168 protein-coding genes, 1 tRNA gene and 8 pseudogenes (2 of these 177 cut by a window edge) are annotated in these 230,686 nt (G+C 38.8%); 84 read left to right on the top strand and 93 right to left on the bottom strand.

Features of this window, described 5'->3' with window-relative positions; all coding sequences use genetic code 11:
- From N8A89_RS06010 to N8A89_RS05960, 12 genes are all read left to right on the top strand, one after another.
- A protein-coding gene (locus N8A89_RS06010) for a TolC family protein (RefSeq protein ID WP_281541445.1) crosses the window boundary here: on the top strand, window positions 1–539 show its 3' end. The gene continues 817 nt to the left of window position 1, outside the view; the window shows 539 of its 1,356 coding nt (coding positions 818–1,356); its start codon lies beyond the left edge, outside the window; it ends in the stop codon at window positions 537–539.
- Window positions 540–547: 8 nt separating this feature from the next.
- The gene (locus tag N8A89_RS06005; protein ID WP_281541444.1) at window positions 548–1,798 is read left to right on the top strand and encodes an efflux RND transporter periplasmic adaptor subunit; all 1,251 of its coding nucleotides are present in this window, start codon (window positions 548–550) and stop codon (window positions 1,796–1,798) included.
- A gap of 90 nt (window positions 1,799–1,888) precedes the next feature.
- On the top strand, window positions 1,889–2,584 hold the full coding sequence (locus N8A89_RS06000) for an ABC transporter ATP-binding protein (RefSeq protein ID WP_281541443.1): 696 nt from the start codon (window positions 1,889–1,891) through the stop codon (window positions 2,582–2,584).
- Between the two features lie 115 nt (window positions 2,585–2,699).
- Entirely contained in the window at window positions 2,700–5,051 is a 2,352-nt protein-coding gene (locus N8A89_RS05995) for an ABC transporter permease (protein ID WP_281541442.1), read from the top strand.
- 56 nt (window positions 5,052–5,107) lie between these two features.
- Window positions 5,108–7,507, top strand: coding sequence for an ABC transporter permease (locus N8A89_RS05990; protein ID WP_289645103.1), 2,400 nt, complete (start codon window positions 5,108–5,110; stop codon window positions 7,505–7,507).
- 74 nt (window positions 7,508–7,581) lie between these two features.
- Window positions 7,582–10,011, top strand: coding sequence for an ABC transporter permease (locus N8A89_RS05985; protein WP_281541439.1), 2,430 nt, complete (start codon window positions 7,582–7,584; stop codon window positions 10,009–10,011).
- Between the two features lie 217 nt (window positions 10,012–10,228).
- Entirely contained in the window at window positions 10,229–10,528 is a 300-nt protein-coding gene (locus N8A89_RS17685) for an ABC transporter permease (protein ID WP_347343957.1), read from the top strand.
- Window positions 10,479–12,662 (top strand): FtsX-like permease family protein, encoded by a 2,184-nt coding sequence (locus N8A89_RS05980; RefSeq protein WP_347343956.1) that lies wholly within the window; start codon window positions 10,479–10,481, stop codon window positions 12,660–12,662. The genes N8A89_RS17685 and N8A89_RS05980 overlap by 50 nt, the downstream gene beginning before the upstream one ends.
- A gap of 48 nt (window positions 12,663–12,710) precedes the next feature.
- On the top strand, window positions 12,711–15,110 hold the full coding sequence (locus N8A89_RS05975; protein WP_281541437.1) for an ABC transporter permease: 2,400 nt from the start codon (window positions 12,711–12,713) through the stop codon (window positions 15,108–15,110).
- Between the two features lie 159 nt (window positions 15,111–15,269).
- Window positions 15,270–17,654 (top strand): ABC transporter permease, encoded by a 2,385-nt coding sequence (locus N8A89_RS05970; RefSeq protein ID WP_281541436.1) that lies wholly within the window; start codon window positions 15,270–15,272, stop codon window positions 17,652–17,654.
- Between the two features lie 9 nt (window positions 17,655–17,663).
- Window positions 17,664–20,075, top strand: coding sequence for an ABC transporter permease (locus N8A89_RS05965; protein WP_289645100.1), 2,412 nt, complete (start codon window positions 17,664–17,666; stop codon window positions 20,073–20,075).
- 26 nt (window positions 20,076–20,101) lie between these two features.
- The gene (locus N8A89_RS05960; protein ID WP_281541433.1) at window positions 20,102–20,767 is read left to right on the top strand and encodes an ABC transporter ATP-binding protein; all 666 of its coding nucleotides are present in this window, start codon (window positions 20,102–20,104) and stop codon (window positions 20,765–20,767) included.
- Window positions 20,768–20,813: 46 nt separating this feature from the next.
- Here the strand turns inward: N8A89_RS05960 and N8A89_RS05955 are convergent, their stop codons facing one another.
- On the bottom strand, window positions 20,814–22,526 hold the full coding sequence (locus N8A89_RS05955; protein WP_281541432.1) for an amidase: 1,713 nt from the start codon (window positions 22,524–22,526) through the stop codon (window positions 20,814–20,816).
- 313 nt (window positions 22,527–22,839) lie between these two features.
- Here N8A89_RS05955 and N8A89_RS05950 point away from each other — a divergent pair, with 313 nt between their 5' ends.
- The 5 genes from N8A89_RS05950 (at window position 22,840) to N8A89_RS05930 (ending at window position 26,138) form a co-directional block, all read left to right on the top strand.
- Entirely contained in the window at window positions 22,840–23,982 is a 1,143-nt protein-coding gene (locus tag N8A89_RS05950; protein WP_281541431.1) for an Mrp/NBP35 family ATP-binding protein, read from the top strand.
- Between the two features lie 11 nt (window positions 23,983–23,993).
- On the top strand, window positions 23,994–24,233 hold the full coding sequence (locus tag N8A89_RS05945) for a NifU family protein (protein ID WP_281543347.1): 240 nt from the start codon (window positions 23,994–23,996) through the stop codon (window positions 24,231–24,233).
- Between the two features lie 75 nt (window positions 24,234–24,308).
- Window positions 24,309–25,370: an NAD(P)/FAD-dependent oxidoreductase gene (locus N8A89_RS05940; protein ID WP_289645070.1), complete on the top strand. Its 1,062-nt coding sequence runs from the start codon at window positions 24,309–24,311 to the stop codon at window positions 25,368–25,370.
- Window positions 25,371–25,421: 51 nt separating this feature from the next.
- Entirely contained in the window at window positions 25,422–25,784 is a 363-nt protein-coding gene (locus N8A89_RS05935) for a four helix bundle protein (RefSeq protein ID WP_281541430.1), read from the top strand.
- 21 nt (window positions 25,785–25,805) lie between these two features.
- Window positions 25,806–26,138 carry a 2Fe-2S iron-sulfur cluster-binding protein gene (locus tag N8A89_RS05930; RefSeq protein WP_281541429.1) on the top strand — a complete coding sequence of 111 codons (333 nt, stop codon included), beginning with the start codon at window positions 25,806–25,808 and terminating at the stop codon, window positions 26,136–26,138.
- A 32-nt stretch (window positions 26,139–26,170) separates the two neighbouring features.
- Here N8A89_RS05930 and N8A89_RS05925 read toward each other — a convergent pair whose 3' ends face one another.
- Window positions 26,171–26,782, bottom strand: coding sequence for a DEAD/DEAH box helicase (locus N8A89_RS05925; RefSeq protein WP_281541428.1), 612 nt, complete (start codon window positions 26,780–26,782; stop codon window positions 26,171–26,173).
- A gap of 262 nt (window positions 26,783–27,044) precedes the next feature.
- Between N8A89_RS05925 and N8A89_RS05920 the strand changes: the two genes are divergently transcribed.
- Entirely contained in the window at window positions 27,045–27,236 is a 192-nt protein-coding gene (locus N8A89_RS05920; protein ID WP_027075965.1) for a cold-shock protein, read from the top strand.
- Between the two features lie 149 nt (window positions 27,237–27,385).
- Here the strand turns inward: N8A89_RS05920 and N8A89_RS05915 are convergent, their stop codons facing one another.
- A complete protein-coding gene (locus N8A89_RS05915) occupies window positions 27,386–28,561 on the bottom strand; it encodes a hypothetical protein (RefSeq protein WP_281541427.1) in 1,176 nt (391 codons plus the stop codon).
- A 47-nt stretch (window positions 28,562–28,608) separates the two neighbouring features.
- Window positions 28,609–30,348, bottom strand: coding sequence for an ABC transporter ATP-binding protein (locus tag N8A89_RS05910; protein WP_289645069.1), 1,740 nt, complete (start codon window positions 30,346–30,348; stop codon window positions 28,609–28,611).
- Window positions 30,349–30,434: 86 nt separating this feature from the next.
- Here N8A89_RS05910 and N8A89_RS05905 point away from each other — a divergent pair, with 86 nt between their 5' ends.
- Together N8A89_RS05905 and N8A89_RS05900 are read left to right on the top strand one after the other, a co-directional pair.
- Entirely contained in the window at window positions 30,435–31,523 is a 1,089-nt protein-coding gene (locus N8A89_RS05905; protein WP_289645068.1) for a TPM domain-containing protein, read from the top strand.
- 46 nt (window positions 31,524–31,569) lie between these two features.
- On the top strand, window positions 31,570–33,750 hold the full coding sequence (locus N8A89_RS05900; protein ID WP_430682090.1) for an acylase: 2,181 nt from the start codon (window positions 31,570–31,572) through the stop codon (window positions 33,748–33,750).
- Between the two features lie 135 nt (window positions 33,751–33,885).
- On the opposite strand, the gene N8A89_RS05895 is transcribed toward N8A89_RS05900, so the two are convergent.
- The 7 genes from N8A89_RS05895 to N8A89_RS05865 all read right to left on the bottom strand — a co-directional run bounded on the left by N8A89_RS05895 (window position 33,886) and on the right by N8A89_RS05865 (window position 40,488).
- On the bottom strand, window positions 33,886–34,485 hold the full coding sequence (locus N8A89_RS05895) for a M23 family metallopeptidase (RefSeq protein ID WP_281541424.1): 600 nt from the start codon (window positions 34,483–34,485) through the stop codon (window positions 33,886–33,888).
- Window positions 34,486–34,496: 11 nt separating this feature from the next.
- Window positions 34,497–35,144, bottom strand: a complete 648-nt coding sequence (locus N8A89_RS05890) for a hypothetical protein (RefSeq protein WP_281541423.1) — start codon at window positions 35,142–35,144, stop codon at window positions 34,497–34,499.
- A gap of 117 nt (window positions 35,145–35,261) precedes the next feature.
- The gene (locus N8A89_RS05885) at window positions 35,262–36,326 is read right to left on the bottom strand and encodes a dipeptidase (RefSeq protein WP_281541422.1); all 1,065 of its coding nucleotides are present in this window, start codon (window positions 36,324–36,326) and stop codon (window positions 35,262–35,264) included.
- Between the two features lies 1 nt (window position 36,327).
- A complete protein-coding gene (locus N8A89_RS05880; RefSeq protein ID WP_281541421.1) occupies window positions 36,328–37,440 on the bottom strand; it encodes a D-TA family PLP-dependent enzyme in 1,113 nt (370 codons plus the stop codon).
- 7 nt (window positions 37,441–37,447) lie between these two features.
- Window positions 37,448–37,909, bottom strand: a complete 462-nt coding sequence (locus N8A89_RS05875; RefSeq protein ID WP_281541420.1) for a RidA family protein — start codon at window positions 37,907–37,909, stop codon at window positions 37,448–37,450.
- A 223-nt stretch (window positions 37,910–38,132) separates the two neighbouring features.
- A complete protein-coding gene (locus tag N8A89_RS05870; RefSeq protein ID WP_281541419.1) occupies window positions 38,133–39,449 on the bottom strand; it encodes a gluconate:H+ symporter in 1,317 nt (438 codons plus the stop codon).
- A gap of 142 nt (window positions 39,450–39,591) precedes the next feature.
- Complete coding sequence (locus N8A89_RS05865) at window positions 39,592–40,488, bottom strand: metallophosphoesterase (protein ID WP_289645067.1); 897 nt, start codon at window positions 40,486–40,488, stop codon at window positions 39,592–39,594.
- A 113-nt stretch (window positions 40,489–40,601) separates the two neighbouring features.
- Here N8A89_RS05865 and N8A89_RS05860 point away from each other — a divergent pair, with 113 nt between their 5' ends.
- Entirely contained in the window at window positions 40,602–42,974 is a 2,373-nt protein-coding gene (locus N8A89_RS05860) for a GAF domain-containing protein (protein WP_281541418.1), read from the top strand.
- A 7-nt stretch (window positions 42,975–42,981) separates the two neighbouring features.
- Here the strand turns inward: N8A89_RS05860 and N8A89_RS05855 are convergent, their stop codons facing one another.
- Window positions 42,982–44,184, bottom strand: coding sequence for a Pycsar system effector family protein (locus N8A89_RS05855; protein ID WP_281541417.1), 1,203 nt, complete (start codon window positions 44,182–44,184; stop codon window positions 42,982–42,984).
- Window positions 44,185–44,242: 58 nt separating this feature from the next.
- Between N8A89_RS05855 and N8A89_RS05850 the strand changes: the two genes are divergently transcribed.
- Entirely contained in the window at window positions 44,243–47,953 is a 3,711-nt protein-coding gene (locus N8A89_RS05850; RefSeq protein ID WP_289645066.1) for a metallophosphoesterase, read from the top strand.
- A gap of 8 nt (window positions 47,954–47,961) precedes the next feature.
- On the opposite strand, the gene N8A89_RS05845 is transcribed toward N8A89_RS05850, so the two are convergent.
- The 8 genes from N8A89_RS05845 to N8A89_RS05810 all read right to left on the bottom strand — a co-directional run bounded on the left by N8A89_RS05845 (window position 47,962) and on the right by N8A89_RS05810 (window position 65,964).
- Window positions 47,962–48,816 (bottom strand): NHL repeat-containing protein, encoded by an 855-nt coding sequence (locus tag N8A89_RS05845; RefSeq protein WP_281541416.1) that lies wholly within the window; start codon window positions 48,814–48,816, stop codon window positions 47,962–47,964.
- A gap of 1 nt (window position 48,817) precedes the next feature.
- A complete protein-coding gene (locus N8A89_RS05840; RefSeq protein ID WP_281541415.1) occupies window positions 48,818–49,711 on the bottom strand; it encodes a GyrI-like domain-containing protein in 894 nt (297 codons plus the stop codon).
- Window positions 49,711–51,063, bottom strand: coding sequence for a vanadium-dependent haloperoxidase (locus tag N8A89_RS05835; RefSeq protein ID WP_281541414.1), 1,353 nt, complete (start codon window positions 51,061–51,063; stop codon window positions 49,711–49,713). Before N8A89_RS05835 ends, N8A89_RS05840 begins: the two co-directional genes overlap by 1 nt.
- Before the next feature lie 4 nt (window positions 51,064–51,067).
- Complete coding sequence (locus tag N8A89_RS05830) at window positions 51,068–54,319, bottom strand: CRTAC1 family protein (RefSeq protein ID WP_281541413.1); 3,252 nt, start codon at window positions 54,317–54,319, stop codon at window positions 51,068–51,070.
- A complete protein-coding gene (locus N8A89_RS05825) occupies window positions 54,309–57,662 on the bottom strand; it encodes a VCBS repeat-containing protein (protein ID WP_289645064.1) in 3,354 nt (1,117 codons plus the stop codon). The genes N8A89_RS05830 and N8A89_RS05825 overlap by 11 nt, the downstream gene beginning before the upstream one ends.
- Before the next feature lie 6 nt (window positions 57,663–57,668).
- Window positions 57,669–60,974: a VCBS repeat-containing protein gene (locus N8A89_RS05820; RefSeq protein ID WP_289645063.1), complete on the bottom strand. Its 3,306-nt coding sequence runs from the start codon at window positions 60,972–60,974 to the stop codon at window positions 57,669–57,671.
- Between the two features lie 214 nt (window positions 60,975–61,188).
- Window positions 61,189–62,808, bottom strand: a complete 1,620-nt coding sequence (locus tag N8A89_RS05815; RefSeq protein ID WP_281541410.1) for a RagB/SusD family nutrient uptake outer membrane protein — start codon at window positions 62,806–62,808, stop codon at window positions 61,189–61,191.
- An 18-nt stretch (window positions 62,809–62,826) separates the two neighbouring features.
- Entirely contained in the window at window positions 62,827–65,964 is a 3,138-nt protein-coding gene (locus N8A89_RS05810; protein ID WP_281541409.1) for a SusC/RagA family TonB-linked outer membrane protein, read from the bottom strand.
- 363 nt (window positions 65,965–66,327) lie between these two features.
- Between N8A89_RS05810 and N8A89_RS05805 the strand changes: the two genes are divergently transcribed.
- The 7 genes and pseudogenes from N8A89_RS05805 (at window position 66,328) to N8A89_RS05775 (ending at window position 74,870) form a co-directional block, all read left to right on the top strand.
- A complete protein-coding gene (locus N8A89_RS05805) occupies window positions 66,328–67,359 on the top strand; it encodes a LacI family DNA-binding transcriptional regulator (RefSeq protein ID WP_281541408.1) in 1,032 nt (343 codons plus the stop codon).
- A gap of 17 nt (window positions 67,360–67,376) precedes the next feature.
- Window positions 67,377–68,030, top strand: coding sequence for a beta-phosphoglucomutase (gene pgmB, locus N8A89_RS05800; protein ID WP_281541407.1), 654 nt, complete (start codon window positions 67,377–67,379; stop codon window positions 68,028–68,030).
- Window positions 68,031–68,109: 79 nt separating this feature from the next.
- Window positions 68,110–70,412 (top strand): annotated as a pseudogene (locus tag N8A89_RS05795) (glycoside hydrolase family 65 protein).
- Between the two features lie 102 nt (window positions 70,413–70,514).
- Window positions 70,515–72,296 carry an alpha-amylase family glycosyl hydrolase gene (locus tag N8A89_RS05790; protein WP_281541405.1) on the top strand — a complete coding sequence of 594 codons (1,782 nt, stop codon included), beginning with the start codon at window positions 70,515–70,517 and terminating at the stop codon, window positions 72,294–72,296.
- 5 nt (window positions 72,297–72,301) lie between these two features.
- Window positions 72,302–73,045: a glycerophosphodiester phosphodiesterase gene (locus N8A89_RS05785; protein WP_281541404.1), complete on the top strand. Its 744-nt coding sequence runs from the start codon at window positions 72,302–72,304 to the stop codon at window positions 73,043–73,045.
- Window positions 73,045–74,325, top strand: a complete 1,281-nt coding sequence (locus N8A89_RS05780; protein ID WP_281541403.1) for a BaiN/RdsA family NAD(P)/FAD-dependent oxidoreductase — start codon at window positions 73,045–73,047, stop codon at window positions 74,323–74,325. Before N8A89_RS05785 ends, N8A89_RS05780 begins: the two co-directional genes overlap by 1 nt.
- A 5-nt stretch (window positions 74,326–74,330) precedes the next feature.
- Window positions 74,331–74,870 carry a DUF1697 domain-containing protein gene (locus N8A89_RS05775; RefSeq protein ID WP_281541402.1) on the top strand — a complete coding sequence of 180 codons (540 nt, stop codon included), beginning with the start codon at window positions 74,331–74,333 and terminating at the stop codon, window positions 74,868–74,870.
- A gap of 220 nt (window positions 74,871–75,090) precedes the next feature.
- On the opposite strand, the gene N8A89_RS05770 is transcribed toward N8A89_RS05775, so the two are convergent.
- Window positions 75,091–75,564, bottom strand: a complete 474-nt coding sequence (locus N8A89_RS05770; RefSeq protein ID WP_281541401.1) for a TspO/MBR family protein — start codon at window positions 75,562–75,564, stop codon at window positions 75,091–75,093.
- 80 nt (window positions 75,565–75,644) lie between these two features.
- Here N8A89_RS05770 and N8A89_RS05765 point away from each other — a divergent pair, with 80 nt between their 5' ends.
- The 4 genes from N8A89_RS05765 (at window position 75,645) to N8A89_RS05750 (ending at window position 79,688) form a co-directional block, all read left to right on the top strand.
- A complete protein-coding gene (locus N8A89_RS05765) occupies window positions 75,645–76,730 on the top strand; it encodes a diphosphomevalonate decarboxylase (protein WP_281541400.1) in 1,086 nt (361 codons plus the stop codon).
- Window positions 76,731–76,874: 144 nt separating this feature from the next.
- Entirely contained in the window at window positions 76,875–77,813 is a 939-nt protein-coding gene (locus N8A89_RS05760; protein ID WP_281541399.1) for a mevalonate kinase family protein, read from the top strand.
- Window positions 77,814–77,823: 10 nt separating this feature from the next.
- A complete protein-coding gene (locus N8A89_RS05755; RefSeq protein WP_281541398.1) occupies window positions 77,824–78,729 on the top strand; it encodes a geranylgeranylglycerol-phosphate geranylgeranyltransferase in 906 nt (301 codons plus the stop codon).
- Window positions 78,730–78,737: 8 nt separating this feature from the next.
- Window positions 78,738–79,688 (top strand): carbon-nitrogen hydrolase family protein, encoded by a 951-nt coding sequence (locus N8A89_RS05750; protein ID WP_281541397.1) that lies wholly within the window; start codon window positions 78,738–78,740, stop codon window positions 79,686–79,688.
- A gap of 89 nt (window positions 79,689–79,777) precedes the next feature.
- Here N8A89_RS05750 and N8A89_RS05745 read toward each other — a convergent pair whose 3' ends face one another.
- Entirely contained in the window at window positions 79,778–80,425 is a 648-nt protein-coding gene (locus tag N8A89_RS05745; protein WP_281541396.1) for an SCO family protein, read from the bottom strand.
- Window positions 80,426–80,431: 6 nt separating this feature from the next.
- Window positions 80,432–82,105, bottom strand: coding sequence for a tetratricopeptide repeat protein (locus tag N8A89_RS05740; RefSeq protein ID WP_281541395.1), 1,674 nt, complete (start codon window positions 82,103–82,105; stop codon window positions 80,432–80,434).
- Between the two features lie 476 nt (window positions 82,106–82,581).
- On the opposite strand from N8A89_RS05740, the gene N8A89_RS05735 reads away from it, so the two are divergent.
- Together N8A89_RS05735 and N8A89_RS05730 are read left to right on the top strand one after the other, a co-directional pair.
- Entirely contained in the window at window positions 82,582–83,424 is an 843-nt protein-coding gene (locus tag N8A89_RS05735; protein ID WP_289645061.1) for a pseudouridine synthase, read from the top strand.
- 39 nt (window positions 83,425–83,463) lie between these two features.
- The gene (locus tag N8A89_RS05730; RefSeq protein WP_289645060.1) at window positions 83,464–84,531 is read left to right on the top strand and encodes a zinc-binding metallopeptidase family protein; all 1,068 of its coding nucleotides are present in this window, start codon (window positions 83,464–83,466) and stop codon (window positions 84,529–84,531) included.
- A 2-nt stretch (window positions 84,532–84,533) separates the two neighbouring features.
- On the opposite strand, the gene N8A89_RS05725 is transcribed toward N8A89_RS05730, so the two are convergent.
- Both N8A89_RS05725 and N8A89_RS05720 read right to left on the bottom strand, forming a co-directional pair.
- Window positions 84,534–86,132: a M1 family metallopeptidase gene (locus tag N8A89_RS05725; protein ID WP_281541392.1), complete on the bottom strand. Its 1,599-nt coding sequence runs from the start codon at window positions 86,130–86,132 to the stop codon at window positions 84,534–84,536.
- A 357-nt stretch (window positions 86,133–86,489) separates the two neighbouring features.
- Window positions 86,490–87,761, bottom strand: coding sequence for a hypothetical protein (locus tag N8A89_RS05720; protein WP_281541391.1), 1,272 nt, complete (start codon window positions 87,759–87,761; stop codon window positions 86,490–86,492).
- A 163-nt stretch (window positions 87,762–87,924) separates the two neighbouring features.
- Between N8A89_RS05720 and N8A89_RS05715 the strand changes: the two genes are divergently transcribed.
- Window positions 87,925–89,001: an endonuclease/exonuclease/phosphatase family protein gene (locus tag N8A89_RS05715; RefSeq protein WP_281541390.1), complete on the top strand. Its 1,077-nt coding sequence runs from the start codon at window positions 87,925–87,927 to the stop codon at window positions 88,999–89,001.
- 88 nt (window positions 89,002–89,089) lie between these two features.
- On the top strand, window positions 89,090–89,914 hold the full coding sequence (locus tag N8A89_RS05710; RefSeq protein WP_281541389.1) for a YihY/virulence factor BrkB family protein: 825 nt from the start codon (window positions 89,090–89,092) through the stop codon (window positions 89,912–89,914).
- 45 nt (window positions 89,915–89,959) lie between these two features.
- Here the strand turns inward: N8A89_RS05710 and N8A89_RS05705 are convergent, their stop codons facing one another.
- The 21 genes and pseudogenes from N8A89_RS05705 to N8A89_RS05605 form a co-directional block, all read right to left on the bottom strand.
- The gene (locus N8A89_RS05705; protein ID WP_281541388.1) at window positions 89,960–90,889 is read right to left on the bottom strand and encodes a PorP/SprF family type IX secretion system membrane protein; all 930 of its coding nucleotides are present in this window, start codon (window positions 90,887–90,889) and stop codon (window positions 89,960–89,962) included.
- Between the two features lie 3 nt (window positions 90,890–90,892).
- Entirely contained in the window at window positions 90,893–97,690 is a 6,798-nt protein-coding gene (locus tag N8A89_RS05700; protein ID WP_281541387.1) for a BspA family leucine-rich repeat surface protein, read from the bottom strand.
- 119 nt (window positions 97,691–97,809) lie between these two features.
- Window positions 97,810–99,429, bottom strand: a complete 1,620-nt coding sequence (locus tag N8A89_RS05695) for an AraC family transcriptional regulator (protein WP_289645059.1) — start codon at window positions 99,427–99,429, stop codon at window positions 97,810–97,812.
- A 49-nt stretch (window positions 99,430–99,478) separates the two neighbouring features.
- Entirely contained in the window at window positions 99,479–100,762 is a 1,284-nt protein-coding gene (gene argH, locus N8A89_RS05690) for an argininosuccinate lyase (RefSeq protein WP_289645058.1), read from the bottom strand.
- Between the two features lie 75 nt (window positions 100,763–100,837).
- The gene (locus N8A89_RS05685) at window positions 100,838–101,911 is read right to left on the bottom strand and encodes a M20 family metallo-hydrolase (protein ID WP_281541384.1); all 1,074 of its coding nucleotides are present in this window, start codon (window positions 101,909–101,911) and stop codon (window positions 100,838–100,840) included.
- The gene (gene argB / locus N8A89_RS05680; protein WP_289645057.1) at window positions 101,908–102,687 is read right to left on the bottom strand and encodes an acetylglutamate kinase; all 780 of its coding nucleotides are present in this window, start codon (window positions 102,685–102,687) and stop codon (window positions 101,908–101,910) included. The genes N8A89_RS05685 and argB overlap by 4 nt, the downstream gene beginning before the upstream one ends.
- Window position 102,688: 1 nt before the next feature.
- On the bottom strand, window positions 102,689–103,438 hold the full coding sequence (locus tag N8A89_RS05675) for an SDR family NAD(P)-dependent oxidoreductase (protein WP_289645056.1): 750 nt from the start codon (window positions 103,436–103,438) through the stop codon (window positions 102,689–102,691).
- Between the two features lies 1 nt (window position 103,439).
- Window positions 103,440–104,375, bottom strand: coding sequence for a Rossmann-fold NAD(P)-binding domain-containing protein (locus tag N8A89_RS05670; protein ID WP_289645055.1), 936 nt, complete (start codon window positions 104,373–104,375; stop codon window positions 103,440–103,442).
- Between the two features lie 48 nt (window positions 104,376–104,423).
- Window positions 104,424–105,572, bottom strand: a complete 1,149-nt coding sequence (locus tag N8A89_RS05665) for an aspartate aminotransferase family protein (RefSeq protein WP_289645054.1) — start codon at window positions 105,570–105,572, stop codon at window positions 104,424–104,426.
- Between the two features lies 1 nt (window position 105,573).
- Window positions 105,574–106,368, bottom strand: coding sequence for a pyrroline-5-carboxylate reductase (gene proC / locus N8A89_RS05660; RefSeq protein ID WP_281541383.1), 795 nt, complete (start codon window positions 106,366–106,368; stop codon window positions 105,574–105,576).
- Between the two features lie 74 nt (window positions 106,369–106,442).
- Window positions 106,443–107,417 (bottom strand): N-acetyl-gamma-glutamyl-phosphate reductase, encoded by a 975-nt coding sequence (gene argC / locus N8A89_RS05655; RefSeq protein ID WP_289645053.1) that lies wholly within the window; start codon window positions 107,415–107,417, stop codon window positions 106,443–106,445.
- Window positions 107,414–108,600, bottom strand: a pseudogene (gene argG / locus N8A89_RS05650) (argininosuccinate synthase). Before argG ends, argC begins: the two are co-directional and overlap by 4 nt.
- Window positions 108,597–109,214: a GNAT family N-acetyltransferase gene (locus N8A89_RS05645; protein WP_281541381.1), complete on the bottom strand. Its 618-nt coding sequence runs from the start codon at window positions 109,212–109,214 to the stop codon at window positions 108,597–108,599. Before N8A89_RS05645 ends, argG begins: the two are co-directional and overlap by 4 nt.
- Before the next feature lie 682 nt (window positions 109,215–109,896).
- Complete coding sequence (locus N8A89_RS05640; protein WP_347343955.1) at window positions 109,897–110,793, bottom strand: MptA/MptB family glycosyltransferase; 897 nt, start codon at window positions 110,791–110,793, stop codon at window positions 109,897–109,899.
- Window positions 110,794–110,848: 55 nt separating this feature from the next.
- Window positions 110,849–111,631: an agmatinase gene (speB, locus tag N8A89_RS05635; protein WP_281541380.1), complete on the bottom strand. Its 783-nt coding sequence runs from the start codon at window positions 111,629–111,631 to the stop codon at window positions 110,849–110,851.
- Window positions 111,632–111,736: 105 nt separating this feature from the next.
- The gene (locus tag N8A89_RS05630) at window positions 111,737–112,105 is read right to left on the bottom strand and encodes a DUF2200 domain-containing protein (protein ID WP_281541379.1); all 369 of its coding nucleotides are present in this window, start codon (window positions 112,103–112,105) and stop codon (window positions 111,737–111,739) included.
- A 225-nt stretch (window positions 112,106–112,330) separates the two neighbouring features.
- Window positions 112,331–113,815 (bottom strand): cellulose synthase family protein, encoded by a 1,485-nt coding sequence (locus N8A89_RS05625; RefSeq protein WP_281541378.1) that lies wholly within the window; start codon window positions 113,813–113,815, stop codon window positions 112,331–112,333.
- A 1-nt stretch (window position 113,816) separates the two neighbouring features.
- A pseudogene (locus N8A89_RS05620) lies at window positions 113,817–114,505 on the bottom strand (glycosyltransferase family 2 protein).
- Window positions 114,505–114,987 carry a toxin-antitoxin system YwqK family antitoxin gene (locus N8A89_RS05615; RefSeq protein ID WP_281541377.1) on the bottom strand — a complete coding sequence of 161 codons (483 nt, stop codon included), beginning with the start codon at window positions 114,985–114,987 and terminating at the stop codon, window positions 114,505–114,507. Before N8A89_RS05615 ends, N8A89_RS05620 begins: the two are co-directional and overlap by 1 nt.
- Window positions 114,988–114,996: 9 nt before the next feature.
- Window positions 114,997–116,580 (bottom strand): 4Fe-4S binding protein, encoded by a 1,584-nt coding sequence (locus N8A89_RS05610; RefSeq protein WP_281541376.1) that lies wholly within the window; start codon window positions 116,578–116,580, stop codon window positions 114,997–114,999.
- 29 nt (window positions 116,581–116,609) lie between these two features.
- The gene (locus N8A89_RS05605) at window positions 116,610–117,956 is read right to left on the bottom strand and encodes an NAD(P)/FAD-dependent oxidoreductase (RefSeq protein WP_281541375.1); all 1,347 of its coding nucleotides are present in this window, start codon (window positions 117,954–117,956) and stop codon (window positions 116,610–116,612) included.
- A 274-nt stretch (window positions 117,957–118,230) separates the two neighbouring features.
- On the opposite strand from N8A89_RS05605, the gene N8A89_RS05600 reads away from it, so the two are divergent.
- The 4 genes from N8A89_RS05600 (at window position 118,231) to N8A89_RS05585 (ending at window position 122,487) form a co-directional block, all read left to right on the top strand.
- Complete coding sequence (locus tag N8A89_RS05600; RefSeq protein ID WP_281541374.1) at window positions 118,231–118,944, top strand: DUF547 domain-containing protein; 714 nt, start codon at window positions 118,231–118,233, stop codon at window positions 118,942–118,944.
- Window positions 118,945–119,203: 259 nt separating this feature from the next.
- Entirely contained in the window at window positions 119,204–120,211 is a 1,008-nt protein-coding gene (locus tag N8A89_RS05595; protein ID WP_289645052.1) for a glycoside hydrolase family 113, read from the top strand.
- Between the two features lie 68 nt (window positions 120,212–120,279).
- Window positions 120,280–121,404 carry a hypothetical protein gene (locus N8A89_RS05590; protein ID WP_281541373.1) on the top strand — a complete coding sequence of 375 codons (1,125 nt, stop codon included), beginning with the start codon at window positions 120,280–120,282 and terminating at the stop codon, window positions 121,402–121,404.
- A gap of 51 nt (window positions 121,405–121,455) precedes the next feature.
- Complete coding sequence (locus N8A89_RS05585; protein ID WP_281541372.1) at window positions 121,456–122,487, top strand: N-acetylmuramoyl-L-alanine amidase family protein; 1,032 nt, start codon at window positions 121,456–121,458, stop codon at window positions 122,485–122,487.
- Window positions 122,488–122,493: 6 nt separating this feature from the next.
- Here N8A89_RS05585 and N8A89_RS05580 read toward each other — a convergent pair whose 3' ends face one another.
- Genes N8A89_RS05580 through N8A89_RS05565 form a run of 4 tightly spaced genes read right to left on the bottom strand, consistent with a single transcriptional unit; the run spans window position 122,494 to window position 125,203 of the window.
- Window positions 122,494–123,198 carry a TIGR04283 family arsenosugar biosynthesis glycosyltransferase gene (locus N8A89_RS05580; RefSeq protein ID WP_281541371.1) on the bottom strand — a complete coding sequence of 235 codons (705 nt, stop codon included), beginning with the start codon at window positions 123,196–123,198 and terminating at the stop codon, window positions 122,494–122,496.
- A 47-nt stretch (window positions 123,199–123,245) separates the two neighbouring features.
- Complete coding sequence (locus N8A89_RS05575) at window positions 123,246–124,061, bottom strand: purine-nucleoside phosphorylase (RefSeq protein ID WP_281541370.1); 816 nt, start codon at window positions 124,059–124,061, stop codon at window positions 123,246–123,248.
- Between the two features lies 1 nt (window position 124,062).
- Window positions 124,063–124,728, bottom strand: coding sequence for a TIGR04282 family arsenosugar biosynthesis glycosyltransferase (locus N8A89_RS05570; protein WP_281543345.1), 666 nt, complete (start codon window positions 124,726–124,728; stop codon window positions 124,063–124,065).
- Between the two features lie 37 nt (window positions 124,729–124,765).
- Window positions 124,766–125,203 carry a rhodanese-like domain-containing protein gene (locus N8A89_RS05565; RefSeq protein ID WP_281541369.1) on the bottom strand — a complete coding sequence of 146 codons (438 nt, stop codon included), beginning with the start codon at window positions 125,201–125,203 and terminating at the stop codon, window positions 124,766–124,768.
- Window positions 125,204–125,351: 148 nt separating this feature from the next.
- On the opposite strand from N8A89_RS05565, the gene N8A89_RS05560 reads away from it, so the two are divergent.
- The gene (locus N8A89_RS05560) at window positions 125,352–126,923 is read left to right on the top strand and encodes a glycoside hydrolase family 32 protein (RefSeq protein ID WP_281541368.1); all 1,572 of its coding nucleotides are present in this window, start codon (window positions 125,352–125,354) and stop codon (window positions 126,921–126,923) included.
- Here the strand turns inward: N8A89_RS05560 and N8A89_RS05555 are convergent.
- From N8A89_RS05555 to N8A89_RS05540, 4 genes are all read right to left on the bottom strand, one after another.
- Window positions 126,904–128,208 (bottom strand): ADP-ribosylglycohydrolase family protein, encoded by a 1,305-nt coding sequence (locus tag N8A89_RS05555; RefSeq protein WP_281541367.1) that lies wholly within the window; start codon window positions 128,206–128,208, stop codon window positions 126,904–126,906. The genes N8A89_RS05560 and N8A89_RS05555 overlap by 20 nt on opposite strands.
- Window positions 128,205–129,176 carry a phosphotransferase gene (locus N8A89_RS05550; RefSeq protein WP_289645051.1) on the bottom strand — a complete coding sequence of 324 codons (972 nt, stop codon included), beginning with the start codon at window positions 129,174–129,176 and terminating at the stop codon, window positions 128,205–128,207. Before N8A89_RS05550 ends, N8A89_RS05555 begins: the two co-directional genes overlap by 4 nt.
- Before the next feature lie 305 nt (window positions 129,177–129,481).
- A complete protein-coding gene (locus N8A89_RS05545) occupies window positions 129,482–130,591 on the bottom strand; it encodes an MBL fold metallo-hydrolase (protein ID WP_281541364.1) in 1,110 nt (369 codons plus the stop codon).
- Entirely contained in the window at window positions 130,569–131,717 is a 1,149-nt protein-coding gene (locus N8A89_RS05540; protein ID WP_289645050.1) for a hypothetical protein, read from the bottom strand. Before N8A89_RS05540 ends, N8A89_RS05545 begins: the two co-directional genes overlap by 23 nt.
- 714 nt (window positions 131,718–132,431) lie before the next feature.
- Here N8A89_RS05540 and N8A89_RS05535 point away from each other — a divergent pair.
- Window positions 132,432–133,769 (top strand): site-specific integrase, encoded by a 1,338-nt coding sequence (locus tag N8A89_RS05535; protein ID WP_281541361.1) that lies wholly within the window; start codon window positions 132,432–132,434, stop codon window positions 133,767–133,769.
- A 25-nt stretch (window positions 133,770–133,794) separates the two neighbouring features.
- Here N8A89_RS05535 and N8A89_RS05530 read toward each other — a convergent pair whose 3' ends face one another.
- From N8A89_RS05530 to N8A89_RS05495, 7 genes and pseudogenes are all read right to left on the bottom strand, one after another.
- Complete coding sequence (locus tag N8A89_RS05530; protein ID WP_289645049.1) at window positions 133,795–134,736, bottom strand: hypothetical protein; 942 nt, start codon at window positions 134,734–134,736, stop codon at window positions 133,795–133,797.
- Entirely contained in the window at window positions 134,669–135,217 is a 549-nt protein-coding gene (locus N8A89_RS05525; protein WP_289645048.1) for a hypothetical protein, read from the bottom strand. Before N8A89_RS05525 ends, N8A89_RS05530 begins: the two co-directional genes overlap by 68 nt.
- The gene (locus N8A89_RS05520) at window positions 135,210–137,171 is read right to left on the bottom strand and encodes a DUF4365 domain-containing protein (RefSeq protein ID WP_289645047.1); all 1,962 of its coding nucleotides are present in this window, start codon (window positions 137,169–137,171) and stop codon (window positions 135,210–135,212) included. Before N8A89_RS05520 ends, N8A89_RS05525 begins: the two co-directional genes overlap by 8 nt.
- Before the next feature lie 3 nt (window positions 137,172–137,174).
- A complete protein-coding gene (locus N8A89_RS05515) occupies window positions 137,175–137,900 on the bottom strand; it encodes a hypothetical protein (RefSeq protein ID WP_289645046.1) in 726 nt (241 codons plus the stop codon).
- Between the two features lie 53 nt (window positions 137,901–137,953).
- Window positions 137,954–139,131, bottom strand: a pseudogene (locus N8A89_RS05505) (UvrD-helicase domain-containing protein).
- Entirely contained in the window at window positions 139,115–140,956 is a 1,842-nt protein-coding gene (locus N8A89_RS05500) for an ATP-dependent nuclease (RefSeq protein WP_289645043.1), read from the bottom strand. Before N8A89_RS05500 ends, N8A89_RS05505 begins: the two are co-directional and overlap by 17 nt.
- Window positions 140,957–141,129: 173 nt before the next feature.
- Window positions 141,130–141,357: a helix-turn-helix domain-containing protein gene (locus tag N8A89_RS05495; RefSeq protein WP_281541352.1), complete on the bottom strand. Its 228-nt coding sequence runs from the start codon at window positions 141,355–141,357 to the stop codon at window positions 141,130–141,132.
- A 118-nt stretch (window positions 141,358–141,475) separates the two neighbouring features.
- On the opposite strand from N8A89_RS05495, the gene N8A89_RS05490 reads away from it, so the two are divergent.
- From N8A89_RS05490 to N8A89_RS05475, 4 genes are all read left to right on the top strand, one after another.
- A complete protein-coding gene (locus N8A89_RS05490; RefSeq protein ID WP_289645042.1) occupies window positions 141,476–141,892 on the top strand; it encodes a hypothetical protein in 417 nt (138 codons plus the stop codon).
- A gap of 328 nt (window positions 141,893–142,220) precedes the next feature.
- Window positions 142,221–143,306 (top strand): hypothetical protein, encoded by a 1,086-nt coding sequence (locus N8A89_RS05485; protein WP_289645041.1) that lies wholly within the window; start codon window positions 142,221–142,223, stop codon window positions 143,304–143,306.
- Window positions 143,307–143,362: 56 nt separating this feature from the next.
- Window positions 143,363–143,647 (top strand): hypothetical protein, encoded by a 285-nt coding sequence (locus tag N8A89_RS17770; protein WP_430682085.1) that lies wholly within the window; start codon window positions 143,363–143,365, stop codon window positions 143,645–143,647.
- Window positions 143,648–143,652: 5 nt separating this feature from the next.
- A complete protein-coding gene (locus tag N8A89_RS05475; RefSeq protein WP_281541348.1) occupies window positions 143,653–145,113 on the top strand; it encodes a hypothetical protein in 1,461 nt (486 codons plus the stop codon).
- Between the two features lie 161 nt (window positions 145,114–145,274).
- Here N8A89_RS05475 and N8A89_RS05470 read toward each other — a convergent pair whose 3' ends face one another.
- The 4 genes from N8A89_RS05470 to N8A89_RS05455 form a co-directional block, all read right to left on the bottom strand.
- Window positions 145,275–146,198, bottom strand: a complete 924-nt coding sequence (locus N8A89_RS05470; RefSeq protein ID WP_281541347.1) for a hypothetical protein — start codon at window positions 146,196–146,198, stop codon at window positions 145,275–145,277.
- Window positions 146,198–146,488, bottom strand: coding sequence for a helix-turn-helix domain-containing protein (locus N8A89_RS05465; protein WP_281541346.1), 291 nt, complete (start codon window positions 146,486–146,488; stop codon window positions 146,198–146,200). The genes N8A89_RS05470 and N8A89_RS05465 overlap by 1 nt, the downstream gene beginning before the upstream one ends.
- 71 nt (window positions 146,489–146,559) lie before the next feature.
- Entirely contained in the window at window positions 146,560–147,498 is a 939-nt protein-coding gene (locus tag N8A89_RS05460; protein ID WP_289645040.1) for a hypothetical protein, read from the bottom strand.
- Window positions 147,499–148,051: 553 nt separating this feature from the next.
- A tRNA-Phe gene (locus N8A89_RS05455) sits at window positions 148,052–148,124 on the bottom strand.
- A gap of 100 nt (window positions 148,125–148,224) precedes the next feature.
- Here N8A89_RS05455 and N8A89_RS05450 point away from each other — a divergent pair.
- The 6 genes from N8A89_RS05450 (at window position 148,225) to N8A89_RS05420 (ending at window position 155,955) form a co-directional block, all read left to right on the top strand.
- On the top strand, window positions 148,225–148,953 hold the full coding sequence (locus tag N8A89_RS05450; RefSeq protein WP_281541343.1) for a type III pantothenate kinase: 729 nt from the start codon (window positions 148,225–148,227) through the stop codon (window positions 148,951–148,953).
- On the top strand, window positions 148,938–150,239 hold the full coding sequence (gene bamG / locus N8A89_RS05445; RefSeq protein ID WP_488251364.1) for a BamG family beta-barrel-assembly machinery protein: 1,302 nt from the start codon (window positions 148,938–148,940) through the stop codon (window positions 150,237–150,239). Before N8A89_RS05450 ends, bamG begins: the two co-directional genes overlap by 16 nt.
- 38 nt (window positions 150,240–150,277) lie before the next feature.
- A complete protein-coding gene (locus N8A89_RS05440) occupies window positions 150,278–151,651 on the top strand; it encodes a tetratricopeptide repeat protein (protein WP_281541342.1) in 1,374 nt (457 codons plus the stop codon).
- 147 nt (window positions 151,652–151,798) lie between these two features.
- Window positions 151,799–152,260, top strand: a complete 462-nt coding sequence (lptC, locus tag N8A89_RS05435; RefSeq protein ID WP_281541341.1) for an LPS export ABC transporter periplasmic protein LptC — start codon at window positions 151,799–151,801, stop codon at window positions 152,258–152,260.
- Window positions 152,261–152,458: 198 nt separating this feature from the next.
- Complete coding sequence (locus N8A89_RS05425; protein ID WP_281541340.1) at window positions 152,459–153,745, top strand: hemolysin family protein; 1,287 nt, start codon at window positions 152,459–152,461, stop codon at window positions 153,743–153,745.
- 92 nt (window positions 153,746–153,837) lie between these two features.
- On the top strand, window positions 153,838–155,955 hold the full coding sequence (locus tag N8A89_RS05420; RefSeq protein ID WP_281541339.1) for a peptidylprolyl isomerase: 2,118 nt from the start codon (window positions 153,838–153,840) through the stop codon (window positions 155,953–155,955).
- A 50-nt stretch (window positions 155,956–156,005) separates the two neighbouring features.
- Here the strand turns inward: N8A89_RS05420 and N8A89_RS05415 are convergent, their stop codons facing one another.
- Together N8A89_RS05415 and N8A89_RS05410 are read right to left on the bottom strand one after the other, a co-directional pair.
- Window positions 156,006–156,911 carry a GYDIA family GHMP kinase gene (locus tag N8A89_RS05415; RefSeq protein ID WP_281541338.1) on the bottom strand — a complete coding sequence of 302 codons (906 nt, stop codon included), beginning with the start codon at window positions 156,909–156,911 and terminating at the stop codon, window positions 156,006–156,008.
- A 2-nt stretch (window positions 156,912–156,913) separates the two neighbouring features.
- A complete protein-coding gene (locus tag N8A89_RS05410; protein WP_281541337.1) occupies window positions 156,914–158,233 on the bottom strand; it encodes a hydroxymethylglutaryl-CoA reductase, degradative in 1,320 nt (439 codons plus the stop codon).
- 217 nt (window positions 158,234–158,450) lie between these two features.
- Between N8A89_RS05410 and N8A89_RS05405 the strand changes: the two genes are divergently transcribed.
- Both N8A89_RS05405 and N8A89_RS05400 read left to right on the top strand, forming a co-directional pair.
- Window positions 158,451–160,616, top strand: a complete 2,166-nt coding sequence (locus N8A89_RS05405; RefSeq protein ID WP_289645037.1) for a S9 family peptidase — start codon at window positions 158,451–158,453, stop codon at window positions 160,614–160,616.
- Window positions 160,617–160,647: 31 nt separating this feature from the next.
- Window positions 160,648–162,177 (top strand): peptide MFS transporter, encoded by a 1,530-nt coding sequence (locus N8A89_RS05400; RefSeq protein ID WP_289645036.1) that lies wholly within the window; start codon window positions 160,648–160,650, stop codon window positions 162,175–162,177.
- On the opposite strand, the gene N8A89_RS05395 is transcribed toward N8A89_RS05400, so the two are convergent.
- From N8A89_RS05395 to surE, 5 genes and pseudogenes are all read right to left on the bottom strand, one after another.
- On the bottom strand, window positions 162,174–164,186 hold the full coding sequence (locus N8A89_RS05395; RefSeq protein ID WP_289645035.1) for a ComEC/Rec2 family competence protein: 2,013 nt from the start codon (window positions 164,184–164,186) through the stop codon (window positions 162,174–162,176). The genes N8A89_RS05400 and N8A89_RS05395 overlap by 4 nt on opposite strands.
- The gene (locus N8A89_RS05390; protein ID WP_281541336.1) at window positions 164,187–164,753 is read right to left on the bottom strand and encodes a C40 family peptidase; all 567 of its coding nucleotides are present in this window, start codon (window positions 164,751–164,753) and stop codon (window positions 164,187–164,189) included.
- Window positions 164,754–164,850: 97 nt separating this feature from the next.
- A complete protein-coding gene (lpxB, locus tag N8A89_RS05385) occupies window positions 164,851–165,975 on the bottom strand; it encodes a lipid-A-disaccharide synthase (RefSeq protein WP_289645034.1) in 1,125 nt (374 codons plus the stop codon).
- A gap of 1 nt (window position 165,976) precedes the next feature.
- Window positions 165,977–166,261, bottom strand: coding sequence for a hypothetical protein (locus N8A89_RS05380; protein WP_281541335.1), 285 nt, complete (start codon window positions 166,259–166,261; stop codon window positions 165,977–165,979).
- A pseudogene (gene surE, locus N8A89_RS05375) lies at window positions 166,251–167,035 on the bottom strand (5'/3'-nucleotidase SurE). Before surE ends, N8A89_RS05380 begins: the two are co-directional and overlap by 11 nt.
- Before the next feature lie 190 nt (window positions 167,036–167,225).
- Here surE and N8A89_RS05370 point away from each other — a divergent pair.
- Window positions 167,226–169,364, top strand: a complete 2,139-nt coding sequence (locus N8A89_RS05370; protein WP_281541333.1) for a carboxy terminal-processing peptidase — start codon at window positions 167,226–167,228, stop codon at window positions 169,362–169,364.
- 51 nt (window positions 169,365–169,415) lie between these two features.
- Here N8A89_RS05370 and msrA read toward each other — a convergent pair whose 3' ends face one another.
- Together msrA and msrB are read right to left on the bottom strand one after the other, a co-directional pair.
- Window positions 169,416–169,958, bottom strand: coding sequence for a peptide-methionine (S)-S-oxide reductase MsrA (gene msrA, locus N8A89_RS05365; protein ID WP_281541332.1), 543 nt, complete (start codon window positions 169,956–169,958; stop codon window positions 169,416–169,418).
- Window positions 169,951–170,412: a peptide-methionine (R)-S-oxide reductase MsrB gene (msrB, locus tag N8A89_RS05360; protein WP_281541331.1), complete on the bottom strand. Its 462-nt coding sequence runs from the start codon at window positions 170,410–170,412 to the stop codon at window positions 169,951–169,953. Before msrB ends, msrA begins: the two co-directional genes overlap by 8 nt.
- A gap of 89 nt (window positions 170,413–170,501) precedes the next feature.
- Between msrB and N8A89_RS05355 the strand changes: the two genes are divergently transcribed.
- Entirely contained in the window at window positions 170,502–171,314 is an 813-nt protein-coding gene (locus N8A89_RS05355) for a DNA/RNA non-specific endonuclease (protein ID WP_289645033.1), read from the top strand.
- Here N8A89_RS05355 and rodA read toward each other — a convergent pair.
- The 7 genes and pseudogenes from rodA to N8A89_RS05320 form a co-directional block, all read right to left on the bottom strand.
- A pseudogene (gene rodA / locus N8A89_RS05350) lies at window positions 171,311–172,595 on the bottom strand (rod shape-determining protein RodA). The gene N8A89_RS05355 and the pseudogene rodA overlap by 4 nt on opposite strands.
- Window positions 172,585–174,452: pseudogene (mrdA, locus tag N8A89_RS05345) on the bottom strand (penicillin-binding protein 2). The pseudogenes rodA and mrdA overlap by 11 nt, the downstream one beginning before the upstream one ends.
- Window positions 174,449–174,916: a rod shape-determining protein MreD gene (gene mreD / locus N8A89_RS05340; RefSeq protein ID WP_281541330.1), complete on the bottom strand. Its 468-nt coding sequence runs from the start codon at window positions 174,914–174,916 to the stop codon at window positions 174,449–174,451. Before mreD ends, mrdA begins: the two are co-directional and overlap by 4 nt.
- A gap of 38 nt (window positions 174,917–174,954) precedes the next feature.
- On the bottom strand, window positions 174,955–175,767 hold the full coding sequence (gene mreC / locus N8A89_RS05335) for a rod shape-determining protein MreC (RefSeq protein WP_281541329.1): 813 nt from the start codon (window positions 175,765–175,767) through the stop codon (window positions 174,955–174,957).
- A gap of 73 nt (window positions 175,768–175,840) precedes the next feature.
- Window positions 175,841–176,869 (bottom strand): rod shape-determining protein, encoded by a 1,029-nt coding sequence (locus tag N8A89_RS05330; protein WP_289645032.1) that lies wholly within the window; start codon window positions 176,867–176,869, stop codon window positions 175,841–175,843.
- A gap of 56 nt (window positions 176,870–176,925) precedes the next feature.
- Window positions 176,926–178,458 carry a bifunctional phosphoribosylaminoimidazolecarboxamide formyltransferase/IMP cyclohydrolase gene (gene purH, locus N8A89_RS05325; protein WP_281541328.1) on the bottom strand — a complete coding sequence of 511 codons (1,533 nt, stop codon included), beginning with the start codon at window positions 178,456–178,458 and terminating at the stop codon, window positions 176,926–176,928.
- A 92-nt stretch (window positions 178,459–178,550) separates the two neighbouring features.
- Entirely contained in the window at window positions 178,551–179,000 is a 450-nt protein-coding gene (locus tag N8A89_RS05320) for a GAF domain-containing protein (RefSeq protein WP_281541327.1), read from the bottom strand.
- 186 nt (window positions 179,001–179,186) lie between these two features.
- Here N8A89_RS05320 and N8A89_RS05315 point away from each other — a divergent pair, with 186 nt between their 5' ends.
- The 12 genes and pseudogenes from N8A89_RS05315 (at window position 179,187) to N8A89_RS05260 (ending at window position 195,422) form a co-directional block, all read left to right on the top strand.
- Window positions 179,187–179,594, top strand: coding sequence for an HYC_CC_PP family protein (locus N8A89_RS05315; RefSeq protein WP_281541326.1), 408 nt, complete (start codon window positions 179,187–179,189; stop codon window positions 179,592–179,594).
- A 105-nt stretch (window positions 179,595–179,699) separates the two neighbouring features.
- Window positions 179,700–183,506, top strand: coding sequence for an efflux RND transporter permease subunit (locus N8A89_RS05310; protein WP_289645031.1), 3,807 nt, complete (start codon window positions 179,700–179,702; stop codon window positions 183,504–183,506).
- A complete protein-coding gene (locus tag N8A89_RS05305) occupies window positions 183,503–184,723 on the top strand; it encodes a TolC family protein (protein WP_281541325.1) in 1,221 nt (406 codons plus the stop codon). Before N8A89_RS05310 ends, N8A89_RS05305 begins: the two co-directional genes overlap by 4 nt.
- 18 nt (window positions 184,724–184,741) lie before the next feature.
- Window positions 184,742–185,257, top strand: a complete 516-nt coding sequence (locus tag N8A89_RS05300; RefSeq protein ID WP_281541324.1) for a DUF3347 domain-containing protein — start codon at window positions 184,742–184,744, stop codon at window positions 185,255–185,257.
- 7 nt (window positions 185,258–185,264) lie between these two features.
- On the top strand, window positions 185,265–186,491 hold the full coding sequence (locus N8A89_RS05295) for a permease (protein ID WP_281541323.1): 1,227 nt from the start codon (window positions 185,265–185,267) through the stop codon (window positions 186,489–186,491).
- A gap of 2 nt (window positions 186,492–186,493) precedes the next feature.
- Window positions 186,494–189,004, top strand: a complete 2,511-nt coding sequence (locus N8A89_RS05290; protein WP_281541322.1) for a heavy metal translocating P-type ATPase — start codon at window positions 186,494–186,496, stop codon at window positions 189,002–189,004.
- Window positions 189,005–189,011: 7 nt separating this feature from the next.
- On the top strand, window positions 189,012–189,710 hold the full coding sequence (locus N8A89_RS05285; protein ID WP_289645030.1) for a PepSY domain-containing protein: 699 nt from the start codon (window positions 189,012–189,014) through the stop codon (window positions 189,708–189,710).
- Window positions 189,711–189,721: 11 nt separating this feature from the next.
- Window positions 189,722–190,225: a DUF305 domain-containing protein gene (locus N8A89_RS05280; RefSeq protein ID WP_430682084.1), complete on the top strand. Its 504-nt coding sequence runs from the start codon at window positions 189,722–189,724 to the stop codon at window positions 190,223–190,225.
- A gap of 10 nt (window positions 190,226–190,235) precedes the next feature.
- Window positions 190,236–191,026: pseudogene (locus tag N8A89_RS05275) on the top strand (cation efflux transmembrane domain-containing protein).
- A gap of 12 nt (window positions 191,027–191,038) precedes the next feature.
- Entirely contained in the window at window positions 191,039–192,766 is a 1,728-nt protein-coding gene (locus N8A89_RS05270) for an efflux RND transporter periplasmic adaptor subunit (RefSeq protein ID WP_289645029.1), read from the top strand.
- 41 nt (window positions 192,767–192,807) lie between these two features.
- Entirely contained in the window at window positions 192,808–195,057 is a 2,250-nt protein-coding gene (locus N8A89_RS05265; RefSeq protein WP_289645028.1) for a TonB-dependent receptor, read from the top strand.
- Window positions 195,058–195,062: 5 nt separating this feature from the next.
- Window positions 195,063–195,422, top strand: a complete 360-nt coding sequence (locus N8A89_RS05260; protein WP_281541320.1) for a heavy-metal-associated domain-containing protein — start codon at window positions 195,063–195,065, stop codon at window positions 195,420–195,422.
- A 105-nt stretch (window positions 195,423–195,527) separates the two neighbouring features.
- On the opposite strand, the gene N8A89_RS05255 is transcribed toward N8A89_RS05260, so the two are convergent.
- The 9 genes from N8A89_RS05255 to miaB all read right to left on the bottom strand — a co-directional run bounded on the left by N8A89_RS05255 (window position 195,528) and on the right by miaB (window position 205,941).
- Window positions 195,528–197,759 carry a glycoside hydrolase family 20 protein gene (locus N8A89_RS05255; protein WP_281541319.1) on the bottom strand — a complete coding sequence of 744 codons (2,232 nt, stop codon included), beginning with the start codon at window positions 197,757–197,759 and terminating at the stop codon, window positions 195,528–195,530.
- A gap of 20 nt (window positions 197,760–197,779) precedes the next feature.
- Window positions 197,780–198,985 (bottom strand): glycoside hydrolase family 18 protein, encoded by a 1,206-nt coding sequence (locus N8A89_RS05250; RefSeq protein ID WP_289645027.1) that lies wholly within the window; start codon window positions 198,983–198,985, stop codon window positions 197,780–197,782.
- A gap of 220 nt (window positions 198,986–199,205) precedes the next feature.
- Window positions 199,206–200,837 (bottom strand): chaperonin GroEL, encoded by a 1,632-nt coding sequence (gene groL / locus N8A89_RS05245; RefSeq protein ID WP_281541317.1) that lies wholly within the window; start codon window positions 200,835–200,837, stop codon window positions 199,206–199,208.
- A 112-nt stretch (window positions 200,838–200,949) separates the two neighbouring features.
- Window positions 200,950–201,228 (bottom strand): co-chaperone GroES, encoded by a 279-nt coding sequence (locus N8A89_RS05240; RefSeq protein ID WP_099572506.1) that lies wholly within the window; start codon window positions 201,226–201,228, stop codon window positions 200,950–200,952.
- 143 nt (window positions 201,229–201,371) lie between these two features.
- Window positions 201,372–201,731: a preprotein translocase subunit SecG gene (gene secG, locus N8A89_RS05235; RefSeq protein ID WP_281541316.1), complete on the bottom strand. Its 360-nt coding sequence runs from the start codon at window positions 201,729–201,731 to the stop codon at window positions 201,372–201,374.
- 5 nt (window positions 201,732–201,736) lie between these two features.
- The gene (locus N8A89_RS05230) at window positions 201,737–202,606 is read right to left on the bottom strand and encodes a hypothetical protein (protein ID WP_289645026.1); all 870 of its coding nucleotides are present in this window, start codon (window positions 202,604–202,606) and stop codon (window positions 201,737–201,739) included.
- 6 nt (window positions 202,607–202,612) lie between these two features.
- Window positions 202,613–203,137, bottom strand: coding sequence for an LptE family protein (locus N8A89_RS05225; RefSeq protein ID WP_281541313.1), 525 nt, complete (start codon window positions 203,135–203,137; stop codon window positions 202,613–202,615).
- Between the two features lie 42 nt (window positions 203,138–203,179).
- Window positions 203,180–204,451: a sigma-54 interaction domain-containing protein gene (locus tag N8A89_RS05220; RefSeq protein WP_281541312.1), complete on the bottom strand. Its 1,272-nt coding sequence runs from the start codon at window positions 204,449–204,451 to the stop codon at window positions 203,180–203,182.
- Between the two features lie 44 nt (window positions 204,452–204,495).
- Window positions 204,496–205,941, bottom strand: coding sequence for a tRNA (N6-isopentenyl adenosine(37)-C2)-methylthiotransferase MiaB (gene miaB / locus N8A89_RS05215; RefSeq protein WP_281541311.1), 1,446 nt, complete (start codon window positions 205,939–205,941; stop codon window positions 204,496–204,498).
- Window positions 205,942–206,113: 172 nt separating this feature from the next.
- Here miaB and N8A89_RS05210 point away from each other — a divergent pair, with 172 nt between their 5' ends.
- Together N8A89_RS05210 and N8A89_RS05205 are read left to right on the top strand one after the other, a co-directional pair.
- Window positions 206,114–206,833, top strand: a complete 720-nt coding sequence (locus N8A89_RS05210; RefSeq protein WP_281541310.1) for a hypothetical protein — start codon at window positions 206,114–206,116, stop codon at window positions 206,831–206,833.
- A gap of 84 nt (window positions 206,834–206,917) precedes the next feature.
- A complete protein-coding gene (locus tag N8A89_RS05205) occupies window positions 206,918–208,186 on the top strand; it encodes an LVIVD repeat-containing protein (protein WP_281541309.1) in 1,269 nt (422 codons plus the stop codon).
- Between the two features lie 82 nt (window positions 208,187–208,268).
- On the opposite strand, the gene N8A89_RS05200 is transcribed toward N8A89_RS05205, so the two are convergent.
- Entirely contained in the window at window positions 208,269–209,144 is an 876-nt protein-coding gene (locus N8A89_RS05200; protein WP_281541308.1) for a hypothetical protein, read from the bottom strand.
- A complete protein-coding gene (locus tag N8A89_RS05195) occupies window positions 209,090–211,414 on the bottom strand; it encodes a WD40/YVTN/BNR-like repeat-containing protein (RefSeq protein WP_281541307.1) in 2,325 nt (774 codons plus the stop codon). The genes N8A89_RS05200 and N8A89_RS05195 overlap by 55 nt, the downstream gene beginning before the upstream one ends.
- Window positions 211,415–211,618: 204 nt before the next feature.
- Here N8A89_RS05195 and topA point away from each other — a divergent pair, with 204 nt between their 5' ends.
- The 7 genes from topA to N8A89_RS05160 all read left to right on the top strand — a co-directional run bounded on the left by topA (window position 211,619) and on the right by N8A89_RS05160 (window position 221,342).
- On the top strand, window positions 211,619–214,108 hold the full coding sequence (gene topA / locus N8A89_RS05190; protein ID WP_281541306.1) for a type I DNA topoisomerase: 2,490 nt from the start codon (window positions 211,619–211,621) through the stop codon (window positions 214,106–214,108).
- A 33-nt stretch (window positions 214,109–214,141) separates the two neighbouring features.
- Window positions 214,142–215,299 carry a formimidoylglutamase gene (locus N8A89_RS05185; protein WP_289645025.1) on the top strand — a complete coding sequence of 386 codons (1,158 nt, stop codon included), beginning with the start codon at window positions 214,142–214,144 and terminating at the stop codon, window positions 215,297–215,299.
- Window positions 215,300–215,425: 126 nt separating this feature from the next.
- The gene (gene porK, locus N8A89_RS05180; protein WP_289645024.1) at window positions 215,426–216,793 is read left to right on the top strand and encodes a T9SS ring complex lipoprotein PorK/GldK; all 1,368 of its coding nucleotides are present in this window, start codon (window positions 215,426–215,428) and stop codon (window positions 216,791–216,793) included.
- A gap of 97 nt (window positions 216,794–216,890) precedes the next feature.
- Complete coding sequence (gene porL, locus N8A89_RS05175; protein ID WP_281541305.1) at window positions 216,891–217,544, top strand: type IX secretion system motor protein PorL/GldL; 654 nt, start codon at window positions 216,891–216,893, stop codon at window positions 217,542–217,544.
- 55 nt (window positions 217,545–217,599) lie between these two features.
- Window positions 217,600–219,159, top strand: coding sequence for a type IX secretion system motor protein PorM/GldM (gene porM, locus N8A89_RS05170; protein WP_281541304.1), 1,560 nt, complete (start codon window positions 217,600–217,602; stop codon window positions 219,157–219,159).
- Window positions 219,160–219,222: 63 nt separating this feature from the next.
- Entirely contained in the window at window positions 219,223–220,110 is an 888-nt protein-coding gene (gene porN / locus N8A89_RS05165) for a type IX secretion system ring subunit PorN/GldN (RefSeq protein ID WP_281541303.1), read from the top strand.
- 167 nt (window positions 220,111–220,277) lie between these two features.
- Window positions 220,278–221,342 carry an NAD(P)/FAD-dependent oxidoreductase gene (locus N8A89_RS05160; RefSeq protein ID WP_281541302.1) on the top strand — a complete coding sequence of 355 codons (1,065 nt, stop codon included), beginning with the start codon at window positions 220,278–220,280 and terminating at the stop codon, window positions 221,340–221,342.
- On the opposite strand, the gene N8A89_RS05155 is transcribed toward N8A89_RS05160, so the two are convergent.
- Window positions 221,329–221,718, bottom strand: a complete 390-nt coding sequence (locus tag N8A89_RS05155) for a DUF983 domain-containing protein (protein WP_281541301.1) — start codon at window positions 221,716–221,718, stop codon at window positions 221,329–221,331. The genes N8A89_RS05160 and N8A89_RS05155 overlap by 14 nt on opposite strands.
- Before the next feature lie 62 nt (window positions 221,719–221,780).
- Here N8A89_RS05155 and N8A89_RS05150 point away from each other — a divergent pair, with 62 nt between their 5' ends.
- From N8A89_RS05150 to N8A89_RS05125, 6 genes are all read left to right on the top strand, one after another.
- Complete coding sequence (locus N8A89_RS05150; protein ID WP_281541300.1) at window positions 221,781–223,688, top strand: ABC-F family ATP-binding cassette domain-containing protein; 1,908 nt, start codon at window positions 221,781–221,783, stop codon at window positions 223,686–223,688.
- 154 nt (window positions 223,689–223,842) lie between these two features.
- Window positions 223,843–224,718 (top strand): leucine-rich repeat domain-containing protein, encoded by an 876-nt coding sequence (locus N8A89_RS05145; RefSeq protein ID WP_289645023.1) that lies wholly within the window; start codon window positions 223,843–223,845, stop codon window positions 224,716–224,718.
- 153 nt (window positions 224,719–224,871) lie between these two features.
- The gene (locus N8A89_RS05140; protein ID WP_281541297.1) at window positions 224,872–225,336 is read left to right on the top strand and encodes a MarR family winged helix-turn-helix transcriptional regulator; all 465 of its coding nucleotides are present in this window, start codon (window positions 224,872–224,874) and stop codon (window positions 225,334–225,336) included.
- A 10-nt stretch (window positions 225,337–225,346) separates the two neighbouring features.
- Complete coding sequence (locus tag N8A89_RS05135) at window positions 225,347–226,477, top strand: efflux RND transporter periplasmic adaptor subunit (protein ID WP_289645022.1); 1,131 nt, start codon at window positions 225,347–225,349, stop codon at window positions 226,475–226,477.
- The gene (locus tag N8A89_RS05130) at window positions 226,477–229,746 is read left to right on the top strand and encodes an efflux RND transporter permease subunit (protein WP_289645021.1); all 3,270 of its coding nucleotides are present in this window, start codon (window positions 226,477–226,479) and stop codon (window positions 229,744–229,746) included. Before N8A89_RS05135 ends, N8A89_RS05130 begins: the two co-directional genes overlap by 1 nt.
- Window positions 229,743–230,686, top strand: the 5' portion of a protein-coding gene (locus N8A89_RS05125; RefSeq protein WP_281541296.1) for a TolC family protein. Its footprint extends 376 nt past the window's final position; the window shows 944 of its 1,320 coding nt (coding positions 1–944); its start codon is at window positions 229,743–229,745; its stop codon lies beyond the right edge, outside the window. The genes N8A89_RS05130 and N8A89_RS05125 overlap by 4 nt, the downstream gene beginning before the upstream one ends.

Raw genomic sequence — 230,686 nt, 5'->3', positions numbered from 1 at the left:
TGGGCGTGGCAAGGGGAGATCTTTATCCTTCACTATCCCTATTTGCAGGTATCGGTACGGGCTATTTTGAAACTTTTCGGGATTCTCTAGGAAATACTTTGCCCTTTCGCGAACAATTTAGGGACAATACCTCCAGATTTTATGGTTTGAGTTTAAATGTCCCTATTAGTAATGGGTGGTCGGCGCGCTCAAGGGTGAAACAGGCTAAAATAGAAAAGCTTAGACAACAGAATAATCTAGAGGTACAAGAACAGGTGCTATTTCAAACGATTCAACAATTAGTACAGGAGCACAACTCATTGTTGGTGCAGTCGGAGCAAAGTGTTCAGAATATGGAAGCGCAAAGAATGGCTTTTACTATTGCGCAGAGGCGCTATGAAAAAGGATTGATTAACGGCATTGAATTGTTTACTGCAAAAAATCTGTTCGCCAGCGCCCAGAATGAAAATTTACAAGTGAGGTTGAGGTCGGAAATAAATAAAAGTACTTTGGACTTTTACAGAGGGCTTCCGGTATTTAATATTAACAAAAACGATTAACTAGAAAGATGGATATAAAATTAGAAAAGAAAAAAGGATTACGCCCCAAACATTATGGGTATATAGCTTTAGGCCTGTTGGTCTTGTTCGTTGGCTATCAGCTTCTTTTTGCAAGTTCGGTCTCCACGTATAGGACCGAGAAGGATAAACTTTCTATTGCGACCGTAACCCAAGGCAAATTTGATGATTACATCACTATAAATGGTACAGTAGCCCCGATAACTACTATCTATATGGATGCCTACGAGGGCGGACGTGTCACCGAAAAATTAATAGAGGAAGGTGCCATGGTAAAGGAAGGGGACATTATCCTAAAATTGGAAAATATGAACCTGTACGAGCAAATTCTAGCTAGCGAGAGTAATCTGGCCTTAAAGCAGAATGACTTACGTTCCACCAAACTAACTTTTGACTCCAGACAGGTGGAAGGTAGGAGGTCATTAGCGACGGCCAGTACGGATTTGCAACGGTTAAAAAGAAATTATGAGCAGAATAAGGCGCTTTATGAGGAGGAGTTGATATCGAAAGAAGAATATCAGTTGTCAAAGGAAAACTATGAGCTTTCAAAAAAACAATATGAAATTGTAAAGGTACAGACAGAGAACGATGATGAATTAAGAAAAACATCTTTGCCAGTTTTGGAGGCCGATTTAAATCGGATGCAAAAAACCCTGGGAATGGTATATCAACGTTTGGACCACCTGAACGTGCGTGCTCCTGCGGATGGTCAATTAGGGTTTCTGGATGCTGAAATCGGACAGAATATTTCACAAGGACAGCGTATTGGCCAATTAAATGTGCTTACGGATTATAAAATTGAGGCAGAGATAGACGAGCACTACATAGATCGCGTTAAACGGGATTTGACGGCGAGCTTTGAAAGAAATGGGAATGATTTCCCTTTAAGGGTGCGAAAGGTATATCCTGAAGTGCGTAATGGTAGGTTTCGTGTTGATTTGGTATTTACCGACAGTAAACCGGAAACCATACGAGCAGGGCAGAGCTATAACATTAAGTTGCAATTAGGTGAATCCAGTAATGCATTGCTTTTACCTAAAGGAAGCTTTTTCCAGAGTACCGGGGGTCAATGGATATTTGTGGTAGCACCCGGATCGGATGAGGCTTTAAAGCGTAATATCCGTGTAGGCAAACAGAATTCTAGGTATTATGAAGTACTGGAAGGTCTGGAAGCGGGAGAGGAAGTGATCACAAGTAACTATGACAGCTTCGGAGAAGCAGAAAGAATAGTATTAAAATAAATTATAAATGCAACGGACAACAAGTCCAAAAGGTCTTTAATAAAGCAACTATAACCCGCCTGCCGGTTGGTAGGTCTAATAAGTGAACAAATGATAACGATTAAAAATTTAAAAAAGAGCTTCAAGACAGAGGAGGTAGAAACCTTGGCCTTGAACAATGTAAACCTAAAAGTAGAAGATGGTGAATTTGTCGCTATCATGGGTCCTTCTGGGTGTGGAAAATCTACGCTGCTGAACATCATTGGAATGTTGGACAACCCAACGGAGGGGAGCTACAACTTCGCGGGCAATGAAGTGGGCGGACTCAAGGAAAGTCAGCGTACTCAATTACGAAAGGGCAACTTGGGATTTGTATTCCAAAGCTTCAATCTTATAGATGAACTTACGGTTTATGAGAATGTTGAGCTTCCGCTTATCTATTTAAAAATGGGTAAGAGCGAGCGAAAAGAAAAGGTGATGAAGGTATTGGAGCGCATGAAGATAGCCCATAGGGAAAAACATTTTCCACAGCAACTATCCGGAGGGCAACAACAGCGTGTGGCTATTTCCAGGGCAGTAGTTACCAATCCAAAATTGATTCTTGCGGATGAGCCTACAGGAAATTTGGATTCCAAAAATGGTATTGAAGTAATGAACCTGTTGACGGAATTGAACCAGGAAGGAACAACTATAGTAATGGTAACACACTCGGACAGGGATTCACATTATGCACATAGGGTCGTAAACCTATTCGACGGTCAAGTAGTTACGGAAAGCCAAAATAGGGCTATTGGGGCAATGGTCTAATCAGCCAATTCATGTTGCCAAATTGCTCAGTAGGAGTTTATTCATCAATTGATGCTGAACTGGTTTCAGCATTAAATAGCCAACCAAATTAATCGACCAAAAAATTAGAACAGTCATGTTTAACAACTATATCAAAATAGCGTGGAGAAGTCTCTGGAAGAACAAAGGTTATAGTGCTCTTAATATTTTTGGACTGGCCATTGGAATTACCTGTGCTAGTTTGATATTTCTTTGGGTTGAAGATGAAGTGAACTTTGACAGTACTTTTCCAAAACAAGATTTGATATACTACGTGCCTACAAATCAAAAATATGAAGGGGAATGGAGTACTTTTTATTCAACACCAATGCTATTGGCCCGAGACCTAAAAGAGGAAATACCTGAAATTGTCAGGGCAGTGGCAACATCCTCGGAAAACTTACTCTTTACGGAAGGCGATAATGGAATTAACAGACAGGGAAGATTTGCCGATGCTGATTTTTTTGAGATTTTTAGTCTACAATTCATAGAAGGAAGTTCTAAAACCGCTTTTGAAAGACCTGATGCCATAGTACTGACCCAAAAAACTGTATCGGATTTATTCGGCGAGAATACTCCTGTTTTGAATAAGGTTCTGAGAGTAAATAATGTCGATAATTATGTTATTACCGGAGTTGTTCAAGACCTACCCGCAAACGTAAGTTTTGGATTTGAATGGTTGGCTCCGTTCGAACGCTACTCGGCCGGTGTAGAATGGATGCAAGATTACGGTAGTAAGTTTACGGACACTTTTGTAGAACTGGCTCCAAGAGCTGATTTTAAGATAGTTGATGCTAAAGTTCAAAAAATACTTCCCTCTATAACTGGAAACCCAGAGACTTACGCTTTTCTGCACCCAATGAAAGACTGGCACCTGAGATCCCATTTTGAAGGTGGGAAAAAGGTGGGCGGTCAAATCGTTTATGTGAGGTTATTTGCGCTTATCGCATTTATAATCTTATTTATTGCCTGTATTAATTTCATGAACCTTTCCACGGCAAGAAGCGAAAAACGAGCCAAAGAAGTTGGAGTACGCAAAGTGCTAGGTTCGGGTAAAAGAAGATTGGTTTCACTGTTTATGGCTGAAGCCCTTATTACGGCAACTCTCGCTTCCATCGTTAGTGTTTTATTATTATTGCTATTGTTACCAGAGTTCAACCTACTTGTAGAAAAGCAGATAGAGCTTGGGCTTTTCTCGCCTTTGCATCTACTTTCCCTTTTGGGTATTACCATCATTTGTGGACTTTTAGCAGGTTGGTATCCTGCTTTCTATCTATCCTCCTTCAAACCTGTGGAAGTTATCAAAGGTATAAAGGCTAAAGAAGGAAGTGCAAGCCTAATACGAAAAGTACTCGTAGTTACGCAATTTGCAGTTTCTATAATCTTTATTATCAGTACAATTATTGTTTACCAACAGGTACAACATGTTAAGGGGCGTGATTTGGGATACCAGAAAGAGAACCTCATTAAGATGAATGTTAACGGGGATATGGTCAAAAATTTCAATCCCATCAGGCAAGATATGATTGCATCGGGAATGGTTGAGAATGTGGGCCTAAACAATTCCCAAGTCCTTTACGGTGGTAATAATGGTTCAGGTTTTCAATGGAAGGGCGGCACCGACACGGAAGATGTACTTATTTCCTTTAGACACATAACTCCGTCTTTTTTGGAAACCGCCGGAATGACATTAGTTGAAGGCAGAAATTTTGGTGATAATGTTGCCGCCGATAGCACAAATGTTCTGGTTTCTGAGTCACTAGCTAAAATGATGGGTGAAGGAACTGCGGTTGACAAGACGATTATTAGGGGCGAAACCTACAACATTATCGGTGTGGTTAAAAATTACTTATTCGGTAATCTGTACGGTAGTGCCGAACCGGTATTGTTTTTTAATAATCCCGATTATGCAAATTACATGTACGTTAAAGGTAAATCCGGCATACCAATGACCGAAATATTGGCTACGATGGAGGTAGTGATGAAAAAATATAACCCTGCATTTCCTTTTGAATACGAATTTGTTGATGACGCTTTTAACGCCATGTTCAGAAGTGAAAAACTTATGGGCAACCTTTCAAAAATATTTGCCGTGCTGGCCGTAATTATTTCATGTCTAGGGCTATTTGGCCTCTCAATATTTACAGCAGAGCAACGTAGAAAGGAAATTGGCGTAAGAAAGGTATTGGGAGCCAGCGTTTCTGGCATTGTGAACCTACTTTCAAAAGATTTCATGAAATTAGTATTTATTTCCATTTTAATTGCTATTCCATTGGCATGGTATGCCATGCAAAATTGGTTGGAAAGTTTTGCTTATCGTATTGAAATTAATTGGTTGGTATTTGTTATTGCCGGAGCTGTTGCTATTACTATAGCACTATTAACGGTTAGTTTTCAAGCTATCAAAGCGGCCAATGCCAACCCCGTAAAAAGCTTACGAACGGAATGAATTAGGAAATACAACTAGGACGCTGAATCAATTTCAGTACAAGAAAAACGAGAATCATGTTAAAAAACTATATCAAGATCGCGTGGCGAAACCTTCTTAAAAACAAAGGGTATTCCGCAATTAATATTGGTGGTCTGGCCATAGGCATGACCTGCTTTTTATTGATTGCAATGTTCATTAAGAATGAACTTTCCTATGATAGCTATCATGAAAAAGGAAATCGAATTTATAGGGTGGTGCACCATGGTAGTCCCGATAATTTGGAAGATAGATGGATATGGGGTAATGCACCGGTCGGGCCAGCCTTAAAAGCGGATTTTCCAGAAGTATTAGAGAAAGTACAATTCTCTGGTCGGTCTGATATTTTGTTGGAATACAATAATCGTTCTTTCCAGGAAAGCAATTGCTTTTATATGGACCCCAGTGCGTTTGATGTATTCACATGGCCTCTGCTATCCGGCAACCCTAAAACTGCCTTGGAAGCTCCTTATTCCATTGTTTTGACAGAAAGTACCGCCAAGAAATATTTCGGAGATGAGGATCCCATGGGTAAAACTATTGATGGTGTAGGCGGAAGAGCAAATGATGGTATTTACACGGTTACCGGGGTAATGAAAGATGTGCCTTCCAATTCACACTTTTCTTTTGATGTGCTTATGTCTATGAGTTCGTTTTACCAGACTAGGCCAAATATTTTTGACTCTTGGGGCTACGTAGATTTTTATACCTACTTTTTGGTCGACGAGAATTTTGATCAAGCCGCTTTTCAGGCAAAAATGCCAGCATTCCTTAAAAGGAACCGCCCAGCGGAAGATGCAGAATATTACTATGACCTTTCTTTTGAGCCCCTAAGTTCAGCGTATCTACAATCGAAAGCGGCAAGGCAACCTGGTATAACTGGAAGTCTCTCCAACATTTATATTTTTTCGATTATTGGCCTGTTTATTTTAATCATAGCAAGTATCAATTTTATGAACTTGGCTACAGCCCGATCTTTGGAAAGGGCCAAGGAAGTGGGTATTCGAAAGGTGATAGGAGCCAATAAGAAGGGATTGATATATCAATTTCTGGGAGAGTCCATGATTATGGTTCTTTTGGCATCGCTATTGGGATTAGGACTTGTCATGCTTTGCCTTCCCGCAATGCGCGAAATCACAGGAAAGCCATTTTTGACAGGGGAACTTTTCAATAGCTTCACAGTCTTTACCTATGTCGGCACGGCATTGGTTTTAGGTTTGTTATCAGGGAGTTACCCTGCCTTTGTGCTATCAAGTTTCAGGCCTTCAAGCGTATTAAAAGGTGTCTTTAGAAGTTCCCAGAACGGGAACAGACTTCGAAAGGGATTGGTCATATTTCAATTCAGTCTTTCCATAGCGTTGATTGCAAGCACGGTAATCGTATACTTTCAATTAGGCTTTATGTTGGATAAAAATTTGGGCTTTGACCGGGAGCAGCAATTGGTTATTGATTTTAACTGGGACGGCGAGGTACTGGACAATATGGAGACCATTAAAAGCGAATTCATGACGCTGCCAGAGGTGGTTTCAGTTGCTGGTTCACGAACGGTACCTGGAAGTCATTTTCCCGCCGCGGGAACCAGCGTAGAAACAAATGAAGGTCAAATGGAAAATTTTGAACCTTTTCTATATGAGATTGATTTCGACTTTATACCGCATTACGAAATAGAGGTGGTTGCGGGTAGACCTTACTCTAGGGAATTTGCAACGGACTCTACCCAGGCAATGGTCGTTAATGAATCAGCTGCAAGGAGTTTTGGATACGCGAATGCATCGGATATTATAGGAAAACGCTTTGAACAATGGGGACGGGAAGGAACCATTGTGGGAGTGGTAAAAGATTTTAATTACTTGTCCCTGCATCAAACAGTAGCCCCGTTAGCGCTACGTTATTCACAGTATGGCAAATACCTTTCCTTAAAGATCAAATCATCCGATTTAAAGCAAGCGATTACCAATGTTGAGCAAAAATGGGTAGAACTTGCGCCTCATCGCCCGTTCCTTTATAGCTTCCTGGATGAATCTTTCAATGAACAGTATGAAGCCGATTTCAAGTTTAAAAACCTCTTTACTATCTTTTCGTTCCTTGCCATTTTAATCGCTTGTTTAGGGTTGCTAGGATTGGCTACCTATAGTGCCGTACAAAGGACCAAGGAGATAGGTGTACGTAAAGTTTTAGGAGCGGAGGTTACGAGCATCGTAATGCTTTTATCCAAGGATTTTATGAAACTTGTACTAATCGCCATTTTCATTGCCACCCCCTTTTCTTGGTATGCCATGAACAAGTGGTTAAGTGATTATGCGTATCAAATTGATATAAGTTGGTGGGTCTTTGCAATGTCTGGAGGTATTGCTTTGGCCATAGCAGTAGCTACTGTAAGTTTTCACGCGGTAAAGGCGGCAAGAACAAATCCGGTAAAAAGCTTACGGTCAGAATAAATAACTTGTATTGAGTGTAGTCACTCAGCGAAGTCGAAATTACAGTTGAAGTATCAATCAAAAAACAATCAATCATGATAAAACAATATATAAAAATCGCTTGGAGAAACCTTCTCAAGAATAAACAGCAGACCATTATAAATTTGCTAGGTCTTACTATAGGCACGGTAAGTTGTCTTGCCATTGTCCTGTACGTCTTTGCTCAATTCGGTTATGATACGCAACATGAAAATGCAGATACTATCTATAGAGTGGAAACAATTATAGAAAGAGATGGTAAAGCAAGTTGGAATACCGCCGCTGCATCACCTCCCACAGCTTTTGCATTAAAAGAAGATTTTCCGGAAGTCCAGGAAGCAACGCGTGTAGTTTTAACGGATGTTTTTACTAGCAATTTAATAGGGGCGGCCAACAGTGAGGATGCTTACTATGAGCCTCGAGTCTATATGGCGGATTCTACTTTTTTCAAGATATTTAATTATAAATTTTTAGAAGGTAGACCGGAGACTGCATTGAACGAACCCAATGCCTTGGTACTTTCTTCATCTTTGGCAAATAAACTATTTGGCCGTCAGAAGGCTTTGGGCAAAAATGTAACATGGGGAAGCGGGGCGGACGCACAAACCTTAACGGTAAAGGGGGTTTTTGATGAGTCTTTTGAAAAATCTCACTTGGACCCAAATTATATTGTAAGCATGAGCACTCCCGGTATGGGAACTTTTGTTCAAAACTTTGCAAGCTTTGCAACGAACAATTTTGTGTATAGTTATATAAAGCTGCAACCCAATAGCAATGCCCAAGGATTACAGCGTAAGTTGCCAACCTTTATACAAGAAAGAGGGGCCAAAGATCTCAAGGATGCGGGAATGGACAATAAGGTTCTGGTGTTGCAGAAAGTTTCGGATATCCATTTATATTCAGAAGGACGGGAAAATCAAATTCATGAAGTTTCCAATATCAAATATCTTTATTTCTTACTTACATTGGCATTTTTTATTCAACTTGTCGCTTGTATAAACTTCATTAATCTTAGTACGGCGAGGGCAAGTAAAAGGGCCAAGGAAATAGGAGTGCGTAAGGTAGTGGGCGCAGGAAAAAACATCCTGATAAGGCAATTTCTAGGGGAGTCTTTACTTTTATCACTTTTTGCGATGCTGATAAGCATTCCCATTACCATTCTTCTACTTCCAGTAGTCAATGAACTCACGAATGCAAGTTTAGTGCTACAGGATTTATTTAATTGGCGTATCATTTTCATATTATTTGGTTTAGGTACCATTACAGGTCTGGTTTCGGGTATTTACCCAGCCATAATCCTTTCCTCGATTAAACCGATTAAAGCCTTAAAAAGCTCTACAATTTTACAGTCGGGTAATGGTACTTTTAGAAAGGTTTTGGTGGTATTTCAATTTGTGGTCTCCATTAGTCTTGTAGCTACGGTAATTATTGTAACACAGCAATTCCGGTTTGCTCAAAACAAGGATTTAGGTTTTCAAAAGGAAAATCTATTGGCACTTCGAATAGGTACAGCTGAGGCTTCCAATAAGTTCGAATCCCTAAAGTCATCCTTTTTGAACGTACCCGGGGTTGTCAATGTGTCCAGCGGTAATTATGCGCCGTCAGAGGTCATCCTAAATGACAATGGTCTGTATTTACCTGGAGGGAGTCGCGAAAATGTTACAATCGTGAAACGTCAGGGAATAAGTGAAGGATATTTTGAAACAATGAACATTCCGTTGCTGAAAGGAAGGGATTTTACTCCGGCGGATACCACAGATCAAATTATTGTAAATGAGGCGACATTACGGGTTTTCGATATTAAGGAAGAAGAAGCTTTAAGTTCAAGACTTGTACAGAGTTTTGGAGATGAGACTTATGAAATGCGTATTATAGGTGTTGCAAAAGACTATCATTTTGCATCCTTAAAAAATGAGATAGCACCTTTATTTCTTTATAAAGAGGATGAGCCTAACTGGTTGTTCATTAAGACGCAGACAGCAGACTACCAACAGCTATTATCAGGTTTGGAACGACAATGGAAGGCCACGGTAAATAATGTTCCCTTTGATTATCGGTTTGTGGATAAAGAGGTTGTAAAACTGTATGACGAAGAAAAACGATTGGGTCAAATCTCAGTGGTTTTCACCATTCTGGCAATTCTAATAAGTTGCTTGGGTCTTTTTGGCTTGGTCTCCTACGTAGCGGAACAGAAGAAAAAGGAAATAGGGATTCGAAAAGTTTTGGGAGCCAGTATCAATTCCGTTGTGCAGCTTTTAACGAAGGATTTTATTAAACTGGTGGGCGTTGCATTTCTCATTGCATCACCTATCGCTTATTACTTTATGCAAAGGTGGTTAGAAGATTATACCTATCGCATTGACATTCAATGGTGGGTTTTTGCCTTGGCAGGAGGTTTTGCTTTACTGATTACGGTCCTTACCGTGAGTTTTCAATCGGTAAAATCGGCACTTGCCAATCCGGTAAAAAGTCTTCGGACAGAGTAGTTCCTATTAAGTTAGAACGCTGAACTATCAGTTATGTAACAATTGAAAATTAAAATAGTCCTTGTAAATATATTGTACATCGTTTGTCTAAAAATTTTACAGCTTAGAACCTTTACATTATGTAACTATTTGAAAATCAATATTATAAATAAATGGCATAAAATTAGTCCTTAGAAATAGGTGTTAAGGGCCATCATCAATCAAAATCATAATAATCATGTTTAAAAATCACCTTAAAATAGCTTGGAGAAGTCTCAAAAAGCAACCCTTTTTTACTTTCCTAAATACCTTTGGACTGGCCATTGGTATGGCCGGGGGAATATTGATTTCACTTTATATTCACGATGAGCTGAATTATGATAAAATGTTCGCCGATGCCGAGCGTATTTATCGGATAGATACGGACATTAAATTTGGTGGAGCCGAAATGAGATTCTGCGGAGGCTTCCGCTCCTATGGCGGCCACCATGCAACAGGACTTTTCACAAGTAGAATCCACTGTGCGGTTTCGGGATAGAGGGAGTTTACTGCTCAGAAAAACGGGAACAGAAACCAATACAAAAGAACTAAGGGTTGCGTTTGCGGATTCTACGTTGTTTGATTTCTTCGGAATCGATTTATTGGTAGGCGATGCAAATAAAGCGTTGGTGCAACCAAATACGATGGTGTTGACCAAAACTGCGGCAGAAAAGCATTTTGGGGTTGAAAACGCTCTTGGGCAGATCATGTTGTTAAATAATAGTGACACTTATACGGTTACAGGAGTAATTGATGATTTACCAAAAAACTCTTTTCTGAGGGATCATACCGTCTTTATGGCCATGTCTGGTTATGCAGATGCCCAATTGGTCAATTGGGGAAGCAATAATTATTTCACATTTGTTAAACTCATCCCATCTGCCGATGTTGCGGATTTTCAAGAACCGTTGACCGGAATGTTGGATACCTATATGTTACCATGGGCTCAACAACACTTTCCGGGAATTACCAAAAAGTCCTTTATAGAAGCCGGTAATTATTTAAGATACCATACAATGCCATTGACGGACATCCATCTGTATTCAGATAGGGATGCTGAAATGAGTGCGAACAGCAGTATTCAAAATATTTACATACTTTCCTTTATAGGCCTTTTTCTCATAGTGCTGGCATGTGTTAATTTCATGAATCTTTCTACGGCCTATTCATTAAAGCGCGCTAAAGAAGTTGGCGTACGTAAGACTTTGGGTTCTAATACAAGGGAATTAATCAGGCAGTTCTTAACGGAGTCGGGTCTGATCTCGTTCATTTCTTTGGCCGTTGCACTTATTATAACCATTCTGGTACTGCCATTTTTTAATGAGCTATCGGCAAAATCAGTGTCCATTCCTTTTTTCAATCCGCTATTTTGGGGTCTATTGATGGTAGCCACTGTTTTATTGGCATTATTTTCTGGTAGTTATCCTGCATTTTTTATGTCAAGATTCAGGCCCGTAAAAACTCTTAAAGGTGGGGCGCAAAGTAATGTAGGAGGTGGAAAAATAAGGAACGCCTTAGTTGTTTTTCAATTTACCATATCTATTTTTTTAATCGTAAGTACCATGGTCGTTTTCCAGCAATTAAACTTTATACAGAGTAAGGACTTGGGTTTTTCAAAAAGTCAAATCGTACTGGTAGATGATGTTTTTGCGGTAGGGGATAATTTATCGTCGTTCAAAGAAGAGGTGTTAAAGATAGCGGATGTTAAAAACGCTACGATAAGCTTTTATCTGCCCACACCATCCTCAAGGTCTAACAGTTCCTATTTTAGGGAAGGGGCTATGACCCAAGAAAATGCTATTCAGATGCAGGCTTGGAGCGTGGACCCGGATTATATTACCACATTGGATATGGAACTGATCGCTGGCCGTAATTTCAATAAACAATTTGCCACAGATTCCATGGCGGTAATCATTAATGAGGCAACTTTAAAAGTTTTGGGAATGAACGCCGAAGAGGCTATAGGAACCCAAATCTCTCAAGATATAGATTTAGAAAGACCACAGTTCCATAAAGTTATCGGGGTTATAAAAGATTTCCACTATGAATCCCTAAGGGAAAACATAAGTGCCTTGGGTCTTTTTTGGAGAGAAACCCCTGGGATTTTGGCGGCAAAAATAAACACAGGTGATTATACAAGGACCCTTGCCGATATCGAGAATGTTTGGGATGTTTTTGCCCCAGGGCAACCGTTTAATTATCGGTTCATGGACGACTCCTTCAATACTACGTATGAAGCCGAACAGCGGCTGAGCATGATATTTGTCATATTTACCGTTCTTTCCATTTTTATTGCTTGTTTGGGATTATTTGGATTAGCTGCCTTTAATGCTCAAAAACGCACAAAAGAAATCGGGGTAAGAAAGGTATTGGGGGCTACCGTAAGTCAGATTTCGTACAGGCTTACGGTAGATTTTCTCAAGTTGGTCGTTGTCTCGATAGTCATCTCGCTCCCCATTGGCTGGTATGCCATGAACAAATGGCTGGAGGATTTTTCATATCGGATAGAAATAGGTTGGTGGGTATTTGTGCTTGCGGCTTCTTTAGGGATTGCCGTTGCCGTAATCACCGTAAGTTATCAGAGTATAAAAGCCGCTATAGTAAACCCTGTAAAGAGCTTAAGAACGGAATAAATCATCAACCTGTGCTGAGCGAAGTCGAAGCATCAAAAATTTTAACCCATGTTTAGAAACTATTTGAAAATCGCCTGGAGGAACCTTTTAAAAAATAAGGGATATTCCTTGATAAATATTGGCGGATTAGCCCTTGGAATGGCCGTCACGCTAATTATCGGGCTTTGGATGCACGATGAGCTTTCCCATAATAGTTACTTCCACAACAAAGATAAAATTGCACAGGTCTTCCAATCACAGACGTTCAATGGTCGTACAGGGACCGGTCCCGCAATTCCGCTGCCCTTGGAGCCAGCGCTGCGCAATGGATATAGGGATAATTTTAAGTACCTTATGATGGCCTCTTGGACTCAGGACAGCTATATAAAATACAAAGAAAACAGCATATCACGGCCTGGCAATTATATGCAGCCCATGGCTCCGGAACTGCTGAATTTAGAAATCGTTAAAGGAGAAAAAGACGGTTTACGGGAAATTAATTCCATAATGCTTTCCGCATCCACGGCCGAAGCACTTTTTGGAGATGAAGACCCAATAGGTAAAGTAGTAAAAATTAGTAACCAATATGATTTAAACGTTTCCGCTGTTTATCAAGACATCCCCTTCAATAATACCTTCAATGACACCGATTACATTATTCCGTGGGACAACTATGTAGCTAACCGCGAATGGATAAAAAATTCGTTGGACAACTGGGGCAACAATTCGTTTCAAATGTTTGTCCAGCTTAAGGAAAATGTAGATGTGGCCGATGTTTCTGAAACCATTAGAAACGTTAAGAAAGACCTTAACGAAGATACGGCCGAGTTTAATCCGCAAATATTTCTATTGCCCATGGAAGATTGGTATTTGCGCAATAATTTTGTGGATGGCAAACAAGTTGGTGGGCGAATAAAATACGTCTGGCTTTTTGGTATCATCGGTGCCTTTGTGCTGCTTTTGGCCTGTATCAATTTCATGAACCTAAGTACGGCACGGTCGGAGAAAAGGGCTAAAGAGGTAGGTATTCGAAAATCCATAGGATCACAAAAGGGGCAATTAATCTATCAATTTTTAAGCGAATCTTTTTTGGTAGTACTGTTTGCCTATGTGGTGGCCATAGGAATTGTATTACTCAGTTTAAAAGGCTTTAACGAATTGGCGCTGAAAGAAATTGCTTTCCCTTGGAGCAATACAAGTTTTTGGATCCTCTCGGTGGTATTTATACTTTTTACAGCGTTATTGGCCGGTAGTTATCCAGCGCTCTATCTTTCCTCCTTTAAACCTGTAGATGTGCTCAAGGGTACGTTCAAATCTGGCAAATACGCTGGTCTGCCTAGAAAGGTATTGGTCGTCCTACAATTTACGGTTTCCGTAGCTTTCATTATAGGTACGGTAATCGTTATGCAGCAAATCAACCATGCAAAAAATCGTCCCATTGGCTATGATAGGGAGGGTTTGATTCAAATACCGACATGGTCCGCCGATTTTGAAGGAAAGACAGATGTAATGCGAGAGCAGTTTATAAGTTCTGGGGCAGCAATTGCTATGGCCACCTCTAGTAGTCCAACAACACAGATATGGTCCAATCGGAGCGGTTATACTTGGGAAGGAAAACCAGAAGGTTTCCAAGAAGACTTTGCCTGGACCGAAGTGTCCCCGGAATATGCCAGCACATTAGACCTAAAAGTTGTTCAGGGTAGGGATTTTTCAAGAGAAATGGCCTCTGACTCCTTGGGCATATTAATCAATAAAACAGCTGTGGCGTATATGGGTCTCGAAAATCCTGTCGGTACAATAATCCGTGATTCGGATGAAGAAGATCCAGGGCCTCCCATGAAGATTATCGGGGTTGTGGAGGACATGATTGCACAATCGCCTTATGAGCCCGTTAAACAGGCTTGGTACGTTTATGATCGCCATAATAATTTTAGTTATTATAATTTAAGGTTGAACCCGAAACAGAGTGCAAACCAGAGTATTGCGATAATAGAAAGGGTGTTCAAAGAAAACTTTCCGGCAATTCCCTTTCAGTATGACTTTGTAGATGATCAATATGCCCGGAAGTTTGCGGCGGAACAAAGAATTGGAACCTTATCCGGAATATTTACGGCCTTAGCCATTCTAATCAGTTGTTTAGGACTCTTTGGGCTTACTTCCTTCGTCGCCGAACAGCGTACCAAGGAAATTGGAGTGCGAAAGGTGCTGGGCGCATCGGTCTTCAACGTGTGGAATATGCTTTCCAAAGACTTTTTAAAATTGGTTACCATCTCATGCTTTATCGCCATACCCATTGCTTACTATGTGATGAACGGCTGGCTTCAAGACTATCCTTATCGCGTAATTCTGGAGTGGTGGATCTTTGCCTTGGCGGTCATTGGAGCTATGGGCGTAACGGTACTTACGGTAAGTTTCCAGGCTATTCGTGCTGCAAAGCAGAATCCGGTTAAAAGTTTACGCACCGAGTAGAAGTTTACTACCAGCGTAATGTAAATGTTTTATACAGGTTTTGTCAAAATATTTTACAGTATTAAAGAAATCAACTGATTTAATACACTGATATTCATTTGTTTATGTTTTGGCACGAAAGTCGAAGCATAATTCTAATTGAATATAAAAAGGAACACTATGCTTAAGAACCACATAAAAATATCATTACGGAACCTCTGGAAAAACAAAACATTGTCCCTTTTGAATCTTGTGGGCTTGAGCATTGGGGTCTCAAGCGTATTGACCTTATTTTTTTCGGTCTATGCTTATTATACGGCAGATGAACATATTCCTGATCAAGAAACTATTTTTTATCTGAAAACCCAGTTAAAAGATGGCAATAGCTACCGAGAAGTACCTTATCCGCTTATTGAAAAGGTTGTTAGTATCTCACCTGAGGTTTTAGCTGGGACCCACCTGCACGGTTGGGGCAATATTTGGTTGGAGAATGGCAACGAAGAATTTCAACACCGTACCGATTATGCCGACCCTGAATTCTTTGAGGTTTTCGGTCTTCCGCTGAAATACGGAAACCAAGAAATGGCCTTGAAAGAAAAATATTCCATTATCCTTACTGATAAAGTAAGCCAGCAAATTTATGGTGATGAGAATCCGGTTGGTAAAACCTTGATTGGTGCCGATACCTTGAGCCTGACCGTAACCGGGGTTTTTGAACCTATAAGTCCGTATTCTTCGTTTCGGTTGGGCGTATTATTACCCAATACCCTGTTAAAGAACAATCCAACGTTCATTGCTCAAACGGACTGGAGCAATAGTTTTTCCCCAGCTTATTTAAAACTAAGACCTGAGACCGATATCACCGCGCTGAAAGATCGTATTGAACAATTGGTACAGGAAAACTATACAGACCCTGCTCTTATTGCTGGCATGGACGTGATGCCTTATTCCGAAATGCGTACCGATATAATTCCTGTAGTAGATACCATAATCAGTGGTTCTATTGCGGCATCTTTATTTGTATTGTTGATTATTTTGGTGAACCTGCTCAATCTTAACACTTCTACCATGTTTAAACGAACAAAAGACATTGCCGTCCGCAAAGTCTTGGGCAGTAGCAAAAAGAATGTGGTCATACAGTTTTGTATCGAAAACGGTATCTTGGTTTTTGTTTCCATCCTCATTTCCGGAATTTTATTTTTAGCGGTCAATCTTCCGAGATTAAACGACACCTTTGGCCCAGAATTTGGCCGCATCTCATTCGATATTTCTAAAGACTATCCCGTGGTTGTGGGCATTATTGCCATAGGGTTTTTGGCTACTTTGATTGTGGGTATTTTTCCAACGTTACGCTTTATCAAAGTACCGGTAACCACAGGAATCAAAGGAAAAATTGAACAAATGAAGAGCAACTTTCTGTTGCGTAATTCCTTTATCATTTTACAGTTTACCATCGCCATTCTTTTTATCAGTATCGCAGTCATTTTGAACCAACAAATTGGGTTTATGAAAAATGCCGATTTAGGGTTTGAGCGAAATAATATTTTGGTTGGTAATATTGATTTGGACTATAAAGATTTGGATGCCGCCAAAGCAAAGTTCAATGCCCTATTGAATGCATTAGAAGCCAACCCCTATGTAAAAGGTGTTGCAACCAGTCAAGCGATACCTTCCGATTATTATTTCAACTATACCAACTTTTACGATGCTGCTAATGATAAAGATGTGCGCATTAGAAGGTCTTATGCAGATGATGGCTATTTTAAGACGCTCCAAGTGCCTGTTATAAAGGGACGGGATTTTAACCGGGATATGGATGCTGGCGAAGAACAGGCAGTAATCATTAACGAAGCGGCCCTAAAGGCATTTGGTTGGTCGAGCATTGAAGGTAAACGTTTAAAATTCAAGACAGACAATGACCTGGGTTACCCCATTGTCGGAGTGGTTAAAGACTTTCACTATCAAGATTTGCAGAATGCCGTAGAACCTTTGGTGCATATCTACAGGGACAAAAAAGCACTTGAAAGGCATCGGTTCTTGACCGTCAAAGTAGTTGAGGGACAAGAAAAGCAAATCGAAAATATGATTGCCTTGGCTTTCAATGATATTTCATCTAGACGAGAGTATGATCAATCCCGGTTGACCGATAAGGTAAGTGCACAATACCAACTCATAGAGGGTATTTTGAAATCGGTCAACATTACAGCCATCCTGACTATCTTTATTTCGTGTTTGGGCATGTTTGGGTTGATTTCCTTTTTGGCAAAACGCAAGGTCAAAGAAATTGGTATTCGAAAAGTGTTGGGCGCAAGTGTTGCCAAAATCGTGGTACTACTCTCTAAAGATTACATCATTCTTGTAAGCATTGCTACCTTGATCGCCTTCCCTATTGCCTGGTATATGATGAATGCTTGGTTGGGCACTTTTGCTTACAGCATTAGCATTGAATGGTGGATGTTTGTTGTTGCAGGGTGCATTGCCTTGCTCATCACCGCGTTTACCCTTGGGATACAAGCAGTAAAATCAGCGGTGGCCAACCCGATAAAAAGTTTAAGAACAGAATAAAAGTAAAATATGTTAAGCACAAGTTTAAAAATAGCCTTTAGGGGATTTATAAGAAATCGATTTTTCACGACTTTCAATCTATTGAGTCTAGTAATTGGATTGTTCGTGGCATTCGTGGCTTTCAGTTATATTAAATGGGAGTATAGTTATGATGAGTTCCATGAAAATTCGGAAAACGTATATCGTTTGGCTCGTACGTACCGCTCACAAGATTATAGTGTCATTGGTTTTAAAACTTGGAACGAAGCAACCGCCGCAGAACAACAAGTCCTAATTTCGGGATTAAAAGATATTCCAGGGGTAGAAACTGCCGCTCAGTTCATCACTTCAGAGAATTTGGAGTTTATGGAATGGAACGGTAAACGGGTCCAAGAAAAAAACTTTCTGACCACCAATACCGCACAAGATTTTGTTTCTGTTTTTACTTGGAAACCCTTGGCCGGTAGCTTATCCGACTTTGGTACAAATTATAACCGTCTGATTTTAACGGAATCCAACGCAAATAAGTTTTATGACCAACATAAGGGTAATTTTGAATCTTTGATCGGGGAAGTAGTGCAAATTGGGGATAATAGCTATCAAGTTTCGGCTGTAATAGAAGATGTTCCACAAAACTCCCATTTTGATTTTTCTGTTGCTATCAGCGATACCCGAATTCCGTATTGGGGTAGTCGTATTTACTTGGGTCTTGCAGAAAACAGTTCCTATAAGGATATTGAAGGGCAGATTAATGCAGCTATGTCCAATATCAATCCCAACGTAACATCTGATCCACTTTACAAAGAACATTTTTTACAACCTATAGAAGATATTCACCTAAAGTCGAACATCCTTTATGAGATGAAGACCCCCGGAAATTATACGTTTCTAATTTTAATAGGTGGGTTTGCCCTATTTATCGGTATAATCACTCTTTTCAATTATGCCAATTTTACCTTGGCCATAAAATCAAAGCAAGGAAAATCCATTGGCATAAAAAAAGCGATGGGTGCTAAAAATAAGTCGGTCGCCTTACAATTTTTTGTGGAAGGTATTCTTTTGGCCCTATTGGCGATTCCTTTCCTTTCTCTGCTAATTTTCCTGGTGATGCCTGCTTTCAATAACTTGATGAATGTAGATCTCAACGTAAGTGTATTGGATGACCCCATTGCCATATTTCTTTTGTTGGGGCTGGCCATTCTGTTTGGTACGCTTTCAAGCATTGCCCCGTCCGTAGTTTTGTCATCCAAAAATGCACTGACGCTTTTTAAGGAGAATTTGAAGGATAATCGGTTTGAGCATTTCTCTGTCCGAAAATATTTAGTGATTAGTCAATTCGCTATTCTTATAATCATTATATCCATTTCCTACTTCGTCAACAGTCAAATGAACTTTATTGAGGGTAAAGACTTAGGATTTAATAAGGAGGGGATATTGTATGCTTATACCTCAGAAGAAAAACTGAACGCTTTTCAAGAAAAATTGCGTCAAATACCTGAGATAAAAAACGTGGGTAACGGATCAACGCTTGGGATAGAAACCTTTAATCAGGGAACGTATAAATTACAGGATGTGGATGCTGTCTTTGACGATGCCAACCAACTTTACCTCGACTATGAAGCACTAAAGGCCTACGGAATTAAATCGACGATAGATTTCGAAAATGAAACAACTAGAACTACTATCATCAATAGAACGGCAGCGGAAAAATTTGCAAAAGTGAAGAACGTTGCTCCCCAAGAACTAATTGGAACCGTAGTCATTACCGAGCCGGAATATGTTTCCGAGGATGGCCAGGTAGGTTTCCCATTTACCATTGGAGGTATCTTTGAGGATATCAATTTATTTTCCCTAAAGGAGGAGGTAACCCCTTACTTTATTATGCTTTCACCAAATGTAAGGATGGGTGGTACAAGTATTATTGCATTTGAGCCAGATAAGGCTGCTGTTGTAATGGATAAGATCAAGACGGTTTATGGGGAAATAAATGAGAGTTTTCCCTTGGAAATGAACTTTTTAAGCGAGAATCTTGCCGGACTTTACGAACAGGAAGAACAAGCTGTAAATCTTGTGTTTTATTTAAATATTTTGGCGGTTATCCTAGCATCCATGGGCATCATTGGAATCACTGTTTTTCTAGTTTTGGCTAGAAGAAAAGAAATTGGTATTCGGAAAGTTCTGGGTGCCTCAGACGTGCATATCATTAAAACCACAATAAAGGAGTACATATTCTTTATTGGGGTAGCATTTTTAGTCGGATGGCCTATCGCCTATTACGGTAGTAGGAGATGGTTATCAGGATTTGCTTATCGAATAGATATAGAGCAATACATCTTTTTAATAGTTGGCCTATTGGTATTTCTTGGCACTGCTTTTCTCGTTGGTCTTGTGGCCCTTAACGCCGCGAGAAAGAGTCCAGTAAAAAGTTTACGAACCGAATAACTCCATATTAACAATAAAACGAAACTATGTTGCTACAACTAAACAATATTTTCAAATGGGTTAATTCTGGAGGGCAGCGCATTTTCCTTTTAAAAGATATTAATCTCGAAGTTTCCGAAGGAGAGTTTATATCCGTCATGGGTCCATCAGGTTCCGGCAAATCTACATTACTAAATGTTATTGGAATGTTGGACGGGTTTGACGAAGGGGAATATCACTTTCTACATGAATCCGTACATACCCTCAAGGAGAAACATCGTGCTAATCTGTACAAGGAGTATATTGGTTTTGTTTTTCAGTCCTATCACCTTTTGGATGAACTTACCGTACAGGAAAACCTGGAAATGCCCTTGCTCTATAAAAAGTATAAAGGTGCGGAGCGCAAGGCCATGGTGGCAGATATGTTGGACCGTTTTAATATTGTTGGTAAAAAGGATTTGTTCCCGGCACAACTGAGTGGCGGACAGCAACAATTAGTGGGTGTGGCGCGTGCGCTTATTGCTAACCCAAAACTTATTCTGGCCGATGAACCTACAGGAAACCTGAACTCGCAACAGAGCGAGGAGATTATGGAGCTTTTCAAAAAATTGAATCAAGAAGATGGCGTTACCATAATTCAAGTAACCCATTCCGAAAAGAATGCGGCCTATGGCTCGCGAGTTATAAATCTATTGGATGGTCGCAAGGTTTAATTGATGGTACAAATCTTTAAAGTCGCTTAGAGCGAAGTCAAAGTGTTCAGTCAAAACCTTTGGGATGCATTTCATCAAATTCCGTTGCGTCTTGGAAACCCTTTGCAAACAACAAAATCTTTTCCTCATCATAAAGATTGCCTACGAACGTAACACTCGTCGGATGGTTTTCCTCATCCAGACCAGTAGGTACGGCAATTACAGGATGCCCTGTTAAATTGGTAATCAGGAGTTGTTTGTTGCCAAAAGAAGGCGATATCAGTATATCGTAATCCTTTAGGATTTGGTGCATTTGCTCTATTAAAACCTGCCGGTGCCTGTTGGCCTGTAAATATTCGACCGCAGGTATAAAGCGTGATTGTCTTAATGAATTAGCCCTTGATTTTTTATCTTGCTCTACCATGCTGTCCACCTTTCCGGAAAGTACCAACTCGTCAAAAAAGGCACCGGATTCCGACCTTAAAATAATATCGAACCCATCATAGGGCATCTCAGTTGGTAAACTTACTGGTGTAGGGTCAATGCCCAATTTTTTTAAAGTTTTAAGGGCTTCTTCTAAATTTTCTTTTCCTTCAGTGGTATCTTTTTCGATGTCATCCTTGAGATATGCCACCTTAAAGGTTTTAAAATCTAAAGCTGGATTATAGTTGAAAGGAACGGTACTTGTTGTCCTATCCAACGAGTCCTTACCTTGGATAATACTGAAAACAATAGCGCAGTCCTCAGCGTTTCGACACATAGGTCCTACTTTATCCATGGACCATGAAAGACTCATAACACCATGTCTACTTACCCTACCATACGTAGGTCTTAATCCTGTGATACCGTTAACGGAACTAGGAGAGGTAATGGAACCTAAAGTTTCTGTCCCTAATGCAAACGGGACTAATCCAGCAGAAGTTGCAGAACCTGAGCCTGCAGAAGAACCGCTAGCTCCCTCCTCAATATCCCATGGGTTTCTCGTCTTACCCCCGAACCAGACGTCACCCCGCGCCAATGCGCCAGAAACCAATTTGGCCACCAAAACTCCACCAGCCACTTGTAAGCGTTCTACCACTGTTGCGGTTTCCTCAATTTGTTGGTTTTTATAGGGTTCGGAACCCCAAGTAGTCGGATATCCATTTACGGACATCAAGTCTTTTACCCCATAAGGTATACCGTGCAAAATGCCTCTATAATGACCATTGGCCAATTCCGCATCTAATTTTTTCGCTTGTGCTAGGGCTAGCTCCTCCGTAATGGTTATCGTGCACTCTAACGCGGGGCCGTATTTTTTTAATCGGTCCAAAAAGAATTCGGTCAGCTTCAACGATGATATTTTCTTGTTTTTAATTAGTGAAGCTAATTCCGGAATAGTGTAAAAAGCCAGTTGGTTCAAACTATCGGGTATGTCAATGCCTTCAGGTATATACCAAGATATTAACGTGTCTTTTGCTTTTGGGAATGCGAAATTTTTTGGGGTGGGGTCAAAAAATAACGCTGGAAAAACCGACTTGTCCAGACTATACTTACGTAAAGAGTCATATCCCTTGCTGTTTTTTTCCAAGTACTCGTAGAGTGTATCTATTTTTTCTTCTGAAAATTCAATACCGATTAATTTTTGGGAGCTTTTAATGTCGTTTTTTGAGAACGAATGCTTTTCATTTTTACAGGAGATTATGAGAAGTAGAACAATAAAACAAGTAACAAAGCGGGAACAATTTCTTCTATAATCAGGCATGTAAAAATCGGTTTTTAGTCGGGTTAGTTTTCTGCTCATAAATTTAGCCTTTTCCCATTAAGTTCTTCAATTCGATATAAAATGAATGGCTGATTAATCAGTCTTCCCGTCTTAACGTAATCCAGAATATCAATATAAATGCAATTACCTTCCCAAATATCTATGCTAAGCTATTATTTCCAATTTTTTAACCATATCATATATCAATCTAACTACTTCCTATTCTCAAGCCTAAAAGCTATCTTTGTTGTTTAGAATGATTTTACATAAAGGTTAAGATTGCTTAGGTCTGTAATGGTGGATAAGCTGAGCGTCAAGAAGAGATAAACCCTTTGAAAGTGATAGTATCAGAATGAAAATAGATAAAAAGGACGTTTTAAAAGCATTGGAGCAAATAACCGTTCCTGGTGAGGGCCAGAATATGGTTGAAAGTGGTGCGGTCAAAAATGTGATGATTTTTGGCGATGAGGTAGAAATAGACATCACCATTAACAATCCCAGTTTACAGGCTCGTAAAAAGACCGAAGTGGAGATTTTAAAAATCGTTCATAGAGAGGTCTACGAAAAGGCGAAAATCAAAATTAATATAAAGGTCGATGCTCCAGTGGCCAAACCGAAAGCAAACGAAATTAAGGGAAAACCCATACCGGGTATCCAGAATATTATTGCGGTAGCATCGGGCAAGGGAGGTGTTGGTAAATCTACGGTAACGGCAAATTTGGCCGTAACCCTTGCAAAGATGGGCTTTAAAGTGGGACTATTGGATGCGGATATTTATGGCCCTTCTATGCCCATTATGTTTGATGTTGCCCAAGAAAAGCCTTTGGCGGTTAACATAAATGGTAAATCCAAAATGAAGCCGGTAGAAAGTTATGGTGTCAAGTTACTGTCCATTGGTTTTTTCACCCAACCCAATCAGGCGGTGATTTGGAGAGGTCCCATGGCGTCCAAAGCTTTGAACCAAATGATTTTTGATGCCCACTGGGGCGAGATAGATTTTATGCTGTTAGACTTACCTCCGGGAACGGGCGACATTCATTTGAGCATCATGCAGGCCATGCCGGTAACAGGGGCTGTGATTGTGAGTACACCACAGGAAGTGGCCTTGGCAGATGCGCGCAAAGGGGTGGCCATGTTTCAGCAAGACTCCATCAACGTACCCGTCTTGGGCATTGTGGAGAATATGGCGTATTTTACACCTAGCGAATTGCCGGATAATAAGTATTATATTTTTGGAAAAGAGGGTGCAAAACACTTGGCGGAAGATTTAAAAGTTCCGTTTTTGGGAGAGATTCCTTTGGTACAAAGTATAAGGGAAGCAGGGGATGTGGGTCGCCCGGCCGCAATGCAAACGGCTACTCCAATAGAGGCTGCATTTGAGGAAATAACAAAAAATGTGGTTCAGGAAACTGTAAATAGAAATAAAAGTATACCTCCAACGGAGGCTATTAAAATAACAACAATGGCAGGTTGTGCTGCCGTTACAAATAAGTAGGTATGACAACAATGACTTCGGACGAACTAAGAATGAACGTAGAAAAGGCCTTGGAGGAAATCCGACCTTTCTTGCAGAGCGATGGCGGTGATATTACCTTGATTTCAATCGATAATGAAAACTCTGTTAAAGTAAGATTGGAAGGTGCTTGCGTTGGTTGTACGGTAAACCAGATGACTTTAAAAAGTGGGGTGGAAATGACGATAAAAAAGTACGCCCCTCAAATTGAAGAAGTCATTAATATCAGTTAGAGGAGTTGATAAATGTCATAATACGAAAGTTATCACAGCAGTAATTTTGCTGTGATTTTTTAATTTGATTTTTGAATGATTAAGACAGATATATTAATTATAGGAGCGGGACCTACGGGTCTTTTTGCCGTTTTTGAAGCAGGACTTTTGCAGTTAAAATGCCATTTAATAGATGCTTTACCACAGGCAGGGGGACAATGTTCCGAAATCTATCCAAAGAAACCCATTTATGATATTCCAGGTTTTCCAGAGGTACTGGCAGGAGAATTGGTAGATAATTTAATGGAACAGATTAAACCTTTTCAGCCTGGATTTACACTGGGGGAAAGGGCCGAGACGATTGAAAAATTGGAAGATGGTTCATTTATAGTTACTACCAATAAAGGAACAAAACATCACGCACCGATTGTTGCTATTGCAGGTGGGCTAGGAAGCTTTGAACCTAGAAAACCGTTACTGGAAAATCTGCGTAAATACGAGGATAAAGGGGTAGCTTATATCATAAAGGACCCAGAAGTGTACCGTAATAAGAAAATTGTCATAGCAGGGGGAGGGGATTCAGCCTTGGATTGGAGTATTTTTTTGGCCGATGTGGCAGCTGAGGTTACCTTGGTACATCGACGAAATGAATTCAGGGGCGCTCTAGATTCCGTGGAAAAAGTACAGCAACTAAAGAACGAAGGAAAAATAAATTTAATTACTCCTGCTGAGATCGTTAAACTAAACGGCGAGGATAAATTATCCTCGGTAACCATCAGAAAAACATCTAACGCTGCTGAGAACATTGAACTCGAGGTAGATAATTTTATTCCACTTTTTGGATTATCACCAAAATTGGGACCTATTGCCGATTGGGGATTGGAAATTGAAAAGAATGCGATAAAGGTGGATAACACGTTGGACTATCAGACCAATATCCTTGGTATTTATGCCATCGGTGATGTAAATACCTATCCCGGCAAATTAAAATTGATTCTATGCGGTTTTCACGAGGCTACGCTTATGTGCCAGAGCGCTTATCAGCGTATCTATCCAGATAAGAAATACGTAATGAAATATACTACCGTAGGTGGGGTTACCGGTTTTGATGGCAGCAAGAAGGAAGCACCTAAAGCAGTTGTAAAAGCAATTGAATAGGACTCAGGAGTTAGTGTATAGGGTATAGAAAAATAAATAAATATTAAGGTTTTGGCTTTTCAGAGATTTGAAGATATATTGGTTTGGCAGAAAGCCCAGAATTTATCAGTTTTTATCTATCAAAACTTTTTAAAGAGCAAAGATTTTGGCTTTCGTGACCAGATTACGAGAGCATCAGTATCGATTTCAAATAATATTGCCGAAGGTTTTGAACGACGAACGAATCCTGATTTCATCCGTTTTTTATATTTTGCTTTGGCCTCCAATAGTGAAGTTAGATCAATGCTTTATTTATCGCAACGACTTAAGTTCTTGGACGATCCGACGACCAAAGAGTTAATCGATAAAACCAATGAAATATTAAAAATGTTATACGGGTTGATTAAATCTATGAAAGATCAACCTAATTCCTAACAGCCTAATTCCTTTAATCTTTTGAAAGATATTAAAATCAAAATAACCGACCGGGACGGTATCCTTCACGAAATTGACGCCCCTACGGATATGAACATGAACCTTATGGAAGTGGTACGTTCCTATGAACTGGCCCCGGAGGGTACTATTGGTATATGTGGTGGGATGGCCATGTGCGCCTCGTGTCAGTGCTATGTTAAATCCGACCATGTACTACCAGAAATGTCGGACGATGAGGAAGCTATGTTATCGGAGGCATTTCATGTACAGGATAATTCCCGATTGGGTTGTCAATTACATATTAATGCCGATATGGACGGGTTGGAAGTTGAACTCGCCCCAGAAGAAATTTAACATAATTCTTCATTTTTAGAATTTTTAAGTTACTAAGCCTTTATTAATTTGGAATGTTCCATAAAATTGGATTCAAAACGTTTCAGTTTCGGATGTAATTTTTCGGCATACAATACATATTGACATTTTATAATACTTTGAGTAATAGAGACCATTGCTTGGTAGTCCGATTTTTGAATGAGGAATTCGGCATCGTCTATACTCAATAGCTTTAGTTCGGACGTGCTTACCCCGTTTAATAAAAATAGCTTGTTCATAGTCTTGGGTGTAGATATGAGGATATCTATACCTTCAAAAATTTCCGATTTCTGAATATCTATATGTAGCTCTTCGTATCCCACATATACGCGTAAGGAGTTATATTTGGTATAGGTTAAAAAGGCATCATATAATTCCAATGCCTTTTCCTTGTTTTCGACCAAAACCACCGCTCTTGGCGCATTGCCTACCGCTTCACATTTTAGTTTTTGCAAGGTCGTAAGTATCAAAGTTGTTGTCTTGCCGGCATCTTTGGGTGCGATACAGAAAGTATTAACACCACTTTTTATAACAGGAATACTTTTGGTCTGAAAATTCGTAGGACTAGTAATTTCTAGACGTTTTAAGGTTTCCTTTATATCATTATGTAATTTTTTAAAAGCCATATAAGAATTTTTGACGGTACTTTGTTTTGGTATACTATCCATTATGTAGGGGACAAAGGTAACAACTGATTTCTTAGAAGCTAACCCCAAGTCTACTCCTCAAAAATGTAGCGAAGGCTTTACGGTAATATGGGATAAAGAATGCGTTTTTAAAGAACAAAATTTATAATAAATTGAAAATAAGTCAATTAAAATATTGAATGTCCGATAAATGGCATCATCTTTGCCAATTAATAAATATTATAAATTTAATTACATTACAATGAGTAAAGGAACAGTAAAATTTTTCAACGACACAAAAGGTTTTGGATTCATCACTGAAGAAGGAGTTGAAAAAGATCACTTTGTACACATTTCTGGATTAGTAGATGAAATTCGTGAAGGCGATGAAGTCGAATTTGATTTACAAGAAGGTAACAAAGGTCTAAACGCAGTAAACGTAAAAGTTATCTAATCATATACTTTCAAGTTTTACATAAGCCCATCGGTAACGATGGGCTTTTTTTATTAAACTTAATTGGATTTAATTCTAAAGGTTAACGCTACTTCCCAAATGCTCTTGGTTATTGTTCAATAGCAAAAATTACAGATTAAAATGTTAAACTACAAGATAATTCCAAGAATGATAATAAAATTTAGGTTATAGTCACCACTCTCGCCTCTAAAGTCAGAAAGTAATTCTCTTGTTGTCGTACGTCTTATTTCTAAGCTATACTTTTCCTTAAAAGAAAGACCTAAACCGTACATCAAATTAGCAGAACTTGAAATTTTAATGTTTTCATTTATGTTAGAGTTTAAAGGAATGTCATAAACTCCTGCGGCATTCATAAATAACCTTAAATCGTTTAAATAAAGGTAATGTCTCAATCCTAGTGGAACTTCAATGGACTTGTATGTGATACTGAAATTATCAGAGGAATTTTTAGAATTATAAACCTGATAAGTGGGTTCTATGAAAATCCCCCATTTATTTTTGTTGAAAGGTAAAACAAATTCTGTTTCTATCCCCAATCGAAACCCTAACGAATTGCCAAAATCAAAAGATTCCTCTGCTGAAAATACAGAAGCGGTACGGAGATATTCAACATTACCATATTGCAAACCGGATTTCAATGAAAGGTTAATCTGAGATTTATTCTTTGATATTTTTTCAAAACTGATGTTTGGATTCAAACATATATTGTAATCCCTAAAAATTTTTGTCAATGATGAGATAGAATATGTTGTGGACTTTATGTCACTCTCGCTTATAACCTCACATTTAATGTGGTTTATTAATTGTTGTTTGAATCTTTCATATGCTCTAATTTTTGAATCATTCACCAAATATCGTTTGTAGACCAAAGGTTCTAGCCTATTCTCCTCGACTCTATAGAAAAATCTGGTAATATTTCCGTCAGTATACAAGTAAAGCGGACTTTCACCAGCTACCAATTCTTTTAAAAAAAGCCGTTGTTCTGTAAAATTTGGAAGTCTGTTGGTAGTTAGTCTCTCGAAATCATCAGGTGATAAATCGATTTTAACTATTGCACTTATATACCGAATGCCATTGTAGAAACCGAACTCTTTTACGTCAGAAGTCTTTAATATTTGTTCCTTGTCGTTTTCGGAGATTTTATATTTGAAAGAGTCGGGATTGTGGGCCCAATCATTATTTTTAATTAAACCATCTTTTCGTTCGCCATTCATATCGATGAAATAGCCATTTTCATAAATTATCTGAGAGTGAATGCAAAAAGATATGAATAGCAATAGTGCTGTAGTTACGTATTGTCTCATGAAGGTTGTATTGATTTGACGACGAAAATAGCCCTTTTTTGTAAGAATTAAATCCTCGCTTGGTAGGTGAACAAATTATAATACCTTCCCTCGGTTGCAATCAATTCATCATGGGTACCTTGTTCCGCAATACGGCCGTTTTCAATCACTAAAATTTGGTTGGCTTTACGAATCGTGCTTAAACGGTGGGCAATAACAAAAGTTGTTCTTCCCTCAGTGAGCGTGGCCAAACTTTTTTGGATCAAAGCCTCACTCTCCGTATCCAAGTTAGAAGTAGCTTCATCAAGAATCAGGATTTTAGGATCGGCCAAAACCGCACGTGCAATAGCAATTCGCTGTCGCTGTCCACCTGATAGTTTTACGCCACGTTCCCCAATCAAGGTTTCTAGCCCATCTTCGAACCTATCCGTAAATTCATCAACATAGGCCCCTTTTACCGCCTTTTGCAATTCTTCTTCCGAGGCGTTGGGTCTAGGGAAGAGGATATTATCTTTTATGGTACCCTCAAATAAGAAATCATCTTGCAAAACAACGCCTAAAAACTGTCGAAAACTGGTCAAATCGACTTTTGCCAAATCAATCCCGTCTACCGTAATCTTGCCTGAATCTGGATTCAAAAAAGTAGCTGCCAAACCAGCAATAGTGGATTTACCTGACCCCGAACTACCGACCAAAGCTATTACATCCCCAGATTTTACCTTAAAACTAATATTGTGCAGAACATCCTTGTCTTCTTCATAAGCAAAGGAAACATCTTCAAAAGACATATCGCCATGAATATTTGAAAGCTGAACGGTACGCTCTTTTTCATTTGCTTCAGATACTTCGTTCATTAGTTCTTCCGTCCGGTCAAGACCGGCCAACGCTTCTGTTAACTGACTTCCAATATTACTCATCTGTACGATTGGGGCAATCATCAGGGCCAATAAAAAAGTAAATTCAAAATATTGTCCCGTCGTTAATTCTCCTTCCATCATTTTGTAGCCACCATATCCCATCATTATTCCTGTAGTGGCCAAGCCTAAAAGAAAAGTTGACGAACTTGTCATCACGGCAGTGGCGGTTAAACTCTTTTTTACGTTCTGGTATAATTTGTCCACACCATTTTCAAATACTTTTGCTTCTTGAGCTTCCGCATTAAACCCTTTGATTACCCGTATTCCGCCAAGAGTTTCGGTTAAACGTCCTTTAACTTCCGCATTTATTTTACCACGGTCACGAAAAACGGGACGGATAATTTTAAAAGCTTTTAAGGCGATTATGGCAAATAAAACAAGAGGAATAAAAGTTAGCAATGTCATACCCGGACTTATTCTTAATAAAAGTATTAGTGATACGACCGCCGTAATGGTTCCGCCCACCAACTGCACCAATCCCGTTCCAATTAGGTTTCGAACACCTTCAACATCACTCATAATCCTTGAGACCAAAGCCCCTGATTTGGTATTATCAAAAAATCGAAGGGGTAATGAAAGCACTTGTTTCTGTACCTGTGCCCTAAGCTCGGAAATCATGTATTGTGCTTGTATGCTAAGTACCTTGGTCAAAAGAAAAGACATAAGACCTTGTACGAAAAAGGAAAATATAACTACGGCCACTAGTATTTTGAGGAGGTCATAATCTTTATTGGGTACGATGTCATCCAAAAAATAGCGAAGTGATACTGGCGCGACGAAACTCGCTGCTTTACTTATTACAATTAATACCAGTCCAAGGAAAACTAACTTTCGTCTGGGCCAAATTATTGTTTTGAACGCGGTAAGAATACTAACTTTTTTGTCTGCCATAATTTATTCGAACAAGAAGCTTGCAAGTTACTTGAATTTAAAGAGAATTACTGTGAAGAATGCCATAGTTATGTTTGAATTGATTTTTGGAGAAGAACTGTATCTTTGAAATAGCACAACTCAATAGGGGTATGATTAAAAAAACCGTACTACTTCTTTTTATAGCTATTTCCACCACTGTTCTATGTCAAAACAGATATATGGAACTACGTGAAATAGTAACGGATAGTGCGGGTATTTTCAATCCAAATCAGTTATCTACGCTTAAAGAAAAATTGACTGCTTTTGAGCAAGAGACTACCAATCAACTGGTTGTGGTAACAGTACAAAGTTTAGGATATGAGACTATCGAGTCCTACGCGAACGGTCTGTTTAATCAAAACGGCTTAGGACAAAAGGGAAAGGATAATGGACTGTTAATCTTATTTTCAGAAATGGACAGGGAAGTTCGCATCGAGGTCGGGTATGGTTTGGAGCCTTATATTACCGATGCTGTTGCCTCAAGAATTATTAGGAATACCATGATTCCGAATTTTAAAGAGGATAAATATTTTGAGGGCATATCACAAGCCACAGATCAATTGATTTCTCTCTTAAGGGACCCAGAAGCACTAGATGAATTTAAGGAGGAAATACAACGCAGTGAGGATAGAAACACATTGATTGGTGCTGGCTTCTTACTGCTCTTCATTTGTGTATTCGTGGGTGTAGGTGGTTTTTTCTTCTACAGATCTTATAGTGGTTTGATTGAGATTTTTAGGGGAATTTTTATCGGAAAGCTAGGACTACTGCCGGGATTATTCTTGATTTTTTCAGCAGCGCTCTCTTCTGTTTTCGGCCTCGTATTTTTAGCAGTCCCCTTGGGAGTGGTTGCGACCATTTGTTGGCCGGAACTGTTACCAGTGTCTTATTTTTTGGAACGTCCTAGTCTATTGTTATGGCTATTAATTCCTTTTTTTGGTATTTCCATACTCATCGCTTTTATCAAAATCAAATTTTTTGGAAAGGATGATTTCAAACTTTCCTTAATTTCCAATGATAAGGCCTACTATAGGAAAACATTTTCCTCAACGGGGACGCATTCTTTTGGCTCCAGTTCTTCCGGCGGAAGCTCAAGTAGTTTTTCAGGAGGTGGCGGCAGTTCCGGGGGAGGCGGCGCCAGTGGCAGTTGGTAATTTCTAAACCATTTGATGTATCTTCATCATTCAAAATTCAATGATTATGAACCGTTATATTATCCTTCTGTTGTCCGCTCTCATACTTACATCCTGTGCCATTGAGCAACCGAACACAGAAATTGAAAGATGGAAAGAGCAAGCGTCAAACGTTGAAATTATTAGGGATGATTTTGGTGTTCCCCATATTTACGGCAAAACAGATGCAGATGCGATTTTCGGATTGTTATATGCGCAATGTGAAGATGACTTTAACAGGGTGGAACAGAATTACATTTGGGCAACGGGTCGTTTGGCAGAAGTTGAGGGGGAAGAGGCTTTGTACAGTGATTTACGGGCAAAGCTTTTTATGACGGAGGACGAGGCGAAGGCGAATTATGAAAAAAGTCCGGATTGGTTAAAGAAATTATGTGATGCCTTTGCGGACGGCGTAAACTATTACCTGCATACACATCCGGAAGTGAAGCCTAAATTACTGACCCGTTTTGAACCATGGATGCCAATGTATTTTAGTGAAGGAAGTATTGGTGGCGATATTGAGCGCATAAGAACCAGCGAAATAAAAGCCTTTTATGAGGGTAACATGGAAATACCCGAGTCAGAAATTAAGGCCATTGAAAAGGAGGAGGAAATGGTTGAACCACAAGGTTCTAACGGAATTGCGATTTCGGGTTCATTAACCCAATCCGGGAATGCCATGCTGCTCATCAACCCTCATACCTCATTTTATTTTAGGGGAGAGGTGCACGTGGTCTCCGAGGAAGGTCTCAATGCCTATGGTGCCGTTACTTGGGGTCAGTTTTTTGTGTACCAAGGATTCAACGAAAAAACGGGATGGATGCATACATCAACTTATACTGATGTGATGGATGAATTCAAAGAAAACATCACCAATTTGGATGGTAACATCGTATACCAATATGGTGAAGAATTACGTCCGGTAGAGGTGTCGAAAATCACTCTTACATATAAAAGTGATGAAGGCTTAAAAGAGAAGACATTCCCTGCCTATCGCACTCATCACGGACCTATTACGCATATGGAAGATGGTATGTGGACGGCCTCGGCCATGATGTGGGAACCTATTAAAGCATTGGAACAATCATTTGTTAGAACCAAAAAAGAGGGCTATAATGGTTTTCGTGAAATGATGGATATCCGTACGAACTCCAGCAACAATACCGTTTATGCGGATGCCGAGGGAAACATCGCCTATTTTCATGGGAATTTTGTACCCAAGCGTGATGTCAATTTTGATTATGCTGAACCTGTTGAAGGATGGAACCCAAAGACCGATTGGCAAGGTTTGCATACGGTAGATGAAAATATTTTAGTATTGAATCCCGAAAACGGATGGATACAGAACTGCAACTCTACTCCGTATACTTCGGCTTTGGAGTTCAGCCCTAAAAAGGAAGATTATCCCTATTATATGTCTAGGGACCAAGAGAATTTTAGGGGCGTTCACGCCATAGGATTATTGAAAGGAAGAAGTGGTTATACCTTAGATAGTTTAATTCAATTGGCACATGACCCCTATCTGCCCGCGTTCGAAGCTTTAATTCCAGGTTTGATAAAGGCCTATAATAGTCACGATGATAAAAACCCGAAGCTGAGAGAAGCTATCGAAGTACTGCAGAAATGGGATTATAAAACATCCAAACAGTCGGTTGCCATGACCCTGGCCCATTTTTATGGTACGCGTTATTATCAAGAAGGAAGATATCCTGATGGGCTGAATGCTATGGAGCGTATTATTTATTGGGGAACGCAGCCTGGGGAACAACTCAAGATTTTTGAAAAAACGATTGACCAATTAACGGCGGATTTTGGAACTTGGAAAATGCCTTGGGGCGAGGTAAACAGGTATCAACGCCTTACTGGAGATATCCGTCAAAATTTTGATGATGACAAGCCCAGTATTCCCATCGGTTTTGCGTCGGGGTCCTGGGGAGCGCTAGCTGCCTACGGTGCCAGGTATACGACTGAAGGTGCCAAGAAAATCTACGGAACGCGTGGTAACAGTTTCGTGGCCGCCGTAGAGTTTGGGGAAACGGTTAAGGCAAAAACTATTTTAGCGGGTGGGCAAAGTGGCGACCCGGATTCCCCTCACTTTGATGATCAGATTCAAAAATATGCCGATGTGGAATGGAAGGATGCAGCATTCTATAGAGAAGATGTTTTGAAGCGGGCAAAAGAGACTTATAAGCCCGGAATGCGTAAGTAGTTTTACCAAAGTGATAGATGTATCATCTTCTCTGCGCAAGAGCTATACTCATTCAATTATTTGGATAGATAAAAATGGAAAATTGACATTCAAGCACTATAGTCCATTTTGGGTTCTTGTTTGCTTGGGGAAGCCTTATTTTCTATGTTGTCGTATGAATTTAGTAGGGTCTAAGTACCCTTCAGTGTCATTAGAGTAACCTTGACCAATAGGGAGGTTCACATCGTTTCTGATTTCAAAATGTAAATGGGCAAAATACATTCCCCCTGCATTTCCAATTGTTCCAATTTTAGCACCCTTGTAAACGAATTGATTTTTTTCAACTAGAATGGAGTCACAATGAGCATAAAGAGATTCGTAAATCTCGCCATTTTCCATATAATGTTTGATTCGGATAACCTTCCCCCAGCCTCCTCCAATATTTTTCGAGAAACTTATGTAGCCATTGGCTGATGCATAAATTGGATCTCCGAAATCTGTGTTACCACCACCATTGCCGTTCCAATCTTCACCGAGATGATTATTCATGCCAAAAGGCTGTGCATTATAATATCCATTTGCATCTGGTTTTCCTACCGGAAAATCAAAACCGTTTGTAAAAATTATGGAATCTGTTTTTTTTAAAGTTGGAGTAGATTTCTCAAAGTGGCCAAGGGCAGTATAACGGTCCTCCTTTTGGGGATAAATTAATACTAGTGTAAAAGTGAATAAACTTAAGAGCAAAATTCTTTCCAACACGATTGGGTTTAATCCTTAGTAACGATGAGTGTCGCCTTAGACCCGGAAGACAGTAGCCATTTGTTGGAATAGATTAATTGCCCCGTATCATCATAAACATCTACTTGGGCGGTATTCGGTGCAGAAGAACCGTGGTTCAATGCTTCAAATTCTAGTTTGTTAAAGCCTGGTTGTAAATCAACGTTTATGCCCTTAAAGGCACCCGTAAGCAACATATTGTGCTCTACTACCATGTCGTTTACGTATATCTTTACGCGATCCCCATCCACATATTCATGGTCTCTACAAACAATGCCCACATATTTCCCATTACTCTTTACGTCTCCCAGATACTGATCTGCAAAGTATTGTCCGGAACCTCCCAGCCGTTCACCCGGTCCGATACGAGGGTCGATCTTGAGGCCGGTTCCTGCTTGAACTAATTCCTCATCCGGCACCATTTTTACCGGATTGGGATTTTTATAATCGAGCTTGGGCTGTTCCTTTATTACAGAAGGTATATTCAGAACCGGACCAGAAGTGGTCTTTCCCTTTGGGTCTTCAATCTTAACCGCTTCTACCTTCAACGGTTTTTGCGTAGGAATGTCGGATTGAGCGTTTACCCATCCAAAACCTAAGACACAAAGAATTACAAGAAGTAGGTTAGTTTTATTCATCAGTTATTAAAAAATCAAAATAAAGATAACAAATACCCTGCCATGGGGACTTAAGAGCTTGTTAAATTGTTAAATGATCGATAAGTAACCGCCATCATACTGCCTAAACGAAAATGGCTATTTCCAAGTTTTGTTCAAGAAGCGTATAAAATTTTTATGCATGATGTTACTAATATCCTCCGTACCATATCCTTTATTTCGTAATAACTCAGGAATTTTCTGCAAATCTGCAATAGTGTCCAAATCTGAAGGACTTTGTTCTGTTCCAAAACCTCCATCCAGATCCGTACCGATTCCCACATGTAAGGAGTTACCTGCTAATTGACAGATATGGTCTATATTTTGGACCATAAGGTCCAAGGTTACCCCCATTTTCTCTGGTGTCGATTTTCCACGTTGCCAATTGGGAACCATCATCCAAGCATCTAGAGCCGTTCCTATTACGGCATCCCGATCAATAAGTTCCAATAGTTGCTCATCTGAAAACTGGCGGTTATGGTTCACGAATTTCCGGCAGTTGTTGTGACTGGCCCACACCGGTCCTTGATAAGCATTCATAGTTTCCCAGAAACTTTGGTCACAAAGGTGAGTGGCGTCTAGAATGATATTTAGACTCTGAACTTTCTTTAAAAGTTCTTTACCCTTCGCTCCGATGCCTCCAACGGAATCTGTCCCAAAGGCATAGGTTCCTGGCCCATAATGGGCAGGTCCAATGGCCCGTAAACCTTGCTCATATGATTTCTCCAGATAATCTAGGTCAATGATACTATCTGCTCCCTCCAAACTTAAAATATATCCAATAGGTGTATTTTCCCGGTCCTCCTCCCAACTTTTTAAATGGGCATTAAGGGTTGCTTTGTCAGTTATTTGTTTAATAAATCCGTCCGCTTCCATGGCCTTGTACCAAGCCAGCTGTCCTTGGGTCTGTGCCCAAGCCTGTTGTGATGAGTTCCAACCAGGTAACGGGTTTTCGGGTTTTACATAACGTGCTATTTGAGTAGCCACACAGAGGCCAATATTTCCTTGGCGCATCGCATCAAAGGAAACGGTGTTTTTACCTCGATCCGGCTTATCCGTCAAATCCTGCTCACTTTTCCGGATATCTTCTACTGTCCACCTGAGGTCACGATTCCATTCCATGGCGTTCATGGCCAAGTCCAGATGAGCATCAAAAATGAACATATTATATGGTTATTTTATGGTTACGTGCGGCTACGTTCCAAGTGTCTACAATCCCACCATTTTCCACAACTTGCAAGTACTCATACTTGGCGACTGTAGGACAAATGTGTTTGGGGATAGCGTAGTGTTCGTCACCCACTTCAGAAATCTTAAGGTCGTCGTATTCCACCACTAGGTGCTCTTCGGACTGACTTATTTGTTTGCCGTGATCTAAGGTCAAAAATCGTACCCTTGGAAAGGCCATTTCGGGAGCAATGGATTTATGGCCTAAATCAAAACAAATAATACCCGCTTTTGGTTTGCTGATGATACGTGTAAACAAAACTGCTGCAGGAAGAAAGTTCATTTCTGGGAATAGTTCCCCATAGCCAGCGTCCCAAAGTAGTGTAGTTCCGGGACTTGCAATAACATTTTCGCGTTTGGCGTGAAAAGGAAAAGTAGGGGATCCACCCGCGATAATAACTGGTTGTGGAAGGCCAGCATCAATTATTTTTTTCTTTAATGCCAAGACAGTTTCAAAAGCTGCATCGCAATTCTTTTCTCGTATTATGGGGTCCGGATTTCTAAAATGTCCGTCATATAAGTGTAAACCTTCAAATGATAAATTTGACTGTTCCGATATAAACTTGTAAAGATTAAATGCTTCCAAATTTGGCGCTATTCCCGTTCTATTCATTCCCACGTTCAAATCAATAAACAACGAAAGCTTAATCTCATTTTTGGCTGCCTTTCTACCAAGTAGGTCAGCCGTTGAGGTGTTGTCGACCAGCGCAGAGAACGCTACCTTCGGAAATGTTTTAATTAAGGACAGCAGACGGTCTATGTTCGCCCCAACAGGTTGCATGGCTAGCAAGACATCAGGTGCTTTACAGGAAGCCAATAATTCCGCTTCGGCTATTGTGGCACACTTGAACTTGGTAATTCCTTGCTCCAATTGCATGGATATTATTTCAGCACACTTATGTGTTTTTACATGGGGACGCAAGTTTTCCGGGCCACCCGCCATGTCTACCATAGTTTTTATATTGTGCTTTATCCTATCCGGATATATCAATAGGGATGGAGAAATGACGGATTCAGCATCCTTTAAAAGAAACCATTTTTCATTGTTCATGGGAAGATTATTTATGTAGCTCGAACATGGCCTCAATTTCAACCGCTACCTGACCGGGAAGCATCATGCCTACTGCACTTCTAACGCCAACGCCATTTTCAGGACCAAAAACATCGGACATTAATTCACTATACCCATTAATGACTAATGGCTGATCTCCAAATTCCGGGGTACAGTTGACCATACCCAAAGTTTTTACCAGTCTTTTAATACGGTCTAAACTCCCAAAGTGGGTCGTGATGGTTGCCAACATTGTAAGCGCTACATGTCTAGCAGCTTCTTTTCCCTGTTCAAGCGTCAGAGTTTCTCCCACGCGACCAGTGTATAAGGACCCATCCTTAAGCATTGGTCCTTGTCCGGAAACATATAGAAAATTTTCAACCACCAATATAGGTTTGTACAAACCGGCTGGCGGAGGTGCCGGTGGTAGAATTAGGCCAAGTTCCTTTATTTTTTCTGATGGTTTCATGAATTATAATTTACAGGTAAAAGATACGATATAAGTGTCTTTTCAACCCTAAAAACCAATCTCAAATTATTCTTTTGTGTAGAACTTTACGAAAAAAGAGGTACTTCTAATCTCGGGAGACGCTACTTAAAAAAGCATATGAATTAGACAGTCAATAAAACGATATTTAGTAGATGTGAAATCAGTAATTATTCAGGATTAATGATAGGTTATGTGCTTATGATCAAATGAAGATATTAAGTACGAGCACACCTATCAGTCCCATTACACCCACCGTGGTTTCCATAACGGTCCATGTTTTTAGCGTATCCTTTACCGATAAATTAAAATATTCTTTGTAAAGCCAGAAACCACTATCGTTCACATGGGAGAGCATTAAACTGCCGGAACCTATGGCCAGGACCATGAGTTCGGCACTTACGCCAGTCCCGTTTACCAAAGGCAGCACAATACCGGCAGCCGTAAGTCCTGCGACCGTTGCGGATCCTACACAGACCCTTATGACAGTGGCAATTAACCAAGCTAAAATTAATGGAGAAATGGAAGAGCCATCGAGCATTGCTCCAATATACTCACTGACACCACTGTCTATAAGTACTTGCTTTAAAGCACCTGCTCCAGCTATAATCAATAGTACCATGGTTATTCCCGTTATGGCACTGGCCACGGAATCCATCACTTCTTTCATTTTTTTACCACGGGCAAGACCTAAAGTATATATAGCCACCAAAACCGAAATGAGCATAGCAATAACTGGATTGCCAACGAACAACAAAATGTCCTGTAATACCGACCCATCCGGTAGAAGAAGAGCTGCCAAAGCAGCTATGGCAATAAGAATAACGGGTAGCAGAGCGGTAAAAATACTGATTCCTGTACCGGGCATTTCTTCGTCCTTCAGAATTACGGGGTTCAAGAACTCCTTAAGTGGGGTTGCTTTTATGTTTTTCATGGTTCGTGACAATAGAGGTCCTGCAACGATGATAGCAGGGATGGCTACAATAATCCCATACAATAGGGTTTTGCCAATATCCGCATTAAAGGTAGCCGCAATTGCCGTAGGCGCCGGGTGTGGAGGTAAATACCCATGAGTTACGGAAAGGGAGGCCAGCATAGGGAGGCCTACATAGAGTAGCGGTAGCCCAGTTGCCGCCGCAATGGTAAAAACCAGCGGGATTAAAATCACAAAACCTACGGAATAGAACATGGGTATGCCTACGATAAATCCAGTGAGTACAACGGCCCATTGAATATTCTTCTTTCCAAATTTATCGACAAGTTTGGTCGTGATTCTTTGAGCTGCGCCACTGTCCGCGACCAATTTTCCTAGCATAGCCCCGAGGCCTAAAATGATTACTAAGAATCCAAGGATATTGCCAATGCCTTTTTGAATGGAATCTATGACGGTAACAGGTTCCATACCCTCGGCTATTCCGACGAAAAGCGAAACGAGTATGAAGGTGATGAAAGCGTTGAGCTTAAACCTTGTAATTAATATAAAGAGCAGTACTATTCCAAGAATTACAATGAGTAGTGGCATGGTATGGTTGATTATCTTTAGAAATAAGATTTAAATATAGCATAAAAAGATAGGCTCCATTTAATTTTTAATCTTCGGATGCACTGTCTCAGCATATTTTGAACTTTAGGGTTTTAGAATTGAAACTTCATATTAAACATTACTAATGCTTCATATAATCTGTCAATTTTTGGGGCCCTTCCAAGAGAATCCGCACTACCCTAAGTATCCCGTCCTCGGTAGTAGAAATCTGCCACTTGATCAATGATATTTGTCCTTTTTCAATTTCGATACCCGTAATACTTCTTGGATGAACACAACTACCGTCATTAAAAAAAGGAATATCGCCCGGTTCCGGAAATCTCGGTCTGTGTGTATGACCAACAATGGTAATTTTCAGGTCGTTCTTAAGTATCCATTTCTTAATCCGACGTTCGACTTTTATCAGTTCCGTATAGTTTTTTGCCGGACTTGTCGGGTCTGCAATACCCCAGACCTGTAGGGGTTTCCATAAAACTCTTACCAAAAATCGGCCCCAGCGCCAAAAGGTATAGTTCCACCAATCGGCCTGATGCCCATGTGCTAAAAATAATTCTTGTTCCGTTTTGGTATGTTTCAAAATTAATGCTTCGTTGTATCTGATGCCCTCAAAAAGCTCTTTGTCCTTATCATCTATGGGTTCGAAATAACTTGAGAGATGTTTTTTAACGTAGGCCTCATCTTTATATACCATGTCATGATTGCCCCATATCATGTGCAATCTATTTTCCAAATGGTATTGGCGAAGTAGTTTGAAAACGTTTTTGTGGGCCTCAAAAATGGATTCAAAATGGATGTTCTCCCAAAGTTCATCGCCGTCGCCTAACTCACAATATTGGAAACCTTCATTGTAATAGAATTTTAGTGCATGAAAATAGATGTTCCTATTGTTGGCAAAATCATCCGCAAAACTGTTGTCCCCCCTATGACAATCGCTAAATAGGATGAACTTGGAATCATCATCAAACGGGATGGTTTTGGCATTTTTATAGGCTCTAGAAAGTCTATTTGCGGACGACATTTTCAAAATTTATATAAATATCCGAAAAAGTGTAGGACCACCTAATGAAACCTTTAACAAAATTCTATCAGTAGTTTTGTAATTTTAAGATGCTTTTGTAGACATATTAAGACATGATGAAAGGTAAGGATAAAATAATGCCGATTAAGCCCCTCGTTAGTTTTGAAAAACTATTGAAGCATTACGAGGCGTTGGCAGAAGGCGACGACAAAATATTGGCTCAGCGCGCCAAAGAAATCCTTAAGGCACAAGAACCTTATCCAGAACTTAGGGATGGTTTTCAGGATGTTTCGTTGCTGGATAAGCATAAAGATATTATAAGTTTAATTCTTCAGGATAGTTTTCCGCCATTACTGAGTGACAATGAAATAAAAGCCGCTTCATTGCCTTATTATGATGTGTTTTTCAACACTTCAAATAGATTTCAGAAAATAATAAACGAAGCTGGACCCGGTTTTGAGCCCGTACTTAGAAATCAAGAAGAGGGCATAGACTATATTATGGGCTGTATCGTAATCCTCAATTTCTACTACGGATTTAAGTTGGATTTCAGCAGGCCTTTCTTTTATGACATCCCCAATGCCAATGGTGTAATGCACCACTATCGTATTCTGTATAATGCTGATTTTCTGGAGTTACATCCGACCGAAAAATCAAAGGAAATAACCCAGGATGATGTGGATGAACTTTTGGAAAATCCTGATAATATTGACCTATGGATGGAAAAGATTCCACCGGAAAGTTTTATATCCAAAGGGTTTGTTATTTCCAATATGTTCGATGTTACGGCGGAACACTCCATTTCCGAGATAAAATCAGAATTGATCGCTAGTGATAAAAGGGGTAGTGACAATTTTATGGCCGACCTGCAGGAAACCTTTCGGTCATTTTTCCGGTTGCCGGATTTAAAGGTTGGCTTTGTCACCTACAATCCTAACGAAGACCGTTTTGAACCAGTTTATGGTAAGGGTATCTCCAGTTTTATTCTAAATGGCAAGGATACACAGGAATGCAAGGACGCGCTCTGCCAGTATTCCTATAACAAAATTTTAAAGGATAACGATTATTTTGCCATTAGCGATGTGGATAAATATGAAGAAAAATCCGGAGGTATGGATCCTTACAAGGCTTTAAAGCAACAGGGAATAAAGAGTGCAATTTTTGCTCCCATTGCGTTTGAAGGTTCTCTATTGGGCGTGTTAGAAATAGCTGCCGACAAAAAAAATGTGCTGAACGGTGTAAATGCCAAGAAATTAGATGATGTTATGCCGTTTATAGTATCGGCCGTAGTGAGATCCAAGGTTGAGGAAGAAAACCTTATCGATGCCGTTATACAGAATGAATGTACTTCCGTTCATTCCTCTGTTTATTGGAGATTTCAAGAAGAGGCTAAACATTTCATTAAGGAGCAATTGGAGGGAAGACAGCCTTCATTTAAAGAAATCGTATTCAAGGATGTTTATCCCCTATTTGGTCAAATAGATATTAAGGATTCGTCAAAGGCTCGTAATAATGCGATACAGCGAGATTTAATGATTCAGCTTTCCGAGATTAAGAGCGTTTTGGAGGCTGCTTTTGAAAAATTCAAACTCCCCATTTATGAGGAGTTGAAATTCCGAGTCGGAAATCATTTGGACAGCATAAAGGAGATGTTATACACGAATAGCGAACAGGCCATTTTTGATTTTGTCAAAGAAGAAATCAATCCTGTTTTTGCGCATTTAAAGAAATCCGATCAAGAAATCAATAAACATATCTTGGCTTATGAAGCTAAAATAGATATGTCGACCGAGTCTTACTATGATCATCGTAAGAATTACGATGAAAGCGTTATGTTAATCAACAAAGAATTAGCATCTGTTATAGACAAGAAGCAAGAAGCTGCCCAAGCCATGTTCCCACATTATTTTGAACGGTACAAAACGGATGGTGTTGAACACAATATGTACATCGGTAATTCTATTGCCGGAGGACAAGAATTTAATGAATTGTACCTTAATAATCTACGGTTATGGCAGTTACAAGTAATGTGCGATATGGAGAATACGCACTATGCTTTAAAGCCCAAACTTCCCATACAGTTGGATGCAACTTCCCTTATCCTTGTCTATAATACGTCACTATCCATACGATTCAGGATGGATGAAAAGCAGTTTGATGTTGACGGAACGTATAATGCCCGCTATGAGGTTATTAAAAAACGGATAGATAAATCCTATATAAAGGGAACCAATGAACGTTTGACGCAAACAGGTAAGATGTCCATTGTATATTCTCAAAAAAAGGATGAGCTGGAATATCTGCGTTATATTAAGTTCTTGAAATCCAAAGGATATTTCACGGATAATATTGATATCGTTGAGTTAGAAGGATTGCAAGGTGTCTCAGGTTTAAAAGCGATTCGGGCAGAAATCTTGTATAAAACAGAAGAAAAACCTGAGAAAACCTATACCTACGAGGATTTGATGCAAGCCTTAAAGGAATAACCAGAAATTAAGATACAATACCCATCGTTCGCTCAGGCCCAAAGAATTTAAAGAAAATGGCAAAAGCCAATACCGAGACAATCATGCCTATCATAAATATGGTATAGGTCCATCGCAACAGCCTATATTTCTTGTTCAGCACCAAGCCCAAATAGTAAAGGTCCTTTGTAAGCGAAGAATAAATATAGTCTTTGTCTTTTACGAGTTCATTTATGGCCCATTCGTAATCTGCCAATTTCATTTTATGAAAATTACCAAAGAATAAGAGGTTAACTCTTTTTTGTCGTACATCCTCTTCAGTAAATTCACCACTTGTAACATTGGGCCGAGTTGCCAATACGGCAAGAATCATGGAAATGACACTAAAAACGACGAAAATCACGGTAGGGTATATCAAGTAGTCATTGGATGGGTTGTCCAATTTGGGGATAAGATTGGATAATGCCAGTGAAATAATTATCGCATTAACGGATAATAGAATATTGGCCTTGGTGTCTGCAATATCGCTTAAGGTAATATGGTTTTTTAAAGTTACCCTGAACAACGTCTGAATTCCACGATCGGGACTCTCGCCCTTATATTTTGCCTTTAGGGCTTCCTTTTTAGCAATTTCCTTTTCAGATTTTTTATCCTTTATGAGTCGCCTTAGATTTTTATCCTTTCCGGCTTGCCAGTTTTCCTTGGCATAATCCGTATAAAATCGATGTTCCGTACGAAACATTTTTATATTGGCCTCTAGCCACTCTTTGTGGGAATAATTTGCAATACCCAATAGGCGCAGTTCCTCCCGCAACAGATCGGAGGTTTCCATATAGCTTTTCTGGGCAAAATGCGAAGAATCCGCATCCCTTATTATTTTTTCAGAAAGTGTTTTTGGTTCCGCATAACGGGCCGTTGCCATGATAATATCCGAAATGTTTTGGATGGTTTGTTGCTCACAAGCTTGTTCGGTTAAAAACTCTTTTGCAATAGCACAACTAACCTTTTCGTGATTCTCAGTACCCTTTGTATAGCCGGTGTCGTGCAGCCACGCAGCTAACTCTATTGCTTCCTTTTCCTTTTCCGATAGCGTACATGAATCTAATAATTCTTTAGTATTTTTAACGACTCGCTGGGTATGTCTTAAATTATGATATAAGTAATTTGGGTCTAGTTCGTTGGATAATAATTCTACAACGAATTTTTCTGTTTTTGAAACAATATCCGACATACTAGATTTTGGATTTGAATTGTCCAAATTACGAAAATTTAAACACAGGAACTTTCATATGAAAAAATATTGCGCTTGGATTCTCTTACTTCTTTTTTTAACTGGATGCGCAACGTATAAGGCTAAATATGCCAATGAATCCGATGCAAAGGATATTGAGATTGAAAAGGAAGTAATCCATACCTTTTACCTAATAGGAGATGCCGGCCTTTCCCCAATCGGGGGAATGAATCCTGCTCTTAAGATATTTAAGGAAAGGTTGGACAGGGCAGAGGAAAACAGTACTGCAATATTTCTTGGGGATAACATTTACCCTGCTGGTTTGCCTGACCCTAAGGACTCTACTGTTGCCTATCTCGAAGCAAAAAGTCATTTGGATGCCCAGCTGAAAACCTTGGATAATTTTAAGGGGAAACCCCTCTTCATTCCTGGAAACCACGATTGGTATACCGAAGGTTTAATTGGCTTGGAACGTGAGGAGGAATACATAAAGGAAATGTTGGACGATAAGGACGCATTTTTGCCGAAAAACGGATGTCCCATTGATGTTGTTGAGATAAGTGAGCAAGTAGTCCTCATTGCCTTGGACACGGAGTGGTACTTGACCAATTGGGATAAAAGGCCGGATATAAATGACAAGTGCGACATTAAGAGTAGAAGTAAATTCTTGTTGGAATTGGAAGATGTAATTAAGGATAACCGCCAAAAAACAACGATTATAGCCATGCACCATCCTATGTTCAGCTATGGGCCACATGGTGGGGAATATTCTTTAAAAAAACAGTTTTATCCCAAGAAATTACCTGTACCGGTGCCCGTTCTAGGAACTTTCATCAATGTACTTAGGAGTACTTCCGGTGCATCAATAGAAGATTTGAATAACAAAAGATATAGGGAGTTGAGGAACAAAGTGACTACATTGGCCCAATTTTCGGAAAAAGTAATTTTTACATCCGGGCATGAACATACGCTGCAATATATTGTTGAGAAAAATACACCTCAGATTGTAAGTGGTTCAGGTGCGAAGGAGAGCGCTGTAAGTTTGAAAAACGGAGCACGGTTCGTTACCGGGAGCATGGGTTATGCTACGTTGGAAATATATGATGATGGTTCTTCCCGTGTGCGCTTTTATGGGGTTGATGAAGATGAGAAAGAGAAATTTTTGTTTACTTCGGCTGTCTTACCTCCAGATTTTCCAGAGGCTACCAGGACTTATCCAGATACTTTTCCGGAGAAAGTAAAAGCATCGGTGTATACGGAAGAAGAGATCGACAAAAGTGGTTTTTTCAAAACGATATGGGGTGAAAGGTATAGAAAGTACTATGGTACCAAAGTGAACGTACCAGTGGTAACGATTGATACGCTTTACGGAGGACTAACTCCTGTTAAAAAAGGAGGCGGGCATCAGTCTAAATCACTTCGGCTACGACATAAAAATGGAAAGGAGTATGTGATGCGTGCACTTCGTAAAAGTGCGGAACTCTACTTGCAATCCATGGCCTTTCAAGAACAATATGTGCTAGAGGACCTCAAAGAAACCTATACCCAGGAGCTTTTAGAAGATTTTTATACGGGATCACATCCCTACGCTCCCTTTGTAATTGGTAAGCTTTCGGATGCTGTTGGAATTTACCATACCAATCCCATTTTATTTTACGTGCCCAAACACGAGGCCCTTGGAGGGTATAATGCCACGTTTGGAGATGAACTTTACATGATAGAAGAACATGCAGGAGACGGTCACGGTAATCTCGAAAGTTTTGGTTACGCCAATGAACTCAAAAGTACGGACTCTATGTTGGAGGATTTGCGTGATGACGAAAAATATGATGTGGATAGGAAAGGGTACTTAAGAGCCAGATTCTTTGATATGGCCATAGGTGATTGGGATCGGCATGTAGACCAATGGCGCTGGGCAGAATTTAAAGAAGGAAATAAAATAATCTATAGACCCGTGCCACGTGATAGGGACCAGGCTTTTTCCAAAATGGGGGACGGAGCCTTGATGAATTTAGCCACCAGAATTATCCCAGGGCTAAGAATTATGGAAGGGTTTAATGAAGAAATCAGAAACGTTAAAGGGTTTAACTCCTCACCTAAAACGTATGTACTAGACCTTGCGCTCTTGTCGGAAACCACGAAAGAGGAATGGCTGGAAGAAGCTAGATATCTTAAGGAGAACTTAAACGAGGATGATATAGACGAGGCATTTAAAATTTTCCCAGAAGAGATTTGGGATAGTACGTTAACAGAGATAAAAAAAATACTATTGTCCAGGCTGGATAATATTGAAGATACTGCGGAAGAATACTATGATATTCTGAACAAATTTGCCGTAGTAACAGGTACTGATAAAGATGATTGGTTTGAAATTAATCGATTAAGCCCAACGGAGACCGAAGTCAAGGTTTTTAGAATTATTGATGGAGAAAAGAAGAAGATGTTCTTTGACAAGACCTTTAATAGCTCATCAACAAAAGAGATTTGGATATATGGCCTAGACGACGATGATATCTTTACGGTTCAAAATGAGAAAAAGATAGGAGGAATTAAAGTTCGGCTCATTGGCGGTCAAAATAACGACATCTACAAGGTAGACCATGGCAAGGGTATTACTATTTATGACTATAAGAGTAAACCAAACACGTTTCAAGACGTAAACAATACGAGAATTAAGTTGACCGATGATTATAACGTAAATACCTACCGCCCACTCAATATAAGGAGTAGTAGCAATCAACTCATACCTACTATTGGATTTAATCCTGACGACGGTGTTAGAATTGGAGTTTCCAATACATATACGTACAACGGATTCAGGCAGAATCCCTTCACCCAACAACACACCATAAGCGGATCCTTTTATTTTGCCACTAGTGGTATAAATTTAAGCTACACGGGAGAATTTGCCGAACTGTTTGAGAATTGGAACTTTGAAGTTAGATCCCGTTATACCACACCCAATTTCGCCGTAAACTTCTTTGGATATGGCAATAATACAATCAACCTGGATGATGAATTGGACTTGGATTTTAATCGAGTACGAATTCGAAACTTAGAGTTTGCACCGTCTTTTGTATGGCGTGGCCATTTAGGGGCTAAATTTAGGACAGGGTTCTCGTACGAATCCATAGAAGTTGAGGAAACAGAGGGCCGTTTTATCAATACATTTTATCAACAGAACGGGGAAGAGACCCAAAACAATTTTGCCGGTATTCATGCAGAGTATAGTTACGCGAACAGGGACAATCAAGGCTTTCCTACCGTGGGAATGAGTACGATGCTAAAGGTCGGTTTTAAAGATAATTTAAGTATTGATGGTCGGAATTTTGGTTACGTAATACCCAGCATTTCCTTTGACTATAAATTGATACCCAGCGGGAGATTGGTTCTCGCCACTAAGTGGAAAGGGCATTTCAACATTGGGAATGGATATGAATTTTACCAGGCGGCTAGTATAGGCGGTATTGATGGTCTCAGAGGATTTAGAAACCAACGTTTTACCGGTAAAACAGCTTACTACCAGAATACGGATTTGCGATTTAGTCTTCGAAAGATGCGGACAAGAATCCTACCGACTTCCTTAGGGTTTTTTGCTGGATATGATTACGGAAGAGTATGGTTTCCCAATATAAGTTCCAATCGTTGGCATACTTCTTACGGTGGCGGATTTTTCTTAAATGGCTCGGATATTCTTTCCATAAATATAGCCCTGTTCAATAGTGAGGATGGCGCAAGATTTACTTTTGGATTGGGATTTGGTTTTTAAATGAACCCTTAATCCATGAGTTGATAGCGGTAGAGGTTACCACCTTGTCCGTGAGAAACTTCATCGGATAACAGTAGGGTAGTGCTGTCTAAAAAACAAATGGATTCCAATTGGTTTCTATTCCCCAAGTCTATTTCTTTTATGCTTGCTTTTGAAAAATCGTTCTCCGAAAAATTGGATAATATGAAAAGCTTTCCATAGCTGAGTAAGACAATTTTTTTGCCATCTGGAGAAATATCCATTCCCGTGATTTGACAAGTGTTCCAGTCCGTACAAATTTGCAGGATGCCTACCAATTTAGCCTCATATTTCCCTTTTACATCAGGAATTTTATAAATAAAAACCTGTCCGGTAAATGGGTTAGACCTATTTTTTGTAGCAATGTAGAGGCTACTTCCGTAATGTAATAACGCCTCTGCATCATAAAATCGTTTGGATTTTTCTGGAGGAAAATCTTTCTGCTCGGGATAATAAAATTCTATTTTTTCAGCATCGATTTTATCTCCAGGTTCTGTTTCAGGATTTGGTACTTTATAGACGACCAAGTCTTTTCGGGTATTATTATTGTTGCCGATATCGGCAATATAAACGTTATCATTTTTATCCTTGGCCAAGTCTTCCCAATCTTTATTTTTAGCGTTTTTTACTTCAAAAGATTTAAGGATGTTACCTCGGAAATCTACCTTATAAATATCATCTTTGTTACCATTATCCTCAATTACCCAAACCGTAGAATCTTTTAAGGTTACGATTCCCGAATTTTCTTCTAGATTGCCCGGTAAATCAGCGACATATATTAACTGGCCATAATTGGTGCAAGACGATAGAATACATAAGAAAATAAGATAGAGGGCCCTATTCATGTTAATTGCTTAATGGTAAAAAAACTTCAGCTTTCCACCTTAGTTCATTACCGCCCATATTCGGATTATTGAAAAAGAATTCGACTGGTTTGTTTTCTGCTTTTATATTGTTTTTCTCGGCGTAGTCCAGCAAGGCATACCATGCCCTATCCGAGGTTATATAATTTCCGTTGTAAATAGCTTTTAAAGCTTTTTTTCCTTGAAAGGTCTGATAAAATATCCCCTTGATAAACGGTAGGGAGTCCGACTGTATAATGGGATAACAGAAATTATAGGCTATACTATCTTTTTCCATGTTCCATTGGGTTACCTCAATAAAAGGAACTCCATTAAGTTCCAACCCGTTTTGTACAAGGACACTGTTGATAAATGGAAAACTTCTCATCATTCCCGCAGCTTTATCAAATTGAGGGCCTTCTAAAGAGACACAAGCACAGTAGGTAGATTGTAGTTGCTCTTCTCCTTGAATAGTGACTTTAAAATTTTCTCTATGTTCGTTAAGTTTTTCTATAAAATCGGTGACCGTCTTCCGTGACCTTTTTTCAAAATCGGTATCTGAAAAGGGGATTTTTATCCTATTAAAAACGCTGTTTTTCAGGTCGGTTACATCCACGGTTATTTTTGAGGTGGAATCCGTTAGACGTTGAATAGACCATTCATATTTGTGCAGGGAATCTCCAAATTTGATATTTTGGATAAGATTGAGCAGTGAATTATTCTGTGTAATTTCACTTTCATTTTCAAGAGTACCGCTCCACAATTTCAAGGTTTGATTAATCGTGCCAGGAAAGGTATTGGCCTTAACATTAATCCTGTAATCTTGCGGTTTCAGAAACAAATACCACCCAAGGCCAATTATAAGAACCGTGGCAAACCCAATGCTTAATTTTTTCATTACTCTTGATTTGATGCTAAGGCATCTTCATTAAGCATTTTTACTTTTTGAAGCAGTAGTTTTCCAATTTTACGGCCTTGACCAACACCAACTTCAACCGCAGCCCTGTAATGGATTCCTCCGTACATTCTACTTATAGCAGCTTCATCCGCAGCTTTGTTGAAAGACTCAAAACTCCTTTGTGGCAGGCCGTACGGTACTTCTGTGTCATCATCAAAGGCAAAATTATCCCCAAAAATATCAGTTAAAGCCGTTCCTGCCGCCCCTGAAACAACGCTATGTCCACTGGTATACTCTGGAAAGGGAGGGGTTTGTAAAATAGGTTTCCAATTTTCATCAATGTGAAGGTTGATCAATGTTTCCGGACGTATCAAATTACTTCTGTATTTCTCGTCCCAACAGCTAATGAACGCATCGGCGATTGCTAGAGAGGTCTTTGTATAGGCATACAAAGTGTCATCAAAATCACTATTTGTCTTTCTACTCGCAATCTTTGTAATACCTATCCAATGGGCTCCAGGAGTAATTTTTTTGGTGGCGAACATTAAGTGCCCCCTAGTTACCGACACATATGGATTACAATCCCAAAACTTGGCAATTTCTACCTCTTCGGATTCATCGCCGTTCTCAGTGATTTGATTGCTGATGTCGTAAACCTCTTTCAATTCTTTGTAAAAATCAGAACCTTCCTCCATGGAAAAAGGTGGCGGCGGTACGGGCTTAAACTGGGCGGCAGAATCTAGGAAGAACGGTCTAATTTTATTCCAATGCGGTTCTATGGCCTGCATATAGGCCGGAGGCGTAGGTTGCCACCTTTGCTCATCCTCAATTTCTACTGTAAACTGCGGCATGGTCCGTGTCTGACTATAGTTGTCCTTGCTCATCCAATCTTTAATATGGTCTGCCACTTTTAAACCATATTCCTTTGAAATTTCAAACTCTTTTTCATTTACCTTTTTCCAGCTATTTTCTAGGCTATCCTGTAAAACCTCAAACTTGTCCTCGGAGAAGATAAGTTGTTTGCTTATGGACATATGTGCAATAATCGCCGCAAGATTTACATTGATTCCAGAAACGGTATCAAGGGCAGGTATAGGCTGTAAATCGTTTACCTGTCCGGCCAAGGAGATGTATTTGGGATTGTTCTGTGCAACTATTTCATAAGCCGCAATATTCGGATAGGCAAATATCCTACTGGCTACTGGCGGCGAAAAGATGTCGTGAATCATAATTTCCGTTACCTTGTCCACAACCTTGTGTAAATCTTCCGGACCTACAACTATCTGTTCCTCGTTTTGGTTACAGGAGTATAATATTATACTTAATACCCCTAATAAAATTATTTTTCTCATTAGTTTATTTATTCAATTTATATACTTGGGCTTCGTCATTGTTCATAGTCGCCAACAAGTAAGGCTCCTTACCCATATTGACTATGTTCAAATGCCTTACCGATTTGAACATAAAATCCAAACCAATAACATTGCCCAATTTTATGTTGTTCTCATTTTTTATAAGTGCTCCAGGAAAGGAATCCAATCTACCTTGATACGGTTTGACCCCAAAATAATTTCCTCCTACCAGGGCTTCTTCATTACCATCGTTGTCAAAATCATAGATTAAGAAATCCATTAATGGAGCAACCTGTAGTTCAAAATTAAAAGGAATAAACGAAAATGAACCCTTATCGTTTCTCAAATAGCCCGATTTTAACACTGAAACTTCTAAAACATCGGCTTCTGAGAGTGCATCCCGGTCTATTATTTCCGAAATAGGCCTTCCTGCAAAATCCGAATAGGTCGTGAACTTCTTCCGTAGCGATACTAACTGTCCTGATAGTTCGCTTAATCCATCTATAGGGAAATATTTCCCATTCCTGTTAATCGCTACTATGGTCTCAGTGGCCCCGTTATTGTCAAAATCGCTGTAGTACATTTTCAGCGGATTTTCTTTAGTAGCCACGAATTTGGAATTGGTGCCCCAATTACCCAAAAGGTAGTCCATATCTCCGTCGGCATCAATATCGAAACTGGCAATACTTTGCCAAAGTCCATTCAATGATGACTCAGTTAATGGATTAAATAGAGAGAATTTACCTTTATCATTTCTAAAAAATTTAGGAGACATCCATTCCCCGACTATAATTAAATCGTCATCCCCATCATTGTCCACATCGTCCGCAATGGCATCCGTAACCATTCCCAAAGCCTTAAAAGGATTTTGTTCTACTAGGGAAAAATCGCCATTGGTATTGTTCAATAGGTAGGAGTCCGGAAGTTTTCCAAAGTCGGCCGAAACACTCTGACTTCCTATAAACAGATCTAAATCTCCGTCCCCATCATAATCAATAGGTAAAATTACACTTGCGTTAGTGTAAAGTTCAGGAAATTTATGGGCTATGTAAACCGAATCTTTAAAGCTGTAATAACTTTCCGTTAAAGGGTTCATCTGATTGTAAAAATCTGCACCGCCAGAACCTAAAACTAGTTCTTGGTTCTTATCGTTGTCCAAATCGGCAAGCACGGCCACAACATTTTCCTTTATAGAGTCTTTCTCGATGTTTTTAAAAGCGGTGTGGTCAAAAATCGAATCGTTTTGAATAAAGATCTGTGATGGTATGAATTTAGAGCCACCAAAGAAAATATCCTCCTTGCCATCTTGGTTCATATCGCCTACAGCAACCGCCGGTCCTCTGTCCGAAATTTGATAGGGTATGAGTTTCTGACGGTTAAAATCGGTATAGGAGTCCTCCTTATGCCTAAAATTAATGCCGAGATTGTTATCAACCTTTTTGAAAACGGGCTTCTCTTTTTTACGTAGAGAGCTGTAATCAAATGTTTTTGTGCCAGAAGGTGATAGTTTAAGGGTTTGATTTGTCTCAATATTTTCGATTACCTGAAAAGTATTGTCCGGCCAAATGATTTTAATGGAGTCCAAAAGCTTTCCTTGTCCAAAGCCAAAATGTAACATGGGTTCAGAGGACGATTGAAATCCCCTAGCGGCATAGAACTCTTTGTACTGTTGCCTCCCCTTTGTATAAACAAAAACTTTGGTTCCTATCCCAAATGGATTATTCGTTACTTTTTCAAATTTAAGTTTCAGGTAATTGTTCTTCTGGTTGGTTAAATTTTCCAGTAAAGTAGGTGCGGTATTCAAGTTGTTGGTCACAATATCCAAGTCACCATCGTTATCTAAATCTCCATACGCCGTAGCACCTGAAACAATGGTGTCCTGAGGTATCCAAGATTTTGACTTATCTTGAAAATACAATTCAGGGCTACCCTTAAAGACCCTATTGCCAACATTTCCAGAAGGCATTAGCTCCAATGCATCCTGATCCACGAGATTGGTATTGCTAATTTTATTCTTGATGTTATCGCTGGAAACAAAATTGATATAATCTAAATCGTTAGGTCTTTTGGGGATGCCGTTGCTTACAAAAAGATCTTGGTCTCCATCTTGATCGTAATCCCCGAACAATGCACTCCAGCTCCAATCTGTAGCCGCTATACCACTTTGGAGCGCGGTTTCCATGAATTTGCCATCAGGTTGGTTAAGGTAGAGCATGTTACGTGTAAACTGATAATGATAGCCATAGGTACCAATGCGCAGTTTCTGTATTTGGATGTTGTCATCTCCTTCCGAAGCTTTTAGTACTTTCTCATCATCGGCGAGCATATCCAAAGAAATGAGGTCCGGAAAACCGTCATGGTTTAAATCCGCCACATCACTACCCATAGAGAATCTTGACGTATGCCCGAAATAGTTTTTTAATGATTCTTTAAAGGTACCATCGCCATTATTCAAATAGTAGTAATCATCCTCATGAAAATCATTTCCAATGTACAGGTCTGGATATCCATCTTGATTAAAATCTGAAACGGCAATACCTAGACCATATCCATTTATTCCTCCGTAAATTCCGGCTTCTTCACTAACATCTGCAAAGGAGCCATTGTCGTTTCGTAATAATTTATCACCGGTTTCATAACTTCTTTCAAACCGCAAATCGACTTTACCAAACGACTCCTGTGTGTGTACAGCGTGGTTAAGGAGGTACATGTCCAAATCCCCATCTAAATCGTAATCTAAAAATGCGGCGGAGGAACTATAGGATTCAAAATCCAGCCCGTACTGCGCCGATTCTTCATTAAAAGTACCGTTTCCTTGGTTGATGAATAACTCGTTATGTCCGTTGAAACCATTCAGGCCTACCACCGCACAAACATAAATATCCAATAGCCCGTCTGCATTAACATCGCCCATTATGGCTCCAGTATTCCAAGAGCTATTACCTTCCACACCAGCTTTTTCGGTTATATCCTCAAAAGTGAAATCTCCTTTGTTGAGATACAGTTGATTTTTAACCTGATTTCCCGAGAAAAAAATATCGGGTAGACCATCGCTATTAATATCACCGATAGCGACACCACCCCCATTATAGAAATATAGATAGTCCAAGATGTTTAGGTCGTCGGATTCCTGTAAATCATTCGAAAAGGATATACCGGTCTTATCCTCGCCAAGCTTTTTAAAAAGCTGTTCTCGGTTCGTGTTACAGCCAAATGCTAAGAATAGGCAAAAAATATAAACAAGACTACTTCTCATCTAGTTTGTAAATTTTTGGTTTCTCATTATTAATCGCCGCGACTAAAAAAGAATTACCGCTTTTATCTTTAAATAATTGAAGTTGTTTTACTTCATTCCTGATAAAAAATCCACTAGCCTCATAATTTTGCCATTTAAAGCCTAAATCACCATCTCCAAGGAGTACGTTACCATAGTTCGCATCTAAGCGGGAAAATTGAGGTTTAAATTCGAAATTATTTCCAGCCATGATTAAATCTATATTCCCATCGTTGTTGACATCGGCACATTCAATTCCGCAAATACAGGAGAATTGAACCTGTGGTGGTAAGATTTTAATAGTGAATTGCCCGTTACCTTCGTTGATGGCAATAATAGACTCTGAAATTTTTGATGTCCTGACTATTGTATTTTCAATTACAGCTTTTGGGAACAATTCGTCTATGGTCTTCTTGGCATAGGCGGAAGCCTTGATATTTTCTTTTTTTAGCGCTAATATTTGAGTGGTAAGTTCTTTCTTCTGATGTAGCGGATAATCTCCTCCATTATAGTTTTGTGTAACGATTTGTTCAACGGTCCCGTCATTATCAAAATCGTTAACCCACATTTTCATGGGTTGATTCTTTTTAGGCTTGTAATGAAGGTTGCTTCCAGAATTTCCTAAAATCAGATCTTGATCCCCGTCATTGTCCAAATCTCTTCCTTCTACGGCACCCCACCATCCATCCAAGCTATCCAAGCTCGTTGGTAATTTAATAAGCCTTCTGCCAGAGTTCTTAAAGATTTTCGCGGTGCCCCAATCAGAAACAGTAACTAAGTCTTTTTTTCCATCGCTGTCCATATCGATCCATTTGGCATCCGTTACCATACCGGCATCTTTTAGGTCGTAGGATGACCTTTCCGTAACATCGGAAAATGTACCGTCCCCATTATTTGACAACAATAAATGGTTGGGATCCACCCCGTAAGTTCCAACGACACTTCTTGAGCCGATAAATACATCTACATCCCCATCTCCATCAAAGTCATAAGGGGAAATAACGGCAATATTTTTATGGGTGGTGGATACTGTGTTGGACGATTTTGAGAAAAACCCCTCGCCATCATTAAGATAAATTCGAGTGCCATATGTATTTTGCATACCTCTTTCATTGCCGCCGCTGCCTACCATCAAATCCAAATCCCCGTCATTGTCAATATCGAATAATGCCGATGCGGTATCTTCCATATTGGCGTCACTTTCAAAATACCTTGTAATTGGTCTACTTAGCGTACCATTTCCAGTGTGTAGGTACAGGGCTGCCGATTGTCCTTTGCCACCCCCTATATAAATATCATCATTGCCATCCCCGTTAACATCACCAACGGCCATAGCTGGTCCTTCTTGAGCTAGAGACTGATAGATAAGCCCTTCATTGTCAAAATCGTTATAACTATTTTCCTTGTGGGCCAAAAGATTCTTGGAATCCAATTCTTTTAATAGCGGGTCTTTGGATTTATTTTGGAACGGAACAAAGCGTTCCCTGGCTTGGCCGTGTTTTAGCGTAAGCGTTTGGTTGGCACTAACGTCTTTAAGGAATTCTGTGGCATCGTCCGTCCAAATGATTCTGATGGAGTCAATTTTTGAGAACTTCCCCAAACCTATGGTCATGGGATACTCCACGGAAGATTGAAATCCTCTTGATGGCATGAGGGTTTGGTCAATTATTTGATTGTCAAAATAAAGTTTTGCTACGGTTCCTACACCGAATTTGTTGCCGTCCGGACCTTCAAATTTTAATTTGATAAAATTATGTTCTTTCTGCTTCTCCGTGTTGTTTCGATAGACGAAGGTTTCCATATTTACATTGTTGACCACTAAGTCCAGGTCACCATCATTATCTAAATCTCCATAAGCAGCACCGTTAGACCGGCTAGGGATTTCAAAGCCCCATTCCTTATTGAAGTTGGAAAATGTGATATCACCATTATTTCTGTAGGCATAATTGGGTAGGGGAGTAACTGGCATTTTATTGATAATGGAATCGATAGATTCCTTTTTACCCGTTAAAGCCATTTTTTGAATGATTTCATTGGCAAAGAAATCTACAAAATCTAAATCGGTCAAATCGTGATTGATCCCGTTGGTAACGTAAATGTCCTTAAATCCATCATTGTCCATATCAAATAAAAGTCCAGACCAGCTCCAATCCGTAGCCTCTATCCCGCTATAGTAAGCGACTTCCGAAAATGATCCGTTACCGTTATTTAATTGTAGGGTGTTTTGAATGTATTGCTGGTGAAAATCCTTGCTCTGTTTTAACTTAAAGATATTATATCCTTCAAATTCCATGACCGACTTAACCCTTTCGTCGGGCTCGGGAAGCATATCGGTAATAAAGATATCGGTTAATCCGTCATTGTTGATATCCGCCATATCTATGCCCATAGCGGACAAACTTAGGTGATTGGTCCATTCCTTAATTTCTTCGCTAAACGTACCATTTTGGTTATTGATATAGAGATAGTCCCGTTCATAAAAATCATTGGACACGTAAATGTCAGGATACAAGTCGTTGTTAATATCGGTAACCATTACCCCAAGTCCGAAACCTATTAGGCTACCATATATCCCTGCATCCTCACTTACATCAACAAATTTGCCATTGTCGTTTCGCAAGAGCATATCACCGACCCCTCTAAATATATCTGGAACCCCTTCCCAATCTTGGGCCCTTACTTCCCTTTGTTCGGCATAGCCTAAGCTACTTACGGGAATATTGCTATTATTCAAAATATAGGCATCTAAATCCCCGTCCTTATCATAGTCAAAAAAAGTAGCGTGCGTAGAAAATCCAGTTTTGGCTAGGTTGTATTCTGTAGCTTTTTCGGTAAAGGTCAAATCTCCATTATTTATATAGAGATCATTATCGTGATTATTACCTTCCATGTTACCTGCGTTACTCACATAAATATCCAGCAACCCATCATTATTGATGTCCGCCATTACTACCCCTGTGGACCATGGCTTATTTCCTTTAATGCCGGCGGTTTCGGAAATATCCTCAAACTTGAAATTACCTTTGTTTAGGTACAATTTATTGGGAACAGTGTTTCCTGTGAGATAAATATCCGTGAGGCCATCATTATTTATGTCGCCCAGTGCAACTCCTCCACCGTTATAAAAGTTTCTGTATTTAAAAATATTGAAGTCCTTTCTGTTTTGAACTTCATTTATGAAATTTACCCCTGTTTCATTAGAGGGAAGCAAGGTGAAAAGCGTATTCTTGGAAGCCTCCTCCGTGGTTTCCTTTATTTCTTTATCCTTGCAGGCTAGAATAGAAGCTGCCAAGAGTATAAAAAGTAACGTCTTATTAAAATTCATTTTTATTTACTTTTCGTTGGGGATAAATACCAAACTATCGTTATTTCTAGTAATTATATAGCCTTCTTTATTGTCGATTTTTATTTTATCTATACTACGTGCGGCACCAGAAACACCTAAAATGTCTTCTTTGGTTATGTTGTTCATCTCATTTTGAGAAGGATACAAAATTATACCATGTGATGCATCCATCCTACCCAATTGCGTACTAATTTCATAGTTGTTGCCAACTAAGATTATCTTGGTTGTACCGTTGATTTCTTCCACTAGAATATCCTTAATATTTGATGTCTGGGCTATGTTTGGCAATTTGTGTTTTTCAAATCGTAAACCGCCCTTGTTTTCAAAAAAACAAGAGGCGAGTTCATAAACCTGCTTTTTGATTCCGGATTTTAGCTTGTTCACAGGAAACAAATCCTTAATTGATGCTTTAGCAAAATCAGTATAAGTCAGGTATTTTTTATTTAGGGATGGTATTTGCTTCGTCAATTCATCTTTGGATGCAAACACGGTTTCTTGATTTTGTTGGTAATGGGTAACAATAGTCTCCACGCTACCGTTGTCATCAATATCGATTTTGTATAGGGTAATTGGTTCTTGTTCACTGGCCTTTAATTTGCTGTTTAGCCCCCAGTTGCCTATTACAAAATCCATATCCCCATCATGGTCAAAATCCCCGGTCTCAATTGTGTTCCATAATCCATTGGAATTTTCTAGGCCTTGAACATCCAAATACTCAAGTTCCATACCATTATTTAAAAATATGGCGATGGGCATCCAATGCCCTACAACAATGATATCCTGAAATCCATTTTGATCTAAGTCTACAATAGAAACATCCTTCACATTACCTATTTGGCTAAATTGTTTACCGTATTCACGGGTAACATCCTGAAATTTTCCACCTCCTTCGTTCCTGAAAAGGTATTGAATTGGAGTAATACCAAATTCCCAAGGTTTTTGGTCGGATGTAATGATGATATCCTGATCTCCGTCATTGTCCATGTCCCAATTTTTCACTTTTGAGGCATTTATACTAAAATCGGTGAATTGTATAGAATCTTTTTTCAAAATACCTTGATGGTTCATATAAAGTCTTGGCGCAAGATTTTTTCCTTCTTTAAATTCGTTTCCTCCACTTACAACAAGCAAGTCCATTGACCCATCCATATTTGCATCAAAAAAAACATGGGATACATCCTCACTGCTTTTATCCGATTCGAAAAGTGAAGATTGAACCGTTTCAAAATTTCCATCCATACGTTGAAAAAACAATTCTGAAGGTTGTTGCTTAGCTCCATTGACGAAAAAATCATCTAAGCCATCTTCATTGAAATCTATGACCGAGATTTCAGGACCTTCGTTTGTATTAGCGTAAGGTATCAACGGATCGCGGTAGAACTCGATGGAACTGGCATCTTGATGCTCAAAGTTTAAAACAATAGGTTCCACATAATTGATAGATCTTACACCAGTGTCATAATTTCTAGGTTGTGCATTTGAAAAGTCAACTTGTATTTCCGTATTAACCTTGAGATTTTGAAGGGACTGATGACCACCTGAAGGCCACTGGACAAGTAGGGAATCCAGAACCTTTATTTTTCCTAAGCCAAAATGTAAGGTGTTTGAGACGGCGGATAAGTAACCCCGAGTAGGATAGTTTTCTTGAACAAATATTTTTGTATCGGCGTAGGCGGTGACTTTAGCCCCCACCCCAAACTTATTTTTTTCTGGCCCCTGAAACCTTACTTTAAGATAATTACTTCCCGTGTTGCCTGTTGTGTTATTTTTGAGAATTTGTGCTGGTTCATCAACATTATTGATGACAATTTCTAAATCTCCATCATTGTCCAAATCTGCATAGGCCGATCCGTTGCTAAACGAGTTGCCATTATTTAGCCATTTGCTGGAGTAATTCTCAAATGTTAAATCTCCATTATTTTTGAAAAAGTAGTTTTTCACATGTTTAGCAGGAAGGTCGTCGATGAATTGCAGTTCAGCATCTTGTATTCCTTCACTAAGCCCTTTTTGAATGTTGTCATTAGCTATAAAATTAATAAAGTCCATATCATTGGTAGCTCCCTTAATCCCATTTGAAATAAATATGTCTTTAAGTCCGTCATTGTCATAGTCCGCAAGCAATGTACCCCATGACCATTCTGAAGCGTGGATGCCAGCTAGCGCTGCTATTTCACTGAACTTCAAATTTCCGAGGTTCATGTGAAGGGTATTTTGCATGTATTGAGGTGCATAACCATTCTGCAAATAATTGTTGTAGATAGGGAAGGAGTATTCCCTACCAGAGGCTTTGTAGGTTTCCAAATCCTCAGGTAGCATATCCAAAGAGAGGATATCCATTAAACCATCGTTATTAAAATCGCCTATATCATTACCCATGGAATAATGTGTGGTATGCCCCAAATTTTGAAGGTTGGATGAAATAACTTCTTTAAAAGTACCATCCTGCTGATTGATGTAGAGGTAATCATTTTCGAAAAAATCATTGCCAACATAGATGTCGGGATACGAGTCATTATTCAAATCACTAATTGAAATTCCCAAACCATAACCGATTTTCCCTTGAAATATTCCAGAAGACGAACTTACATCTATGAAGGATCCATCTTTATTTTCGTAAAGCCGGTCTCCACTAACGGGATTGGGAACGGTTCTTCTCTGGCCTAGGCCGTAATTGGAATTGGGACTTATGGAGTGGTTCAATAAAAACATATCCAAATCTCCATCCAAATCATAATCAAAAAATGCTGCTTGGGTAGAAAATCCTGAGAAGTCCAGACCGTATTCCTTGGATTTTTCTTCAAAATTCGGAATTCCATTTTTTATACCTTGGTTAATGTAAAGCAAATTGTGCCCTTGCAATCCCATATAGTCGGAGACCTTACAAACATATATATCCAGAAGGCCATCATTATTAATATCTACATGGGTGACACCCGTGGTCCATCCAAAATCATTTTTAATATTGGATTTAAAAGTAATATCCTCAAAAGATAAATTTCCTTTATTTAAATAGAGCTTATCGACACCTTCGTTAGATGTAAAATAGATGTCCACTAGATGATCATTATTAAAATCGGCTGTAGCTACACCCGCGCCATTGTAATAGTAGATATAGTTTAGAATATTGAGGTCAGGTCCGCTTTTTAGGGAATTTTCGAAAGTAATATTGGTCTTGGAATCAGGGACATCCACAAAGAGTTTTGGATTCTCTTTTTCACAAGACAAGAGTAGTAAAATGGTTAGTATAAAAAAACCGTATTTCCTGTTCATGAATCCAAATAATATTATCATGCAAGATACTGTAAAGTCTACTATTGACAGGGAGAAGAGGATTTTTATAGATGCTTTAGGTCCTAGATTTAACTATTTTTAATACTCTTTAGACTTTCTTTAAAAGATTATCTCGTCCAAAAGCATTTGATTTGAAATGGTAGCTGTAATAAGTAAGAAGACCGTCTAAAAAGACGGCCTTCTAAAACACTTAAAATATAATTCTGTAATTCTCTTAATATCCTGGGTTCTGTACTAAGTTAGGATTAGCTAACAATTGCGCAGGAGGAATTGGAAACCTATTGTAGGTATCGTTGTTAATAGATCCAGCATCTTTAAACAGCCAATCTCTACCATACTGTCCGAAACGAATTAAATCGTTCCTTCTCCAGATTTCTGCATATAGTTCACGGCCTCTTTCATCAATTAAATTCTGCTCAGTAACCGTTCCAAGAGGCGTCGCATTCCTAAGGGTACGAAGTTCGTTTACCATGGCCGTTGGATCTCCTCCACTGCGTAACATAGCTTCTGCTTTCATTAAGTGTGCATCTGCATAACGGAACACAATTTCGTGATTAACTTGACCATTGTCGTTGAACCTTGGATTATACTTCAATAATCTTATACCGGTAGTTTCATCATTGTTGATGAAGCTTGAGGCACCTGTACCGTCTTGAAAATCTCTTTTAAAGGTTAAAGGTGCTCCTTGCCTATCTTCTAGGGCGTCACCAGTTGGACCATATTGTTGATTGATTAAGAAACCGAATCCAACATTGGACCCATCCCATATTCCATCGTCATTAGTATCAGTAGTGCCGTCAGCACCTGTGAAGTCAAGTCCACGTGGTGGTACTCCACCTCTACGCTCTTCTTGCCCGTCTAATGGAGTTACGCCGTCAGCTGCATAACGGTTGCTTTCGGAATCACCTTCGAATAAATCATAATATTCTGCCAGTGTACTAAAACCGTTCCATCCGCCTCCACTTTGAAAAGTAGAACTATAGTGCAAGCCATTAAAAATTCGGTTACCCGTACTTGATTCAAAAGCCCAAATTGTTTCATTGTCAGCTTCTTGTCTGAATAAGTCAAAATATCCCGCTTGCAACTCGTAGCCCTCTCCAGCAATTTCATCTACCAAAGAAATTACTTGTGCCATGTCACCTGAATCGGGTGCAGTACCTAAGTAAATATGTTTGTTCAAAAGCACTTTAGCTTTTAAATAACGAGCTGCCGCTTTACTACCTGTCACAGTCTCAACATTTCCTGCGGCTACACTAGGTAAGTTTGAGATGGCTTGATCTAAATCAGCTATGATGAAATCAACGGCTGCTTGTCCCGTTAATACCTCTGGCAAAGTAGACGATGGCAAACTAGTATCTCTAAATGGAACTTGCCCATAAAGGTCCAATATAATCCACATACTAAATGCACGTATAAGGCTTGCCTCACCAATATCATCAGCAGAAGGGTTACTTCTAGGGTCAAGTATTTGTGATGCTAACAATTGGTTACCATTGTATTGATTAAACACCGTTATAATAAATTGGTGTTGCCCGTCCCAGCTATGACTGTGTAAGACACGCCACAAACCGTTATCTCCCCAATCCGCTCCTCTGGTTGGAATTAGGTAAGAGTCCGTCGTCACTTCAGTAAGTGCGAATAGATTGGCTTGGTCGCCGTATTGGCCATTTAAACGATTGTACAATTCGTCCACAGTGGATGCAGGGTCTGCTAGTCCTTGAAACCCTTCACTGATGATTGAATCCGTTTCTTCAATTTCTAAATCGGTACAGGAAGACAGTCCTATCACAGATAAGGCTGCAAACATGTACATTGTTAATTTACTTCTTTTCATGATTTTCAATTTTTTTAATTAAAAGGATGCGTTAATACCAAAGGTAAACGTTCTTGGATTAGGATACGCTGCCCAGTCTATACCTCTCGCAGGTAATCCTGCACTGTTTAATGTTCCGGTATTTGTTGTTACTTCTGGGTCTAGACCACTATAATCTGTTATTAAGAACAAGTTCTGTCCGGTTACCGATAAACGAAGTGTATTTAATACACCTTCACCGCTCAAAGGAACGTTATAACCAATACTCAAGTTTTGGAAACGAACAAAATCGCCTTTTTCTAAGAAACGTGTAGAAACATCTGCGGATGCTCCAGCATCTTCACCACTAGTAACTACGTTTTGGGTAACGTTTCTTGATATACCGATAGAACCAGCAGTAAAGTAACCATTGGCCGTGTTGTTGTATACCGAGAATCCAAACTGCCCAGAGAAAAATGCAGAGGCATCAAAATTCTTGACTCTTAGGTTTAAACTTAAACCGGAAGTGATATCAGGTAAGCCATCTTCATCAACAAAGGTTCTGTCCCCAAAGGCATCTCCTACCCCGTTACCGTCGACATCTGTGTAAATTGGAGTGCCCGCACTGTCAAAGCCTTCAAAAATTGGCATATAGTAAGAGAACAGGGATACTCCAGCTTGAAAACGCTGTGCGAAAGCACCTGTTAGACCTTGACCGTTAATAGGGCCTGCATCAATGATACCTTCAAAGTCCTGTATTTCGTTCTCGTTGTAAGCAACGTTGAAATCTGCGGAAAAAGAAACATCTTCGCTACGAATAAAATCGTAAGACAGTCCTAGTTCAACACCTTGGTTTAGGATAGTGGCATCTACATTTCCAAATTGGAACGGATCAACCGCCGGAGCCGCAGGAGGCGTTTGAAGCAAGAGGTCAGATGTTTCGGTGCGGTAAACATCAATACTTCCACTAAATCTGTCGTTATTAAAACCAAAATCCAAACCAACGTTAAAGTTTAAGGATTCCTCCCATTTTAAATCTGGAACGTCTGTCGCTACAATGGCAAGTCCATTTGGATTAATTTGTAACGTACCGTTCTGAATCGTTTGTCTATTAAGTTCAGCAAAACGCTGTCTAGCGACGAAATTACCATATCCCAGACCATCTTGGTTACCTGTAATACCAGCACTTAAACGAAGTTTTAAGGTAGAAACGCTCTCTCCCACAAAATCTTCTTCATTCATTTTCCAGGCAAAGGCTCCCGATGGGAAGTACCCATACTGATTTTCAGGACCGAACCTGGAAGAACCATCCGCTCTGATGGTCCCGGTAAGAATATATTTGTTATTAATAGTATAATTGGCTCTTGCGAAGAAAGATTGAAGTTCGTCCGTGTTGTCAAAGTTGTCAAAAACAACAGCTTCTACCTTCTTATTAATAGAAGAGGTTACAGGGTCTCCAGCCACAACGGTGGGAAGTAAGCGATTTACAAAGTATCCTGCAGTTCTGCTATCATAATAGAATTGTTGAAAGGATCCACCTATATCACCTTGTGCATCACGAACTACATCTCTTAAATCCTTGCCCATCTCGTTAAGGTCGCCAGTGTCAAACCCCTTACCGTTTGAATTAAAACCACTTGTCTGAAAATCTTGATACGCATAACCTACCAATACATCTAAGCTAGAATTTTCAAATTCCTTATTGTAGTTCACGGTTGTTTCCAAGGTTTTGTTATCGCGTTCAAGTTCTCCGAAATATCCAAATCCAAAACCTTCGGCATCTGGAACATTAAATAGGTCCCTAGTTGTGAGTGAGGTATTCTCACCGGAAGAATAATCCCATCCAGCATTTACCTTGGCTGAAATCTCAGGGGTAATCTTGTACTCCACAGATCCGTTAATTAAAAAACGGTTGGTATTCGTAATGTTCTGTGTGCTTGATAATAAATTTAGGGGATTTAATTGATTCCCATCAGGCTCAAAACTAGCCCTTCCTGGCCATGTAGGGTTGGCCGCATAGGCACCACCTATCAAATCACCACTCGCTCCAGCAGTTCCTGCTAATGGCGCTGTTTGGTCATTAATCCTAGATATTGAACTTTGTATTCCTACAATAAGTTTGTCATCTAAAAATCGGTGATTGAGATTTAATCTACCTGTAATACGTTCTAAATCTGTTTTTTCTACTACACCAAACTGCTTTCCATAACTAAAAGTAGCCCTAATGTTTCCTTTACCATAGTTTTTAGCATAAGACAAGTTCTGGTTTTGTGATACCGCAGTTCTGAATATTTCGTCTTGCCAATCTGTATCTGCACCGAAATCAACTGCATTAGGATTACCTCCAAATTGCGCTACAGCGCTTAAATATTCTGAACGATTTAATAAATCAAATTCTTTTGCCGGGTTGGCTATACTTAAGGTAGAGTTGAATTCGAATACACCTTGACCACCAGTTTTACCACTCTTTGTTGTAATGATGATAACCCCGTTAGCACCTCTAGAACCATAGATGGCGGTAGCGGAAGCATCCTTAAGGATACTCATACTCTCAATATCTTGAGGATTCAAGAAGTTTAAAGGGTTTTTTTCAGCTGTATCTCCAAATCCTGTATCCCCTCCCGGAGCAGACGATCCTCCCGAAAGTGGAACACCATCTACAACAAATAGCGGATTGTTATTAGCTCTTACCGAGTTTGATCCACGAATGTTGACCTGGATTCCAGCACCTGGCTCCCCACTTGTTTGCTGAATGTTTACACCAGCAGTTTTACCTTGGATCAATTGTTCCGGTGAAGCGATTATACCACCGTTAAAATCCTCAGATGTAACTGCAGTAACGGAACCGGTCGCATCTTTTACAGTTGTAGTACCGTAACCGATAATAACAACCTCTTCCAATGCCTCGGCATCTTCTTCTAGCGTAAAGTTTATGGTAGACTGTCCATTTACTGGTACTTCAACGGTCTTGTAACCAATATAGCTTACCACTAAGGTGGCATCACTTCCGACTTCAATGGTATAATTTCCATCAAAATCTGTCTGAGTACCGTTGGTTGTTCCCTTTTCAATCACACTTGCGCCCGGTAAAGGCCCACTTGCATCGGAAACAGTTCCGGTTACTTCCTGCGCCTGAGTTAGGCCAAAGGACAAAAATGCCCCAAGTACCATCAGACTCTTAAGTAGCGTAATCTTCATAAATAATTAATTTTAAGTTGAGTTAATTTAATTTCAAGAGTTAAAAATATGTAAAATTGTTGTTAATACAGTAATTGGACGTATTTAGACACTACGAAACCGTTTTCGTGTTAACAACTTTTTGATTTTGGGAGTTTGCTAATTGATTATCCAATAAATTATTCGATTCGCAATTATATTGATAACAAAATATCAAATTCTGATTGTTAACAAATATAGGTAATTTATTTTGTTTGATTAAATAACCACTCGTTTCCTCTAAAGCGTTAACATGAAAAATCACTCCATTAAAAATATCTTTTGGTCATATTAATACTTAAATTTCATGTAATTTTCCAAATCACTAAAATTTAAACCGGCGTTTTGAAAAGAAAAATAACGTTAAAGCACATTGCTCGAGAACTGGAAGTTTCTATTTCCACAGTTTCGAAAGCTTTAAAAAATAGTGACGAAATTAGTAGGGACACTAAGGATAAAGTCCAGGCTTTCGCAAAGCTGTACAATTACAAGCCTAACAATATTGCCATAAGTTTAAAGAATAAAAGGACGAAAAATATTGGGGTTATTATTCCGGACATTGTCCATCATTTTTTCACTACGGTTTTTAGGGGTATTGAAAAATACGCTAATAATAGGGGATATAACGTTATTGTCTGTGTTTCCGACGAATCATTTGATAAGGAGGTGATTAATATGGAAATGCTCGCCAATGGCAGCATCGATGGTTTTATTATGTCCTTATCCGCGGAAACTCAAGCTAAAAACGATTTCAATCATTTAAAAGAGGTTACGGAACAAGGAATCCCTTTGGTCCTGTTTGATAGGGTTACCGATGAGATATCTTGTGATAAGGTAATTCTTAATGACAAGGAAATTGCCTATGAAGCAGTGGACTCGTTTATAAAATCCGGTAGAAAAAAGATCGCTTTGATTACTACGGAGAGCTACTTTAATGTGAGTATAAGTAGGGCGAAGGGATACGAGGAAGCGTTAAGGGACAATAATATCGATTTGAATGATGATTTAATTTTAGTTCTACCCTACGATAGTTTGGACGAAAACCAGATTAGCGATTTTTTCAAGAACAACACTATTGATGCGGTGCTCTGCGTCAATGAAATATTCGCAATCCATTGTATGGGCATAGCCCAAAAACAAGGTTTCAAAGTTCCTGAGGATATTGCATTTATAGGTTTTACGGACGGTATTTTGTCTAGGTATTCCCAGCCAAGACTTACTACGGTGGCTCAACACGGGGAGAGAATGGGAGAAGTAGCGGCGGAAATGCTCATAGATAGGGTAGAGAACGAAAATGAAGACGACGAAAGAGAAGAGGTTTATAGAACCGAAATTATTAAGGCAACCTTAATCCAAAGGGAGTCTACAATCAATTAATTTAGGAGGTATTGAGTATGCAAAAGATTGGATTTATTTTCGATTTGGATGGTGTTATTGTGGATACGGCCAAATATCATTATTTGGCGTGGAAAAAACTTGCCAATGAACTTGGCTTTGAGTTTACCAAGGAGCAAAATGAGCTCTTTAAAGGGGTAAGCAGAAAAAGATGTTTGGAGATCCTGCTGGACATTGGGAAGGTCAGAGCGGATCAGGAACAATTTGACCAATGGATGGTTGAAAAAAATCTAGATTATTTGGCATACATTGAAAAAATGGATGCTTCGGAAATATTGCCCGATGTGCCTAGGGTTCTTGAGTATCTGAAAGCTAGGGAAATTCCGATTGCTCTGGGTTCAGCAAGTAAAAATGCAAAACCTATTTTGGAAAAGGTAAGTTTGCTGCCTTACTTTGACAGTATTGTAGATGGAAACAGTGTGACCAAGGCCAAGCCGGACCCGGAAGTATTTTTATTGGCGGCTGAAAATTTAGGGGTCGACCCTAAAAAATGTGTTGTATTTGAAGACGCCGTGGCGGGTATACAGGCCGCCAATAACGCGGGTATGCTTAGTATAGCAATAGGAGATGCCACCATCTTATCGGAGGCTTCTCATAATTTTAAGGATTTCACCGAAATTGACGATAATTTTTTAGAGAAGCTTTTAAACTGATTTCTAAATTCTAATTTTGCCAGGATTTTATAAGGGAGCACCAATATTAAATGAGGTGTAATTAACAGATTGTACAAGCATGAATCAAGATTATATAAAGCCGGATAACTGGTCCATAATTGAAGAAGGGTTTGATCCGGAAAGAGTCAAATCATCTGAAAGTATTTTTAGTATTGGCAACGGAGCCATGGGGCAGCGGGCCAATTTCGAAGAAACCTATACAGGAGCTACGTTTCAAGGTAGTTATATCGCCGGCGTTTACTATCCTGACAAAACCAGGGTAGGTTGGTGGAAAAACGGTTATCCGGAATATTTTGCAAAGGTTTTGAACGCTCCTAATTGGATCGGTATTAAAGTATATGTAAATGATATCGAATTAGACTTGGCTACCTGTAAAAAGATTTCCAAGTATCGTAGGGAACTGAACATGAGAGAAGGGTGGTATGAGCGTAGCTTTAGGGCCACACTATCCAATGACCAAAGTATCGAAGTTTCTATTGTCCGGTTTTTAAGTTTGAATTTGGACGAAGTAGGTGCCATTTCCTACAATGTGACCCCAGTTGAAACCGATGCCACTATTACTTTTGAACCCTTTCTGGATAGCGGAATAAAAAATGAGGATAGCAATTGGGACGATAAGTTTTGGAATACCACTAAGGTAACCGTTAAAGATAATCGCGCATATATCGAAGCCCATACAATGAAGACCAATTTTGAAACTTGCACTTTTATGCAGGCTTCCGTGGATTACAAGGGCAAATTTTTAAAAGTGAAACTGGGAGTAAAACAGAAAATTTCGTCTCGCTTCAATTCAATGAAAAGGTAAGCGCCGGTGAAAAATTTACACTGACCAAATTTGGAGGTTATACCGTGTCCAGAAATCATCCTGCTGATCAATTAGTGTCCACTGCCAAAAAAGTATTGGACGAGGCTTCCAATATGGGCTTTGAAGACTTATTGCAAAAACAGAAAAAAGCTTGGAGTAAAATTTGGGAAATGAGTGACATTTCTATTGAAGGAGATGTAAAGGCGCAACAAGGTATCCGTTTCAACATTTTTCAATTAAACCAAACTTATTTGGGTACCGATTCCAGATTAAATATTGGCCCTAAAGGATTTACTGGGGAAAAATATGGAGGAAGTACCTATTGGGATACCGAAGCTTACTGCCTTCCTTTCTATATGGCGACCAAAGATGCCACGGTAGCCAGAAAATTATTAAAGTACAGGTACAATCATCTGGATAAGGCCATTGAAAATGCCAAGAAACTTGGTTTTCGAAACGGGGCCGCTTTATATCCAATGGTAACCATGAACGGGGAGGAATGTCATAATGAATGGGAGATCACCTTTGAGGAAATTCATAGAAACGGTGCCATTGCCTTTGCTATATTTAATTACTACAGATATACCGGGGATTATAGTTATATCCCAGAAATGGGTCTGGAAGTACTTATTGGTATTTCTAGATTTTGGCATCAAAGGGTGAATTTCTCGGAGGATAAAGAAAAATATGTGATGTTAGGCGTCACCGGACCCAATGAATACGAAAACAACGTTAATAATAACTGGTACACTAACTATTTGGCTAAATGGTGTATCAATTACACGTTGGAACAATTAACAAAGGTGAAGGATGGGTATCCAGATGACCACGCCCGTATAATCGGAAAAACAAAGCTGACCGATAATGAATGTGAAAAATGGGGTAAAGTGGCGAGGAACCTTTACTTTCCGTATTCGAAGAAACTGGGGGTATTTTTACAACAAGATGGTTTTTTAGATAAGGAATTGGTTAAAGTAAAGGACTTGCCCAAAGCGGAGAGGCCTATCAATCAAAAATGGAGCTGGGACAGGATTTTAAGATCACCATACATAAAACAAGCGGATGTCTTACAAGGTTTTTATCTTTTTGAGGCAGATTTTTCTTTGGAAGACATGGAGAAACATTTCGATTTTTACGAGCCCTTTACGGTTCATGAATCATCCCTATCTCCCTGTGTTCATAGTATTCAGGCAGCAAAATTGGGCAGAATGGAACAGGCCTACACTTTTTATTTGAGAACGTCCAGATTGGATTTAGACGATTACAATAAGGAAGTGGAAGAAGGGCTTCATATTACCTCCATGGCAGGTACGTGGATGAGCATTGTAGAAGGTTTTGGTGGAATGCGCGTGCTTCAGGACAAATTATGTTTTACACCCCAAATTCCTGATCAGTGGAATGGCTATTCTTTTAAGGTCAATTTTAGAAATAGGATTATTAAGGTGCAGGTAGAGAAAGATGTCACAAAATTTGAGTTGACCGGCAACACCCAAATGTCGATAAGGGTTAACGGTAAAAAAGTAGAACTACTTCCAGGGAAAGTTATCGAAGTTTAGACTGTTTAAGGCATGAGAAAGGGAGTAGTATTTTTGATTGGCATATTCGTTCTACTTGTTTCTTCATGCGACAGAAATCCTAAAAAACCCAACAGAGAAATAATGAGTACAAAAAAGAAGGCCGTAGTATATCAAGTCTTTACACGACTTTTCGGTAATACAAACACTACGAATAAATTTTGGGGCACCATTGAAGAAAACGGTGTTGGTAAATTCGCAGACTTTACGGATGAGGCACTAGCTCAAATCAAGGATTTGGGGATAACACATGTTTGGTACACCGGGGTGCCACACCATGCCTTGATTAATGATTATACGGAATACGGAATCTCCAACGATGACCCGGATGTCGTAAAAGGACGGGCTGGATCACCTTACGCAGTTAAAGACTATTACAATGTAAATCCTGATTTGGCCGTTAATCCGTCCAACAGGCTTAGGGAGTTTAGAGATTTGATTACAAGAACTCATAAGCAGGGAATGAAAGTTATAATCGATATTGTTCCCAATCACGTGGCACGTAAGTATGAGGGGTTGACCAATCCTAAAGGCGTTACCGATTTTGGGGCCGAGGATGATACCACCGTAGAATATCACAGGAATAATAATTTTTACTATATACCGGGAAGCGGGTTCAAAGTGCCGGAATGGAAAGATGGGTATCTACCCTTAGGTGGAGAGAAAAATTCTGAGGTAGACGCTAAATTCATGGAGAATCCTGCCAAATGGACCGGTAATGGATCTCGTTCCCCACAACCGGATATAAACGACTGGTACGAGACGGTGAAGATAAATTATGGTGTACGTCCAGATGGTACTTTGGATTTTGAACGTTTGCCAGAGGACTTTGCAAACAAGGATTTTAAAGCACACTTTAAGTTTTGGGAAGCTAAGGACCTGCCTAGTTCATGGATTAAGTTTAGGGATATTGCCTTGTACTGGTTGGAATTTGGGGTAGACGGATTTCGATATGATATGGCCGAAATGGTTCCAGTGGAATTTTGGAGTTACATGAATTCCAGTATCAAAATGAGGAACCCAGACGCATTTTTGATGGCTGAAGTATATAATCCAGATTTATATCGGGAATATATCCACAAGGGAAAAATGGATTACCTCTATGACAAAGTTGAGTTGTACGACAGCATAAAACACATTATGAAAGGCTATGGTTGGACGGACCATATTCCTATAGTTCAGAATGGATTAAAGGACATTGAGCATAACATGTTGCATTTTCTGGAAAATCATGACGAACAACGGATTGCCAGTCCGGATTTTGCCGGAGATGCGGAATTAGGAAAACCGGCCATGGTCGTTTCAGCAACAATTAGTACTTCACCTACCATGATCTATTTTGGTCAGGAGGTCGGGGAGCCGGGCGATGAAAATGCTGGATTCGGTAGCCCTACTCGGACTTCCATATTCGATTATATTGGGGTTCCGCATTTTCAACGCTGGGTTAACGATAAGAAATTTGATGGTGGCCAACTATCTACAGAAGAGGTGGAATTAAGGGATTTCTATAAAAGGTTATTGAACTTCACGATTGAAAGTGAAGCTTTGATGGGCGAGTATCAGGAAATTCATTTTTTTAATAAAGAAAACACAGCGAATTATAATCATAGGGTTCTTTCCTACGCACGATGGAGCCAAAATCAAAAACTCATAATTATCTCAAATTTTGACGCCGACGAAAGTTTTACTTTTGACTTTAAGATTCCTGCAGAGCTAGTAAATCAATGGAATCTTACTGATGGAACCTATGATTTAGTCGATAGACTTTATGGAGCTAATGAAGTGCTAACTGTTTCAGAAGGAGTAGGTTATCTGCCCGTTAAGCTTAATCCATTGGAATCCTATATTTTTGAATTGAAAAACTAGTGGTAATGCTGAAAAGAATTTCGATTTTCATGATATTTATAACCTTCATGAGTTGTGATATGAAAAAACCTTTGGTGATAGGGCACAGAGGTGCTATGGGCCACGAAACGGAAAACACCCTAGCATCGGTGCAGAAGGCGTTGGACTTGGGGGTGGATATGATTGAAATTGACGTTTTTAAAATAGAAAGTGGGGAAATTGTGGTTTTTCATGATGAGACAGTGGATAGATTGGCGAATTCTGGCGGAAAAATAGAGGACTATAATATTTTCGATTTAAAACAATTAACATTAGATGGCGGACACAGGATTCCCACCCTGCAGGATGTCTTAAAATTAATTGATAATAAGGTAGCCTTGAACATTGAGTTAAAAGGGGCCAATACATCGGATCGGGTAAATTTCATAATGGATTATTATATTAGGGAAAAAGGATGGTCCCCGGAAAATTTTATCATTTCTAGTTTTAATTGGGATGAACTAAAAGAAATGCGAAAAATTAATAAGGAGGTCGCCATTGCGGTACTTACGGAAGACGATCCAAAAGATGCTATTCCTATCGCTAAGGAACTTAACGCGCAAGCAATCAACCCTTATTTTAAGAAATTAACTGCGAAGAATGTTTCGGCCATAAAAGAAGCGGGTTTTAAAATTTACACATGGACGGTGAATAAGCCACAAGATATTATGGCAATGAAAAGGTTGGATGTAGATGGTATCATAACCAACTTTCCGGAAAGGGTAAAATAATGTACGACATACTAGTAATAGGAGGTGGTGCAGCAGGTTTTTATGCCGCAATACATATTGCTGAAGCCACTCCAGGACTAAAGATTGCCATTTTAGAGCGTGGTAAGGAAGTGTTGATTAAAGTAAAGGTTTCCGGTGGAGGGCGTTGCAATGTCACCCATGCGGAATTTGACCCAAAAGAATTGGTTACGAATTATCCCCGCGGGGAGAAGGAACTTTTAGGGCCTTTTCATAATTATGCTAGTGGGGACACCGTTGCTTTTTTTGAAAAAAGAGGGATTTCCTTAAAAATCGAAGACGATGGACGCATGTTTCCAAGCACCGATTCTTCTCAAACCATCATCAATTGTTTTACTTCGGAAGCTGATCGTTTGGGGATTAAGATATTTGACCGTTCTGCAGTCCAAAAAATAGAACCACTAGGCCAAGGAATCGATATTCAGTGGAAGATTACAACGCCAAACACTTCTTTTCAAGCACTAAAGTTAGTAATGGCCACAGGAAGTAATCCAAAGATATGGGACTTATTGGGACAATTGGGTCATACTATCGTTCCTCCTGTCCCCTCCTTGTTTACTTTCAATATTTCTGATACAAGAATTGCAGGTATACCAGGACTTAGCACAATGGCTGAGGTAGCCATCCTCAAAAAGAAAAAAGCAACGTCTTCCTTGGAAAGCGGCAAAGCGGAGGAAGAGGTTTTATCATCGGACGGGCCTTTGCTGATTACACATTGGGGAATGAGTGGCCCAGCTATCCTAAAACTTTCGGCTTGGGGAGCAAGGTTGTTGGAGGAATATAATTATCGATTTAAGATTAGAGTCAATTGGGTTCCAGAGTATCATCCGAACGGACTCCTTGAGCTTTTTATGGACGTTAAAAAAGTAGAGCGAAAGACCATAATTAGGACAAAAGTATTGGATATTCCCAAGAGGTTATGGGTCAATTTAGTGAAGGCTGCCGGTATATCCGATTTAGTGACATGGCCTGAAGTTACAAAGGCAGAATTACAACTTTTAGTAGATCAGTTGACGAATGGTATTTTTCAAGTAGAAGGGAAAAGTACTTTTAAGGAAGAGTTTGTGACCGCTGGTGGCGTTGATTTAAAAGAAATTAATTTTAAGACCTATGAGAGTAAAATTCTGCCAAACCTTTACTTTGCTGGGGAGATTATTAATGTTGACGCCATTACTGGAGGATATAATTTTCAAAATGCATGGACAGGTGGGTTCATGGCAGCGCAAGGTATAACCAAAGCATTGCAGAAAAAAGACATTTGATTTACATGAAAACTTTTATTGCTTTATTACGGGGAGTAAACGTCAGCGGTCAGAAGAAAATGCCAATGGCGGAGGTTCGTAAAATGATGACCAGTATCGGGTTTAAGGATATCCAAACCTATATACAAAGTGGGAATATTATTTTTAAAAGCGAATTGAATTCAACCAAAGAAATTGAAGGACTGATTCATAATGCTATTAAAAATACTTTTGGTTTTGATGTGCCAGTTCTGGTAAAGTCGGTTTCTGAAATTAGAGATGTTATAGCAAAGAATCCATATAACAATGAGAACGACATAGCTCATAATCGTGTTTATTTTGTTTTGCTCCAGAATACGCCAAATACCGAACTTGTAATAGCCTTTGAGCAAATGGACTTCCCAAACGAAAAATTTACGGTCTCCAATTCCTGTGTTTATCTCTGTTGTAAAAACGGTTATCGTAAAGCCAAATTGAGTAATAATTTGATTGAACGTAAACTAAAGGCAAATGCTACGGCAAGAAATTACCGAACTATGAACAAGCTATTGGAACTGGCTTCTTGAACGGGCCATTACAAATTATGCTTGGTTTAAAAGAGTTTTAAATTTCACTTGGTAAGGAATTGAGAAATACGTTTTTTCCAACTATCCAACTATCCAACTATCCAACTATCCAACTATCCAACTATCCAACTATCCAACTATCCAACTATCCAACTATCCAACTATCCAACTATCCAACTATCCAACTATCCAACTATCCAACTATCCAACTATCCAGGTATCAATTCAATTCCCATATCTTATAGTTTAAAAGGGTCGCAAAACATACCCACAACAAATAAGGTATTAGAAGTGCAGCTGCAAATTTACTGACCACCTTGAACCATTTTATAGTAAGGGCGAGCACAATCAAGAGCGAAACAATAATCCATAACGCCCAGAAGGGCTCTTTCAAACCAAAAAAAACAATACTCCATAAGGCGTTCAGGAGTAATTGGAATCCAAAATGGTATAGGCCCGTTTTGACCCATTTATGATGAAAACCTTTGCCCCAAACCCATCCTGCAGAAATACCCATTAAAATATAAAGTATAGTCCAAACAGGTGCAAAAACCCAGTTAGGTGGATTAAAACTAGGTTTGTTCAATGTAACGTACCAATCATCAACAGAACTCTGGGTCACCACACTGGAAAGAAAACCGATGACCAAACAGATGACCACAGAAATAATCAGGTATGTGAGTTTCTTTTTCAATCAGTTAGTGTTTTCCCCTAAAATAAGGATTTATTTTAATTGGCGGGACTAAAAACTATCTTTGCACAAACACCTGTTTCATGACCGAAAAAGATTTTAAGCTACCGGATTATTCTTATGACAAAGTAGAGGGCAACGTAGTCTACAAATCACCAAGCAACATAGCTTTAATAAAATATTGGGGTAAAAAAGAGAACCAGATACCGGCCAATCCATCAATAAGTTTCACGCTTACCGCATGCGCGACAACTACGAGCATAACGTATAAGAAATTGAAAGCGGTAACTCCTGATTTTCAATTTGATCTTCTGTTTGAGGGATTGCCTAAACCTGATTTTAAACCTAAAATTGAAACTTTTTTTAAGCGTGTCGAAACCTATTTACCTTTTCTAAAGGCCTATCATTTTAAAATAGAAACTTCTAATAGTTTTCCTCATAGCAGCGGTATCGCTTCTTCGGCTAGTGGGATGTCCGCAATAGCATTATGCTTATTGGAAATAGAACGCGATTTAAATCCTGATATGGATGCGGACTACTTTTTAAAAAAAGCCTCCTTTTTAGCGCGATTGGGTTCGGGAAGCGCGTGTAGAAGTATTGAGGGCGATTTAGTACAATGGGGAAGGCATTCCGGTACAACAGGAAGTTCGGATTTGTACGGAATTAAGTATCCATATAAAGTTCATGATGTGTTCAAGAATTATCACGATACCATCTTGTTGGTAGACAAAGGGGAAAAGCAGGTGAGCAGCACGGTAGGCCATGATTTGATGCACGGTCATCCTTTTGCCAAAAAGCGTTTTGCTCAGGCTCACGAGAATTTAGATAAGTTACGACCTATTTTGGAGCAAGGTGACGTAAAGGAATTTATCAAAATTGTAGAAAGCGAGGCACTCACCTTACATGGAATGATGATGACAAGCCAACCATATTTCATATTGATGAAACCCAATACCTTGGAAATTATCAACAGAATTTGGGCATTTCGTTCGGCATCTAAAAGCAATCTATGTTTTACGCTGGATGCAGGTGCAAACGTTCATGTGCTTTATCCGGAGAATGAGAAGGAAGAAGTACATCAATTTATTAAAAATGAACTAGTTGCATTTTGTCAAAACCAACAGTATATTTGTGACCGAATTGGATTTGGGGCTAAAAGATTATCCTAAAAATTGTAATTTAAGATGTAATTAAACGTTTTGAATCAACATTTAGGCTTTTATTGTTTACCCATTTAAATAAAAAGATTAAACTTTGCGCCAGAGTTCACTATCTTTAGGAAACAAGTGGAACTTAGAGTCGGTTATTTAAAAATGAAAGGACCATTATTTTATTCTAAAATCCTCCTTTTTGGAGAGTATGGCATCATCAAGGATTCCAAGGGTCTTTCCATTCCATATAATTTCTTTAAAGGAGCCTTGAAGACCGATGACTCTTTATCGGAGGAAGCCAAAAAGTCTAATGAAAGCCTCAAGAAATTCACTGCTTATCTGGATAAGATAGCTAAAGAAAATCCAAAATTGGTATCTTTTGATTTAGAAGCCCTTAAAAAAGACGTCGATAAAGGAATGTACTTTGATAGTTCGATTCCACAAGGTTATGGAGTGGGAAGTAGCGGAGCGCTCGTTGCGGCTATTTATGATAAATATGCAAAGAACAAAATCACGGTTTTAGAGAACTTAACTCGGGCCAAACTGCTGAAGTTAAAACTGATTTTTGGAAAAATGGAGTCTTTTTTCCATGGGAAATCCTCAGGTTTGGATCCTTTAAATAGTTATTTAAGTTTACCCATACTCATTAATTCTAAAGATAATATTGAATCTACCAGTATTCCCTCCCAAAATACGGAAGGCAAGGGTGCGGTGTTCTTATTGGATAGTGGTTCTACGGGAGAAACGGCGCCGATGGTCCAGATTTTTATGGAGCAAATGAAGAACGAAGGCTTTAGAAAAATGCTTAAGAACCAATTTATAAAACATACGGACGCCTGTGTGGAGGATTTTGTAAATGGCAATGTCAAGTCCCTTTTCGGAAATCTAAAACAACTTTCGCATGTGGTCTTGGATAACTTTAAACCGATGATCCCTGCAAAATTCCATAGTCTTTGGAAACAGGGAATAGATTCCAATGATTACTATCTTAAGTTATGCGGTTCCGGCGGCGGCGGCTATATTCTAGGGTTTACAGAGGATATAGAAAAGGCCAAAACGGCACTAAAGGACTACCAATTAGAAGTGGTTTACAACTTCTAAACAATCATAAATGCTTAGTAGAAAAAACAAACTCCTGCTTCTTAAGGTATTGAGTCTGTTTTCCGTTGTGCGTGGCTACAATATTTTAGTCATCGTCCTTGCGCAATATTTAGCCTCAATTTATATCCTGGCCCCCAATTTATCGCTTCGCGAAGTTGTTTTTGATGTTAATCTTTTTGTCATTGTCCTTGCTTCGGCGTTGGTTATTGCATCGGGCTATATCATCAATAATTTTTACGATGCCGAAAAGGATCTTATCAATAAACCTAGAAAAAGTATGTTGGACCGGTTGGTGAGCCAGCGTTTTAAATTAACTACCTATTTCGTTCTCAATTTTTTGGCGGTCTTTGCGGCCAGCTATGTTTCTTTCAGGGCCGTTCTTTTCTTCTCGGCCTATATTTTTGGAATATGGTTCTATTCCCATAAACTAAAGCGGATGCCGTTCGTCGGGAACTTTGTTTCTGCCATTCTTGCCATAACCCCTTTCTTCGCCGTTTTTGTGTACTATAAGAATTTTGAAACGGTCATTTTCGTGCATGCCATCTTTTTATTCTTATTGATTTTGTCCAGGGAAATGATAAAGGATTTGGAAAATATTTCCGGGGATTTAGCACAGAATTATAAAACCATCCCAATTCTATTCGGTAGTTCCGTTTCCAAAATATGTATTGCCATTTTAATCCTACTTACTTTAATTCCGTCTTTGCTATTAATCTTCAAATTTGATGTAGGTTATATGGATTATTACTTCATGGCATGTGTCGGATTTCTGATTACCTTTCTGGTGTTGTTAACTAAGTCTTCAAGTAAGAAACATTACGTTTGGCTACATAATATCCTTAAACTTATTATTGTTGTAGGTGTTTTTAGTATTTTACTAATCGATGTAGACCTTGTCCTGAACAGAATCGTATAAAGCACATTATGGATAATATTTTAAAAGTTGCCATGGCCCAAATAGCTCCCGTATGGTTGGATAAAAGGAGGACCTTGGAAAAAATAAAGGATGCTATAAAGGACGCCTCAGGGGAGGGTGCTGATTTAGTGGTATTTGGAGAAGCCCTTTTGCCCGGTTATCCTTTTTGGTTAGCGTTAACGGACGGTGCCAAATGGGATTTAAAAGTGAACAAAGAGCTACATGCGCATTACGTGAGAAACTCCATTCAGATAGAAGCAGGGGAACTGAACGAAATTTGTAAAATTGCAAAGGAACACGGCATAGCAATCTATCTTGGCATAATGGAGCGTGCTTGGAATAGGGGAGGACATAGCATATATGCCTCTTTGGTTTATATTGATGCTATGGGGGAAATTAAATCTGTTCACAGAAAATTACAACCCACCTATGATGAAAGACTTACATGGGCTCCAGGTGACGGTAACGGATTACGGGTACATTCCCTAAAGCAGTTTACGGTAGGTGGACTAAACTGCTGGGAAAATTGGATGCCCTTGGCGAGAACTGCCCTGTATGGGCAAGGAGAAAATTTACATATTGCCGTATGGCCCGGTAGTGATCACAATACAAAGGATATTACCCGTTTTATTGCGAGGGAATCCCGTAGCTATGTGGTGTCTGTCTCTGCATTTATGACGAAAGAAGACTTTCCCAAAAACACACCTCACCTTGATGCTATCATAGCCAAATCTCCCGGTATTTTGGCTAATGGAGGTTCCTGTATTGCTGGTCCGGACGGCGAATGGTTAATAGAGCCAGTCATTAACAAAGAAGGTCTTATTTATCAGGAGCTGGATTTTAATCGCGTTTACGAAGAGCGGCAAAATTTTGATCCCGTGGGTCATTATTCACGGCCTGACGTGACCAGATTAACGGTCAATAGAGAGCGACAGTCTACGGTGGAGTTTAAGGATTAGATTTTATGATTCAAAGAAATTTGCTGACATCACAGTTAACGCTGGAAATTAACCTGCACAATAAAGTTGCGACAAAAGGATGACCTTAATCACAATTGTTTCTTTAAAATTTTGATATCACCGATTAAGCGTTCCATTTCTTGGTCTTTAGTGCCGTCATAAACCCCTCTGATTTGCTTTTTCGTATCGACCAAAATGAAATTTGGGGTGTGTATAAAATCTTGTAAGCCACCATCCCCTTCATTTACTACTGCAAAGTAGCTCTTGCGTGCCAGATTATAGATGTGCTTTTTGTCTCCTGTGGTTATATTCCATTTAGAAGCAATGGCCCCATTTTTATCAGCGTATTCTTTTAGTACCGAAACGCTGTCCAATTCAGGTGTAACCGACAGAGATAGCAACATGACGGCTTTATCTTCTAGGAAGGTTTGCTGAAGCTTCTCCATATTGTTTGACATTACGGGACAGATACTTGGGCAGCGCGTAAAGAAGAAATCCGCTACATAAATGGTATTTTCATAATCTGCTTGTGTAATTGTTTTTCCGTTTTGATTGACGAGTTCAAAATCGGATACCTTATGGTTGTTCATTGCATTTTGTAAACTAACATCAACAAGTTCAGGATTAAAATCCGAAGGGCCATAAATAGGTAGAGCCGTTTTTGCTGTTCGCTTGCAGGAAAAAGTTAAGAAAACAAACAGAAGTAAAACTAGAAGATATAGCTTATAAGCTTTCATAGTGAATTATACCTTTTCTATAAACCGTTTTGCTTCATCTATCTCTACTCGGTCGCTTTTTGAGTCCTTTGTCAATTCAATTAGTTTTTTAAAATAATGTGAAGCTTTTTCAATATTACCCGATTGTTTTGCTGCAATGGCCGCGCCATAAAGACCATTGAATCTGTTTGGACGTCTCTTTAGATTCAGTTCGTAGGCAGTCAAGGCATCTATTGGATTGCCTATTGCCAAATGCATATCGGCCAAAAGTTCGTCTGCAGGTAAAATTTCGCCAGGCGTTACGGGATGTTTGGAAGTCTTACTTTCCATATCCGCAGCGTCCATCATTTGGGCAATTGCTTGTTTATTATTACCGTTTTTAAGCTGTAGCCAAGCATTAATGGTTTTAATCTGAATAGCGACTTGATTGGCTTTGTAGGCGTCTTGCATAGTTAGCAGTTCCTTTTCAAAAGAAATCAGTAGGTCAAGTTGCTCCTGAGCACTTTTTAAGTCGTTTGTATGAATGGCGCCCAAGGCCTTTCCAAAGTGGAGCAATGCTTTTTGCCACGGAAAGTTCTCCCAAGCAAGCCCTAGATTTTGTAGAAGCTCTATTTTGGCCGCTGCTTCCCAATTTTTGTTTTCCAAAGCGATACGGGTTGGAATCGCTGCTGCGGTATAGGCAATTTTAAAATTTTCGGGAAATATCTTTTGAAACGATTTGAGATACTCATACTGCTCAATGGCCTGCACATTGTTGCCGGTTTGCAAATAAGCGTATACCAAATACCCCATGGCATGTACTTCTTCATCCCAATGCGCCCCTGGGGAAACGCTTTCGGCATAGCAAACGGCCGAAGAGGCCGAATTAATGTTGGTTTTGATGGATTCTTCCCAAAGTCCTAAGCGGGTAAAGATATGGGAGGGCATATGTTGTGCATGCGCAGAATTCGGGGCAATCTCGGCATAGCGCCTTGCTGTGCTCAGCCCTAATTCCGCCAATTCGGGATAATCATATGAATGGATGATGTAATGGGCGATACCCGGGTGATTGGGTTCTTTTTTGAAGAGATCATCCAAGATTTTACCAGCTTCCCTTTGTTTTGAATAGGTCTTGTCGGTAGGTACCGCAGATGCTCGAAGTGCCAAGGCATAAAAAATGGCAACTTCGGTATCATCATTACCATCTCGATACATTTCTTCCATCTTTTTGGCATACCGCTCTTTTCTCGTCTGGTTGTCAACAGTTTCCCAATCCTTATAAAAAGCACCGATTGCGGCCAAGTATTGTAACGCTTTTTTTGATTTCGGCAGTTTTTCGGCAACTTCAAGTAATTTCACCCCTTTTTTAAGGACATGCTTTTCGGGTGGTGCCCAGAGTCCGTGGTAAATACTCATCGCTACACCCCAATAGGCCATGGCACATTCTGGGTCTTGGTCGATTACCTGAACAAAGGCTTTTTCCGCTTCGATATACTCAAAGGAATGGAGTAGTGCAATGGCAAGATTGAAAGTCTCCCTTGTTTCGTAAGTACAGGATTCTGAAAAGTTGACATCTCCGAATTGTCCATTTCCGCAAAGTTGTAAATCACCTCTTAGTAGGTTCAAAGATGCCAAGTCTGGACTTTGTTTTTGGTCTTTGCAGGCCAATAAACACGAGAATACAATTAAGTATAGTGACGGTAAGACAATTTTTAGCTTCATAGTTCCGAGTTGTTGACTTTAATAAATATGCTATTTTGGGGGAACTATTTAGGAAAAGATGTAATTTACTGAACTTATTCCGAAGTAAGGTGCATTACATGTACAGATAGCTTTGAATAGTTTGTAAGTGGCGAACTAAGAGTTTTGCATCCGTTAGAATGTAGGACAAAGAAAACGAGATAATGGTATTCTTAATGTATTCCTTCAATTCTAAAGTACTGTTTGATGGGAAGAAAAAAAGAGTCAAATTAAAATCATAAACAGGTACAAAGTCGCTTAACGCAACACAATGTATGAAAAAGTCTTGATACTTATCTTTTTGGTTTCAAATGCCAGTAAATACATGACCACTTTTCTTCTACCAATTTCTTTCTCTTTTTTAGAAAGTATCTTAAATGTCTTTTTAGGATACTAAATCTTTACAATTCAAATAACATCCATTTTCCTTTGCTACCTTTGTACGAAACAAGTATATCATGAGCAGGGAAGATTCTAAAAGGGATAGAAAGACATCAGGCAGGCAAGGCGGAAATTTTAGAAAAAAAAGTTACGCTCGCGGAAATGCGCCCATCAATAAAAGCACACCACCAAAGCAACCTTCGGACCCTAATTCCATTCGTCTTAATAAATATGTAGCCAATTCTGGCGTGTGCTCTAGAAGAGATGCCGATATCTACATTGCGGCAGGAAACGTTACGGTAAACGGAAAGCCTATTACGGAAATGGGCTACAAGGTTAAATTGACCGATGAGGTCAAATTTGACGGGAGGCGTTTGAACCCGGTTAAAAAAGAATATGTGGTATTGAATAAACCCAAGGATTTTACCACTACGATACGGGATGAAAAAGGAAAGCGTCACGTATCTGGATTAATCTCCAATGCTTCCAAATCCAAATTGTTGCCCGTAGATAAACTGGAGAAGGAAGATACAGGTCTTTTGTTGTTTACCAATGACGGGGATTTGACCAAAAAGTTGAAAAGTCCCATGAACGGACTCCGAAAAATCTATCACTTGGTACTGGACAGGGAACTGAGCAGTGCCGATTTAAGAAAGATTCAAGAAGGGGTTGCCGTTGAGGATAAAGTGGTTCGTATACAGGATATCAGTTATATAGACAACGCACCCAAAAGGGAAGTTGGCGTCGAAATATATAGTTCTAGGAACAAGATTTTATCACGGCTGTTTGAGCAGTTGGACTATAAAATCGTGAAACTGGATCGCGTAGTGTACGGAGGTCTAACTAAAAAGGACCTACCACGTGGTCACTGGCGCTATCTTACCGATCAGGAAATCGTAAATTTTAGGATGATTAAATAGTTTAATCGTTTTTCTTCGCACTTTTGTTAAGCTACTACCATGAAGTTATTTCAGTGCCAGAATTGTGCCCATCCATTATTCTTTGAAAATGATACCTGCGAAAAATGCAGATATCAACTTGCCTACCGTGATAGCACTTTTGACTTGATTGCCCTTGGGCCTGATTCAGCGGATTGGACCATACCCAATGAAGGTTCACACCAATTCACCTATTGTAAGAATCATGATTTCAATGCTTGTAACTGGTTGGTTTTGAAGACCGATACCACGGGATATTGTACTGCCTGTAAGCTTAACAGGACCATTCCCGATTTAAGTATCAAAAAAAACCTGAAAAAATGGAAGAGGATAGAAGTCGCTAAACACAGATTGATTTACCAACTTCAAAAACTATCCCTGCCCGTCCAAAGTAAATTGTCACATCCAGAGACTGGTTTGTGCTTTGATTTTTTGTCAAGGAAAGGGGCGGGTGAGAATTCAAAAAATATAATGACCGGGCATGCCAACGGAGTAGTAACGATTTTAATCTCCGAGGCCGATTCCGTATTGCGCGAACAAATGAAACGCGATATGAATGAGCGTTACAGAACCTTAATTGGTCATTTTCGCCACGAAGTGGGGCACTATTATTGGGAGCAACTCATATTTCCGAACGACAAAATATTGAATGATTTCAGAAACGTTTTTGGAGATGAGCGCCCGTCCTATGGGAAAGCATTAAAAGAATATTACAAGAACGGTCCGGAGAAGAAGTGGCGGAAAAACTTCATAAGCAAGTACGCCTCCTCTCACCCTTGGGAGGACTGGGCCGAAACCTGGGCACATTACCTTCATATCTTGGATACCCTCGAAACAGCTTATTATTTCGGTATTAAGGTAAAGCCGCAGCTCACCAATAAAAAGCATATGAAAATGAAATCTGCTTTTGACCCCTACGACGAACCTAGTTTCAAAAAAATTGTAAGTAAGGCCATTCCTTTATTTTTTTCCATAAATAGCGTCAATCGCTCTATGGGTATTGCGGATGTCTATCCGTTTGTGATATCAAAATCCGTGATCAAGAAGATGGAGTTTATTCACGCGCTTGTAAGAAGGGATATTGCATGAATTTACTTTTCACTATAAAGAAGCCAGAGGTTAGGGTCTAATATTACTTCATCGGGACTCGAGCTCAAAACGATTTCGAATTTTTGCGTTTTCTTATCAATTTGAAGTGTTTCTATTTGAATAGTTTCACCTGTTTTTATTTCAATTTCTAAAGGGAATTTAAACATGTGATGCTTTTGGACTTGCGCCATGGAAATTTTCAATTTTCCTCCACTGTATTTCCATTCCCATTTAATTTCCGGATAGCCTTTAGTGAAAATCCATTGGTTGAAATAATCAGTTAGGTTTTCTCCGGACACCTCCTCCATTATATGCTGAAAATCAGTGGTCATGGCATTTGAATTCTGGTAGGTGTGATAGTATTTCCGGATTCCCTTCCAGAAAATTTCGTCTCCCAAACGATGACGTAACATATTCAGAACCCAACCTCCTTTTTGATAAGTGTTCGTGCTCAATACTTTCAATGGGTCCGTAATACTTGGGTCCACAATCGGAGATGGGTTTTTCCGGTAATAGTCGATAATTTGTATTCTATCTAAGGCCAATTCCTCTTTTCGCTTTTCATTTCCGTAAATCTCTTCTTGGTATAGAATGGCAAAATAGGTAGCAAAACCTTCACTAAGCCAAACATGATTCCAGTCGTTTTCGCTTGCGGAATTTCCAAACCATTGGTGCGCTATTTCATGGGCAATCAATCCTTCAACCTCATTTTTTCCGGTCACCGAATTTTCAAAATAGGAGATATTACCGGCATTTTCCAAACCGCCCCATTGCGTTTTTGCCTGCATGTTGGCCAGTTTGGCATAGGAATAGGGTCCTACCTTATCAATAAAGTATTTCAACACTTTGGAGGCCACGGCATAGTCGTGGAATCCTTCTAGTCTGTTCTCGGGGTAAACCCAGGCGGACACCGGAATCCCATACACTTCTTCCAATTGTCGGCTGGCAAACCTAGTCACCCCTATGGTGACGACCTTTGTGGCAACCGGGGCCGGTTCCTTATACGTGGTCAACTTAAAGCCGTTACCCAAATAGCTTTCCTCTATCTTCTCACCCGTGGCAACCACGTCATAATGGTCCGGGGCAGTAATCCTGAACTCAATACTTGCTTTGTCATAAGGATGGTCTACGGATGGCAACCAATGCCGTGCTAAATTTGGCCAGTTATCCCCAAAGAAGGAACGTTGTCCGAATTTAGTGGTATCTATGACCAAGCCTTTTTCAGGAACTCCGTGATAGTATATCTTATAGGTTCTGTCTTTGGATAATGATGAAGAAGGAACTATTCTAATTTTATTGTCTACATAACGATAATCAATAATGCGTTCATCCTCCAGGACCTTATCAAGGGTCATCCCGTATGCTCCGGAGTTTGCTATCAAATCCAAACTTAACTCATTGATATCTTCTTTGAATTTTACCGAGACCGCTGCTTCACCTTTAATTTGATTATTGGTGTCGTTCAATTCAAGTGCAAATACATAACCTTGTACATCTGCCGATAAATTTCTTTGATACACGTCTTGTGCGCTGACTTCCACAAATGAAATAAGGAGGAAAATAAAAGAGGTTAGATGATACTTTAAACGAGGGTTTTTCATGAACTGTAATTTGAAGTGAGCAATTTACCAATTTCAAGAATAAATTATTCAGTGCTTTTAAATTGACAAATTTTCCCTTTAATGTAAAGCTCAAATAACTATGTTCATTTCATAGTTTCGAATTCTACATAAGGTTAGATGGTAATGGGCTAATATTCGAACTATTTGGGTCAGGCAATTAGGAGGTCCAACTATATTTTTGATAAAATTAAAATTATGAAGGTTACTCCTATTTTAAGTCTGGCAAAACTATTTGTTACGGGAAAGCGAATGAAACTACTACTTGTAGGTGCCCAGTTCGGGTATCTTGGTTATCGATATTTAAAGAGCAGAAAAAAGAAACAGGAGCAAAAGTCTTTAAAAGCAGTCAAAACATCGTAACAAGTCTTGTGGTAACTGGTTTTCCTCAGAACCTTTTAAGGGTTCGGTCAAAAGTTTCCTTTCTTCCAAAACTTCATTGAATCGAATCGCATATTCCTGCATCTGATTTCTTCTGTATTTCATGATTTCAGAAATGCCCTCTCCGTCCAACTCATAAATTTCCGTGGGCCAAATATGTAGACTTTCTTTTAAGGCATCATCGGTAAGCAAATTTTGAAGCCTTCTGGCCTCCGCAACAAAGATTTCCTCTGGGACATTTTGTAAAAAATAAACATCAAAAGGCATTACAAGACCGGGTAGATAATCAATTTCTTTTTCAAATGATTGTAGTCCCGGTAAAAGATGCTTGTTTGCGATTATAGTAGGCAAAATACCCTCTAGAATAAAAAAGGCGTTGTCTCGATCTCCTGGCAAGGGTATGGCTTCAAAAGTATCCAGATTTTTGGTTACCACCCATCCCCATTGTTTGGTATGTCGGTCCCAATCCCCTATAAGAATATCAAATAACCTTGCCCGTACCAAAGCGGTTTTATCAATGGTGAGTTTATCACCCAGTTCTAATTTTAATTTTTGCAAATCCTCAGTATCCAAGATAGCGGATACATTGGAATATTCAGTCCAATTGGCACCTCCGTCTGTTTCATGTTCCAGTAGATAAAGCCTATTGCCAAATTTATTATTGAAGTTTTTTAATGAAGGTTGTTCTGGTATAAAAACAATTTTTGGATCGGTATGTAGTACGTTGGCCTTTTCAGCCAATCGTGCCACCACAATGGCTGCATACGGATGCTGCGCGGAAACACCATCCACTATAATATTTTCCAGACCTAGAGTCCGGGCCAAATCGGGTATAAGGGGTGCGGGATCTTTATTAATGCTACGCAAAGAATAGATATGTCCCTTTTTGGATTTTAGTTTTAGGCTGTGGGTCTGTTTTCCGCCACCTTCCTTTAATATTTCCATACCCCCAAATAGCGTATCTAAAAATACAATCGGAACTTTTATAGGTGTAGACCATGCATCACGATATTGTTCTCCTTGCATAATTTCCTTTAGAAAGTTTCCTTCATAAAGGGTGCTGGCCGCAACAAGAACGGAGTCGTACTCCTTAAAATCCACGTTGTCCATTTCGCTCTTATCGGATAAAACACAAGTTGCAAACTCTTTGTCCGTTGTAGAAACGGCTGCATAGACCAACACAAGAAATAGTGCTATAACAATCGTTAAACCTATTACCCATTTTTTCATGGTCAGAATATAGAAATAAAAAGTTAAGCATGGTTATTGCCAAACGAAATATGAGAGCTTTTTCAGAAAATTGATGAGATCTAAATGGGTAGAGTGAACTTTAATTCTTAACGAGCTAAAGCATTTTGAGATAAAGGGTATCTTTAGGCTAGACCAATTAAATATGAAACTCAAGATTTTTCTTCGCCTCTTTGGGGTTATCGCCATTATTTTAACGATTTTCCCCTATATTTCCGCCAACGAATGGTACGTTCGTATATTCGATTTTCCCCATCTTCAGCTGACCTTGCTAACTATGATAGCGCTTTTGACCTATTTCATAGGGTTTGATATAAAAAGTAAGACCGATTACGTTTTTGTCTTAGTGTTAGGTGCTTGTTTTCTTTTTCAAGGACTTAAAATATATCCGTATACTGCCTTTGCTAAATTTGAAGTAAAGGACTCCTCTGCAGGTAATACCAAAGAATTCAGTATTTACACTGCTAATGTGCTGCAGAAGAACGAGGACAGGCAACCCCTGCTATCGGATATTCGGGCCAATGATGCCGATGTATTACTGTTCACCGAAACAAATAAAGAATGGGTACGTTCGTTGAGCGAAGAATTGGACGAACTTTACGATTATAAGGTGGAAGTACCTTTAGATAATACATATGGAATGTTGTTATTTTCTAAACTGCAACTGCATGAGCCACAAGTAAGATATATGATAGAAGATACCATTCCCTCTATCCATACCAAACTATTACTTAATTATAAGGATACAATTCAGCTGTTCGCTATTCATCCGGCTCCACCTACACCACAACACAATCCATCATCAGTAGATAGGGATGCCGAAATGATGAAAATAGCGAAGCATGCTAGGGATTCTGAACTGCCGGTCATTGTTTTAGGAGATTTCAATGACGTGGCGTGGTCCGAGACTACTTCTTTGTTTCAGAAGGTAAGCGGACTTTTGGATATGAGAAAAGGACGAGGATTATATAGTACGTACAATGCCAAAAGCTGGATTATGCGTTGGCCATTGGACCATGTTTTTACTTCAGCAGATTTCAGGATTAAAAAAGTACATTGCGGGTCTTCCATTGGCTCCGATCACTTTCCCTTCTATGCTAAACTCACCTTTGAGCCCAAATTGGCAAAGGAACAAATGACGCCACCACCGACTAAAGAGCAAGTAAAGAAAGCCTTTGAACAAATTGACGAAGGGCAGGAGAAAAATAATGGCAAGAAATAACGTCAGGTGCTAAGGCTATTAAAATTTTAGTGAACATTATTCAAAATCTATAGTGACGGACAAGTTTAAGTTAAAACAGTTACCAAAAATGTTGAAATCCACCTATTTTTCATGGATTTCAAAGTCCCCCTTTCAATTAAGCGCAGTGATTGCTTATTATGCAATACTGTCCTTGCCAGGCCTCTTAATATTGATTTTGGAACTTGTGGGTTCTATTTGGGGCAGGGAGATTGTTCGTGGTGAACTGTTCAATGAAATAGCCGCTGCGATGGGATCGGAAACGGCTCAATCCATTCAAAAAATTATTTCGGAAAGGGGAAGCGAAAATACTTCTATTTTTGCGACTGTTTTGGGAATAGGAGTGTTGGTATACGGTGCTACAGGTGTTTTTTATCAGTTGCAGAATGCCTTCAACGAAATATGGGACGTAAAACCTAACTATTCCAATGAAATTTTAGCAACCCTCTTCTTGCGGTTAAAAAGTTTTGGTTTTATATTGATTTTTGGGTTCTTATTGTTGATCAGTTTTGTGCTCACCTCCTTTTTGTCCGCGTTTTCGAGACAGCTGTCCCGACTAATGCCGGAGGGACTATTGGAACTTAGTTTTGCCCTTGATATTATTTTGTCCCTAGGCTTTATTTATTTACTGTTCGGAGCTATGTTCAAATATCTGCCAAGTACGCATGTCCCTTGGAAAGCAGTTAAAATAGGTGCTGCCCTGACCGCTATTCTATTCTTGATTGGTAAATACGCCTTGGCTTTGTATTTTGGTAAGGCCGAACCAGGATCAACGTATGGTGCCGCAGGCTCTATAATTTTAGTAATGCTGTGGGTATCGTATTCCAGTTTAATCTTATTTTTTGGGGCGCACTTTACCAGGATTTATTCGGACAGGTACTTGAACAAAGATTGAAATTCCATGAACACTTAGCAGTATATCCCTAGATTGTAAACTCACCTAGTTTCTAGCATACCCTTCTCCAAAGAGATAATTGATAATGATGCCGTGGGTATTTCCCAAAGGGGAATCATTAAAAGCTAGATTGTAATTATAGATAGCCCTTACGTGATCAAAAAGATAGATGCCAGCTAAAAGGTTAATGGAGGAATTGGTCCTGTAACCGGTTCCTACTTCAAACTTGTTCTTATAGCTCACGGCCACATTAACATCTACTTGTAATGGCGCCCCGTTTTCATACTTCAAAAGCAGGTTCGGTTTAATCATCAGTTCTTCAAATTGATTGGAGAAAAAGCGATAGCCCAGATAACCATAATATGGACTTTGCAAATCCAAATTCTCATCATTGGACGCTAGGGCGTCCCCGAGTATATTGGGTGAAGACAGTCCAACGTAAAAATTGGCTAGATTTAACAGGATACCTACACCTAAAGTGGGTATGGTTGCATCGATATTCTGTGCAAAATTAGGGTCGTTCATAATACCAAGTTCCAATAGTTGGTCTTGGTACTGTTGTACTCCTGGCGATATAGAAAAGGAAAGGGAATTCGGGGTGTATATTTGCCAATAAGGCCTATTGCTTTTGGTATCGAAGAAAATCTTATAGGAGTAAGTGGCAAATGCACTCGTTGAGGTCGTAACACCAATTTCATCTCTTACAAGTCCGGCTCCCAGTCCTATCTTTCCTCTATTAAAAGGACTGTGCAGACTCAGGGCAAAACTTCTTGGGGAACCTTCAAACTGGTTAAAGAAACCTGAATTGCTGAGACTTACTTCCGTGCTTGGAGCGAGTCCCGCAAACGCGGAATTTACTAAGTAGGGATTATAGTTGTATTCTGCGAAGGTTGGTGTTTGTTGTGCCCTTAAACTATATATGGACACAAGAAGGATTAACGCTGTAAAAGCGATTTTTTTATTTATATGCTGCATTTTTTATCGCTTTAATACAAGGAATCCTTGCGTTTTTCTTAGAACGGTTTCACCTTCAATTTGGATATTGAAGAAATAGGTGCCACTGGGAAGTTTGTCTGCACCCATACCGGTTTTCATGTTGGCCGTACCCGAAAATATGTTGGTGGTATTGTCATAATTATCGATTCTAAAAACTAAATCTCCCCATCGGTTATAGATGGTCACGGTATTTTTGGGATTAGATTCGATATCGTCAATAATCCAAGTGTCATTTATTCCGTCCCCATTAGGTGAAATACCATAGCGTGTTTCGTCTGGGGTTTCATCTTCCTCAGTGGTAAAAGTTTCCTCTGTGCAGGTATCGAGACTACCATCGGAATTATAAGGGATAATAGTAACATAATAAGTTGTATTGTAAAATAGTCTCTCCGGAAAGGAATATTCGGTAAGGATACCCACGTCCAGATTATCAAGCACATCCGTGCCTCCTGGATTTGTACCTACGTTTAATTGATACCCATCCGCGTCGGCAACAGCATTCCAAGAAATGGAGGCGAGATCAACTGCAATATTAGATGCACCGTCGACAGGGCTTGAAAGTGTGGTGCAAACAGGTGGTGATGGCGTTTGTGTGACGATGGTGAAAGATTCCGCAACACATCCAGTGGCACTCCCGTCGGCATTGAAGGGAATAATGGTAACAGTTACGGTTTCGCCATTGTCAAAACTATTGGTAAACGGATGTGAAGTTCCGTTTACGACTAAATCGGTCACGTCGTTCGCATTGCTGGAACCTCCATTAACCGTAATTTGGTACCCGTCTGCATTTGTAGCAGCATTCCAAGAAATGGAGGCGAGGTCAACCGCGATATCTGAGGCACCGTCGACAGGACTGGAAAGTGTGGTGCAAACAGGTGGTGATGGCGTATCTGTGACGATGGTGAAAGATTCCGCAACACATCCAGTGGCACTCCCGTCGGCATTGAAAGGAATAATGGTAACCGTTACGGTTTCGCCATTGTCAAAACTATTGGTAAACGGATGTGAAGTTCCGTTTACGACTAAATCGGTCACGTCGTTGGCATTGCTAGAACCTCCATTAACCGTAATTCGGTACCCGTCTGCATTTGTAGCAGCATTCCAAGAAATGGAGGCGAGGTCAACCTCAATATCTGAGGCATCGTCCACAGGGCTGAAAAGTGTGGTACAAATTGGAAATGTACCTGTGTTTGTTATGGTCAATTGAAAAGATTCCTCACTTGAACAAGGGGCAGAGCCATCATAAATAAAAAGTGTGATCGGATAGCTGGGAAAGTCGGCAAAACTGATAACATCGCCCGCATCATATCTTATGCCCCCACCATTTGTTTCTGTGTAGTAGGCTTGTGTTCCAGTTAATTGTGTTCCGGTTATATTAGGTAGTGTATATGAATCTATTTGGTTTTGGTCAGTCAAGTCATTTACGGTAGGTGATGCAATGCCCCCATCCGTAATCGTCCAACCATCAATATTTACCATATTAGTTCTAGCAGCTTCACCTTCACAATATTGACTATTCCCTGCACTAAATAATACGTTTGGTTGCAAGTTTTGGGCATTCCAACCAATTAAAAGTGCATCATAATTTGCGGTTGAAAGGGTTACGTTTTGTAACATATTGGAAGCATTAGTCACACTAGTAACATCCCAACCATCCAGAGGTTGATCATAACTCATATTATTTTGAAACATAAATGCCATATTGGTTACATTACTCATGTCCCAATTGTTTATATTGGAATTGAAAAGTCTACAGGTAGCAAACATAACCGAGGTGTTGGTAACATTAGATAAATCAGGGATATCAGAGAAGTTTCCAGTCAAATTAATACACCCAGTAAAAGCTCTCTCCATTGATGTCCAAGAGTTATTGCCCCATTGTTCAATAGTCAGGATTTTGGCAGAATTGTCTGTAGGTGTTGGATTTCCGTTAGTATTGAAAAAGATTCTAGGAAAATCTCCAGTGATACTTACGGTATATATGTCTGGAGTAATATATGTGTGAGTAGCATTACCCGTTTCACCAGTAGAAATTATACCATCACCCCAATCTACCGTATAATTGTAACCACTCCCTGTAGTAGGAATTGTAATATCTTCATTAGGAATAGTGGTTTGCCATGTGGTTATAAATGCATTACTTGTTGGCGGCGCAGTCGTTTCAATGGTAAAGGTCTCGCTCGAACATCCTGTGGCGTTTACGGTTCCGTTGAAAGGGATAATGGTCACGTTCGCGGTCTCACCGTTGACGAAACCACCTGTAAAGGTGTAACTATTGGTAGTGACCTCAGTATCTGTAACATTGTTATTGGTGGTGCCAGTAATGGTAATCCGGTATCCTGTTGCATCAGTCACGGTATCCCATGTCATTTGTGTAGTACCAATGGGGACATTTGTTGCTGTCGGGCTCGTCAAACTTGTACATGCAGGTGTTATACTAGTAAGAATCAATTCAAAAGATTCTTCACTTGAACAAGGGCCAGAGCCATCATAAATAAAAAGTGTGATTGGATAGCTGGGAAAGTCGGCGAAACTGATAACATCGCCCGCATCATATCTTATGCCCCCACCATTTGTTTCTGTGTAGTAGGCTTCAGCTCCAGTTAATTGACTTCCGGTTATGCTAGGTAGCGTATATGAAGTTACTTGGTTTTGGTCTGCTAGATCGTCAACTGTTGGTCCAGCGACTCCACCATCGGTAATAATCCAACTATCCGAATCAATCATATTTGTTCTGGCGCTAGCACCATCACAATATTGACTACTTCCACCGCTAAATCTAACGTTCGGTTGTAAATTTTGACTGTCCCAACCTATTAACAGCGCATCATAATTGACCGTGGAAAGTGTTACCCCTCCGAACATATTATTCATATCAGTAACATTAGATACGTCCCAATATTCTATGTTTTGATCAAAGTTTATTGCATTGCGAAACATTTGGTTCATATTGGTAACGCTACTAACGATCCAATTTCCAATGTCTTGATTAAAAGCAGTAGCTCCAGAAAACATTACTATCATGCTAGTAACATTACCGGTATTCCATGCATCGCCAAATGGAATTCCAAGCCCCGGTTTATAGCTAATATCTTGATTAAAGGCAGTTGCTCCTAAAAACATCTGATCCATGTTTTGAACATTTGTAACATTCCAGTTGCCAATATCTTGGTTAAAATTTACAGCATTGCCGAACATGGTATTCATATCGGTGACGCGGCTTACATCCCATCTCCCTATATCTTGATTAAAGTTTGTAGCATTAGTAAACATTGCCCCCATGCCAGTCACATTGCTAACATCCCAATCTCCAATATCTTGATTAAATACTGTAGCTCCTTCAAAAACACGGTCCAATGACAAAACATTGCTAACATCCCAAGCCCCTATATCTTGATTAAAACTACTGGCCCTTCTAAATAGGTAACCCATATTGGTGATGCTACTTACGTCCCATTGTGTTATATCGCCATTAAACGATGTAGCATCTGCAAAGGCTTCTGAAATATTGGTGGCGTTGCTTAAATCTGGAATATCAATTACCGGATTATTTATAGTTAACCTACTACAACCCTTGAATGCTTGTGTTAATGCCCGCCATTCTATATCTCCCCATTGTTCAATCGTAAGTATTTTGTCGCGATCAACAGCGGTACCATTAAAATGTATCTGAGGAAAAGTACCCGAAATGCTGACAGTCTGTATTCCTGGTGTTGTAAAGGTATGGGTAATGTCACCGGCCACGTTACTATCCACAACACCGTCTCCCCAATCTACAGTGTAATCATAGATTCCGAAAAATGCTCTAGTAGGTATGGTAATGGTCTCATTGGCCACAGTCGTTTCCCAAGTAGTGATAAAGGGCCTACTGGAAGCTGATGTAGTTATGGTGAAGCTTTCGGTAGTACACCCAGTAGCGTCTCCCACAGCATTATATGGTATTATGGTAACCATAACGGTTTCGCCATTATCAAAGTTATTTGTAAACGGATGGGTGGTTCCATTAACCACAAGGTCTGTAATATCATTCAGATTACTTGTGCTTCCATAAACAGTAATTCGGTAGCCATCTGCATTAGCAGCAGCATTCCAAGAAATAGAAGCAAGGTCTATGCTCACATCTGTAGTTCCGTCTAAAGGAGTGGTTAATGTTGTACAAGTTGGGGGTGTTGGAGCAACCTCAGTAAAGAACGACTCTTCACTACATCCCACGGCGTTTCCTGCCGAGTTGTATGGAACAATTGTCACAAAAATTTCAGCACTTCCCGGAAAATCTAAGGGTAAATCATAGTTGGTTACGTTTCCAACATCAAAAGAATCTCTTATGTCACTTCCCCCAGAGGTTGTGCCAACGGTCAACAAATATCCTTCAACATTTGTAACCGTATTCCAAGAAATATCGGCATCGATTGCAACATTGGTTTCTGTATTAAACGGAGAGGTTATATCTGTACAATTTGGTATGGTTGCACCTGCGGATGGGCTAATAATGCTAAAGCTCTCTTCTGAGCAGGCAGTAGACTCCCCGGTTTCATTGAACGCAATGATATTTACATAAATGGTTTGCCCTTCCTCAAAATCTGTAGGAGGATTATAAAAACTTTCAAAAAAAGTAACGTTATCCAATATATCTGTTCCTCCAGAGGTGGTGCCCATAGAGACAAGGTATCCATCGGCTCTAGCTGCATCGGGCCAATTGATATTGGTGCTAGCAGGCACGTTGGGTTGACCGTTGGCAGGTACTGTTATGGAAGCACAAGCTGGTAAGGCAGGTGATGTACAGGAACTGTTATAGTTAGCTTGAATTTCATAGGCTCCCATATCTATGGTGGTTTGAAAAACCCTCGTATCCCCATTTAAGTCTGTCGTTTCAGTATTATAGGAGTTATTACCTTCATTCACGGTAGGCGAACAGCGTTGTTCTCTAAAATCTGCATTTTCGGGATTTAAAAAAATAGGTGCGTTGGCGGCTAATGTGCCGTTCAGATTTCCTGCGCCTGTTGGATTTTGACCTTTAACGAGTGAATTACGTACTTGAAGATTGGAAATGTTACCATGAAACCCATCTTGAGAAAAATTACTGCCGGACCAAATTATGGAATTTCTGAGTGTAGAAACTAAATCGTTGTTAAAACCTACGCTGACATTCGTATCATCGAAATCCGTTGCAGAAAATGTACTGTTAACGATACGTAATGAAGTATCTCCACCTGAATTTATAAGTTGATGATTTCCATTTTGCATAGTGGAAATCATGTTAGTATTGGTCATTGTTAAATCAACTTGAGCTAAAGCCATAAACCTGGTTCCCGAGCTGTTACCCTCAAAATACTCATTGGTTATAGTTCCAATACCTGCATTGCCTATGTCTACAAAAACATCCCCATAGAACCTATTGTTGCTCAAGTTAAAGTCTGTCATTCGACCAAGGTCGATTGTTCTATTGATATTGTTGGTAAATAGATTTCCCTCAATACGAATACCACCCCCAAGACCTCTTTCCACATAATCAATACTAATAACTCCTGGCCCAACAGAGTGGTTTTTAAAAACGGAATTTGTAATTATTGCTCCGCTACCTGCAAAGGAGTCTATTAGATAGGCTCCAGGAGATGAATTGGCATCAAAAACACAATTGTTAATTAAGAGGTTTGTGTCATAAGAACTATCTATAATACCCTGTTGACTTGAACCCAACGTGCTGTTTTGATAAAATAAGCAATTATCAAATGTGGCGAGGGCATCAGTATCATCGGCTCTAATATCAGCCAAAGCAGCAAAAGTTCCCTGTGCGTGATTGTTTTCAAATCTAGAGTTGGTTACAGTAAATACGGTATCCCAAATTAGAAAAACGGATTTTGGGCCAGTACCGATTATCGAATTTTCTGAAAATATAGAGTTATCTATATCAATTGTGCTGTCCGATGATTGTAGACACGGAGTTCCGTTTTGACCATTATTTTTAGTGAATTCAGCATTCGAAAACGAAACTGCAGAATTGCTTATTAAAAATATAGAACCCGAACTATTTAAAGTATTATTATGAGCTTTAAAATTGGAAATTGTTCCTGTATTTGGAATATCCCTAATGGAGACTATTCTATCAGACGTTGTAAAGTCTCTTATGATGATGTCTGTAAAATCATAATTTGCTACTTCATCATCGATTGATATCGCTCTATTTGTCCCATTTTGAAATATGGTATTTGTGATGCTCAAAGTTGTAATTATCGCGGTGTGAGAAAAAGCCGTTCCAGAAAAATTGGAGAACTTACTATTGTCGATGGAGCATGTAGAGATATCACTATCAATCCTGATTCCATAACTTGAAAATTCTTCAAACTCGACTTGGTCAACAGTTATGTTTGAGCCACTTTCAATAGCGTATCGTGTATTATAAAAACGAATCCCTTCTACAGAAAAATCAGCGCTTGTTCCAACATCAAAAATTCTTAGAAGTAGATTGCTCGGGTCAAAATCTGCCTGTATCTGTGTCGCGTGGATATTAATATTCTGTAAGCCTCCACCTTGAGGATAACCACCTCTAATCATAAGTGGGACAGAAATATCAATTTCACTTTGGGGTTGGTAAATACCCTCGGCGACAAATATTGTATCACCGTTAGCCGCTACATCAACCGCGCTTTGTATATCCTGATATGCTAGTGCCCAACTAGAACCATCACCACCAGGTGCCGCGGATTGATCTACAAATATGTCTGCTGCAAAAGAAAATGAACACCAAAAAGCACAATAAGTTAATAATAGAAATCTAAGCATACGAATTAATAATCTGGTTATTGCTTACAGCTAACGCAATGTTACTATTGTAAATTGCCCAACACGTACCAACCTAGTGAGTGGAACCTCTTTTTTTATTTTTTCGTTGTTTTTGCGGCTTAAGAAGAAAGCTTTTTCTTGTAATCTGATGGAGTCATTCCAGTATGTGCTTTAAAAACCCTGTTGAAAGAGGTTTTACTTTTGAATCCGGAATCAAAACCAAAAGCTAAGATTTTAGAGTCTCTATTTCCATCATTCTCCATAAGTTTTTGGGCTTCTAGCACTCTGTAAGAATTAATAAAATTATAAAAATTTTGACCAAAACCTTTATTCAGCAATTCTGATAAATGATTACTGCTAAGTCCTATTTGATTAGCTAAATCTAATTGTGATAATTCACTATTCAAATAAAGTTTTTCAATATTCATGAGATTTAATAATTGCTGTTTATAATTGGTAAAGTCTTCTTTGCTTAAAGAAGAATTTTTATAAACTGCTATTTTAGATTTTTGAAAACCATCTAAAGGATTGATAGGAGTTTTATTTTTAGATTCAAAGTTTGCTTTTAAGGAAAGAAATTGTCTACGTAAAAGTTCTTCTTCTTTCAGGGAGCGTTTTCTAAAAACATAGAATAATATGGAAACTATTATCAGAAAACTGGCAAATAAACCAATCCATAGTAAAAGTCGATTCTCGGCTTTTAGTAAACTTTCAATTTTAGATTCATTAGTTTTTATAATATTTTTTTGTAAAGAAATATCCTTTTCTAAATCTAGCTTTGTGGCTGATTGTCTGTTTTCCAAAAGTTTATTTTTTAATGTCAAGTATTTTTCAGTTGCTTTATTTGCCCTTGAGTTATCATTGTTTACAGTATATATTTCTGCTAAATGTTTGTAACAATCTATCTCTATCTCTAAAAGACCTTTACTGGCAGCTAAATTCTTTGCATCTTCTAAATATTTTATAGACTGCGTTGTGTTTCCTAACTTTTGCTCTGAAACTCCAAGATTAATGAGTAACCAAGCTCGCTCTTTAGTCTGATTCTTACTAGATGGTAAGTCTAATGCACTTTTGCTTGTTTCAATGGCTTTTTCGTAATTCCCTTGCTTTTGATAGGAGTCACTAATATTACTAAGAGCTGTTAAGACAATAGATTCATTCTCAATACGCTCTCCGAGTTCCTTGGATTTCAAATGATACTCTAAGGACTTTTCATCATCTCCTAAACGTTCGTAATTATTTGCTAAACCATTTAAAGCAGCTGCTCTTATTTTCGGATTTTCTTCGAATGTATCTAACATGGAAAGAACATTTTCCATAGTGCTAATGGCCTTTTCATAGGATTTGATTTTGGTATACAGATTCCCCAGGTTAACTAAAATTATAATCTTAGTTCTATAATCTTTAGGTATCAAATCTGTTAGTGAAAGGGCATTTCTATAGAGTAGAATTGACTTGTCTTGCTCCCCTTGGTTATTGAAATAAACAGCTTGGTTAACCATACCCAAAATTTGGAATTTTACAAGTTGGTTCTCTTTGGCAAAAACGAAAAGGGAGTCGCTATAAATTTTGTGAGCTTCATAAGCTCCTTTTTTATATTCTTCCTGAAGTTTTTTTAAGTAAAAATCTGCTTGCGCTTGCTTAGAACCAATGGTGTCTTTTTGAGAAGTATGGTATTTTCCTGAATAGGTTTTGATGGATAGAATTAAGAAAAAGACTAAAGGAATGATTTTTCGCATTACGGGGAAACAAGAATTTAGTGTATCTTAAATATATTGGGCAACTGTTTTAATTCCAAACTTTTTTCATCTTTTCCTTAATCTCTTTCAAACATAAATTCCCCAAACTGCCTTCATGTGTATGGTGGATATCCCGTTTGGGTTTGAAACTCCCGTCATCAATCTCTTTACCCATTTTTTTATAGGCATCACGAAAAGGCATTCCGGATAATACAAGTTCATTTAGCGTATCTACGCTAAAGAGGTAATCGTATTTTGGGTCCTCTAGAATTTCGGTATTTACCTTAATTTCCTTTAAGCTGAAAGTCATGATTTCCAAACAAGCCTTCATGTCCTGAATTGCTGGCAGCATGATTTCCTTGACCAATTGCATATCGCGATGGTATCCACTGGGTAGGTTGTTGATGACCATAGTAAGCTGGTTTGGAATGGATTGCAATTTGTTGCATTTGCCCCTGACCAATTCAAAAACATCCGGATTTTTTTTATGAGGCATTATGCTGCTACCGGTAGTCAATTCATCAGGAAAAGAAATAAAATTAAAATTTTGGCTCATGTAAAGACAAATGTCCATTGCCATTTTAGAAAGGGTGGCGGCTATGCTGGCCATGCCAAAGGCCGTAGCTTTTTCTACTTTTCCACGGCCCATTTGGGCGGCAACGACATTATATTTTAGGGCTGCGAAACCCATCTCCTTGGTCGTATAATCCCGATCGATAGGAAATGAACTTCCATAACCGGCCGCACTTCCCAGAGGATTCTGGTCAGCCACTTTGTATGCCGCATCGATAAAATATAAATCGTCTATGAGACTCTCTGCATAGGCTGAAAACCACAACCCGAACGAGGATGGCATAGCGATTTGTAAATGGGTGTACCCGGGTAACAATACAGATTGATGTTTTTCCGCAAGATTCATGAGTAAATCAAAAAGCGACTTGGTCAGATTTTTAATGTTCGTTAATTCATCTTTTAGGTACAGGTGCATGGCGACCAAAACTTGATCGTTCCTAGACCGTGCCGTATGTATCTTTTTTCCGGTATCCCCAAGTTTTTCGGTTAGGATGAATTCTAATTTTGAGTGCATATCTTCAAAAGAATCCTCGATAGTGAATTCTCCTTTTTCTATGGATAATCCAATGGCATTTAGTTCTTTTACTAAATCGTTAGTTTCAGTGTCTTTTAGCAATCCGATTTCACCCAGCATTTTGGCATGTGATTTTGAGGCGATAACGTCGTACTTTGCCAAATGCAAATCGAGCTCTCTATCATTGCCTACAGTGAAGTGGTCTATTTTTTTATCGGTGCTAAAGCCTTTGTCCCAAAGTTTCATAGTATCAAATTCAATTTCAAACCTCAAGTTCAAATACAATGCTATAGATTTTGTATTTGATACTTGTTTTAGTGTTTAGTTCTTTAGAAATCCATTAAGTATTTTAAAATACAAATCAATCCCCTCCTCTATTTCATGTATGTAAATATACTCATCTGCGGAATGGGAGCGGGTACTGTCACCGGGACCTAATTTTAAGGATTGACAGGTCAATGCCGCCTGATCGGACAACGTAGGGGAGCCATATGTCTTTCTTCCCAAAGCGATGCCTGATTGAACCAGACTATGTTCTTTATCAATTTTAGAGGAATTCAAATTCAATCCTCTTTCTTGCAGTTCGCAAGGGGCTTCAGATTTTAGCAAATCAGCTATTTCTTGGTTCGTATACGCGTCGTTCACCCGTACATCGATTACCAGTTCCACCTGTGAAGGCACAACATTATGTTGGCTTCCCGCATTGATTTGTGTTACTGTCATCTTTACATCACCCAAAGCTTCTGAGGTTTTTTGGAATTTGTAGTTTTTAAACCATTCCAAGACTTCAATGGTATTGTATATGGAGTTATCATTATTGGGGTGCGCAGCATGGGACGGAGTCCCTTTTACAACACCGTCGAATACGATTAATCCCTTTTCGGCAATGGCTAAATCCATAAGTGTAGGTTCCCCCACGATTGCCACATCAATTTTTGGAAGACTTGGTAACAATCCTCTTAGGCTATTTTCACCGGCACTCTCTTCTTCCATGGAGGCGACCATAAGAATATTGTGGTTCATATTTTCTTTTGCGTAGAAATGGGTAAAAGTTGCGATAAGGGAAACCAAACTACCTCCGGCATCGTTACTCCCCAACCCGTAAAGCTTCCCATCTTGTATATGTGGATGAAAAGGGTCTTTGGTATAGGCCTTATTGGGTTTAACCGTATCATGATGCGAATTAAGAAGAAGGGTAGGTTTGTTCTCATCCCAGTGTTTGTTCTTGGCGAAGACGTTGTTATGAATACGTTCAAAAGGAATGTTATATTCCTTAAACCAATCTTGTATAGCGTCAGCGGTTTTATCCTCTTCCGATGAAAACGATTGAATTGAAATCAATTTTTTTAGGAGTTCGATGGCTTTTTCCGTCAATATTTTTTGGGTTGTCATCATAGGGTGATTGTGGTGTATAAATCCGTTTTTTCATCCAGCATGGTTATGGCCCCGATACAGACTTTGTTTACGTTTCTATTTAAGGCGTAAAAGCAATTTTCCATTTTTGGAAGCATACCGTCAGCAATTACCTTTTCGTCCAGAAGTTTTTGATAGGTTTCTGAGTTGATGTTTTTTACTACGGAGTCATCATCCTTTACATCCAACAGAACACCCTTTTTTTCAAAGCAATAGTAAAGGGTGGTATCATATAATTGGCCCATACCACTAGCAATTTCAGATGCAATCGTATCTGCATTCGTATTTAAGATCTGTCCTTTACCATCATGCGTTAAAGCACAGAAAACGGGGGTTAGTCCTGCTTTCAACAAATTAGAAATAGTCTTGGTGTTTACGCCATCAACATCACCTGCAAAACCATAATCAATATCTTTTACAGGGCGCTTGTGCGCTTGAATCGTATTCCCGTCAGCCCCGCTAAGACCAATGGCGTTGCAAGCATGCGCTTGCAGTTGGGCAACAATATTCTTGTTCGTTAAACCGCCGTAGACCATGGTGATTACTTCAAGGCTTTCAGCATCGGTAATTCTTCGGCCACCTGTCATCTTAGGTTCAATACCCATTTTATTCAATATCTCAGAGGCTTTTTTTCCACCGCCATGAACCAATATTTTTGAACCTTTCAAAGTTGCAAAAAGCTCTAAAAACACAGCTAGCTCTTCCGTATTCTCAATGACATTACCTCCTATTTTTACTATGGATAATTTTTCTTTCATATTATACATTTAGGATACCGCCATCTATGGTCATTGCTGTGCTCGTAATCCATGAAGCATCCGCCGAAACCATGAACAATGCTAATTTGGCTATGTCCTCAGGCGTTCCTAACCGGTTCAACAGCGTAGCCTTTTCCGCATTTTCAATAGCCTTTTCGGGTTCATCAAATGCTTTAGCGGATTCCCATAACAATGGCGTGTCTACGGGTCCTGGACAAATGGCATTGACCCTAACTTCCGGCGCATATTCTACCGCCATTTGCTTCATTAAGGCGACAGAAGCTGCTTTAGAAGCACAATAGGCTGGATGATTTGGAAAACTTTTGAACGCCGCTATGGAAGCATTAATTAGCAGGGTGCCATGAGACCGTTTTAAATGAGGAATACTGTATTTTGATAAATAAAAAATAGCGCTCAGATTGGTGTTTAAAGTCGAATGCCAATCTGATGGCGATAAACTCACAACGTCACCTAGACCCAAGATGCCGGCGTTAATGGATACGATATCCAATTTGCCGAAATTTTCAATAGAAAGTTCAACGAGTTGTTCGTTATACTCAACTTCGCTAACGTCACCCGCTAGGAACACCGAATTCGTCAGTTCTTTTGCCAAGCTTTGACCACGTTCCGTATTTCTTCCGGATAGCACCAATTTAGCCCCTTGCGCATGAAAAGTTTTGGCAATCGCCTTACCCATGCCGCTCGTCGCGCCGGTTACAATACAGACTTTATCCATTAGCTTCAAGCTCATCCTATTTTTTTTCCAATATTTTTTTCAAAACAATTTGTGCGGCATAGGTTCTATTATTTGCCTGCTCAATAACCAGACTTTTACCATTGTCTAGCACTCCATCGGTTACAACTACATTTCTTCGCACAGGTAAACAATGCATAAATTTTGCTTTTCCCAATTTTTCTTCCGTCATCATCCAATCAGAATCTTTGTGTAGGATTTTTCCATAATCCAAATAGCTGCTCCAGTTTTTCACGTAGACGAAATCTGCGTTTTTTAATGCCTCATCTTGGTCATATTCAATAGTGCTATTTTTCGTAATTTCTATATTAAGTTCATAGCCCTTTGGATGGGTTATGACAAAATCGGCATCTTGGAGTTGCATCATCTCAACAAAAGAATTCGCCACAGCATGGGGCAATGCTTTGGGATGTGGTGCCCAGGAAAGTACAACTTTGGGCCGTGTTTTGGTACGATGCTCAGCTATGGTGATGGCATCGGCAAGAGCCTGTAAGGGATGGCCAATGGAGCTTTCCATATTTACTATGGGGACACTGGCGTAATTTACAAAGCCATTTAGCACTTCTTCAGCCTCATCTTTTTCCTTGTCTTGCAATCCTGCAAAAGCACGGATAGCGATAATATCCGCGTATTGTGAAACTACTTGTGCAGCCTCCTTAATATGCTCCGATGTTCCTTGGTCCATAATTGTCCCATCTTCGTATTCCAATGCCCAGCCTTCACTACCAAAATTCATGACCATGACCTCCATCCCAAGGTTTATGGCTGCTTTTTGGGTACTCAAACGCGTCCGTAAGCTGTTATTGAAGAATAGGAGACAGAGGGTCTTTCCCTTACCGATGGATTCATTTTGCCTTGGGTTGTTTTTTTGAAGCCTGGCTTCCTTAACCCAATTGGGTAGCGAATCTATGTCCTCTATGGATAGGTAGTTCATAATTACGGTTTAGAATGAGAAGTAAAAAACACTTGCCTTATTTTTTCTCTATTTTAATTCTTGTTTCAATTTGCCAAAGAAAATATCCAAGTGCTCTTCTGTAATGTTCAAAGCTGGTAAAATTCTGAGAACATTTTTATCTTTAGCGCCCCCGGTAAATAAATGTTGGTCATAAATTAATTTTTTCCGCAGCCCAGCTACTTCAAAATCAAATTCTAATCCGAGCATTAATCCACGACCTTTAACTCTTTTTACTTGTGGTATTTCTGACGCTTTCTTTTTAAAGTATATTTCCAATTTTGCAGCGTTCTTAAGTAATTTTTCATCTTCCAAAACTTCCAGTACGGCCATCGTAGCCGCACACGCCAAATGATTTCCCCCAAAAGTAGTTCCTAGTAGACCGTGGCTTGCCTTTATACTTTCATGGATGAGGATACCGCCTACGGGAAAGCCATTTCCCATTCCTTTAGCAATGGAAATGATATCAGGTTGCACACTTCGACTCCGCTGAGTGTCCAAATGATGTTGAAATCCAAAGAACTTTCCGGTACGTCCAAATCCTGATTGTACCTCGTCCGCTATCAGCGTAGCATCATTTGTTTTGCAGAGTCGGGCAATCTCCTGATAAAATACGGTGGACGGTTCATCCAATCCGCCAACGCCCTGAATGGCTTCGATTATCACCCCACAAACATCACCTTTTTCTATTTCCATTCGAAAAGACTTGATATCGTTTAATGGAAGAATGGTTACTTTTTGCTGCTTATTTAATGGTGCGTTTATTTTTTCATTATCCGTTGCCGCAACGGCGGCGGAAGTCCTGCCATGGAAGCCATTCTTAAAAGCGATAACCCTAGATTTTCCAGTTTGAAAAGAAGCCATTTTCAATGCATTTTCATTGGCTTCCGCCCCAGAATTACAGAGGAAAAGATTGTAATCCTCACAACCTGATAGTTGTCCCAGTTTTTCTGCCAACTCCGATTGTAACGGATTCTGAACCGCATTGCTATAAAATCCTATTTTATCTAGCTGTTCCTTTATTCTTCTTACATAGTGGGGATGTGAATGTCCTATGGATATGACGGCATGGCCTCCATAAAAATCTAAATAATCCTCGCCTTTATCGTCAGTCACTACAATTCCTTTAGCGGATACGGGCGTCACATTGTACAAAGGGTAAACGTCGAAAAGGTTCATGCTATCCTTTTTTAATTTGGTTGATTTTTTCAAATGAAGCCGTAATACCTCGAATTAGTGATGAGCTCAATCCTTGGTGCTCCATCTCGTTCAAGCCCGTTATCGTACAGCCCATGGGAGTGGTCACCCTGTCTATTTCTTCCTCGGGGTGATTCCCGGATTGTATTAGTAGGCTTGCGGCGCCATTAGCGGTGTGCATAGCCAATTCTTGTGCTTCTTTGGCATCAAAACCCAACTGGATGGCTCCTTGGGTCGTAGCGCGTATTAAACGCATCCAAAAGGCGATACCACTTGCGCAAATAACTGTTGCCGCTTGCATTTGACCTTCGGGTATTTCCATGGAGTGCCCCATACGGTTAAAAATTGCTTTGGCAAGTTCAATCCGTTTGTTCCCTGCTTCGTTGCTGCAAATACATGTCATGGACTTGCCCACGGATATTGCCGTGTTCGGCATGCTTCTTATAATGTATTGCTCCTTGCCAATAATATCCTCGATTTTTGAAATACTGAACCCGGTAATAGTAGATATGACTACATGTTTTTCCGTTAGCAAATCCTTGGTGTCCTCTAAAATTTTTGCAAAATGTCCCGGTTGTACGGCAAAAATCAGAATGTCCGAATTTTCAACTGCTTTTCTATTATCCGTAGTAACGGTAACATTTCCATATTTTACAAAATCTTGGATATCACTGATGTTTCGCTTTGTGAGGTACATGCTTGTAGCTCCGTTGCTATGTAGAATTCCCTTGGCTATGGACAGGCCTAAATTCCCTGTTCCTATAATGGCTATTTTCATGATTAGTTCTTTACTGTAATTCCTGCGAAGGCGGGAATCTATTAGTTCATTTTAAATTAGTCACTGCTTTTAAATCAATAAACCCCCGCTTTTAAATTCAATCCTAAGTCTTCCTCTAATCCAAATATCAAATTCATATTCTGTACGGCTTGGCCAGAAGCGCCTTTTAATAAATTATCGATTGCAGAGGTAATTAAAAGTGTATCGTGATGCTTATGTAAATGTACATGGCAATGGTTCGTATTCACAACCTGTTTTAAGTAGATGGGCTCCTCTGCTATATGTGTAAAAACCACATCAGCATAAAACTCCTGATATAGGTCCGAAGCCTCCTCTAAACTGCCTTTAAATTTGGTATAGGCAGTTGCCAAAATCCCTCTAGTAAAATTGCCGCGGGTAGGAAGGAAAAACAAATCCCCTGAATCTTTTTGAAGTGATCTCAAACTTTCATTTATTTCCCCCAGATGCTGATGCGTAAAGGGTTTGTACCAACTAACATTATTATTTCGCCAGCTAAAATGGGAAGTGGAGGAGGGACTAATGCCCGCTCCGGTGCTTCCGGTAATTGCATTAATGTGAACTTCGCCGTCCAACCTACGAGCTTTTGCCAAGGGCAACAGGGCCAATTGAATTGCTGTGGCAAAACAACCTGGATTTGCAATATAAGTTGCCGCTTCAATTTTGGACTTGTTCAGTTCCGGCAAGCCATAAATGAACTGTTTACCTTCAAAATTTGCATCCGCATAGAGCCTAAAATCATTGCTTAAATCAATAATTTTAGTATCCTCGGAAAATGGATGTTCCTTTAGAAATTTAGTTGAATTTCCATGTCCTAGACACAAGAAGACAATATCAACATCATGATTTACTTTTCCCGTAAAGGACAAATCAGTAGTGCCCAATAAATCGGGGTGCGCTGTGGTAACCGCTTTACCGGCTCTGGTCGTACTGTAAACAAAATCTATTGCTACAGCTGGATGGTGCAAAAGAATGCGTATCAACTCGCCACCAGTATAACCAGAACCTCCAATAATACCCGCTTTAATCATGACTTTTGATTTACGTGATTATAAATTTTACCGGCGTTGGACTGTATTTTTATAAATCCTTTTGCTTCGTCCGCGGTCCATCCCTTGTTCATTTCACCATAACTTCCAAAGGAGGCGTTCATTAAATCCTGGGGGAAGAGATACCATTTAACCGAAACTGAAATGGATAAAGACTTACGAAAACATCTCCTGAAACCGTTTTTTGGGTATCGGTCAAGAACGCTTCAATATTGCGCATCACGGCATCTAAGTAGTTGCCTTCATGTAACAACATTCCGTAAAAGTTCCCCTGCTGTTCCTTTTGAAATTGTTGCCATTTGCTCAAGGTGTGCTTTTCTAACAGATGATGCGCTTTAATGATGATAAGTGCCGCAGCTGCCTCAAAACCTACACGTCCTTTTATACCTATAATAGTGTCTCCCACATGGATATCCCTGCCTATGGCATATGGGGAGGCCATTTTTTCCAACTTTTCAATGTTAGCGACCGGATTGTTCTTTTCTCCATTGATGGCAACTAACTCCCCTTTATGAAAAGTAAGTTTTACTTCCTGTGGTTCTTTTTCCTTTAACTGGCTAGGGTAGGCAGAATCCGGTAAAGGTTTTTCTGAAGTCAAAGTTTCCTCACCACCTACCGATGTTCCCCAAAGTCCTTTGTTAATAGAGTATTTTGCTTTTTCCCACGGATAATCAACTCCATTTTCTTTTAGATAAGCAATCTCCGCCTCACGGGCCAATTTATTATCTCGGATTGGTGTAATTATTTGAATTTCCGGTGCCAGGATTTGAAAAATCATATCAAATCGAACCTGGTCGTTACCGGCACCGGTACTCCCGTGTGCAATAAATTTTGCACCTATCTTTTTTGCGTAGTTTGCAATCTCAATAGCTTGTACGATTCGTTCCGCACTTACGGAAAGGGGATAGGTGTTGTTCTTTAAGACATTACCATAAATTAGATATTTTACGACTTTGTCGTAGAAGGTTTGTACCGCATCAATAGAGATGTACGAGGTTGCCCCTAGCTTCAACGCTTTTTCTTCAATGGATTGTATTTCTTCTGCAGAAAAACCTCCTGTGTTCACACTAACCGCGTGCACTTCAAAACCTTTCTCTTTTGATAAATATTTGGCACAATACGAGGTGTCTAAACCTCCGCTGTATGCTAAAACTAATTTGCTCATTTGGTTTTCTTTTTTAGGAATAATTGTTCCTTGATGCTTTTTAATCTAGTAAAGGCTTTCCCGTTTACCTTATCCTTTTTTATTTCTGGCTTTAAGTTCGGGTCATGCAACATGCCCGTACAGAGGCACATTTTTTGTTCTGTCCTGGTAAGGATATCAAAATTTTTGCAGGTCTGGCAGCCTTTCCAAAATTCAGGATCATCGGTAAGCTCAGAAAAAGTTACTGGTTTATAGCCCAATTCATAATTGATTTTCATCACGGCAAGTCCAGTGGTAATTCCAAATATTTTGGCATTTGGAAATTTCTCCCTACTTAAATCAAAAATCCGCTGTTTAATTTTCTTGGCAAGTCCTTGTCCCCTATAATCTGGATGTACAATGAGTCCAGAGTTCGCAACGAATTTTTCATGTCCCCAAACTTCTATATAACAAAAGCCAGCAAATGTTTCCCCATCCAAAGCAATTATAGCGTTACCGTTCTGCAGTTTCTTCTGTATATATTCGGGTGTTCGTTTTGCAATACCGGTGCCACGGACCTTTGCCGATTCTCCAATGGTATCGCAAATGTCCTGCGCATATTTAAAATGTGATTCGTTGGCAACAACAAGTTTCATTGTTGATGATTTAAAAAAAGTATAAAAAAGAAAATTCTAATGGTTCTGCGGAAATGGACTCACCTATTTCCAAAAATATGTCATACCCTTACGGGCGACGACGACTGGGGGCAAAAGGACGAACAAGAGCAGTCTTGCTCTTAGAAGTGAATATGTGGTTTTGTCCGTTCATTGTGAATCAAATGTACAAATAAAATCGAATTATCATAATTTCAAGTCCGGTTTTTGCGAAATAACAGTTTTTTGCCATGGACCGTAGTAATTTCGTACAGTATATAGGCATATATTGTCAAATATTCAATGGTGAGCAACCAGAGATTTTCTTCAAAATCAGTTTTTGAGTATGCGAAATAACTTAGAACTACTACTACGGACCATAGGAGGGCATATCTATATTCAGTGAAAATAGCCATTGCAACTAAGAAGATTATGTACCACGGATGCACGGTAGTTGACATAAAATAATATAATGTGAGAATCCATAGCATCGATGTTATTAGCGTGGAAAGTTTTTGGTTTTTACGCAAGAGTGTAAATAAGAGCACCATTAAAATGGTTAGTATAGGCGTAATTTTTCCATAAGTCTTGATTAACTCCCAAGGTTTTGCATCAAACTGTATTCCAATGTATTTAATGCCGTTCCATATTCCAGCATTGAATTCAAAATTGGAGAACCAGAGTCCTATTGTTTGTGAGTAATTATCGATAAACTCCGGCGAATAAAAGGGTAGAAAAAGAAGCAAACAAGTCCCGCCCACGATGAGAAAAAAAGGATACTCTTTTTAAAGCCTAAGTGTTTTAAGAATAATGGTAGGAAAAGCAAAGGAACTAATTTGACGGCAATGGAACAGGCATATACCAATCCAGCCCATTGCCATTTGTTGACAGAAATCAAATACATTGCCCAAACAAAAAAGAAAAGCATGAGCCCTTCAAAATGCAGGTTTCCTGTAAGTTCAATGATAATCAATGGATTTAAAAAATACCAAAAGATATGGTGAGGGGAGCGGTTAAGGTTTTTTAATAATATTCTTCCAAAATAAAAAATACCGACGTCCGCAAAAATGAGAATACCTCTCATGGCAATTACAGAACCAAGGATACTTTTACCGCCCAAAACGGCTGCTAAGGCAAAAGCAAATTGGTTTAATGGAGGATAATTGCTGAAATGCCGCGCACTTAAACTGCCCATGCCATCGTAAAGTTCCTTTGCGTTGGCAATAACCAAATTGCTTTGAGAAATTAATTGGTCCGGTGCATTTAAATAGGGATTCATAAAATTACTGACCAGGTGTCCGTCCCAAATAAATCGAAAATAATCCTGCGAAAGATTGGGTTCTACTAAGAGGAATGTCAATCTAAAAAGTATACCAATTCCCAGTAGAAATTTATAGTTCCATTTTTCGAATTGGATAAGCTTGTAGCAAAGAAAAAAAAGTGCGGCATAGAGGCTTATCAATCTTACAAAATCCGTACGTTCTAGATGATAGGCAAAGGTGTAGTAGAACACGATACTCAACAGTGCCAAGAAAAGAGATACCTTATGCAATTTGAGGTATGTCGCTAGTCTTTTGGGCATTTGTGTTTTGGTTGGCTTGTACGAACTAATTTAGTGGTTTTTATTGGAACGCAATTTAATGCTCCAGCATTTTACCTATCAGCTCTTTCATCATTTTAGCCGCTAGGTAGGCCGTCATATCCTGAAAATCCCTTTCGGGATTATATTCTACAATGTCAGCTCCTACAACAGTCGTATTTATGCTTTGTATCAAATCCAATACTTGCCTAGAAGATAGTCCGCCCGGTTCATGATGGGAAACGCCAGGTGCAAAAGCGGGATCAAAACCATCCATGTCCAAAGAGATGTACAAGGGATTATTAAATTTTGGAATAGACCCTAAGTCCAAACCTTTCATTTCATGAATGTCCACATCATATTTTTTTGCTTGGGCCGTTTGGTGTGGATTTAAAGTGCGAATACCTACCTGTACCAACTTTACGGCAAAACCGTTCTCCATAATACGGGCAAAAGGGCAGGCGTGGGAGTAAGAATCACCTTCATATTCGTGATACAAATCCGCATGGGCATCAATATGAAGAATATCGAGTTTTGGATAATGCTCATGAAATGCCTTTATAATGGGGAAGGTAACGGAATGATCTCCGCCTAGGGATAGCAGTTTTGTCCCATTGTCGAGATGGTTACGGGTTATTTTCTCAATGTCAAAATAATCATTGATTTCAAAGTCCCCTTTGTCAGTTAAGATATCTTTTCCAATTGAAAAGCCGTTTTCTACATATAAGTTCATGGAGTCGTTGTACAGGGCTTTTCGGATTAGAGCCGGTGCTTTGGCGGGCCCCTTTTGGAACGACGATTTGGCATCCCATTGGATACCCTGAAGGTTTATTTTTGCCATTGGTGCTGGTTTTTTCAGCAAGATAACAATCTCTGGATAGCCCTGATAAATGGATTAGAATAAGTGAACAACTACGTGCTATTTAAGGCCACTTTGTTGCATTCATCATTTTGCTTTCCTCAAAATCTTCTCCATTTTCCGTCCTCTGGCTAATTCATCTACCAATTTGTCGAGATATCTGGCCTGCCTGGTCAGCATATTGTCAATCTCCTCAATTCGATACCCACATATTACACCTGTAATTAAATGTGCATTCGGGTTCAATTGCGCCTTTTCGAAGAAAGTTTTGAACGTGACTTTCTCGTTTATAAGAGTCTGTAGTCTCTTCTCATCAAACCCTGTCAACCATTCAATTACTTGATGAAGTTCTTCCTTTGTTCTGCCTTTTTTCTCCACTTTGGTAATGTAATGTGGATAAACCGAAGCAAATGTTAATTTAGCGACACGTTCGTTATGTTCTGGAGTTACTTTCATTTCCTATTTCAAGATATGCTAACAATTGACAGATAGATAGTTGAGGTTCTAAACGTATCTAATTTAGCAAATAAAAATCGAATAGATGAGTGGTGTAGTTTTCACTAAGCAGATTGGTTCAAGATTTTATTTTGTACGACACTAAATAAAGGCCCTCCCTAACATTGGAAAATGAAAAAAGGATAGCGGTTTGCACTATCCTTTTAAATTTCTTAGGTTTTATACTTATGCCCGTGCAGTCAACGATTTGAAAAATACAAACGAGAAGCCAAGGAACAACATAAAGTGGAACGGGAACAAACCGAAGTCGTTCAACGGCACGGCGCTATACATGCCAAATAGGAAATAGACCATTAGACCAAATTCCAAAATCATGTTCGGTGACAATTTTTTGGCCAAGTATTTATTACCCTTCCAAGTTTCAGTAAGACTATTGATATTGAATTTTGGGGTGCGTACAAATTCGCTTCTTTTCCCCATATGTCCTTCTAAAACGGCTATGGAATTGTGCAATGAAAAGCCCAAAGCCACCGAGAAAAAGGTGAAAAATAGTTTAATATAATCCACGAAATTATCAAAACTGCTGCCCTGTATACTCTTGTAAGTAAACCAATAACAAACGAACAGAATTATGGTACTTATGGTAAACAGGCTCAATAAAGAGAAAATCCAATCCATATGACCGTATATATTCTTTATATATAAGGAGGGGATACTTAACACCGCCACTATGAATACGCACAGGAACATGGAGCTGTTCAATAAATGCATCACTCCGTGGAATTTAGTTTTAAAAGGAATGTTTTTGGCAGTGATAACGCTCCAAACTGTTTTTCTAAAGTTTTCCGCACCACCCTTGTTCCAACGAAACTGTTGTGAACGTGCAGCACTGATAACCACAGGAAGCTCTGCGGGCGTCTCAACATCTTCCAAATACTTGAATTTCCAATTTTTCAACTGGGCCCTATAACTCAAGTCCAAATCTTCAGTAAGGGTATCACCTTCCCAGTTACCGGCATCCAGGATACAGTCCTTCCTCCAAATTCCGGCCGTACCGTTAAAATTGATAAAATGTCCTTTGGTATTTCTTCCTACCTGCTCTAAGGTAAAGTGGGCATCCAAGGCAAAGGCTTGTATTCTTGTTAAAGTAGAGTATTCCCTATTGATATGCCCCCAACGGGTCTGTACCACACCAATCTCCTCATCTTTAAAATAGATGACCGTTTTCTTTAACCAGTCCGAAGATGGCATGAAATCCGCATCAAAAATTGCAATAAAATCCCCTTTGGCAATTTTAAGGCCTTCTTTAAGTGCTCCCGCTTTGAAACCAATGCGGTTTTCGCGGCGTATGTGCTGTATGTCCAATCCAGTTTCCTGCAGTTCCGCAATTCTGGTGGCGGTTACATCAACGGAATCATCGGTAGAGTCGTCCAAAACCTGAATCTCCAGTTTACTTTTTGGGTATTCTATTTTGGCAATATTTTCCAGTAAACGTTCCATGACATACTCCTCATTGTAAACGGGAAGCTGTATGGTTACGAAGGGTATTTCCTTAGGGTCCAACAAATTAAATTTTGGGGCCGTCTGATTTTGCCTTTTTTGACCCAAATAGTTGACCAAAAGATTTAATTGTGCCAAGCTATAAAAGAAAATCAATAGCAGTGAAATACTGTAAATAGCAATGATGATGTAAGCAATAGTAAGTCCCATATTATTTAATGCTGTATTTGAATATCCAAGCCAATATTTTTACGCCGGCAAATATACTACCTTTTACCGTACCTGACACTTTAGAAACACCAATTCTTTTTTTGTAACGTACTGGTACTTCGGTATATGTCATTTTTTTTCTCAAAACTTTGAGTTGCATCTCCACCGTCCATCCGTAGGTTTTATCCTCCATTTCCAATTCCTTGAGCTTTTCGTATTTTATGGCCCTAAAAGGACCCAAATCCGTAAAATTTGCGCCAAAAAATAAACGCATTAAAAAAGTCGCCAACCAATTGCCAAAAACTTGTTGCGGTGTCATAGACCCCTCTTCCCGCAAACTTTTTTTCTGGCCCCTACGACAAAATCAATATCGTTTTCCAAAATGGGGGCTACCACCTTATCCAACTCTTCTGGATAATCTGAATAGTCTCCATCAATAAATACGATAATATCGGGTGCTTTGGATTGTTGGGCTACATAATCTAATCCACGTAGACAGGCATAACCATATCCCTTTCGGTTCTCGCTTAGTACGGTAGCCCCTGCATTAGTTGCATTGCGAACGGTCTGGTCAGATGAATTATTGTTAACAACTATTATTTCTGAGACCGATTTTGGGAGATCTTTTATTACTTCCGCTATAGAATCTGCTTCGTTAAATGCGGGTATGATTACTTTTATATCCGTCATTACTTTAAATCGGATACACTGTTTTCCTTTCTGAAGGCACCAAAATTAGTCCATTCCTTAATTTTTTCTCCATTGCTATATTTCTCTGCGGATATTAGTTTCTCATCTTCATATTTTAGACAGTATCCGTTTTTAATCCCCATATCCAACTGGCATTTGTGTTTAATTTGGCCCTTGGCATCATAGTACAACCACCAGTTTATCTGTTCCCCTTCTTCGTAGTGTCCTTCTTTGGTTCGTATGCGATTTTTGTCATAGAAGTACCAATATCCATCTTCTTTTCCGTAGACATATGAACCTTGACTTGAAATCTTGCCATTTTCATGATAATACTTCCAATAGTCAGTTTTCACATTATATCGTAACCAACCTTCGGATTTTAATTTTCCATTATCATAGAACGTTTTATCATAGGTTTTTTCTTCGGACACCACCGTAAAGCCAAGAAGAAGAAATAGGGCAAAGAGCAATACAAATTTCATTTGACCTGTTTATTTTTTGTTTACCAATTTCATAAGGTCCACATCGTTACCCAACAAAACCTCGGTAGGGTTGATGCGCCCTTCTATTGGCCCGTTTTCCAGTTTAAGTACGCCCCTTGGACAAACAGCTGAACAAATTCCACAACCAACGCAGCTAGACCGTACTATATTTTCCCCTTTTTGTGCATAGGCGCGTACATCTATCCCCATTTCACAGTAGGTGGAACAGTTTCCGCAGGAGATGCATTGACCTCCATTGGTGGTAATCCTAAATTTAGAGAACAAACGCTGTTGAAATCCTAAGATAGCAGCCATCGGACACCCAAACCGACACCATACCCTGTTCCCAAATATTGGATAGAACCCCGTTCCGATAACTCCGGAGAATATACTCCCGATTAGAAAACTATAGGATTTACGGAGACTTTCCGACTTAAAAAGAAATATATTTCCTTCTCCGCTTAAAAAGTGCATGCCAATCAGAACGGCAATAATGACAAAATATCCTATAGCCCCGTATTTCGCATCCTTTTGAAGTTGCTGTCTTTTGAATAACATTACCCAAGAAAAAACCAAGGTAAGAATAGATGCTACTCCGGTTAGAAAAGTACTTTTGGTCAACCAATATTTACTCGAATCGTTACCTAAGTAAGAATAGATTACGGCCGTAGTCATCAAGGTCACAAATACGACCACGCTATGTACCACCCAACGCTCCACTTTCCATGCAAATTTGGACTTATCGCTTAGGTGACGAAAAGAATCACCTGCCGTTTCTGCCAAGGCACCGCAACCACAAACCCAGGAACAGTACCATCTTTTCCCGTATTTATAGGTAAGTATGGGGGAGATTACAAAAATGGAAAGTATGCCGAAAATAAGCATAGCTAATCCTATATTCCCATTCTCTATAAATCCATTTATGCGGTAACGTTCAAAATTATAGTAGTTCAACGGCCACATGTTTTTCAAATCATAATAGGGAAGATCACCGTTTAATCTAGCCATGATTTCCGGAATGATAAACGCAAAAGAAGTCTGAAAAAACATGACACTTGCGGTACGTATTTTTTCGTAGCGGTTATGCCGATATTTCCACATGAACTTAATTCCGAATGCCAGGATAGCAACAGTATATAGCGTACCATAAACAAACCACTGGCTTGCCGGATTTCCACTCAATAGTTTGCTCAAAGGGTCGAATAAGGCTATGACTCCTGTATTCTCACCATCTTTTACCAGTCCCAAATATTCCGGATAAAAATAAAGCACAATGTAAAACCCTGTTAACGCTATTCCTGCAATCCATGCGAGTACTCCACGACTGGAGATGGATTTAAACCAAATACCATCATTTTTGATTCCTTTTTCTTTATCTGCATAGGCCGCTTTTGAAAACCAGATTACACCAACGAATATTGCCAATAAGGAAATGGCAAGCCATAATCCAGTATTTGGAAGATCAATATTAAACAAGTTGAGGATTAGGATTCCCATTCCTGTCATGCCGATTAAGACGGCAATTTTTTGACCTGCGTTAAGTGCCTTTGGTGGTTCTCCCGTTAGGGCCATACTCTTATCTACTGTGTTCATAAAGTTAAATTTCGAGGTTGGTGTTTCTATTAAATCCTTTGAAGAATACGTTTCCAGCTTCTCTTTTTTGGGCTTATGGATTTCCCATATTCCGAATTGTACCTGGAGATTATTTCCTGCTCATATTGACCATAGAATTCCGGGTCAAAATTGGCGTCCCTTAGATATTCCATTACGTGGTCTACATCTCGTTTTTCTGTCAACCATTTGTCAAAAATTTCATGACGCATACGAATACCAAAATTATTGATGCCCAGAAAGAGACGGGATTCTTTATGAAAGGAAATGGTGATACAGATTTTTTCTGAAGCATGTCGCCAATGAAAATGCTGTTCGTAGTCTTTAATATTACGCTCGCTAAATACCCAACCGTAGGTTTGGTATTCTATATCTAAAAATTTCGCAGAGTTGAACCAGTGCCCTGGATTATATTCCATCGGATTTCCACATAAGGTCTGTGCCAAAGCCTCGCCCATCATTCTACCCGTATACCATACTGCTTCAATAGGTCTTCTGTTTCCAATGGCTTCATGCTGTTCCGCACAATCACCTATGGCGTAAACATTCTTGATATTTGTTTCTAGCATACGGTTTACTTTTACACCTTTGCCCAGTATTATGCCGGACTCTTTGAGAAAATCGATGTTGGGCGTAACACCTGCGGTAAGACCAACAAGGTTGCATTCAATGGTATCACCTTTGTCTGTAATTACCGCTTTGGCCCTTCCGTTTTCATCTGCTATAATTTCCTTGAGATTGGTGTCCAATCGTAAATCAATATGGTGTTCCTGTATATGTTCGTTGATCATGGCCGATTCTCCGGAGGGTAGTACCCCGTTCCAAAAACTGGTTTCCCGTACCAAGAATGTAACGGGAATTTCCCGACTGCGCAGCATCTCTGCCAACTCAATACCAATAAGACCTCCACCCACGATTACGGCCCGCTTGCAAATTTCTTTGTTAGGCGCATTTCTTTCAAGAGAATCCAAATCCTGTTTGGAATATAGTCCCTGCACGCCATCCAAATCTTGGCCCGGCCAACCAAATTTATTGGGTTTGGAACCCGTTGCAATGACCAATTTATCATAGCTAATGGACGAGCCACTGGCGAGCTTAAGACTCTTTTTGGAGGTGTCTACTTTCTCTACAAATGCTTTTACAAGATTTATCCTGTTTTTTTCCCAAAACCAATTCTCGTAGGGTTGTGTATGCTCAAATTTCATATGCCCCATATAGACGTACATTAAGGCTGTCCTTGAAAAGAAATAGTCGGTTTCGGTGGAAATAATGGTGATTTTTTTATCGGAAAGTTTTCGGATATGGCGGGCAAGAGTTACTCCAGAAATTCCGTTACCTATGATGACGATGTGTTCCATAAATTCAATTTCACGGTTGTTGGGTCGATTTTAAAGATACTTCCTTAACATTTAATTCTAATTTAGAATGGATTTAAATTCCAACTTAATCGGGCATAAATTAGTGAGAATTTAAGTACAATAGCTCATCAAACTAGAAAAAAAGCCGTCATTGTATATAGATATCCTATTTGATGTAATCTTAAATAATTCCAAAAATCGGGATAGGAAATGTAGGGTCTGCACAAGATAAACGACCTAAGAAGCCATTGCTAATTAATTTCAGTTAAATTAAATGAAAAAGTTATTCGCCTTATTTTTTATTGGTTTTATAAGTATAGTGGAGGCACAGCATACGGATTCCTATTTTGCGCAAACAAACGCCTTCCTTAAAGAGAATGTAAAAAACGGTAGAGTAGATTACAATTCGATCAAAGCGAATCCAGCTCCATTAAAAGATTTGATTTCTCAGGCAAAAAAGCTAATTGTTTCCAAAGCAGATGCAAAGACCTATCAAGCATTTTGGATCAATACTTACAACTTATTGGTCATTGATGGAATTGTAGAAAATTATCCATTAAAATCGCCTCTAGACGTTCCCGGTTTTTTTGATAAAAAGAAACATGATGTAGGAGGCGAACAGATAACCTTGAATGATATAGAGAACAAGTTGCTAAGGGCAAATTTTCCCAAAGAGGCCCGCTTTCATTTTGTCTTGGTGTGCGCTGGGCTTGGATGCCCACCCATAATAGCTATGGCCTATAGCCCCGAACGTTTAGATGCTCAATTGGAACAACAGACCGTAAAAGCCCTCAACGATCCGGACTTTATTAAAGTGAACAACACAAAGATAGGTGTATCCCAAATTTTTGAATGGTACAAGGGCGATTTTGAACAGTACGGAAGTATCTTAGATTTCATCAATAAATACAGGAAAGACAAACTATCGGAAGATAGTAAAATCTCATATTACCCTTATGATTGGACGTTGAATGATATGAAGAATTAAGTGTCCTTTTTGCCTTTAAATCTGCGTTCTCCTGATACCGGATTTGTGCTCTCTTATTAAAAATTTCACGCAAGGTTTCATAGCCATAGTTGGTACTGATAAGTATTGATAGATGTATCCAATGAATTATTTGTTCATGTTGGACACTCATGTAGGCGATACTAATTTATTTTAGGGATTGACCTTTAACATGGGATTACTGCAGATTATTTAAAAAAAATGATATTATTATTTAAATTAGAGGTTTATTTTCCTGATTATGACAAGATTCGTCCTCTTACTTATCATACTACTACAGTTCTCCTGCTCCGGGGAAGCGCAAACAAAGATAAACGGCGTTAGTTTTGTTGCATCTAGGGAAAAAGTGCTGCAAAATCACGTAGATGAACTTTTAAAAGTACACGCGAACAGCGCGGCAGTGATGCCCTTTGGTTTTATTAGGGAAATAAGCCATCCAGAAATCATCTTTGACACAGAAAGGCAGTGGTACGGTGAAACTAGGGAAGGGGCTAAGCAATATATTGAGTTATTGCAACGGAATGGAATTTCTGTAATGATCAAACCCCAGATTTGGGTGAGTAGGGGTCAGTTCACTGGAACCATAGAAATGGAGTCCGAAGAAAATTGGAAACAATTGGAGGCCTCTTATGATAAATTCATATTGAACTACGCAGAACTGGCCGAGGAGACCAAAGTTCCGATTTTATGCATTGGCACCGAACTGGAAAAATTTGTGGAAAACAGACCGGAATACTGGCAACGCCTAATAAAAAAAATAAGGGCCACCTATAAAGGAAAGCTCACCTATGCGGCTAATTGGGACGAGTACAAAAGAACCTCTTTTTGGAAAGAGTTGGATTTCATAGGTATTGATGCTTATTTCCCCTTATCGGAATCCCAAACACCTACCGTTGAGGAGTTACGGATGGGTTGGCAACCTTGGAAAGAAAAAATTACAGAGGTTGCTCAGCTCAACGGCAAACCAGTCCTGTTTACCGAATTTGGCTATAGAAGTATGGACTATACTGCAAAGAAACCATGGCTAGTGGATAATAATGAAGATCAAGCTAATATGGTCGCTCAGGCAAATGCCAAAAAAGCCATTTTTGATGAATTCTGGAATGAGGATTGGTTTGCGGGAGGTTATGTTTGGAAATGGTTCATACAGCATGAAAATTCTGGGGGAAATCAAGATAATCGTTTCACCCCTCAAAACAAACCAGCACAAAAAGTCATACAGGAGCACTACAAATCATTCTCCAATTGAGATATGGTCCGTTTCTATTGTCACAAACAAAACTTAAGAATCTTAAGGTAATTGTAGTGATTTTGTAGATGAACAGAATATCAGAATCTATTCTGGTGCTGGATTACTGTTCATGCACAAGCGCATATTCAATGCCATTTTCAAGATTGACTACGGGATTGTCATTACCAAGGATGGAGATCGGGAAATTGTTTTTGGACTTGAATCATATTTTTAGGCATATTTGTATCCATAAATATAATTTTATGGGCTTGCGCATATCATTCAGCTTACTATTTTTTTGCTCCCTAATCGTCAATCTACTTCACTCACAAAGCACCCATAATAAGGTCATAGCTGAAAACGGCGATGGCATATTTTCTGTTCTCCGGAAGAGCGGGATGAATCCTATTAAGTATTACGCTGATTTTCTCACCTTAAATGAGAAGAATATCCGAAATGGGAGCGAACTCATGGTTGGTGCAACCTATTTGTTGCCTGATGCGCCTGATTCCTTTAAAAATATGGGAACTAGAATTGATGTGGTCAAATCTGAAGAGCGACCCATTTTTGATTCGGCATTGGGACAAATGAGACTTAAGGACAGTACGCTGAACAATTCAGTGTATCACTTAATGTATACCAAAGAATCGAGACCATCTGATTATACGGAATTCACTCCGGATTTCATGGTACGATTAGCAAATGATTTGTTGGTAAGAGGAGCTAAGGTTTACATTTACGAAAAGGAAATTGTGGAAAACACAGGGGAAGCAGAAGAGGACGGCATTGTATTAAAAAAGAAGGAATTCGGGGCTTACGTATCAGCTATCAATAAAAGATACCTCAGGAACAATGGTAAGTATCAACGCTTATTGCTCGTACAAGAAAAATCTACCGATATAAAGGTTTCGGCAGTTTCCGTGCATCATTTTGATACCAGTATCGATGGAAAGAACCTTGCCAGTAATATTCGGGATATATTCAAGAAAAACTGGAAAAGTATTGTTATTAATGAGGAGGACACTCCTCCATTACATAATGAAGCAACGATTTATTTCTCTAATAACGTTTTACCTTCAGTTACAACTATCGACCTAAATTTTGACGTTTCCAAAAAAGAAGGGAAAGTAAAATCAATAGAAACGAACATTGCAGAATTAATTACCTCTGGTATTCTTAAGGACTATTCAAATACGGATTTCAGTGATTAAACCTCCCATTTGAAATCCCTTTCGACATAAACTTTGTATTTAAAAAACCCAATGGGAAAGTCCGTTTTTATAATCCTCGTGTTTTTATGCGCCAAAGGTCTTTTGGCGCAAGACAGTCTACTCACTGTTACTGCTGAAAAAGGTGACGGGGTATTATCCTTACTTAGAAAACAGGGCGTGAACCCATACGACTATTACGACGCATTCCTTGATTTAAATACGAACAACCTTAGGGATAGCGTACACTTGTACGAAGGGCGACAATACCTAGTGCCAAAAATTATTTTGGATACGGTTCCTGTTGTGGACTCGCTTCAAAAAATAGCTGAAGAAGTAAAGGAAATTGAAGGTGATGTTTTTGAGATATTCGGTAAAAAGCACGAGATGGTCCTTTCAAAAAGTGAAAGACTAATAGGGAACATCTATTATCTCGTTTCCGGTCATGGCGGACCCGATCCGGGCGCTATGGCAAACTATGCAGGCAAATCCATTGCGGAAGATGAATATGCTTACGATATTACCCTGCGGTTGGCCAAGGAGCTGTTGTCCCACGGAGCTACCGTTTATATAATTATACAGGATGAGAATGATGGCATACGGGACGAGCGTATTTTGGAAATAGATCGTGATGAGGTTGCTTATCCGAATAAAGTCATACCATTAAATCAAGTTGCTCGGTTAAAACAACGGGTGGAGATTGTGAACGATCTCTATCAAAAAAATAGGGGTAAATACCAACGTTTAATCGTAACACATGTGGACAGTAGGAGTAAAGGGGAAAATATTGATGTTTTTTTCTATCACCACGCGAAGAGCAGGAACGGAAAAAAACTGGCTGAAAGCATTCATAAGACCTTCAAAGAAAAATACAAGAAATACCAACCCAATAGGACCTACTCCGGAACCTTTCTAGATCGGACTTCCCTTTATTTAGTAAAGAAAACCCATCCGGCTATGACCTTTATTGAAATAGGAAACATCAAGAATAAGAAAGATCAAAGAAGAATCCTGGACCCCGATAACAGACAAGCCTTGGCCAAATGGATTTCTGAAGGCGTATTGTTGGATTTTGAAGGAGAATAAAAACCGTTAAACTAGGATATATTTCCGGTAATATTCATACAATTCCTCGGGCTGGGCTCCCATATAATATTTGAGATGAATCATTCCAAAATGACATTGCAGGGTCATTATTCCTTTTTTACGGTATCTTCTTGCTGAGGTTTTAACAGTATTCGGCAAAATCTTGAACTGCGCTAGTTTATAGATTCTTCTTACAAATTCATTGTCCTCATATATGGTGTAGGCCTCATCAAAACCACCAGCCTTTTTAAACAGTTGCTTCGTAATGAATAACGACTGGTCCCCGCCACGGCATATTTGCGTATTTATCTTAGTACACCATGCAAAAAAACGGAGAATAGGGTGGTTAGAATCAAACCGCATTCTGAAACAGCCCACATGAAATCCGTCGGCGTAGGCTCTTAGAATATCCCTATCAAAATGTTCGGGAGGTAAAGTGTCTACATGTAAGAAGTACAGAATGTCTCCGGTTGCTAAAGTTGCTCCTAAATTCATTTGGGTTGCTCTTCCCCTCTTAGCAGAAACAACCCTTGCGCCAAGTTTGGATGCCTCCAGTATGGTGTTGTCCGAGCTGCCCCCATCAATCACCAAAATTTCTATAATCCTGCTTGTTGAGGAATTTTCGGCGATACGCTGTAATACTTTTTTAATATAGTTTTCCTCGTTAAGAACGGGGATAATGATACTAATTACAGGATTGTCTCTGATCATAGGGAAAAAATCATCTACTCTTATTAGTAGGTCAAACTGCCTATGGCTTACAACAGCTTTATCAATTCGCGAAACAATCTTACCATTTTCGGCTCGGTATCTTCGGCAATGGCTATGATTTCGGCAATCTCTACCGGTTTTAAATTATCCGGATCACATTCATCTGTAAGTACTGATACGGCAACGATAGGTAAGCCTAGATGATTGGCAACGATTACCTCAGGCACGGTACTCATGCCTACGGCATCAGCTCCTAAAATTTTCAACATCCTATATTCCGCTTTGGTTTCCAGTTGGGGTCCTACAACGGATGCGTACACACCTTTCTGAAGTGAAATATTTTGATCCAAAGCTATTTTTTCTAGTTTTTTACGCATGTCCAAGTTATAAGGTTCGGACATATCGGTAAAACGCTCCCCAAATTCGGAGACATTTTTGAACGCCAAAGGTGAACCACCTTGCAGATTAATGTGATCTTCAATCAGCATAATATCTCCCTTTTTAAAATCCAGATTAATCGCCCCTGCTGCATTGGAAATAAATAGTTGTTTAATGCCCAACATGTGCATAACTCTAATCGGGTAGGTGATATCTAGAAAATCATAACCTTCATACAAATGGAACCTACCTTGCATAACCACTACTTTTCTCTCCTCGATAGTTCCGAAAACCAGTTTTCCGGTATGAAATTCTACCGTTGCCAGAGGAAAGAATGGAATATGATTGTAGTGTGCCTCGATCGGGTCGCTAATCTCATCCACCAATTTTCCTAATCCCGTACCAAGTACAATTCCAATTTCGGGTTTATCAAATCCTTTGTTTATTAAATGCGCAACGGATTCGTTCAATTGTTTTTTTGTCATTTCACATGTGTTTTAAAAACGGGGCAAATACCCTAATATCTTTAATGTCCTCATAATGGTCTATATCGTTTTTCTCTGCAAGAACCGCTACTTTTTCATCACTTAAATCGGTCATCGTTGCCTCCAGAACGGTGTCTTTTCCCCACTGCTTATTGGAGAAGAGTTCCTGTTTATATTTTTTCATTCCCAAAAGATAATACCCACCATCCACCGCAGGGCCTATGACGTAGTCATTATTCTCCAAAGCCGTAAAAGACTCCTGTAAATCTGATTGGTCCAAGTCATACATGTCGCTTCCAATAACGATAATTCTTTCAAATCCCGCAGCAAAACCCTGAGTGAAAGCATTTGCCATTCGTTCCCCTAAATCTGTCCCGACCTGTACCTTTTTATCATAAATGGTGTTGTCCCATATGTCATCTTGCCAGATTTCCTCGGAATAATAGACACATTTCTTTACATATAAATCTTCGGTAATTTCAACCGTATGGTTAAGTAGAAACTTATAAATATCCAGTGCAGCTTCGTCTCCGACTTTGGCGGCTAACCGAGTTTTACACTTACCCAGCTCCGGATTTCTAGTGAAGATCAGTAAAAGGTTTTTGGAATTTGCCAAATGGAAATCGATTGTTTTCTCGTCCCGGACATTTCTTTTAGTTTGTAGTATTCCCAAAAATATGTTGTTAAGGTTATTCCGAATTCATTTAAGGGTTCGGTATATCGTAGACTTTTTCTCCCTGTCGTAAAAGCTTTCCCCAATGTTTGCTAAAAGCATGGACGCTATCGGTTTCTTTTCCCTTTAGATTATAAACTTTTCCGCCATTATTTTTCCATTCAAAAATCCCTCCATATAGGTTTTGAACATTTTGGTAGCCCATTTCTATTAACTTTTCCCCTATGTTCTCAGAACGTACACCAATAGAGCAGTATACCACAATGGAATCCTTTTTATTGGGAACCTTCTCCAGAACAACGTTTTCTTCAAACTCTTTATGCCCTATCCAAATGGCCTCTTTTAAGTGGCTTACATCATATTCTTCCTTTTTACGGGTATCTAAAAGAATGACCGACTCGGGTTTCAGCTGTGCTACGGATACATAAGGAACGGACTCCTTATTGAACCTTTTTAGGGTTTTATCCATCTTCGTTTGTGTCCACGAATAAGAATGGACCAAAAGCAAAACAAATAAAGTTGAAATAAAACGCATTGAATCTTACTTAGATTTACGCAAAGGTACTATTTTAGAGATGTATGGGCCTAGGACCTTAGGTCAAATTAATACAAATCAAATGAAAGTTATATTTTATCACATTCTAATCTTTGCGATAGTTGCGACAACTTTTTCATGTAAGAATCAAGATAAACAAGTAGAGGTAACAGAAGATACAATGAAAAACGATTCTTACAATGAACCGTATAGACCTCAATTTCATTTTTCTCCCAAAGAAAAGTGGATGAACGACCCAAATGGATTGGTTTATTACAAAGATACATACCATCTGTTCTATCAATATTACCCAGACAGTACGGTATGGGGGCCTATGCACTGGGGTCATGCCACTAGCAAGGATATGATTCACTGGGAGCATAAACCCATTGCTCTTTTTCCAGATGAGCATGGACTAATATTCTCGGGGAGTGCGGTAATCGACATCGAAAACACTTCAGGATTTGGCACATTGGAAAACCCGCCCATGGTGGCCATTTTTACGTATCATCTTATGGAAGGCGAGCAAGCGGGTAGGACCGATTTTCAGACCCAAGGAATTGCCTACAGTTTGGACAATGGGAATAGTTGGACCAAGTTTGAGGGGAATCCTGTAATTAAAAATCCAGGGATTAAAGATTTCAGGGATCCAAAGGTTTTCTGGAACGACCAATTACAGTTGTGGACCATGCTATTGGTGGCCGGAAATCATATGCAGATTTGGAATTCATCGGATTTGAAACAGTGGGAACAGGTAAGCGAATTTGGTAAAGAAGAAGGTGCTCATGGTGGAGTTTGGGAATGCCCGGACATGTTTTCTATAAAGGTAGATGGGACCGATGAAGAAAAGTGGGTGCTATTGATCAGTATCAACCCTGGTGCTCCAAACGGTGGTAGTGGCACCCAATATTTCATTGGTGACTTTGATGGTAAAACATTTACAACGGACCAAGATTCAACCCGATGGTTGGATTTGGGCAGGGATAATTATGCCGGGGTAACCTATAATAATGTGCCTAACGGTGATCGCATCTTTATTGGCTGGATGAGTAATTGGGACTATGCTCGGGACACACCCACATCTACGTGGCGTAGTGCTATGACCATACCAAGAAAATTGAGCTTAAAAAAGGTTGATGAGGTATATGAGCTTCTCAACTATCCCGTAGAAAGTGTCAACGAAATTATTTCCTCTAGTAATAACGCACAAGACTTAATGATTAAATCAGATGAGGCTATGGATGTGAAGTTGCAACATGGCAACACTTCCGAAATTCAGTTCATGACCAGTGCCCGTACTCTGCTGCTTAACCTAAAGAATACTGTGGGCGATAGTCTTTCTTTTGGTATGGACGGCAAGAATAATGAGTTTATTTTTGATAGGAGAAAATCTGGCAAAACAGATTTAAAGGATAACTTTGCACAGGGAGTACAGAAAATGCCGCTCTCAAATTTGCCCGATGGTGAAATCGATGTTCGCATCCTCTTGGACCATTCCTCAATTGAAATTTTCATAAATGGAGGTCAATATGTGATGACGAACCAGATTTTTCCAAACGAGTTTTATGATACGTTAGAAATTACTAACCCGACGGATAAGCCATTGGAAATTAGTGATTTTATGGAAAGTAAAGTCAATCGTATTTGGGATTAACACCGTGTGCTGTAAGCTCTACGGCTAATGCTTCTAGGTCAATTCCAAAATTTTCTTTGTTCACCCGCAGGACTTCCTCCCTTATTTCTTTTGGAAGATTACTGAATCCGTCCTTAGCTCCCATAATCATACCGGCAACTGCGGCAACGGTATCATTGTCCCTGCCATAGTTTACAATGAACTGTATTGTTCTAAGAAAATCACCTTCTCCAAATTCTAATCCGGACACTAAAATTTGCCATATTTCAGCGGAGTGAAATGCAATGGAACGTTCGTCTTTTTCGAGCAATTGATACACCATTTCTTGTCGTACCCAGTCCTTTTTAGAACCTTCAAAACCTAAAGGCACTTTTAAGATGATGCTATCCTTGGCGATCAAAGAATCTATTAAAACGAGTTCCCTGATGTTAGCAATGTTCTTTTGAGCACCGTCCACAATGGCATACGCTATTCGCCCCACCAACCTGCTGTCCTGGTAGCCTTTTGGGTCCACAAAGGTGGTAGTATTTAGGATGGAGTCCATATCCGTTGTTCGTAAGGCCATGTGCGTCATTGCGGATACGAGCGCAGAAATATCCTTGGCATAACCTATATCAAAAAGTGCATGATTGTAGGCAATTTCGTAAGCCTCAGACGGATTTTCAGCGACCAATCCAAACATTGGGGTGTACAGCTGACCGGCACAGGACATTTCTCCCCCATAAAACCGATGCTGCGCTTCTTGGTAAGTGTCCCTGTCTGTTTGATAAGCCAATGCTACCCTTGCCCATTCCTTTATCCAGTCTATTTTCTCAATTTGGTCGTCTAAGAAATCTGTGTTTTTTAAGATATTTTCTTGGGCGAGATCTTGTGTTAGTTGTTCGTAATACGTTGTGATGAACGTTGCAAAATTAGCGGCACTCAATTCATTTGGATAGGTTTCCAGGTATTTCACCATCAAATACTTCCATCGCGTGTCGTCCGTTGTTGCGCCGGCCATAAGGTTATGGTCCCAGGTCCCTTCTGGGGATTGTTCACGCACGGCAGGTGTCAATCCTTTTATGTATCCATATTTAAGCTGAATGCTTTTACGGTGCCACATTTCTGTTGAGGCACCCATAGCATCACCAATTGCAGACCCTACAAGTGCTCCAAGTACTTTATCGTAGTAGACTTCACTATTCAGAACCAGCGTGTCGTTCGCGTATTTTGTTTTCGTGGGAGACGGCAGTTCTATTTCGGGCTTTTCAGTCTTACAAGTAAAGAACAACAATCCTAGTAGAAGTAATACAAGTATTTTTTTCATTGCTTGATCATTTTGTAGGCTAGCTTCATAAGATTTTCTTTTTCTTCCAACGTACGTTGCATAGGCAGTTGGGCCAATCCAATTATCCTCCGCATTATTTCGATGCCCGCCATTTTTGCAACAAGGCTTTCATCAACTGCATTCACATAATGGTGGAGCATCAAACCAATAGTATTCTGATTGTCAGTGGCCATGATTAAATGACCTGCCATTACCCCAAGATCAAATTCTGGAAATCCCACAAAGGCAAATTCCGGGTCAATAATATACAGGTTATCTTTTTCGGTCATCCAACTACCTGGATAGTAGTCGCCATGTAAAAGTGTCGTACCGTTTTCTAGGTAGATATTCCCTATTTCGGAGATGATTTTTTTTAAAGCAGTGTCCTTTTTATAGGGCAGTGAAAGTGCTTGCAAACCTTCTTGAACATCGTCCAGGGAAAATCCATTATCAACTAAAAATGGAAGTACAAAAATATGTTGATGGTTTAACTTGCGCATTTCCATATTGTCTGGGAAGCTTTTTCTTGGCGTCGATTTATGAATAGCCATTAAAATAGTAGACAGTTTCTCCACTAATTTCTCTGATATATTTCTTGAAGCGTAGATACTACTCAAGTCCTCACAGTTTCCCAAATCCTCCAATAATAAGGTATAATTCTCGGCGTCATAGCCAAGAATTTTTGGCAGGCGCGACTTCGCATCTGCGCCCTGCACTGCCTCATAGAATCGTTTTTCTACGGCAATACGTTCGAGAGGAGCGGCTATTTGTTGATATTTTTGGACAAAAGGTCTGGATTGTTTAAGAATAAAAGAGCGTAGATTGGTAACTATACGCAACACAACGTTCATATTTCCTTCCCCAGCAGTACTTATTTTAGAAATGCGTTCATCTGCACGTAACCACTTTTCGCTCAACAAATATTCTTCGAGCGCTGGAATGGGACTTAGGGCATCAAAATAAATCAAGATGTGCGATTTTCAGTTGTTTGCAAGATAGGTTTTAAAACAAAAAAATCCTTACTGGGAAGTAAGGATTTTATATTGTTTCAAATCAATAAATGATTTTCCAATTACAACCAAACTGCTTATTTAATTACCCATGTAAATATCCAAATTTAGATTATCAAAGCAGAAAGATATGATGGTTTCTGATAGTGGTATATGGGGTCAAATCACTAGCGTTTAAAGGACGTGAAAATCGCCACTTAGTAACAATTTTACTCGAAGTATTTTTAAGAGGGGGGTATCTAATTTAAGAAAAAAGTAAAACTTTAATCTTCCTGATTAATTTTCACTTTTAAACCTGATTCAAATACTTCGGTTTTCCAAGTGTCATGTTTTATTTCATAATTAATTCTAGACCTGACGACACCATAATTAAATTTTATTTCAGAAATAGCTAAAGTATTTCTTTCAATAATTTTTTCAATTGACTTATCTCTTTTCTTTGGTTTTTTAGATACTAAAAATGCGGAAGTTGAATAAATTTCTTTCGAATGATTTGAATATTTTTCTATCATATCCTCCCTGGGTAAATTACTGCTTCTAAAGGGAGTTAATTTTAGTGTTGGGTGTTCATCAACTAACACCTCAAAAATCTCTTTGAGGTATCCGTTATGGGAACCGTGATGTGGTATTTTATATAATTTTGATTTAGTTTTATCTTTTGCTTTGCTTTTATAAACTATGTGACGCCATCCTTCATGATTGTCTTTGCCAATCTCTAAATCTGCACCTAATAAAACTCTCACATCGTTAAATTTTAATAACAGAGCAACTGATTTGTCGTTTGGAGATTTATTAATTATAGCTGTGTTTCTAGTTCCAAACTGTGTGATAAGTTTGCTTATTTCACCGTCAAAATTAATCACAGTTTTGGGTGATGGAGATAATGCAAATAGTTCAAAATTGCACAAATTTTCTTCAATCTTCATGAGTAGTAAATCACTCTGCGCCTTTGTGAAATAGGTTCCTCTGTCGTTGATAATCTCTAAACATTTAGCGAATTCCTTAGTTGAACTTTTTGAACCTTTCAAACTTTTACTGTAATCCAGCTCGCAAAGCAAAAGGAATTTATTAAGGTCGTTTACTGAAGAAAAAGAAAATTCACAGTTAGGACATTTTTCTAATAATTTGGATAAACCGGCAATGTGATTACTATGCCAATGTGTGCATACTATTAGAACGACCTTAGATAGGTCGGCGCCAATACCTATAAGATATTCTAATGCAAGTGGTTCTTTAGTTTCTGGATTAACACAACTGTCTATGACTATCCATTTGTCAATACCAAGTTTCAACACGACTGATTCACCATAACCGCCACCAGTACCAATCAAAGTAACTTCAACTTCGGTACTAAGGGGTGATTGGGTGATCAAGCTTACGTTCTTTTAGGTTTGAATATTTTTTTTCGATATTTCTTTTTGTATTTTCTATGTCGTTGACATCTAGATTTATCAAACGTTGAAATCGAATTTCCGACCTATTGACCATCTGTCCGTTTTCCATATAGCTTCCTAAGCTCCAATAGAAAAGAGACCCAATTTCAAGTAAATGTTCGTCGCTAGGAGAGATTTCTTTTATATCAAATTCAGCAATTTCATCCGTGCCGCCAGAACTTAAATCAGAAAGCTTTGCTTTAAAGGATTCATCTTTAATTTCAGTAATCATTCCTTGCCAATTTTGGATTCGGGTATAATATTTTTTAGAATTTAAAAGGTCATAAGAGCTATGAAGTCTTGGAAATTCTAATTTTAATTTTGGTGAATTATCTTTTGCATCCATTACTTTGGTTGCCTCCTTGTAATTCGAAATGTCATTGGAATACTTTTGAATTACACTTTGATAAATCTTTAGTTGGTCTTCATTGTAATTGGATTTGGTTAGAACATTTTCTTTAATCCAATTCCCTTTGCTTTCGGATTCTAAAGTTCTGCTTTCTGCCATATCAAATTGTTTATCTTTTTTAACTTTTGAGAATGAATTCTCCCAAGATTTAACTAACATTTTAATCATTAAAGTCGCATCACCTTGCGTTTCTTTAAAATGATTGTTGATGTTGAAAACTACTGATTTTCCATCTAGAATTAAATCAGAAGGTGATATTGTTATGGTAATATTGCCTTCACCCTCCTTATCAGGCTCAATATCTCTAAATTGGATGGTTTGTAATCTTGGTTTCTTCAATAAATCATTGAAAATCTTTACTGGGGATAACCAATAACCAAAATTTTCGTAATCCTTTTTGTCTTTCATTGTGAAATGACAAAGATGATTTATTCCGAAGGCTTTAACGGGTGTTTCGCTTAAATTACTAAACACGCTCACAACTAAGTCTCGTAAAATTTCAAAATGTGATTCTCTGTTTGTTTTGAAATCTATTCTTTCTTGCGTTGCTTCGACATTTAACCAATCCGATACTGAAAACTTCGAAATGTTAGGATGGATAATTTCTACAACTGCGGTATCTGCTTCAATGTTTCGGATAATCCCCTTGTTAGACAACAATGAGGGGTTATGATTGATGGATTGAAATTTCCTAAAAGCACAATACCTATTGTGTAAATATCATGTTCCTTCTTCATAATTAGGTTTAGATAATTTTGATGATATCAAAATATGAGTAAATCTAGTAAAATTTAAGATGAATTAAATAATGTAAATGTCAAAATGCACTATTAGACTGTTAATGAGAAAACTAATGTAATATTGTTTTATTATTCTGGAGAGGATTATTTTAAGATTAAATATTGATTATAGAAATTTTCCAAAACCTTCAATCAATATGACCCAATGCTTTGAGCACTACCAGTACAAAAATAATAACGATGCAAATCCTTGGAAATATAGATATAAATGATATTTGAGATTGAAACAGTGAATTTTCAGGTTTTATAATGTGTTTTGAAGTAAAACCTTCAAACAAATCTTAAAGGGTTGCAAACTAGGGTTATTGTAATAATATTGGAAGATGTGACCCCCAAACGTGACCCCCAAAAACAAAGAAACCCCTGTATACAGGGGTTTCTTTGTGGTGCCTCCAGTACTACGTTATTTATTTTATGTAATTATTGATGAATCTAAATAATCTTTCTTATATACTATATTTAAAGGTGTTAATATAAATTAATTCAACTTAATTAACGAAAACCAATACGGATTAACGAAATTTTGTCCCTTTTGTTGTCCCTTTATATATCTTTGATATATATTTTAAGCATGGGAAATTTAAAGAGAATCAAAGGTTCATCGCCTGTTTTTAGACTTAAGGACTCGCAAAATATTGAGAAACCGATTAGGTTAGACTATTCTTATGGACGGGGAAAACGCTTTAGATATGGAATTGGGTACTCTGTGAATCCTGACTATTGGAATAAACAGACTGGCAGAGTGAAAAATGTTAATGCGGTTAGAAATGCTGGTCAGATAAATAAGCTTATTAGGGATTTAACAACTGTACTTGAAGATTTTGTTGCTGATTGTGATTCAAAACAAATACCAATTACAAATCGAATAATGAAAACTCATTTAGATGAGTTTAGGAATAAAGACTTTAAACAGGGTGATGAGGAAGAAACCAAAATTACTGGCTTAATTGTCTTTATAGAAAAATATATTAAACAGAAAGAAAAGGAGTTGTCTAAACAAAGAAATGGGTATAAAAATAATACCGTTAAATCCTATGAGCAGACCTTAGGTCATCTAAAGGGTTTTGAGGAAGAATATGAATGTGTTTTGAGTTTTGATTTAGATAATGAGTTTTACTCTGAGTTTATTGATTATATGAATTTTAAAACCTATACCTACAATAAAGAAGAGAAACACTATTCTTTGAATACCATCGGAAAACAAGTTAAGAACCTTAGGATTTTTATGGGTGCTGCATTGGAACAGGAGTTGCACACTAACCTGAAATATAAAAAATTCAAAGTCTTAGTCGAAATTACTACAGCCATTTATTTAGAATTAGAGGAATTAAAAAAGATTTATGAATTAGATTTAAGCAGTACACCTCATTTAGAGTTGGCTAGAGACGTTTTTATAATTGGTTGTGAAATTGGGCAAAGAATTAGTGATTATCATAATCTTTCAGAACAGCCATTAGTTGAACATCAAAATGAGAGGTTTATTAAAATTAAACAAGAGAAAACAGATAAAGAGGTACTCTGTAAAATTACTCCAGTTATTGAAAATATCATGAATGAAAGGTATGGAGGTAAGTTGCCGCCAAAAATTGCTGAGCAAAAACTCAATGATTATATCAAAATTGTTGGTGAGAAAGCAGGAATAATTTCACAAATTAAGAATGAGATTACACGAAGCGGTAATAAAGTAATAGAATATATACCTAAGTGTGATTTAATCATGGGGCATACGGCAAGAAGAACTTTTTGCACCTTGAAATATAAGGCTGGAATGCCTGTTCATTCAATAATGGAACTAAGCGGTCATTCGACTCTTAAAGAATTTATGAAATATATTAGAAACCCAAAGGAGGAACGAGTATCTCAAATTACATCAACTAAGGCTTTCATGGATTCTTGTATTATAGTTTAATTATGAGACAGCTCATAAATGAGCTCTAAACTTTTCTGTAATAACCTTCTTTTACAGAATAAGAAGTGCTTTTCTCATTTATTTTTGAAAAATTCAAAACATAATTATCAAATCCTATATATTTAAGAATAAGCATGTTTAATAGGGTATATAATCTAACGGACGCATAAAATAAATCTAGGTCTTTATCGTCAATTGACCGATTTTCTCCAATATATTTATAGTCTGGAACTCTACCATGTAAAAAATCATTTCTGGATGAAATCACATTTAAATCTTCCTCGAGTAACGTTATATTGAGTATTTTAAAAGGTAATTTTAGTCTTTCTTTATTTGTTACTTGGTTAATCTGATTAATTCTACTTTCTAAAGTTTTCAAATCTTTAAAGGATTCCTTATCGGAATATTTATGTAAAACATTAATTAGCTCTTTTCTAAACGTTTTACTTTCAGATTTAGAAGCTATTGGAGTTAATTTTTCTTTTTTGTCCGCTATAATTATGTCTGAAAGAGTTTCCAGCGCTACAGAATATCCACTTGGTCTAAAAATAAGACTAGCCTTTGATGATTCAATAATTAAAAGGAGTGTTGCAAGAAAATTATCATTGTTAAGAGTAGTAACGCACAATCTGGAAAACTCTTCGGATGAAAGAACTCTTAGTTCTTTTTTATCATAAATTTCATTCGCAATATGTTTCTTTCTAATCCAACTATACGGATTGCTATCTATTGGATTTATGGAAGTTTTCATATCCTTTCTTAAGGTGTGAAAAAGAAAACCAGCACTCTTTTTTCTTTTTTTATTGTTGTATGAAAAGTAATAGCCTTTATTGCCAGGAAAAAGACCCGTTATATACCCTAAAGAAACTCTAATTGCATAAGCTTTGTCGGCAAATTCTTTAAAGTATTGTTTCTTTTCTGATTCTATGATTAGAAACTTTTTTTTTTTTTTGCCCCCCCTGAACAAGTATGAAGATTTTCTCTTTATCAATTTCAATATAAGTGCCTTCCGTTGAGAATAGAAAGTATTCATTGGTAAATATGAATTTTTCTAGGATAAAATGAAAATTCAATTCTTTCTTAAGCGGTATAACTAGCTTGAAATATTTTTTAATTTTTTTGTTGAATGAATGGCTTTTTAAAGAATTTATATAGCCTTTTGTGAAAAAATCCATACTAACCCTCTCCAATATAATTTTATGAGTGTCATTCTGGAAGGTTACGTTATTAATTTTTTTCCCCAAGAGGGAGACCCCTTTAGGTATTATAGTTTTAAGCTCTTGAAATTCGATGGTAAACTCATTACTAGAATAATTAAGCTCAACGTCCTCAGTTTTATTGAGATAACTTGATTTACATTTTAAAACACCTTTTTTGGGCTTTTCAAATTCTGAAATAAATTCTATGGGTTCCTTATTATAAAAGAATGGGTACTTTGTTTTAGCCATAGTTATTTGTTCTGTAAAATTTGTTTTGAAATAACCCCTTTCTTATCCTATGCATATTTTCATAGCTTTTAAAGCCTTTGTATTCCATGTTGCCATTTAAAGAACCTTCTTGCACTATTTTTTCCACATAAGTGTTGGCAACTGGAACAATACCTTCTTCAAAAAACCAACGCAAACGGTTTTTTAGCTCGGAAGAATCTATGTTAAGAATATCAAACAATATTTCTGTTGATTTTTTTGGTATTTCGAAGTACCCCATGGGAAATAGGTTAATATGGTAGCTATCTACTTTTTCTCTTTTGAATTCTTTTTCATTCTCATCAAATTCAATCATTTCATCTCTTAGTTCTTTTATTTTTTCCGCTTCTTTCTTGTACTTTTCTTTCTTTTTAGAAAGAGTATGTATAAAAGTTCCTCCGTCTCTTGTAAAATTAATTCTATTGACTAAGTCAGGAGCGTCATATATTTTAAGATAAGTTTCAAGTTTTAATTTGATTTTATCTTCTTCATCATTTTGGTTAGTATATTTATAATATTCTAATAATACCGATAATGAGAATAATTCGTTATCAATGTGACCAATTTTTTCATAAAATGTAAAGGCCTTTTTTATGCTTTGTAAAATTTCATCTAGCAATTCTTTTTCGAAAAAAGGCTTAAATAACAAATCACATAATGCATTAAAATGTAGTAAGAACCTGTTTTGATTTAACGCAATGTAGTAGATATCAAAATCGGAATTTAAAGATTCTGCTTTTAAAAGTAATCTCCTGAAATCCTTATTTATTGAAGAAAAGTACTGATTGATTTCCGCATATTGTTCACTAATTATTAGGCTAGCAAGATTGTTTAATAATTTTTCTCCATAATAAACACTTAGATGACACTCTGCTAAAACTTTCATTTTTGAAGTAATACTTTCATCTGAAATATACGATTGAATCTTACTCTCAAACTCTTCTGATTTCGAATCCAACCCAGTATACATTTCCTTTCTTAGCTCAAGAATTTCTTCCAATTTTAAATAAGATTTTATCCCTCCAGAATCATTTAGTCCTTTTAATTCGGATTGATATTCTTCATTATTAATAATACCTAAAAGATGTCTTATTTGTACATAAAAAAAGATTAGATGACCCCTAAGGTTTTCATCTAAATCTTCAATCTTATTTTTAGATTGTTTTAAAAAATCTAGAGATTTATAGTATTCACTTCTATAGAAGTATGAGATTCCTAGTATCAAATTGTACTTTGAGGATTTAATTAAGGAAACAGATGTTTTTTTATGTAACTCTATTACATCTAGCCATTTAGATTGATTGTTGAGTTGCAAACCTTTTTCCTCAATAACTCTTTTTATTTCGTCATCATTAGAAACATTTCCTTTGTAATCAATGATTATTTTTTCGTCAAACTGTAGACTATTTGATTTCTCTGCTAATTTTGAGCGGATTAATCTGGTTGTAAGGCCTTGCTCAAAGACAATTGTATATATATTTTCGACACCGTCTTTGGTTAGCTTTTTTATGAACCTTAAAGTATGGGTTTTTTGGTTTTGCCAGTTTTTGTCTTTCGAAGACAAATCTTGTATGAAGTCTTGCAAGTGCTCATAATAAAAGCTATTATCTTTTTCAGAATAAAAACCGTAAAAGCTAGGTTGACCACTATTTATGAGATACTCTATATTTGAAGTCTCAACAGATTTGCTATAGGAACCATCACCATTTTTATCAATTGTTTCCGAACTTTTTAATTGAAAATTAAAACCAAACCCTAAAATATTACTGTTCCTTTTTATTTCTCCCTTAAAGTCAATACCATTGTCTACTGGGTCTTTTTTTAAAATAAACTTTTCAGGAGGAAAAAGTGGTCTAAAAAAATTCTCGGAAATGGTTTCTAAATCAATATTTCTAGAACTTTTAGGAAATTGTAATTCGTCTAAATCATTGTTCATATTTTATAATTCGGGGTTGTTGACATTTATTACATTCCATTTGTCAGTGTCAATATCACTTAAATTAATGTTGAATCGCTCCTGATGAATTGCAATGCACAATAAATCAGTAGGTCTGGATAGACCAACATAAGCCATTTTTAGTGTCTGTTTGACAATTTTGGTTGTACTACTTATAAACGGTGTGTATTTTAACTGGTTATGTAGTCTTTGCCATTCATAATTTCCACCACCTCCATTTTTATGAAAAGTTTCTAAATACAATGTACAAGTATGTGTTTGTCCTTTTGCAGAGTGAATAGTTCCTATATTAATATCAAATCCATGATGATTAACGGTATTCCGAGATTGATTACTAGCATCAACTTCAACAACTATTTCATCACTAGGATTATTGACAAAGTCAATTGAATTAATAATATTTTTTTCAAAAATTGATAGGAAACTAGGAATGTAATTTTTTACTTCTTGATAAACATTTTCGAAACTGCCTTTAATCAAGGCTATAGACCAGTTAAATAAATTAAGCTTTAACAATTCGTACTCATCAAAGAAATTTACTTTAAGATAAGTCATTAAATTTTTCTTAGTGTATGGTCTATTAGTTATTAAGTTAATAACATCTTCATATCTAAGGATTCTGATTAAAGCGTTTAAAATGTTTTTTCTATATGGCTCCAGTGTCCTTTTCGATTTGTCACATAATTTTAGATATGTATCTAAATTCAAATAATCTATTTTTTGAATGGACTTACTTACTTCAAAATCATCACAATAATCTTTTATGCTAGTTTTGTGGTCTTCAGAATGTTCTTTAATCCATCCAACAACATTATATTTTTTTTGTCGTCATGCTTAATCTCATCTGAATCAATGAACTCTTTAATTATTTTAGAATATGAAGGAATTACATTATCGATACTATCGTCTGTATAAACTAATATATGAGGTTTAATGGTTCCAGAATTTAATCCAATTACTTCATAGTTTTCATCTCTTTCTAATATTAAACAATTGACTACCTCAGCATTAATACTAGTAAGCCTATGACTTCCTTTTAACTTTAAAATATTTTCTCTATCATTCCAAATTTCTTCTAAAGAAACCTCCCCATTAAAAATAGCCTGATTTTTATCTCCGATTCTTTGGTAAAATGATTTGCCATTTCCTTCATCATAAAAAACTCTTTCTAGTAAATCATACTGATGCTTATCCATATCCTGCATCTCATCAACAAAAACATGCTCAAACCTTTTTTGAAGAATTTTTTTAATTTCGGATAGTCATTAAGAGATTTAAATGCAAGTAAATATGCATCGTCGAAATGCAAATAACCTCTTGTCAGAATCGTTTTTTTCATTTTGACTAGAGCTTTGTAAGTGGGTGTTTCTGGATTTTTTAATTCAAAATCTTCAGCATTTTTATTAACTCCAGATGTTAATAGGGAGTTTTCATCCAGTCTTAAATCCTTCAAAAACTTTAATGGGTCACGTTTCTGATTAACCCAATTGTTTGCTCCATAGGGCAAAGAGTATTTTTCAATTTGTTCGTCATAAATTTCATTATCAATACGATATGGTTTTTTTTTAACAATTGTATTGTAATAAGGAATAGCTAAAAACTGGTCTACAAAGCTTTGAATAGTTCCTATAAAATTTGGAAAAGAAAATAGTTTAGGACAATGCTTCCCTATTCTTTCAGTTATTTCATCTATAGCTACATTTGTATGTGATAGAACTAATACACCTCTATTTTTTTTCAAAGGCATATACCTCTCAAGAATAAGTAATTTAGCAAGCAAAACTGTAGTTTTCCCACTACCAGGAACAGCTTGTAAATCAAGTGTGTCAAAATTCTTAATAAAATCTACCCTTTCATCATCAAATTTTTGAGTCTCCTTTAATAATATGCTTTCAGAATAAGTAATATCCTCATCGGTAATGTTAATTATTGCAGGCATACACAATGGCTTTTAATAATGCTTGCATAGAGTCTGTTTCAGAGAAATTGATTTGAGGCTCTTCTAAGTTAATATCTTCTTCAATTTTTTGGGCAACTTGGTATGCTATTTCTGATTTTTTTAGCCCTTTATTTATTAATTTTTTTGCTAACTCCATTTCTGGGTCAGTTTCCCAATCTGTTCTTGAATGAATTGATTTAACGACTTCTATAAATACATCTTTCAATCCTTCAGATTTATAGAGGTTATATTCTAAAGTCCAATTACCTGTTATAAAGGCTTTGATACTTTGAGATTCATAGTGTTCTACCAATTCTCTAATTGCAACTGTCTCTAAAGGAACTATTATGGTATCTGTTAACTTATTGTAATTGTATATTTTTCTTCCTTTTTCATCTTTGTTAGGCTTTCCATCTCCATCTATAGATAAATCTTTTGAATAATGACTTAAATCTAAATCTGTGATAACTGAAATAGGAATTTCGATATAAGGTTCTTCTTTTCTTTCAAAAATTTTTGAGTACCTCAGCAATGCAGTACTTCCGACATTTACAATTGAAACTCCAGCCTCTGTTAAATCTTTTTCTATGATTCCTAATGATTTCATTTTTTTTGCCAATACAGGAATTAAAATTTCTTCAGACCAACCCTCAACTATTATTACCCCTTTAGCAAAAAACAGATTAGCTTTAGTTACATCTAGAAATCTCTCAAGGAATTTATAATCATCCCCACTAAGCATAGTGTAATTTTCTCCCATTGGAAAAGCACTATTTTTAGAACAGAGAATTATATCTTTCAATTTTACCTTTGAAGCGAGATTTGGGCTATGAGTCGTTAGAATAAGTTGAACTTTATCTTGTCTTTGTAGGGACTCAATAACTTTCATTTGAGCTTGAGGGTGAAGATGTGCTTCCAACTCTTCTATTAAGCCTAACCTTATCCCTGACCAATCTTGTTTATTAAGATGTAATAATTCTGAAGCCATAAAAAGCCTATTAAGAGTTCCTAGACCAATGTTAATTTCGTCCTTAACCAATAACTCTAACTTTTCTAGTATTTGCTTAAGACGAGCTTTAACAACACTTATTTCTGTTTCTTTTGTTGAATCATAAAAGGATTTTAAATATTTATCTATCTCATCTTTTAAATCCTTTCCATTCTGGTCTGCAACTAATTGATTGCCCTCTCCATCATTTCCTTCAAAATATTCTTTAATAGAATTATTGAACCTTTGGAAAATTGTAATTAAATGATGAGTGTTATCGTCGCCGCTAAATGCCTTATGCTCTTGAAGTATTTGAGAAAGCCTAGAGTTCTTTTTTGGAATTAATTCATTTTTGGCGTCTCTTAAGGGTTTTAGATAAGTAGACTTTAAGTATTCCTTTGCTTCAAAAGTTAATTGATAACCTTCATCATCAACTCCAGCCTTTATATCTGAATTAATGATTCTGCCATTTACTTTGGACACATCATATATTAACCTTAAAAATGGCTTTGCATCTTCTCCTTCTCCATACCATCCTAACCATTCAGTAAAATTCTTTGCTTCATTATTGCTTAAGCCATCAAAAACAATTTCTATTCTAAATCTATTTGTTCCGCTAAAAAAATCTTGCTCATCAATTCTAATCCATTCATAGCTATGAGTTTTTAAAACAGTTTTTATTGAATCTATTATTGCAGTCTTGCCAGAATCATTTTCTCCGATTAAAACATTTAATCCATTGGTAAAACCTAAATTCAAATTTGGTTTTTGTAAATCGAACTGTGCGAGGCTACCATATTTTCTATAGTTCCATAATTTTAAATTGGTTATGTGCATCGCTTATTTAATGTTTGGTTACTTAAATTAAAAAATTACCGTACTATCTTTCACATCAAAGATGTACTGAGCTAAAATTAATAAAAGGGAGGAGGTCGTTATGTAAAACAACGTTTAAATGTAAGAAAATTTTTACTTAGGTTTAGCAGGAAAGTGAATTATGCGTTAAAATGTTAAAACTGAAATAATTCTGACATTTCAACGCCAAGGGCTTTGGATAGACTTAAAAGAGTCGTAGTTGTTGGATTAGTTCTGCCTGACTCTATCCTCCTTAAGGAACCATCATCCATATCCAGCAAATCAGAAAGCTCTTTTTGTTTTATGCCTTTACTTTCTCTGATTACCACAATACGTTTGCCAAGTTTTTTTAAATAGCTATTTTCTTCTTTTGCTAATGGCATCCTTAAATATTAGTCCAATTACAAAATAGATTTTTGGAGTCATTAAAAAGAGGGCATATGAGCCCTGTATTGAATTTTACTTTTATATTTGAAAAACTATACGGTATGTTGAAATAGTATGAATGAAAAGAAAACAATTAAAGTAAGCTCCAAAACGATAAAAGCTATTATAACATGTTTGGTGTTAGGTCTAATAACTGTATTTACTATTGAGCATTTTGGCAAATTTTCCTATCTAGAAGAACCTAGTGCAACTTCTCAGAATAACAATGACAAAGTATCTTTTACCAGGGAAGTGTCTTATGGTGCAAAGGTTTCAGAAATATATTTAACCACTCCATTCGGCACTTACTTAACTTTTGATGGCGGCGAATTTAGGGTTAGTAATATGTATTACTCGTTTAAAAAATATTCTAACAAAGTTCAATACTATTTTAAGGCAACATTAAGGGACTTTAAATTCATTTTCATGATTGGGTTTGGATATTTTGTTCTTTTTTTAATATCAGTCAACTTTAATTTTAAAGTTGAATAACACTATAAATACTATATTTTAAACTTGCGTTGATATTTTCGTCAAAAACTACCTACGCGTATACCAAGAAGTAGTAAAGAACAAAAGCATAATTTTAATTAAGTTTCGACCTTCTTTCTTTGGCTTAGTGATTCTTACAAATTGCCATGCATAATAGTAATTGGTTTCTTGTTAATTTTTTGTTATATTTAGATTCCTCAAAATAATTCATCACCTACATTTTTACTTCCCCCATAGTATATATTTAACAATATAGATGTTGAAAATACCCGCCAATGGGTATTTAAACTTTAATTATTGTTCACGATTTTGGATTAAAATTTTCATTATGAAACTATTATTTAAATCTTTTATGAATTTCAATGTTAAGTTTATTTTACTTCTACTAGTTATGATATTTTACTCATGTGGTTTTTTTGATAAAAAAAACGAAGATGAAAATAGAGGAAAAGAAGAACCTCAAGAAGAAATCCTTTTGTTTAAAGGAAAGGATAAAAATAACACCCAATTATTGCCTTCGATTTTTTTGGATAAAGACTCAGTTGGAAGCTATGAACTACCATTTAAAATAGATACTCTGGGTACCAGACAATGGGCATTAGTTAAAAACAATGGAGGCATGCTTGCTATCCTTGAGGATTCAATTAATTTATATTCTGAAGAGGATTTTGACAAGCTTGAAGGTCTTCTTGGTTATCAAGAAGTGGATTTTAATCCCGAAATTCTGTCCATAAATAATTCGTTTAAAGCAGAATTATTTGGCGATACTTTGGAGTTTACTGTTCAACAAGTAGAAAAGTTGGAATCGAACGATGAGCTTTGGAATGGTATTCTGGATAAAGAAAATTCTTCATTTACTATTTATAAATCTGATTCAATTTATAGTGCTTCATTTTATTTTGATGAAACTAAATACGAGTTAAGGAAAGATAATCAGAGCTATAGTATTCAAAGAATAAACCAAGAAACCTTCTTTGACGAAGACGAGCCGTTATACGAATTCGATTATGATGATGATGAATTAGAAGATGAGGGCAATCTGCAAGATTCAAATGAATTCATTGATGTATTAGTTTGTTATACTGGAAAGTCGAAAACAGCGTCTGGAGGCCTTTCTTATATCAATTCAGAAATAGGCTTAGCGCTTACGGAAACAAATCTATCCTATCAAAATAGTAATGTATCCCATAGATTGAGATTGGCAGGAACTATGGAACTAAATTATGAGGAAACTGGTAGTTCTAAGAGTGACGTTATTTGGATAAAAGAAAATAAGGAAGTAGAAGGTAGAAGGAATCAAGTTAAGGCTGATATAGTAGTTTTTATAGTTGAGAGTTTAACTGGAAGTTGTGGCAGGGCTTATGGGATACAAAAAAAATATCATCAAAATTTGCGCCTAATGCCTATTGCGTAGTAAAAAGAAGCTGTGCTACAGGATATTATTCATTTGGACATGAGGTTGCTCACCTTATGGGAGGAAGGCATGATTGCAAAAATGATGAGAAACCAACGCCCTTCGATTTTAATCATGGCTATGAATACTGCGATGCTTCACGACCATGGAGGACAGTTATGAGCTATTCGAATTGTAGGAGTAAAAGAATTCCATATTGGTCAAATCCTAACGTAACCTATAAAAGTATACCCATGGGGAATGTTGATATAAGTCGTTCGTGTAAAAGTAACAATTCGAAATTGCTGAATAGAGCATCTTTAACAGTTGCAAACTTCAGAGTAAAACAATTATTAGAATAGAGATTATGGAAATAAGAAACTTACTTACTGTAATAATGATTTTCACATTTGTCCATTCCTACTCTCAACAAAAAAAAGATGTAAAACAAAAGTCAGAAGTCGAAAATATAGAAAAGGGAACAGCAAATACTCCAAAGGAGAAAGAAATTGAGGCTCAAATAGAACTAGTATACGACAAGGATAAGAAGCAATTAAAATTAAACAAAGAAAATGATGATAATGAAGAACCAAAATTTCAAAGGAGTCTCGAACTGAAAAAAGGTAAGATATATCAAGTCTTCATTAAGGGGTTAAATACTGCCGTAATAAATTCAAAAATAGAATTTAAGCCTTTTGTCTTTTCATCAAAAACTCCAGAAATCATTAAGCCTATCTTTATTGGGATTACTGAATCAGGGGAGCTAGAAAGTAAATCATCCACAATGGATGAGGGCAAGGATAGTGACCCAGACTATAACACAATTAAATATTTGAAGGCTATTTATAAAGGAGCACTGGACAATTATACATCTTTGGTCTTTTTAAAGAAGAAATCAGACTCTTTGTATAATGAAACCATTTACTCGTCTGAGAATGGTATTGCAAAAAACATGTATAAGAACGTTTTGGAGAAGTTTGGTGTTTTGAAAGAAGCCGATGGAGATTCTCTTAATTATAAGTTGATTAAAGAAAATGACTATCTAGAGTCCCTGAATAACAAAATTATTGAATATCAGAAATACATTGAGTCTAGCAAATCTTTATTTTATTCTTATTTAGAAAAACTAAAACAGCCAAATTCAGATATACTAGAGCCATATTCTCAATTAGTTTTTTTAGCTGAAGAAATGGGTAAAAAGGATTTTCGTAAATACTCAAACTTCATCCATAAATCTCAGACTTCTGAAAATAAAACAAAGTCAATAAAATTTAGTCCTTCAAAAGATGGTGTAGACATCGACATAACTTTGATTAATACTTATGTTAATGACACTCTATTTAAAAAACCTTTTTCCGTTTATTCTTCAGGTGGGTTAAGTTTTGATTTTACTACTGGATTTTTCTATTCAGATTTAGTGGAGCGGTCTTATTTTCTTATGGGGAGAGAAGGAGATACAACTAGAACTAATATAATTGAAGAAGATACGAGAGATTTTGATGTTTCCTTTGGGGCTTTAGGGCACGTATCATATAAATTTGCTAGTTCGTTTAAAGCAGGATTAAGCATGGGGGCTACATTGTCTCCATTAGACGGTAAAACAAGATATCTAATCGGTGGCAGCTTCATTTTTGGCAGGAAAAATCAAGTAGCCTTAAATGTGGGAATGAGTCTTGCAAAAATAAAAATACTATCAGGTTCTGTAGATATGGATTCTGAAGGGTTATTTGTTCCTGCTTCGGTTACTGCTATTCCAACTTTTGAAAAGATTGAGAGAGGATTTTATTTAGGAGCTACATACAATTTGTCAGTTACTAAGAAACGTTAGAAATGAGTTGTGTGATTCTGTAATGTTCTTTAATTTTTTTAAAATTATATGGTTTTTTTGTTTTTGAATTTTGAGTTAGATAATTAATATAAGCTGTGAAAAATAGTGTTGTAAGGGAAGAATTGTAAACTATATAACTACTTACAATTCCCCTCTTTATACTAAGCAACATTTTTAAATATTGCACAATCGCAATTCATTAGTTCTTTGTATTTAAATTTTAATTGGACTTTCAACATAGTTTTTGTTTTAAGTAGGTTGTGTTTTTTTAAAACTTTATGGAAATCTTCTTTACACCTACTTCTAAATTTATAAGATTCAGCATTTTTCAACTCTTTCCAATAAGATGAGCTAATGCCATTTTGAAAAAGTATCATTTCGTCTATTCTGTTGAGATTTTTTATACTCAGAGCGTCAACTATTAGAAGTTTATCGAAATGCTCTAAAAGCTTCTCAAATAGCCGCTTAAACCTATTCTTGTCCAAATCATTTAGGGAGTAGATGCTAAAATGTTTTTTTAAATACCTCGCCCCAGTTATTTTTAGCTCCACCCTGAGTATGTTTCTATTTTTTAAAGAGTTTTGTTTCGATTTATTGTAGATTTTCAGGCTGTAGTCAGTTGTTTTAAATTCTAGATAATCTCCTTTACCATAAAACTTCTCATTTCTATTAGGGGGTTTGAAGTCATACATTAAAATATAATTGTCAATGAGTTTTTGAGGATTTATATCGATGTCAATGTTTAACCCAAATTCCAAATTAGTTATGTGAGTTTCTTCATCGTTTATATGAAATGTATTTTGCAAATTGTTTATCGCATATTTGAAATCACAATAGCTAAAATCATTAAAATTTTGCTCTCCATAATCTTCTATAACATTAAAATATTTATGAATACTCCCTTTTAGAGTGGCTCGATTTTCAGTAATTTCAATAAACATATTTTTATAATATGCTGTTCGCTTATCTAAAATTTCTCCAGTTTTAGAGTTAATGCATATTCTTAAATCCACGTTATTTGAATCTTCTATATTCTTTACGGCTAACTCCCTGTTAGTTAGAAAGTACTTTATTAAATCTACCATTATCCCGCATTGTTTAAAAAGTTAAACAATTCAGCTCTGGAGTAATAAACTCGACTTCCAACCTTTTTAGCTGGCAAGGTGCCATTTTTGCGGTATTTCCATAAGGTTGTCTTGCTGAGACCTAAGAGGTCTGTAACTTCATCTACAGAAAGTATCTCTTTTTCTTTTTCTGATGGTTTGGAGTGATTGTACTCCCTAATAACTTTAAACTGTTCGGAAATACAACTTGTAATTAGCTTTGATAAATCATCCATTGACAGATTTATCATTTGAAAACTTTGTTCTCTCATTTTTTCTTGCTTTTATAATTTTATAGTGCAAGATTAGCTGACAGAACACACCTGTTAGAAACGAAAACGTACTATCTGGGTTCGCTTTGTTGTCTGGTAAGATTGTAGAGGTCAATTTTTTTTTGAGGAGAGCAATTATTGAGAGTTTTTAATTTTTCCAAGTTTACTTGATAGTTGGAAAATATAAATTCTCGAAACTCTCTTTCTTGTACGTTTTCATAAAGATACTTGTCCCGTTGTAAGATTCTGAAAACAAAGCTATAATCAGCTAATTCTGTTCTTTGAGTAGTACATATATTGTCTTTTAGATTATCAAATAAGACATAAGAATTATAGTCCTTAAATATTCTTGGAAATGGGTTTGTTTTTGAAATTACTTTCGTTTCTATATCTTCAAAAGATTGAGATACTATGAAGGCGGCAAAATCGATATAAATTTTTTCTAAAATTCTTTTTAAATCAACTCCTAAACAGAAGAGTAACAATTTATATGGATACGATTTAATAACTATAGTTTTATCATCTGTATATTCATGACAAACCATCTTATTAGTAAATTCAATTTCAAATTCTCTAGCTATTAGCTTCTGTTCTTCAATTTCCTTATAACTAAAGTCGTTTCTCTTGGTAGTTTTAGAAATTATGTCTAAGAGCTTCTTAATATTATTAATAGTGGTGTTGAGTTTTGATTTTTTTTCAATATCGGTTGAGCTACTATTTTCAAAAAAGTACTTATTAAAAATAAAAACTTCCTTAGTGCTTATAAAAGTGTCATAAAACTGCCCTCCAAAGTGAAATGGCAACATATACTTCATAAAATAATCTTCCTTTTCTAAGTATTCTTCATTATAGGTGGACAACGAATAATTGTCTAGACTAAAATGTAGAGTTAAGCTTGCCAACCTAAATTCATCTCCTGTAAGGTAAATAAAATAGTCTAAAGCTTCTCTTGGATTATTTAAATCTACTGCTCCGTAATCTTTTATGTCTAATACTTTGTTTACTTTCAAATTTTCGCTTTAAAAAAGGGGGAGAGCTTGTGTGTTAACCTACCCTTAAACCATGTAAATATATCAATTTTGGCATGTTAGAATATAGCCGTTTTCCCCGCTTTTTAAATCTATGCGCCCGTATACCTTTTTTGTAGGGTGTCGATAGTTTACCTTGGCATCAATTTATGTTAGAAAACTTGTCTCTATTAGGTGATTTGACCAAAATGATTATTTATTCTTAAAAAGAGCCTTTTTATAAGTATGTAGTTTGGGTGCTATACACCAGTATGCGGTTTTTTTCGGTTTCTTCTAAAAATTATTTTCTATCCCCTGTCTCATACTACCATAGGTATAATTGGCATAAAAACGTTCATTTTTGACCATATCCCCTATGTGAAATTTGAGGTTTTTTAATTTTTGACTAGGAAAAAGGATAAAATACTCTAGTGTAAACTTGAATTAAACAGGATTTAGATAGGTTAAAAATGGAAATGTCGCCCCTCGTGTTGTCCCTTTAAAAAACAAGAAAACCGCAATATCTTGTATGTCAGATATATGCGGTTTTTCTATGTGGTGCCTCCAGGAATCGAACCAGGGACACATGGATTTTCAGTCCATTGCTCTACCAACTGAGCTAAGGCACCATGCCGTTAAGCGGCTGCAAATATAATTTCAAATTTAGGATATCCAAACAAAAAAGGGAAAAAAGGCTGCTGTTTTTTACTTATTTATAATCTTTGTACCATGAACCTAATCATAGACGCCGGCAACACAAAAATTAAACTGGCCATCTTTCGGAAAAAAACGCTAGTTCACGATGAAGCTGTGGACCAAAATACTTTTTTAGATGCTGTTAAGAATATTTTCAAGAGATACCCCAATATCAACCGAGCTATTGTCTCTAATGTAGGGATTCTGGCGGAGGAAAATGTAAAGGTGATTTCGGTTTTTTGTAAGGTTCACTCATTATCGAGTCAGTCCAAAATACCCTATAAAAACTCCTATACTTCTCCGCAAACCTTGGGGGTTGATCGTATGGCGCTGGTAACTGCCGCTTATTACAGGGCTCCACATAGCAACACTCTTGTTATAGATGCAGGTAGTTGTATCACATATGATATCATCAACGATTTTGACGAGTACTTGGGCGGGGCAATTTCTCCGGGCATTCAGATGAGGTACACTGCAATGCATGAACATACCGCAAACCTTCCAAGCCTCCAAAAGAAAGAGGTATTGGATTATATTGGTAATTCTACGGAAAACTGTATGCATAGCGGTGTCATTAATGGCATTACCAATGAGATTGATGGGGTTATCAACCAATACAAATCTCGTTTTAAAGATTTAACAGTTATTTTAACAGGGGGCGATGCTCAATTTTTGTCTAAACGACTAAAAAATACCATCTTTGCGGATTCCAAATTCCTCTTGAAAGGACTTAATTATTTGCTGGAATACAACAAGCATTAGATGATCAAAAAATTGTAATTGCAATTGTATGCTTTTCCTATATGGGTGCGTACGCTCAGGATGGTACAATTTCTCCCTATTCCTTTTTTGGCATTGGTGATTTAAGAAATACCAGTACAGTAGAAAATCAAATGATGGGGAGTATTGGAGTCTATGCCGATAGTATCCATATAAATTTGCAAAACCCTGCTTCCTATGGGGAATTGGGGTTAAAGGCCTTAGAAAAGGTTGGTCTGGTTACGTACACTGCAGGTATCTCCAACAAACAAATTCGACTTAAGAGTTTTACGGAGGAGCAAAATAGTTCAATTACTAATTTGGATTATGTAGCCCTTGGTTTTAGCCTTGGAAAAGGTCTTGGTATGGGCTTTGGCCTGATGCCCTATTCATCCGTAGGATATAATTTAGTAGATGAAAGAACTGCTAATGGCCAGGCGTTGACCAATGTTTTCAACGGTTCTGGGGGGTTAAATAAGGTATATTATTCGGTTGGATACGAATTTCTGAAAGATTTAAGTATAGGAGTTACTGCAAATTTCAATTTTGGGAATTTAGAGAGTGAGCGTCTACAGCAGCAAGAAGATTTACAGTTTGGTACGTTCGATAGAAGAAATTCTAAAGTAAACGGGTTTGATTTTAACTACGCTTTAAACTATAGTCCCATTATTAAGGAAAAGTACAGGCTACATAGTTCTATAAGAGTAAATACCCAAGGAAACCTGGTTTCTGAGAATGAACGACAGGTTGGTTCTTTTTCCTTGGCCACGGGGGGCAATATTGAAGAAATAGATGTGAACCTCGATTCCCAGAACCTTAGGAATACCGAATTTAAAATCCCTACGACCACGACCTTAGGAATAGGTTACGGGGAAGATTATAAATGGTTCATTGGTGGGGAGTATAGTTTTCAAGGATTAAGTTCTTTTGAAAATACCTTTTTAGGAGCGGATAACATTGAATATAAAGACGCTAGCTCTTTTGCGCTGGGAGGGTTTTTTACGCCAGACCACACTTCTTTTACGAGCTATTTTAAAAGAATTACGTATCGTGCCGGGCTTAGATTGGATAAGAGCGGAATGGTCGTCAATGATGTTGATATAAATAACTTTGGCATAACTTTTGGTTTAGGGTTACCGCTGGGCCGAAGTTATTCCAATCTTAATCTTGGTTTTGAACTAGGAAGGCGTGGAACAACAAGGGCCAATCTCATAGAAGAGAGTTATTTAAAAATCAACGTTGGTTTATCATTGAATGACCGTTGGTTTGTAAAAAGGAAAATAAATTAATAAAAATTTAGTACATTAACCACTTTAAAATTAGCAAGATGAAAACGAAACTTTACTTCACGGCAGTTATGTTCTTAGGAATGATGGGGGTAAGTAATGCTCAGGCGCAAAATCCTGAATGTATGACCAATCTTTCCATATTTTCGGAACACGCCAAGGTTAAAAATTATGAAGCGGCTTACGAGCCTTGGAAAATGGTTTATGAAACATGTCCACAATTGAACAACGCCATCTACGTTTACGGTGAGCGTATTCTAAAGGACAAAGTTGATAAGGCAACAGGTGCGGACAAGGAGAAATTTACCACTGAATTAATGGGATTGTATGACAATAAGATGAAGCATTTTGCTTCTAAAACTAATTATGCAGAAACTGAAATCGATAAGGCCTTGGTAATGTACGATAACAAAATGGCGGACGACGCCAAGATGTATCAAATGATGGATGATGCTTTCACGAAGGATGCTGAAAACTTTACTAACCCCAAAGCTTTATATATTTATTTTTCTAGCCTGGTGGATTTATATAATGATGGGAAAAAAGATTTACAGGAAGTTTTTGATGTGTACGATGCGGTAACGGATAAAATTCAGGTAGAAAATGATGGAATCACTAAGAAAATTGCGGTATTACTTCCAAAGGAGGAAGCAGGTACGTTAACATCCAAAGAAAAACGACTTTTAAAATCCTATAACTCTTATTCTGAGAATTATGGTAAAATTGAGGGAAGTATCGATTCCAAATTAGGTCCTTTGGCTGACTGTAGTAACTTAATACCATTATACGAAAAAAGTTTTGAAGAGAAGAAAAGCGATGTAGTTTGGGTAAAAAGAGCAGTAGGACTTATGTTCAACAAGGAATGTACGGACGACCCAATGTTCCAAAAGCTTTTTGAAGCACAATTAGCGTTAGACCCCTCGGCAGATGCCTACGTTTATGGTGGTACCTTAAAAATGAAAGGTGGTGACTCTAGCGGAGCGATGGCAGATTTTGATAAGGCATTGACTTTGGAAACGGATAACATCAAAAAATCCAAAATTGCGTACAAAGTTGCCGTAATCAATAAAAGAAAAGGAAGCAAGTCCACCGCAAGAAGTTATGCCCAGAAAGCTATTGATGCCAACCCGGCTAACGGTAGGGCTTATTTATTGATTGCTAACCTCTACGCAACAAGTGCCAATGATTGTGGTAGCACTCCGTTTGAAAAACGTGCCATGTATTGGAAGGCTGCCGATATGGCTAGACGGGCCGGTAGAGTAGACCCCTCTTTAAGCAGTTCTGCTAGTCAATCAGCTGCTAGTTACAACGCCAAGGCTCCTACTAAAGAGATGATCTTTAGTTCTGGAATGGCCGGTAAAACAGTTTCTTTCTCCTGTTGGGTAGGGGGAAGCGTAAAAGTTCCTACTTTGTAAAATGATAAAACCTTTTTCAGATACACTAAAAGGCATTGCCATGGTATTTTCCATAGCAATGCTTTTTTTTCTTGTAAGGATGGTTACCAACGTGTAGGTGAGGAAGCGCAGAAGAAAATTTATCCGCAAGGCGTAGCCGAGAACTTTGTGCTTACTTATACCGAAACACCTGAAAAAATAAACTCGGAAGGTGTAGGTTCGTCCAAAGTACTTGCTGTACTTTCAGGACCGTTACGCAATGATTTCGAAAACTTAATATTTCCCTATCAAACTTTTCCAAAAGGACTATTAATTGAAATTTTCAACGAAAAAAATGAAAAGACCACTATTGAAGCCGATTATGGAATATATTACGCCGCTACCGCGCTAGTGGACCTTCAGGGCAATGTTGTGATTAAAGGACATGATGGTAAAAAATTAGAAGCTCCTCAATTATTTTACGATAGGGGAAATGAATGGGCTTTTACACAGGAGAAGTTTAGGTTTACCAATCCGGAGGATGGAACGGTAATGGATGGGGAAGGAATGGATATAAAAAAAGACCTTAGTTTTTTAAACGCGCATAAAACCTATGGTTTAATGTTAATCAAGGAAGAAATAGATGATTAAAATTTTAAGATATACAGAGTATTTATATTTAATTGTAGCCGTATTTTCCATCTACAGGATTTTTACGGATTGGAATACAGATCGTAATTCGGCCTACCTTTTTATTTTTTTCGCCGTCATATCCACTGCTATGTTCTTTTTTAGAAGAACCTACCGCAAAAAATTTGAGCAACGCCAAAAGGATAACCAAAACTAACTTTGGAAAGTCCAACCATAATTATTGTATTGTCGCTTCTTTTTTCTGCATTTTTCTCGGGGATGGAAATAGCCTTTATTTCTGCCAATAAAATTCATATCGAAATAGAGAAAAAGCAGGAGGGATTTTTGGCTAAAGTGCTTACTAGGTTAACTCGGAAACCCTCAAAATTTATTGCCACTATGTTAATCGGCAATAATATTGCTCTGGTTATTTATGGTCTATTTATGGGGGAAGTCCTCATGCAGTGGTTTGGTACCATGGACTATTCCAATACTTTTCTTAGGCTCATGTTTACCGATTTTAGTCTTCTGACCCAAACGCTCATTTCCACCTTTGTAATTTTAATAACAGCCGAGTTTCTGCCAAAAGTGCTTTTTCAGATTTATGCCAACAGTCTATTAAAGTTACTGGCCATACCCGCTTATTTGTTCTATGCCCTTTTTTCGCTTATTTCGGATTTTATCATATGGATTTCAGATTTCATACTGAAACACCTATTTGGCACATCGGGTGACGAGGTGCAATTGGCCTTTAGTAAAATAGAGCTCGGGGATTACATCACGGAACAGATGGAAACGGTTGAAAAGGAAGATGAAATTGATACGGAAATACAAATCTTCCAAAACGCATTGGAATTCGCGGCTGTAAAAGCACGGGAGGTTATGGTGCCACGTACGGAAATCGTTGCAGTAGAAATGCACGAGACCCCAAAGAACCTTGCAAAACTTTTTACGGAGACCGGTTTTTCCAAAATCTTGGTATACAACGACACTGTTGATAATATCATTGGTTACATTCACTCTTACGAACTATTTAAAAAACCAAAAACAATCAAAAGTATTCTACTTCCGGTGGAGTTTGTTCCCGAAACGATGCTCATTCAGGACATATTGAATGTTCTGATCAAGAAACGAAAAAGTATGGCCGTTGTCCTGGACGAATACGGAGGCACTTCTGGACTCATGACGGTGGAGGATATCGTAGAGGAGCTTTTTGGTGAAATAGAGGACGAACATGATAGTACCGATCTTAGAGAAGAGCAAATAGACGATACCCACTATCTCTTTTCGGCAAGATTGGAAGTAGATTATATTAATGAAAATTACAAGTTAAATCTGCCTACTACGGATGATTACGAGACCTTGGGTGGTATGTTGGTTCATCGAATGGGTGAGATCCCTGAGAAGGAATCGGAAATTCAATTAGAGAATTTTAAGTTTACAGTTTTAGAGGTTTCCAGTACAAAAATTGACATGGTTGCCTTGGAGGTTTTATCGGAAGATTAGCCCTTTTCCAATCCCTTTTTCCTTAAGTTTTAGTTTTTATTATTTCAATTAAAAATGGTAATTTCGCCAACTGATTTAATTATACCTTTAAGATGGCAGTTTTACAAAATATAAGAAAACGTACCACAGTTTTGATTCTTATCATCGGTTTGGCACTTTTTGCATTCGTAATTTCCGGTGTTTTTACCAGTAGTAACTTTGGTGGGGAAAAAGTAGGTTCTTCCGTTGCGGAGATTAATGGAAATGAAATTTCTATTGATGAATTCAGGCAAAAAGTAGAAACTGCTTCCAGAAGAATGGGTCCTACGGTCTCTTCTATGCAATTGACGAACCAAGTTTGGGAAAGAGAGGTACGGAATACCATTCTGGGAGAGCAGTTTGAAGAACTGGGTATAGGAATAGAACAAGACCAGATTATAGATTTTCTAAAGACAACCGGTTACGCGCAGAATCCGGAATTCCAGAATGAAAACGGAATTTTCGACCCCAATCGTTTTAAACAAACAGTTGCGGATTGGAAAGCGAATAATCCGGCACAGTATGATGTTTGGTTACAAACAGAAGAAGAAATTATTCAGTTGGCCAAAGAACAGACTTATTTTAATTTGGTAAAAGCGGGTGTTGGAGCCACACTTAAAGAAGGGGAGCTGGATTACAAGCTAGCGAACGAGAAAATGGATATCAAATATGTACGAGTTCCATACACCGCTATACCCGACAGTACGATTACAGTGACCAAAAGTGAAATATCCGACTATGTAAGTAAGCATAAAGAAGAGTTTAAGCAAGAACCTGCCCGTGATTTACAATATGTCTATTTTGAGGAAAGTCCATCCGAAGCTGATGATGCTGCCGTTAAGGAAGAGATTACCGCCTTATTGGACGATACCGTGGAATACAATGCCCAGACTGATCGTAACGATACTATAAAGGGATTTAGGAATACCACAAACATGGTTGCGTTTTTAGACCGATATTCGGATACGAAATTTGATACTATCTACAAGGCTAAAAAGAATCTTCCACCAAGCATTGCGGATACCCTGATGACCTTAAACGTGGGTGAAATATATGGCCCCTATAAAGAAGGTGGGTCGTACAAGATTTCCAAAATGATGGATAGGCAACCTAATGGCTCTGTAAAAGCCAGTCATATTCTTTTAACATACGAAGGAGCGACTAGGGCTAATCCGGAAATTAAAAGAACTAAAGAAGAAGCTGAAGCTAAGGCTAAGGAACTTTTGAAAGAAGCCAAAAAGTCTGGGGTTGTGTTTTCAGAGTTGGCCCGGGATAACTCTGATGGACCTTCCGCTCCAAATGGTGGAGATTTGGGATATTTTCAAGAAGGGGTAATGGTTCCTAAATTCAATGATTTTGCATTTAATAATAGTGTAGGTTCTATCGGATTAGTGGAAACGGAATTTGGATTTCATGTAATTAAGGTTGACGATAAAGAGGATATTGTGCAATTGGCTACGTTGTCTAGGGAGATTGTTCCCTCCGAGGAAACCATTAATACGTTATTTACCGATGCCACGAAATTTGAGATGGAAACTATTGATGATAATAGCGCTTTCTCGGATATAGCGAAGAAAAACGAGTATACGGTACGACCAGTGAACAAATTGAAGGAACTGGATGAAAACCTTCCTGGCTTAGGAGTACAGCGTAATATTGTACAGTGGGCTTTTAACGGCGACACGGAAGTAGGCGACATAAAGCGATTCAATATCAATAATGGATACGCTGTGGTACAATTAACCGGAAGTTATGACGAAGGCCTCATGAGTGCCGAAGATGCATCACCCACAGTTTTGCCAATCATCAGAAAAGAGCGTAAAGCGGCTACGATTATTGCTGCCAACAAAGGAAAGTCCATGGATGCCATAGCAAAGGATAATAACTCAACTGTGTCCACGGCATCGGCATTGACGGTAAAGTCACCGACCATTCCGGGAGCTGGTAATGAACCTGCGGTTGTAGGGACCGCTTACGGCATGAACCAAGGCGAAACATCCGACTTGATTGAAGGGAATACTGGGGTTTTCAAAATAGAAATCGTAAAACGTACGGAAGCGCCAAAATTGGATAATTATAGCACGTACGCCAATACTTTAAAAAGTAACGCGGCGAACAGTGTGAATACTGCCGTTTATAATGCGTTGAAAGAAGCGGCTGAAATCAAGGACAAAAGGGCGACCTTTTATTAATTCCTAGATTCTTAAAGCATAAAAAAGCCTCTATTTAATATAGGCTTTTTTTATAAAATCATCTCAGCATATGGGATTACCGTACTAAACCCTTTTTCCTTAAAATAACTAGGGGTTTCATCATCTCCCGTGACCATAATAAAATCACCGCCCCAGGCCCCCAAGCTTTTAACAACTCCTTTATAATCAGGGAATAAGCGTTCTTGAATCGGAATCAATCCAATAGCTTTGGAAATCAATTTTTCATGAAGTTTAAGTAATTTCTCAAACTCGTTCAAAGAACTACAGGCGACGAGTTTTTCTGTTACATTGGATATCTTATTGATTAGCTCCTCCTTATCAATTTTTAAATTTGAATAATGCTGGATAGCATCCCGACTATTTTGTTTTCGATTTAAATGAACAAAATATAATTCGTTACTAAATGATGGTTTAAAATTTACTTCCTGGACGAGGGGAAGAGACTTACTTATCTGATATAGTACAGGAAGTTTGTGCTGAGCACAGGCTATATCATAGCCACTTCCTCCAAAGGTAGCACTCAACAACCTATAGGCATTGACCTTGCCCCAATTGGCAATGTTATTCAACAGAGTGGAAGAGGAGCCTAAGCCCCAATCTCTTGGAAACGTCAGTTGGGCTGCAACCTGGTAACCTTGGTTGGTTGTCAAAAAGGCCGGGTTCAACCGTTTTGTTTCAGCTAAAATCTGAATTAACCTATTGGAAATTTCAGGATCACTGGTTTCAGTAACTTTGAACGGACTTAAACTATAACGCGCTTCAAACCAGACCTTGGATTCATGATCTAAACTTACCCAATGCAATGCTCGTGAATCGCTTTTTTCAACCTTTAACTGCTGGCCGAATTTTGTGGGAAGCCCAAGCCCTAATGCACCGTCCAAAATGGCATATTCGCCAGAAAGCAATAATTTTCCGTGACTATAAAATTTTTGCATCGTTATCGGTTCCTTAAACTCGTCAGCAAATCTTCAACTGTTCTATGGGATACCGTATTGTTCTTAAAATGTTCAACGGCAAGGATTTTTTCTTCTTCGGTAGCTTCCTGTTGATTTAAAATGTTCATAAGGTGCATTTTCATGTGGCCTTTTTGAATCCCCGTGGTAACCAGAGAACTCAAAGCTGCGAAGTTTTGAGCCAATCCTGCTACGGCCATAATCTGCATTAATTCTGGAGCTGATGGGTTTTGAAGAATTTCCAGATTCAACTTGACTAAGGGGTGCAATTTGGTGAGTCCACCAACCGTACCTAAGGCCAGCGGCACTTCTATCCAAAACTTGAAGATACCATTCTTCACTTCGGCATGGGTGAGGCTTGTGTAATTACCGTCTTTAGAGGCATAAGCATGTACACCAGCCTCTATGGCCCTAAAATCATTACCCGTTGCTAGCACAACGGCATCTATACCGTTCATAATTCCTTTATTGTGGGTTACTGCCCGGTAGGGTTCTTTTTTCGCAATGTCCACCGCTCTTACCATCTTCTCAGCAAATAAGGCGGGGGATATTTTAGACGAAATTTCCAATTCCTCCACGGGACAGCTAACTTCTGCCCTTACGGTACAATTGGGAACATAATTGGAAAGGATGCTCATCACCACTTCAATCTCTTTTTCTTTTTCAGAAAATGGTATGTATTGAAGGGCCTCCATTTTTAGGGTCGTGGCAAACTGTTCCAAACAGCTATTGATGAAATTTGCCCCCATGGCATCCTTCGTCTCGAACGTACAATACAGTTGATAATAGTCTGGTAATTCCTTGGTTTTGTTCCGTAGTTCTACTTTAGAAATACCACCCCCTCTTTTATTCATACTTTCTGTGAGGGAAGCGGTCGCCTCGAATAGTTTTGGCTTTACTAACTCAAAAAATTGTTTCAATTTTTCATAATCCCCCTTAAAAATGAAATGGACTTGTCCTACTTTTTCAGTGCCTTGGACCTGAGCCTTGAATCCACCTTTTTTTAACCAGAATTTTGCTGCTTTGCTGGCCGCCGCTACCACCGAACTCTCTTCAATAGCCATGGGTACGGCATACAATTTTCCATTGATCAAGAAATTGGGCGCAATGCCTAAGGGCATGTATAGGTTGGTCAAGGTGTTCTCTATGAACTCATCATGAAGCTGTTGCAATTTGATGCCGGAGTTCCAATAGGTTTCAAGAATTTTCTTGGACTCTTTGGGGTTTGAGGTGTAATTGGAGACTACCCAATCTATTTTTTCTGCTTTGGAGAGTTTTGAAAAACCACCTATTGGTTTTATCATAAATTCGATTTTTTTGGATACTATTTACCGCTATTACTAACGATATGGCTCAATTTATAGTTGTGGATTAGGTATCCCGAAGTAAAGATAAGGATATTGACTTGATTGGAAATAGACCCCACGCATTCCAAACAACTTCTTTCTTTTTTCAATGCATTCCGTGGTTTTTTACCGAAATAGTGGTAAACTTGAAAGATTTAAAAATTTGACATTTTTTATGAGGAAAATATTCATTTTGGCTGTTTTTGCAGTATGTTTTCAATCTTACATTACCGCTCAAAAAAAGCAGATTACCGTTGAAGCGATTTATGAAGGAGAGTTCAATACCGAAGGTTTGGAGGTGCTGCGTTCAATGAAAAACGGTAGACAGTATACCGTACTAAATACAAATAAAGCTACCGGTGCAGTTTCCATAGATAGTTATGATTACGAGACTTTAGAAAAAACCGGAACTTTGGTGTCAACTGCAAACTTACCTGATATTTCTAGTTTTACATCGTACCAGTTTAGTGATGACGAATCAAAAATTTTACTGGCAACAGAAATGGAATCTATCTTTAGACGATCTACGCTGGGTATCTTTTATGTTTATGATGTCAATTCGAAAGAACTTATAAAAGTAAGCGATTCTAAAATCCAAGAACCTACACTATCCTCAAACGGACAGAAAGTGGCCTATGTTTTGGATAACAATCTTTTTCTGATGGATTTAACTACTGCCAATACCCAACAGATTACGAGTAATGGTGAAAAGAATAGGATTATCAATGGGGTAACCGATTGGGTTTATGAAGAAGAATTTGCGTTCGTACGTGCCTTTGAGTGGAATTCAGATGGTTCCAAAATCGCTTTTTTACGATTTGACGAAACCAACGTACCACAATTTTCTATGGATGTGTACGGAACGGAAAAGTATCCAAGTCAATATGTGTTCAAATACCCAAAAGCGGGGGAGGAGAATGCCAAAGTAAGCTTGCATTTATACGATGTATCTTCAGAAGCAATCTCAAATATTAATTTGGGAGAGTCCTATTACATCCCAAGAATAAAATGGATGAATGACGCCAACGTCTTAAGTGTGCAGACGATTAATCGCCATCAGAACCATTTAAAGTTGCAAATGGTGGACGCAAGAAATAATATGGTTTCCCTGCTGTTGGAGGAAAGAGATGCTGCTTATGTGGATATTACGGACAACCTCACTTTTTTGGCGGATGATAGTTTCATCTGGACCAGTGAGAAAGATGGCTGGAACCATCTTTATTTGTACGATTCCAGTGGAAAACTAATGAATCAAATTACTAAGGGCGATTGGGAAGTGACCAATTATTATGGTTATGATCAGAACGAGGACAAAATATATTATCAGTCTACGGAGAACGGGTCAATAAATCGAGGGGTCTATAGTGTGGAGAGCAATGGGGGAAAGAAAAAATCTCTTGCAGTTGAAAGTGGAAAGAACGAGGCTTCTTTTAGTGCGGACTTTACCTACTTTATCAATACTTTTTCAAATATCCAAACCCCACCAACTTATACCTTACATAAAGCGTTAACTGGAAAAAAGCTAAAGGATATCAAGGATAATTCGACCCTATTGGAGAAGCTTGAAAATTATAAAACAAGTCCTAAAGAATTCTCTACTATAAGGGTCAATGGATACGATTTGAACATGTACATGATCAAGCCGCTGGATTTTGACCCAGGCAATAAGTATCCTTTATTTATGTACCAATATAGTGGTCCAGGTTCCCAAAATGTTTCCAATACTTGGATGAACGATAGGGACTTATGGCATCAAATGTTGGTTTCAGAAGGTTATATCGTCGTCTGTGTAGATGGTAGGGGAACAGGTTTTAAAGGGAGGGACTTTAAAAAAGTTACTTACTTGAACCTTGTGAAATATGAGACCGAGGATCAAATAGCGGCTGCCAAAAAGTTAAGTGAACTGGATTATATCGATGAAAATCGGACCGGTATTTGGGGATGGAGTTTTGGCGGGCACATGGCTACCAACTGTATTCTTAAAGGCAATGATACCTTTGAAATGGCCATAGCAGTAGCACCCGTTACATCTTGGCGTTTCTACGATACAATTTATACGGAGCGGTTTATGCGTACACCAGCCGAGAATCCGGAAGGTTATGATGATAACTCCCCATTCAATTACCCAGAACTACTTAAAGGAGACTATCTATTAGTACACGGTTCAGGAGATGATAATGTTCATGTCCAGAATACAATGCGTATGATAGAAGCATTAGTTCAGGCGAACAAACCGTTCGATTGGGCCATTTATCCGGATAAAAACCATAGTATTAAGGGAGGTAATACCAGAATTCACCTGTTTAATAAGCTTACCAATTTTGTTAAGGAAAAACTATGACCAAAATAAGTTTTAAAAAACCGATACGATTATGACCAATACTAAACCAGCACATCAAAAAGAATTGTTCGGACACCCGGTAGGGTTATTTTATTTGTTCTTTGCCGAGCTATGGGAACGATTTAGTTTCTATGGTATGAGGGCATTGCTAACGCTCTACATGGTAAATGTAATTTTTGAAGCATTAGCAGAGCGCGATTTTGCTACTGCCGCCGTTTATGCATCTTACGGTTCATTGGTTTATGCATCTACAGTCATAGGAGGTCAGATTTCCGATAAAATTCTTGGGATGCGAAATTCCATCTTCCTAGGTGGAATTTTAATGGCAATAGGTCACTTTGTTTTGGCAATAGAGAATAATATGGCATTCTTTTTAGCCCTTGCTCTGATAATTGTGGGTAATGGTTTTTTTAAACCTAACATATCAACTTTCGTAGGAACTTTATATCCATACGGAGATCCAAAAAAGGATTCGGGGTTTACGATTTTTTATATGGGAATAAATATAGGAGGATGGATTGCACCTTTACTCTGTGGATGGCTTGCTTACAAATACGGATGGCACTATGGATTTGGATTAGCGGGAGTTGGTATGATTACAGGGCTTCTATTTTTTTGGAGCGGAATACGGAAAAATGTTTTTGGGGATAGAGGCCTTCCTCCCAACGAGGAAGTAATGAACAAAAAAGTGTTGGGTATAAAACAAGGGGTTCTGATCCCTATCCTAACTGTTTTGTCAGCGCCCATTATCGCCTATTTATTGTCAGCGTATAAATCTCTCGGTCCTGAAGGAAGTTTTTTAGGTGATCAGAATATTGTCAATATAATTTTTAAATTAATTGCAGTAGCTATTCTAATATACCTTGGAAGTATCATGATAAAGGCGACTTTAGATGAACGTAAGAAGCTTTTTGTTGCTGTTCTCATAACATTTTTCATGACAATTTTCTGGGGTTTTCACGAGCTATCGGGGAGTGTCATCACTCTATTTGCCGCTCGTAATGTGGAATTGACAATGATGTCTGCGGCTCAAACCAACTCACTTAATTCCATGTTCATAATTATATTGGCAATTCCTATCTCCATGATGTGGACTTATTTGAGTAAAAAAAATAAAAATCCAAGAACACCTTATAAATTTGGATTGGGTCTCTTATTTGCGGGGATAAGCTTTTACATTCTGGCAATTAGCGGTGCAAGTGCCAATGAAAATGGCCTGGTTCCATTCACTTATTTGCTGTTAATGTATTTTCTTCTTTCTGTTGGAGAACTTTTTATGTCTCCAGTTGGACTATCTAAGATAACCGATTTATCGCCAAAGAGAATCGTCGCCTTTATGATGGGAGTTTGGTTCTTGTCATCTGCATTTGCTTTTCAGGTCGTTGGTTTCATTGGTAAACAGTTGGCCATAGAAAGCACCGATAAAAATATTGGTGGTTTTGATACACTTACCGTTTATACGGATGGTTTTGATTTGATAGCAAAATACTCAATTGGTGCCGGAATTTTAGTGCTCCTTGCCTCACCGTTAATTAAAAAATTAATGGGTAACGTTCACTAGAATTTCTTTTCAAACAAATAAGCTCCCTTTTCGCCTGTATAGTGAAAAGGGATTTTGTTTTTTTTACAAGTCTCTTGCCATCGTTCTACGTAGCTTTTGTAATTACTTCCGTCGGCAATGATTTGTATTGGTCGAGTGTTTCCAAATAGTCTTTCAAGATTCAGTTTTGGGGAATAGGTCAAAAGAATTATTTGACCTGAGCCCTGTTTTGGATATACTCCCAGACTATCAATGACCAACAGCGGTAAACCAAGAACGTCATAACTGTTGGTTAAAGCGCTGTAGTTGACACTATCAATCCGCTCTCCAATCCGGTAATCCGCTATCGCTCTTTCGGAAGCTTTGGAATCACTGGTAAAGACATCTAGCTTTTTTCCGCTCTTATGGAGTAATATCGAATTTTTAGTTTGATGCATAACTAAAACTTCGTTTGTTGAGGAGGCCACATAGTTTTGAAATATGGTCCATGATTGAAATGAAAACAAGGCAATCAAGAAAACAGCTATGCGCTTAAAACTAACTTGCTGCAACATATAAACTAACATGCCGATTACAAAAAAGGCAAGAACCAATTGACCATAATCGAAGGAAATCGATTTGAATATGAAACTTTCCCGATCTGCTACCCAACCTACAATACTGTTCATCCATCCAATCAATTCATTAAAAAGCAGCACTAACCAGTCTGGTAGTAGATTGATAAGGGCCAGAAATATAACCAATATACCAGTCCCTATAATGAAGCCCATCGCAGGCACTATTAAAAGGTTGGAAATAAAGAACAATCCTGGAAATTGATGAAAGTAAAATATGCTGATAGGGAGCACCCCCAACTGGGCTGCAACACTTACCGAAAGTAATTGCCATAAATAGCGTAAAATTTTATTCTTGGGAAACCATAGTTTTTGAAGCAATGGATAAATCCAGACAATAGCAAAAACTGCTGCATAGCTCATTTGAAAACCAACTTGGAACAGCAGATTGGGATTAATGAACAATAGGATAAAGAACATGGACAATGCCAAAATATTAAAGGTGTTGCTAGGCCTGTTCAAGTATAGCGCGTAGGCTACAAAACTGAACATGGTGCAGGCTCGGATAATAGAAGGGGACAAGCCTGCAACAAAGGCAAAACCCCATAAGAGGATTACACTAATGAGTAAAGAGATTGTTCTATTTCTCAAAGGGCGAAGCAGAAACTGGATCAATAAAAGGAGTATCCCAATGTGCAGCCCAGAAACGGCCAATATATGCACGGCACCCGCATTTTTATAATCGTTATAGGTTTCAGCTGAAATATCCGAACGTTCCCCAAGTAATAAGGCTTGAATTATACTTAATTCATCCGCACCAAAATTAGCCTGTTTCAATTTTTTGATGATATAGCCTCTAGCTGCAGCTGCTAAGCCATAAATTGTGCACTCCGGATTTTCATTTTTTATGAAATTTGAATGGTTGAATTTTAATTGGTGGTAAATACCCAGCTTCTTCAAATAACTCTTATAATCAAATTGGTGTGGATTTAAAGGTGGGTTAATGGGTAGAATTTCTGAAAATACCCAAATTTCATCGTCGACTGTCAATGGTTTCTGAGTAGTATCCACCGGTCTGCTCAAAAGTATTTTACCGGTAGTATGGGTGCTATTTAATCCGTTTACTACGGCTACATAACGTTCAGAAAACTGGGTGGGTTTTAATACTTCGGTTATTTTTAGCTGCCACTGCTTCTGTCTTTCTAAAGATAAATTGCTGTAATGGCTACTATGATGTAATGGTTGGGCCTGTATACTTATAAAAATACCTAAGGTAATCGTAGTAAGCGCTGCGATAAACCCATAAAAAGATGAATTACTTTTTGGCTTGGTAAAAAATAGGATGCCAAGAACTACGAAAAAAAATAAAGTGGTTGCTATGGCAATTCGAATATCAAACGGAAAATAGTACCCTAAAAGAATTCCCAGAATAAGAAGTAGCGTTAATTTAATAGGTACGAACGCCAGCAATTTCATTTATAGGATTCTGGTGGCTTTAACAAATGCGTGGTTCCAAAAGCCTTCCCGCAGAGATGATACGGTTACACCGCGTGAAGTAGAAGAATGGATGAATTTAATTTCATCATTCTCTACCTTAACCACCATGCCTACATGGTTGATGCGCTTTGAGCCTTTGCTGGTCTTAAAAAATAGCAAATCCCCTTTTTCTACATCTTTGATTCTTATTTTTTTACCTTCCTCTGCCATATGGATTGAGGTTCTTGGCAGTTTTATATCATGTTCCGCAAATGAAACGTAGAGCAATCCGGAACAATCCATTCCGTTTCTGGTGGTGCCTCCAAATTTATAACGAACGCCTGAAAACGTGAGGGCGGTATTAATTATTCCGTCAGCCTTCGTAAGATGGCCATAGGATGGTGGAGTTTCCGTTGTTTCTTTTTTAACGGGTGTTTCATTTCCCTTTCGCGCATTATCCGCAGCGGCAACGGAAATACTTCTTTCCTTACTGGTCAACTTACTTTTTTTACCGGTACCACAACTTGTAATGGCTATGAACAATAATAAAAAAGATAGTTTGCGCATGAATTTCAAGTGTTGTCTCTACTACTTGAACATCAAAATTATAGAATTATTTTAGATATACGCTAAATCCTGATAGAATTGAAAATTACAAACAGAACTAATTTCCGCCTTGAGCCTTTTGAAAAATTAATTTAGCAGCCTTCTCACTCGCACCCGAACCTCCTAATTTATCGGTAAGTTCTTCGTAAGACTTTAGTATTAAGTTTCTTTGTTTGCTTGATAGAACAAGTTGAAGCTCTTTGGTCAACTTTTCTTTTGTTAAATCATCCTGTATAAGCTCTTTAACTACTTCCTTTTTCAATATCAAGTTGACCAATGAAATAAACTCTAAAGTAATTATGCGTTTCGCAATTTGATAGGAGATCCAGTTAGCCTTATAGCATACGACCTGCGGTACTTTATACAAAGCGGTTTCAAGAGTGGCAGTCCCGCTAGTGACCAAAGCGCCCGTTGCAATCGATAACAAATCATAGGTTTTGCTTTGCACGTACTTTACATTTTTTCCTTTAAGAAAAGGCTCGTAAAAGTCATTGTCCAAGCTCGGGGCTCCGGCAATAACAAACTCGTAGTCCTCAAAATCCGGGGTGATGGATATCATAATCGACAACATTTTTTGGATTTCTTGTTTCCTACTACCGGGCAGTAATGCAATAATGGGTTTACCCGAATCTAATTGGTTTGCATTCCTGAAATCTCTCTCATCCAAAGGCGGCCTGTTGGAAATTGCATCTAGTAATGGGTGACCCACAAAATGAACGGGATACCCGTGTTTTTTTTCGTAAAATTCCTTTTCAAAAGGAAGTATTACGTACATGGCGTCAATATCCCTTTTAATTTTTTCAATGCGACTTTCCCTAGAGGCCCAAATTTGAGGTGAGATATAGTAATTTGTTGTAAATCCCTTTTCCTTGGCCCATTTGGCGATGCGCAGATTGAATCCGGAATAATCAATAAATACGATTACGTCAGGCTTGAAATTTGAAATATCTTCTTTACAGTAACCGATGTTTTTAAAAATCGCATTCAGGTTCAAGACAACTTCAATAAAACCCATGAAGGCCATTTCCTTATAATGCTTTGCCAAATCTCCACCGGCTTCTTTCATTAAATCGCCGCCCCAACACCTGATCTCTGCTTTTTGGTCTACACGCAACAAAGCTTTGATTAGGTTGGAGCCATGAAGGTCTCCAGAAGCTTCTCCTGCTATAATGTAGTATTTCATTCTAAAAAACCTTGTAGTAGAGAATTATCAGAGCGGTAACAATGGTAGATATTAAAACCCCTTTGGCTCTCTGATCTCTTTTTATTTTCAAAAAGCCAAAGAATGCAACGAGGTTTAAAATGGCACCTAAAGCCAAGAGACTGCCAACATGACCTTGCTTTACAGCCGCTTGATAAGTTTCCGATATACTCAAATCGGAAAAAAGTAAAATGTAAAGCAAAGTACCCAGAGTATTTGCTATAATACCTACCAAAATTCCTATAAGAATTTCCTTTTTAGTGTTCATTTAAATTCCATGTATTTATTTCTTGAATTGCGTGGTGGGCAGTAAGGTCAAATTGTGTAGGGACCAAGGAAATATAACCGTTGGACAACGCCCATTCATCCGTATCCTCTCCTTTGTCCAATAGTTCAAATTCACCTGTAAGCCAGTAATAATCCTTACCCATTGGGTTCGTACGCTTATCAAATTTTTCTCTTTCCAGTTGGCTTTTGCCTGTCTACATATTTTAATTCCCTTAATATACTTTTCCGTCAATTTAGGAATGTTTACGTTTAGCACGACCCCTTTAGGCATTTTATTAGCCAGTGCTTCTGAGACTATTTGTTGGATAAAATTGCCGGCTTGCGAAAAATCCGCGTTCCAACTGTAATCACATAATGAAAAACCAATGGCAGGAACACCTTCTATGCCGGCTTCGATTGCCGCGCTCATTGTTCCGGAATAGATTACATTGATTGAGGAATTGGAACCATGGTTTATGCCACTTACACATATATCCGGTTTCCTTTTCAATAGCTCTTGTAAAGCTAATTTAACACAGTCTGCCGGTGTTCCACTACAACTATATTCCTCTATGCCAGCCTCGTCCAAATCAATTTTCATCTTTTTGGAATAGAGTGTACTGTCCAGTGTAATGGCATGGCCCATTCCAGACTGCGGGCTATCCGGCGCAACCACTACTACATCGCCAATTTTCTTCATGTAGGATATTAATGCGCGGAGACCTGGGGCGGTTATTCCGTCGTCATTGGTAACCAATATCAAAGGTTTTCCCATCGTATATACTTATTGCCGTAAAAATACGTTTTTAAATAGCATCCTGAAATTGGTGCGTTTAACAAAAATTTAAATCTACATGCCTTTATTGGCATGGTTTTTTCTGTATCTTAGAGAATTGTGATGTAGTTAAACGTCAACATAATATGCAAATTCCCGGATTTTGAAGAAGAATAAAAAAGAAAATTTTATGAGAAGAAATTTAGCCTATTTCTTAATTGTAATGCTCGTGGCGGTTGCCTCATGTAGTTTTACGAATAAATCTTTTGAGAACGACGACAAGGATAAATTACTCCTTGATTTGATTACATACGTTTTGGAAAAAGGACACTATGAACCAAAGGACATCGATGATGACTTTTCTGTTAGTGTTTTCGAGGATTTCATTGATGTAATCGACCCTACCAAGAGATATTTCATCGCATCTGATATTGCTGAATTTGAACAGTATAAGTTTCAGATAGATGATCAAATAAAAAATACTGATATAACATTTTTCAATGCGGTTTACGAGCGTCTAATACAGCGCATGGAGGATGCCAAGGATATCTATAAAGATGTTTTAAACGAACCTTTCGACTATAACCAGGACGAAAGCATCAGTATAGAATATGACAAAGAGTTGTTCGCAGCTGATAAATCCGATCTAAAGGAGCGTTGGAGAAAGCAGTTGAAATACGCCACATTAGGAACCTATGATTCAAAAATTAGTCATATGGAGAAAGATGCCGATGCCGTTGGAGACGATCATGACCATAGTGCCCATTCACTCGAAGAGGCGGAGATGGAATCAAGAAAATCTACAGAGGCCACCTTAGATGAGTTTTTTGATTTTGTTGATGATTTGGAACGAAAGGATTGGTTCGTACAGTATATCAATACGATTGTGGACGAGTTTGACCCTCACACTTTTTACTTTGCACCGGACGATAAGGAGAAATTTGATATGAACATGTCGGGTAAATTTGAAGGTATTGGTGCACGTCTTCAGAAAAAGCCTGAAGGAGCCAAAATTGTCGAAATCATTTCCGGTGGACCGGTATGGAGAGATCAAAGTTTGGAAGTAGGTGATGAGATAATTAAGGTAGGACAAAATGGAGAGGAGCCCATTAATATTGTTGGGATGCGTTTGGACGACGCCATAAAATTGATAAAGGGAGCACAGGGCACTGTTGTAGATTTGACCGTGCGCAAAGTGGATGGTTCCTTACAAGAGGTTTCTTTAACAAGGGACGTTGTAGAATTAGAGGAATCCTACGCAAAATCGGCCAATATCATTAAGGGGGACCAAAAATTTGGAATTATCAACCTACCTAAGTTTTATGTTGATTTTGAGGACTACAGTGAACGAAATGCCGCTTCTGACGTGGCCAAGGAGGTAGAAAGATTAAAACAAGAAGGTGCAGAAGGTCTGATTCTGGATTTAAGGGACAACGGAGGGGGATCGCTCAAAACCGTTGTGGAAATGGCCGGATTGTTCATAAAAGATGGACCGATTGTACAAGTACGTTCCAGTGGAAAGGGTAAAGATGTATATGATGATAAGGATGAAAGAATTCAATGGGATGGGCCATTGGTAGTCCTGGTGAACGAACTTTCCGCATCGGCATCCGAGATTTTAGCAGCTGCTATGCAGGATTATAAAAGGGCTATAGTTATTGGAAGTAAACAGACCTTTGGAAAGGGAACGGTACAGAATGTGATACCATTGGATAACATAGTACGTAGTAACGAACATGGTGATTTGGGAGCTATTAAGTTGACCACACAGAAGTTCTACCGAATCAATGGAGGTTCCACACAATTGGAAGGCGTTAAGAGTGATGTTGTAGTTCCGGATAAGTACAGTTATATAGACCTTGGGGAGCGTGATCAGTCCAATCCGTTAAAGTGGGATAAAATTACCCCAGCAGATTATAAAATTTGGGATGGGTATATCGATTACGAACAAACGATTGCCAATAGTAAGAGAAGAATGGAAGCCAATCCTCAGATTAAACTTATAGAGGAGAACGCCAAGTGGTTGAAGGGAGAGCAGGACGAAACCGAGATTTCCTTGAACTATACAACATATAAAGAGGAAAAAGAAAAAGATAAAGAACAGTCCGACTATTTTAAAACACTCTCGGATTATGATTCTAAATTAACCTTTAAGTCTCTAAGATATGAAGAGGAGCTTTTTACAAAAGACTCCGTGCTAAGGGAAAAGAGAAACCGTTGGCACACAAATTTAGCTAAGGACGTATATGTCGAGGAAGCGGTTAATGTACTTCAAGATTTGAAATTGAACAATATTAAGAATGGTAAATTAGCTAGCGTTAAGGATTAAAATTTAGTCAGAAAGAATAAAAAAACCGCTCTATGAGCGGTTTTTTTGTGCCTATTTTTTAAGCTTTTCAGCATGTAATTTCCTCAATTTGGACAGTTTAGGATTTATTACAGCCTGGCAATAGCCCTGAGACTGATTGTTCTTGTAGTAATCTTGATGATAGTCTTCGGCGTCATAGAAGATACCTAAAGGACTCAGTTCTGTTACAATAGGGTTATCATAATATTCGCCCATTTCCTTCAATACGGATTCAGCAGTTTTGCGCTGATTTTCGTCGTGATAATAAATTACCGATCGGTACTGAGTTCCAACATCCGCTCCCTGCCTATTTAAGGTGGTAGGATCATGCGTGGTCATGAATATCCTCAGAATATCCGCAAAGGAGATTACTGAAGAATCAAACGTGATTTGAATTACTTCTGCATGACCTGTAAGACCGGAACAAATTTCACGATAAGTTGGTCTGCCGGGCGCTGTTCCTCCGGTATATCCGGAAACGACCGAAGAAACTCCCTTTACTTCTTGAAATACGGCTTCAGTGCACCAAAAGCATCCTCCTCCCATGGTGGCAAGTGTCCTATTTGAATTATCCATGCTGTTCCTCCTTTGTTATTTTCATTGATGCCGAGTTAATGCAATAGCGTAACCCACTGGGTTCTGGACCATCTGGAAACACATGTCCCAAATGCGCATCGCACGTATTACACATTACCTCAACCCTTACCATTCCAAATGAACTGTCCTTACTATATTTAATAGCGTTTTCTTTGATTGGTTGTGTAAAACTTGGCCATCCCGTTCCAGATTCAAATTTTATAGTAGAATCAAATAATGGCGTGCCACAACAAATGCATTCATATTTTCCAGCATCATGCACACTACAAAGTGCTCCGGTGTGCGGTGCTTCCGTACCTTTTTTCCTTGTAATCCTAAATTCTTCCGGAGTTAATAATTCTTTCCATTCACTTTCAGTTTTTTCTACCCTTTTGTCCGGTTCCGGATTTCCGCTGACCGAAAAATGAATGACGTCCTTCCATGTTAATACCATAATTTTCCTTACTTATTTTTGGGGTTAAATACCGTTTTATGAGTCGAGATAAGCCTATATTTCTTACAAAATTAAGCTAAATTTGGTCAATGGGAATACGTGCAAAAAATCGAAAAATCTATACTGTTTTAATTTTGGTTTGTGTGGTAGGATTCTGGTTGTTCGAAAATTTCTACACCCCAAGTACCTATTCAACAACCGAGGCCCAGGTCATTTCAAATGGCTTTCCCCAAGAACTCTATCCGAGTTCCTCAACTGGAGAAATAGTACATCATTCATATTTCTCGTTATCTTATAAGGAACCTTTTGAACAAGCAGAATGGGTGGCTTACGAGTTAAAAGAAGAGCACTTGACCTATGATGATAGAAAAAGGCCCTATTTTATTGAAGATCCTTGGGTGAAAAGCAAATCTGCGGATTGGCGTAACTACAAAGGCTCCGGTTACGACAGGGGACATCTTTGCCCGGCCGGGGATAGAAGATTCTCTGAGATGGCGTACAATGAAACATTTTATACCAGTAACATTAGTCCACAGGATAGGGAATTTAACGCGGGTATCTGGAACCGACTGGAAATGAAGGTCCGTTCTTGGGCAAAAAATTATAATCATCTGTATGTGATAACGGGAGGAATTCTGGAGGATGGGCTGGAGGAGATAGGCCAAGAAGACGTAGATGTCCCTAAATATTTCTATAAAGTAATCGCAAAAAAAAGGACTAACGAATGGGATGTTTTGGGATTCATCATTCCTAACAAGGAACAGAGCAGACCTTTACAGAATTTTACGGTTCCCATTGACCAAATAGAAAAGCGTACCGGTATCGATTTTTTTGAAAAAATGGATGAGAGGGAACAGGCGGAGATTGAAGGTGAAGTATATTCCCGAAACTGGGAATTCTAAAAACTTTCTTTGAGTCGGTTTGTGTCCAACTTCAGAAAGACAAAGAGTAAAACGGTAAAGAACAATAACCCCGAGCCCCCATAGCTAAAGAAGGGTAGCGGAATTCCGATGGTAGGCAGTACTCCAATCACCATACCGATGTTAATGAAGTAGTGGACGAGCAAAATAGATATTACCCCATAACCATACATTCTGGCAAAGTCATTTTTCTGTCTTTCTGCAAGAGAGATTAATCTTAGGAATAACAAGGAAAATAAAATGATAACAGTCGCGGTCCCCACAAATCCCCATTCTTCTCCGACGGTCGTAAAGATGTAATCGGTATCCTGTTCAGGTACAAAATCACCCTTGGTGCGAGTACCTTCAAGAAATCCCTTCCCGAAGAATCCCCCGGACTCGATCGCTTTTTCCGATTGATATGTATTATATCCAATGGTTTTTCTTATCTGTTCTAGTTTAACAGGGTCTTTTTCCAAGCGTAACCATAAGCTGAAACGGTCCCTATGGCGTTGTTCAAAAACATTGTTGAATACAAAATTCACGGATAGCGAAAATAAGATGACTACGACGCACGTGGTAATCAAAGGTAAAATGGGAACTTTTAACTTTTTTCTTTTTAAACCGAACAATAGCACAATCAAAAGTGCAAGGCCTATCGCAATCCAGATGGTCCCGAACATAAGTGTTAAGACGAAAATCATAATAAACGCAAAACCGATTCCCAAATAATATAACGGTAATCCTTCCCGGAAGATGACGAAAATCAAGGAGAAGAAAACCAATGCACTTCCTGGATCGGGTTGTGGAATTATGAGTAGGGCCGGTATCAATATAATGGCCAGGGCATAGAGTTGGTCTTTTTCTTCTTTTGATATCGGTTTGTATATCACTCAAATATTTGGCCAGAGCCAATGCAGTTGTCGCTTTCGCCAGTTCCGATGGTTGAAAATTGAAAAACCCTAGATCATACCAAGATGTGGCCCCGGAGATGGTCTTGCCAAATATGAAAAGTCCCAATAAGGAAACTATTGAAAGCAGGTAGAAAAGACTGGAGAAACGTTCATAAAAGTTCACTTCCAGACCCATTATAACAATAATGGCGAGAAAACTTACTCCAATAAAAAAAAGCTGTTTCCCGTGTCGGGTGCCTAAATCAAAAAGGGAATCCTGTGTCTCTATAAAGGTCGCGGAATAGATATTGGACCAGCCGATCAATACTAGGGATGCATAAAGAAAAACGCTAAACCAATCAATGCGTTTGAGAATACTCCTACCAGACATATTCGTTTATCTTGAACTCTTCCCCACTATATGGTTTTGCATACTCATGTTCCAAGGTCTTCTCCAACATCCTTTTCTCTAAATCTGTTCTGGTAATTTCTCCTTTTAAATATTTCTCTATCATCAATGAGGCAATATGTCCAGCATATCTTGACCCATAATAGCCGTTCTCTATGTAAACGGCAATCGCTATTTTAGGATTGTCCACCGGAGCAAAGGCAACAAATACAGAATGATCAGTGAGTTGTGTGCGAACACCATCTATTTTGGTGAAATTTTCTGCGGTCCCTGTTTTACCTGCGATTTCTATCCCAGGTACTTGTACCCATCTGGCAGTTCCTTTTTTGTAAACATCGGCCATTCCTTGAACAACGGGCTCAAAATACTCGGGGTCGATGGTGGTGTGCTTAGCTTCTGTAAACTTTGGATTCGTAATATCTTTTCCCTCTACCTTTTTCAGAATATGGGGGTAAAATAATGACCTCTATTGGCTATCGCGGCGGTCATATTGGCTAATTGGACAGGGGTAGCGAGTATCTCACCCTGGCCTATGGCATTTGATATGATATACGAGGAACTCCACCTATTGTCACCATACCATTTATCATAATACTCTTTACTAGGAATTCTTCCTTTTTGACCAAACGGTAGGTCATAACCTAAATAGTCCCCTAAGCCAAAACTGCGCATGTGTTTTTCCCAAACATCCATACCTTCATCAGTTGTGTCGAACTTCTCATAAATTTTACGGAAGGTTCCAGCAAAATAGGCATTGCAGGATTGATAAATACCACTGTTCATGTTACGTAAACCTCCACCGCAATGGCATCCTCGTTTTTTCTTACCAACGTAAAACCCGTTGTAACAGCGTATGGTAGTGGCTTCATCCAGAACACCCTCTTGTAGCGCAATAAGTGCATTCAATGTTTTAAATGGCGAACCTGGTGGTTGTTGCGCATGTATGGAACGATCCCATGTGGGATTGGCAATGGTATCATTATAGAGTTCCGTGTAATTTTTAGAGCGTTTGCGACCTACCAATAAAGAAGGGTCATAGGTGGGACCGGAAATCATAGACAGGATTTCTCCGGTTGCAGGTTCAAGTGCCACTATTCCGCCTCGTTTACCACGCATTAGCCGCTCCCCGTATTCCTGTAAGGTTTTGTCCAGTGTAACACTTATTTGTTTTCCTTGTTCTGGAAGTGTATCCAATGCCCCGTCTTTGTATGGGCCTATATCACGGTTAAACCGATCTTTTTGAATATACTGGACACCTTTTCTGCCCCTTAGTAAATCTTCGTAATAACGTTCTATACCTGTTCTGCCTTTTAACTCGCCTTGTACGTAATATTTATTCTTTGCTAAATCGCTTTCGTTTACTTCACTTATATAGCCTAGTACATTGGCGGCACTTTGGGTGTCATAATATCTTAACGAGCGCTTTTGGATATAAAAACCTTGGTACTTCCGCATTTTTTCTTGAAGCTTGGCGTAGTCCTCTTTGGAAAGTTGTGGTACCAATACTGAGGGTAATCTTGGCGAGTAAACTTTGGCCTTATGTAATTTTTCTATGAACTGATTCTTCTCGATACCCAAAAGGTTACAGAATTCCAGCGTGTCCAGCGGTTTTACTTCCCTAGGTATGACCATAACGTCATACGCCGGGTCGTTTCCTACAAGAAGTTTTCCATTTCGGTCATAGATATACCCTCTTTCCGGATAATCGTAAATGGCCTTTATAGCTGGGTCCTCCATGACCTGATCGGGAGAAAAACTAAAAATTTGAAGATAGGAAAGCCTGCTCAGAAATGTTATTCCGATGATGATGATGATGGATGATAAAAGAATTTTTCTCATTCTTTCTTTGTACTAAACAAGGAGCCGAATAATAGGCATAACACCAAAGATGCGGCCCCTATCGCCAAGGTCTTCTGTAATATCATTAAGATATTGGCAAAGCTAAAAATTTCCATAGTAAAGTATACCATGTGATGTATCATAATTAATAACGCCAAAAAAGTAAATTGTTGTGCCTTGGTCGTATTGTTTAGTTTAAAACTTTGAAATTCATAATTCACTCCAAAAACAAAACGCATGATAGTTGGCCTTAAATAGGCAATGGTGATTGTGGCCGCTGCATTTATCGCTAGGGTATCGGAAAAAATATCAATAAGAAAACCTAGAAGAAAACTTATACCAATAAATATAGTCCTGTTCTCTTTAATGGGATACCAATAAATAAATAGTATATACACCATGGGATTGATGAAGCCGAAGAAATTCAAACGGTTAAATACGAGTACTTGTACCAAGACTAGCATAACAAACCTGAACAAATTGATGAAAAAAGTGCTATTGATCATTGAATTTCCGCTTCTAGTTCAAGGATTTCTGGCCTGTTCAAATTCTTGATGATATAGATGTTCTTAATATTGGTCATGTCATTGAACAAGGCAACATCAATATAATAGAAGCTTTTAGAGCTATCCAAATCAAACTTTTTTATGGTACCTATAGGAATGTTCTCGGGGAAGATACTACTCATAGCCCCGGTAACGATGGTATCACCTATAGTCAAAGGAACTAGTCTTGGAATATCTATCAACTGCACTACATTATAGTTCTTGGTGTCCCAAACCAAAGAGCCAAAATGATTGGAATTCTTGATTTTTGCGTTGATATTGGATTTTTCATTAAGGATGCTCTGTACCGTTGCAAAATTTGCGGAGGTGTTCTCTACGATACCTAAAATTCCTTTCCCCGTAATGACACCCATATCTTGTTTTATGCTGTCATTGTTTCCCTTGTCTATGGTAATGTAATTACGTTGATCCGAATAACTGTTCTTTATAACCTTCCCCTGTGTTACCGTGTAGTTTTGTAAAGTTGAGTCGCCCAAGGAATAGCCCATCTTTTCTTCCCGATTGTACAGTTGAAAGCGCAATTGTTGATTTTCTCGGACCAGCTTTTTGTTTTCTTCCCTTAATTTGAAGTAGGAGGTGATATTTGTTGCGGTCTCATAAATGCTTCCGGAAATATAATTGGAAGAATTAAAGAATTTAGACTGATGGTAAGAATGCGATTGTACCGTAAAGATTATGGAAACGAGAAGCAAGAAAGCGTACAACAAGAAGATTTTGTACCTGATCAGAAAATTTATTATCTGCTGCATTCACTTCTGAATTTTCAAAAATCAATTTTACCGCCTAGTAAATATGGTAAAGGGGTATACGAATTTAAAGATTCTACTTGATCAGTATACTCTTATAGCGATCTAAGTTCTTGAGAGCAATTCCGGTTCCCCTTACTACAGCCCTTAATGGGTCTTCTGCAATGTATACGGGTAAATCTGTTTTTTGCGATAGTCTCCTATCCAATCCCCTAAGCATAGATCCGCCACCGGCCAAATAAATACCGGTATTGTAAATATCAGCGGCAAGTTCCGGTGGAGTCTGTGATAAAGTTTCCATAACCGCGTCCTCCACACGAAGGATGGATTTGTCAAGCGCCTTGGCAATTTCACGATAGGATATTTGAACTTGTTTGGGTTTTCCGGTCAACAGGTCGCGTCCTTGAACCGATTTTTCATCGGGTGGCGATTGCAAATCTTCCGTGGCGGAACCAATCTCTATTTTGATGGCCTCTGCCGTACTTTCCCCTACATATAGGTTATGTTGGGTGCGCATATAATAGATGATGTCATTGGTGAAAACGTCCCCTGCAATTTTTACCGATTTATCACAAACAATACCTCCCAAGGCGATAACAGCAATCTCCGTAGTACCACCGCCTATATCTACAATCATATTTCCCTTAGGCTGCATGATATCCAAACCGATACCTATTGCTGCGGCCATTGGCTCATGAATTAGATAAACTTCTTTACCGTTAACTCGTTCCGCAGATTCCTTTACAGCACGCATCTCAACCTCTGTTATTCCGGAGGGTATGCAAATGACCATACGTAAAGCGGGTGGAAACCATTTTTTCTTAAGTGCGGGAATGTTCTTAATGAACATGTTGATCATCTTTTCAGATGCATCAAAATCTGCAATTACACCATCCTTTAAAGGCCTAATGGTTTTTATATTTTCATGGGTCTTTCCCTGCATCATGTTGGCCTCTTTACCAACTGCAATAATTTTACCGGAAATTCTGTCCCTTGCAACTATAGAGGGACTGTCAACAACAACCTTGTCATTATGAATTATTAAGGTGTTAGCCGTTCCTAAATCTATCGCTATCTCCTCGGTCAAGAAATCAAAAAATCCCATATAAATTTGTTTGGTTATGGATTAGGGGGTGTAAATCATCGACAAAAGTAGTAAAATTAATGCTTAAAATGACGTGTGCCCGTCATCACCATGGAAATTCCATTTGCATCGCAATAATCTATACTCAATTGGTCTTTTATGGAACCTCCAGGTTGAATGACACTGGTAATTCCTGCTTTGTCAGCAATCTCTACACAATCCGGAAAAGGGAAGAATGCATCACTGGCCATAACCGCTCCGTTTAAATCAAAATTGAAGCTCTTTGCCTTATGAATAGCTTGGTTCAGAGCATCCACCCTAGAGGTTTGTCCCGTGCCACTAGCACACAACTGCTTGTTCTTGGCAAGAACAATGGTATTGGATTTTGTGTGCTTGCATAGTTTAGAGGCGAACAGTAAATCTTCAATTTCACGATCGGACGGCTTTGCTTTTGTGGCCTGGTCCAAATCTGTGGCAGTATCTGTTTTATGGTCCTTTTCCTGTAACAAGGTTCCATTTAAACATGTTCTGGCCAGCATGGTTGGCATTTCCACTTCGTTCTGGATCAATATAATCCTATTTTTCTTTCCTTTTAAAATTTTAAGCGCATCGTCCGCATAGCTGGGTGCGATGACAACTTCGCAGAAAAGCTTATGAATCTCTTCCGCAGTATCCTTATCAATTTCCTTATTGCTTATCAAAACTCCTCCAAAAGCGGAAACTGGGTCCCCGGCCAATGCATCAACATAGGCTTGATGCAGGTTTTCACGTTGTGCCAATCCGCAGGCATTATTGTGCTTTAGGATAGCGAACGTTGGGGCATCGTTTTTGAATTCGTCCATCAAGTTTACAGCCGCATCTACGTCCAGTAAATTATTGTAGGACAGTTCCTTTCCATGTAACTTGGAGAACATGGCATCAAAATCCCCAAAGAAGAATCCTTTCTGATGTGGATTTTCGCCATAACGCAGCACCTTACCTTTGGTTTCACTAATTTTTAAAGCGGCCAAGTCATGGTCCTTATTAAAATAGTTGAAAATGGCGGTGTCGTAATGAGAAGATACATTAAAGGATTTTGCGGCAAAACGTTTGCGCTCCTCAATGGTAGTACTTCCCTTTCCGTTGGATATCACTTCTAGAAAATCCTTATAATCTTCCATGGATGAAACGCAAAGCACATCCTTGTAATTTTTGGCAGCAGCACGAATCAACGAAATCCCACCTATATCTATTTTCTCAATAATATCTTGTTCCGATGCGCCGCTTGCTACTGTTTTTTCAAAGGGATATAAATCAACGATGACGATATCCAATTGGGGAATTTCAAATTCTTCCAGTTGGGCTACGTCACCTTCGTGATCCTGACGATTCAAAATACCGCCAAAGACCTTCGGATGCAATGTTTTTACACGTCCACCCAGGATAGACGGATAACTGGTAACCTCTTCTACGGGAACAACGGCTATCCCCAATTCTTTTATATATTTTTCAGTACCACCAGTAGAATAAATGGTAATTCCCAATTCTTGAAATTTCTTAACAATTGGTTCCAACCCATCTTTATGGAATACGGAAATAAGGGCTGAGGAAGCTTTTTTTAAACTGCTCATTGTAGGATGCTTAAATGTTTTTAATAAGCAAACAAAAGTAATTTTTTTGCAGCTAGTAAATGTCTTAGGTTATCAACAAAAAGCGTAAAGTTTTAAAGAATTTTAGCCACCTCTGCATTTACGAATTCTAAGAAGCGCTCATCGGCTTCCGTGAACGGGTCTGCAGTATTGGAATCAATATCTATTTGACCCACATTTTCCCCGTTTACAAACAGCGGCACAACGATTTCTGCTTTTACCGTAAAGCTACAGGCTATATAGTTATCCTGTGCCTTAACGTCTGGCACTACAAAATTTTGATTGCTCTTAGCTACCTGCCCACAAATACCTTTACCAAAAGGGATAATCGTATGGTCCGTTGGTTCGCCTGCATAAGGTCCCAATTTAAGTTCCGGTTTATCACCATTTTTAAAATAGAATCCTACCCAATCGTAATGTCCGATATTTTCTCTCAAAAGATCACAAATTCGTTGTAGCCTTTCAGTTGTATCTGCTTCTGAATTAATTATTGCTAGTACTTTTGGTCGTAATGTATCAAACATGCCTATATTTTTTAACAAAGCTATTCAATTTAAAAATTACGCTCATAATTTTTAATCTTAACAAAAGCTTTTTAGAACGATGTATGGAAGCCTTTGGATTTTATCATTGCTCAATTGGCGATAAACTTATGTTGACCAGTACAATAAAAGTTAAAATTTTGTAGTTTTGCAATAGAGATGAAACAAATGTTGCGTCAAATAGTATCTGTTGCAATGGCCCTTTTGGTGCTATTTTCTACGATGTCTTTCACCGTAGACATGCATTTTTGTGGTGACCATCTGGTAGATTTTGCTTTTTTTGATGATGCCAAAACTTGTGGCATGGATACGGCAAATTCTCTTGAGACCGATACAATGATGGCAATGGAAATGGATTGCTGCACGGATTTGGAGTTTGTTCTTGATGGACAGGAAGATTTAAATATATCTTTGGATAACTTCTCATTTGAGCATCAAAATTTTATCACAGCATTCACTTATACTTATCTAAATCTATTTGAAGACGTAAGTGAAAATAGTATTGCTTTTAGAGATTACTCTCCACCTCCTCTAATACGGGACATAGTAGTTCTGGATCAGACTTTTCTTATTTGATTTAAAAACGTTGAAATGTAGCCCATCGGTAATACCGTTCTGGGCACAATTTCGTATTCATGTTTATCAAAACATAGGGTTCTAATCGTTTAATAATCAAATGACATGCTGAATAAGAGCATAAAATTCCTAATAGAAAACAAACTAGTTGCGGTTTTACTTCTGGCCTTAATGGTAGGTTGGGGCATAGTAAATGCACCCTTTAATTGGGATACAGGTCTATTACCCTCGGACCCTGTGGCCGTTGATGCCATACCCGATATAGGAGAAAACCAGCAAATTGTTTTTACAAAATGGCAAGGACGTTCGCCTCAGGATATCGAAGACCAGATTACCTATCCACTCACGACTTCTTTATTGGGAATTCCTGGTGTAAAGACCATTAGAAGTTCTTCAATGTTCGGATTTTCGAGTATCTATATCATCTTTGAAGAGGATATAGAGTTCTATTGGTCACGTAGTAGAATTCTTGAAAAACTCAATTCATTACCCAGTGGATTATTACCAGAGGGCGTTAATCCCGCTTTGGGTCCCGATGCCACCGGATTAGGTCAGATATTTTGGTACACATTGGAAGGTCGTGATACAGATGGTAATGTTACGGGTGGATGGGACCTTCAGGAGTTGCGAAGCATTCAAGATTATTATGTAAAATATGCACTCTCTTCGGCAAGTGGTGTTTCTGAAGTGGCATCCATTGGTGGTTACGTTCAGGAGTATCAAGTGGACGTAAACCCCGAATTGATGCGGCAATACAATATTGGTCTAACTGATATTGTCAAGGCGGTAAAAGAGAGCAATCAAGATATCGGTGCACAGACTTTGGAAATGAACCAAGCCGAATATCTTGTTCGTGGTCTAGGCTATGTAAAATCCATTGAAGACATCGAAAATGCGGTAGTCGCTTCAGAAAATTTCACCTCTATCCGAATCAAGGATATCGGAAAGGTCCATTTGGGTCCCGCAACAAGGCGCGGCATTCTGGATAAGGAAGGGGCGGAAGTTGTTGGTGGCGTCGTGGTGGCCCGATATGGCGCAAACCCTTTGGAGGTCATCAACAATGTCAAAGACCAAATTGCTGAGCTTTCATCAGGTTTGCCTTCAAAACAATTGGCCGATGGTCGTACATCACAAGTAACGATAGCACCTTTTTATGACCGCACAGAACTCATACAGGAAACACTGGGTACACTCAATGAGGCCCTCACTTTAGAAATTCTCATAACCATTCTCGTCATTATTATTATGGTTTACAACCTGCGGGCATCCATTCTCATTTCAGGTTTGTTACCCGTGGCGGTATTAATGGTGTTTATTACTATGAAATTGTTCAATGTAGACGCAAACATTGTTGCGCTTTCAGGTATTGCCATTGCCATAGGTACAATGGTTGATGTGGGGGTAATTCTCGCTGAAAATATGATACGTCATTTAGAGAATGAAAAGTTACGCTTCCGCACTTCAAAAGACCAGAATGCTGGATTGGGAGAGGAATATACAATTAATGAAATCATCTACAATGCTACCGCCGAAGTCTCAGGTGCCATTCTTACGGCCGTGCTTACAACTATCATAAGTTTCCTGCCGGTCTTTACGATGATAGGTGCGGAGGGAAAACTCTTCCGACCGCTGGCATTTACCAAAACAATGGCGCTTACGGCATCGCTCATTATTGCACTGTTTATAATTCCGCCCGTTGCAGCATTCCTATTTCGAAAAACCAGTTTACGGGAACGTACAACATTTGTGTTGAATGGAATTCTTATACTCTTGGGTATTCTCGCCTTGGTATTTGGTTTTTGGTTGGGTCTTGTTTTGGTTGCTTTTGGATGTAGTGGCTTCTTCTTTTCGCTCAAGGCAAAAAAAGAGTATCCAATAGTGCTTTTTAAGCGTAGGTTCATAATCAACCAGAATACGTTGAACATTATCATTTCTGCTATTGCGATTGTCTTGCTGCTTGCAGAATATTGGCGGCCGTTGGGCTTTGACCGAAGCATTATTATGAACCTAGTTTTTGTTTCCATCATCTGCTTTGGTCTTTTGGGTGTCTTCTCAATTTTTAGGATCTATTACGAACGTATCCTCCGATGGGCACTACAAAACAGAATGCTATTTCTAATCATTCCCGCAACGGTACTTACTTTGGGCATTGTTATCATGAGCAACACGGGAAAGGAATTCATGCCGGCACTCAATGAAGGTTCGTTCTTGTTGATGCCAACATCGTTGCCGCATGCAGGTGCCGAAGAAAATAAGCGGGTATTGCAACAATTGGACATGGCCGTAGCGAGCATTCCAGAAATTGAGACGGTGGTCGGTAAAGCGGGAAGAACGGAAAGTGCCCTGGACCCTGCACCACTCTCCATGTACGAAAATGTAATACAGTATAAATCTGAGTATATGCGCAACGCTGCTGGAGACCGGCAGCGCTATCGGGTAAATGACGACGGACTATTTGTACTGAAGAACAACAAGTATATCATTAACCCGAACAATGAGATTGATAAAAATATAAACTACGATGAAGCTTCGCTGACGACCTCCGCTACCCGCGAGGATCTTATTGAAGATGGAGATGGCGAATACTACCGCAACTGGCGACCCGAAATTAATAGTCCTGATGATATATGGAATGAGATTGTGAGGGTCACAAAGTTGCCTGGTGTGACATCAGCGCCAAAACTGCAACCTATTGAAACGCGATTGGTAATGTTACAGACCGGAATGCGCGCTCCAATGGGCATTAAGGTAAAAGGGCCTGACTTGAAGACCATTGAAAGTTTCGGTTTGCGGTTAGAAGAAATTTTAAAGGAAGCTAAAGGCGTTAAGGAACAAGCTGTTTTTGCGGATCGTATTGTGGGCAAACCCTATTTGCTCATTGATATTAAAAGAGATCAGCTGGCGCGATATGGTATTTCTATTATGGATGTGCAGGAAATCCTGCAGGTTGCCGTAGGCGGCATGCCTTTGACCCAAACAGTCGAAGGTCGTGAGCGCTATGCGGTGCGTGTAAGGTATCCGAGAGAACTTAGGGCAAATCCAGAAGATCTACGCAACATTTACGTACCCGTTGCGAAAGGAAGTCCTGTCCCTTTGGGCGAATTGGTGGACATACGGTACGAACAAGGGCCACAGGTCATAAAGAGTGAAGACACATTTTTAGTAGGCTATGTTCTTTTTGACAAACTCGATGGCTTTGCCGAAGTAGATGTGGTCGAAAATGCACAGCAACTAATTAAAGAACGCATCGAAAATGGTGAGTTGATCGTTCCCCAAGGTGTCAGCTATCGTTTCACTGGAACGTACGAAAACCAATTGAGGGCAGAAAAAACATTATCTGTAATAGTACCGCTGGCCCTGGTCATTATCTTTTTGATTCTCTATTTCCAGTTCCGTTCCGTTGCTACGTCGCTTATGGTGTTTACCGGCATTGCCGTGGCTTTTGCCGGGGGCTTTATTATGATATGGCTTTATGGGCAGGACTGGTTTTTCAATTTTAGTCTTTTCGGAGAGAACATGCGAGATTTGTTCAATATGAGAACCATCAATTTGAGTGTGGCGGTTTGGGTAGGTTTTATAGCCTTATTCGGTATTGCCACGGATGATGGCGTGGTCATGGCCACCTATCTGACACAAACGTTTGACAAAGAAAATCCTACGGATAATAAAGGGATACGCCTAGCAACTTTGCAGGCCGCTGGAAAACGCATTCGGCCCTGCTTAATGACTACGGTAACTACCATTCTTGCCCTATTACCAGTATTGACCTCTACGGGAAAAGGAAGTGATATCATGATTCCGATGGCCATACCCATTTTTGGGGGGATGATAATAGATATTACGTCCTACTTTATTGTTCCCGTATTGTATAGCTGGAAAAAAGAATTTCAACTTAAAAGCTTACGCAAATGAAAAGTATAACTTCAATTTTTGGCCTGTTGTTTATTTCTGTGTTTACGCAAGCTCAGGATTTACAAGGATACCTTCAGGAAGCAGAAGCGAACAATCCTGAAGTTCAGGCTTATAAATTACGGTATGATATCGCCCATGAGAAAGTAAACGAAGTAAACACGTTGCCCAATACAACGGTTAGTGCAGGATACTTTGTAAGTGAGCCAGAAACAAGAACAGGTGCGCAACGTGCCCGATTTTCCGTGTCACAAATGGTGCCGTGGTTCGGTACAATTACCGCTCGTGAGAATTACGCCAGTTCCATGGCCGAAACAGAGTACGCGGAAATTGTTATCGTCAAACGTAAACTAGCACTCTCGGTAGCCCTATCCTATTATGAGCTATATGCAATAGACGCAGAGCAAAAAATCTTGGAAGACAACATCCAATTATTAAAAATTTATGAGCGCTTGGCGCTGACATCGGTGGAAGTAGGTAATGCATCCGCAGTGGATGTACTTCGCCTGCAAATCCGGCAAAACGAACTACAGCAGAAAAAGGAGGTCTTGCAACAGGTATATTTAGCGGAACAGGCAAGCTTTAATAACCTCTTGAACAGAAAGGAAAGCATTGCTGTTGAAACTATTTCGGAGTTGCAGCTTCCTGAAGAAGACCCCTTATATACTGCGGACAGTTTGCTATTGAATCCTGAACTGCTTAAATATGATCGGCTGTATGAATCCGTAGTACAATCGGAACTGCTCAACAAAAAGGAAGGTGCACCGGACATTGGTTTTGGGTTGGATTATGTTCCGGTTGCGGAAAGGACGGACATGAATCCTTTGGACAACGGCAAGGATATACTCATGCCAATGGTATCCCTTTCCATTCCTATTTTTAATAACCGCTACAAATCCATTACCAAACAGAATGAATTACGCAGGCAAGAAATTGAACTACTAAAGAAAGATCGACTCAATGTATTGCAGACCGCCTTGAGCAGAGCGCAATTCCAAAGAAATCAGGCACGCATTCAGTTTAACACCCAAGAAAAGAACCTTAAGCAGGCAAAAGATGCCGAAGAGATCCTGATAAAAAACTATGAGACAGGAACCATTAATTTTAATGACATACTCGATATTCAGGAACTACAATTAAAATTTCAAACAAATTTGGTGGAGTCGGTACAGCTATATTATTCGAAATCGGCCATCATTAATTATCTAATAAATCAATAATCTATAAATACAATAACTATGAAAACAATACAAAAAACAGCATTACTTTTATTGGTTACAGTAGGACTTATCTCTTGCAAGAACGAACCAAAGGATACCAAAAAAGAGTCTATTTCAACGCACGAAAAACAATCGAATTCTGAACTGGCTTTTAATGATGCGCGTACAAGTGAACAATTCCAACATTACATTCATATTAAAACCGCATTGGTAAATTCGAATGTTAATGAAGCACGATCAGGTGCAAAAATGCTTTTGGAAAATACCGATGATGCTAATTTTAGGAGTATGGTTTCTAAGGTAGTGGAAGCCGATGATATTGAAATTCAAAGAACGGTCTTTTCGGATATTACAGAGCAGATGACAACGATTGTTAATGGTACAATCTCTAACGGAGAAATATATCAACAGTTTTGCCCTATGGCATTTAACAATAAGGGCGGTTACTGGTTGTCAACGGATGAAGAAATTTTAAACCCTTACTATGGAGAGAAAATGTTAAAATGTGGTAAGGTTACAGAAACTATAGAATAACGATGAGGTGAATGATTTTTTAAAACAATGGGGAGAGGCTGCCTATACTTCTACCGGATTTTTCTGGATGGCTTTGTGGGCTTTTATCTTAGGTTACATCATCAGTAGTATGATACAGATTTTTGTGACCGAAAAACGGATGCAAAAAGCTATGGGGAAAGATGAATCCAAAAGTGTCCTTTTGGGAACGTTCTTTGGTTTTATAAGCAGTTCCTGTAGTTTTTCGGCTTTGGCCGGAACCAAGTCCCTATTCAAAAAAGGGGCAAGTTTTGTTTCGTCTATCGCTTTTCTGCTGGCCTCTACCAATTTGGTCATAGAACTTGGGATAATTATTTCCATCTTTTTAGGATGGCAGTTCGTGGTGGGAGAATATGCTGGTGGTCTCTTACTAATTGGAATTTGTTGGATCCTCATACGTATTATAAACCCGAAAAAGCTTATTGAGAAAGCTCGGGAAAATCTTGAAGGTGAGGATAAAGATGCAATGGACGATCCTAAAGACTGGAAAAAGCAAATCCAAAAGGAGGATAGCTGGGCCAGGGTAGCCAAGAAGTATAAAATGGAATGGCAGATGGTCTGGAAGGATGTAACTGTAGGCTTCACTATTGCTGGGATTGTAGCCTCCTTTGTCCCGGATTCCTTTTTTCAGACCTTGTTCATCAATAGTGGACAGGGCAATACCGATTTCTCATTTTTTGAGATTCTGGAACATATTGTAGTCGGTCCGGTTGCCGCGTTTTTGACTTTTATCGGCTCAATGGGAAACATTCCTTTAGCAGCGTTACTGTTCGGAAAAGGCGTGAGTTTTGCGGGAGTTATGGCGTTTATTTTTAGCGACTTGGTCGTTTTTCCCGTTTTACGCATCAACGCAAAATACTACGGATGGAAGATGTCATTTTTCATTTTATTCCTGTTGTTTACGGCTTTGATTGGAACATCATTGGCTTTACATTATAGTTTCGACTTGCTTAGTATACTGCCAGAACCATCGCAGGTAGAAATTCAGGATAAAGAACACTTTAAGATTGACTACACCTTCTTTTTAAACATCGCCTTTTTAATGGTTTCAGTTTATCTGATTTATTTAGGCTTCTACAAGAAAAAGGATGTTGACCATTCAATGAGTGAGATGGCACCAAAAAGCCAATTGTTGGAAACCATCTTAAAATATGCGGCGTTCATTTGCTATATATGGCTTGCAGGAGGTTTGATTATAAAATTCGTAATTCAATAAAAATGAAGCACACCTATCATATACATGGAATGACCTGCAACGGTTGCCGAAATCACGTGGAGCAGACACTTTCAAAAGTGGAAGGTGTAACTAATGTTTCGGTCAATTTAGAATACGAAGAGGCGACTATCGAAATGGAATCCCATATTCCCATCGAAACATTTAAGAAAGCATTGAAAGAAGATGGCGGTTCGTACAGTATTCACAAACCAGGCGAGCATCATCATAAAGATGATTCCGTTTCCGCGAAAAAGCAAAAATCAAAAGGAAAAGGCACAGGCACATTCTATTGCCCTATGCATTGCGAAGGCGATAAAACCTACGACAAACCAGGCGACTGCCCCGTATGCGGAATGGATTTAGTGGAAGAAGTTAATTTATCTGCAACTACTACAGAACAATGGACATGCCCTATGCACCCAGAAGTCATTAAAGATGAAGCTGGCGCTTGTCCTATTTGCGGAATGGATTTAGTCTCAATGGAAGCAGATAGTTCGGCGGAAGAGAAAACCTATAAGAAGCTGCTCAAGAAATTCTGGATAGCAGTAGCCTTTACGCTTCCTATTTTCCTAATAGCTATGAGTGAGATGGTTCCCAATAATCCGCTTTACGATATAATGGAACAGAAATGGTGGAACTGGATTCAATTTGGCCTTTCGATTCCTGTGGTGTTTTACGCCACTTGGATGTTCTTTGAACGTGCCTACCGAAGTATCAAAACGTGGAATCTCAATATGTTCACACTTATCGGTATAGGTGCAGGCGTGGCTTGGTTATTCAGTGTTTTCGGGATGCTGTTTCCAGACTTTTTCCCAGCACAATTTAGAACAGAATCCGGTGCGGTTCATGTGTATTTTGAAGCCGCCACTGTAATCCTCACATTGGTATTAATGGGTCAGGTTTTGGAAGCCCGAGCACATAGCAAAACCAATTCAGCAGTAAAAGAATTATTAAAACTTGCACCTAACAAGGCAGTACGTGTAGTGGATGGAAACGAAGTAGAAGTTTCCATAGACCAGATTGAAAAAGGAGATATATTACGAGTGAAGCCAGGAGATAAAATCCCTGTGGATGGCAAAATTACCGAAGGAGAAACTACCGTAGATGAATCAATGATTTCGGGAGAGCCAATTCCAGTAAATAAGACTGTAGAAGATAAAGTAAGTAGCGGTACCATTAACGGGAACCAGTCTTTCTTGATGGAAGCCGAAAAAGTAGGTAGCGAAACCTTGCTTTCCCAAATCATACAAATGGTAAACGATGCCAGTCGCAGTCGTGCCCCTATCCAGAAATTGGCAGATACCGTTTCAGGCTATTTTGTACCCGTGGTAGTAATCATTGCGGTCATCACCTTTATTGTCTGGGCAATTTGGGGACCAGAGCCAGCTTATGTATTTGCCCTTGTAAATGCCATTGCCGTATTGATTATTGCTTGTCCGTGTGCGTTAGGATTGGCAACGCCGATGTCCGTTATCGTAGGTGTTGGTAAAGGCGCACAAAATGGTGTGTTGATTAAAAATGCGGAAGCATTAGAGAAAATGGATAAGGTGGACACGCTTATCGTGGATAAGACCGGAACTATTACAGAGGGAAAACCTACGGTTGAGAAAATCGGCGCTTTTGGAGAATTCTTTCGCGAAAGCGAAATACTGCATCTTATCGCATCCCTAAACAGTTCCAGCGAGCATCCCCTTGCCGAAGCTACCGTAAAATATGGAAAGGAGCAGAAGGTCGAAATATCAAAAACCGAAAACTTTAGCGCAGTAACCGGAAAGGGCGTAGAAGGAACAGTTGATGGTAAGAAGCTCGATTTGGGAAATGCCAAAATGATGGCGTATGCAAATGCTAAGCTATCACCTGAAATGGAGAGCGAAGCACAATCTTTTCAGAAACAAGGAAAAACAGTTTCTTATTTGTCCATTGATGGCGAAGTTTCAGGTTATGTGGTTATTGGCGATAAAATAAAAGAAACGAGTGCCAAGGCAATCAAAGAATTACAGGAAAAAGGCATCGAAGTAATAATGCTTACAGGAGATAATCACGACACCGCACAAGCTGTGGCGAGCGAAGTCAATCTCGCCGACTTCAAAGCGGGAATGTTACCTGAAGACAAACTGGACGAGGTTAAAAAACTACAAGAACAAGGTTACGTAGTTGCAATGGCAGGCGATGGTATAAATGATGCGCCTGCTCTGGCTAAAAGTGATGTGGGCATAGCCATGGGTACAGGAACCGATGTCGCTATAGAAAGCGCGATGATAACCTTGGTAAAGGGCGATTTTCACGGTATTGTAAAAGCAAGAAACCTAAGCCACAAGGTTATGCGGAACATCAAGCAAAATCTATTTTTTGCTATGATATATAATACGCTGGGTGTACCGATTGCGGCAGGAGTGTTGTTCCCATTTTTCGGAATTCTATTATCGCCTATGATTGCGGCACTGGCTATGAGCTTCAGTTCTGTTTCAGTAATAGCGAATGCCCTCAGGTTAAGAAATTCAAAAATTGATTGATAAGCATATGGTTAAAAGAAAGACAGCTTTAAAAATCAGAAAAGCACATAGGTATTTGGGTATCTTTTTGGGTATTCAGTTCTTAATGTGGACGATTAGCGGAATGTATTTTAGTTGGACGGATATCGACGAGATTCACGGCGACCATTTCAAAAAAGAGATTCCTGAACAACTTGCATTTTCAGATTTATTGGGAAGTTTTCAACTAAAGATTCAAGAACCGATTAAATCATTAGAACTACTTGAAATTGCAGGTAAGCCATACTACTGGATTAATGAGACTGTGCTTTATAATGCGCTTTCAGGAATAAAGAAAGAGGAGCTTACAGAGCAAGAAGCAATCAAGGTGGCAGAACGCTATATGTTGGCCCATTTAGAATTTGACCAAATACAACGGATTGAATCTGTAGGCGACCACCACGAGTACCGCGGAAGACCATTACCAGCTTACGAGATTTCATATAAATCCGATGAAAATTTAAAAGCCTACGTGGCGATTGAGAATGGTGTTTTTCAAACAGTACGTCATCGCGATTGGCGCTGGTTCGATTTTTTATGGATGACCCACACGATGGACTACCAGGGTAGGGACGATTTCAACACTTTCGTGCTCAGGGCCTTTTCATTGATGGGCTTAATAACAGTTTTTAGTGGCTTTTTACTTTGGTTCGTAAGCTCGCCTACCATTAGAAAAATTAAAAATTAATATTAACTATAATGGAAGGAAAAATGGAAAACAACGACACTCAAAATCAGGACAAAATGAATAACGGTAATTACACCAGGTTCTTTATCATGTTAGGACTATCCTTTGTGGCCATGTACATCACCATGTATTTGAACACCTATACCATGGATCATGTATTTTTTAGTTTAACTCGCTTTTACATGGTTTGTCTCGGTATTGCGACTATGGCGGTTATTATGTGGTTCTTTATGCGCAAAATGTACAATGATAAAAAGAAGAATATCGGAATTCTAGTAGGAAGTTTAGTGCTTTTCGTGGGAGCTTTAGGTTTAGTAAGAACGCAGGCCCCTATTATAGGTGATGTGCTTTGGATGAAAGCTATGATTCCGCATCACTCTATTGCGATATTAACCAGCGAACGTGCGGATATTACAGACCCAGAGGTAAAGAAGCTTGCAGAGGATATCATAAAGGCACAGAAAAAAGAAATTGAGGAGATGAAAAGAATGATTGAAAGATTGGAAAGCGAATAGGTATAACCTTATGGATAAATCAATTTTCAAAATAGCTAAAATGGATTGCCCTTCTGAAGAAGCAATGATTCGGATGAAGTTGGATTCGTATGTCCAGATTAAAAAGCTGGATTTTGATTTGCCCAATCGGAAACTAACAGTTTTCCACAATGGTAATCTAAAAGATATTCAAGCCGCTATTGCAGATTTAAAGTTTAATGATGAATTGATTTATTCCGAACCTTATGATGAACTTGTTGTGGAAGAGGCAACCGATCAGCGTAAAACACTATGGGCTGTTTTACTAATAAACGTTGTCTTTTTCGGAATTGAAATGGCAACGGGAATTATTTCTAAGTCTATGGGTCTCATTGCCGATAGTCTAGATATGCTTGCTGATTCTTTCGTGTATGGATTAAGTCTTTTCGCCATAGGGGGCTCAATGGTGCGAAAGAAGAATATCGCAACGACCGCGGGGTATTTTCAAATGGTACTTGCGATAATTGGATTTATAGAGGTTGTAAGACGCTTTATTAATCTTTCTGAAATACCGGATTTCAAAACAATGATTATTGTATCAATTCTAGCGCTTGCGGCAAACGGGTTGTGTCTTTATCTATTACAAAAATCCAAGAGCAAGGAGGCTCATATGCAAGCCAGTATGATTTTACATCTAATGATGTCATCATCAATTCGGGTGTAATCATTGCTGGCTTATTGGTGCTCTGGACAAGTTCAAGAATACCCGATTTGATTATTGGGGCAATTGTTTTCGTCGTTGTTATGCGAGGCGCAATTAACATTTTAAAATTGGGAAAATAAAAATAAAACGATATGAAAAAAAATATGCTATACATCGGTATTGCAGTTCTAGTAGGGCTGTTTGCTGGTTGGTTGATTTTCGGAGGTACGACCGGCGATACGATGACTGATAAGGATATGTCGGACCATGATCATGCCGGAGAAAGTGCAGATCAAATGTGGACGTGCTCAATGCATCCACAGGTCATGCAGCCGGAACCAGGGGATTGTCCTATATGTGGAATGGATTTAATACCGGCAGAATCCAGTGCCGTAGGCTTGGCTTTGAACGAAATTAAAATGACTAAGAATGCTATGGCATTGGCCAATATTCGTACCACTATCGTAGGCAACGGAACAGCTGAAAATGATGGTATGATTTCGCTATCAGGAAAAATTCAAATGAACGAGGAAGAAAATGCCATTCAAGCTAGTTATTTTGACGGTAGAATAGAACGACTGAATGTAAACTATGAAGGTCAAGAAGTAAAGAAAGGTCAATTATTGGCCACTATTTATGCCCCTAATTTGATTGCCGCGCAGCAAGAATTGATTACCGCGGCTTCATTAAAAGAATCGCAACCGGCACTCTACAAGGCAGTAAGGAATAAACTAAAATTATGGAAGCTTTCAGAAAACCAAATCAATAGTATTGAGGAGTCCGGTAGCGTTAAGGAGAACTTCCCGATATATGCAACGATTTCGGGAACGGTTTCCGAAAAAATGGCCTCCGAAGGCGACTACATAAAACAAGGGCAACCGATAGTTAAGGTAAGTAACTTGAATTCTGTTTGGGCGGAATTTGACGCCTATGAAAATCAAATATCAAAATTTAAAATAGGTCAAAAAATAGAGATTACGACCAATGCTTATCCTAATCAGGAATTTGACGCTACGGTAACCTTCATAGACCCTGTACTAAATACCCAAACCAGAACGGTAACGGTACGGGCCAATTTGAACAACAATAAGGGAATCTTTAAGCCTGGGATGTTTGTGACCGGAAAAATAAAGAGCAAGTCGACCGATTCAAAAGAGCAATTGGTAATTCCTGCAAGCGCGGTCATGTGGACCGGGGAGCGCTCAGTAGTTTATATAAAGACCGATGCTAATGAGCCTATTTTCAAAATGCAGGAAATAACCCTTGGTAATCGAAATGGCGACATGTACACTGTAGTTGCTGGATTGCAGGATGGGGACGAAATAGTGACCAACGGAACGTTTACGGTAGATGCAGCAGCTCAACTACAAGGTAAGGCATCAATGATGAATCAGGAGCGAGACGCAATGAAGAATGAAATGTCTGAAATGAAAATGGAGTTCCCTAAGAATTTCCAGAGTGTCTTGAAGGAGGCACTATTGCCCTATTTGCAAATGAAGGACGCCTTCGTAGATTCTAATTCGGACGAAGTTTCGAAGTATGCAAAATTAACATCACAACAAATGAATAAGTTGCAAAAGGAGGACTTAGGTCAAATGGAAAAGTCCCATGTGGAAAAAAGTATTGAGATGTTGGATGCTATTTCAGGAAACAAAAATCTTGAAAATCAACGTGCCCATTTTGTTCTGCTTAATGAGAATATGATAGCTATTGCAATGAACGTGAATGATTTTTCGCAAAAGCTTTTCGTTCAAAAATGCCCTATGGCCAACAATAATAAGGGAGCCCTTTGGTTAAGTCTGGATGAGAATATTAGAAATCCTTACTATGGTGAAACAATGATGACTTGTGGTGCCGTAATAGACACGATTGGCCAGTAGGCTTCACGTTAAATTTGATGATGCTAGCAAATAATAAATTTTTGTCGAAAGGTAGTGTACGCCTTTTTTGTTGGCTGTTTGTTGTTCTACCATTTTTTCTATTTTCACAAGATAAGGTGGAAGGGAAAGTCTTAGACGCCAGTCTTAAGCCAAAAGAGGAATGTTTGTCCGGGGCCAATGTGTATTGGTTAAATTCTCAAACGGGAACCATGACCAATGAGGACGGTTCGTTCAGTCTTTTGTATGTAGAGGGATATACTGAATTAGTAATAAGTTACGTAGGTTTTAAAACAGATACCCTGACTATAAATGAGCCCAAAAAAGTATACCATTTCCTAAACCCATCTAATGAATTGGACGAAGTTGTGGTGCAGGAGAAAAGGGACGCAGTGGAGAAAACATATTTCAGCGCTCAAAATGTGATAACGGTAAACAGCGCAGAACTTTTAAAAGCCGCCTGCTGTAATCTTTCGGAAAGTTTTGAAACCAACCCAGCCATTGATGTTAATTTTTCTGATGCGCTGACAGGTACCAGGCAAATTCAAATGTTAGGGCTTACCAGCCCATATTTGCTTATTACACAGGAAAACATACCCATGGTTAGAGGTGCTTCACAGGCCTACGGCTTAACTTTCACACCCGGCACATGGGTAGAAAGTATTCAAATCACCAAAGGGGCGGGAAGTGTCATAAACGGATATGAAAGTATTTCGGGTCAAATTAACACCGAATTGGTAAAGCCATTAACGGATAAACGGCTGTTCGTAAACGGATACGCGAATCAAAATGGCCGTTTGGAACTCAATACGCACCTCTATAGTAAACTATCCGATAAATGGAGCTCTGGTCTGTATGTTCACGCAAACTTAAGAAATCAAAAAGAGGATAGGAACGGGGACGGGTTCTTGGATGCCCCTTTAGCGGAACAGATCAATATCATGAGCCGATGGCAGTTTCAAAACCCTGAAACCGGCTGGGTAAGTTTTATAAATTTCCGATTTTTGAACGATGAAAAACAGGTGGGTCAAACAGATTTTAATCCGGATACCGATAAATTTACGACGAATTTATGGGGAAGCGAAATAGACACACGCCGTTTTGATTCTTCTGTAAAATTAGGCTACGTTTTTCCGGAACTTCCCTTCCAAAGTTTTGGCTTTCAGGCATCCTATAGCAATCATTTACAAGAATCCTATTATGGCCTTAATCAGTATGATATTGAGCATAATAGTGTGTATTCCAATATCATCTTTAACTCTATTATTGGCGATACTCGGAGCAAGTTCAAAACGGGATTGACCTTTGCCTATGATGGTTATGACGAGTTGGTAAATGCACAGGATTTTGGTCGCGAAGATATCTCTGCAGGGGCCTTTTTCGAGTATGGATATGAGAATTTGGAAAAGCTAAGCCTCACGGCAGGCCTTAGAGTGGATACACATAATCGTTTAGGTACTTTTCTGACTCCAAGATTACATATACGCTATACCCCTTGGGAACTCGGTAGTCTCAGAGGGTCGGTCGGTAGGGGTAGGAGGGCAGCGAATATTTTTGCAGAAAATCAACAATTATTCGGTTCCTCCAGACAAATCCAAATTTTGTCAACAGAAGGTAGCGTGTACGGGCTTGAACCAGAGGATGCCTGGAATTATGGTGTTAGTTTTTTACAAGGGTTCATCTTTTTAAATAGAAAGGGAAATATCACTTTAGACTATTACAAAACCGATTTTAATAATCAAGTCGTGGTGGATTGGGAAAACCCAAGGGCAATTTTGTTCTATAACCTAGATGGAAAAAGTTATGCGAATAGTTTTCAAGTTGAGGTAAATCACGAAATCCTTGCGAATCTGGATTTACGCATGGCGTATAAGTACTACGATGTAAGAACTGATTACAGAAATGGCTCCTTACAAAAACCGCTACAAGCCCAAAACCGGTTCTTCGTGAATTTGGGTTATGAGACCCAGCTCAAAGAGAATAGTGCACAGTGGAAGTTCGATTATACATTGCATACACTCGGTAGGCAGCGTTTGCCCAATACGGATGTTAACCCTCCGCAATTTAGGCTTGGGGAGTTCGCAGAAGGATATAGTTTAATGAACGCTCAAGCTACAAAAGTCTTTTCCGAAAAGTTTGAAGTTTATCTAGGCGGTGAAAATTTGACTAATTTTAGACAACCAAATCCGGTTTTGGGCGCTGAGAACCCTTTTGGCGAGAATTTTGATACGAGTATTATATATGCGCCGATTATGGGCAGAATGTTTTATTTAGGATTTCGATATAAAATTTAAATAGTATGAAAAGAGTATTGTTAGTATTGGTTTTAGGGTTTTTTACGGCCCTTACCTATGCACAGGAAAAGAATAAAAAAATAACCATGGAAGTAGATGGTAAATGTGACATGTGCAAAGTGCGAATAGAAAAGGCAGCACTAGGGGTTAAAGGAGTAAAGTACGCACAATGGGATATTCCTACCCATCATTTGTCCTTAATTATAGATGAGCGTAAAACGGACGCTATGAAGGTTAAAACTGCTATAGTTGCTGTAGGTCATGATACGAAGGAGCTTAAAGCAACAGAAGAAGCCTATGAAAGTGTGCATCCGTGTTGCAAATATCGTGAGGACAATTCGGATGATAGTGGCAAGCACAATTAGACAATAGTTTACTAAGGAATGCAATTTTAAAAAGCCACGCTGATATTTTTAGTGTGGCTTTATGTTTTAGGAAAATAGCTATAAACTATTCACGATAGAATCGTTTTAGTCAATGATTATTTCGTCTGCAAAAATCCATGAAGGTAATCCGGCGGCATGATGCCAGTAAGGCGTTCCAGTGTTCTTTGCGACTACCTTGATATACCTGAATTTTTGTGACTCCATCTCAAGATCAAAATAATGGATGTCGTTGACTTTGCTGGTCTTGACTAAAGGTTTAGGATTTCTTATAGTTCCCAAAAGAATGAAATTCTCATTATCTATTGAGCCATAATATCGCACGAGGTCTGGAAAGAATACCACATGATTGGTTACTTGTAGAAAAGCCATGGATATTGTATTGATGGTCTGAGTTTCACCTAAATCGACCACAACTTCCAAATCATTCCCTTCATAACCGAGCCAGTTGGCATAAAAACTGTTACCCCCTAAAGCACCATCGGTAAGTACCATTGGATTTTCATCGGCATATTTTTTGGGTTTGGTAAGTGATATCACAGTTTTCCCTTTGGCTTTGTTGCTTCTTTTCGCTATTTCTAATGCCGACATATAGTTGGCCCCGTACTCACTGACCGTGAAGCCCATTTCGTTCATTAAGGTGATGTTATTTTCTTTAGCTGTTTTTGTAAAATTATTCAATAGTACTGATACCTTGGGGTTGGTTATTTGCGAACCGTTTTCGTCGGTAATTGTCAAACTATAGTCGGGGGTTAGGTTTTTTCTACTAGCTTCTAGGATAGCAAAATCAATTCCCATTCGTGCTGCTTGAACGCGATTGACAAGTTCAGGTTTGTCGGATACCGCTTTTTCAGCATCATTGAACAACTCCGTATAATTTTGGAGGAATTCTGGATTTAGGTACGAGGAAAAAGCTTCAGAAGGGTCTCCATATAAAAAAAGGAAGAAATCTTCGTCCTCTTGGATTTTTGAATGTATCAGGTCAATATATTCTTTAATGAACGTCCCTGCTTCTTCGTAATAGCCGTCTGTAAATTCTGTTACCAACGCATCAAAATCTTGATCAGGATTCCATAGGAGCTTAGCAGTTAAATAGGACCTAAGTTCAAAAAGTTCGCTAGGATTATTGCTATGCTGCTCAAATACCCATTTTGCATTGTTATCCCTAAATAGTTTAATATTGGGTTGTAGGGTATGCATATTGGGAAAAGGAGCTAAAAAGTTGGTGAACTGTGTAGTGTAATCCCAAATTCTGATGTTATCGGTCAGCTTGCTCCATCCGGACAGGTCATCCGCAAAATCTTTACATTTTTCAGCAATGCTTCCGCTTCTATCGCATTCAATACTGCATAAGGTGATCAATACGTTTTCAGAGGGAGCTGTTTTAGGTGGTTTTCTTGTATGTTGGTAGGCTAGTGTAGATATGGTCTTTTCTGGAAAAGCTTTGGCCACTTTGTTTACAAAATAAATCATGGTACCCGCCGGGCTACCTTCTTCCTCATCGATGGCACGGCAATTTTCACATTGGCAATACTGCTGATTATCATCTTGACTTACCGAAACTACGGATGCTTTTGGATTTCTTTTAAATAGCGCCGAAACGGAATCCTTAACGATTTCCAGCACACTGGGGTTGGTCAGGCATAATTGGGTGGGCAATCTTTTATCGCCCCGTAAAGCATAGTACTCCGGATTGGATTTGTAGAATATTTCTTCTGGCATAAAGCGATGAAAGGTGTGAACTTTTGCCTCTGGCGCATAATGAGGGAATGCTTCCGTGGTTACTTTATGCCGCTCAGCAAATTCCTCATTTTCGTAGAAAAGTCTAGAATGAACAGTACGCGTAACAATATCAGGGGTATAGTTGTAATCAATTGTATTTAAGGTAATGGTAACAGAAATCGGTATGTGTTCAACGTTGGGTGCATACCGTTTACAACCCAAATAATTTTCCAAAAACTCAAAAACTGCGTTGGAAGTAGCTTCCTCGGAACCACCCGATATGTAGATGTTTTCCCCTTCTGTTTTTATGCGAACCTCTTGAGGTTCTAGATGGTCGTCCTTTATATTCCCAACATAGATTTTTGGGGTATCTGCGGTTTGTGAGCTTTCATCTACTACCGGTAGATTAGCACCACTTATTTCATAAATATAGTGCTGTAGTGTAGTTGCAGCTTTGTATTCACGTTCTGAAGCGTTACCTAAATGAACTATTTCATAGTCAGAAGTTCCGTTTTTTGATAAAACAATATCACTATTGGAACAGGAAGCAAAGAGGAGGGCTACAATTAGAATTTCAATCTGTGCATTATATCTCATATGACAAAAAATTCGAAATATTAATTTTTCAGGGATGCCTCGTAAATTGATTTTAATAAGCTTTTTTCATCTTTGGTATCGTTGCCGAGCTGCCAAAACATAATTCCTCCTATTTTCTTTTCTATGGCATATTCGGTTTTTAGTCGAACAGATACGGAATCGTCATAACTTATAAATACGCTGTCCTTGGCACTGTATAGGTAGGGGGCTTTAGCAATAGGGTCCCAATATCTTTTGTAATTGGTGTTGGGTTCAAATTCCTTACGAATCTGGGAATACCCACTCCAGCCAATGTAGGATCCTGTATTAGGTTGGTAAAGGCCATTGTTTTCCGGGGGAACACCTTTCCATGCACGGCCATAAAATGCCGCTCCGATTACCAATTGCTCTGGTTTCACACCCTGTTCTATACAAAAGTCAATAATTTTTTCTACCGATCTAGGTCCATAATTGGCGGCACCTGGGCTCTTATCGGCTCGTCGCTGTTCTACGTAATTCCATGCTGGAGTTCCTTGAACATCTTTATCCTCAATAAGGCAAAGTGCTGTATGGTGTCCGGTGTAGGGAGCGTTACCGCCAACTTGGTCATAAGTCATTACATTCATGTAATCTGCATATTGCATTACTTTTTTAAGCTCTATATTTTCGTAATATCGTTTCCAACCTGCCGATGCAAACGTTAAGATTTGCTTTCTTTCCAAAGTATGCAATGCTTGGCGCAACTCTTTCATGAGCAATGTAAAGTTCTGTTTGTCTTCGGGCCTTGCCCCGGTGCCTGCCGCGGGAATTGCTGGATATTCCCAATCAATATCCAAACCATCCAGCTTATATTTTTTGTTAAAAGCCACAGCACTTTGAATAAATTTCTGCCTATTTTCTGCTGTATGCGCCATGTCCGAGAAGCCATCAGCGCCCCAACCGCCGCAAGCGATCATTACCTTAAGGTGAGGATGGTTCTTTCGTTGTTCAACCAACTGACGTAGTTTTTCTCCCGTTTCCTCGTCCCTAAATTTCATCTCTCCGTCAATTACATTCGTAAAGGAAAATATGATGTGGGTCAGCTGTTGTAAAGGGAGCTGGTCTGGGTGATAATCTTTTTCGGGGACATAGTAACCCATGACTACAATAGCATCATCATTTTCATTTCCAGTGGATATAAATGAAATTAGTGCCCCAGAAATCACGATTAGGCCAAAAATTGAAATAAATAAGTTGATATTTTTCATGTGCCAAGTTTAGGAATAATAATATTCTATAAATGATACGGAATTATATCAATTTGTCTGAATCTTATAGACCAAAAACAGTACGCGGCATACCAACGACTGTTGTTAAGGGAGGCTTGATTAAAAGACATAAAAAAACCGCTCACGGAATTCCGTGAGCGGTTTTCTATATTATTGTTTTTCCGTAAACAAGCTTATAACCGCCTGTCTATGAAACGGACTACATCATGCCTGGCATTCCTCCGCCACCCATTGGTGGACCAGCAGGAGCATCTTCTTTAATGTCCGTCAATGCGCATTCGGTCGTTAATATCATTCCCGCAACAGAAGCCGCATTTTCTAGGGCTACCCTTGTAACTTTCGCAGGGTCAATGATACCGGCTTTCATCATATCAACATACTTTTCTGATTTGGCATCATAGCCATAATCTCCCTTATTGTCAATAATTTTTGCAACAACGACTGAACCTTCACCACCTGCATTTTCTACGATGGTCCTTAAAGGTGATTCGATAGCTCTCGCTACGATTTGCAATCCAGTTGCCTCATCTTCATTTTCTGTATCCACTTTGGAAAGAACAACTTTAGCTCTTACCAAGGCAACACCGCCGCCGGCAACGATACCTTCTTCCACCGCAGCTCTTGTTGCGTGTAATGCATCGTCAACACGGTCTTTTTTCTCCTTCATTTCTACTTCAGAAGCAGCACCTACATAAAGTACGGCCACACCACCGGCCAATTTGGCCAATCTTTCCTGAAGTTTTTCCTTATCGTAATCAGAAGTAGTTGTCTCTATTTGAGATTTAATCTGATTTACTCGTGTTTTAATGTCTTTTGCAACTCCACCACCGTTTACGATAGTCGTATTATCCTTGTCAATCTGTACTTTTTCACAAGTACCCAACATATCTATAGTGGTGTTATCCAAGGAGAAACCTCTTTCCTCAGAAATAACGGTTCCTTTGGTAAGAATGGCAATATCTTCCAACATTGCCTTTCTACGGTCTCCAAAACCTGGAGCTTTAACGGCAGCTATTTTTAATGAACCACGTAGTTTGTTTACTACCAAAGTAGCCAATGCTTCACCGTCAACATCTTCCGCTATAATCAATAATGGTTTTCCGGATTGTGCTACTGGCTCAAGAACAGGAAGTAAATCCTTCATTGAAGAAATTTTCTTGTCAAATAACAAGATATAAGGATTCTCCAATTCGGTAACCATTTTTTCTGAATCGGTTACAAAATACGGGGAAAGGTATCCTCTATCGAACTGCATACCTTCTACAACATCAACATACGTATCCGTTCCTTTTGCTTCTTCTACCGTAATAACTCCTTCTTTACCTACTTTTCCGAAAGCCTGGGCGATCAAATCTCCGATTGTTTCATCGTTATTGGCAGAAATTGAAGCAACCTGCTTAATTTTTTCAGAGGAGTCACCAACTTTTTTAGCTTGTTTTGCCAAATCCTTTACGATGGCTTCAACAGCTTTATCAATACCTCTTTTTAAATCCATTGGATTTGCACCTGCTGCAACGTTCTTCAATCCCTCTTTTACGATGGACTGAGCCAAAACAGTAGCAGTAGTAGTACCATCACCTGCCAGATCATTGGTTTTGGAAGCAACTTCCTTAACCATTTGTGCTCCCATATTCTCAAGAGCATCTGCCAATTCTATTTCCTTTGCAACGGTTACACCATCCTTGGTCACTTGTGGCGCACCAAAGGATTTACTAATGATTACGTTTCTTCCCTTAGGTCCTAAGGTTACCTTTACTGCGTTTGCCAATGCGTCAACACCTCTTCTGAGTCCGTCACGTGCATCGATATCAAATTTTATGTCTTTTGCCATTTTTACGTTTTTTAGCTCATGACCGAAGTAGTTTACTCCAAGTCAAAAGTCAAATTGTTAATTTAATTTTATTGTGATTTTTTAAGGTCGAAAGCCTTTTGTTGGTTATTACTTAAATAATAGCCAAGATGTCACTTTCGCGCATCATTAAGTAATCTGTACCTTCAAGTTTCAATTCAGTACCAGCATATTTGCCATATAGAACAGTGTCACCAACTTTAACGGTCACTTTTTCGTCTTTGGTTCCTGGTCCTACGGCAACTACTTTACCTTTTTGAGGTTTTTCCTTTGCCGTATCAGGGATATAGATTCCCGAAGCCGTTTTGGTTTCAGCTGCCATAGGTTCAATAAGAACTCTATCCGCTAATGGTTTAATATTTACTTTAGCCATAGTATTAAAAATTTAAAATTGTTTTTTTAATTATATCCTTAAGTGGCAGAAATTATGCCAATACCCGAAAACTGACATATTGTAAAACAAAAATGCCAGCTTGTCATTTTGCTGGCATCTTTTAATTTTATTTGATCACTTTTCTACAAACTGTCTGAAGGAGTACCTTCATTTGTGACAGGAGGTGTCACTTCTTCTGGAAGTGTTTCCGGTACCGTAGTTTCTATATCGTCACCTTGTAGCAATTTGGAATCCGATTCTCCGAAATTTCCCTTCAATGCGATGTTCGATGCTAATATTAATAGAATCAGGATACCTGCCAAAGTCCATGTGCTTTTATCTAAAAAGTCACCGGTTTTCTTCACGCCACCTACGACTTGGTTGCCTCCACCGCCAAAGGAAGAGGACAATCCGCCACCTTTAGGATTTTGGACCATAATTACCAAAACCAGTAAAAAGCAAACGATGATAATCAGTATCAAGAATATTGAAAATGTACTCATTTTACTTACTTATTTTCTTGTTGAATTTTTTCTACCGCTCTAATTCGGTCTGCAAAGAAACCACTTTTTTCCGGATATTTCAAACTTAAAATTTTGTAGGCCTGGATGGCTTTTTTGTATTTTTTCTGCTCCAGGTAAACCCTTGCCAAGGTTTCCGTCATCAGTTCATTTTTATCGAATTTTATGGAGGCGGAGACATCAATTTTCTTTGGGAATTTTTCCTGCGGAACTATCTTCGGATTCTCTGCAATGAATTTGTCAATCCGCTCAAATTTTTTCTTTACTAACGGATTCCTTTTCGTATTCCCTGGTTCCTTTGGGGCTTGGAATTCTTTGGGTTTTTGTCCGGTATTCTCATCCTTTTTTTCCAGTGGCTTATTAGATGCAAGACTTAACCATTCAGTAAAGGAATATTTTTCATTGGCGTCAAAAGAGAGCGGCTCTCCCAATTGTAACGTTTTTGATTCTTTTACTTCAGGATCTTTAGATTTGAAAAGTTCTGGATCAAGAATTTGATCGGCGTCTTTTTGGTCTTGGGGTAAGGGTTTATCGATGGATTCTTCAATGATGTGTCTTTCCGCCTTTATCTGATCCTCAACAACGGCTTCGGGTACCTTTTTAAAATCAGTCTGAAGAAAATTCTTTGAGGTAATAAAATCGAAAAGTACGTCCCTATCGGTCGTATAGGCTGCCGTATTTTTAAGGACCTTATTGTATTTATAGCTGTTGAGGTTTTTAAGACCTTTTAAATGAAGGGCCCTGGCCGTTTGAAAGTAGGGATACTCCTTTACTATATCTTCCAGATGTTTTGTTTGGATGGGGTCCACCACCTTTTCTGGATGTTGCAACAAATATGTAAAGTCCGTTACCTTCATAATGGTTTACCAATCTGCGAGTGAAGCGTTAAAAATATCCTGCGTGATACGTTCAAAAATCACCTCGTGTGCTTCGCTCTTTATCGCGGCCAATTGTGTATTTGCGGGATAATCGTAAAAGAAAGAAAAACTTTGGTCAAAATCGGAATCCTCTTTAGTGCGATTGTAAAACCTCACCTTAACCCTTATGGACAATCTATTTTCTGCTGCCGTCTGTTGAGCGGTCGCGGACATTGGTGATATTCTATATTCCGTAATTTCACCCTCATAAAGTAAGTCTGCCGTTCCGCTGTTCACCAAGTCTAAACTTGTCTGGTTCAAAATTCTATCTTGTAGTGCTAGTGTAAAATCCCTATCCATACCAGGTTCGAATATGGAGCCCGGACTTTGAGTGGCATAGTTCTGAAAATAATTGACTTGGAAAGTTTGTGCCTCTCCGACATTGCCTCCTGTAAAATTATAGACACCACACGCATTAAACAGTACGGCTCCAATGGCGAATAATATCAATTTTAAATCCTTCAATTTCATAAAATACTATAGGTTTAGAAGTTTAAAAAAAAGTTCTTCCAACTACAAATCGTACTGCTTTATTTTTCGATACAGCGTACGCTCGGATATTCCCAGTTCCTCTGCCGCTGCCTTTCTTTTACCCCTATTCCGATCAAGCGATTTCTTAATCAATTCTATTTCTTTCTCTTGTAAAGATAGGGTTTCCTCTTCTTCAATCTCTTCCGCAAAGTGATACTTATCCCCCGATGAGCTTGACACATTGTTAGTTTCTATAACAGGTTCTGGAAGTTGCAGAAACTCCATTGCAGATTCCTCCTCTGTATCTATCTCATCGTCATCCCCACCGTAAATTTTTCTGATAAGATTTTCATTATCCTCCTGAACCTTTTGCGAGTCGTTATGCTTTAAAAGTTCCATGGTCAGTTTTTTGAGGTCGTTCAAGTCTCCCTTCATATCAAATAGAACCTTGTAGAGGATTTCACGTTCGTTACTAAAATCGCTTTCAGATTTGGACTGGTTAACCACCGCTGGTAAATTGGAACTAGTAGAGTTACTAGGTAGATAGCCACTTAATGTCGCGGCATCTATGTACCTAGTTTTTTCTAGCACGGAGATTTGCTCGGCAATATTCCTTAGCTGCCTAATATTCCCGGGCCATCTATATTTTAAAAGTAGCGCCACAGCATTTTCATCTAAACGAATGGTAGGCATTTTATATTTTTGACCAAAATCCGAGGCAAATTTTCTAAATAATAAATGAATATCATCTTTTCTTTCCCTTAATGGGGGAATATTAATTTCTACTGTGCTCAGACGATAATAAAGGTCTTCCCGGAATTTTTCCTTTTTAATGGCCTCGAACATATTAATGTTCGTAGCGGCCACGATTCGTACATCGGTTTTTTGAACTTGGGAAGAACCTACTTTTAAAAACTCTCCGTTTTCCAGTACCCGTAAAAGACGGACCTGTGTTGTTAAGGGTAATTCTCCTACTTCATCCAAAAAAATAGTTCCACCGTCGGCAACCTCAAAGTATCCGCTCCTGGTCTGGGTTGCACCTGTAAATGCTCCCTTCTCGTGGCCGAAAAGTTCACTGTCTATGGTCCCTTCCGGAATGGCGCCACAGTTAACGGCGATATATTTGGCGTGTTTTCTATGGGATAGGGAATGAATAATCTTGGGTATGGATTCTTTACCCACACCACTTTCACCGGTTACTAAGACCGAAATGTCCGTAGGGGCAACTTGTATCGCTTTTTCCAAAGCCCTGTTCAACTTTGGGTCTTGGCCTATAATTTCAAATCTTTGCTTAATGTTCTGTATGCTTTCCATGCTCTAAATTCCTTTCAATAGAAATTACTTTTTTGATGATACCATCAGTTGTTGTTTGAATATCTGATTGCTTTTCCAATTAAAGTGGCCGATGTGCAATCGTAAACTTCAACATTCACTAAATCCCCTATTTTATAATTTTCCTTAGGAAAAACCACAACCGTGCTCTGCGAATTTCTACCCATCCAGTCTTCGGTGGATTTTTTGGAAGAGCCCTCAATGAGTACTTCCTGAACTTTTCCCAAATGTTGCTCCGTTCTATATTGGCAGTGTTCCCTTTGCAATGTAATGATTTCAGATAACCTCCTTTTCTTCACTGGCTCGGGAACATCATCCTTCATTTTTCTTGCGGCCATGGTGCCTGGCCTTTCGGAATAGGCGTACATATACCCAAAATCGTACTTCACGTATTCCAATGCTTTCAAGGTTGCTTTGTGGTCTTCTTCCGTCTCCGTTGGGAATCCGGTAATGATGTCCTGAGAGATGGAACAATCTGGTAAAATCTTTCGAATATTATCTATAAGTTCAAAATATTCCTCAATAGTATGTAAGCGGTTCATTTCTTTAAGGATTCGGTTGCTGCCGCTTTGAACCGGTAAATGAATATGCTTACAGATATTATCGTATTTCGCCATGGTCCTGATTACATCCAAAGTCATGTCCTGTGGATTGGATGTGGAAAACCGAATACGCATTTTTGGTTGTGTTTTGGCCACCAGTTCCAACAGCTGTGAAAAATTCACAGCCGTTGCTTTTTGCATTTCGGATGCTTTTTCAAAACCTTTTTTAAGGCCTCCTCCATACCACAAATAGCTATCAACGTTCTGGCCTAATAGTGTAATTTCCCTAAATCCTTTTTCCCAAAGCTCGTTTACTTCGGCTAAAATAGATTGCGGATCCCTACTACGCTCCCTCCCTCTGGTAAAGGGCACGACACAAAAAGTACACATATTGTCGCAACCTCGGGTAATGGAAACAAATGCGGTTACTCCATTGGAATTAAGCCGCACCGGGGCAATATCGCCGTAAGTTTCCTCTTTGGAAAGGATAACGTTAACGGCATCCCGACCATCATCGACCTCTTTGATTAGATTCGGAAGGTCTTTATAGGCATCCGGACCAACCACCATATCCACTATTTTTTCCTCATCCAGTAACTTGTCTTTTAATCGCTCCGCCATACATCCCAACACCCCTACTTTCATATGTGGTCTGGTTTTCTTAACCGCGTTATACTCCGTTAAGCGTTTGCGTATGGTCTGTTCGGCCTTGTCCCGTATAGAGCAGGTATTTACCAAAACCAGATCTGCTTCTGCCAAATTTTGGGTGGTATTAAAACCTTCGTTGGTCAATATGGAAGCCACTATTTCGCTGTCGGAGAAATTCATGGCGCAACCGTAACTTTCTATGTAAAGTTTGCGGGAATTTAAAGTTTTGTCCCCAAGAACTAGCGTTGAGCCCTGTATTTTTTCGTCAATCGTTTTTTCCATGTATGCTGAACTTATTTCAGTATCCCTAAGACTTTATTCTAAGAAATAATAGGGACGCAAAGATAGCACTATTATCAAATTCGTGACAATATGACAGTTTATTTTAGCGTTATTTTAGGGTTTGAAACGTTATGCTTACTTTTCGTTATTAAATTAAAGAGCATCATTACTCATGAACCTAGAAACAGTCAACCAAAAAATTAGCGAAAGACCTCCGTTGGAATTTGGCAGTATATTTAGCAGATCTATCGATTTGTTCAAAAAAGTATGGCTTCAGGGTTTCATCACCCTTTTGCTCACCTTTTTAACTATTCTGCCCTTTTATATAATGATTTATATTCCTATGATTGCCGCAGGTATAACCGACCCGGAAATGTTAAGGAATGAGGAGCTTCCGGCAATTGTAGTTATAAGCATGTCAATTCTTTTGCCTGTGGTTCTAATAGGGGCAATGACCTTTACTCTGGCCCTTAATGCGGCATTTCTGAGGATTTGTAAACAAAAGGATTTTAACGAGTCCACCTCAGATGATTATTTCTACTTTTTTAAAGAGGGTCGTTTGGGTAGAATATTGATTGTTTCCTTGATAACCCTAGGCTTGAGTTTACTCGGGATGTTGGCCTGCGGTTTGGGGATTATTTATCTTGTTGTTCCCCTTTCTTTGTTTCCTGCATTTTTGGCCTTTAATGAAGAGCTAACTGCCATGGAAATCGTAAAATCCAGCTTTACCCTAGGAAATAGGAACTGGCTCGTCATATTTGGATTGGTTATCGTCATAGGCATCGTTGCGGAACTCGGCGTTCTTCTCTGCTGTATAGGTATTTTATTTACAGCTATGCTTTCCAAGATTCCAGCCTATCTTATGTATAAGGACGGGGTGGGGTTTGAATAGAATTCATATTTTATCTTAACGTTACATCACGCAACTAAAAGTGTATTTCTTCATCTATAGGGTAACAACCCAATAAATTAAAAAATGAAAAATAATATTCTTTTCCTGTTCGTTGCAGTTTTGGTATCGTTTGTTTCTTGTGATAATGACGGTCCCTACGAGGATTACTTAGTCGCACGCCCCATTGTAATGGATGCCATTACTTTTAAGGCTGAAGCCATTGATATTACTGATCCGGTCCCCATAGTTTCTTCGGGGAAGATATATGCGTACAAGAACTACATTTTTGTAAGTGACACCAACTTGGGTTTTCATGTAATCGATAATCAAAACCCTAGTGCTCCCAAAAGTATCGCTTTTATAAAGTTGGAAGGTAACAACGACGTTTCTATTAAAGACAATAAGCTCTATGCGGATAGTTACGGCGATCTTGTGATTTTTGATATTTCCAATATTAACGACATACAGTTATCCGGACGAGTGGTGAACGCTATATATAACAATTACGTATGGGCCGTGAATATAGAGTATCCACAGGCGGACATTTATGACTATGGCAACGTGGATTTTGACAAGGACATTATTATTGGTTGGGAGGTCAATACAGAGAGAAGGCTTGTATCAGAATATGAAGCACAATTTGGTTGCAACGATTGTAACGCATTGTTTTCTTTGGAAGATTCAGGTGGTGTGCCCCAACCTTCCGTGGGACAAGGTGGTTCTTTGGCACGTTTCAAAATAATAGGTGATTATCTTTATGTGGTTGATTATAGTGACATCAGTATTTTTGATATCTCAAACTTAGAGGAACCGGTGGTCCTAGACGATGTACAGGTGGGTTGGGATATTGAGACCATCTACAGTCAAGTGGATATTCTATTTATTGGCGGTAGGCAGGGCATGTATATATATAACATAGAGAATCCTGAGAAGCCCGAATTTATATCAGAATTTAGACACGGTACTGCATGTGACCCCGTTGTGGTCGATGGTAATTATGCTTATGTGACCCTGAAAGGTGGAAATTTCTGCGGCAATGCAGAAAGTGGACTTTACGTAGTAGATATCTCTAATTTAAAAAATCCAGAACTGAAGGTAATCTACCCAATGGAAGGTCCAAACGGATTGGGAATAAAAGATGATAAGCTTTTTATTTGTGATGGCGCTGCGGGGCTAAAAGTATTTGACAAGAGTGACGCTCCAAATATTACACAGCTCAACCATTTTGAAAACATAGTCACCTATGATGTCATTCCCTTAAACAATTCATTGTTGATGATTGGTGATGGTACCTTATATCAATACGAATACTTGGAAAACGATATAAGACTGTTGAGCACATTTGAATTATAATGGTATAGAATGATAGTTAAAATAAAAAGGGATGCGGTTTTTTTCGCATCCATTTTTTATAAAACTGTTTTTAGCTAATCTATTATTCTGAAGAAATCATCTTTATTTGATTCTCCTGAACTTTGTTGTTGATAGTTTCAATGTACTCTTGCATCAAGGCATTTAAGCTATTGATTTCCACATCCAGCTCGGCAGTAGCCACTTTAAAAAATTCCTTGGCCTGTTCAGTGGGTGGGTAATCACCTCTTTGGGAATCGGCCATTAAGAATGCTAACCGATTATTTATACGAATACCATAATTAAGTGGATCTTGTCTGCTTTGATTTTTGGTCATATGGATATTGTTCTCAATAACGGATAATTTAGACTCAAACTCAGCAATCAGCTCTTTCATTTCCTTATTCCCCTTTGTCTTCTCTTTCAAATAATCCAAATCTTTTTGTACCATACGGATATTAGTGATCGCTTCATTCGCCCTACTGACCTGATTCCGAACTTCCATCAGAAAATCGAATTGCTCTTGGTAATCTTTTTGGGTAGTGTCCAATCTTGGGTCCTTTACGATAGTGAACTCTTGTTCTTTCTCATCACCATTAAAGGATAATCGTGCCTTATAATTGCCCGGTACGGCTTTTGGTCCCACATTGGGTGAAGAATAGAACACCATACCTTCAAAAGTTTTAAAGCCCGGATAGCGCATATCCCAAATCAACCTATTCCCTCCAGCTTCTACCTTCAAAGGTTTTGTTGCCGATGGGTCCAATTTGTTTTCTTTAGCGGTATTGGAAAAGGTTTGGATAATGGTGCCATCCATCTCCATAATATCCACTTGTACGCTATCGGTATCTTTTAGATTTTGAAGGTAATAATTGATGATGGTACCGTTGGGATGGTTTTCACCTACTAGTTTGGTGTCCGGTTCTTCCCATCCTCCCGATTGATGCATTCTGTAGGACATGTCCGGTTTATAAAGATGAAAATCGCTATTGGCCACTTCTGTTGATAGTTGATGCAGGGGGTAAGATCATCGATCATCCAAAAACTCCTACCGTGGGTTGCGGCAATCAAATCATTATCACGTACATGTAAATCGCGTATGGCGGTTATGGGTAAGTTTAATTGGAAAGGCGACCATGATTTTCCGTCATCAAAAGAGATGTACATACCCCATTCCGTGCCGGCATAAAGTAAGCCTTCCCGGACTTTGTCCGAGCGTATGGCCCTGGTATAATAATCCTCTTTAATCCCATTCGTAATTAGTGTCCATGTTTTTCCGTAATCTTCGGTTTTATACAGGTAAGGTGTGTAATCCCCGAATTTATATGCGGTCGCAGCTACGTATGCGGTCCCTTTTTTGAATGGACTTGCATCAATACAATTAATCATATTCAATTTAGGGGAAATGCCTGCCGGTGGGGTAACGTTTTCCCAATTCTCACCGTTGTCCCGCGTTACATGAATCAATCCATCGTCACTCCCCGTCCATATTACGCCTTCTTCCAACGCAGATTCTGCAATAGCAAAAATGTTGGAATAGAATTCAGCCCCGGTATTATCTTGTGTAATGGGCCCGCCAGAAGACTTTATAGTCTCCGGTAACCCTCGGGTGAGGTCCGGGGATATCGTTTTCCATGATTGCCCACCATTGGTCGTAGCGTGCAAGAAGTTAGAACCTGCGTATAATTTATTGGAGTCATGCATACTGAACATTACAGGATAGTTCCAATTGAAACGGTATTTCATCACTTCTGCCCCTGATCCTGCCGGATTGTCCGGCCAAACATTAGTCGATTTGGTTTGCCCTGTGGTATGGTCTTTTCTGTTCATATACCCTTTATAGGTGCCGCCATACACAATATCGTTATTCTTTGGGTCTGGAGCTAGATGGGCGCTTTCGCCTCCTGCTGTAGGTTCCCAATCCCGTTCGGTAATCGCACTGCCAGACGAACGATGGGAAATACGAATTGCCGAATTATCCTGCTGTGCCCCATAAATGCGATAGGGGAAAATACTGTCCGTGGTAACGCGATAGAATTGTGCCGTAGGTTGATTATAGTATGTTGTCCAGTTATTACCACCATCATTGGATATCTGTGCGCCACCATCATCTGCAATTGCCATTCTATTATTGTTATTCGGGTCAATCCACAAGTCATGGTGATCGCCGTGAGGGGCATTTTTTAAGGTAAAGGTGTTACCGCCATCGGTAGACACACCATAACTTACATTCATCACGTAAAGCTTATCCACGTTCTGTGTATCCGCATAAATACGGGTGTAATACCAGGCCCGTTGGCGTAAAGCCCTATTTTCATTTATCTTTTTCCATGTTTTTCCAGCATCGTCCGAACGGAAAAGTCCACCGTTTTCGGCCTCAATCAATGCCCAAACCCTGTTAGAGTCCATAGGGGAAACGGTTATGCCCACAATACCCCAAGGAAAGCCTGGCAAACCAGAATGGGTAGAAATATCGGTCCACGTATCTCCACCATCCGTAGATTTAAACATTTTACTCTCGGGGCCACCACTATCCATACGATAGCCGTTACGTTTCATCTCCCAAGTGGCCGCATATAATATTCTTGGGTTATTGGGATCCATGATTAAATCACCTGCTCCCGCCTTATCACTTACATATAATATTTTTTCCCAGTTATCACCTCCATCAACGGAGCGGTAAACACCCCTTGTTTCGTTCGGTTTCCATAAATTACCGATGGCAGCCACATAAAGAACATCTGGGTTCTTGGGATGAATTCGAATCCTAGCAATATGCTCTGAGCCCTCCAGTCCAATAAATTTCCATGTTTCTCCTGCATCCAAACTTTTCCAAAGTCCGTGACCTGATGAAACATTACCTCTTAAGGTCTGTTCCCCTTCCCCTACATATATAATGTTCGGATCAGATTCTGCTACGGCAACGGTGCCAATGGAACCCCCATAATATCCATCTGAAATACATTCCCAAGAATTACCCGCATCAACGGTCCTCCAAACGCCGCCCCCGGCCGTCCCCATATAATATAAATTAGGGTTGTTGTTCACTCCCGTCACGGTGCCGGCCCTACCTCCCCTAAAAGGTCCTACAAGTCGCCATTCCATACCATCATAAAGTTTTTCTTGGTACGTAACGTTGTTGTTTTTAGTGTTTTTCCGTTGCGCATTTGTCTTTTGAAACGGATAACAAAAAAGTAAGGCGGCAATAGATAAAAAATAAAGGTTCTTCATATTTCGGTGATCATTTAATTAGCTTCTTTAAAAATAACAATAATTTGTTGTGACGCTCAGAAAAGCCTTGGTTTTATCGTTTAGTTTTCTACCGATAACGTAAATATGAGTCTCATTTTTCAATGTATAGCACGTCCAAAATCAAAGCCTTCAAATTTTAAAGTTTAATTTTTAGTATACATTTGCATCCATAAAATAAGGTTAATGGCCAAGAATCTAGTAATTGTAGAGTCACCTGCAAAGGCAAAGACAATAGAGAAATTTTTAGGAAAGGATTTTAAGGTAGAGTCCAGTTTTGGGCATATAGCCGATTTACCCTCCAAGGAATTAGGGGTAGATGTAGATAATGATTTTGAACCAAAATATATAGTTGACAAGGACAAAAAAGCCTTGGTCAAAAAATTAAAGGATTTAGCTAAAAAAGCGGATACAATTTGGTTGGCAAGTGATGAAGACCGAGAGGGAGAGGCCATATCATGGCATTTAGCGGAGGAATTGGATCTTGACAAGAAAAAAACAAAAAGGATTGTATTCAACTCCGTAACAAAGGCTGCTATCCAAAAAGCTATTGAGAATCCAAGGGAAATAAACTTCAACTTAGTAAATGCCCAACAGGCAAGACGGGTTTTGGATCGTTTGGTAGGTTACCAATTATCTCCAGTATTATGGAAGAAAATTAAACCGGGACTTTCCGCAGGTCGCGTGCAATCGGTTGCCGTACGGCTGATCGTAGAAAGGGAAAGGGGCATTGAGGCCTTTACTCCAGAGGCATCCTTTAAGATTGCCGCGGAATTTCAGACCGAAGATGGTAATACCTTTGCCGCAAAATTAAATAAGACCTTCGCCACGCAAAAAGAGGCCCAAGCGTTTTTGGAAAAAAATATTGGGGCTAGCTTTTCCGTTGGAAAACTAGATAAAAAGCCTGCAAAAAAATCACCTTCTGCTCCGTTTACTACTTCTACGTTACAGCAGGAAGCTTCCAGAAAACTATACTTTTCCGTTGGTAGAACCATGCAAGTGGCACAACGGTTATATGAAGCAGGACTCATCACCTATATGAGAACGGATAGTGTTAACCTTTCAGGTGAGGCAATTAGTGCGGCCAAAGATGCCATTATTAAGAATTACGGAGAAAAGTACAGTAAGGTTAGAAATTTTAAGGGAAAATCTAAAGGCGCACAAGAAGCTCACGAAGCAATTAGGCCTACTGAAATGGGTAATCAATCGCCCTCTTTGGAAAGGGACCAATCAAAATTGTACGACCTTATATGGAAAAGAACGGTCGCCTCTCAAATGAGCGACGCCGAGTTGGAGCGTACAAACGTCAAGATAAAGGCAAACAAACATTCCGAGGAGTTTACGGCTAACGGAGAGGTCATTAAGTTCGATGGTTTCCTTAAAGTGTATATGGAAGGTCTGGATGATGAGGACATGGCAGAAGAACAGGAAGGGATGTTGCCGGCCATGAAAGAAGGGGAGTCGCTTATAAATAACTCAATTACTGCTACCGAACGTTTTACACGACCACCATATCGTTTTACAGAGGCTTCCTTAGTAAAAAAGCTGGAGGAGCTAGGTATTGGAAGACCTTCTACATATGCCCCAACCATATCTACTATTTTAAATAGAGGCTATGTAGAAAAAGGAACAATAGAAGGTGCGGAACGAAAATATGTACAATTGGTCTTGCAATCCGATAAGGTAGAAAGTAAAACGCTAACTGAAAATGTAGGATCGGACAAAGGAAAGATGGTGCCTACCGACATCGGTACTATTGTGACGGATTTTTTGGTCAGCAATTTTGCCAATATTCTGGATTACAATTTTACGGCAAAAGTGGAAGAGGATTTTGATGAAATTGCTTCCGGAGAAGAGGATTGGAAAAAAATGATGAAAAATTTCTATAAGGATTTTCATCCCAATGTCGTGGACGTGGAAGAGAACGCGGAGCGTGCCAGTGGTGAACGTGTCTTGGGAAAAGACCCAAAAACTGGAAGACAGGTGTCCGTTCGTTTAGGTAGGTTCGGTCCAATGGTACAGGTGGGTACTGTGGACGACGAGGAAAAACCTTTGTTTGCGAGTTTGTTACCGGACCAATCCCTGAATACGATTACGTATGAAGAGGCCATGGACCTCTTTAAATTACCAAGAAAGCTTGGGGTTTACGAAGGGGAGGAAGTTGAGGCCAACGTGGGGCGTTACGGTCCTTATGTAAAGTTCGGGAAGAAATTCATTTCGATGGAGCAAAGTGATAATGCCATGGAAATAACACTGGACCGTGCTAAGGAACTTATTATAGCCAAACAAAAAGCAGATGCGCCTATTACCAATTATGAAGGAAAGGATGTTACCAAGGGAACTGGAAGATTTGGACCGTTCATAAAATGGGACGGTATGTTCATTAATGTGAACAAAAAATATGATTTTGATAACCTTTCTCAACAGGACATAGAGGAACTTATCGAAGCAAAAAAACAAAAGGAAATAGACAAGGTAGTTCAAAACTGGCCAGATGAAGGAATACGAATTGAAAAGGCAAGATGGGGTCGTCATAACATTATAAAAGGAAAGATAAAGGTAGAGTTGGCAAAATCTGTAGACGCCTCTAAAATGTCATTGGAGGAAGCTACGGCTCTAATTGATAAAAAGACCCCTAAGAAAAAGGCAAAAGCTAAACCAAAGTCAAAAAAGTAGGCTAATTTCACAACTACAAGAATTCCTATAAAAATGGCCTTTGATTTTTTAGTTCCAGTAGAAGATAGAGTAATTGCCCATTGCGAACTGTTGCCCGCTCAGGCAATAGGGAAAAACACCCACATACACACGGTAAAGGACGGTCTTCCCGTCCTTGCGAATGCGACGATAGCCATAGTCGGGGTGAAGGAAACAAGAAATGCATTTGAAAAAAAGTTGGAACAGTTGGATGTTTCTGAAATCAGGATGCAATTCTACCGCTTACTTCTAGGAAATTGGAATTCTACCATAGTTGATTTAGGCGATATAGAAGAAGGCGATACTGTAGAGGACACTTATTTTGTGGTAAAGGAGGTCGTGGCAGGCCTATTGGAGGAGAAAGTAATTCCGGTTATTCTAGGTGCCACGCAAGACGTCAGCTATCCCGCTTACAGAGCATTTGATGGTATAAAGGATATGATTAACCTGGTGGCTATTGATAGTCGCTTCGATTTTGGAATCGATGACGAGCTAATATCCTCTCATTCCTATATGAGTAAGATTATTACGGATAAGCCCAATAATCTGTTCAATTTCTCCAACATAGGATACCAAAGCTATTTTAATGCCCAAGAGGAAATCGATTTAATGGAACGACTATTCTTCGATGCCTACAGGTTAGGGGAGGTGGCAAACGATTTGGCATTGGCGGAACCGGTATTACGAAACGCCCATATGATAAGTTTGGATGCCAGGGCGGTAAGGGCAAGTGAAATGGGCCTTGCCAATAGTTTCTCACCTAACGGTTTTTCGGGACGTGAGATTTGTACCATAGCCAGATATGCCGGTATTAGTGACAAAGTATCCCTGTTCGGGATTTTTGAGATGGAGAACAATGTGCAATCGCAGCAACTTGTAGCTCAGATTGTTTGGTATTTCATAGAGGGAATCAATTTTAGGATTAATGAATCCCCGTACTCTAAAACGGATGATTTCCTTAGGTATACCGTTCCCACGGAAGAAGAAGAACTCGTTTTTCACAAAAGTCAACTTACCCAAAGATGGTGGATAGAAGTTCCATCAATTTTCACTTCGCATACTAAAGCAAACACACCTGCGTTATTACCATGCACCGAGAAGGATTATTTAGATGCATGTAATCAAAACATTCCTGAAAGGTGGTTTAAAGCTTACAAGAAAGGCTTTAACTAAACAAGATTATTTTTTTATCGGATTAAAAGACTACAATACAATAATTTAAATAAAATGTAGTTTTAGAAGTTAGAATAAACAATCGTATTTGCAGTTTATAACCATAATCGAAATTTAACCTAAAGTATGAAGAAGCTATTGTTATCATCTATAGCGTTTGTTTTTTTACTCACAAGTTGTGGGTCAAAGACGAAAGGAGAGCTAGTGGGAGCCCAAGGAAAAAAATGGTATCCCGAGAAACCATATGGTATGGAACTTATCCCAAGAGGTTCTTATATTATGGGTAAAAGTGAAGAAGATCAGGCGAAGGTTTTAAACGCTCCTACCAAAACGGTTACCGTACGTTCCTTTTATATGGACGACACTGAAATTACCAACAGTGAATACCGTCAATTTGTGGAGTGGGTAAAAGATTCCATAGTGAGGACACAATTGGCAATTTTGGCGGATAATCTTGGTATAGGTCCTGAAGAGGGCGGTATTGGAGATTACGCTTTTAAAGATGCGGATACGACCAGACTTTCCGAATACGATAAATACATCCTTAACAATTACACAGGAATGGGAGATGACCTTTACGAAGGTCGGGCCCTAAATAAGGATGAGGATTTAATATGGGATGTTTCCGATTATCCAGACGAGTACTACGCTGAGGTAATGGTAGATTCCATATACCTTCCAGAAGAAGAATCATATAATGGTTTACGTACTATTGATGTAACTAAACTGAAATATAAATACAGCTGGATGGATATTGAAGCTGCAGCTCGTGCCGCCAAAAAAGGCAAGGGAAGTAGAAAGGATTTTATCCGTACAGAGGAATTGGAAATATATCCGGATACAACGGTTTGGATCCGCGATTTCGAATATTCCTATAACGAGCCCATGCACAACGATTATTTCTGGCATGACGCTTACAGTGAATATCCAGTAGTGGGTATCTCATGGGAGCAGGCAAAAGCTTTTTGTAACTGGAGAACAAAATTTAAGAACGACGATCAAAAAAGTAGAGGAAAACAATTCGTAAATCAGTTCAGACTGCCAACCGAAGCAGAGTGGGAATATGCGGCAAGAGGTGGTATCGAAGGGGGGACTTATCCTTGGGGTGGACCTTACGTAATTAGTGATACGGGCTGTTTTATGGCCAACTTTAAACCACAACGTGGAGATTATGCAGCGGATGCAGCACTATATACTGTAGAAGCGAAGTCTTATGAACCTAACGATTTTAACCTGTACAATATGGCAGGTAATGTTTCTGAGTGGACCAATTCCAGCTACGATCCAAGTGCTTACGATTACGTATCCACTATGAATCCAAATGGAGGGGATCAATCTAACTCTAGAAAAGTTATCCGAGGAGGCTCTTGGAAAGACGTTGCATATTTCCTGCAGGTAAGTACAAGGGACTATGAATATGCGGATTCCGCCCGTAGTTATATTGGCTTTAGAACCGTACAGGATTATATGGGCGAAGAGGACTCAACCCAATAAACAATTACTGTTAACAAACAAAATATTTTTTAACACAAATTTCAAATCAGTTATTAACCAAATCTTTTATTATTAAACCCTAAATTAAATTTAAATCATGGCACAGTCAAAATCAACAAAGAAATTATTTAACATGGCCTATGGGCTAGGAGCGTCAGTAGTAATTATTGGAGCATTGTTTAAAATCCTTCACTGGGAATTTGGTCCGCTTACCGGTGGTCTTTTATTAGCGGTAGGTCTTATTACAGAGGCCCTTATTTTCGCTATCAGTGCATTTGAGCCTGTAGACGATGAGTACGATTGGTCTTTAGTATATCCTGAGTTACAAGGAGGTGCTTCCAACGGTAAGAAGAGCAACGATGCTGCTCAAATTAAAGAAGCAGAAGCTTCCTTGTCCGCTAAATTGGATGAGATGTTAAGAGAAGCTGGTGTAGATGCCAACCTAATGGAAAGTCTTGGTTCCAGTATCAAGAATTTTGAAGGTGCTGCTAAAGGAATTGCTCCTACAGTGGACGCTATGGAATCTACGAAGAAATATTCTGAAGAAATGGTACAAGCTGCCGCTCAAATGGAATCTTTGAACAGTCTTTACAAAGTACAATTGGAGAGTGCAAGTAAGCAAGCTTCCGTAAACGAGGAAGTTGTACAAAATGCAAGTGCGCTTAAAGATCAAATGGCTTCATTGTCTACCAACCTTTCTTCTTTGAATGGAGTTTACGGTGGAATGTTATCTGCAATGAGTTCTAAATAATTGGATTTTAACCAAACCCAAATTAAGTATTAATTAAAATCTAATTACAAAAACCATGGCAGGAGGAAAACAAACACCACGTCAGAAGATGATCAACCTTATGTATTTGATCTTCATCGCGATGTTGGCATTAAATATGAGTAAAGAGGTGCTAGCGGCATTCGGTATTATGAACGAAAAGCTAGAGACCTCTAACGAAAAGACTACCGCAAGTAATAATGCATTCTTGGAGAGTCTTGGAACCAAAGCATCTGAAGATGCGGCGAAGTATGACAAGCTGTATCAAGATGCACAGAAAATCAAGACAATGTCCCAAGAGTACTACGACTATTTGGAAGGTCTTAAAGACGGAATGACAGAAGGTCTAGAGGATGCAACGGATTACGCCCGTATGGATAATTCAGACTATTTGGACCAAACACTTTTTCAAGGGGATAATTTATCCGAGGAAGGTAAAAAGTTCATGCAAAATCTAAATGATTATCGTGAGCAGGTTGCTGCCATAGTGCCACCGGCCCTTAAGCAATCCGTTATTGATCGTTTCCAAACCGGAGACGAAAACGGTAAAGTAGAAAAAAGAGACGGAACAAAGCAAGATTGGATTAACTATCACTATGAAGGTTATCCTTTGGTAGCATCTTTGGCAAAATTAACTGCACTACAAGCAGATGTAAAAGTAACTGAAGAAGCTGCTTTGAAATCTATGTTGGAGGGTGAGCTAACTAGCCAAGTTTCTTTAAAGAATTTTGCTACATCACTTTCTGCTAGCAAGTCGGCATTTTATACAGGTGAAAAATATGACGGTAAGATTATCATTAGTAAAACTGATAATTCATCCACACCTGTTAGGGCTGAGTTAACTCTGGACGGTAGAAAACTATCTGAAGGAACCGACTATAAGTTGGAAGCTGGTGGAGTTAAGATGTTAATCGGTTCTGGGTCTGCAGGAGACCACGAAGTTGCTGGTACAATTTATTTCAAACAAGATGGTGAGGAAATAGATGTTCCGGTAAAGAATTCTTTTGCTACAATTTCAAAACCTAATGCGGCTTTGATTGCAGCTGACAAGATGAACGTAGTGTATCGTGGTGTAGCTAACCCAATGTCGATTTCGATACCAGGTATACCTAACAATAAAGTTCGTGCATCCGCTCCAGGTCTTAAGGCAATTAGTGGAAGCAAATATGTGATGAATCCTGGTACGGGAAGAACGGTTACAATTACTGCTTCCGGTACATTACCAGATGGTCAACCGATATCTTCTAAATCCGAATTCAGGATTAAGGATATTCCAAGACCAGAAGGAACTTTAAGTAAGCAATCTGGTAGTGTCAAACTTCCTAAAAGGAATGTTGAAATCGCTACTATCGGAGCTGGTTTGGAAGACTTTGATTTTGATTTGAACCTTGCAGTAAGCGGATTTAAGTTCAAAGTTCCAGGTCAACCAACGGTTAGCGTTAGAGGAAACAAGATGGATGCTAGGGCCAAGTCTGCTCTACAGCGTGCAAAAAGAGGTGATGTGGTTCAGATATTTGATATCGAAGCCTATATCACGAACAACAAAAGTTACAAGTTGAAGAAGGTGTCTCCTGTAGTTGTGGAGATTACCAATTAATATAAATGGAATGATGCCGGGTAGATTTTTTGTCTGCCCGGTTAATTTTAAAGTGAAACAAACATGAATTGGAAAAATGTTTTAGTTATAAGTGCTCTAGCTTTTTTGCCCGCATCCATAGTGGCGCAGGCAAATATCTTGAACGCTAAAAAACCCCAGGAAATCGGGGTTAGAACTGAAGAGCAGAAATCTGTTGATAATGATGCTCCTTTAGATTATGGTTACGTTGATGATAGGGACATTCTTTGGTCCAAAACACTATGGGAAACCATAGATTTGGATGAGAGGGTCAACTTTCCGTTATACTACCCAACAGATACTATGGATATTGGTCGCGATAGAAGGTCCTTATACCATGTCCTGATAAAAAATATTAAGAACGGTAATTTGGAGGTCTATGCAGATTCTTATTTTACCGAAAAAAGAAAGTTCGGTGATTTATCAGCTTCTTTGCAAAAGACAGATACGCTAGATTACGGTTACGAGCAAATCAACGCAGGTGAAACAGTTTCTGAAGAATTCATTACCCGAAGAAACATTACAGCTGCTGAAATTGAGGAGTATCATATAAAAGGTATCTGGTACTTTGACAAAAGGCAAGGTGAACTAAAATATCGTTTGCTGGGGATAGCACCAGTTGCTCCCGATGTTAACTTTATGGACGATGAAAATCCTGATATGGTTGAACTTTTTTGGGTATGGTACCCGGATGCGCGTCAAATTTTACATGACGCAAAGGTTTTCAACCAGCGTAATTCAGCACAGCCAATTTCTTATGACATGTTGCTCAATGCGAGAAGGTTCAATGCGGTCATTTATAAAGAGGACAACGTCCACGGAGACCGTAAGGTTAATGACTACATAGCAGATAATGCACTGTTCCAATTACTCGAGGCTAAACGTATTAAAGAGGTCATCCGAGATAGGGAACAAGATATGTGGGCCTACTAGGCTTAAATAAATTTCCAATTCAATGATATTAAAGCGCCTTGACTGATCAGTCAAGGCGTTTTTTGTTCTGCTATAATCTCTTGCCTAGCTTTCAGAAACTTCAGAAGTGGGATTTAGGACAAAGAAATAATGATTACAGCGAGAGGGCATTTTCCTATTTTTGTTAAATGGTAGATTATTTAGTGGTGGGTTTAGGATTGGCGGGTACCTCCTTTTGTGAAACTTTGTACAGGAACAACAAAAGTTTCGTGGTCTTTAATGATGACTCCCAGACCTCTTCCTTGGTGGCCGGAGGGTTATATAACCCTGTTATACTAAAAAGATTCACACTTTCTTGGAATGCCGAGGAGCAACTGGCTGTTGCCAATGAATTTTATCCTGAATTGGAGAGCAGGTTGGGAACCTATTTTGACGATAAAATACCCGTATTAAGAAGGTTTGTATCTACGGAAGAACAAAATCTTTGGTTTGAAGCCAGTGATAAACCCCACTTAAAGCAATTTCTTTCCACGAAACTTATATCAAATAAAAACGCTGAAATTACAGCGAGTAAAGGATACGGACAAGTGCTTTACACGGGTAGAATGGATACGGTTTCACTGCTATCAGCATATAAAGACTGGTTGATAAAAGAAGGACTTCTTGAGCTACAAACCTTTGATTATGACGAACTGCAAGTCAATAAGGATTTTTTCAACTATAAAAATATTAACGCAAAACACATTGTCTTTGCTGAAGGATACGGTCTAAAGCATAATCCATTTTTTAATTATTTACCCATGCAGGGTTCCAAAGGGGAATATTTGATCATAAGAGCTAGGGGATTAAAAGAAATTACTATTATCAAATCCTCTATTTTTTTAATTCCGTTAGGTGATGATCTATATAAAGTAGGTGCAACCTATAATCGGGAGGATAAGACTAATGTTCCAACTACGGAGGCCAAAAAAGAATTATTGCGCAAACTCAAGGATTTAATCAATTGCGAATTTGATGTGGTGGATCAGCTTGCAGGAATAAGGCCTACAGTGAAAGATAGAAGACCCTTGATAGGTGAGCACCCCGTTCACAAAAGAATATGGCTTTTAAATGGTTTTGGTTCCCATGGCGTTATGATTGGTCCTTGGGCCGCTAAAAAGCTTTACAATTACATAGAGAAAGATATCCCTTTAGATAAGGAAATGGATATTGATCGCTTTAGAAAGGAATATAAAAACGTCAATTCTTTGTAGTATTTGCTTCCGAGTCGTACGAGTAGAATAAATTTATCCAAATATTTCTAGACAGTCTTACGATTACGGGCATGAACACGATCAGCGTAATGACAATAGCGACAAAGGTATTGATTAAGTTTATTCCAAATATTAATCGTGCTATTACAAAAGCCGCGACCGCGAAGGCAATTCCCAAGGCATAGCTTACATACATTGCGCCGTAGAAAAAAGACGGCTCCATTTTATATTTAATGCCACAATGACCACAACGCTCATGCATTTTGAAAAGATGGCCAAATTTGTAGGGATTTTGAGCAACATACATACTCTCCTCTTGGCATTTAGGACAAGTTCCTGTTAAAATGCTGTAGAGTTTGTTTCCTTTTTTTAACATTTGCAAAACTTTGTACAAAAATACGGGATTGCCTCGTTAAGAATATAATTTCATAGTTTAAAATGCTGAACGTTCACAATCTTTCTGTCTCTTTTGGAGGAGAATTTTTATTTGAGGAAATATCCTTTAGGCTCAATGCTGGAAATAGGGTAGGTCTTGTTGGGAAGAACGGGGCGGGAAAATCCACGTTACTAAAGTTGCTCTCCAGAGATATGCCTTTGGATACGGGTACTATAGCTATAGAAAAAGATATAAAAATTGGCTTCCTCCGACAAGACATAGACTTTGAGCAAGGAAGAACCGTTTTGGAAGAGGCTTATCAGGCTTTTGTGGAAATAAAATCCTTGGAGCAAAAACTGGAAGATATAAACCATCAATTGGTAGAACGGACCGACTACGAAAGTGAGTCCTACAACCAGTTGATCATAGATTTGAACGATGTTACCCACCATTATGAGATTTTAGGAGGATATAATTATCAGGGAGAAACTGAAAAGATTTTGCAAGGCCTTGGTTTTAACCGAGAGGATTTTGATAAAAAGACGGAAACCTTTTCCGGTGGGTGGCGTATGCGTATAGAATTGGCCAAGTTACTTTTACAAAACAACGATGTTCTTTTGTTGGATGAGCCCACGAACCATTTGGATATAGAGTCCATTATTTGGTTTGAACAGTTTTTGAACAATTACACCGGTGCGGTAATGATTGTTTCGCACGATAAAATGTTCTTGGACAATGTCACCAACAGGACCATTGAAATTTCCTTGGGCCGTATCTATGATTATAATAAGCCTTATTCAAAATATCTGGTTTTAAGAAACGAAATAAAGCAGCAACAATTAAGTGCACAAAAGAACCAAGAAAAGGAAATTCAACAAGCGGAACGTCTCATAGAAAAATTTAGGGCAAAATCTACTAAAGCTTCCATGGCACAATCGCTTATCAAGAAGTTGGACAAAATTGAACGCATAGAAGTAGATGAAGATGATAATAGCGTGATGAACCTTAGATTTCCGGTTTCCGTAACTCCCGGGAAGGTAGTGATTGAAATCAGGGAGCTATCAAAGAGCTATGGAAGTAAGGATGTGTTGAAAAATATCAACTTACTGGTGGAGCGGGAAAGCAAAACTGCTTTTGTTGGGCAGAACGGACAGGGAAAATCAACGCTTGCCAAAATTATAGTTCAGGAGTTGGAGTATGACGGGCATTTAAAGTTGGGTCATAATGTGCAGATCGGGTATTTTGCACAGAATCAAGCCGAGTATCTGGATGGAAGCAAAACAATCCTGGATACGATGATCGATGCATCCAACGAATCCAATCGAAGTAAAGTAAGGGATATTTTGGGGTCCTTCCTGTTTCGTGGGGATGAAGTAGAAAAGTATGTGAAGGTTCTTTCTGGAGGAGAAAGAAACCGATTGGCATTGGCCAAGATGCTATTACAACCTTTTAACGTATTGGTTATGGATGAACCTACCAATCATCTGGACATAAAATCGAAGAACGTCCTTAAACAGGCATTACAGAATTTTGAAGGCACGCTGATCTTGGTATCACATGACCGTGATTTTCTACAGGGGCTAACGAATAAGGTCTATGAATTTAAGGACCGAAAAATAAATGAGTACTTAGGTGACGTTGATTTTTATTTAGAACAGCGTAAGGCAGAAAATTTTAGGAGCATAGAGAAAAAGCAAACCGTAGAGGTTAAGAAAAGTACCTTTGACAAACCGAACTCTTCCAAAGAACAGAATAAAATAAAAAAGCTTAAAAACCGATTGAGTTCTCTTGAAAGCAAAATAGGCGAATTGGAAAGGGAAATTTCAGAAATAGACCATAGCCTTATTATGGATTACGACGCTACAATTGCCAAACCTAACTTCTTTGATAAATATCAATCCAAAAAGAAATCCCTAGAGGACCTAATGAACACTTGGGAGGAACTTACCTTACAAATCGAGACCTTGTAGGAAACGCTACACCTACAAATAAGTAGCTTTCACAACAGATTAAGCAACTTTCACAACAATAAAAGTCCGTTCAACGATATTTTTTGATTTTTCACCGTTATTAGTAGAAATTTGTAGGATAATTCTTAAGTATTGATTTACTAAACCAAAGTTTATGAAAATTTTTTACTCTTTAATAGTCGTCTTCGCATTGATATCTAATCTGGCATTCGCAGGAGTATCCAAAAAGGAGAAGAAAGCTCTAATTGGACTGTACAATAGTACTAATGGGAAGCATTGGGTGAAAAAATGGGATTTAAAAACTCCAGTAGCGGAATGGCACGGGGTGAAGGTGGTAGATGATAAAGTTGTAGAAATCAATCTTTTTCGGAATAATCTTATGGGTTCTCTACCTAGAGACATTGCCAATTTAGAAAACCTTACTGTTCTAAATTTAGCCTTTAATGCAATAACCGGAGTATTACCCAGGGAATTAAGTGAGCTAAAAAATTTACGGGTACTTAAATTGGAAATGAATAGAATTAAGGGAGAGATTCCTGAGGAAATAGGCAATTTGATTAGTTTGGAGGAGCTGTCCGTATTTAATAATTTCTTATCAGGTTCCATACCGAACAGCATAGGGAATATAAAAAATTTAAAAATATTGAACCTTTCTAGTAATCACCTAAAGGGGACTATTCCAAATTCCTTGGGCGCACTTACCAAGTTAGAGACTTTAGGTCTTTTTGAAAATACTCTGGAAGGGGCCATACCTGGAGAGATGGGAAACTTGAGAAACCTTAAGGAGCTCGTGCTGGCCAATAATCAATTCAATGGGGAAATTCCTATGGAATTAGGACAATTGGCAAGTCTTGAGATCTTTCAAATACAGAATAACCAGTTCAATTCTTTTAAAAATCTTGAGATGTTGGAAACAAGAGAGTTCCTTGTATTTGACTACGATAAAAACGATAGAAAGATTGAATTTAAGGACATCAACCTGGAGAAGACCAGAATGGCCGATACCAAGTTTGAAGACATAGACAAGTAATAGTAATTTACACTTTTAGTTAGTTTGGTTAGAAAGAGATGTTGGTAGCATCTCTTTTTTTATTTGGAAGAACCCAAAATATAATCTTTTCTTTAAGACTATTTTAACATTGGTTGCACGTGCAACTAATCTCTTTTTTAGTAGATTCGCCGCGTGGCTACAGAAATTTTAGATATTGATTTTGAAACCTCTATTGGTCCTTGGTTGGGAAGAACTGTCAAAATGTTAGATTGTCACCTACAGGAGGCTTTTGATGCTTACGGAGTGGATTTGACCAAAGAGCAGATGATTGTTCTTAAAAAGCTTTATGAGCAGGACGGTATCAATCAAAACGAACTGGCGCTCTTGACTTATAGGGATAAATCTTCTCTCGCTAGATTGCTCTCTAAGATGGAAACCAAAAATTATATCAAAAGAATTCAAAGCACGGAGGATAAACGCAACAATAAAGTCTTCATCACTCCACATGGCACGCGAACGTTTGCTGCTACCAGACCTATAATTCAAGAAATAATTGACATTATGGAGAACGGTTTGGACGAGGAAAATAAGATGCTTATGATTTCGACTTTGAAAAAAATTCAAGACAATTTTAAAACATCACCAGAAACCAAATAACTGCCGAATTATGAGAAAAATTATCTTGTCCGTCCTTGGTGTACTATTGATAGTACTATCCATTTTTTTGGCAAAAATGATAGTGGATAACAAAAAAACGTTTAGGCCGAAAGCGGAAAAAGTGGTCAAAACGGTTTTCACGGAAGTAGTAGAAAATGAGATCATTCCCATAGTAGTTACCGCTAATGGTAACCTCATGGCAAAGCAGCGAGTGGAGCTTTATGCGGAAGTACAAGGAGTTTTTAGACGTGGGAACAAACTTTTTAAAGAGGGGCAAAAATACAATAAAGGAGAAACGATAATAAGTATAGATGCCTCAGAATATGCGGCAAGTGTCCAATCGGCTAAGAGTAATCTATACAACCAGTTGACTTCGATTATGCCAGATTTACGTCTGGACTATCCCGATATTTTTCCAAAATGGCAGACTTATCTGAACAATTTTGATATGTCCAAAAGCACACCTGCATTGCCCGAGATGACATCGGAAAACGAAAAGTTCTTCATTTCCGGTAGGGGAATCCTAACGAGTTATTACAATGTTAAAAATTTAGAGCAACGTCTTACTAAGTATAGAATAATTGCACCGTTTTCAGGAGTATTGACAGAGGCTACGGTAACCGAAGGAACGCTCGTTAGAGCGGGTCAGAAATTAGGGGAATTCATTAATCCAGCAGTATATGAATTAGAAGTATCTGTAAGTAAAACGTATTCTGATCTTTTAAAGGTTGGAGAGCGTGTAAAATTAACAACCTTGGATAGTCCGGATATTTATGAAGGAAAAGTTTCCCGTATAAACGGTAGGGTAGATCAGGCGACCCAGACCATAAAGGCATACATTGAGGTAGACAATGAAAACCTTAGGGAGGGCATGTACCTTGAAGCAAATCTGGATGCAAGAAAAGAAGAAAACGCCATTGAAGTGGATAGAAATCTTCTCCTAGAGGACAACAAGATATTTGTGGTTAAGGATTCCGTTCTTGACGTGATTGATGTAAGACCAATCTATTTTTCCGATAAACGGGTAGTTCTAAAAGATGTCCCTGATGGCACTACCATTATGTCAAAACCGTTGATTGGTGCTTATACGGGAATGGCTGTAAAGATTTATAAAGACCAATCCGATAATTCCAAAAGCTAATGCGAAAGTTAATAGAATACTTTATACGGTATCACGTAGCGGTGAACGTGATTATTATCGCTTTCGCGATTTTTGGTATTGTTGGTGCCAAATCTTTGAAATCCTCATTTTTTCCACTAACGGATTCCAAAAACATCGCGATTAACATCACTTATCCGGGAGCATCCCCCCAAGAAATTGAAGAAGGTATCGTTTTAAAAATCGAGGATAATCTTAAAGGTCTAGAAGGGGTGGATAGGGTTACCTCTACCTCTAGGGAAAATAGCGGCACCATCAACGTGGAAATAGAGAAAGGCAGGGATATAGATTTTATGTTACTCGAGGTTAAGAATGCCGTGGATAGGGTGCCTACTTTTCCCACGGGAATGGAACCATTGATTGTTTCTAAACTGGAAGCCGTACGCCAAACGATTAGCTTTGCCATTAGTGGTGAAGATATACCTTTAGCTACTTTAAAGAATGTAGGAAGACAAATTGAAAATGATTTAAGGGCCATAGATGGTATTTCTCAAATTGAGATTACAGGATATCCACAAGAAGAAATTGAGATTGCAGTAAACGAAAATACATTATTGGCTTATGGAATCTCTTTTGCCGAAGTAGCCCAAGCCGTGGGTAATGCCAATATTCTGGTAACAGGTGGAAATATTAAGACAGATGCGGAAGAGTACTTAATTAGGGCGAATAATCGATCTTATTACGGCGACGAACTCTCTAATTTGATCGTGAGGGCAGATGCTTCGGGCAGTACCGTTAGATTAAAGGACGTCGCTACTATTAGAGACCGTTTTGCAGAAACGCCCAACGCATCCTATTTTGATGGAAACCTTTCTGTAAATACGACCATCACTAGTACCAATACAGAGGATTTAATTACCTCTGCTGAGAAGGTCAAAGTGTACATAGAGGAGTTTAATCAGAAATACAATAATGTCAAGTTAGACATCGTTTCCGATCTTTCTACAACCTTGGTCCAACGTACGCAGCTTCTTACCGAAAATGCGATTATGGGAATGGTACTGGTATTGATATTTCTATCACTCTTTCTCAATACTAGATTAGCATTTTGGGTAGCTTTTGGCCTACCTGTGGCTTTTTTGGGAATGTTCATTTTCGCCGGTTTTTTTGATGTAACCATCAATGTACTATCGTTATTCGGAATGATTATCGTAATCGGAATTTTGGTTGATGACGGTATCGTTATTGCCGAAAACATATACCAGCACTACGAAAAAGGGAAGAGTCCTGTGCAAGCGGCAGTTGACGGTACTATGGAGGTTTTACCTCCCATTATTTCTGCTATAATCACGACTATATTAGCTTTTTCCATATTCCTTTTCTTGGATAGTAGGATTGGGGAGTTTTTCGGAGAGGTATCGGTAATCGTAATACTTACGCTGGTGGTATCCCTTGTTGAAGCCTTGATTATTCTTCCAGCACACTTAGCCCATTCAAAGGCCCTACAACCAATGGACAAAAGGCCTAAAAAAGGGCTTTCCAAAGCCTTTGCCAAATTGAGGGTAATTAACGAATTCGGTGATAAATTTATGGGCTGGATGCGCGATAAACTGTACAGTCCGGCGTTGCGCTTCGCCATGCGCTATAAGCTACTAACGTTCAGCTTTTTTGCGATGGCTTTAATTTTGACTTTTGGATCTATTGGTGGTGGCATTATTAGAACGGCATTTTTCCCCAGAATTGCTAGTGACCGTGTACAGGTAGAATTGCAGATGCCTAACGGGACCAATGAAAAGATTACCGATTCTATTATTCGGATGATTGAGGACAATGCCGAAATAGTAAACCAAGAACTAACTGAAAAATTCCTTAAAGGTACGGATAAAGTGCTTTTTGAAAATATGATTAGAAGGGCTGGACCAGGCTCTTCTACGGCTACTTTAACTATTAACTTGTTACCTGGGGAAGAAAGGCCTGATGAGATTGCTTCGGATCTGGTTACGAATAGGCTTCAAGAATTAGTAGGACCCGTAGTGGGAGTCGAAAGTCTTATTTATGGCTCAGGTGGAAACTTTGGAGGTTCGCCGGTATCCGTTTCGCTTTTGGGTAACAATATTCAGGAGCTAAAAGCTGCAAAGACGGAATTGAAGACAGCTTTAGAAAATAATACCTTACTAAAGGATATTGCTGACAATGACCCTGCAGGGATTAAGGAAATACGTTTGGAGCTTAAGGAAAACGCTTATTTGCTTGGACTGGATTTACGAAATATAATGAATCAGGTTCGCGCCGGTTTCTTTGGTGTACAAGCCCAACGTTTTCAACGATCACAAGATGAGATCAGGGTTTGGGTCCGTTATGACAGGGATAACCGTTCTTCGATTTCCGATTTGGATGAGATGCGAATCCTTACGCCGAGTGGCGATAGGGTACCGTTGAAGGAAATTGCGGAATATTCCATTGAAAGAGGAGATGTGGCTATAAACAGGCTAGAAGGGCAAAGAGAAATTCAGGTTTCTGCGGACCTAAAGAATCCGAAGGACAGTCCTACGGATATTATGGCAGAAGTTCAAAATGTAATTATGCCGGAAATTCAATCCAAATACCCTACGGTAACGGCATCCTACGAAGGGCAAAACAGGGAGTTGGGAAAACTAACAGGGTCTTTGGAAGTGGTTGGCTTTTCCGTTCTGTTATTAATATACATTACGATTGCCTTTACCTTCAGGAGTTTTAGTCAGCCATTGATGTTACTATTGTTAGTTCCATTTAGTTTGACGGCTGTAGCTTGGGGACATTGGATTCATGATTTTCCCATTAATGTATTATCATTATTGGGAATCATCGCCTTGATCGGCATTATGGTGAATGACGGGCTGGTACTTATCGGGAAATTCAATACCAACCTTAGGGAAGGTATGACTTTTGACGACGCCATTTACCAAGCAGGAAGATCAAGGTTCAGGGCAATTTTTCTTACATCTATCACCACAATAGCAGGTCTGGCGCCTTTGATGTTAGAGACCAGCAGGCAGGCCCAATTTTTGAAGCCGATGGCCATTTCCATTGCCTATGGTATTGGTATTGCCACGGTCTTAACATTGTTATTATTGCCATTGTTCCTTAGTTTCAGTAATAACATGAAATCTCAACAATTGTTACTTACTTCTGGACATAAGATAACGAAGGAAGAGGTGGAAAGAGCCATTAAGGAAAAAAAGGAAGGACAGCATTTAGAAGGGCAACAAGTACATATCCCAATAAACTTAAATGGTGAACACAAATCCGAATTAGAACAACATCAAGAATGATAAGAGTACGTTTTAGTTATTTACTACTAGTTTTTCCATTTCTAAGTTTAACGGCGCAAGAAGGCTTATTATCTAAGGAAGAAGCGGTAACTATAGCTTTGGAAAATAATTTTGGAATTGAGATTGCTACAAATAATTTAAAGATAGCGGAGAATAATCAGAATATCCTGAACTCTGGTTTCTTGCCTAGTTTAACGGGTAATGCTGGTGGTTCCTACGACAAAAACAACCAAGAAGCTACATTTCAAGATGGTAGCGTAAGAGCAATCGATGGTGCGGAAACAACGCGTTACAATGCCTCATTGAATTTAAATTATACATTGTTCGATGGTATGGGCCGTTGGTACGATTATAAAAGGATAAAGGAGCAGTATAACCTTAGCGAGCTGGAGACCAGGGAAACTATTGAGACTACAATGATTCAATTGTTTACAGTGTATTTTGAAGTGGCAAGGCTTACGGAGAATATTAGGGTCCTGGAGAGCACGTACGAGAATACGGAGAAACGTCTGCAACGCGCTGAATACAGTTTTGAATTTGGTCAAAGTAACAAATTGGAAGTATTGAACGCTCAAGTTGATTTGGTCAACGATAGCATCAACTTGATTAATGAAAGGCAAACGGCAAGAAATACGAAACGCGATTTAAATTTACTTTTAAGCCGTAATTTAGTCACTTCTTTTGAAGTGGATACGACCATTTCCTTCACAAATTCGATTCAACTTGAAGAATTCTTGGAGAATGGAATTGTCAATAATGTCCGGATATTACAAGCGGAACGGAATATCAAAATTAACGATTATACTTTTAAATCAAGTAAATCCGTGTTTTTGCCCACAGTGGGGCTTACAGGTTCATACGGATGGAACGAGGGTAATTTCCCTGCTACCAACTTCCTGGCCTCCAGTACATCAACAGGATTATCCGCAGGGCTGAACCT

The organism is Maribacter aestuarii, assembly GCF_027474845.2.
GTDB classification, from domain to species: domain Bacteria; phylum Bacteroidota; class Bacteroidia; order Flavobacteriales; family Flavobacteriaceae; genus Maribacter; species Maribacter aestuarii.
Note: the sequence above shows the minus strand (reverse complement) of the source record. Positions and strands in the feature narration are given on the sequence as shown.

Coding starts and splice junctions, on each gene's coding strand:
- N8A89_RS05290 (WP_281541322.1), top strand. CDS start 186,494: ATGAAGCACACCTATCATATACATGGAATGACCTGCAACGGTTGCCGA.
- N8A89_RS05810 (WP_281541409.1), bottom strand. CDS start 65,964: ATGAAGATTACGCTACTTAAGAGTCTGATGGTACTTGGGGCATTTTTG.
- N8A89_RS05835 (WP_281541414.1), bottom strand. CDS start 51,063: ATGAGAAAAATAATTTTATTAGGGGTATTAAGTATAATATTATACTCC.
- N8A89_RS05925 (WP_281541428.1), bottom strand. CDS start 26,782: ATGGCTTTTAAAAAATTACATAATGATATAAAGGAAACCTTAAAACGT.
- N8A89_RS05580 (WP_281541371.1), bottom strand. CDS start 123,198: ATGATCAGAGACAATCCTGTAATTAGTATCATTATCCCCGTTCTTAAC.
- N8A89_RS05240 (WP_099572506.1), bottom strand. CDS start 201,228: ATGGCTAAAGTAAATATTAAACCATTAGCGGATAGAGTTCTTATTGAA.
- N8A89_RS05860 (WP_281541418.1), top strand. CDS start 40,602: ATGATGAAAGGTAAGGATAAAATAATGCCGATTAAGCCCCTCGTTAGT.
- msrA (WP_281541332.1), bottom strand. CDS start 169,958: ATGGATAATTCAAATAGGACACTTGCCACCATGGGAGGAGGATGCTTT.
- groL (WP_281541317.1), bottom strand. CDS start 200,837: ATGGCAAAAGACATAAAATTTGATATCGATGCACGTGACGGACTCAGA.
- N8A89_RS05945 (WP_281543347.1), top strand. CDS start 23,994: ATGACTTCGGACGAACTAAGAATGAACGTAGAAAAGGCCTTGGAGGAA.
- N8A89_RS05900 (WP_430682090.1), top strand. CDS start 31,570: ATGAACCGTTATATTATCCTTCTGTTGTCCGCTCTCATACTTACATCC.
- N8A89_RS05700 (WP_281541387.1), bottom strand. CDS start 97,690: ATGCTTAGATTTCTATTATTAACTTATTGTGCTTTTTGGTGTTCATTT.
- miaB (WP_281541311.1), bottom strand. CDS start 205,941: ATGGAAAAAACGATTGACGAAAAAATACAGGGCTCAACGCTAGTTCTT.
- N8A89_RS05665 (WP_289645054.1), bottom strand. CDS start 105,572: ATGAACCTTTTCGACGTTTACCCTTTGTACAATGTGACGCCCGTATCC.
- porM (WP_281541304.1), top strand. CDS start 217,600: ATGGCAGGAGGAAAACAAACACCACGTCAGAAGATGATCAACCTTATG.
- N8A89_RS05840 (WP_281541415.1), bottom strand. CDS start 49,711: ATGAAAAAATTAAGCATTGGGTTTGCCACGGTTCTTATAATTGGCCTT.
- N8A89_RS05475 (WP_281541348.1), top strand. CDS start 143,653: ATGGAAATAAGAAACTTACTTACTGTAATAATGATTTTCACATTTGTC.
- N8A89_RS05205 (WP_281541309.1), top strand. CDS start 206,918: ATGAAAAATAATATTCTTTTCCTGTTCGTTGCAGTTTTGGTATCGTTT.
- N8A89_RS05605 (WP_281541375.1), bottom strand. CDS start 117,956: ATGGAACACATCGTCATCATAGGTAACGGAATTTCTGGAGTAACTCTT.
- N8A89_RS05600 (WP_281541374.1), top strand. CDS start 118,231: ATGAAAAAGTTATTCGCCTTATTTTTTATTGGTTTTATAAGTATAGTG.
- N8A89_RS05855 (WP_281541417.1), bottom strand. CDS start 44,184: ATGTCGGATATTGTTTCAAAAACAGAAAAATTCGTTGTAGAATTATTA.
- N8A89_RS05315 (WP_281541326.1), top strand. CDS start 179,187: ATGTTGCGTCAAATAGTATCTGTTGCAATGGCCCTTTTGGTGCTATTT.
- N8A89_RS05490 (WP_289645042.1), top strand. CDS start 141,476: ATGAATGAAAAGAAAACAATTAAAGTAAGCTCCAAAACGATAAAAGCT.
- N8A89_RS05980 (WP_347343956.1), top strand. CDS start 10,479: ATGCAACAGGACTTTTCACAAGTAGAATCCACTGTGCGGTTTCGGGAT.
- N8A89_RS05260 (WP_281541320.1), top strand. CDS start 195,063: ATGAAAAGAGTATTGTTAGTATTGGTTTTAGGGTTTTTTACGGCCCTT.
- N8A89_RS05725 (WP_281541392.1), bottom strand. CDS start 86,132: ATGAAAAACCCTCGTTTAAAGTATCATCTAACCTCTTTTATTTTCCTC.
- N8A89_RS05560 (WP_281541368.1), top strand. CDS start 125,352: ATGAAAGTTATATTTTATCACATTCTAATCTTTGCGATAGTTGCGACA.
- N8A89_RS05705 (WP_281541388.1), bottom strand. CDS start 90,889: ATGCAGCATATAAATAAAAAAATCGCTTTTACAGCGTTAATCCTTCTT.
- N8A89_RS05790 (WP_281541405.1), top strand. CDS start 70,515: ATGAGTACAAAAAAGAAGGCCGTAGTATATCAAGTCTTTACACGACTT.
- N8A89_RS05470 (WP_281541347.1), bottom strand. CDS start 146,198: ATGGTAGATTTAATAAAGTACTTTCTAACTAACAGGGAGTTAGCCGTA.
- N8A89_RS05465 (WP_281541346.1), bottom strand. CDS start 146,488: ATGAGAGAACAAAGTTTTCAAATGATAAATCTGTCAATGGATGATTTA.
- N8A89_RS05875 (WP_281541420.1), bottom strand. CDS start 37,909: ATGAAACCATCAGAAAAAATAAAGGAACTTGGCCTAATTCTACCACCG.
- N8A89_RS05200 (WP_281541308.1), bottom strand. CDS start 209,144: ATGTCCTACAGAATGCATCAATCGGGAGGATGGGAAGAACCGGACACC.
- N8A89_RS05500 (WP_289645043.1), bottom strand. CDS start 140,956: ATGCACATAACCAATTTAAAATTATGGAACTATAGAAAATATGGTAGC.
- N8A89_RS05940 (WP_289645070.1), top strand. CDS start 24,309: ATGATTAAGACAGATATATTAATTATAGGAGCGGGACCTACGGGTCTT.
- porN (WP_281541303.1), top strand. CDS start 219,223: ATGAATTGGAAAAATGTTTTAGTTATAAGTGCTCTAGCTTTTTTGCCC.
- N8A89_RS05285 (WP_289645030.1), top strand. CDS start 189,012: ATGGTTAAAAGAAAGACAGCTTTAAAAATCAGAAAAGCACATAGGTAT.
- N8A89_RS05535 (WP_281541361.1), top strand. CDS start 132,432: ATGGGAAATTTAAAGAGAATCAAAGGTTCATCGCCTGTTTTTAGACTT.
- N8A89_RS05750 (WP_281541397.1), top strand. CDS start 78,738: ATGGATAATATTTTAAAAGTTGCCATGGCCCAAATAGCTCCCGTATGG.
- mreC (WP_281541329.1), bottom strand. CDS start 175,767: ATGCAGCAGATAATAAATTTTCTGATCAGGTACAAAATCTTCTTGTTG.
- N8A89_RS05755 (WP_281541398.1), top strand. CDS start 77,824: ATGCTTAGTAGAAAAAACAAACTCCTGCTTCTTAAGGTATTGAGTCTG.
- N8A89_RS05915 (WP_281541427.1), bottom strand. CDS start 28,561: ATGAGACAATACGTAACTACAGCACTATTGCTATTCATATCTTTTTGC.
- N8A89_RS05625 (WP_281541378.1), bottom strand. CDS start 113,815: ATGGGACTTACTATTGCTTACATCATCATTGCTATTTACAGTATTTCA.
- N8A89_RS05675 (WP_289645056.1), bottom strand. CDS start 103,438: ATGAGCTTGAAGCTAATGGATAAAGTCTGTATTGTAACCGGCGCGACG.
- N8A89_RS05305 (WP_281541325.1), top strand. CDS start 183,503: ATGAAAAGTATAACTTCAATTTTTGGCCTGTTGTTTATTTCTGTGTTT.
- N8A89_RS05965 (WP_289645100.1), top strand. CDS start 17,664: ATGTTAAGCACAAGTTTAAAAATAGCCTTTAGGGGATTTATAAGAAAT.
- N8A89_RS05300 (WP_281541324.1), top strand. CDS start 184,742: ATGAAAACAATACAAAAAACAGCATTACTTTTATTGGTTACAGTAGGA.
- N8A89_RS05880 (WP_281541421.1), bottom strand. CDS start 37,440: ATGAACAATGAAAAATGGTTTCTTTTAAAGGATGCTGAATCCGTCATT.
- N8A89_RS05440 (WP_281541342.1), top strand. CDS start 150,278: ATGAAAACGAAACTTTACTTCACGGCAGTTATGTTCTTAGGAATGATG.
- N8A89_RS05380 (WP_281541335.1), bottom strand. CDS start 166,261: ATGAACACTAAAAAGGAAATTCTTATAGGAATTTTGGTAGGTATTATA.
- N8A89_RS05355 (WP_289645033.1), top strand. CDS start 170,502: ATGGGAATACGTGCAAAAAATCGAAAAATCTATACTGTTTTAATTTTG.
- speB (WP_281541380.1), bottom strand. CDS start 111,631: ATGGCAAAAATAAACCTTCAGGGTATCCAATGGGATGCCAAATCGTCG.
- N8A89_RS05565 (WP_281541369.1), bottom strand. CDS start 125,203: ATGGATAAAACCCTAAAAAGGTTCAATAAGGAGTCCGTTCCTTATGTA.
- N8A89_RS06000 (WP_281541443.1), top strand. CDS start 1,889: ATGATAACGATTAAAAATTTAAAAAAGAGCTTCAAGACAGAGGAGGTA.
- N8A89_RS05575 (WP_281541370.1), bottom strand. CDS start 124,061: ATGACAAAAAAACAATTGAACGAATCCGTTGCGCATTTAATAAACAAA.
- pgmB (WP_281541407.1), top strand. CDS start 67,377: ATGCAAAAGATTGGATTTATTTTCGATTTGGATGGTGTTATTGTGGAT.
- N8A89_RS05775 (WP_281541402.1), top strand. CDS start 74,331: ATGAAAACTTTTATTGCTTTATTACGGGGAGTAAACGTCAGCGGTCAG.
- N8A89_RS05715 (WP_281541390.1), top strand. CDS start 87,925: ATGAAACTCAAGATTTTTCTTCGCCTCTTTGGGGTTATCGCCATTATT.
- N8A89_RS05990 (WP_289645103.1), top strand. CDS start 5,108: ATGTTAAAAAACTATATCAAGATCGCGTGGCGAAACCTTCTTAAAAAC.
- mreD (WP_281541330.1), bottom strand. CDS start 174,916: ATGCTAGTCTTGGTACAAGTACTCGTATTTAACCGTTTGAATTTCTTC.
- N8A89_RS05970 (WP_281541436.1), top strand. CDS start 15,270: ATGCTTAAGAACCACATAAAAATATCATTACGGAACCTCTGGAAAAAC.
- N8A89_RS05695 (WP_289645059.1), bottom strand. CDS start 99,429: ATGCGAAAAATCATTCCTTTAGTCTTTTTCTTAATTCTATCCATCAAA.
- N8A89_RS05195 (WP_281541307.1), bottom strand. CDS start 211,414: ATGAAGAACCTTTATTTTTTATCTATTGCCGCCTTACTTTTTTGTTAT.
- N8A89_RS05320 (WP_281541327.1), bottom strand. CDS start 179,000: ATGTTTGATACATTACGACCAAAAGTACTAGCAATAATTAATTCAGAA.
- porK (WP_289645024.1), top strand. CDS start 215,426: ATGAAGAAGCTATTGTTATCATCTATAGCGTTTGTTTTTTTACTCACA.
- N8A89_RS05825 (WP_289645064.1), bottom strand. CDS start 57,662: ATGAATTTTAATAAGACGTTACTTTTTATACTCTTGGCAGCTTCTATT.
- N8A89_RS05920 (WP_027075965.1), top strand. CDS start 27,045: ATGAGTAAAGGAACAGTAAAATTTTTCAACGACACAAAAGGTTTTGGA.
- N8A89_RS05555 (WP_281541367.1), bottom strand. CDS start 128,208: ATGAAAAAAATACTTGTATTACTTCTACTAGGATTGTTGTTCTTTACT.
- N8A89_RS05995 (WP_281541442.1), top strand. CDS start 2,700: ATGTTTAACAACTATATCAAAATAGCGTGGAGAAGTCTCTGGAAGAAC.
- N8A89_RS05135 (WP_289645022.1), top strand. CDS start 225,347: ATGAGAAAAATTATCTTGTCCGTCCTTGGTGTACTATTGATAGTACTA.
- N8A89_RS05720 (WP_281541391.1), bottom strand. CDS start 87,761: ATGAAAAAATGGGTAATAGGTTTAACGATTGTTATAGCACTATTTCTT.
- porL (WP_281541305.1), top strand. CDS start 216,891: ATGGCACAGTCAAAATCAACAAAGAAATTATTTAACATGGCCTATGGG.
- N8A89_RS05485 (WP_289645041.1), top strand. CDS start 142,221: ATGAAACTATTATTTAAATCTTTTATGAATTTCAATGTTAAGTTTATT.
- N8A89_RS05735 (WP_289645061.1), top strand. CDS start 82,582: ATGAGCAGGGAAGATTCTAAAAGGGATAGAAAGACATCAGGCAGGCAA.
- N8A89_RS05685 (WP_281541384.1), bottom strand. CDS start 101,911: ATGATGACAACCCAAAAAATATTGACGGAAAAAGCCATCGAACTCCTA.
- N8A89_RS05870 (WP_281541419.1), bottom strand. CDS start 39,449: ATGCCACTACTCATTGTAATTCTTGGAATAGTACTGCTCTTTATATTA.
- N8A89_RS05815 (WP_281541410.1), bottom strand. CDS start 62,808: ATGAAAAGAAGTAAATTAACAATGTACATGTTTGCAGCCTTATCTGTG.
- N8A89_RS05210 (WP_281541310.1), top strand. CDS start 206,114: ATGAACCTAGAAACAGTCAACCAAAAAATTAGCGAAAGACCTCCGTTG.
- N8A89_RS05155 (WP_281541301.1), bottom strand. CDS start 221,718: ATGTTAAAAAAAGGAAACAAACTCTACAGCATTTTAACAGGAACTTGT.
- msrB (WP_281541331.1), bottom strand. CDS start 170,412: ATGGTATTAACATGGAAGGACGTCATTCATTTTTCGGTCAGCGGAAAT.
- N8A89_RS05645 (WP_281541381.1), bottom strand. CDS start 109,214: ATGAAACTTGTTGTTGCCAACGAATCACATTTTAAATATGCGCAGGAC.
- N8A89_RS05395 (WP_289645035.1), bottom strand. CDS start 164,186: ATGAAATTGCTGGCGTTCGTACCTATTAAATTAACGCTACTTCTTATT.
- N8A89_RS05740 (WP_281541395.1), bottom strand. CDS start 82,105: ATGAAGCTAAAAATTGTCTTACCGTCACTATACTTAATTGTATTCTCG.
- N8A89_RS05640 (WP_347343955.1), bottom strand. CDS start 110,793: ATGCCCAAAAGACTAGCGACATACCTCAAATTGCATAAGGTATCTCTT.
- N8A89_RS05615 (WP_281541377.1), bottom strand. CDS start 114,987: ATGAAATTTGTATTGCTCTTTGCCCTATTTCTTCTTCTTGGCTTTACG.
- N8A89_RS05885 (WP_281541422.1), bottom strand. CDS start 36,326: ATGTTCATTTTTGATGCTCATCTGGACTTGGCCATGAACGCCATGGAA.
- N8A89_RS05760 (WP_281541399.1), top strand. CDS start 76,875: ATGAAAGGACCATTATTTTATTCTAAAATCCTCCTTTTTGGAGAGTAT.
- N8A89_RS05130 (WP_289645021.1), top strand. CDS start 226,477: ATGCGAAAGTTAATAGAATACTTTATACGGTATCACGTAGCGGTGAAC.
- N8A89_RS05960 (WP_281541433.1), top strand. CDS start 20,102: ATGTTGCTACAACTAAACAATATTTTCAAATGGGTTAATTCTGGAGGG.
- N8A89_RS05585 (WP_281541372.1), top strand. CDS start 121,456: ATGGGAAAGTCCGTTTTTATAATCCTCGTGTTTTTATGCGCCAAAGGT.
- N8A89_RS05280 (WP_430682084.1), top strand. CDS start 189,722: ATGGAAGGAAAAATGGAAAACAACGACACTCAAAATCAGGACAAAATG.
- N8A89_RS05850 (WP_289645066.1), top strand. CDS start 44,243: ATGAAAAAATATTGCGCTTGGATTCTCTTACTTCTTTTTTTAACTGGA.
- N8A89_RS05400 (WP_289645036.1), top strand. CDS start 160,648: ATGACCAATACTAAACCAGCACATCAAAAAGAATTGTTCGGACACCCG.
- N8A89_RS05185 (WP_289645025.1), top strand. CDS start 214,142: ATGGCCTTTGATTTTTTAGTTCCAGTAGAAGATAGAGTAATTGCCCAT.
- N8A89_RS05785 (WP_281541404.1), top strand. CDS start 72,302: ATGCTGAAAAGAATTTCGATTTTCATGATATTTATAACCTTCATGAGT.
- N8A89_RS05250 (WP_289645027.1), bottom strand. CDS start 198,985: ATGAAAAATATCAACTTATTTATTTCAATTTTTGGCCTAATCGTGATT.
- N8A89_RS05950 (WP_281541431.1), top strand. CDS start 22,840: ATGAAAATAGATAAAAAGGACGTTTTAAAAGCATTGGAGCAAATAACC.
- N8A89_RS05910 (WP_289645069.1), bottom strand. CDS start 30,348: ATGGCAGACAAAAAAGTTAGTATTCTTACCGCGTTCAAAACAATAATT.
- N8A89_RS05595 (WP_289645052.1), top strand. CDS start 119,204: ATGACAAGATTCGTCCTCTTACTTATCATACTACTACAGTTCTCCTGC.
- argC (WP_289645053.1), bottom strand. CDS start 107,417: ATGATTAAAGCGGGTATTATTGGAGGTTCTGGTTATACTGGTGGCGAG.
- N8A89_RS05255 (WP_281541319.1), bottom strand. CDS start 197,759: ATGAGATATAATGCACAGATTGAAATTCTAATTGTAGCCCTCCTCTTT.
- N8A89_RS05525 (WP_289645048.1), bottom strand. CDS start 135,217: ATGGCTAAAACAAAGTACCCATTCTTTTATAATAAGGAACCCATAGAA.
- N8A89_RS05590 (WP_281541373.1), top strand. CDS start 120,280: ATGAACAGAATATCAGAATCTATTCTGGTGCTGGATTACTGTTCATGC.
- N8A89_RS17770 (WP_430682085.1), top strand. CDS start 143,363: ATGGGAGGAAGGCATGATTGCAAAAATGATGAGAAACCAACGCCCTTC.
- N8A89_RS05985 (WP_281541439.1), top strand. CDS start 7,582: ATGATAAAACAATATATAAAAATCGCTTGGAGAAACCTTCTCAAGAAT.
- N8A89_RS05630 (WP_281541379.1), bottom strand. CDS start 112,105: ATGAAAGTAACTCCAGAACATAACGAACGTGTCGCTAAATTAACATTT.
- N8A89_RS05160 (WP_281541302.1), top strand. CDS start 220,278: ATGGTAGATTATTTAGTGGTGGGTTTAGGATTGGCGGGTACCTCCTTT.
- N8A89_RS05410 (WP_281541337.1), bottom strand. CDS start 158,233: ATGATAAAACCAATAGGTGGTTTTTCAAAACTCTCCAAAGCAGAAAAA.
- N8A89_RS05520 (WP_289645047.1), bottom strand. CDS start 137,171: ATGAACAATGATTTAGACGAATTACAATTTCCTAAAAGTTCTAGAAAT.
- N8A89_RS05610 (WP_281541376.1), bottom strand. CDS start 116,580: ATGAACACAGTAGATAAGAGTATGGCCCTAACGGGAGAACCACCAAAG.
- N8A89_RS05145 (WP_289645023.1), top strand. CDS start 223,843: ATGAAAATTTTTTACTCTTTAATAGTCGTCTTCGCATTGATATCTAAT.
- secG (WP_281541316.1), bottom strand. CDS start 201,731: ATGAGTACATTTTCAATATTCTTGATACTGATTATCATCGTTTGCTTT.
- N8A89_RS05780 (WP_281541403.1), top strand. CDS start 73,045: ATGTACGACATACTAGTAATAGGAGGTGGTGCAGCAGGTTTTTATGCC.
- N8A89_RS05730 (WP_289645060.1), top strand. CDS start 83,464: ATGAAGTTATTTCAGTGCCAGAATTGTGCCCATCCATTATTCTTTGAA.
- N8A89_RS05230 (WP_289645026.1), bottom strand. CDS start 202,606: ATGAAGGTAACGGACTTTACATATTTGTTGCAACATCCAGAAAAGGTG.
- N8A89_RS05270 (WP_289645029.1), top strand. CDS start 191,039: ATGAAAAAAAATATGCTATACATCGGTATTGCAGTTCTAGTAGGGCTG.
- argH (WP_289645058.1), bottom strand. CDS start 100,762: ATGAAACTTTGGGACAAAGGCTTTAGCACCGATAAAAAAATAGACCAC.
- N8A89_RS05390 (WP_281541336.1), bottom strand. CDS start 164,753: ATGCGCAAACTATCTTTTTTATTATTGTTCATAGCCATTACAAGTTGT.
- proC (WP_281541383.1), bottom strand. CDS start 106,368: ATGAAAATAGCCATTATAGGAACAGGGAATTTAGGCCTGTCCATAGCC.
- N8A89_RS17685 (WP_347343957.1), top strand. CDS start 10,229: ATGTTTAAAAATCACCTTAAAATAGCTTGGAGAAGTCTCAAAAAGCAA.
- N8A89_RS05220 (WP_281541312.1), bottom strand. CDS start 204,451: ATGGAAAGCATACAGAACATTAAGCAAAGATTTGAAATTATAGGCCAA.
- N8A89_RS05150 (WP_281541300.1), top strand. CDS start 221,781: ATGCTGAACGTTCACAATCTTTCTGTCTCTTTTGGAGGAGAATTTTTA.
- N8A89_RS05710 (WP_281541389.1), top strand. CDS start 89,090: ATGTTGAAATCCACCTATTTTTCATGGATTTCAAAGTCCCCCTTTCAA.
- N8A89_RS05865 (WP_289645067.1), bottom strand. CDS start 40,488: ATGTCGTCCGCAAATAGACTTTCTAGAGCCTATAAAAATGCCAAAACC.
- topA (WP_281541306.1), top strand. CDS start 211,619: ATGGCCAAGAATCTAGTAATTGTAGAGTCACCTGCAAAGGCAAAGACA.
- N8A89_RS05330 (WP_289645032.1), bottom strand. CDS start 176,869: ATGGGATTTTTTGATTTCTTGACCGAGGAGATAGCGATAGATTTAGGA.
- N8A89_RS05415 (WP_281541338.1), bottom strand. CDS start 156,911: ATGCAAAAATTTTATAGTCACGGAAAATTATTGCTTTCTGGCGAATAT.
- argB (WP_289645057.1), bottom strand. CDS start 102,687: ATGAAAGAAAAATTATCCATAGTAAAAATAGGAGGTAATGTCATTGAG.
- purH (WP_281541328.1), bottom strand. CDS start 178,458: ATGAGCAGTTTAAAAAAAGCTTCCTCAGCCCTTATTTCCGTATTCCAT.
- N8A89_RS05450 (WP_281541343.1), top strand. CDS start 148,225: ATGAACCTAATCATAGACGCCGGCAACACAAAAATTAAACTGGCCATC.
- N8A89_RS05845 (WP_281541416.1), bottom strand. CDS start 48,816: ATGAATAGGGCCCTCTATCTTATTTTCTTATGTATTCTATCGTCTTGC.
- N8A89_RS05405 (WP_289645037.1), top strand. CDS start 158,451: ATGAGGAAAATATTCATTTTGGCTGTTTTTGCAGTATGTTTTCAATCT.
- N8A89_RS05225 (WP_281541313.1), bottom strand. CDS start 203,137: ATGAAATTGAAGGATTTAAAATTGATATTATTCGCCATTGGAGCCGTA.
- N8A89_RS06005 (WP_281541444.1), top strand. CDS start 548: ATGGATATAAAATTAGAAAAGAAAAAAGGATTACGCCCCAAACATTAT.
- N8A89_RS05955 (WP_281541432.1), bottom strand. CDS start 22,526: ATGAGCAGAAAACTAACCCGACTAAAAACCGATTTTTACATGCCTGAT.
- N8A89_RS05495 (WP_281541352.1), bottom strand. CDS start 141,357: ATGCCATTAGCAAAAGAAGAAAATAGCTATTTAAAAAAACTTGGCAAA.
- N8A89_RS05890 (WP_281541423.1), bottom strand. CDS start 35,144: ATGAATAAAACTAACCTACTTCTTGTAATTCTTTGTGTCTTAGGTTTT.
- N8A89_RS05670 (WP_289645055.1), bottom strand. CDS start 104,375: ATGAACTACCTATCCATAGAGGACATAGATTCGCTACCCAATTGGGTT.
- N8A89_RS05820 (WP_289645063.1), bottom strand. CDS start 60,974: ATGATAATATTATTTGGATTCATGAACAGGAAATACGGTTTTTTTATA.
- N8A89_RS05310 (WP_289645031.1), top strand. CDS start 179,700: ATGCTGAATAAGAGCATAAAATTCCTAATAGAAAACAAACTAGTTGCG.
- N8A89_RS05420 (WP_281541339.1), top strand. CDS start 153,838: ATGGCAGTTTTACAAAATATAAGAAAACGTACCACAGTTTTGATTCTT.
- N8A89_RS05745 (WP_281541396.1), bottom strand. CDS start 80,425: ATGAAAGCTTATAAGCTATATCTTCTAGTTTTACTTCTGTTTGTTTTC.
- N8A89_RS05975 (WP_281541437.1), top strand. CDS start 12,711: ATGTTTAGAAACTATTTGAAAATCGCCTGGAGGAACCTTTTAAAAAAT.
- N8A89_RS05830 (WP_281541413.1), bottom strand. CDS start 54,319: ATGAGAAGTAGTCTTGTTTATATTTTTTGCCTATTCTTAGCATTTGGC.
- N8A89_RS05370 (WP_281541333.1), top strand. CDS start 167,226: ATGAGAAGAAATTTAGCCTATTTCTTAATTGTAATGCTCGTGGCGGTT.
- lpxB (WP_289645034.1), bottom strand. CDS start 165,975: ATGAAATACTACATTATAGCAGGAGAAGCTTCTGGAGACCTTCATGGC.
- N8A89_RS05765 (WP_281541400.1), top strand. CDS start 75,645: ATGACCGAAAAAGATTTTAAGCTACCGGATTATTCTTATGACAAAGTA.